Raw genomic sequence first — 178,052 nt, 5'->3', positions numbered from 1 at the left:
GGCTTGTTTTAGGATGTTGACGATTTGGTTGTCGCTAAAGCGTGTCTTTTTCATAGGATTCTCCTGCTGGTGTATTTTAGCAGTTAATCTCTATTTGTAAGTGTTCTTATTTATTGGGGGGATTACCGTCTGTTGGCTCATGGTTCTGATACAACTCCGTTAAAATAAGCGCTGATAGTTTAGTTACTATAAAATTGTATGATTGATAAAGATTATTTCACAACATGAAAAAGCAACGCTATCTTAGCGTTGCTTTTTCTAATGCCTATTACTTACTCAGTATTGAAGACCAACTATGAGGCTTCATTACACTCGAATGTATTCACATTTGACTCATCTGCACCAGCAGTACGCATGACGCCAGTTTTACGAGCTTCATGCCCTACGCGCCACTGTGTGAAGCCTTGACCACCATCAATTGCGGTCGCCACTTCAAACACTTCAGGATTACTACCTTCATTGGTTTGGTTCAACGTTACTGTACCCATATCGGTCGCAACAACAACTTGATTGGCATCTTCTTTATAAGTCGCCTCAACTTTTAGTTCAGGTGTACATAGATACGACATCTGCATCACACCGCTGTTTACTGAAGCGGTGGTATCACCTTCTACTTCGTTAAGTGAAGCGTCTTCGGTATCGACGACGACATCACTAGGTTCAGCAGGCTCCGCTGACATTGGAACGGACTCTTCTGTATTAGCACCCTCTTCCATGCCCGACTCCGGCTCTGACTGTTGCTGACAAGCACTGACCGTCAAGGCGCCAGCCAACAAACTTGTTAAAACTACTGAGCTGCGTACTTTTTTTAAGAATTCTACACTCATGATACTCTCCCAAATAAATATGTTAAACACTATAGCGTGTCCATAAATTCACGCCTATGCTGAATTTGTAAGTAATCAATACAAAGTGTTCGTTGGTCTCAATCTAGCAAGTTTTAAGTTTGCATAAGTTATCTAACAGATATGAAAAAGCCCCTATCTACTTAAGATAAGGGCTTTTTCAGGTAAAGGCTGTCTCTAATAGCAGTTCAATACATAACTATTAACTTGCCATGACGAACGACTAGATTTTACCATGACACTGCTTGTATTTAAGACCTGATCCACAAGGACACGCTGCATTACGACTGATATTCATACCTACATATGGATTTGGTTCGTTAGCATTACTACCGTTACCTGCTATAGCAGCACCAACGCCAGCTGCCGCAGCACTGCTGTTTAGAGTGCGGCTTTGTGGTTGCGGCTGAGCAGCTGAACCACTCGCATTGCTATCCAAGTTATCTACATCGTCATGCTCAAACTGCATTTGCATATGGGCAGCGTTCTCACGTTGCTGAATTTCTAATGCTTCCAGTTCTTCTTTGGTTGGGATGTGAACACGTGACAAGTCTTGTACGGTCTCAGACTTAATTGCACCAAGCATCATCTGGAACAATTCAAACGACTCACGCTTGTATTCCTGCTCAGGGTTTTTCTGTGCATAACCCCGCAGATGAATACCTTTGCGTAGCTGATCCATTTGCGTTAAATGCTCTTTCCAATGCTTATCTAGACTCTGTAGCATGAAATGACGCTCAAGCTGAGCGGCGTCTTTTTCACCCATCTGCTCACGGCGACTGTGATAACGATCTATCGCCGTTTGAACGATTTTCTCACGCAGCCCTTCTTCATCCAGACGGCGATCTTCATCTAACCAATCGTTAATCGGCATCGAGATTTTGAACTCGTCTTCTAACTCGTCTTCTAAGCCGTCAATATTCCACTGGTCATCAATAGAGCCAGGCGGAATAAACTGATTGATCATCGCGTTATATACTTCATGATGCATCACTTCGATGGCTTCTAATAAGTCCATCTCTGCTAATAAATCATCACGCTGACCGTAGATAACTTTACGCTGCTCATTGGCAACATCATCGTATTTCAGTAGGTTTTTACGAGCATCAAAATCGCGACTCTCAACTTTGCCTTGGGCGTTTTCGATCGATTTAGAGACCATTTTATGTTCGATGGCTTCATCTTCTTTGAGACCCATCGCACGCATCATATTGACCACACGATCGCCTGCGAAGATACGCATGAGATCATCTTCAAGCGATAAGAAAAAGCGTGACATACCAGGGTCACCCTGACGACCAGCACGACCACGTAACTGGTTATCAATACGGCGTGACTCATGGCGCTCAGAGCCGATGATATGTAAACCACCAGCTGCTACGACTTGGTCATGTTTGACTTGCCATTGAGATTTTAGACGCTGCATCTCCTCTGGGCTAACCGCATCGATATCTTCGATAAACGACTGCCAGTTACCCCCAAGGATAATATCCGTACCACGGCCTGCCATGTTGGTGGCGATTGTGACTGACTTTGGACTACCTGCCTGTGCGATAATTTCTGCTTCACGCTCATGCTGCTTGGCGTTTAGAACGTTATGCTTAACGCCTTCTTGATCAAGCAAGTAAGACAATTCTTCACTGGCCTCAATCGTCGCTGTACCAACCAGTACTGGCGCGCCTTTGGCTTGAATTTCTTTAATTTCGCGAATGATGCCTTTGTATTTGCCTAACTTGGTTAGGAAAATCTGGTCATCCATATCGATACGAGCAATTGGCTCATGCGTTGGAATCACAATGACATCTAGATCGTAAGTAGATTTGAACTCAGCAGCTTCAGTATCAGCGGTACCCGTCATACCAGATAACTTGTCATATAGACGGAAGTAGTTCTGGAAGGTCGTGGTGGCAAGCGTTTGGTTCTCTGCTTGGATCTCAACGTTTTCTTTCGCTTCTACTGCTTGATGCAAGCCTTCTGACCAGCGACGACCAGGCATGGTACGGCCTGTATTTTCATCAACGATGACCACTTCGCCTTCATCCACGATATAGTGAACGTTTTTGACAAACACATGATGCGCACGAATGGCAGCTTGAACGTGAGCCAAAAGTGGCAAACGACTTGGGCTATATAAGCTTTCGTTTTCACCCAGCTCGCCCACTTCGATTAAGAAGCGCTCGATTTTTTCATAGCCTTTTTCGCTGATCTCAATCTGGCGATTTTTTTCATCAATCCAGAAGTCTTCTTCTTCGTTATTCTTGTTTGCTTCTTCGTCTTTTGAACGAATCAGCACAGGAATAATCGTATTAATCAACGCGTACATGCGTGATGAATCTTCAGCTTGACCCGAGATAATAAGCGGCGTACGAGCTTCATCAATCAAGATTGAGTCAATTTCATCGATAATACAAAAGTTTAACGGGCGCTGTTTTTTCTCAGCAAGACTAAACACCATGTTATCGCGCAGATAATCGAAGCCGTATTCGTTATTGGTACCATAGGTAATGTCAGCTTGATAAGCTTCGATTTTTTCTTGTGGCGGCTGCTGTGAGTAAATCACACCAACAGTCATACCCAAAAACCCAAACAACGGACGGTTTAGCTCAGCATCACGCGCAGCCAAATAATCGTTGACCGTGACCAAATGCACGCCTTTACCACTAATTGCGTTCAGATACATGGCCAAGGTTCCCATTAGGGTTTTACCTTCACCAGTTTTCATCTCAGCGATTTTGCCTTCGTGCAAGGTGATACCACCGATCAGCTGCACGTCATAGTGACGCATGCCGTTGACACGTAATGATGCTTCGCGGCAGACGGCAAATGCCTCTGGCAATAATGCATCTAAGCTTTCGCCTTTTTGATGTCTGGCTTTAAATTCTTCAGTTTTTTGTTGTAGTTGCTCATCAGACAGGGCTTGTATTTCAGCCTCTCGTGCGTTGATCTTGCTGACCACTTTACGCATGCGTTTTAATTCGCGGTCATTTTTGGTGCCAACCACACTGCCTATAATCTTTGATAACATAATTTTTTGACCTATGGAATATTCGATAATTAGTGCGCATTAGCCAAAGCTTAGCTCTCTGCCTTGTCATCACCCGACTAAGTACTACCTAATTTAGTATCGCCCAATTAAGTGTGCCGTCATTATATATGGTTATGACGCTGATGGATACAAGGGCAGCGAGTAGATATTTGCCACAGTAAAAACCTAGTAGGACGTGTTAAAATAGCGAATACCTTCTTAAATTTCTTAGCTTTTTCAGCGACTTTATTTGTTTGTCGCGGTTTGATTTTTGTACGTTTGCTACCACTGCATCTTGGCTCAAAATTTGTCGTGGAGCCATTTATCTATAAGTAACTGGCATATTGATAAAGCCAAAGCTATCTATCAAACTCATATATAAGATAAATAACCCTTTAGTATCTCTATCACAAAATACTCATTACAACCCATTAAAGCACTATAAGAGACTCTGCATGACCGTAAAGCCATCTGGACAAAATCAGTCGTCAAATCCTAATTCATCAGAAAAACCCTTATCAAAACAAGAGACCTCTGACTGCTTAAGTATAGGCAATGCCGTTTATAACCTAGCAGACCATACGCCGATGATGGTGCAATATCTAACCATGAAAGCCAACTATCCACAAGCATTGCTCTTGTACCGGATGGGTGACTTCTATGAGCTGTTCTTTGACGATGCTAAGCGAGCGGCGCAAATATTAGATATCACATTGACGCGCCGTGGTACGGATAAAGCAGGCAACACGATAGCCATGGCGGGCGTACCGTTTCATGCAGCCGATAGCTATATGGCACGCTTGATCGCTGCTGGTCAGACAGTAGTTGTATGCGAACAAATTGACGAATCGACAACTGGTAACGCTGATAATAAGTCCAATGTCCCTGCGATGGGCGACAAGCAAAAGAAAGATAAAAGCAAATCTGCCGCTGGTAGCATCATGCGCCGTGAAGTAGTTAAAACACTTACAGCAGGTACCATTACTGATGACGCGTTGATTGCACCTAATCATACGCCGACTGTGGTCGCCATCGATATTGCGACTGTGAAAACGCAAGACAATAGCCAGACGTTACAAGCAGCCGTTAGCCAGATGGATTTGGCTGCAGGTACATTGACTACCCAGACATTGATAGCAGATAAAAGCGATATAGATGGCTTGCAAACTCAAATGCTTACTGTATTAGTACGTTTTGCGCCCAGTGAATGCATCGTTAGTGAAGCGCTTATTGATGGCGTTGGCGGCAGCATTGGAAGCAATGATACAGAGTGGCTACTGTGGTTACGACAAAATCTGGACTGCCCTATTATAGAAGTTGCTGCCAATGACTTTCATCGTGAGCATGCCAGTGACACGCTTTGTCAGCAGTTCGAAGTCCAGCGTCTTGATGGATTAGGTATTGCTGAGGCTCCACTTACACAAACCAGCTGCGCTGCGCTTATCCACTATGCGCGTCAGACTCAGCAACGCCATGTACCACAAGTGAACCAACTCATTGTCGAGTATAGTGATGACTACCTAATTATCGATGCCAATAGCCAGAAAAATCTCGAGCTATTTACCCCTGTTAGTAGCAATGGCACTTCTTTGATATCTGTGCTGAATCATTGTCAGACCCCGATGGGAAAGCGCCTACTCGTGCAGCAAATGAAGCGTCCACTGCGTCAGCATTCACGTATCAATATGCGTCTAGATGCGATAACTTGTTTGCTAAGCCCAGAGAGTGACTCAATTGAGTCAAACCAGGATTTGAAAGATAGCTCACTGGTTACACGTTTACGAGAAACACTGAATACCATTGGCGATATTGAACGAATCAGCAGTCGAATCGGGCTAATGAGTGCCAAACCTCGTGACTTACGCAAGCTCGCCGATGGTATCGCTAGTGGTGCTCAGCTTACTACTCTATTGACAGCATCGGGTATCAGTCATGAAGACGCTGGCCTATTACCAATGTTGATGCAGCAATTGCCAGATCAACTACCTGCTGTTCAATCCGTCGCTGAATTAATCGAACGCGCTATTGTCATTGAACCGCCTGCGCATATTCGCGATGGAGGAATGCTAGCAGCGGGCTACGATGAAGAGTTTGATCGCCTTACCCATTTGCATGACAATATTCAATCGACGCTAGACGAGATGGTCGAGCGTGCCCGTCAAGACAATCAATTACCGAGTCTAAAAGTTGGCTTTAATAAAGTTAGCGGCTTCTATTTTGAATTGCCCAAAATGCAGGCGAAGAATGCCCCTGCCCACTTTATCCGTCGGCAAACGCTCAAAAGTAGTGAGCGCTTTATCACTGATGAGCTAAAGGAAGTCGAGACAGAATATCTAAGTGCCCAGTCCTTAGCATTGGCTCGTGAAAAGCAGCTGTATCAAGAACTCTTAAATCAACTAAACCAACATTTGGCTGATCTACAACAGCTTAGCGCGGCTATCGCCCAATTAGATGTGTTAAGCAATTGGGCCCAGCTTGCCATGACGTATAACTGGCAGCGCCCAACCATGGGTCTACATACAAAAGACCAAAGCGAATCAGTAACCAAAAGTCAAACCAGCATTGATATTCGTCAAGGTCGTCACGTCGTGGTTGAAGCGGCATTAAATCAAACGAATGCGAATAATAGGAGTAATAATTCATTAAGTACAAACCACTTTGTCGCCAATGATTGCTCATTAGGTAGTGATGAAACCCCTGAAAGACTGCTTCTGATTACTGGCCCTAATATGGGTGGTAAGTCTACCTATATGCGCCAAACAGCGCTGATTGTTTTGCTTGCTCATTGCGGCAGCTTTGTGCCAGCTGAGCATGCGAATATTGGTGATATCGACCGCATTTTTACACGTATCGGATCAGCTGATGACTTGGCTGGTGGCAAATCGACCTTTATGGTAGAGATGATCGAGACGGCCAATATCTTAAATCAAGCAACCAATAAATCACTGGTATTAATGGACGAAGTCGGTCGCGGTACTGCCACCACTGACGGTTTGGCCATCGCCCATGCCTGTGTCAATCGCCTAGTCGAGATTGGCTGCCTGACGTTATTTGCCACTCACTATTTTGAACTGACACAATTAACAAATGATATTGGCAAGCATCATGCTGATATCCGTAATGTCCATGTAGCAGCCAGTGAAGTCGATGGTCAGTTATTGCTATTGCACCAAATTAAGGATGGTGCAGCGAGTTCTAGCTTTGGGCTGCATGTCGCAAAGATGGCTGGTATTCCCACCCAAGTGCTAGAGGATGCTAAGCGCTATCTAGCAGACAACTTACAGTTAGACCATTTAACCGTAGATAAAGTAAAAACTATTGATGATAAAAATGAATTAGCTAAGTCAGTAAAGGATAAACGGCAAGAAAGTTATAATGATGCTACTCTCAATCAAGAAGTAAGTCATACTACTCAAGCGGCAGACACATTGAACAATCCAAAACAAAATCAGCTATTTAGCTTGCAAGATGAGCTGAGCATAATTGACCCTGATAGCTTAACGCCCAAACAAGCGCATGATTTACTTTATCATCTTAAGAAAATCATTAGTCATTAAAGGGAATTGTCAAAGTGTAGTAAAGGCGCTAAAATACGCTTTATTTTCCAACTATTCTATGTAGCCCTTATAGTTGATTTAATTTGAAAGAATTACACTGCAGCTGAGCGCAGAGGTATAAGTAATACTTCAGGCAAGGCTGACACAATAATTCTTTTGAAAGAGATTGACTATATCAGCCAATCCAATAACAGGTAGACCTCACTATGACCTTTGTCGTTACAGATAACTGCATTCTTTGCAAATACACCGACTGTGTAGAAGTCTGTCCTGTGGACTGCTTTTATGAAGGCCCAAACTTCCTAGTCATCGATCCTGATGAGTGCATCGACTGCGCGCTATGCGAGCCTGAATGTCCGGCCAATGCTATCTTCTCAGAAGATGAAGTACCCAAAGACCAAGAAATGTTCACTCAGTTAAATGAAGAGCTGGCGCAAAAATGGCCGAATATCACTGAGATGAAAGGGCAAATGCCAGAAGCTGAAAAGTGGGATGGTGTAGAAGGTAAGATTCAGTATTTAGAAAAGTGATGTCGCTATAAACAAAATCTTTATACATTAGGCCGTAGCTTTTGCTGCGGTCTTTTTTTATGCCGTAAGTCATTTAATTGAGCGGTATCTACATCGCCCGATAATAATACCGATCCAACCTCGGCACATCATCGGTGTGTAGCGCTTGCGAGGGGTTAAAAAACGCTACTTGCGCAAGCTTGACGCTACCTGAACATTGAAAATTGCAAAGCATGATGTTCTGTATCGCTTCGCTATTATTTGGATTCGTTGTCGTCTTAGTGAGGATATAAGCGTCATCACCGAATACCTCATGCCAGTTGTTAAATAGCGTTTGGCTATAGCCATGCTCTGCGTTGGCCTTGCCGATCATATTAGCCATAATATAGCTACTGTTGTCCTGAAACTGGCGTAGTGCTTCAATAGTGTACAAGTTCCCTGCCACATGACGCCCTTGAAAGGCATCAATCAGCATAAAGTCATAGCTGGCGTCACGATGACGGGTTAAATAGCCACGCGCATCATCACCGATGAACTTAATATTGGGCGCGATTGGTGCTTTTAAGAAGTGCGCTTCTACAATGTCGGGTAACCCCTTATCAATGTCGATAACCGTCAGCGCCATATTCGGGTTGTGGTGCGCCACTTCGCTAGGGGTGCCCATCCCTGCCCCGCCAAGGAAGACTAAAGTCTCAGGTTTGATATTATCAATGGTTTCGACAGTGATCTTGCCGTACCAGTGGCAGTTCTTTTTGGCGAGATAGAGCCAGCAGCTACTGGTCGTCTGCCCGGGTTTATCGGTAATAGTCACCGCTAATTGCTTGTCGATGACGGTTTGTTTAATAAACCAAGCGTTTGTCGCAGTCTGATAGCCAGTATCGACTTTATTGACAAAGATAAAGGTCAAAGTCACCACGACTGCCGCCAGCGCAAGGCTATAATTGCTGCGATGGGTCGATAGACTTAGCGGCTCATCACTCTCAACTTGCACTGCTAAGCGCGTACATAAATAAGCGCTAATGGCTAAAGCGGCGATAAATAACGCGAGGCTACTCATTAGGCCAATATAAGGCAATAACAATATCGGCGTCAGCGTCGAGCCAAGCACGCTACCGACAGTAGTAATCGCCACCATCATCCCAGCGTTCTTGCCAGCATCAACGCCGTCATGATTTTCATACTTTAAAGATAAAAACTGGGTAATTAGCGGAATAGCGGTCGAGCCAAACGCTAGCCCTACCCCGAATAATAGCCCAATGCCGATGGCGGCGATAATCGGACTATCAATACTAGCGGTCATGGCGGCAAGCAATGGCAATTGGATAATACAGGCGATAGCATGAGAGATAGCCGATAAGGATAAAACGTGTCCGGCCTTGAGCAGCGCTTGTCTTGGGGTGTGAATATCTTGCGAGAGGCGCCCGCCATACCAGTAACCCACGGCAATGGCGATCAGTACCATCGCGAGGATGACGCCAGTAATCGAGATGGACGCGCCGATATAAGTGGCGGAGATACGAATGGCATAAATCTCAATGCCCAAACCGGCAAAACCCTCTAGCAGCGCAATTACAAGGCAAACGCCTAACACCTTTTTTTGCATAAAATGAGTCATCATTATGTTTTGGATGTGGGGATTTTACACTATTGGGGGATGGGCGTGTTTGGGAAGTGGTTATTTGGTGTGAGCGGTAGGCTTTGTAGGGTGGGTTAGACTTGTCAAATTCTCGTAGAGAATGCAGTCAAGGCGTAACCTGCCGTTGAATATTTGCCTGAACAAAGACGGGGCACGTTGCGCCAACCCACACTATCATCGCTTGCGTGAAATCATCAAAGTACCTACTGACACGCCTGTGGCAAATACGCTTCACTGATATCTGAGCTAGCTCGGCACTGCCACTTGCCGTCGTCCATAAGATCTAAATGTAGCGACTTACCCTTTAGGTACGGTAAGTTTTGAATACTGCACATGATCGCGTTAGGGGTATTTGCGCCTCTAACCGGTGCGGTGCCCCCAAACTGGCAATATTTGCTAGCGCGCGGCATGTTTAATCCACTTGGGCTATAGTCCGTCACTCCTGCGCCCTCACTCATGAGTATCTGATAGGTCATTCGGTAGTGATTGATCTCTTGATAAATGGTCATCACTTGTGTCTGTCTGACCTGCACTTGATAATTGACGGTCGCTATCGCTGCGAGAGTACCAATGATGGCGAGGGCAATCATTAATTCAATAAGTGTATAGCCCGATTGTGTCAGGTGACAATCTACAACAGTATGGTATTGATGTTTCATAGCGTTATTATTAATAATGATGATAACGCTATAGTGCAGGGAGTGTGCCACGTTTCAGATGAAACTAAAAAAGATAATAGCCATATACCCAAAATCGCGGCGGCGTGATCGGCATCTCATCGCTAAAGTTAGACGCTTGTATACTTAAGTATAAAAACCACGCCCCTATTACGGTATATAACGCTAACGACAACACTTGCTGAATACGGCTAGCTTGCATAAATGGCTGATTAAAGTATTTTGCGTGCGCAAATGCAGGGTTTTTTAATAAGAACACGAACAGCCACAGTAGAACCATTTGGGTCACAGGATAGATATGTATGCCTGATAATGACATATCTATCGTCACTGCCAAAAGTGCCGCTATCACAAACGCATTGCGCTTCATATCCCAACTAACGCGCTTTACGATACTGTATATGATAACTAACAAAAACCCAAAACCGATAAGACCCATTTCTGATAATACTTGAATGAATAGGTTGTGAGGGTGCGCAGATAAGTGCGGGTACTTGTCTAGCTCATAAAACCCGCAGCCGATGATCGGATGCTCAACCCAGCAGCTCATAGCATTCTGCCACAAATCAAGCCGACCACTTGAGGATTCACGCGCAATACGCAGCCTGCTGTCTTGACCGATAGTAGCAAGATATGTCACGCCAAGATACGCAACCCAAGAGGCCAAATACACACCGATCAATACCACACGCACGCGCGTATGATACAAAGCTATGATCGCCATAAACGCGCTATAGGCCAACGTTACCGAGCGCCCACCATCAAGCAATACCGCAAAACATCCCAAAAATAAATACAGCAGATAGACCAACTTGTATTTATTTTCTGTTAAGTAAAACCATGTGGCTAAAATAGAAGTGATAAGAAAATAGCTATTATATACTCTAATATTCCATGGCAAGGGATACCACAACGCTCTATAACTACCTGTTTGCAGATAATCAATAAGAGATAGAGGAAAGAGAAAAAATAATAGAAAAGTTGCTAATACGATAATTTTAGTAACTAAATTATTGTAATTTATAGTTTGGAAGGTTTTATAAAGCAAGTAAACTAATAATAACTCAGTAATAACAAATTCAGGCTGTTGCAAAAAAAAGCTACCTACTATAATAAATACTAAAAATAGTAGCTCCAGCTTTGTAATGATAAATTGTTTATACTTTAGGCCATATGTTCCCAAGAATAATAAAACTATAATCTGTAAAAATCTAAACTCATTATAGAAGCTATAACTAAAACCGGTAGTGAAACCTAAAATAAAAAGCAAAAAGTAAAAAGCTACTAATAGCTCTTTACTTTTTAAAGTGCTATATATATTAACTACTAGGTACCAGTGTTACGGAAGTTAGCAGGAACATATTTGGTACATTCTGTTGCTGACGAACCAGCCCATTCTAAATTTTTAGTAGTAGTATTTGGTGTTGGAGTTAAAGTGATTGTTTTGTCATCACATGCATTATTAAGCCCTTTTACAGTAGCGACAATTTTGCCATCTGTGATAGTAATGTCTTTAACATATGTAGATGTGTTATTCGCAGCAGTCTTATCTAAACCAGCTTTTTCATTATCAATGCCAGTTAAATTAGTAGTAGTAGCATATTGCTCAGCTACGCCAGTTTTAGCTGAACTCATGTAAGTAATAACTTCAGTTACTTTAGCGCGATTAGTATAATCCTGATAAGCAGGCAGAGCGATCGCCGCTAGGATACCGATAATAGCGATAACGATCATTAGTTCGATTAAGGTAAAACCTTTTTGAGTAGTAGCGTTCATAGTATGTCCTTTGGAGTAAGTTGATAACAAGTCAGTTGATACGCTATTCAGTATCACTATCTGCTATCTATTATATATATGAGGTTATTAGTATGAGTAGTTACTTAATTTACTCATCTAACCTTCGTATTATTGCTGCAGGTAGCGTGCCAACTTATTATCATTAATCTAATTTAATCATTAATAATATATTTTAACTAAGTCTTACGTTATTGAATAAAATTCAAAGCAACTATTTAATAAATATCTGTATAAATCTTATTACTTACTTACTAAAAAGTGTCAGTTTATGTAACTTGTCATTATTTAATGCAATCTTAGCTGACATTTTTTGTCAGCTATACATAAAGTATGTCACTAACAGCTCATCTCCATTCATCGCCTGTTCCGCATTTTTTGTTCAGATCATCTCCACGACATTTTATGCCTTGGAAATTCAAACTCAATGTACCATCGTTCGCCATTTGACTGGCATTTTTAGGCGTGGCTATGATACTCCAATCCGAAGTGAGCGGATTAGGAGTAAAGCTTATTGTATATAGAGCATCACCTTGCTTAGGATAGTCACCATCTAACCCTGTAACAAGTGCATTACTATAGGCCCCTTGCGCCAACTTACGACTTTGTATTTCAGAGGCAATATTATGCATCTCGCTCATCATATCGGTGCGTTTAGTTTTGATAACATATTGTTGGTAACTTGGATAAGCAATCGCAGCTAGAATTCCAATGATGGCGACGACGATCATTAGTTCGATCAATGTAAAACCAGAATGCTTCTTAAAAACGGTGACTGTCGTGTTCGAATCAATCCACATCACCACTCTCCTTGACCCGTACCACAATCACTATCTCCTATTTTCACTTTATTTTTATTTTGACAGCTTAAACCTGTGCTAGATAGCATAAAATAGCTAGCATATTCTGTAACCCCCGAACCTCTTGGTTCAGCTAGCATCTTCCAGCTTCTACCAGTTGTATTGTCAATACCTGTCGTAGTAGCTGGTACTAATGAGCTAGCAGTATTGACACCATCCACTAATGTGATCTGATAACGATAATTGGTTGAATCACTACCTTGAGGGACATAGATAGTTGTGTTGTTAGCATCATAGGCGTACGTCGCTGTGCTACTACTGCTAACTACTTTTGGTCTAAAACCTTTATAAGTTAACGCTGTTGCTCGCCATCGCTCTAACTGTATCTCTAACTGCAACATTTTAGCTTGTACATCACGTTCAGCATTCATAATCGCATATTGACGATAGCTTGGGATCGCAATAGCAGCTAGTATGGCAACAATAACTACGACAATCATCAACTCTATTAAAGTAAAACCTGATGATTGAAGCTTCGGGTTATTACCGTGGCTCTTAGCTGAAGCATGCACTCTATTGTTCCTCTTCATAAAGCTCATACCATCTTTTCGGTATGAATTTATATTTTTCATACCCAAGATTACTGTCGCTTGTGGCCTTACCGTTTGTAGCGACTACATTATCAGACTTACCACCACTACCAGTTGTACCATCATTCACAATAGTGTTGTTTGTTACTTGCAAGCCAGCCTCATCGGTTTGATTTAATCCCCCTGAACCAACATTATTGTTATTCCGATTAGCAATTTTAACTTGGTCAGCCAGTGACTGTGGACCGATCAGCATTTTGACATTACGCTGGTCTTTACTATAAGCACCTAATGTCAGTTCTTGTATTCCTTTACCAGCCCGAGTATATCCAGCTGTTCCATCAAGCGATTCAGTATCATCGCATACTCCATAAGGCATACAATATACTTGTCGTTCTGAGCCGCCTACTACTCTAGCAGAACAGTTATTTGTCTGATCATAAACCATTTCTGGACTATAGACAGTTGTATATAATCTATTGCCATATGCTAAAGGTTCTCCTACAGACTTTACTCCCTCTACACCGCTATACCCATCAAAATAGGTTAGTGGATAACGCCAGCCTGCATAATCGTAGATATAACGTTTCTCATCATCGTCATAGGCTCCTTTCGCTATCGTCTGTAACAGCGTTTTACGATTAGTTATATCTTTCAAAGCATCATTTTCATTAAATGGTAGGTTAACTAAATCATCAATTGTTTTATCTGTAGTCGTCAAACTATCAGCTGTATAGCTAAAAATACTAGGTTGAGCGATATCATAATCAAAAAGATTAAATAAATAGTTAGGGTTATCAGTATCTCTCAGCATAGAAAGCGGCGTACTGCGATCTCCTGATGCAATGGTTACCGAAGCAAATATTTCTTGATAGGGACTGGTGTAGAAACTGACAATGGGTCTCTCGTAGAACCGATATGGTAGTGTCTGCCCAGAGCTAGCATTGAGCACTCTAACTACTCTTTTTACTAAACTAGCATTCGTCGCACCTGAGTTTAGATCAACGCGGTACACACTCCCACCTAGATCCGCATAATACAGATGATCAACATTGCCGTCATCGTCACGATCTAAGGCAGTAACTCCAGCTACCACACTATGCTTCATACTATCGACTTTAGTGTGGTTCGTACCACTATCGCTACCTGATATAGATGAGATAATGCTGCCATCACTGGCATCTAATATATAAACCACATTACCTTCTGCCTGAGTTTTTTTATCGCAACTTGTGTTGTCACCACTAGATTGTAGTTGGAAGCTTGGGTTTTCATAGCAAGTATCATAACCACCAGCAACGATGATCACATCCTTAGATTCGTATTTTGTTCCGTTTTTCACTCTGATTTTTGCAGCCGTAGGCTCACTCCACACTTGACCTAGACGGGAGAAACCAGTATCAGTCGTATTTTTAGAGAATAAGAAGGTTGGTTTGTCCTTTGTAGTGAGATCTAAGCCGTATATGCCTTTACCACCCATTCTTAGGCCACCATAAGCTTTTACTGACGTCGCTTTTACTTTTTTGGTGGTTCCTGAAAAGTCATACTCTAGCACTGAACTACTCGTCCATGGTGCGTCAACGCCGAATACTGTTCTGCCTACAGAGCCTTCACTGTCGGCTTTCAGCGCTTTTAGTTGCTTCTTGATAATAGTTTTAGGAATAAAAGCAAAAGTTTCCTCGCCTTTTTCTGCTGATACTAAGTGTAATGCACCATCCATGGAACCAAACATAATATAGTCATCACGATCTTTCTCATCGTTAGATATCTCACCATCAGTTGTAAAGTCTGCACCATACGACACTTGTCTTGGCTTTGAATGAACGACTCCTCCTAATACCTTCACCTCTTGAGTTGGTGGATTTTTTACTATGTCATTAAATGCTGTTGTTTGTTCGGCGGCTGTATTTAAAGCAGTAATAGTTGCTGCAGCATCTGTGGACACGCTGTATCCCAAAAAGGATAGTAGATACAACTTTTCTGCTACACCATAATCTGAATCCAATTGATCAAACCCAATCACAGTACCATTTGTCACTTTAATATTTACTAACTTGGCATTACTACCTGTACCACTCTCAACATACACATTACGAGTAGTACTAGCATTAGTTCCGGCAGTCGGCGCCTTTAAACGTGCATAAGCGCCACCTGCATAGATCGAATTATTCGCACTTTCACCTTTATCATTTTTGTAATCTGTGGTACTCCACAGATCTTGAGTACTTGTGCTTAAATCATCTGGAAAATCATCACCATCATCATCTACATATAATCTACTAGACTCACTAAATGGGAAAGTAGATTTACCATATAGCGTACCTTGATAGACATTGTATTTCTTTAAATTTCCAGGCCATACATACTGAGAACCAGCTACTTTTGGCTCGAGCATAGGTAAATAAGCAAATGGCTGCAGATTAGTAGAGCTTAGTGGATCATTGGGAATCGTAATGGTACCTGAAGGCGCTGTCTCGATAATTTGAGTCAGTTTAGCAGTGAAACTAGTAACACTAGCAGCAAGGCTATCTGCATCTGTCGTGTAGTAAAAACCACCGCCGCCATAAGCTTCACTACCTAATCTACATAAATTTTTTGCATGATCAGAGGGTTTAACTGATGAGGTAGGGTCGTCATCACTACAATGATAAACCGTATTGCCAGCACCATCTACCGAAGTCTTAATACCAGCAAACTCTTTACCGAATCCGACAGTGGCGGTTAGTATTGAACGCTTGGCAGGATTGGTAATGTCTCGCAGTTTTTTGGCGTACTCACCCATGCAAGACCAGCCAGTGCCATTGTTGATTTTATCTAGACCACCAGAACAAGTACCATCTAAACTTAATGCACTGCCATTACCTTTAAGGCTTAAGTTCATTAAGCCAGAGGCGATAGAGTTTGAAGAATTGTTTGGCTCACCATCTGTTAAGAAGTAAACGCCATAGCCACTACACTGTGAGTCAGAAACCGGTGCTTTATAAGTGAAATAATCATCTTCCGGATCTTTGGCATCTATAGTTGATGTTGTGTAGCCGCTTTCTTCAGTATCTTTTGCTATACTCACTCTTTGGTTCTTTTTGAGATAGTAACGAACCTCCGACCCTCTTTCTATCCAAAAGTCATCAACTCCTCCAGGGATAATTTCTCTAGCTAAGCCATCATTACCTGTCAAGCTATTGACTATTCTACTGTTTTCGATTGCGGTGTATCTTCCTGGTCTACAATCGATTGCTGATAAACGATCGCTACTTCCTGTGCCAAGAATCGTTGTTATAGTAGACAAATTACTATCACACTTTTCTAATACAAATCTTCCATTAATCTTAGTTGTTCTACCTAAGACTTTAAAAGCTCTTTCATTCCCCTCTTCTTTAGTAACAGTATTGGTACCCATCATATAAGCACCAGCCTCGGCATAAGCGTTCGCCGCTGGTGTACCATTATATGCCGTTAGCGCTTTAACAGCATTTATCAATGCAATACGCTGAGCGTTGTCTAGTTTCCTTGCCGGTACAATAATGCGTCCAGCTTTGGCATCAGCATCTCCATCTCCATCTTTGTCCACTGAGTAATTGCCCAAGCCAATTATATTTTTCTCCGTTAAAATATAATTGCCATTACTGTCCTTTTGTGAAAATAATGTGATTAATGCGTCTTGTAACGTTGTCAGGCGACTATAGTAGTTTGGGCTAGCAGTCTGCTCAATCCAATTTTTACCACTCCAGTAGCCTTTTTTACAACTTTTCAGGCTGTGGTTAATAGTTGTATTACCGATAGTTATGACCTTGCTATCTGCTGTACCATGTACTTTATATGCTTTATCGTCTTCGTAATCCCACTGGCTATTTTTCTTATTAGTATTAGACCAAACACAGCTAAAGCCGTAGTCTTCAACCATACTATCATAGGGGTAGTCTCGTCTGGTGCTAGTACCCATAGAGCCTGAAGTATCGAGCATGAGCGTCAGTACAGCCCCGCCTGATTCTGCTGCTTTATATATTTCCAAATCCCCTAGATCGTTCCTACCAGCGTTGACAGGTAGGGCTACCATAGAGAGAGCAACGGCGCAACTTAAAGGCAGCATTAAAGGCTTAACAGTCTGGCTAAGCTTAGAATATCGTAACTGATTAAGTATGAGCTTTTTTAAAATCATGATGAGTACTCTTATTTAACTACAACTGTTAAAAGGACTAATGGATGCCTTGTTTATCTATCAATTAATTGTTAGCGGCTGTCTTACGGTTACCATTGACATCAATGCCAACCAGTTTCTGACAATCTTCATCTATTTTACCGTCTCCTACACCAAACCCATAACAAACAGTATTGTCTATGACGTTCTTAACATAAGCTTGCTGAACTAGTGTTTTAGTCGCAACTCCCTCGTCTTTCATACATTCATCCAGTGATTCAGTGCTACCATCATTAGGGTCAATAGGTTTTTTAAGACAGTCGTTTATATCTTCTTTACTAGCATTCGATAGACTAGGTAATATAGAAGTAGAACGAATATTAAAGACGGCAGACTCGTTGCTTGGCTCATTAACTTGTATACCAGATCCTTGTGTTACTGATTTAAAGCCCCCTTGTCCTACAACTACACGCGATGGGCGAGTAATATTAATTTGCGTTACTGAGTTACTACGAGCACTAGAGTAGCTTTCCGTCTTTGATATATCACAGTATCCACTACCCGTTGTCATCACCGTACCCCCATTAGGTTTTACGATGCTGGCTTGATTCAATTTAGCAAAGCTATTTAGTCGCGCGTTATAACAAAAGATATATTGATCATCGCGATTTGTACTACCTGCTTGAGAAAGATAATAGCCAAACATTCCCGTCCCTTCTATCACTGCATCTACATAATCTTGATCTGTATCGTTATCAAATATTTTCTCAATACGCTTATTTGCGCTATCTGAAGAGTTTAATAAAAACGTGTCTATTTGATCAGCAGTGGCTACTTTTAAATCTGTTGTACTTCTCTTAACCGCAATAATACCCACTAAAGTAATGAGCATTAAAAACATCAATACTACGATAAGAGTAACGCCTTCCTGTGATTGTCTAGTCATCTCATTTATCCTCTTTCAGTCAGATTATCCGCTTCATCAACTAGATACTGGGTATAGAACTTTCTTTAATGGCTCTTGAGTTTCTCAACATTATATTCGACTCATAAACCCTACGAATAAATGCACTAGAAGTATCTGAAGATAGCTCCTCTTCTTCTCCAAAAACTATGAATTTGGTTGCCCCAGCTTCTCCTGTAAGCGGACGATCAGCTCGCACTAAAACTGAGAGTTTTACAGATATAACGTCTGTCGTGGTTGTCGTAGAAGCGCTGCCTGAAGATTCTGCCTGTTGAACAGTTTTCAAAAAACTCATATATTGTTCAGGAGTAAAATACCTTAAACTAACCGAAGTATTAGTTGGACTGGTAGCGACAACCTCTACTCCTAGCAAGACACCAAAATAATCAACTCTTGGAATAACGACTTCTCCAGCATCCCCAAAATCTCTTATATTCCGAGTAGCCACTAATTTAGTACTGTCCTTACCACTGATTTCTTGTGCTGCAAGTTCTGCTGTACTCAAGTCTTCTTTGATATAACGTCCAGCGTCACAACGTAGCTCATAACTTTTTATATTTGATTCATAATTAGACTTATTACTCTGAGTAACTTCGTTAAGAAAATACCTTTCAATAACAACCTGTCCTGGTATCATAGTCAAACGTCCATCCCGATCTATTTCGACTGGTCCCCGAACTAAGGAGCCTTCACAGTCGTACATATTCTGCGGTGCTTCGTACTGTATAGTGAGTTGGGAGCTTTTTAAGTCTGTAATGTTACTGTTCCCTGCTTTCCAAGCGTTGTTAACGCTACTTGTACTTTGGTTTCCACTTCTGGTTAGATAGCCAGCTGTAATCTCTTCAGCACCAGCGCTCGACTTGGTTCCTCCCATTTTAATACCATTCATATTATTCTTAGATTTGTCTGTCTGGGTAGTACTAACCAAACTACTGTCACTGGTCATAACCAGACCTGCCGTAGGAGTGAAAGGATTGTTAGTATCCGCCATACCTAAATTACTGAGCCTTATACTCTTTTCTATATTTTGAATACCAAAAATACTCGCTTCTAATATATCTGTACCGCCAGCCTGTACGCTACTGGTCTTAACGCTGGTCAAATAAATTTGCATGACCGCTGCTGAGATTAAAAGACCTAAGGTAAGAGAGATCATTAGTTCTATTAAAGAAAAGCCGTCCTGAGTATATTTAATATTCATTAGTAAGACTCCATAATCAAGCAATCAGAGCCTGCATGATATATTCCAAGCTCATCGGCACAAGCCTTACTACTCGCTGAACTGACTCCAAACACTGGCTCTGTTCCGTTCCATGAAGTGATAATACATTGACGTAACTGTTTGTCCGCAGTACCGGGACAAGTAATCATATTGAGTAAAACGCCGTTTTCACATGCTTGTTTCATCGTACTCCAGCTATTATATTTTACTAATTCTTCTGCAGTACATGAATCGCTATCACAGTTCTTCGTCACACTACTAGTTTTATAGTCTGTGACCGCAGCACAATAATCTTTTGTGTCAGAGACATTCCCTAAAACACTCTGTATCTCCTTCTGATAACCTGGTATATTCTTAGGATTTAGTCGCAAGTCTTCAGACAAGCCACGCATTACTGTATTAGCATTTGCTATTAGCACACTATCATCTGTTGCTTTTATAGATACCATATTGAGTGCACTAAATCCCAATACTGCAACTGCTAGTAGTAACAAAGCAACTAACACCTCAACCAAACCCACGCCTTGTTGGTTAATAATTTTAGTCATGGGCACGTTCCTTCGGATCTATTACTAATAACGGCAGTAGTACTGACTAAGATTTTTATAGGACTAGCTGCACTATTACTATCACATATAGTATATGTGGTAGCTTCTGCGACTTTATTTGGTTTAAATTCATTACTGCTACGATCTGACTTAATTGTACTTTTAGCATCATACCTATAACTTTCTACCGTGCTATCTACCTTACCTGACACTATATGCTGAATATTTATTACCTTATTAGTATTATCAAAGCTTATCGTTAGTGGTTGACGACGAATAACACTTTCTACCTTAGCCTCTTTTAGTGCATTAGCAAGCGTCGCAGCTGTTGACTTACTACGTTGATTGGCAAGCTGAGTACTAATATTGGGTGCGGCTATACTTATGATAATAGCTAATACCGCTATGGTTACCATTAGCTCAATCAAGGTAAAACCTGAGCTTACGTTCTTTAGCTTAGGTAGTGGAGTGTTCAAAGATGCATTCACATCGTGTTCCTATTTAAAACTGCAATTATCTGTCTTTTACTTATGGCGTATTACTTATGATTATCTTATATTTTTACCTTACTACCATGGTTTTCTACATATATTTATTTAATTACGTGCAATTTTCATTCCACGATATTTAATGAACATCATCTGAAAGTGCCTACAGATGCTCTCTGAAGTCCTTAACTAATGTATTAATTCGCCAAAATATTGTTTAGATATTTAGCTCAGAACAACAAATTAGTATACATAACTATAATAATATAGCGTTAAGGAAATATATTAGCAATAATTAGATATTACTGACAAAGATATACTGGGTTTAGGGTTTGCTGCCATGGGCTAATACGTAAGCAGAAATTTGATAGCTACTATGGCTGCTATCCGTTGCTGATTTTATTGCAGCAGGTGGAATGAATGCTCGCGCTAATGCTTGTAAGCTTGCACCTGTAGTAGATACGTCATCAAATAGTAGTAAGCGTTTTGTAGGAGGCCTTTCGATTAGCGCAAAAGCGTTATCTAAGTTACTAAGACGTTCGGCACGAGACAGTCCTTGCTGACTAACTGTATCGTCGATACGCTCGATGCCTTGCCATACAGGAATTTGCCAATGTTTAGACAATTGGGCAGATAGAATACTGACAGGATCGAACCCACGTTTGACCAATCGTTGAACTGTCGTTGGCATAGCAACAATCACACTGTTATTGCGATGACAACCGTGTGGACGCGGTAATTGACGTATGGCATGTAATAGTAACGGCAATTTCGTCATATCCTCTTGATGCTTAAATGCTCGGATAGCTTGACGTATCGGATACTCATAGTAGGTGGAGGCTTGGATAGATAGAGATATACTAGGAGCGATATCCACTTCAAAAGGTCTTGGCAACCAAGTAATATCATTGTGACAGTGAGCACAAAGTAAACCACTGCTCAAATAGCTGTTTGCTTGATGAATGATATCAGTAAGAAAAGAGTGTTTCTTTAAGGCCATCCGTGTAGGCGGCGCATTCGTTATATTATCTAGGCTAGATTGTGTTTGATAGCGCAATAGTTGAGATTGTGGTGTACTACGATAAATACGGCATAGTTGGCAGCGCATATCCATATACTCTGCCAACCACAGTCCAGTTTGATAAGGCGCTAAGCGGCGCATAAACTATGATTTGTCATAACTTATCATAAACTTCATCTATGTTAGAGCCTTTTTCAAATTGATACCACTTCCGAATTAAAGCCCTTTCCAATCGTTCAGTACGATACCGAAGCCGATAGAGGTATTTTCATGATTATAATCAATGATCGACTCACCATATCCTTGGAATAGCTGAACCATACCATTAACGTTCTCTGAGATAGGATAGATATAGTCGATTTGCGCAGCACCTTTATTGGTACCTGGATTGTAGCGCAAGGTACCGCTAATGCTCTGATCAGCCGGCAAATCATATAAGAATTTGATATCACCGTAGCCCATGTAGTCTTCGATATCTGGATTATCGTCATCGCTACTACTTTCGTTATTTACTCGAGCCCATAGGCGCGGTATGACTGAGAGTCTGCCCCACTCTGCGCCCGCCATGAGGTAAGCACGATTCCATGAACGTGATAATGGATCATCTTGTCCATTCGAGTGATGGACAGCACCTGCGCCCAACATACGCAGACGTCCACCAAAAGGCAGATCTGCTGTCACAGGTTGGGTTAAGAATATTTCAGGTTGATAATCGGTAGCACGGAATGGACGCGAGTTGTCTTCGTTATAAACTTGCCAATGTGATTCTTGAGTATAGCCAAACCATAGGTCAGCACTGGTATCAAACAAGTCTTCTGCGACTTTTGTTTTTAGGGATAATTGGAATTTTAGCTCAGTTTCGCGTATATCATTAGAATCAAAAGGATCTGTTTCTTGTGATGGTGTGCTTGGATTTAAATTGGGATCGAAAGTATAAAATAATGGCAACAGATATGTCGGTCGATATGGTCTGACCGTCCAAGTACCACGCTCACTATTTTTGTCTAGATCATAAGATAGACTGAGTGGCGAGAATTTTTCGATATCTGTTTGAGTGACACCTACATTTTCTAAAATCTGTGCCTCACTATTCGTTTCAGCATCTACTTCTACGTTACCGTTTGCCTTCAATTTGCTGGCTGCTGTTTGCTGATTGGTCATTAAGATGGTGTCTGCATCTTCAACTGTCGTCCCACTCATCGCCGTTTGAGACTCAGCCAATATCACTTTTGGATTACCTGAGACCGTACTTTGAAAGGTTTTTGCCAAATCAATTGGTTGTTTGGTTGAGGTATAACTTGGTGTCTTACCTTGTTCAGCTACTTTATCAAAACAAGCGAGTCGAGCAGCACTAGACTGGACTTGAGTACATTCAGAAAACAGCTTGGCTTGCTGGGCAATAAATTCTTTGCTAATTATTTTGCCACTTTGTGTACCCACGTCAGAAGATATCGCACTGTTATCGAGACTCTGTGATAGGTCAAGATCCTCATATTCAAACGCAGCTTCAGGTGCTGGCAGTTCGTTATAAGTCTGAGAATCATCAGCAGCTTGTACTTGTATCGCGGTACAACTCAACGCAAGCGCAACTGCAATACGAAGAGGCATATGCACATTCTGGTAAGACGGCTGTTGGTGACGCTGAGTAATGGTATGGGCAAACATAAGTGTCCTTTATCTAACTAGCATTAGCGCCAGCAGAGTATATGAGGTAATTAATATAGCCATTAGCGTTGTCGCTAAAATAGAATTGACTGAGCCTGTCAGCTAATCGCAGATATTAGGAGCGGAAAAAATGACAATTAGCGCCCCTGCTGCATTGTTTCCTTATTGTAATGAAAATATAAGCACGATACTAGCTTTATCGATAGTTAAAATAAGCGTCTACCAATATAATCGCTTATATAACAAATACTTAATAAATATTCTATAGGATGAATTTAATGGCATCAAAAAAGCCAGCATACTTTTCTTAGTATACTGGCCTTCTTAATATTCTTAAGGATTTTCGAAGTATCACACTGGTTTCTTAAGTGTTCATTGTTAAATGTTAGTTGTTCAACGCCGATAATGTCTGTTCAAATTCTGAGCGACCAATCTCACCCACTTGCTGATTTACTAGCTGACCATCAATATAATACAGTAGCGCTGGTGGACCAAAGAGTTGGTAACGAGACAACACGGCTTTTGAGTCTGCCGTCGTTTCAGTAATGTCGAGCTTTACTAATTGCCAATCTTGCATTTGTGCTGGGCGATTATGAAACAGGTTCTTGTCCATAATGCGGCACTCAATACACCACTCTGCTGTCAGATCGACAATGACATTCGGATTGGCTGCGACAATGGCATCTAGCTCTGCAAGCGTCGTGATCGTCTTATCAGTGGTGCTATCACTATTCACTGGTTGACCAGATGTTGACTGTACCATCATCGGTGCTGCACCCAACGACGCTAATGGATGTAAGCTATCATCATTACCCAATGCAGCGCCGACTATTAGGCAAGCGGCCCAAATACCAGCGATAAGGCTCAATGCTTGGGTCAGCATACGACCTTTACCTAGCCAACTCCATGCCCATGTTGCCAAGACCATAAACCATAACGCCCACACCATCAGCATGACTGGCGATATAAAGACGCGCTCAATCAATAACAGTGCCACGGCAAATAGTAGTAAAGCAAAGCCTTGCTTGACCCAATTCATCCACTCGCCAGCCTTTGGCATAATCTTGCCTTGAGTCGCACCGATTAGAATAAGCGGCGCTGATAAACCAAAACCCAGCATGAATAAAGCGGCAAAGCCGAGCAACGGACTACCAATGGTAGAAACCGCTAATAATGCCCCAAATAATGGTGCAGAAACACAAGGTGACACGACTAGCGCTGATAAAAACCCAGCGAGCAAACTGCCGCCTGTACTACCAAGCTTACTGTCACCTGCTTGGCTTAAGCCTTGCATCTTTCGACTGATCGCTTGTGGTAATCGCACACTGAAAAGACCTAACATGTATAGTGCGAGAAGTATAAAAACAATAGCAAAGCTAATGAGAATAATTGGATTCTGCAGCCAACCAATAATACCTAAAGACTCACCGAATACTGCGATAACAGCGCCCAAAATACCATAAGCAGTCGCTACCCCAATCGCGTAACTGGTGGTCAAGATGACACCGCGTTTGACCGTTGGGTTTTGTTCGCGGGCTACAATGTTGGCCACGATAGGTAGCATCGGTAACACACATGGCGTCAAAGCTAAGCCTAAGCCTGCTAAAAATAATAGTACTAATGCCAACCAAGGGTGAGAGGCCAAACCAAAAGGATCGCTATCAACGAAACTGTTGTTTGATGCGTTTTCGCTATTGGCCGTCTCGCCTGTTACGCTGCTATTTGCTGCAGAAATCGTATTCATCGCTGCACTACTATCTAAAGAATCATACTCTACAGCGCTGTCATCAATGAGATCATAGTCAATAGCACCATCGTCTGTCAGTGCTTGCGCCTCATCAGGCAAAGTATTATCAAGAGCTGTTGAGCTTACTTCCTCTGGTGTCGCCGTAGCACTATTCTCTGAGTCGGTCGAGCTCGCAGTACTCTCACTATCTGCTGATACCTGTGTCGATGCGGCTACAATATTGACAGTCGTATTAATCTTTTCAGGTGGATAGCATAGTCCTGCTTTTGCACAGCCCTGCCAGCCGACGACGATAGCGGCACTATCTATATTCTTACCACTATTGTTCGTCAGTGTGGTGGTAGCGACCATATTCGCTTGGTCAAATACCTGTACTTTGCCAAATGTTGGATCATCTATCGAATATGGTGTCTGGCTAAAGGTAAAAGGTGAAGCCGTCACGCCAGCGGGTAGCGTAAGCTTGATTTGCTTTTTATAGACGTAATGTTCAGGAGTGATATCAAAATTAATAGATAACCGCGTACCTGCTTTGACAGGGGTACTATCTGTACTTACCTGAAACGCTTGATCTACTGGCAAGAACTTTGACTTCGATGAGCTTTCACTACTACCAAAAAGGTCGCCTAACCCTGCCGCCTGTACTGTTGATGTCGTTGACAAACCTGTCAGCAATGAGCCACTAGCGATGGCAAGCGCTAAGATATGGGATTTTTTCGAATGGGTAGATACGCTAAATGATGAGGACTTTGGTGATGTCTTGATGGACATGAATGGCTACCTATTATTACCGATATTTTAATCAATCTGCTCGATATTTATCTGCGGGTCGCAGCAATGTCTATCTTGGTTTTGACTTTTACTGGTGGATAGCATAGGCCAGCGGTTGCACACCCTTGCCAACCAATAATAATAGGCGCATTTTTGGCGCCCTTACCATTACTGGTCGTCAGTGTCGTGGTTGCAATGACGCTTCTTTGCGTAAACACAGGAACCTGACCAAAGGTCGGATCATTGATTGATACTGATGATTGATTAAAAGTGAACGGCGTGGCGTTTATTCCTTTAGGGAAGCTCAACGTAAGCTTATCCTTATAAACATAATGCCCTGGCGTAATTTCAAAACTGATCGACAACCGCGTGCCTTTGGAAATCGCTTTGGTATTACTGACCACCTGAAAGGCTTCATCCACTGGTAAGAACTTTGATTTTGCCGAGGAGCTATTTTTAAATAAGTCATTTAACCCTGCTGCTTGTACACTGATCGATGTCATTGACAGAACCGTTACTAATGAAGTGCTTGCAACAGTTAGAACCAACTTATAAAGGTTTTTAGAAAAATATTTATTAGACTGTTGAATCGACATAGATGATTACCTTTAATTGCAGTTTGCGATGACTATTTTGCTGAGCGCCTAGATATATTTATAGCACTGGCTATCAAACTTGTAATGAACAGCAGGCGATTTATCTACTGATAAAAAATATCAACCAATAAGAGAATATTGGTTGATATTTATAAATTGTTGAAAGTGCATGGATGAACGAATGTTTCATTCTACAAAGCTATATCAGTATCAGAATTTGTTCACTATACGTCTGTTACTAAGCTTTATAACTGAGCATAAAGATCCGCATCTTGACCTTCACCACCTTGTTGACCATCAGCACCTAATGAAAATAAATCGTAAGGTCGCCCTTCACTACCTGGTGCAACATACTGCATCTCATTTTCCCAGCCATCGGTCGGATAGCCACCTTTAATATACCCACCTTCAGGATAGTTTTTTGCATCAGCTGGCGGTGTCGTAAGCGCCTCTAACCCTTGAGCGGTCGTCGGATAGCGCGAATTATCAACCTTATACATATCTAACGCATTTGAGACAGTGGCAAGCGCCGTTTCAGTTGTTTTCACACGGGCCTTATCACTTTGACCAACTACTTTTGGTACCACTAATCCAGCAAGAATGGCTAGGATCACAATAACGACCATAATCTCGATAAGAGTGAATCCTGCTTGACCAGACTTTTTTATCGCACTGCGCCGCATAGCTGAAGAAGCGGTCTTATGGTCAGTTACAATATTTGAATGGGATTGCATATTCTGAATAGCACTTTTTGGCGTCATATTTACTTGGAATTTGTCAGTCATAGTCATCGCTTTGGTCATCACAGTTATGTAAATAGTAAAAGTGGCGTTCTATTGTGGCTCTCATCAATGATATATCAATGAGTTCTGAAACTATTGTCACTATAAACCATGGTTTTATTTTTATCCAGCGCTGCGCCTAGTTTGAGTTTGCTATTTCAGCCGAAGCTAAATATTGAATGACACCAACTGTATGACTATTGATTCGTGCTTACTATAGCGCGGCGCTTATGTTTGCCATAGCAAAAATAGCGTTCGTTCAACAATATACAACAGTAAGCAAACCTTAAGAAAGCTAGTCCAAGGCTTAGCAAGCAAGTGAGGTGATATAAATAGAGTAAAAGAGAACTAAATAGAGGTTTTGGAGATTGGCAGCTAGCTATACATAAAGAATGATAAATCATCGGCTAGCGAATTAACTTAGCCTGCTAAATCGTTCATATTAACGATAGGTAGCATAACTGCCATCACAATAATCATGACTACTACGCCCATCAGTACCAGCATTAGAGGTTCAAGTAATGATAATAAGGTGCTGATAAAATTGGTTGCTTCTGCTTCCTGCATATTGGCGGCACGGCTCAGCATATTTTCAAGCTCGCCTGAGTTTTCTCCGCTTTTTATCATCTGTACCATCATCGGTGGAAAGTAAGTAGATTTCTCTAGTTGACTAGATAAGCTAGAGCCTTCTGTGACCCTATCAGCCGCAGTAATAATCGTTTTTTGGATATGTAAATTGGTCGTGACCGCAGCACCGATATGTAATGCCTCAATCAATGGCACTCCTGAGCGTACTAGTATCGCAAGGGTACTAGCAAATCGCGCGGCATTTAATCCTTTCGACAATCTGGCTAGTATCGGCAATCTAAGCGCCACGCTATCAATGGTTAATTTACCTGCTTGCGTTTGGGCAAAACGGTAGAATAAAAATGCGGTACTTGCCAATACCAGTAATATTAACCACCACCACTGAGTAATGATATTCGATAGCGTGAGAACGATTTGAGTAATTAAAGGCAGTGCTTGCTCAGACTGTTCAAAGACTTTGACAATTTTGGGCACGACGAAGCTCATCAGCCCCATAATTACCGCAATTGCCATTACCATCAGGACAATTGGATAGACCATAGCCCCTTGGATTTTCTTTTGGAGGGCAAAACGGTTTTCGGTGTAGTCTGCTAGCTGATTGAGGATAAGGTCAAGATGGCCAGATTTTTCGCCTGCAGCAATCGTAGCGATATATAACGGTGGAAAGCTAGCAGCTTGTTGCAGAGAACGTGCTAAGCTGAGCCCTTCCAAGACATGTGAGCGTACCGCAAGCATTAGGGATTTGATATGAGTCTTTGGAGATTGTTTAGCAACCGCTGCCAAGGTTTCCTCAAGTGGGATACCCGCTGCTAGTAGCACAGATAGCTGACGTGTCAGCAATGCCAGCTCGTATGCAGACGGTTTTTTGTAGCGGTTTTTGCTCTGACTCTGTCTGTCATTGACCGGATTGACTTCAACAGGTGTCCATTGCTTATCACGCAGCTGCTGGCGAATTTGCCGCGCAGAGTCCCCTTCTAGCAAGCCTTTTTGGACAACGCCATGGTCGTCAAGCGCTTTGAAATGATAGGCAGGCATGGCAACAGATATCCTAAGAGGCTTACAGGTAGACAGTTATAATTTATGACTTAATAGAAATTTATTAATTTGACATTCAGCGCTTAGAGCAGTGGCGTTGAGTCATTACTATCAGGCATTAAACCTTGTAATAATAAGACATCCAAATGCTGCTGCTGTAGCTTTTTATCAAAGTCATTGACCTCAGCGATTAGCATTCTTTCAATACGTTTATCACTCGCGAAAACACTCAAGCGCGCACAGATGACAGCCAACTGATAAATGCGTTTTTTGCAATAACCGTCAAGACCTTGTAATAGTCTGACCATATGCGGGGTTTCAAGACTGGCGTAATCATAGTCAGCCACGACTTGCTGGCCAAGGGCTGTGACGCCATAAGTAATCGACAAGTGAGCACAATAATAACAGCTGAATAAATAACCAACCACATGACCAATATAATAGCCTCGATCGTAGGTAAAGCTACTCACACCAAAGTGCCCAAGTACATAACTATTGAGGCTACCTTGGTCGCGAATTGGTTTGCCGTGCTTTAACTTACCGACTGTAGCAAAACACAATGGATTGCGACCATCTTGAGTCGTCAGCTGCCAACCAGCAGGCTGCTGTGCAGGCATATGACGCACGATATCTGCAATAATATCATCGACCACATGCAGCTGCTGCCAGAGTCTTTCGAGCGTATCCGTATCCATCAACCCACGTTTATCAAGCTGCTGCGCAAGTAAGTATTGCTGATATTCTACAAATTGCGGCTTCAGGGTTTGTACTAAATAAGTAGGACGTGTATTGGCAGATGCCATATATAACAGTCGAGTACGCTCATGCTGAGCACGATAAAGCGCAACACGCTGCGTAGCGACATTGGTTTCTTGAGCCACAGGTTTTGCAGCTACAGTAAGACTATCGGATGACTCAGATATTACTGCTTCAGTTGCTACCGCCTCGGCATCTGATAAGGTAAACATCGTCAATAATGCCGCCTTATCAGGTGTCTCTACCGACTCATTTTTCGGCGCATCTTTGCTGACATGCGGGTTCTCTATAGCAGTGTTTTTATCAACATTACTTTCTGTTTTAGCAGTTGCAGCAACCTCTTGTTGGCCATTGCTTCCTGCATTTAGCTTTGCGGTCGGTTCAGTCATAACATACCATCAGCAGAGAAAATAAACATCGTCTTGATCCTTTTATATGCCTATCGTACAAGGACATATAACGCGCTACAACATCAACGCTTTTGTCTCGACGACTCATTAACCCATAGTACCTGAACACAGACTCATTGTCAGCTGCCCTTAACTAAAATAGCCATAGCAAGTTACCAAAGGTATTATAGATATGAGTGACTCAACGTTTATAAAGAATATGTATTCACAAATTAAAAAAAGCGCCAAGGACATATAAATGACCTTGGCGCTTCTTATTGAAATTCTACTTGAATAAACAACAACTAGAACTATGCAAGATTGTTCTGTCGATACTGCTGACGGTATGCTTTTGGCGAGACACCATACACACGTTTAAATGCCTGACTAAAAGTCGAATCTGAGGCGTAGCCCACCATCTCGCTGATACGGCTAATACTATTTTGCTGTAAGCGTAAATAGCGAGCCGCCAATCGTAAGCGGTAATCAATCAGATAAGTCAGTGGCGGCATACCAACAGTGTCTTTAAAACGCTGTGCAAAGCTGGAACGCGACATTCCTGCTACTTCTGCAAGTTGATGAATGGTCCAGCTTTCACTCGGTGCCCCATGCATCGCGGCTAGTGCCTTGGTCAAAAAAGGATCCTTCATGGCTTTGAGCCAGTTTTCTGTGGCTTCAGGCAAGCTTTCAATATAGACGCGCAAACACTCAATCATCATGATGCTTGCCCAATGATTGATTACAGCCGTTTTGCCCATACGCTCACGCTCAGCTTCTAGTGTTAGCAGCTTTATCTCTACATCAATCACTTCAAACCGTCCGTCAGCAGCATCATTGAGCTCTGGCAATATCGGTGGCAGTACTGACAACAGAGGATTAATCATCTCTTTGTCGTATTTGCATTCGATCAGTATCAAAGAAGAATTGGGGTCTCCATCGCCATCGATATCAAGTGTACGCTCAGTGCAATTGCTCAATAGTTCATCAAGCGACTCAGCAACATCGCCATGGTGATTAAGTGCGTAACTCACATGTTTGTGCGCATTCGGAATCATAATCATGTCGCCAGCGCGAGCTTCCCGTAGACCATTACCAACATCGATGCAAAAACCGCCAGACATTACTAAGTAAAATAAAATGGTGTCTTTTCTAGTAATAGAATAAGACCAATTGCCAGTGCCATTTAGACGATAATACTTAGTCTCAAATAAATGCACGTTTTGCAGCAATACACTCAGTGCGTCCATCAATCAATTCCTCAATAATGCAGATTAATAACGATTCATCTTAAAAAAATAATAGTATTATTAATAACAAGTTCTGTCAGTTTCCTCTATGCCAATACTTGCTCCAATAAATAATTTTTATTGAATAGTATGGATGTGATAACACTTAAGCATAATGCATCATTTAAAACGTCATGTCTATTTACTTATTAGAATTACTAAACAATAATAGAGGAGACACAGTCACACTAGGCCTTAAGGAAAACCTACAGGCAATGTTGATAAGAATTTGGGGGATTATCTAGTATTGAAGGTGCTATCAAACTCTATCTGTTTAATCTTAGAAAGACAATGCAGAGATAAAATCGAATAGGCATAAAAAAATCGCCATCAAGGGCGAGTGCTATTACTGATATATTTTTAGATTGAGATATGATTTGTATGTAGATACATACAGAATAAAATATGGGGCGACTGATGGGACTCGAACCCACGACAACCGAGATCACAACCCGGGGCTCTACCAACTGAGCTACAACCGCCATAACTATTGCCAAAGAATAGGCAAGATTTGCAGGCTAAATGGTGCGCCTGGCAGGATTCGAACCTGCGGCCACCTCCTTAGAAGGGAGATGCTCTATCCAGCTGAGCTACAGGCGCTCTTAGAGGACTTTTATATACTAAGCTTACTTTACGATATATTTTACTATATCAGAAACTAAACCGTTATACATAAAAAAAAGCCTGTAAGGCTCTTAAAATAGATGGTCGGAGTGATAGGATTCGAACCTACGACCCTCTGGTCCCAAACCAGATGCGCTACCAAACTGCGCCACACTCCGAAACTCTCTATTATCACGATAGTTTGTTAATCAACTCATTGTTGGCAATGCCGCTAACTTGTTAATGTTCCTCGCTATCGAGGTGCACATATTAAGGGGTAAAGGCGATTGTGTCAACACCTATTTTCGATTAATTTCAAATAATCGCTAATTTTTTTAAAATTACGTCAATTTCACCAAAATAACGGTAGCAAGACCCTTTTCTTATTTACCTATCAATTAGTCAGTCATTCGCGCTGTCATTGATAACGATATTAAGCTTTGTCCAAATGTGGCAGTACTTCACCGTTAAGTGTACCTGTCAAAACATCAAACGGCATTAACCATAAATGGGCATCAGCTGATTCATTGTTTTTAATATCATCGCTACTGCTATCATTACTACGATAATGCGTTTGCTGCTTAAGCACCACTGGCTGTCTATCACTACCTAGCACTGGGTAAACCAACCAGACCTGCCTCGCCAAGTAAGCTTGTGCATAGCTAGTCAATTGATAAGCGTCGCTCGCACTAATTGCAGCGGCATGTGGTAAGTACTTCCACTTAATGTCGATGACATGACTGTAGTGACCTTTGGTTTTGTTTTTGGCTTTAGTTTGATGAGACGCTATATCGTTCTGATTTTGACAATCGTCAGAGACGGTTTTAAATATCAGCAAATCAGGCCGTATAGATAAGCATGCTAGTCCTTCAGCATCGTTTAGCCAGACACTTTGGGTTTGATGAAAGGGACGATAATTGCTACTAAGCTGTTGAAACATCGATGCAATACGCTGACTTGCCCATTGCTCAAAAGCTTGATTCATATCAATCAATAAACACAATCTTAGCTGAGAGCAATTTTGTCTATTTGGATCGATACCGTTACCTGTCGCAGCTATCGTCTGTTTCAATAGCCAGTATGCTAGGTCTACTAACTGCTGCGCGGCATGCAGTTTTTGCTTTTGGAGTGGTTGAACGTCTAACTGACGCTTTGCTTGAGCATATATTAACGCTATCTGCTGAATTTCGTGGTTGTTGAGCGTAGATACCTGCTGCCATGGCTGCAACAGTTTTGAAGAAATAAACTGGGGCAATAAAGGCATCAAGTAAACCAATGCACTCTTAATCAGCCGATTGGCCAACATGTCGTGACTTAATACGCTACTTTCACAGATAAACTTATGCGGTTGCATACTATTATGACGCAGTTGTTCTTTGATGAGCAATCGACCTTGCAGGGATGCCTGATTTTCAATCTGAGCCTGATAATGCTTGGTTGGTTGATAATCCATTAAACGCTGCAAAAACTGCTCAATCAGCCAATCTGATATAGGCAATACTTTTAACGGTAAAGGAGTGGACTGGGAACCAAACTGACCGAAATTTTTCGTATTAGGTAGCTTACGATTGTTATGCACATCAAGATGTATCAAATCCGATAGCATACCTTGTACCCAATGACGAGTCTGGACGATATTGCTAGTCTGATTAGACTGATTGAGCTTTGGCAATATCTCAAGCGTCATGCCACTAGGTAGGAGAATAATCCCAATATAGTGCCCAACCTTAAGCTGCCACTGTCCTTGCTTACGCTTGATAGTAAATGTTGCAAACTCTTGCGCTATTAGCCATTCGAAGTCAGACGCTTGCAAAAAATCATGCACGGTCAGACGTTGATGCTCAAACACGGTGATAACATTCATGGTAGCGACACTACTGTTAGGGATACGAGTCTGACGACTGTTTGCCTTAATAGCGTGCTCTTTGGCGTAATATGGATTATTCGTCATCACTGAACAGTCACCCTGCTAGTACAAACGCTGATAGATAGCAGCATGATTAAACTCACCACCCATAGCAATCAGATCGGCATTAATAGTATAACTATTCACACTCATAGACTGACCAAGAAAAGAACCCTGCCCTGCAAACATTTGGTGTTCAGCGGAAGCATTATTTTGGTTGCCCATTGGATTATACAAGTCGTCATTTATTAATGCTTGACTGTCCTGTACAAACTGCTTACTTGTCGGTTGCTGCTCATCTCTAAAGATATACTGTAGCATCGTAATTTGACCACCAGCTGCTTGAGCCAATTGAGGGATAATTTGTTCAACGAGAGCCGTTTGTAATTGCTCTAACTGAGTGACGGCGAATAAAAACGCATGACCTAACTGTGCTTCTACTCCCAGTGTCTGCACGATACGTCTATTCAAGCCTGTTAGTAATTTACTCAAATCTATCGTACCTGCTTCTAAGTCTTCAGACAGGCTGGTATCAGTGTCATTACTGTCACGAATTGTCGATAGTAAATTAGGCTGCGGCGGACAATCAATAAAGCGAAAACGTCGGCGTAATGCCATATCAAGTGGTGCTAAAGAATGGTCTTGGGTATTCATAGTGGCATAAATATCGACATTGGCAGGAACACTAAAAGCACGCCCAGAATACGCCAAACTCACTGTCATCGCATTCGGCTTGCCCGCTCGTTTATCAGGCTCTATCAAACTGAGAAGCTCGCCAAATACTCGTGACACGTTAGCACGGTTAATCTCATCAATCAGCATTGCATAACGCTGCTGAGGGTCGCGAGCGGCACATTGGCATAGCTTTAAAAACGCTCCATCTTGCACCGCGTAACTCATTTGAGTTTGATTAGAAGGGCTGTTATTTGCTGGAGCGGTGCCACTCATGACAGGCCGTATACCTTCTACAAACTCTTCATAACCGTAGGCTTGATGGAAGCTCACCATACTAAAGCGTTGCTTAGCAATGTTTTGATTTTGATGGGCTTGGTTTTCACGCTGTGCCTGCTGAAACTCTGCTAATTGCTGTGATAAATCTTCTAGTAACACTATACTCTCTGGCAATAAATACCATCCTCCACTATTGTCTTTATCAAAATAAGCTTGGCTAGCACGGTTATCAAAACTGACTGTTTGAGAGTTCGTAGGGCTATGTCTGCGTAACTCTAGCCAAGCTGTACTGTCCAGATTTTTCTCACGTGAGTTCTGAGCAGCTTTGGTCATGAAAAAAGGATGATCAATAATTTCTCGTACCTTTAACAAATCCTGTTGTTCAGCACGTAAATCTAAAAATACCAAACATAATACTTCGCGCCAGCTTAGACCTTGTAGCAGCTGTTCTAATAAATCTTCATTTTCAGTCTTGGGTAGATAGTCGGTGTATTGCTTCGCGATTTGCAGCAATCTATAGGTTTTACCTGTACCAGCAACGCCCGTATAAATAATATTGGTCGGTTCATGAGCAGACATATCAGGCATAACGTTATCCAGCGGCATTAAAAACAGGTTTGAAATAGACATGCTAACATTTTGTCATTATAACGTGGCTGTCTATTGGCATGGTAACTATAGTCAACCCTCTATAAATTAGATACGGTGTCAGTCTCGCTTAGTCTACTATTTGTAGTACTTCCACTCAGCTTCCTTGTATCCAAATTATATTGAACTGACTATACCAATCACTTAATAATATTAATGCCCAAATGATAGTGATATATAAGATAGCTAGGCTACTTTAAGTGGCGATCTAAATTGATGACATAACCTAGCAACATAGCCACGCTACTATAGTTTTGTAAGCGCAGCAGTTCATGCTAATAATAGTAGGAAGGCAATGGTTGATGTACCATAGTATTTGTAGCGACTTTCATTATCTATATTTGTGTTGCTATCATAAAAAGCCATGCTAAGAATGTCATTCAACTCATTTACGTTAAGGAATTTTGTATGTCAGGATTATTAAAAAAACTACCCGCCAAGTTGACCAATAAACTGCCAGCCAAAGTATCTGACAGCACAAAATCTTCAGTTGAGAAACCCAGTAGCACGCTAAAACCAATTAGTAATCAATTTACCAAACTGTTATCCGTCACCAAATATCTGCCTGCTGGAGCACGTTCAAGTATTTTATCTAAAGCCTTTGGCAAGGTCGTCCCATATGTCGGCACGACTGGCATTTATTATGAGACGGTAGAACCAAACCAAGTCGTCGTTAGTTTAAACAACAATAAAGCCGTCCAAAACCATATCGGCTCTATCCATGCAGTCGCCATCACATTACTGGCAGAGACGGCAACTGGGTTTATTTTAGGTTTAAACTTGCCTTCTGATCGTATCCTACTGATTAAATCTTACTCGGTAAATTTCCATCGTCCGATCAAAAAAGGTCAAATTGCTGCTATTGCAAGCTTGTCTGATGAACAGCGTTTGGATATCCTAAACACGCCAAAAGGTGAGATGATTATCCCTTGTGTTATCAAAGATCGTGAGTCTGATAGTGACCGCGATCCAATTGTGGTTGAGATGACGTGGGCATGGATACCAAAAGCGGAACTAGAGGCACGCCGCCAAGGTAAAGCGTCTGAAAAAGCTGCAGAAGATGACACTGAAACCGAGGCACCAATCGAAGAAAATAATGCCTCATCTACTCAAAATAATAGTACTGATAAATAGTTAATAAAAAATTGATAACAAACCCAATGAGGAAACAGTATGTCCAAACTTAGTACTTACCTATCTACGCTAGCGCTAGCCACTATGTGCTCATTGGGTTTTGTTCATAGCGCTAATGCCAACACAACGACGGCTGTCAGCATTGCTAAATCTAGCCCTACTTTCTTGGGCGATGGCGGTACTTATCCTTTTTCAGAGGCTGTACGCGTGGGCAATACATTGTATATGTCGGGACAAATTGGCTTTAAAGAGGGCAAACTGGTCAAAGGCGGTATCAAAGCTGAAACCAAGCAAGTGCTCGATAACATCCATAGCACGCTATTAAAATATGGCTACCGTAAGTCTGATATCGTTAAATGTATGGTCATGCTGACTGATATGGATGACTTTGATGACTTTAACAAAGTCTATAAGGCTGAGATGATAAAGCCTTATCCTGTACGCTCAGCTTTTGGTGTATCAGAACTGGCTGCTGGAGCAAGCGTTGAGATTGAGTGTGTGGCTGCAAAATAATAGCGGCTAAAAACTCTAAAGCTCCAAAATTAGAAAAATATTAAAACAACTGGATATTTACGCCAGTTGTTTTTTTATTTGCTATCCCAATATCGAGTCTGCAAATTTATACCAGTATCGTCTCGTCCGTTAAGGCGCTTTCTTTCGTCACTCGCAGCACTTCCTCCAATGTCGTCCGCCCTTCTATGACTTTACGCAAACCATCTGCACGAATCGATGGGGTTTGCTGGCGCGCGTATTCTTCTAGTTCATATTCAGCCGTATTGCTATGAATCATACGGCGCAATGTATCGTCGATTGGCACGACTTCATAGATAGCAGTACGTCCTTTAAACCCTGACTGATTACATTTATCGCAGCCAACTGGCTTGGGCAAACGAATCGACTCACTTGCTATATCTTCGGCATCACTTTTCAACCCTGACCCAATGCCAATTTCGGTAAATAGTTTGGCTTGCTCAGTATCAGCAGCCTGCCAGCCATGACAATGTGAGCATAAAGTACGCACTAAGCGCTGTGCTACCACGCCGATCAGTGACGACGATAATAAAAATGGCTCAACACCCATATCTTGCAATCGAGTGACTGCGCCAATCGCGGTGTTGGTATGCAGCGTTGATAAGACCAAATGTCCTGTCAAAGACGCCTGTACAGCAATCTCTGCCGTCTCTAAATCGCGAATCTCACCCACCATCACCACATCTGGATCTTGACGCAACATCGCGCGCAGACTTTTGGCAAAGGTCATATCTACCTTATTATTGACCTGTGTCTGTCCGATACCGTCAAGCTGAAACTCAATGGGATCTTCGGCGGTTAAGATATTGCGCGTTTGGTCATTGAGATCTGTCAGTGCCGAATATAGCGTCGTGGTTTTACCCGAGCCAGTCGGCCCTGTCACCAAAATAATACCGTGTGGACGATGGATTAAGCGTTTTAGCTCAGTATAGTCATTATCAGACAGCCCCAAATACGTCATGTTCAAACGACCAGCTTGCTTGTCTAATAGACGCATCACCACACGCTCACCAAAGCTCGATGGTAAGGTCGATACACGCACATCGACCTCTCGCCCTGCCAGTCTTAAACTGATACGACCATCTTGCGGCACTCGCTTTTCGGCGATGTCTAATTTAGCCATTACTTTAATACGCGAAACCAACAATGGAGCCAGTTGGCGTTTTGGTGTGATGATTTCTTTTAGCTCACCATCAACTCGGAAACGAACGACCAAGCGCTTTTCAAAGGTTTCGATATGAATGTCTGAGGCACTTAAACGAATGGCTTCGGACAACAAGGCGTTGATCAAACGAATGATAGGTGCATCGTCTTGTTGATCCATCAAGTCTTCAGTTTCAGGGACGCTATCTGCCAAGCTATCGAGATCAGGATGGTCCTCAAGTCCAGCAGCAATATGCTGCGACTCTCCTGTATTACCAGCATAAGCCGCGTTCATACGTTTTTCAAAATCATCCGTGCTGACACTTTCGTAAGTGGGTACACCGCGAATGCCTTGCTGCTGTAAAAACCGTACCGCTTCGTTGATCGCTGACAACGGAGTCGCTTTGGTGAGTACCAATGTTGGCGGCAATTCAGGGTCTATCGCAAGTATGGCCAAAATCTGATGGCGTTTCGCAAAGCTGTATGGCAACTGCATCATAAAGACGGCCCAATAAGTGAGGAGAGGATAAGAAGTACGCACGCCAAGACATGATGGATGCCTTGTCCTTAACAGTTCGAATCAAAAAAGACTGCCAGTAAGGTTGCATGAGTTTGTTATAATAGCATTTTGTTTTAGACGGGTATTATTTTATGTGACTGGCGCTTTATACCTATCGCCTAGCACATATGATTGCTATCAAAGTTAGCATATCATGCCTTTTTTTGCTGATAGCTTGCCATTGTCTATTACACCTTTTAGATTGCTTAGATTACCCATCATATTTTGTCTGTCCCTTCTCCCGCTCGATATTAGGATTTTCCGTTATGTCAGAGAACGTTAGCACTACTCATCCAACACCACTTTTACAAGATACCTTTACTGTCGGTAGTCGTACCTTTTCTTCGCGTCTGTTAGTCGGTACCGGTAAATATAAAGACATGACAGAGACTGGAGAAGCCATTGCCGCTTCAGCAGCCGAAATCGTGACCGTTGCTATTCGCCGTGTCAATATTGGACAAAACAGTGATGAGCCTAACTTATTAGATGTGATTTCACCTGATAAATATACGATATTACCGAATACTGCTGGCTGCTTTGACGCCGAAACAGCCATTCGCACTTGTAAGCTTGCTCGCGAATTATTGGGTGGGCATAATTTGGTTAAGCTTGAGGTATTGGGTGATGAGAAAACCTTATATCCAAACGTTATGGAAACTTTAAAAGCCGCCAAAGTATTAATCGATGATGGTTTTGAAGTGATGGTTTATACGTCAGATGACCCTATCGTCGCACAAGAATTAGAAAGCATGGGCTGTGTCGCCATTATGCCGCTTGGCAGTTTGATTGGTTCAGGACTTGGTCTACTCAATCGTCATACGCTTAGCTTAATAATCGAAAACGCCAAAGTACCCGTATTGGTTGATGCTGGTGTCGGTACTGCGTCTGATGCTGCACTCGCGATGGAGCTTGGCTGTGATGGTGTACTGATGAACTCAGCCATTGCCAATGCACAAAACCCAGTAATGATGGCACATGCAATGAAACATGCTATGTGGGCAGGTCGCGCTGCGTTTTTGGCAGGTCGTATGCCAATGCGTAAGATGGCTACTGCCAGCTCACCACAGACTGGGTATTTCTTTCAATAAATTGAAGTATAAATGACATATCATAATAGAGCGTGTTGAGTATTTACGTATAGTGCTGTCAGTGCTATGGTTGATTGCTTAACACGCTCTATAAAATAATAAAAAATGTTATTTGATTGAGTATCTACTCATTATAATTTTCACATAACACTTATCGTCATAAAAGGATTTATTATGCGACTTCTCACAGCAGTCGACCAGTTGTTTTTACTTCTTGAGTCGCGTAAACAGCCCATGCACGTTGGTGGCTTATTCTTGTTTGAATTGCCAGATGATGCAGGGAGCGATTTTGTCTATCAACTGGTCAAGCAGATGCAAGACTCTGATGTGCCGCCAAGCTTTCCATTTAACCAAGTGCTTGAACATTTGATGTTTTGGAAAAAAGACAAAAACTTCGATGTCGAACATCATTTCCATCATGTCGCATTGCCAAAACCTGCGCGTGCTCGTGAGCTATTGATGTACGTTTCACGAGAGCATGGACGTCTGTTGGACCGTGCCATGCCGCTGTGGGAGTGTCATGTGGTTGAGGGTATTGAACCCGAAACCGAGGGCAGCCCTGAGCGTTTTGCGTTGTACTTTAAGATTCACCATTCATTGGTAGATGGCATCGCTGCGATGCGTTTGGTACAAAAGTCGCTATCGCAATCAGCGACAGAACCCGTAACCTTGCCAGTGTGGTCGTTGATGGCGCGCCATCGCAACCATGTCAACGCTATCTTGCCAGCTGAAAGATCGGTCAAACGCATCATTAAAGAGCAAATCTCTACCATCAAACCTGTATTCACAGAGCTGCTAGACAACCTTAAAAACTATAGCGATGAAGGCTATGTCGGCACTTTTGATGCACCTATGAGCATTTTGAACAAGCGCATTTCAGCCTCTCGTCGTATAGCAGCACAGTCTTATGACATCAAACGCTTTAATGATATCGCAGAGAGATTGAATATCAGCAAAAATGATGTGGTACTCGCCGTCTGTTCTGGTGCCCTTCGTCGCTATTTAATCTCGATGGACGCCCTGCCGAGCAAACCATTGATTGCCTTTGTGCCGATGTCGCTACGTACAGATAAGAGCGTCTCGGGCAATCAGCTGTCATTTGTATTGGCAAATTTGGGTACCCACTTAGACAATCCTTTACGCAGAATAGAATTGATTCATCGCAGTATGAATAACGGCAAACGTCGCTTTCGCCGCATGAATCAAGCGCAGGTTATCAACTATAGTGTGATTGCCTATGCGTGGGAGGGTATCAATCTAGCGACAGGGTTATTCCCCAAAAAGCAGGCCTTTAACTTAATTATCTCCAACGTTCCTGGCTCTGAAAAGCCACTGTACTGGAACGGCGCGCGCTTGCAATCGCTATACCCTGCTTCTATCGTGTTCAATGGTCAAGCCATGAACATCACCCTAGCCAGTTATTTGGATAAGATTGAGTTTGGTATTACCGCTTGTAGTAAGGCGCTGCCTCGCGTACAAGATATGCTGATGCTGATAGAAGAAGAATTGCAGTTGCTAGAAACTACCAGTAAGGAATTAGCATTCAAAGGTATTACTGTTGAAGATAAAAATGACAATAAGGGTAATAATCAAACAAAAAAGCTGGCTCCATAACGGAACCAGCTTTTTTCATTCATACTCAATCTAGATATTAACTATATCTAGGCGCTAAACGTTAATAGCATTAAGGTTAACGTTTAAATTGCGTCACCCCAGATTGGGACAACTGTTTGCATCAACGGCTTAAGCAATTTCACATTACAAGCGAAGATAGAGCCTGATGTCATAGAGTTGTGCGCGCCAGTATGATCAACCACCACACCGCGTGCTTCAGTTACGATAAGCTCGCCCGCAGCGATGTCCCAAGGCTTGATAGACATCTCAAAATAACCGTCAAAACGACCAGCAGCAACATAGCACAAGTCAAGCGCAGCTGAACCCATACGACGTACCTGACCACCTGCCTCAGATATCTTCTGTAAGCTCTCAAAGTGCTGTTTAGCATAAGAGATAACTTCGCCATTGCGCTTACGCTCAAGCGGATGACCAGTCGTAAAGAAACCGCCATCAATGGTTTTGCGTTCGCTCACTTGCATACGGCGATTGTTCAAGCGCGCGCCTTTACCACGGCTCGCTGAGAACATCTCATCACGTACTGGATCATAGACCACACCATGTTGGGTAACACCTTTATGCTGTACAGCGATAGATACGCAGAACTGCGGTACACCGTGGACAAAGTTCTTAGTGCCGTCTAGTGGATCGATAATCCAGCACCAGTCAGCATCTTCGCCGCGACCTTCTTGCATACCAAACTCTTCACCCAAAAATGAATGATTAGGATAGCTGGCTTTTAGCGTCTCAATCGTGAGCTCTTCGCTAAAGCGATCAATGCGGGTAACCAGACCATCAAGTCCTTTAGACTCGATATCTAACTCGATTTTGTGGCGGTTTTGATGCGCATATAAAATCTCTTTACCAACTTTTTCAGCAGTACGCGCTGCGATGACGACCATGGGTTCCATAAATAACCTATTTGCTTGATGAATGAATATAAAAAATAAGACTAACTCTGTGCCCACAACATGCCAAACAGCCGCCGCATCACACCACATCTATGCGATTAAAAACGTGTCTCTTATAAACGGAAACTTATAAAAGACACCCGCATTATACTAAAATTGTTCGATAAAAACGAAAAAACCGTCACGCTGACCAAGCCAGTACTTTGGCGATCATCTAAACTGCGCAAGTTGTAAAAAAGTTAGCACCTACGGCTAGCAGGCGTTTGCTCTGTTTAAGGAGCTTATATCGGTTTTAATTAACACATTTTTAGTGCATTAATTTTTTAAAATAATATTGTAACGCTAGAAACATTGCTTAAGATAAGAGCGTTTTAAGCTGTTTAATTACGCCTTCGACATCTAAACCACAGTCAGCCAATTGTTCTGCTTGGGAGCCATGAGCAATAAAGCGATCAGGAATACCGATATTAGTAATAGCTGGACGACTTTGCTTAAAGGCTGCCGACTCATTGAGTAAATATTCATTCACTGCACTACCTGCGCCGCCCATAATCATGTGCTCTTCTAGGGTTGCTATATGAGTGACCCCTTGTGCTAACAACGTCTCAAGCATGGCGGTATCTAGCGGTTTTACCCAGCGCATATTGACCACCTGTATCTGGTAATCTAATGCTGCATCGTTATTTATTAGGGTTTCTGCTGCTTGCTGAGCAGTCGCGACCATCGTACCAAAGGCCAATAGTGCCAATTTGTAAGGCGCATCAGTTTTACCTAATACTGACTCGACAACCGCTTCACCAACTTTATAAGTTTGAGCTGGCTGCTCAATATCAGCACCTGTGCCTGTACCACGCGGATAACGTACCGCCGTGCAACCTGAATATTCATAGCAAGTATTGAGCAAGTGGTAGCATTCGTTCTCATCTTTTGGCGCTGCAATCACCATATTAGGCACACAACGCAAGAATCCGAAATCAAACACGCCAGCATGTGTGGCACCATCTTCACCGACTAGGCCCGCTCGATCGATGGCAAACATTACGTCTAAATTCTGCAACGCAACATCATGAATCAGCTGATCATATCCACGCTGCAAGAACGTTGAATAAATCGCGACAATAGGTTTGACGCCTTGAGTTGCCATCCCAGCCGCTAGCGTGACAGCGTGTTGCTCAGCAATGGCCACATCAAAGAAACGCTCTGGAAACTGACAAGCAAAGTCAGTCATCCCTGAGCCTTCTTCCATGGCAGGGGTGACAGCTAGTAGCTTATCGTCTTCAGCCGCTTTATCACATAAGAACTGGCCAAATACTTGTGAATATTTTAACGCTGGCTTTGTACTTGTTTGTTTTTTTAACTGCTCTATAGAGTCAGCTTTAGACTTTTCATGTTCTTTATGATTTTCGACTGGCAATTTACTGATTGCGTGATAGCCCACTGGATCTAATTCTGCTGGTGCAAAGCCTTTACCCTTAGTGGTATAGATATGCACTAGTACTGGGCCTTTTACTTGCTTCGCCAGTGACAATACGCGCAGTAGCTCAGGAATATTATGCCCATCAAACGGACCAAAATAGGTAAAACCAATCGCTTTGAATAAGTTGTCTTCTAGCTGCGGAACATCACGCATCTCTTTGTGACGTTTGCGGCGATCGAACGCTTGCATATCAGGACGGTGGCAGAGTACAGGCTCACCTGACTCAGAGATATCAACTTGATAACCTGATTCCCAAAGCATGGCTAAATGTCGTGAAAATCCACCAATAGAGCAAGATATCGACATATCATTATCGTTTAGAATGACCAGTAAATCAGCATCTTGCTGTACTGCGTCATTCATGGCCTCAAATGCCATACCACCTGTCATCGCACCATCACCAATGATGCAAGCAACCGTTTGCTCGCGGCCCTGATAACGCAGTGCGAGACTCATACCCAGACCAGCTGAAATAGAGGTCGATGAATGCCCAACGCCAAATGTATCGTAGACAGATTCTGCGCGCTCTGGGAATGCCGTCAGCCCATCTTTAGACCGGATAGTGCTCAACTGATCACGGCGTCCTGTCAATACTTTATGGGCATAGGCTTGATGACCCACGTCCCATACGATCTGATCGTTTGGTGTGTCTAATAGATAATGCAGTACTATGGTTAGTTCAACCACACCCAAGTTGGCACCGAAATGCCCACCGCTCTGACCAGCTGAATACAACAAAAAAAGACGCAGCTCATCAGCCAATGTAATCAGCTGATCTTTGCTCAATGTGCTCAGGTTAGAGGGCGTATCGATTGCATCAAGCAATGGCGTATCAGGACGCACACGTGGAATCTCAGTATAGGTCTGCTGTAAGCTCGATAGCTGGGCAGCAGAATCCAGCGCTGATGTAGATAGGAACTGAGACTTTGGAGAATGAGGTGACTGCTGCATAAACTGTACGATACCTACCAATCTGCTGACAAGACGTGTCTTTAAAATATAGCGGTGACTATAATCAAAAGACGTCAATAATACCTACATCATTATTGATGTAATCGACCATATAATTATTCATGCAACTTTCGTATTTGTATAGCTGCGCTACTTACGACAGTACACACGCTAGCACAATAGACTGCGCGTCAATACCAACGTTTTGATATCAAACTATTGATGCTTTCATATTATTGACAACTGAGGGGTGACATTATGCCCTATTATTTTGCATCAATATCAGATGTTAATGACGACATAGTAGTGCAAGGATAAAGACTTGTCACTGTATCCATCAAAATAGTATGGCATAATAGCATCTTTTTTTAATTGTCGCTTTAATCATCGTGCATCGTCTGTGAATTTTGTGTGTTTTTATAATAAATACAATGAGTACGCTGTCTTTATGAACAGGTTATACTGGTATCATCTTAATCTTAGCAGTAAAGTTTAGATGATATGCTCATCTCAACTAATAGTTATTTCGAAAACAGTAGTTATCTCGAACAGTAACCGGCTCTAACAGCGCTCATCTCGAACAGCAGTAACATACTTTTCACCGCCACGACTTTAGGCTTATGTAGGACAGCAATGTCATATCAATTTATCACTAGTGCCAAATTACCCACTCGTCACGGCGAGTTTGATATTCATATCTTTGAAAATAGCGAAGGTCAAGAGCATGTCATGCTGACCGTTGGTCTAACTGTGGTCGAACAACAGACAGATGTTATAGCTAACCAACCTTTAGACAACATGATACTGAACCAAAAGAACGAATCGATAGCGAAGCAAGTGCCGCTCATTCGCATTCATTCTGAATGTCTGACAGGCGACGCGTTTAGCTCACTGAAATGTGACTGCGGTCCGCAGCTCAATACTGCTATGCAAGCCATCCAAGAGTCAGGTTGCGGTGCGATTTTGTATTTGCGTCAAGAGGGCCGCGGTATTGGTTTGACCAATAAGATTCGTGCGTACGCCCTTCAAGATCAAGGGCATGATACGTTGGATGCCAATCTCATGTTAGGCTTGCCTGCTGATGCGCGTATCTATGATATGTGTGGTCCGATGCTGGCCCATGTCGGTGTCGACGCTGTCAGGCTCATCACCAACAATCCAAACAAAGTCGCTTATCTGACTGAGCATGGCATTGATGTTGTCGAACGAGTGCCATTGTTAGTCGGTGTTAATGATATGAATGCGGAATATCTAGCAACCAAACGTGATCGCATGGGCCACTTGTTTGATAAAAATATCAATCTTGATATAGATGCTTCTCTCGATACAGACCTTAATACCGCCATACACCTGAATAAATAGATATCTTATGAGTATTACAACTACAAATAACGAAACAGACTTATCAACGGTAGCATCAGTGACGACGCCAACCAATAACGATATCATGCGAGTGCGTGAGTTTTTGGTTGATTTACAGACACGTATCTGTGAATCACTAGAAGCACAAGAGCGTGACGGCAGCACTAATAACAACGAGTATGCGACCTTTGTACCTGATGACTGGGAACGTACTGAAGGCGGCGGCGGGCGGTCGTGCGTATTGGCAGATGGCGAGGTCATCGAAAAAGCGGGCGTCATGTTTAGCCATATTCATGTACATAACCTCCCCGCCTCTGCTACAGCGCGTCACCCTAATATCGCTGGACGTAAAGCCCAAGCAATGGGCGTGTCACTGGTTGTCCATCCCAAAAATCCAAACGTGCCTACGAGCCATGCCAATGTGCGTTTATTCGTAGCGGAAGCGGAAGGTGAAGCACCTATTTGGTGGTTTGGTGGTGGTTTTGACTTAACGCCATTCTATCCAGTACTCGCTGATTGTGTACACTGGCATCAAGTTTGTCATGACTTGTGTGCGCCTTTTGGGGACAATATTTACGCTGATTTTAAACAGTGGTGTGATGAGTATTTTCATCTGCGCCATCGTGATGAGCAGCGCGGTATTGGTGGTCTGTTTTATGATGACGTCAGTACCGAGAGTCGTGGCTGGGACTTTGAGACTTGCTTTAACTTTATGAAAGCCGTGGGCAACGGTTATCTTGACGGTATCATGCCGATTTTTGAACAACGTAAAAATACGCCTTATACTGAAGCGCAGCGCGAGTTTCAGCTCTATCGCCGTGGTCGCTACGTCGAATACAACCTGGTCTACGATCGTGGCACGCTATTTGGACTACAGAGCAACGGACGTATCGAATCCATCCTAGTCAGTATGCCGCCGCTTGCCAGCTGGCATTATCGTTTTGAGCCTGCTGAAGGAACGCCTGAATTTGAGTTGACCGATTATTATCTAAAACCGCGTGATTGGTTAGCGCTATAGTTTTCGTAAATATCACGTCATTCATATTTTTGGAAAGTATTAAAAAGGTCAGCTACTATTCGCTGGCCTTTTTTATTGTCGGTACCATTCAAACGAGCAACTCTCACGTTATTATTGTAAAAAACATGTCGTGTATTTACCAATACAATCATCGTAACCAACTGTAAGCAGTAACAACCAAGTTGAGGTATGCTTATTTAAAATATTACGAGGATATAACAACTATATAATTCCCAACGCTCAGATAACCGTTACAATAGAAGACGTTCTTTATTAGCAACTGTGCTCAGAAGAATTTTAGGCAGTATTTTATATAACTATATTTTAAGTCAAAGCGAGCGTTTTTAATCGCGCTTACTATTAGCCAAGTTTAAAGGAGTAAGTCATATGGCACAGGTTCATACCAACAAATCTTTCAAATCTCTGTTTAGCGTTACTTTGATGGCGGCTGCACTGGGTCTAACGGCCTGTAGCACTTCAACAGGATCTAACCCTGACGTGCAAGCGCGTCAAGACACCATGAAAAACTGGGGCGACGCAATGGGCGTCATGGGTGATATGGCAAAAGCACCTGATACATTTGATGCCGATGTATTTAAAGAGCAAGCGGCATTCCTAGCAGAAGATGCCGCCAAGCCTTGGGGTCATTTTGAAGACCCAGAAGCGGTAGGTAATGCTACTGAAGCGGTTTGGTCTAATGCTGATGGTTTCAGTGCTGAAGCTGAAAACTTTCAAAAAGTCACTGCTGAGCTAAACGCCGCCGCCCAAAACGCCACTAGCATGGACGATGTTAAGCCTGCGTTTGGACAAGTTGGTGCAAGCTGTAAATCATGCCATACCGACTTTAGAGCAAAAGACGAATAAGCCTTTATATTTATAGCAAGTCGACACGTAAAAAAAACCGCCATATCAATTGATGTGGCGGTTTTTCGATTTTCTAAATATTGTGGAAATTAAAGTTTTAACACTAATTAAATATTTCACCGAGCGCACTACTCGGCCACTGTTTTATTCACGTCCACAACGTCTTGCTGCTCGTTCATTTTATTAACGATTGCACTTACTGAAGGATCACTCAAATCGATTGTACGTATTGGGAATGGAATATTTACGCCCGCTGCATCCAACGAGTTTTTGATACCTACAATTACTTGATGAATCGAGGCAACCTTATTGGCTTGCGTACCATCTTCGATGAACCAGCGTACCATTAGATCAATGGACGAACCGCCGAAACCAGTAGCAATCACGCTTGGTGTTGCTTTCTTCGAGACGCTCTCTATCTTATCTAACGCCTTGATAATCTCAGCTTTGGCAGCTTCAATACCATCTTCATAACCGATACCAACTGCGACTTGCAAACGACGCTGCTTGTAAGCGGTATTGACGGTCAATGCTGAAGTATAAAGATCTGAGTTTGGAATCACCACTTGCCGACCATCATAAGTCTTGATGGTAGTTGCGCGGATTTTAATATCTTCGACCGTTCCTTCATAGTCGCCTGAAACGATTTGATCACCGATACGAAACGGCTCTGAAATCAGCAGTAAGATACCAGAGAGCAAGTTTTGGAAGATATCCTTAAAAGCAAAACCGATAGCAACGGAACCAATACCGAGCGCGCCAATCAACTTAGCAGGAGTGAACCCCGGTACCGCAATAACCATCGCTATCATAAAACCAATAAAGAAAATAAGCGCCCCGCCTACCCGCTGAAACACTTTTACCAAGTTCTGATGCCGACTACGGCTACCTAATAATTTGTGAACGATTTTCTTGAAGACAATCGATAAAAACCAAAAAATTAGGATAACGATAATTGATGCGACAAAATATGGGATGCGCTCAACAAAGCCAACCCATATCTCATTTGCCGAACCAAGAATGCTTTGATAGGTCAACCCATCTGTCGTCGTAGACTGCGCAGCTGTCTCAGCACTCAGTGTCGTGTCTGCCTCAGAGGTAGGCATCTGGGTGATACTCCTTTATTCTATTTATTTCTATTAACGCACTTATCTTAATAGGTGCTGTCGTTATGACTCTTAATAGGTGCTGTCGTTATGACAGTTAGCCCATCAAATCGGCCTGTACGATTTCGATCCAGTAGCCGTCTACATCTTTGATAAAGGCAATGTTTTTCATACTGCCATCTTCTGGACGTTTTTTAAATTCGACGTCGTTTTTATCAAACCAAGCAACCGCTTCATCCAAGCTTGGAACGCTAAAACAAATATGACCAAAACCCTGTGGATCCTGATTGCCGTCATGATAGCTAAAGTCAGCTTTTGTCTCGGTGCCGTAGTTGTGCGTCAACTCTAAAATACCACGTTGACGGAAAGCAAAGATTTCTAAGTCATCGCCAGTTGGCAAGTTTTCGCGCTCGCTTTCGGTCAACTTAGCCAAGAAATATAAATCGAATCCCATGTCAGGGAACTTCTTAACGGCAAGCAAGGTCATACCCAAGACACCAGTATAAAACGCCAATGATTTTGCAGGATCTTTGACGCGGAGCATGGTGTGATTAAACGTAAAACCTGTCGTTTGCGTAGAGATTGACTTGACGCCATCTACACTGATACTGCTCGCAGGCTGTGCGATGGTCGAATTATTATCGTTAGTAGACATAGTTATCCTAAGGTTATTCAAAAAAGAGTGTTATAAATAAGCGAATCACGACTGTCATGATTCACTGCTGTCTCTCATCATAATAAAAATTGGCAAAATAATTGATAGGGTTTTGTAAGGATATGAACAAAATATGTTCATATTTAGATATATTAGCTGTCTAAGAATCGTACCTTTCCGGTCTCTAGATCATATTCAGCGCCGACTACCAATAGCTGACCACTATTGGTTAAGTCCTCTAATGCACGTGAGCCATGCTTTAGCTGACTGACTGACATACGTACGTTAGCGCGGATAGAGCGGTCGACCAGCTCGTCTGCATCGACGTCTTGACCATTGGCAGTTGCCAATTCGTGTAAGTTATAAACGCTTGGGCGAATACGATCAACGATAGATTGCAAGTTAGGTGAATAGTTCTGCTCAGGGTTAATCAACGTCTCAACGCAAGCCGTGACAGCACCGCATTTCGAGTGTCCAAGTACCACCACCAGTTGCGTACCAAAGGCTTCGGCTGCAAACTCGATTGAACCAATCTGCGATGGTGCAACCACATTACCTGCGACTCGTATAACGAACAAATCTCCCAAACCCTGATCAAAGACAATCTCAACGGGTACTCGTGCATCCGAGCAACCCAAAATAATGGCCAATGGATTTTGATCCTTGACCAACTCTGGACGGCGCTGCATATACTCATCGGTACTGGTGAGGCTATCAACGTAGCGTGCATTACCTGCTTTTAAAAGCTCAAGTGCTTCTTGACCTGTGGTTGGACGTATATCGGTAGGCATGAGAGATCCTTTATCATCAATAATATTAGAGTTATAAGCTGTTTTGCATACATGTATTCCAGCACAGACTGACTAATTATCGTCAAACTATCAGGCTAATAATGTTTGTCAGCCATAACGTGATTGTATAGGAATAAAAACCCAAAAACGGTAAAAAAATTTGTCTAAATATCGCTAGGTGAATGTAGTCACATTTAAAAATATAGCTGTATATATCGCTGCTAAGACAGTATTACTCGCGTAACTTATAATGAACTTGCACTGACTTATACCAAGGGTTTGTTATAATACGCAGCATTCAGGCAGCATTCAGACAGTAATCCGAACATGCTTACGCTCATGCCAATCCTTATAATGACAGCCAGCTGCATATAGCTATTGGACGCTCAGGAACAGATATTATGACCGATTTATCTCAAAATACGCATAACACCTCTGCGTCACCTCATGATGATCAGGTGCTGCTGCAACTGACTGGTCTAAAAAAAACCTATGATCAAACCGAAGTCCTAAAAGACATCAACCTTGATATCAAACATGGTGAGTTTTTGACGCTGCTTGGCCCATCAGGCTGTGGTAAGACGACATTACTACGCTTGATTGCAGGCTTTGAGCAGCCTAATGCTGGAGCGATATATTTGGATGGTGTACAGATGGCAGGCTTATCCGCTGATAAACGTCCGGTCAATACCGTATTTCAGCAATATGCATTGTTCCCTCATATGAGCGTCGCCCAAAACGTGGCTTATGGCCTAAAGCTAAAAAAAGTACCAAAAGATGAAATCCAAAGACGTGTTAGCGAGATGCTAGCGATGGTACAGCTAGAGCATTTGGCCAACCGCAAGCCGCAAGATTTGTCTGGTGGTCAGCAGCAGCGAGTTGCCATTGCACGCGCGGTGATTAACCGCCCTAAACTGCTATTGCTTGATGAACCGTTATCCGCACTCGATCATAAACTGCGCCTGCAAATGCAGTCCGAGCTTAAGCGTCTGCAGCGTGAGCTAGGCATCACCTTTGTCTTCGTGACTCATGACCAAGAAGAAGCGCTCTCGATGTCAGACCGTATTGCCGTGATGAAAGACGGCACGTTCCAACAAATCGGTACGCCTATCGAGATTTATGAAACCCCTGCCAACCTATTTACTGCAAAATTTATCGGCGAAACCAATCTGTTCAAAGCTGAGGTCAAAGGTGTCCATCCAGACCAGCCAGATCGCGATGGCAAAGTGACTAACGGACGCATCGAGGTCGAAGTCTGTGAAGCGCAAGCGCAAGAAGGGCCAACCACATTACGCAACTTACGTCGTCCCAATTTTGCCAATGATGTGCAAGTGGGCGATATCGTCAATTTACTACTTCGCCCCGAAGATTTACGAATATACGATCCAAAAGACAATGAGCATAGCGGACTGTTAGGCCGTGTCATTGAGAGTAACTATAAAGGCAGCACTTTAGACTCAATTATCGAACTGGCAAATGGTCATATCATTAAGGCCTCTGAGTTTTTTGATGAGGACGACCCGAGCTTTGATTACAAACTAAATGAAGGCGTCAAAGTCTCATGGGTAGATGGCTGGGAATGGGTCTTGCCAGAAGACTCTGAAACTGTGCCAGACACGACTGTACAAAAGGATGGTAGCTGATGGCGCGCAACCACTTAGGCAGTAAAAGTCCATTTCGTACCGCCACACTTTGGCTAATTTGGGGTTGGCTACTGATATTTGCACTATTACCAAATATCCTAGTCATCGCTGTCAGTTTTTTGACCCGTGATAGCAGTGCGTTTATTAGCTTACCTGTTAGCATCGACAGCTATGTGCGGATGATTGACCCGTTGTATTTTGAGGTATTTGTCCACTCATTATGGATGGCAGGTATCACAACGGTTATCTGTCTGCTGCTTGGCTACCCTTTTGCATGGCTGATCTCCAAAGCAAAAATACGTTGGCAGCCGCTGCTTATGATGTTACTGATACTGCCATTTTGGACCAACTCCTTGGTACGGACATATGCGCTCAAATTACTATTTGCCAATAATGGTTTGATTAACAAATTGCTATTAGCCATCGGTGTAATCGATACGCCAATCGATATTTTATATACCCAAGGTGCGGTGATCGCAGGACTAACTTACTTGTTATTCCCGTTTATGGTACTGCCGCTATATGCAGTATTTACTGACTTACGCAATGACATGCTATTGGCCTCGCAGGATTTGGGTGCAACTAAAACACAGACCTTTTGGCATGTGGTACTGCCATTAACAACACCTGGGATTATTTCTGGTGTACTGCTAGTCCTATTGCCTGCAATGGGCATGTTTTATGTAGCAGATATCTTGGGTGGTTCTCGCAATTTGCTGGTCGGTAATATCATCAAAAACCAATTTTTGGATGCGCGCGACTGGCCCTTTGGTGCGGCAGCTAGCGTTTTGTTAACACTAGCGATGGCGGTATTATTACTTGCCTACCGTGCCAGTAGCCGCCGCATTGGCAAGACTGACTTTAACGAGGTGGCCTAATGTCTTATAGCTCACCGAATAAAAAAATTCGTACGCTCAAGCTTGGCAGTATCGCTGCCAAAGGCTATCTCGGACTGATTTATACCCTGTTGTACCTACCTATTATTGTCTTGGTGGTAATGTCCTTTAATGAGTCGAAAATTGGCTACAACTGGGGCGGCTTTAGCTTAAAGTGGTACGAGTCACTGTTTAACAACCAAGCGATGCTCGATGCATTTTGGCACTCGATTGTATTAGGATTGGTGGCAGCAACTGTCTCAACTTTGATAGGCACACTCACTGCCCTAGCCTTACATCGTTATAACTTTCGCGGTAAAGGTTTACTAAACGGGCTACTGTTTGTACTTATGATGTCGCCTGAGATTGTATTGGCTATCTCATTATTGGCGCTGTTCTTGCTGATTGGTCTACAGCTAGGTTTTGTCTCACTACTATTGGCACACATTACTTTTTGCTTACCGTTTGTCGTCATTACTGTCTTTGCACGCTTAAGCAGCTTGGATGAGCGCTTAATGGAAGCGGCGCGCGACTTGGGCGCCAATGAATCAACCATGGTACGTACGGTACTGATTCCCGTTATTTTGCCAGCAGTAATGGCAGGTTGGTTGCTCGCCTTTACCTTATCGCTAGATGACGTCGTGGTTTCAACCTTTGTCACGGGCCCTAGCTATGAGATATTACCACTACGCATTTACTCGATGGTACGGGTAGGACTCAAGCCAGAAGTTAATGCTATTGGTACACTATTATTAGTCGCTTCTTTAATATTGGTCATTATCTCACAGCTACTGTTACGCAAGCGCTAGCTGTTCATGGCTCATTAATCATTAATCATACGCTATGAATGAAAGTCAGCAACATATGTACTATAATGAATTTTTCTCACCTTAGCGGTTAGGTTATATTATGCTTGAGCTACGTCATCTTAATACATTAACCGCGCTACGGGCGCATGGTTCACTTGCAGCAGCGGCAGATGAGCTACACGTTACTGCCTCGGCTGTTTCGCATCAATTAAAAGAGCTTGAGAACTACTACGACATCAGCTTGGTCAACCGTCGGACGCGCCCGCTTAGTTTTACGCCAGCAGGTAAAGTAGTATTGGCATTGGCAGACAATATCCTACCGCAAGTTACCCGCACTAAATCCAATCTTAAACGCTTAGCGCACGGTCAAGCAGGTAGATTACGCCTAGCATCAGAGTGCCACAGCTGCTTTGATTGGCTCATGCCGATACTGAACCACTATCGCCGTGAATGGTCGGATGTAGAGCTAGACTTTGCCACAGGGTTTGAGCCTGAGCCGCATCATCTACTCATGGAAGGTGATATTGATCTGCTTATTACTACCAGTGATTTACCGCTCGATGGTATCAGCTATCAGCCATTGTTTGAATATGAGAGTCGTTTGGTACTTTCACCAACACATGATTTAGCTACTCAAAAATTTATTGACCCCAATGATTTGATTAACGAGACATTGATTGCCTATCCCGTAGAGGCCAAGCGTCTCGACATCATTGCCAATTTTATGACGCCAGCACAAGTAAGCTTTGAGAGTGTTCGTACGACAGAGCTGACCGCGATGCTAATTCAGTTGGTCGCCAGTGAACGCGGCGTAGCAGCATTGCCTGATTGGGTGGTTGCTGAATACGAGAAAAAAGGCTGGGTCGTATCACGACCACTAGGAGAAGGGGTTCATTGTCAGCTGTACGCAGCGACGCGTACCTCAAGTCGAGATACGGCGTATATGGAGGGATTTGCGAGCTTATTGGAAGGGATAGTGAAGCCGTTATAGTTTCATTACTAATCACTTTTTTATAGTGATGAAATATTATTCACCTTTTCATATCGTAATGAATGTTATGGTAAATAATGGTTCCCTAGTGAGGACTTGAACCTTTGGCTGTGGGCTAATGGTATCGACGTTTTAACTCGCTGAAATAGTCACAGTGTACTTCATGGTGTACTTACCAGACATATTCTATTCGTGATCGGTGCGCTATACAGGCATCGGAATACTAACCTTAGGTATAAATTTATATACCATGAAATTGATAGTATGAGTCGTTACGAACGTTATGTTAAATGGTTTTGACTAAATTATTCTGAGACGAAAATAATATGAAACAAGAAGAAATTAGAGAAAAAATGACCATTCTTATTGATAAGTTATTATCAAATACTTTAAGTGAGCAAGAAGATGACAAAGTTTTGGATGAAATCAGTCGAATTTCTCCATATCGATATTGGAGTGATTTAATTTTCTGGACTAACGACTACGTTGATGAGATTGATGGAAACCTTAAGTTAAAGCACGACGAGTTTTTTGATGAGGTATTTAACGGTTCTAAATTAAATGAAGAACAGAAAAAACAGAAAATCAAAGAACTTTTGGCACATTTAATAACAAATGATTTTTCAGGTTTGCCGATACAGTCTAGCATGGCTGTAAGCGCTGAAATTGATAGACTATCTCCTGATAAGAATTGGTGGGCAATCCTATATTCGAATACAGGCGTTTTGAATCCAGAGTTTATGGATAGAGAAGGTGATTTTAATTATGAACTGTTTGTTGAAAAGCTATTTGATTAGCATGAGTCTATTATTTGAGAGTATAGTTCCCATGTAGGGTGTCGAACCAGCGAAAGCACCTGATTGGTCATCCTAATGTATACCCCAACGGAACCAGCTAATTCACTCTCCAAACGTATTAATAGACTACTTAAAACAGACTGTTAATATGGAACCACTTATAACAGACTCTTAAACGATTAATATCTACCAACGCCTACCAAACTAGCTTAAAGAAATAAAAGCCAAGCGCGGTTGCCAGTAACGTTAGCCCAACATGCAAACCGATGAGCGCTAATCCTGCCAGCAGCCGTCCGTCATGAATAAAGCCAAATACCTCTGCACTAAACGTACTAAAGGTAGTTAACCCGCCCAAAAAGCCAGTAATCACAAAGACACGCACATGATCAGATAAGTTGCTACCCATGCGCTCAAACCATACTAGCGCAAGCCCAATTAATAGTCCGCCAAGGATGTTTGCGCTCAAAGTACCGAGTGGCACCCAACCGTGCAAGGCATTAAAACGCGATAGCCAAGCTCGAAGACAAGCACCAAATGCTGCGCCCAAACCAATAGCAAGCCACTGCATAAACTGTCCTTAATTCATATAGACGTGTTGGACCAAATGCTCATTTACACAGCTGGCAATTCTGTCATCGGCCAACGCGGAATACAGCTAACGGCCAAATCATCAGACTGTCCTGCTTGCAAGCGCTCAAAACCTGCATAAGCAATCATCGCGCCATTGTCCGTGCATAGTGCAGGCGGTGCATAATGAACCGTCGCATTGATCTTAGCCAGTTCCGCTTCTAACGTCTCACGCAGATGAATATTGGCACTGACCCCGCCCGCAATCACTAAGCGGCTCATATCTGCTTGCTTGAGTGCTTTGACACATTTTTTCACTAGCGTATCGACCACTGCATGCTGAAAACTGGCGGCAATATCAGCACGAACCTGTGGATCGCTATCAGCGCCATTACCCGACCCTCCCGAACATGGTGTATCTTTAATCAGATTATGTACGGCCGTTTTCATGCCACTAAACGAAAAGTCTAGACCTCGATGTAGCATTGGTCTTGGTAGTGCATAAGCATCAGGATTACCAGTTTCTGCCAGCTTAGCAATATTAGGACCACCCGGATAAGGCAAACCGAGCATTTTGGCGGCTTTATCAAAGCACTCACCCGCCGCATCATCTATCGACTCACCCAATATCTCATACTGCCCAACACCGTGAGCGGCAATGAGTAACGTATGCCCACCAGATACCAATAGCGAAACAAAAGGAAACGCCGGAGGGTTTGCGCCCATAAGCGGTGCCAAAAGATGCCCCTCCATATGATGAATACCAATCGCAGGGATATCCAAACCATATGCTAAACTACGACCAAACAGTGCGCCCGTCATCAATGCACCAATAAGACCAGGTCCTTTAGTATAGGCAATCGCATCGATGTCGCTTTTTTTCATATCGCATTGCTCTAGCAGCTCATTCAATAACGGCACGATCTTACGAATATGATCGCGGCTAGCAAGCTCAGGCACAACGCCACCATACAGGGCGTGCAGCTCAATCTGAGAATACAGTACTTGCCCGACCAAACCTTGGTTGTCGCTATTTATTTGCTCACTATCAAAAATCGCTAGCCCCGTCTCATCACAAGAGGTCTCTAAGCCCAATACTTTCATACTTTTGCCTTTATACTTTCGTTTTCGTGCTACTTTTGTCGCACTTTTATCTTACATCATTTTGAGAAATTGGATAACGAATACAGCCAGTCACACACTATCTCGAATTCGCTTGATACAGCTGTATATTCTCAGACTGGCATGACAAAAAACGTGCACAAAAAAACCGTCATTGTCAGTCACAATGACGGCCAGTTTAGCAAATTTCAATAGCTGACATACTCTATATATATCGTATCAGCTTACCGACGCTAGCATATAATCAACAGCCGCTTTAACTTGTGCTTCGGTCACACCATTTACTGCTTGCGCTGGCATTTTATTAAAGCCTTTAGCCGAGTGCATGTACAATGTCTCTTTATCTTTGGTCAGACGAGCTGTCCAAGCCGCTGTATCACCATACTTTGGCGCATCGAGCAAACCTGCAGCATGACAAACCTGACAATTTGATTCATACAGTTTAGCACCTGCATCTGCGGCCAACACTTCAGGCTCAGAATCAGTTGCAGGTGTTGCCACTGCCTCATCTACTATGTCGGCAGACTCTATTGCTGTTTTTGACTCTGTTGCTGATTCTGTTCCTGACTCATCCACAGTCTCAAGCGTCGCGCCTTCGGCTACAGCTGTTTCTTCTACAGCGGTAGCAGGCTCATCGGCTGCTGCAGGCTCTTCCGTAGCTGTGTTATCACCGCTACAAGCACTCACAGCAAATACCACACTCATGCTGATTACAGACAATTTCAGCTTGTTCATATACGGTTGTATATCAATCATGGTTTTATCCTTACTTAATCAGTCTGCAATCAATTAGTGATACGTTATATCAGCTTAAAGTACTTACGTATACGACCAACGACTGCTTAATATTCAATTGAGCTAATAGTCCATTGACCACTAAATTACTCAGCAGTGGCTGCAGCTGTATCGTCAGTAGCCGCCATATCAGCGCTGTCAGTAGGAGCAGCGGCTGTATCCGTACTATCGGTAGCTGCGGCTTCTGCAGTATCAGCGTCAGCCGTTCCTGCTTCGGCAGTAGCCGTAGCGTCAGCTTCTGTACCCGCTGCATCAGCTGCTGGCATTGGTGCTGTCTCTGGGAACTCCATTTCTTCAGCTGGTGGCGCATTTTTGATGGCAAGCTCAGCAGCTTCGTCAACGCGATCGATTGCCATTACTTCTTCATGCTCTTCACCGCCACTACAAGCGCTCACGCTCACACCTAAAGCTACGATAAGTGCGGTGCTTAATGCCGTGTTAAATACTGTTTTTTTCATTCCAACATCCTCAATAAAATACACACAAAACGGTTCATAGGCTTACTATAATATGGGAATTATCATAGCATAAACTCCAATCAAACCGTTATAGACGGTAGGGATTTTTTATTGATAAAGCGTTGTATATATGTCGAATTCATAGTTTGAGAGCCAAATTCAAATAGCTATCTAATTGAATACCTTATCGGCAATAAATGCTTAAAATCATTGACTTTGTTGGTATTTTTTATTAAAATACCTGCCCTTACGCTAATGCGTGAGAATTGTCCTAGTTTGAGCTGATGCCTGTAATCTTGAGATATTACGGCTAAATACTAATACACAGCCAAACTAATGCCCTTATATCTCATCCTAATCGAGGAGTCTTCATGCCTGCAGTTAAGGTTAAAGAAAACGAACCAGTTGATATCGCTATTCGTCGTTTCAAACGTGCTTGTGAAAAAGCTGGTGTATTATCAGACGTACGTAAGCGTGAGTTTTATGAAAAACCAACGCAAGTACGTAAGCGTAAAAAAGCTGCTGCCGTAAAGCGTTATAAGAAGAAGTTACAACGCGAAACTATTCGTACCACTCGTATGTACTAATCAGTAATCTGATTAGCTAAGTACAAGCGCTACACTAACGCCACTGTTATCAATCGATATCAGTGGCGTTTTTTATGCTACAATTTTTGTTATTACTGCTGACATAATTTTTTATTAAAACCACTATCAGCAGGTCTTGTTCTAAAATTTAACAAACGACCTCTAACGAATAGCATTTAACAGATCGATAAGGATAATAGCAGTGAGCCAACTTAAACAGACGTTATCAGACAATATCAAAGTTTCAATGAAAGCTCGTGAGCTTGAGCGCGTCAAAGTACTGCGCAATGTACAGTCAGTAGTGAAACAAATCGAGATTGACCGTCAGACAGAGCTTGATGATGCCCAAGTATTAGAAGTCTTGCAAAAACAGCTAAAGCAGCGCCAAGAGTCACTAACTATTTTTACAGAAAATGGCCGTGATGACTTAGCCACCAAAGAGCAGTTTGAGATTGATATTATCAACGAGTTTATGCCGCAGCAAATGAATCAAGACGAGATCATGGCATTGGTAAATGCTGAAATCGCTGAGCAAGGTGCTACGTCTATGCGCGATATGGGCAGCGTCATGGGTGTCTTAAAGAACAAAACAGCTGGCCGTGCTGATCCTGCTTTGATTTCTAAAATGGTCAAAGATGCGCTACAAGGCTAGCACTTGCTATTGATTGGCAGGCTAATCTGTACAAATAACCGCCTAAGGCTTAAAGTCTTTGGCGGTTTTTATTGCTTTGAGTTCTGCATTAATATTGGCCAATAACGGACGCGCACTATTGGCTTGATCCGTGGTTTGCAGGTTTTCCGTCAACTGTTTGGCTTGCGTCAAAGAGGTCAGCGCACTCTCATAGCGTCCATTCCATAGCTGATCATAACTGCGATAGCGCAATGCATTAATCGTCGCGATATTGGCTAACTGTGGTGACGTAGTGGTCTTAGCAAGTTTTTCATTGGCAAGTTGCAAGCTTTGCCATGCATAACGATCGCTTGGCTGCTGTTCTGTTAGTGGCTTCAACAGCGCTTGAGCTTTTATCGGTTGATTGCTATTAGTCAGCGCTTCGGCCAGATAAAGACGTAAGTCTCGGCGCTCAGGATAGAGGCGCTGTTGGCTCTCTAAGACATCTACGGTTTGTTGCCACTTACCTTGTTCACTTAATAACTGACTGTGCGTAATCGACAATAGAGGCTCTAAACTCTGACGCTGTGTGCTTGATAACGCACTTATCTCGGCCAATACCTTGTTGGCATCTGTAAAACGCTGCTGCTCTCCATACCAATGCATTAGCGCAAGTTTGGCTCCAAGACTGTTTTTGGCGGCCGTTGTCAACGTCACTTCGGATGCGTGTTTACCAGTCACTTGCACACGCCAATACAACAAATCAAACAATGCTTGATGGCGCTGCTGCTGGCTCAATGAGAGCGCTGGATACTGCTGAGCGCGACTTTGTGACTCGCTCAACCGCTCATTACTCAGAGGATGTGAGCGTACAAAGCTCGGTAAGAATTGATTCTCAACTTGATTTAACTGACTCTGCTGATTCATCGTGGCAAAGAACCGTGGCATCGCCCGAGGATCATAACCCGCTTGGGTCATAATCTGCATCCCTACTCGGTCAGCCTCACGCTCGTTACTACGGCTAAACGCCATGCTGCTATTCATAGAAGCCGTTTGACTGCCCATCATCACAGCCGCAGCGGCATCACCATCGACAGCTGAAGCAGCAATCGCGGCTAGCATACCGCCTAGCTGCATCAGCAAGGCTTTTTTACGTTCGTCAGCGCCGCTTTCGTAGTGTCGTTGACTGATATGCGCAACTTCATGCGCGACGACGCTCGCCAGCTCATCCATGCTACTAGCTGACAGTATCGTTCCAGTATTGATACCTATTACGCCGCCAGGCGCTGCAAAGGCATTGATACTGGGGTTATCAATGATAACGACGCCAAGTGGTGCTTGCTGACGAGCTTGGGCATTGAGACGCCACGTCATGTCTTTTATCGTTTCTTGTACCCAAGGATCATGTTCCATTCTGACGCGGCCATTGATATTCTGTAATGACCACTCGCCAAGCATTTTATTTTGATATTGCTCAGCAAAGCTTAAGCCTTGTCCGCGCAGGTTTGGTAGATCTAGCGTTTGCGGATCTGTGACTTGCCACGAGCTATCAGCAAATGGCATTGTTTGACTCTCACGACTATGCGCACCACTAGCTGTGGCTAGTAGCATCATTGACAACCCTACCTTGATACTATGTGACAAAGCTACACTCATAAAATGACGTTTACCTTTTTGCTTAGACAATATAAGTGGCAAGCCTGCAAAATTTGTGGCTACTAAAGAGTTATTGCTGTCAGGTCGCTTCGTTCTATTAGCATGGTACAAGTGCATATCCTATAACATAATTGACGACGTCTTTTCGACTATACGAGCTTGTTTATCCAAGGTCAATTCTACAATGCACTTAACTACCAATAACTTAGCCACCCGTCACGATTGCGCAACATGGCTGTGTAATTATTCATTGGGCTATTATTTGTGCAGTAAATCTCAAGCGTATAACTATTAATCGGGCATTTGCTAATCGGGCAACTCTTGGTTATATGATTCTAGTGAACCGAACGCAGCGTTGATTATATTCAACTGCAACTATACATTGTCTATTTGGTATAATAAGCAACAATGATAGTAGGTTTAGATGACTGTGATGACGACCTCATAATTTATGATTGCTGGATTATGTTCGTACTAAATATCAAAGCCTATTACTAATAGAACAAATTAAAATATAGATATCTACAAGGTCTAAGTTATGCCCGCTGCTAGTGAATTAGTCATCGAACGTATGTCGCACTTTATGCAATTATCAGCGAGTTTGACTGATGCACAGCAGAACGATATTGCGAGTTTATTAGAGCTGCTACCGACTGAAAGTCATAATTCAGATGATGTAGCTATAGCGCAATCTGAACTCAATATAAAAGGTTTCGTTGATGGACGCGGTCTTGCATGTCCGATGCCATTGTTAAAAACTAAAGTGGCATTACGTGACGTAACAGTTGGTGAGTCGCTGTACGTGGTTGCAACCGACCCTAACTCACAAGCTGATATCACAGCATTCTGTCGACAAAGCCAGCAATCACAGTCGGCAGATTATTTGGAACTAGTGGTCAATGAAGTTACTGACCACTCGTCAGCTGATGGCACATCATTACAGCGTTTCGCTACAATATATCACTTCATCATTACCAAAACTGATAGCAACTAAGCGCTGCTATCCTTTACAATTAAATCATAAAGATTTTTATCTGACTATTTGCTTAACTATTTAACCAAGGTCAAGAATATGGCTAATACTTCTACTGATGCTGTAAATACAAATAAAAAAGATGGCTCAGCTCCTATAAAAAACGATGCGCGCGATGCTGCACTAAAGGCCGCTGCTCAGCGACCACCTTATGACGCGAGTGCATTGGGCAATACCAGTACGCGTGACTTAGTACCAGCTATGCCAACTCACCTGTCAGCGCCAGGGGTCAACTTGGGTGCATATATCAATACTGTCCATCAAATCCCAATCCTAACGCCGGTACAAGAGCAGGAGCTGGCACACCGCTATTATGATGAAGGTGATGTCGAAGCTGCTCGTCTACTGGTGATGTCGCATCTACGTTTTGTAATTCATATCGCACGTAGCTACTCGGGTTACGGATTGCCGCAAGCAGATTTAATCCAAGAAGGTAACTTAGGATTGATGAAAGCCGTCAAACGTTTTGACCCGAACAAAGGCGTACGTCTAGTATCGTTTGCCGTACATTGGATTAAAGCTGAAATTCATGAGTTTGTGATTCGCAACTGGCGTATTGTGAAAGTTGCGACTACCAAGGCTCATCGTAAACTGTTCTTTAACTTGCGTAGCCTTAAGAAGACCAATAATCAGCTGACACTAGAAGAAGCGGACGCTATTGCTAATGACTTGAATGTTACGCGCAAGCAAGTGTTAGAGATGGAATCACGTCTGACTTCTTATGATGCTTCGTTTGAGGCGCAGTCAAGCGACGATGATGATGGCCGCTATGCCCCTCAGCTATTTTTGGAAGATGGGATTGATCCAGCTGAGCAGTTAGAGGAAGCGGATTGGGAAGAAAACAACTCATCAGCACTCATTGCGGCTATGGGCACTTTAGATGATCGTTCGCGTGATATCGTTGAGCAGCGCTGGTTGTCTGAGCAAAAATCCACCTTGCATGAGTTAGCTGCGGTTTACTCTATCTCAGCTGAGCGAGTCCGTCAGATCGAGAAAAATGCCATGGACAAGATTCGTGATGCGATGACCATTGATAGTGTGATTTTGCCAGATGATATTCAGTAGCCTTAAGATGATACGAGTTGTTCAATGTTAAATTGGATCGGTATTGCAGCAATTAATATGGCTATCGCCGTGGCCTTAGGTGCATTTGGTGCGCATGGTCTAGAAGGCCGCGTCAGCATCCAACAACTTGAATGGTGGCATACGGCAACGCTGTATTTGTTCGTACATACGCTAGGATTATTGCTTGTCGGTCTGCTAATTCGTTTAAAATATATTACTCAGACGACTGCTTGGTTACTACAAATTGGTATTATCATTTTTTCTGGTAGTTTGTATGCCATGACGCTTGGTGCACCGCGTTGGTTCGGTGCGATTACGCCTATTGGCGGCGTTCTTATGATTACAGGTTGGCTATGGTTGGCCGTCTCTGCTTTTCGATTGAAGGACCCAGTTAGCTGAGCTGTTTAATAGAATAGTTATTGTTAGCTCTTTGCATCAGCTGCGACAAACTATCAGTAATAAAGCAAAGGATACGCAGTGAATAGCAGATAAACAGGAATTTTAAAACATTAAGGAGTATTTAATATGAGCACCATTAGTGTCAATGGTAAAAGCTTGCAAACCACTCATCAGACTGTGCAACTGGTTATCAATGAGCTTGGTCTTAGCCAAGGTCGTTACGCTGTAGAAGTAGACGGCGAGTTGATGCCAAAAAGCGAGCTTGCTCAACTGCGTATCGTAGAAGGTATGAATATAGAAGTAGTACAAGCCGTCGGCGGTGGTTAATAATGTTTAGACAGATAAGCTTGAGCTGACAGCTAGTTCATTTTCATTCTAAGTTTACTAATGCTAAAAAAGACCTCAACGTATTACACGTTAGAGGTCTTTTTTTATGTCAATTACAAACTAATGCAGTAGCTACTTATAAATTTTTTATTCTCTTAGTCTACTTTCACTAGCTTGTAACGATAATGTTCAAATTTTTAAACTCGAACTATGCTGCTGGTACTGCTTCTGCAGGGGTTAGATCCTGATAGCGACTATCGCGTCCTGCACCCTGAGTCTTTTTGCGCTCTTGACGGGTTTTGTACTTACGTACTTGTCTATCTAGCTTGTCTGCCATTTCATTAATGGCTTTATACATATCATCTTCATACGCTTGGACAAACATTTCTTGACCCGAGACACGCATAATTGCTTCAGCTTTATGGCTCTTTTTACCGCCGTCACTAGTACCGCTATTGTCTAACGATAAAATCACTTGAATACTTTGTATCTGATCGAAGTGACGCTCTACTTTTTCAAGCTTCTCGCGTACTGCTGTGTCCATAGCTTCTGTAACGCTGATATGATGACCACTGATAGAAACATTCATATTGTTGTCCTTTTATTTGTAACTTACAATCAACAGATGAGGTAGCATTCTTGCTTTTGTCATCCTGCCTTACCAATAACTACTCCAATGCCTCTAGTAATGTGTCGACGTATCCTTTTATCGTCTCCTTTATTAATTGTAAATAAATACTATAAATCGGCACTTGGTTTTCGTTGTTGGTATGACTCTAATTTGTCATGAAAATCGCCCAGTAGCAAGCCATTAAATTGTAATTAAGTGTAACAATACCTATTATTTCTACTTGGTTTCTATATAATCAAAAAATTTTATTTTTTATATCTGTATTACACTATACAGACAGGTAGCCATTAACCTTATAGAAAGATGAGCTTAGATAATTAGTATTTCTGTTTGCGCTGAGTAGACGAGCCAATATTCATTGCTTCACGATATTTGGCGACGGTTCTTCTGGCTATATCGATACCATCTGCTAACAGCTCATCTTTGATACGACTATCTGACAATGGTTTTTTGGGATCTTCGTCAGCGATGAGCTTTTTGATCATGGCACTGATAGCGGTCGATGAGATATCTCCATCAGCACTACTTACGTGAGAGGAGAAGAAGTGTTTCAAAGAAAACAATCCTTGCGGCGTCAAGATGGTTTTACTGGTGGTAAGGCGTGAGACTGTCGACTCATGCAAGTCAACTTCTTCAGCAATTGCCTTTAATATTAGGGGTTGCATGGCGGTTGCACCATGCTGCAGGAACTCTTGTTGATAGCGTACAATGCTAGTCGCTACTTTGAGTAAGTTTTGATTGCGCTCTTCGATACTACGAATAAACAGTCGAGCATCGGTAAGGTTTTCGCGCAGATATTGATTGTCAGGGCTGTCATCGCCGCGCTTGACCAAGTTGGCATATTCTTGGTTTACGCGTAGCTTTGGTAGGGTGTCTGGATTGAGGCGTACATACCAACCATCTTCTTCTGCTTCAGAGTTACTTGTCGCCTTATTGTTTCTAATAGGTGTGACCAACACATCTGGAATATCATAGCTCTCAGGCGGCTGAGCATAGTCAGGCTGGCTAGACTGAAACAGCAGCCCTGGCGAAGCGTTCAAGGTACGTAGTAGTGTAAGTGCAGGTGTGATGTATTCTGGTGCAAGCCCTGTGCGTTCAGTCAGTGCTTTAATATTATTACTGACTAAATGCTCGCTCGCTGATAGCAGCGCTTGGGCTTCTTGTAGGTATTCGGTGCGGGCATCTAGCTTAGATAGCTGAATCGATAAGCACTCGCTTAAATGACGCGCCCCTACGCCAACTGGATCACAGGACTGGATAATACGTAATACCGTCAAGACTTCTTCTTTTTCAACGCGCTCATCCCATTGATAGAAACTTGCCATCGTATCAAAGCTCTGTAGCAGCTCATCTATATCAATTCGAATAAAGCCCATGTCATCCATGGAGTCTATTAAATACTCTGCAATCAGCGTATCGGCCTCTGATAGACGCTTAAAGTTCAGCTGCCAGCGCACATGATCTTGAATGGTGGACGAAGTACCGCCTTGGTAACTATCAAAATCTTCATCACCCCTACTATTGCCAGAGCCCGTGGCGGTGGAGGCATAGTTACCCGTGTCAAAGCTATCGGCATCAGAACTGCTATAGCTATCTACATCTATTGCACTATCATCGATATTAGGCTGTTGTAATTTATCCAAACTATCACTGAAGCTATCGCTACTATCGCCGCTGTACTCTGTACCGCTAGTAGGCACTGAGTCGAATGAGTCACTGCTACTTCGATTCCAGCTATCAAGCGTCAACGGCTCGCTCCACTCCTCTATTTCATCGTCACCACTGTCGTATTCGTCATCGTTTTCGATACGTTCAAGTAATGGATTACTATCTAGTTTTGCCTGAACCTCTTGTGCGAGCTCAAGACTAGAGAGCTGCAGCAATTTTATGGCTTGCTGCATTTGCGGGGTTAGCTTTTGTGAGTTGCTCAGCGTGGTCGCCAATCCGAACGACATACTCATGGGCGGCTTATTGCACTCCGATCTTAGTGATATTGTGTTTATTCTGTCAGTAAAGGTAACGACATAAATCTTATCAGGACATGACGATAGCATTTTTTGCCACAATTTTGCTATGATAATTTATGTTTTGTCCGGATACGTTTGGTTTGCTATCGCTAGTAAACTAACATCTTGGCAAGGATGAGCAACCCATAAATACGAGCAGTCTGCTCATTACCGCGAAAATATTATAATAAATTACGGTGAATGACCAATACAGCTCACACCCAATAGGAATATTGTCATGAATTCAAATAACCATCAACTTAACGTCGCTGCTATTCAAATGAACAGTCAGCAGAATGTTGAGGATAATCTAGCAGATATCAAAGCCGCTATCACAGATGCACAAACTCAAGGGGCTGAGCTTGTTGTATTGCCTGAGAACTGCTGTAGTATGGGACAGCAATCTGCTACTGCCGAGCGTTTTGATGACTTATCAGCGACGATAGCAGACTACGCCCGCACCGCTGGTATCCATGTACTAGCAGGCTCGTTACCCTGCCATTATCGCCCTGATGGCACTATCGTTCCTGATGGTAGATTGCGCCAAGTGAGCCAGCTGTTTGCACCAGATGGTACCCGTGTCGCACGCTACGACAAGATTCATCTGTTTACCGCAACTGTGGCTGATAAGCATGGCAGCTATAACGAAGCGGCGACCTTTGAGCCGGGTACGCAGACCGTAATTGCGCCACTAGCAGTAGGCAATACAATCTACCAACTCGGCATGATGGTATGTTTTGATTTGCGCTTCCCAGCATTGGCGCAGCGCCTGCGACAAGCTGGTGCTGAACTATTGAGTGCACCTTCTGCCTTTACTTACTTGACTGGACAAGCGCACTGGTCGTTGTTGTTACGTGCTCGTGCTCTAGATAGTCAATGTATGGTCATTGGCGCAGCGCAAGGTGGTGATCATCTCTACCAAGATGGTAGTACCCGTCAGACATGGGGGCATGCAGCTATTACAGCGTTTGATAGTACTGTTATCGCAAGCTATGACGATAGCGAACTGGATAAACAATATGCCATCGTCATGGCGCTATTAGACAAGCAAGAGCAAGGCCGCCAAAAACTGCCTATCTTTGATTGCCATCGTTTGGCGTAGATTGTGAAATTCAGTGGATTTCGTGCCTAATTGCTAAGGCAATTCTTCATTTTGAGCATGAGTTGCTCGTGGATGGGCGCGATCATAAACCTGCGTTAATTTTGCAAAATCAACGTGAGTATAAATTTGCGTGGTGCTAATATCACTATGCCCGAGCATCTCTTGTACGGCGCGCAAGTCACCACTGCCTGACAGCATATGTGATGCAAAACAATGCCGCAATAGATGTGGATACATATTCTGTGCGATACCTGCGCGAGTAGCAGCGACTTTTAAGCGCTGCTGCACTGCCCGTGTTGATAGTCTGGTGCCGAGCTTTTCACTGATGAATAATGCGTTATCCATCTGCTCTACCCAAAGGTTACGATGCGGTAGGTAGCGACTAATCGCTTCTGCGGCCTTTATCCCTAATGGTACTAGCCGTGTTTTATTTCCTTTACCTGTGACTCGTACCCGTAAGTCAGACAAATCTACATCTGCCATATCGAGTGCAACCAACTCGCCAACACGCAAGCCACTACTATAGAGCAATTCAAACATAGCCTTGTCACGCAACCATAAGCGCGCTTGCTCTGGTGTATCAGGAATCTCTTGATCGAGTAGCTGAGTCAGTAAATCGACATCAGCGATAGAAGGCAGCGGTCTAGGACTACGCTTCAGCTGATAGCCAGTGGATGGGTTGATACGTGCTAGCTCTTCTTCAATCATCCAACCATAAAAATGTCGAATCGCAGACAACTCTTGCTGGACACTGGCAAGCGCTAACTTGTCTTCATCAAGACGTTGACTAATATGCTGGGCAAGTTGCCGTTTATCACAGCGTGTCCACGTTAGACGCTTACCACGCAAAAACAACGCCAGTTGATTTAAACCAGCGAAATAAGCGGTCAGAGTATGCGGCGAATGGTTGCGCACATACAATGTATTGAGCCAACGATGCACAGGTGCGAGTAACTCTCGCAATGCAGCGTCCGACTCTATAGTGGCGGCCAGCTCAGTAGATAGCCAAGGTGCTGAGCTCGCCGCCTGAGTGTCTTTATTTGTAGACATAACCATATTAGAACCATCCTTGGCATTTATACGATCGGCCTAACAACAGTTATCAGCCTTCAGCATTGAGTTTAAGGCCCGCTTGTGCCATCAGACCATCTGGACTAAATACACCTTCATAGACGAAAGCGGTCGGACCCGTCATCGTAACTGAATAGCCTGGCTGCCACTTGATAATCATACTGCCACCATATAGCTGTGCGCGAATTTCCTCACCCTCATCGAGCCAACCCTCACGTATACCAACGGCTACTGCTGCACACGCGCCTGTACCACAAGCTTGCGTTTCACCCACTCCGCGCTCGTACACACGTAGACGAATATGGCGCTGATTCATCACTTGCATAAAGCCTACATTGACGCGGTCTGGAAAGGCAGGATGCGACTCAATTGCCTTGCCTAGAGTCTCAACCTCGGCATCGAGTACGTCATCGACTTTTATCACAGCATGCGGATTGCCCATATTGGCAACGTACAGCTGCACAGGCGTACCATTTACATCAAGATGATAGGTGTTTTGGATTTTGGTCGTCGCTCTTGGGCTAAATGGAATCTCATCTGGCTCAAATTTAGGCTTGCCCATATCGACATCTACCCAACCGTAGCGATCAGTAGTCAAAGAAATAATACCGCTGGCCGTCTCAACGCGTAGACGCTGCTTAAATGACAGTTTACGTGCTTGTACAAAACGCGCAAAACAACGTGCGCCATTGCCGCACTGTTCGACTTCGGTGCCATCAGTATTAAAGATACGATAACTGAAATCGACATCAGGGCGCATGGGTGGTTCGACCACGAGCAATTGATCAAAACCAATGCCTAGGTGACGATCGCCCAATAACTGCACCAAATCCTTGGTCAAATCTAAGCGCTGGGTCACTAAATCAATGACCATGAAATCATTACCCAACCCATGCATTTTAGTAAACTCTATTAGCATATCTTTGATGTCCTATCCTATTTTTATGTATGCCTTATATTAGCACGCTGTCAGATACAATCATAATTATCACCACTATCAAATACCAAGTTATATATATATCTCACAACTGACCTACTTACTTAGCATTGAGCACAAAAAACCCACTGTTATCGTCACAGTGGGTTCTCTTTAATCAACAAAGCTATGAGCAAAAAGCTATTTAATTAAAGCAGCCATCGATGACCATATCAACATCAATCTACGCTGCTTATAGTACTATTCACCCTGCCACAACGCTTCATCTGCATATAATGCTTCAATCGTTTCGCGCTTGCGGATTAGCTGATGACTATCACCAGACACCATCACTTCGCTAGCACGTGGGCGTGAGTTGTAGTTGCTGCTCATGGTAAAGCCGTAAGCACCTGCACCTGTGATGGCCAGTACATCGCCTGTGACCAATGATAGTAGGCGGTCTTTTGCCAAGAAATCACCTGTCTCACAAATTGCGCCAACGATATCCCACGGCTGCGTACCATCCGTATCGATACCAGCACTAGGCAACACACTTGGAATCACCGCCATCTCAGCTTGATATAAAGCAGGACGAATCAAGTCATTCATCGCGGCATCAACGATCGCAAAGTTCTTATGCTCAGTCGGCTTGAGTACGTCAACTTGAGTCAATAGCACGCCAGCATTGGCAACGATACTACGACCTGGCTCAAAGAACACAGTCAAACCAAGCTCGCTAAGTTTTGGCAATAATGCTTGGGCAAACTCATCGATAGACACAGGCGTCTCATCAATATAGCGCACACCTAAACCACCACCCAAATCAACATGCTGCAACTCAATACCAGCGTCACGCAGGCTATGTATCAGCTCAATAACTTTATCTAACGCTGCAACAAATGGTTCTACCTCAGTCAATTGCGAGCCAATATGACAGTCAATACCAACGATGTCTATATGTGATAAATCGGCCGCTTGCTGATAAACCGCTAGTGCGTCTTCGTGAGTGATACCAAACTTGTTGTCTTTGAGTCCTGTCGAGATATACGGATGGGTTTTGGCATCGACGTTAGGATTAACGCGTAACGAGATTGGCGCAGGCTTGTCAAGTGACTTTGCCACGTCATTGATTAAAGTCAGCTCGCTGATAGACTCAACATTAAAACAGCCGATACCTTGAGTCAGCGCATATTCGATATCACTGTACGTTTTGCCAACGCCTGAGAATACTACACGTGATGCTGCGCCACCTGCCGCTAACACACGCATCAACTCACCGCGAGAGACAATATCAAACCCAGCGCCTGCCTGTGCCAAGACACCAAGCACAGCAAGGTTAGAGTTTGCTTTTACGGCATAGCATACCTGATGATTCAGACTGGCAAAGCTATCAGTATAAGCTTGATAAACGTCCAATATTGCTTGCTTTGAATACACGTAGCATGGTGTGCCATATTGTTTTGCCAACTCATCGATACTGACCTGCTCCATATACAGCGCATCGCCGCGATAGCTTAGCGCTGGCAAGTGAGCACTCAACGCTTTCGGGTCAACATACAACCCTTGCTCAGTTTGGATAGTAACGGATTCGCCAGTAGCAGAATCGGTCAAGTCAGCAGGTAGTTCAGAATGACTCATATAAACATCTCTAATATAATCAGATTATCAAGGGTGAAATTTAAATTTAGGTAGCAAAGCTATTTAGCCATAACAGAATCGATGGTTAGTTAAGCAGTCAATTAAACTGTTAATTAACAAGCACCTAACCACTAACTATTGGCTCAGTTTAACGATTATTAGCCTAGCAGTTATTGGCTTAGCAATTAATAGTCGTTGGGATCAGTACTGGGCTCAGGTAGCACCATTTGCTCTTCTAGGTAGCGGTTTTTTTGATAGTTATCATCGTCGATACCGGCAAAGGCTGCATCTTGTGGATGGCTAGTACTATCCAGTACAGACGCACTGCCCTCTATCGTTTGACTACTAGAGTCTGCCCGATATAGATCGCCTTTTTGCCCGCAGCCTGACAATCCTAGCATAACCACACTGCTAATAAATAAAGTGGCGAGAGCCTGACGACTGGTACGAGCGAATGAGCGAGCATGCTTGGCTGCTAAGGGGCTGTGTATAGTAGACATAGAATAGATAACCTGTGAGCTTACGACGGCATAATGGCGATAGTAAATCGTGATAAATAAAAAACAAATGGACAGCCAAACCGACAGCGAAAGCACTGCCGTTATGACCATTTTCATCATAGCATTATTACATAAAGCTGTACGGATACTGAATATGATTGGTGAATAAATTTGCGTGATGTTGGATATTTTCTAGAACATTAGTCGAATTTTTATAGTAATATCGTCTGCGAGCTTAGATATGAATGTATGACATATGAGTGTCTCGACAATATTTCTTACAATTTCGTGAGCAATAGCACTGTTATGCCGTCCATACAGGTTATCCACTTACAGCTCTATAACTCACTGAATGTAATTGATTTATTTTATATTTAGCTATTTATTAATTACACATTTTAAACCTTGGCCCTGTTGTGGTGTAGAAACAAAGATGTGTTACATTATATTCCCAGTTTGCGGCGGCAATAGGATGCTAGCCTGAGATGCAGACGCATTACCTCATAAGCATGGATGCATAGCACTGTCAGAAACAGTAGCCCAAGTATAAACAAAATCGCCAATATGCTTGCTTGATATGATCAGCATAGATATGGCTGATTTTTATTTACTCGGCGGTTATCAACGTCATCAACTCCATATAATAATGACATCATGTCTCAGTGACCCTTACTACAGCACTTGAGATATCAGCGATGTAGCATTTGATGATAATAAAACAGGACGTGGCAATAGACGTCTTTTTTGTATCGAACGAACGATATAATTGATTTGCCCTTTATAAAAACCAATCTAAGGATAGAGTATGAGCGCCAACCTAAGTACCACTTTTGATGATAAGAACAGCGAAACATCAACCCTAACTAGCCCCACTTTAGTCCTCAACTGCGGTTCGTCTTCTATCAAATACGCGTTGATTAGCGATGACAATTCTACTCGTATCACCGGTCTTGCCGAAAACTTAGGTCTCGATACAGCCCGTATCAAACACACCACGCTAAATGGCGATAAGTTAGAGATTTCTATCCCTGGTGGTAGTCACAAACTTGCCCTGCAAAAAATCCTAGAGCTATTAGAGCAATATCATTTCATCGCAGTCGGGCACCGCGTGGTGCATGGCGGCCGTGAATACTCTCAAGCCGTTCGCGTTGATCAGCATGCGTTAGAGGAAGTGAAACGTCTAAAGATATTGGCTCCACTACATAACCCTGCAAATGCTTTGGGTATTGAAGCGGTTCAAGCTATTTACCCTGACATTCCACAAGTTGTGGTATTTGATACCGCCTTTCACCAAACCATGCCACCCGTTGCCTTTCGCTATGCGTTGCCAAAATATCTATACGAAGAGCACAAAATCCGTCGTTATGGCTTCCATGGTACGTCTCATGCTTATGTCTCAGAACGTGCTAGCAAAATCACTGAAGCGAAAGGTCCTCATGGCTGGATAACCGCGCATCTAGGTAATGGTTGCTCAGCAACCGCCGTATACGATGGCAAGAGTCTCGATACCAGCATGGGTCTGACCCCGCTTGAGGGACTGATGATGGGCACACGTAGCGGCGATGTCGACCCAAGCTTACATATGCATCTGAAACGTCAGCTCGGTATTAGTCTAGAAGAAACGGATAAGATGCTAAATAGTGAAAGCGGTCTGCTTGGTATTTCTGGTCTATCGAATGATTTGCGTACTATTGAGCAAGCTGCGAGCGAAGGCCATAAAGATGCACAGCTCGCTATCGAGATGTTCTGCTACCGTGCTGGTAAATACCTCGCCAGCTTAAGCTGTGCACTGCCTGAGTTTACCGGTATTGTATTCACTGGTGGTATCGGCGAAAACTCTGTCACCACTCGCGCAAGTATTTTAGCCGTCATGCGTCATTTCGGTATCAAGATGGACGCTGAAAAGAACGCTGGATTGTACGGTGGTCAAGAAGGCAGCTTCCAAGCAGAAGGTAGCAGTGTCGAGCTGTGGGTTATACCAACAGATGAAGAATACCGCATCGCTCAAGAGACTCGTCAAGCATTGAACTTAGTATAAGACGATTGAGTATAAAGCCTAGTGCTTATCATTCTAGACGCTTATAAAAAGCTGAGAATAAATAAGATAAAGCGCTTGGTGTTTTTATACTGCATTTCTTATGCTACTCAAAATGACTCGACGTCTAAAATAAAATAAATTGTAGGACACATTATGCAAACCATTTTACTTGTTCCCATTAGTCGCGGTATCGGTGTGACATCAGCCGCACTAGGGCTAATCCGTGCTTTTGATTATAACGGTATCAAAGCGGGCTTTATGAAGCCGTTTTTGCAAGATGATACGCTAGACAAACAGCACAGCTTAGACAGCTCAAGCGCATTGACCATGCACGCATTTGGACTAAATCCGCCTGACTCTATCAGCCGTCAACACGTTGAGCGTATGCTAGGCGATGACAATCTTGATGACTTGATGGAAGAAGTGATTGCCAATTTTCATACGATCGATGATGGTCATGACGTGATTATCTGTGAAGGTCTGGTGCCAACCACTGAGACCTCTTATGCTTCACAAATCAACCGTGCACTTGCCCACGCGCTCGATGCCAAGATTATATTTGTCAGTACTGCTGACATCAGTAAACCTGCCTATTTAGCAGACAAACTGGATGTCCATGCCCGTGAGTTTGGCGGGGTCATCGATTCACGGACGCTCGGTGTGATATTGATGCGGGTACAAGACGTGCCGAACACCTTTGACAATCAACCTGTCGCGCCGGGTGAGGCCGTTGTCAGCTTAGATCCGAACTTCCTACAGGAGGTTCAGCGTCTATCGCCTTCGTTTAATACCGAAGTGTTCCGCCTTATCGGGGTAGTGCCTTTTAGTGATTCCCTATCTGTGCCACGCACGTGGGATATCGCGACGGAGCTTGATGCGACTTGGCTAAATGTTGGCGAAGCAAAGACACGTCGTATCAATCGTATCAGCCTAACCGCTCGTTCAGTGGCGCGCGTCAACGAAGTCTTTAAGCGTGGTACGTTAATGGTCGTGCCTGGCGATCGTGATGACTTACTGTTGGCTGCTGGATTGGCCTGTATCAATGGAATTCCATTGGCAGGTCTGGTGTTGACAGGTGGTATCACTCCAAGCGATACAGTTGCTGAGCTTTGGCAATCAGCGCTCAAAACTGGCATCCCTGTCATGAGTGTCGAAAGCGACAGCTACGAGACAGTACAGAGCCTGATGCATATGAGTTCTGAGATTCCAAGTGATGATACAGAACGTGCTGATGAAGTGGCTCGTTATGTGGCTGCGCATTTGGATCTAAGCTGGATTAAAGAATACTTCAGCCGCAATCATGAACCGCGTCTGTCACCATCAGCATTTCGTCATCAATTGGTCAAAAAATCACAGCACGCTAAGAAACGCATTGTGCTGCCAGAAGGCGCTGAACCACGTACGGTTGAAGCTGCCTGTATCTGTCAGAGTCGCGGTATCGCCAACTGCGTGTTACTTGCTAAACGTAGTGACGTTGAGCAAGTGGCCAAAAATCGTGATCTAACGCTGCCTGAAGGGCTAGAGATCATCGATCCTGACAACCTAGATATGAGCAAATATATCGCCGCTGTCGTAGAACGTCGCAAAGGTAAAACCACTGCGGAAGTCGCTGCTGAATACCTAAAAGACACAGTCTATTTAGGTACTATCATGCTCCAACTAGACGAAGTCGACGGTCTGGTCTCAGGTGCGATTCATACCACTGCCAATACAGTACGACCAGCATTCCAGTTGATTAAGACCGCGCCGCAGTACTCACTCGTGTCGTCAGTATTCTTCATGCTGTTGCCTGAGCAAGTGGTCGTCTATGGTGACTGTGCGATCAACCCAGATCCTAACGCTGAAGAGCTGGCAGAGATTGCCATTCAATCAGCACAGTCTGCTGCTGCCTTTGGTATCGAACCAAAAGTTGCAATGATCAGCTACTCTACTGGCTCATCAGGCGCAGGCGCGGATGTCGAAAAAGTTGCCCGTGCGACCCAAATCGTTCGCGAGCGTGCACCAGACCTCAAAGTCGACGGCCCGCTACAGTATGATGCGGCGTCTGTCATGAGCGTCGGTAAGCAAAAAGCGCCTGACTCACCTGTCGCTGGACAAGCCAACGTCTTTATCTTCCCTGACCTCAACACTGGTAACACCACTTATAAAGCAGTACAGCGTAGCGCCAACGTCGTCAGTGTCGGCCCTATGCTACAGGGTCTGAATAAACCCGTGAATGATTTGTCACGTGGTGCCTTGGTTGATGATATCGTCTATACCATCGCGTTAACTGCCATTCAAGCTTATAGCGATTTGATTTAATCGCTGTAAGGCTCGCTAATTAAAGTCCTATACAAAGCCGACTATCATTATGATGGTCGGTTTTTTATTGGTGCTCTGGTGACAGACAATGGTGACAGATGCTCGTCTGCCCTCTACAATAGCGCTATCATCAAATTATTTAATCTAAAAAGGTCAGCCAGTAAAAGAGCAAGGGGCATCAAGGACCACGTGCGCCTTATCTACTTTTATACATTTATTTATGCCAAATACGAGCAACAGCCCTCAAGAAAAAACACCTGAACCTGCCATTCGTGCCTATCTTGGTGGCTCGTTCGATCCAGTACATAATGGTCATTTAGAAGTAGCGATGTCTGTCTATCAGCACCTACTACCAATTGCAACGCAGCTACAGCGCACGCTGCATGTGTCTTTATTACCCAATGCGCGCTCGCCATTTAAGACGCAAAGTACAGACCCTAGCCATCGCTTAAACATGCTAAAACTAGCGACAGAGAATACGCCGATACAGATAAATGAGCTGGAACTGTGGCAAGCGCCGCCCGTCTATACGATCAACAGCGTACGCACATTGAGACAGCAATACCCTAATGACAGCTTGATATTTATCATGGGTATGGACAGCGCCCATAGTTTGGATAAATGGAAAGATGGCTTGCGTCTCACTGACCATGTCAATCTATGGGTGTTTAATCGTCAGAGCAGTACCGATGTGAGTGATGGTGTTAGCGAAAAATTTTCTGACAGTATTATCTCTTCTAAAAATAATACAGCGACCGTACAAGATATTGCTTTCTTAAAAACGCAATTACCATCGTCATTGCAGCCCCATATAATAGACTCACCTATCGAGCTGCTAACACCAACTATTCAACACTCGACAAATAGCTTAAATTCAAATAACACTGACTTGAAAAACGCCATTCAAGGACGCATTTATATAGATTCGCGACCTATTACTGCGGTATCAAGCACACAAATACGCGAGCAGCTACTGAAACTAGACGATCAAACAAATAAAATGCCAGTCGCTCAACGGCAAATCGCATCTATAGCATCAATAAATGATATCATTAGCAATACTGAATCTAATCCATTAGCTAAATGGCTAAATCCTGCTGTTTATCAATATATTATCGCCCATCAGCTATATTCTGCTGTTCAATTCCGTTAAAATCGCCTTATCTATGTCATTTTGCCTATCCTGTCTCTATGCGTGACTGACGACATATGATCAGTCGGATAAGACAAATTGACGTTTTACCCCTTTATTTTACATATTTACGATTCAAGAGATTAAAATTTATGACCAACACCATGACTGCAGAACGCCTAACAGAATGCTTGACCCTAGTACAAAGCGCTCTAGATGATATGAAAGCAAAGAACATCACTGTAATGAATGTAGAAGAGTTGACTGACGTAACAGAGCGCATCATCATCGCTGATGGTACTTCAAAGCGTCATGTACGTGCGATGGCTGATAGCGTCGGCGCTGAAGCTAAGCAAGCTGGTTTTATGCCACTTGGCCGTGAAGGTGGCATCGACTCTGACTGGACGTTGATTGATTTGGGCGCAGTTGTCGTCCACATGATGACGCCGCAAGCACGTGAGTTTTATGACTTAGAAGGCCTATGGTCATCACCTGAGCAGTTGGCTGAGCTAGTTGCTACCCCTCGCGAAAAGAAAACTGCGGGTCGTCGTAACAAAAACAAATAAGCTTGTCAGTGACGATATTCGTTCAAGATTAAGAAACGCTCCATCAAAAAGACCAGAATACTTATTCTGGTCTTTTTTTATGTAAATTTTATGGTGATGAACCAGTATAATCAGATACATCATTGAGTGCAGATAAGCTCATTTCATATTATTTATTAGCCACTAAAGTTAAACCGCCTTAGCCTATCCATTCTACCTATTAGGAAACCATATGAGCGCAGAATCGAACACGTCATCACCTGAGCAAACCTTAACAAAATCGTCTGAGCAAACCCTAACAGACTTTAACCAAGACTTGCCCCTACATATCGCTACCCTCACTTGTGTCCGCGCTGGCAAGTCTATGCCATTCGCCCGTGAAGAAATGAGCGCCATTGATAAAGCACCTATCAAATCTCCTGTCGCCGTCAATTTTATGGGCTTAACCACTGATGAACAGGCTGACCGTAAGCATCATGGTGGCCCACTCAAAGCCGTGCATCAGCTAGCGCCTGCAACTTATGAGAAAGTCAATGCAGAGTTTGGCCTGAAAGTGCGCGTCGGTACATTGGGTGAAAACCTTACGACTGAAGCCGTCAATGGTTTGCCTGAAATGACCGAATCTATGGTTTGTATTGGCGATGTTTTTCAATACGGTGGGCATTTTGAAAACGGTCAAGACACTAGTAATGATGGTGATAGCATTCAATTACGTATCGTCCAACCACGCCGCCCCTGCTACAAAATTAACGACCAAATTGGCCAATTTACCAAAGTACCTAATATCGCGGCATGGGTCAGCAAGCAAGGTATCTCTGGCTGGTATTTCCAAGTCGTCCGTGATGGCATTATAGAAGCTGATTTACCCGTATATTTGATTGAGCGCCCTTATCCGTTTGCGACGCTTGAAAATTTATGGCAACTGGCCAATTCTAAAGAGAAATACGATGCTGATGTGATTGAGCCATGGCTAGCGATTGAGTGTTTGGAAGAGAGTTGGAAGAAAGTGTTGGCTAAAAAAATCCAACAGGATTGAAAAGGTAACACTCAACAAAAACCTTTAATATGACTTTGCTACTTATAAAAGATAGCCAATACCCTGCGTAATGGCGTCACAAGGTTTTTCATGTTCTATGTCAGCTCCATAACAAACACTCTCCCCTTCTCTTTCTCCATCTTTGATCGTGAAGGAGCACTCCATGAGTGAAAAGACAGAAAGTATCAGCTACTTACAAGCGATAGCAATTAGCGTCGGTGCGATTATCGGCTGGGGTGCGTATGTCATGCCAGGCGATTTGTTTTTGCCACAGTCACAGCTATTAGGCTCTTCTGTTGCTATTATTATCGGTACTTTAGCCATCTATATGGTTGCGCGTGCCTATATTAATTTGCTGACTCAAACGCCAGAAAACGAGTCAGGCGGTATCTATTGGATTGAAAAATACATCAATCGCAAGCATGCCTATATCTATGGTTGGGGCGTCACGATAGGCTATATCTCTATTATCGCGCTCAATATATCAGCCGTCGCTTTGCTACTGCGCTATCTGTTACCTAGCGGCTTACAATTAGGCTATCTGTATACGATTGCTGGTTGGGAAGTCTACGCCAGTGAAGTGTTTCTATGCAGCGCGGCTATTATTTTATTCAGTTATATCAATCTAAAAGGCGTACGAGTCGGCGCAAAAATCCAACTCTATATCGCCCTCTTTATGATTCTATCAGTCACCGCGCTGTTTTTTGCCTCGCTTTGGATGACACCAACGAGCCAAGCATTTTTGCCAACTGACATGTCTAGCAGCTCTATCACCAGTCTGGCATGGTTACCTATCTTAGCCGTTATGCCGTGGGCGTATGTTGGTTTTGAGACCACACCGCAGATTTCGAAGGCGATTAGCGACTCAAAAACCAAGACCAAAAGCATTATCCTAATTTCACTCATCGCTGGTGTGTTGTTTTACTTTTTAATCAACTACTTTACCGCGCTAAACATGAGCTTTGACTATCAAGCGATCAAAGACAGCCACTGGGCGACAGGTGAAGGCATAGACAATCGGATTGGTAGCATCGGTATCTGGCTGTTATCGATCGCTATGATTGGCTCGATAATGAGCGGTATCAACGGCTTTATATTGTCATCGGTTAAGCTCTTAGAATCTATGGGCGACACGTCGTTATTGCCTAGCGTATTTACAGATAAACACAACCAATTTAGTAAGCAAAAGACCGTTATATTAATATGTTTGGTGTGCCTACTCTCTCCTTGGCTGGGTAGAAATTATCTACTCGACATTGTAACAATGGCATCTTTGGGCATAACCGTTGGCTTCGCTTATGTCACGACCGCCAATCTCATCAATGAGCGAAAAAAGAAACAGGCAGGTTTGCTAAATTATCTCTCTGTATTAATCAGTGTGGTCTTTATATCGCTATTGCTACTACCATTTTCACCAGCGGCGCTGTCATTCAATGCTTATGTCTTGCTAGGATTCTTTATTCTGCTCGGGGCAATTGGCTATAAAAAAATCGCAGTCAATCCTAACGTTAATTAACCATAAATAGCATTTGCTAGTTGGGCACAATAAACATCAAACGCAAACGAAGCTATAACCGCAACTCTTCCTATATAGAGCATTTCATGGTAAAAAACATTTTCTTAGCATTTAGCCTAACACTGCCCATGATTGGCTGCGTGACCACGACCTCCCCAGTCGCGACCACCAAGAGCTACATCGTAGATAATAAAACCTATCAAGCCACTGGCAAAAGCGAACGCATTAAAACCATCGTCTTGCACTATACGGTCTCAGATAATGAGCGCTCGATAAAGACATTGACCACGGGCAATGTGAGCGCGCACTATCTAGTATTAGACAACGACGACAATAAAATCTATAACCTAGTACCAGAGAGCGAGCGCGCATGGCATGCAGGTGATGGCGGCTTTGCAGGACGGACGATATTAAATGATACCTCTATCGGCATTGAAATCGTCAACAGCGGCATCAAGCCTGAATATCGAGACGCGCTGAAAAATGGCACGCTTGACTATCATCCTTATGAGCATTATGTGGCATTTAATGAATTGCAGATTAAAAAAGTCGCACAACTGGTGCAGGATATCGCCGCGCGCTATGACATCTCACCAAAGAATATCATCGGTCACTCGGATATGGCACCCTCGCGCAAGATAGACCCTGGTGCCAAATTCCCGTGGGAGCGACTGTATTTCGATTACGGTATCGGCGCTTGGTATGATGAATTTGATAAGCAATTCTTTATGAATCAAGATGGATTTGCGTCGGCCACGATACCTGAGATCAAGCAAGCGTTTCGCAAATATGGCTATCAAATCAACGATACCGATACGTGGGACAAGGCCAGTCGCGATGTCGTCTATGCGTTTCAGCTGCACTTTAGAGCGCAGCAGCCAACGGGTAATATGGATAGTGAGACCTATGCGATATTGCAGGCGCTAAATAAGAAATATGCTGGTCGGGATGATTTTTATTAAAGAATACAGACTATCAGGAAACATAATATATGAATAACTCTCAAAAAGATGAGCAAGACGACCTACAAAAGTATCTAGAAGAAAAAGCCAGACAGGAGCAGAAAAAGAAAGAGGAGCAAGAACCTGAGCCGCTTTCTGCCTATGATGCTTGTGTGCTAAAGGAAAGTGCCAAGATTCACGAGTTGATCGCTGAGGCTCAGAAGCGTCCCAAAGATGAATAACTGGATAGACAGTACTTATCAATACTTACCAATCAAGAATATAAAGATGCGCAAGTTAATGTCTTATGTTTTGAGACATAGCTAAGCCGCTATGAGACCAACACTACAACTAAACAGCACTATATCACTTTATAAAAGAAGGACTATCTACCGACTATTTAGGCTATTTATTGCAATAGGCTAATGATAAAATCACCGCTCACAAGGTTATAGATAGTATCACTGCTCGCACCATCTCGTTGGCTTCCTGCATCTTTGGTTTTATCGTTGATTTTAATGATGGCTAAGATGCTGCACGGCTTTGATAGCTTAGTTCTATTACCAGTCCCAATATCTCTATTATCAAACGAACACCACTATCTAGTTTTTAGAATGCGCCTAGCGCATCAATGACACTAAAATTAAAGTTCAGATTAATTTATCATAAAATGGTTAACCAGAAGCGTATTTTAGTCCTGACTACAGCGGATATACTTGGTTGTTCACTGGGTTGCACAGACTTTGTTAGAGGTGGTCGCTCAAATTCTGGAACGCCTATAGCCTTAGCCACCGTCACAGTGGACGACCAAGATAGTAGCGAAAAGCAGGGTTAGCTCTCACACCTTCAAAAACATTGAGCTCCAAACATAAAAAAGGTGAGCTTTGCGCTCGCCTTTTTATTTTAAAGAACAGCGATATAGAACAGTATTCCAAACTAACTTAGTTAATCATAACGAAGCAATTTGAGACGCTAAAACACCTTATATATTACTCAGCTCTTTTAACGCAGATAGCGCCTGCTCCGCCTTATCATCCGACACAAATACATGGTCATGATAATAGGCAGCGATCACATTGGCACTGATACCCTTTGAGGTCAGCTTGGTTGCTATTGCTGCGGTTAGACCTACCGCTTCTAAACTTGAATGCACCGTCAGAGTGATTTGTCGAAACACGCCCTCATACTGTAAACCTGCCTCATCAGCCTTGTCTTTTGTCAAAACCAGAGTCAGCCCTTCTGTCTCCATAAACGTCGCGATTGGCGCTAGGTTTACGTATTCTGCTAGTTGCCCTTTTACGGTACAAAACACAAATAATTCATCAACCAATGTTGGCTGCATCGAACTCAATAGCTCATTGATATCTGTAATTCCTGACATTTTATTCTTCCTTATTTTGCCTGATTTTGCCTGATTTTAATCTTTGTTCACCACAATTTTAGCATGGGTGTCATTACCTATACTTGTGAAAACACGGTATAAACGCTAACCCTTATCTCCAAACACTCAACTATTAAACACAAAAAAGGTGAGCATTACGCCCACCTTTTTTTATGCTTACAACAATATTCTAAACCAACTTAGCCTATCTAAACCAAGCACGGGCGTTACGGAACATACGCATCCACGCACCGTCTTCGTCCCACTCTTTTGGTTTCCAGCTGTGGTTATAGGCTTTTAGGTTACGCTCAGGATGCGGCATCATGATAGTAACGCGACCATCAGTGCTACACAGACCCGTGACACCGCCGAGCGAACCGTTTGGATTGAGCGGATACGTCTCAGTTGGATGGCCTTGGCTGTCGACATAACGCATCGCAAGCTGACCGTGTTTTGCCATACCGTCGATTTCGTTGTTGTCTAGTGTGGCATAGCCTTCACCATGCGCCACAGCGATTGGCAAGATACTGTCTTGCATGCCTTTGAACAGGATCGACTTGGTACGCTCAACTTTTACGTTGACCGTACGCGCTTCAAAACGAGCTGATTTGTTAGCGATGAAGCGTGGGAAGTTTTCTGCACCTGGGATGAGGTCTTTTAACTGAGCCATCATCTGACAGCCGTTACAGACACCTAGTGAGAAGGTATCAGGACGGGCAAAGAAGCGGACAAACTGCATGCGTAGCTCGTCATGGAACAAGATAGAGTTCGCCCAGCCTGAGCCTGCGCCGAGTACATCACCATAACTAAAGCCACCACAAGCGACCAGACCGTCGAAGTCACGTAGATTAATACGGCCACTGAGTAGATCGCTCATATGTACATCGACTGCTTCAAAACCAGCTTGGGTAAAGCCTGCTGCCATCTCTGTCTGACCATTGACGCCTTGCTCACGCAAGATAGCGACTCTTGGCTTATTCTCGCGGCTTGCCAAGTATGGCTCTTCAACCTTTTGATTCAGATCAAAGTTTGGCGCAGCGATGAGACCTTTATGGCTCGCGTCGCTAATCAAGTCATACTCTTGCTGTACGCACGCTGGATTATCGCGGCGACGCGCGATTTGATAGCTGACCTGCGTCCACGCTTGCTGTAATTCAGTACGGCTAAAGCGTAGAGTGTCATCACCCATTAGTGTTGGCGTTTGGATAAGTAGGCTATCTTCTTCAGAGCTTTGACCAACAAGGCTTAGCATATCGCTCACGTTATGCTGATCTGCTAGCTCCATCAAGGTAGCGACGTTTTCTGGCAATACTTGGATAACTGCACCCAGCTCCTCACTGAACAGCTGACCGAGTAAGTTGTCGTCACTTAATGACAGCTTGATACCCTGACGGCTAGTGAACTGCATCTCTGCGATGGTCGCTAGTAAACCACCATCACCGATATCGTGATAAGCGCTGATAACGCCTTGCTCATTACCTGCTTGGATAAAGTTAAAGAAGTCGATCAAGTCGCTTGGCTGTGCTAGATCTGGGCAGTCGTTGCCTAACTGGCTAAGCGTTTGCGCAAGGATTGAACCACCTAGACGCAATTTACCTTTCGACAAGTCAATACGATAGAACGCGCTGTCGCCATTGATTAGTTCAGGGGTTAGCGTTTTTGCGACATCAACGACAGGGGCAAACGCAGTCACGACCAAACTCATTGGCGACACAACTGATTTGTCTTGGTTTTCACCATTATCATCATCTGTCCAGTTAGCACGCATCGATAGCGAGTCTTTACCGACTGGGATAGCGATACCCAGTGCTGGGCATAGCTCTTCGCCAACGGCATGTACGGCATCGAACAAGGCAGCATCTTCTACGTCATCACCACACGCGGCCATCCAGTTCGCGGACATGGTGATATCAGACAATTGAGCGATACGCGCACCAGCGATGTTAGTAATCGCTTCACCGACTGCTAGACGCGCCGAGGCTTTTGGACTGATAAGCGCAACAGGCGTACGCTCGCCAACACTCATTGCTTCGCCAGTCATTGGCTGACCATCTAATGCCACCAAGCCAGAAGCCGTCACTGCGCAATCTGATACAGGCACTTGATAGCGACCGACATACTGATCACGCACGACCATACCCGTGATAGAACGGTCACCAATGCTAATCAAGAATGATTTGCTCGCCACAGTTGGGTGACGCAATACATCAGTGATTGATTCAGCTAGATTAACTTCGCCAAGCTCTAATGCTGGCAATGTGCTCTCGGTACGCTCAAAGCTGCGTTGCATCTTTGGTGTACCGCCGAGCAGTACTTGCATCGGCATATCGACTGGTTGCTCGTTCAATAACTCATCATCAACGATTAGCTGACGAATATCCGTCGCCTCGCCCAAGATGGCATATGGGCAGCGCTCACGGGCACAGATGGCATCGAACTGATCTTTGCTCTCTGGGCGAATCGCTAGCACATAACGCTCTTGCGCTTCGTTTGACCAGATAGCCATTGGCGACATGCCAGCTTCTAACGATGGAATCTTACGCAAGTTCAGATGCGCGCCCATTTCATGGTCATTAACCAGTTCTGGCATCGCATTAGATAGACCACCTGCCCCTACATCATGTAGTGAGACAATTGGGTTGCCGTCTTTACTGTTATTGCTTACATCGACATCATCGCCCGCTAGTGCCCAACAGCGATCGAGGACTTCTTGGCAACGACGCTCCATCTCAGCGTTATCGCGCTGAACTGAGGCAAAGTCTAAGCCTTCATCAAGGTCACCACTATCGACCGACGATGCGGCACCGCCGCCCAGACCGATTTGCATCGCAGGGCCACCAAGGACGATGAGCAAATCGCCTTTTTTGATTGCATTTTTTTCAATCAGGTTGCGTTTGATATTGCCGTAACCACCTGCCAGCATAATTGGCTTATGATAGCCGCGCATCTCGCTACCGTCTTTTGCGGCAGAGGTATCTAGCTGAAAACTACGGAAGTAACCGCATAGATTTGGACGACCAAACTCGTTTGAGAAATTAGCTGAACCTAGTGGCGCTTCGGTCATGATCTCAAGGCTGGTTGCCATACGATCTGGCGTGCCATAATCCTGCGTGCTCAATTGACCTGACTGCTCCCACTTTTCGCTAAGCTCTGGGATATGCAGATGTGACACGTGGAATCCTGTTAGACCTGCTTTTGGCTTACCGCCGCGACCAGTCGCGCCTTCGTCACGAATCTCACCGCCAGCACCTGTTGCCGCACCAGAATAAGGGGCAATCGCTGTTGGGTGATTGTGCGTCTCAACCTTCATTAAGATATCGATGTGTTCTTGATGAAAGTCGTAAAGGTGGATTGAGTTGGCATCCATCGCGTCGGTTGGAATAGGATAAAAACGCATGCCATCAGACCCTGCCATCACCGCAGCATTGTCTTTATACGCTGACAAGATACCTTGTGGATTCGACTGGTACGTGTTTTTAATCATTTGGAACAATGACTTTGGCGCCACAATGCCATCGACTGTCCACTGGGCATTGAAAATCTTGTGACGGCAATGCTCTGAGTTGGCCTGTGCAAACATCATCAGCTCAACGTCAGTTGGGTTGCGTTTCAATTCATTAACATAGGCATTCATCAGATAGTCGATATCTTCACTTGATAACGCAAAGCCGAACTCGGTATTGGCCGACTCTAGTGCTGACTGACCTTGTCCGATCACATCAACATGGTTCAATGAGGCTGGCGCTTGATCGTCAAATAATTTGCTGACATCGCTCAAGTCATAGACCAAGCTCTGAGTCATACGGTCAAACAATAACTGCTCGGCGTCTACTGGTAGTTTTTCGCCTGCGTCACCGTCTATTTTTTCATCGAGGGTTAACGTATAAACGACGACACGCTCAACACGATTGATCTCGATTTCACAGTTATTAAAAATATCTGTCGCTTTACTTGCCCATGGCGATATCGTACCAAAACGTGGCCCAACGATGACTTGTAGTTGGTTGTCTTGCGGCGCATCTAGCGTTGCTGATTGGTCAACAGCCAGTAAATCTAGCGCTTTTTTATGTTCATCACCAGATAGCTCTCGTGATAGCACATACACTTGCTGTGTACTTATTTGACTGACATTTAGCTCGGTTTTTTGCTGAAACTGACTGATGAGTTGCTGCGTCTGAAAATCGGTAAGAAACGGTTGTCCGGCGATGGTCATCATAAAGGCATAATCCGTAAGATCAAGGCATCTCTGCCATGCTAAGTAAATGGTCTGGGTATTATAACAAGAAGACCTGTAATAAGCAGGTCTAAACCGATATAAATTGCCGATAAGTTGCGTTCTATCACTACTTATCATTTACTAATCGATAATTCAAAAAAGCCGAATCTCCAACCATTTTTGACTAACCTATTGAAAAATAGAACGCTCAAATCTACGCTGTCACAATTTTTACCTAACCTTCATATTCCTTACAAACACTCACATCGCATTACTGGGAACCTATATAAATGTATGGTGACAACTCGGTATTCTAGTCTCAGTTGTTAAGGCGACGATGACGTTTAACTTTTATATATATTTAAGGGTTAAACATATCTAGCCTAAAGAAAAATTACTATAAATAACCAACTGTTCAATTCGGCTAACTAAAACAACGCTATATAAGCTCAATTAAAACACTATAAAAAAGGAAATTTATTATGAGTAGACAAGACCATATCGATAAAGTACAAGCACTGGTAAAAGAAGTGAAATTTGCTATGATGACCACTCGTACTCACGAAGGCCATTTACATGCCTGCCCGATGACCACTAGCGAGACAAGCATTGGCGCAAAAGAAATTTGGTTCATTGGCGATAAGACTACCGAAACCATCAAAGATATCGAAAAAGACCCACAAGTAAACTTGGCCTATGTCAGTCAAGACTCAAAAGATTATGTCTCAATTAACGGTAAAGCAGAATTGGTAGAAGACCAAGAAAAGTTAGATGAACTATGGTCGCCAATTTACAATGCGTTTTATGAGCAAGGTAAAGAAGATCCAAACGTCCAGTTAATCAAAGTCGTCCCACATGGTGCCGAGTACTGGTTAAGCGGTAGCTCAGTAGTCAATATGTTTAAGATGACCACTGCTGCAGTAATGGATGGTAAAAAAGCGACTAACTTGGGTGAAAACAACTCAGTGACACTATAAGCTGCCTGATTTATAATCAGTAAAAACAAAAACGCCAGTGGCTAATGCGACTGGCGTTTTTTATTGTCTAAGTTTTACGCTGATTACTTTTGTCTTATGGAGTTAACCGCTTTGCTTTAAATAAGGCCAAGCAGCTTTTAGATAAATCATCATCGACCATAAGGTAAGTATCACAGCGGCAACCATTAATACATAACCGATGGTTTCAAGCGACTGCCAGTTAAGCAGTAGTACGGTAATCGCTACCATCTGAAACGTGGTTTTTAGTTTGCCAACATAAGATACGGCGACGCTAGTGCTCTTACCTAGCTCTGCCATCCATTCGCGTAATGCAGATACAGCGATTTCACGCGAGATAATGACGATAGCCGCTATCGCCATAATGATATTGGGATGCCACTGTACCAGAACGATGAGCGCTACAGCTACCATTAACTTATCAGCAACAGGGTCTAAAAATCGACCAAAGGCTGACATGACATTAAGTTTACGAGCAAAATAGCCATCAAGCCAATCGGTAATTGCGGCAATAATAAAGACGCCGGTCAATAATAAATGGCGCAATAAGCTATCACTAAACTCGCTCATCCCAACGCGTGCAATGACATTGTCTGAAATCGCAGGCATACCAATACCCATGGCTGGCGGCCAATAGGCAATCGCGACAAATAGCGGAATCATCAAGATACGCGCAATCGTAAGGTTGTTAGGCAAGTTAAAAATACTCTTGGTATTTTGCGAACTTGGCGGTTCTTCCTGCGTATGCAAATGCGTGCTGTCAGTCATGGCAAACCCAGTTTAATATGAACATAATAATGGCAGATAGCTTAGCATTTTTCGGACAAGGCGTCATGCCATCTCTGCAGCGATTGAGTTATCAAATATATCAAGAAAGGTATCAAGATCGACTAGATGACCTCCTATCGACATAACGTATTGAAATTATTGGAAGCCTTTATGAATGATTTCATCATAGAGCTGCGCTACTTACTCTAAATATCAGTGCTTCATACCAGTCTTTGCGTCTTTTGGATTTTTACAACGTAATATACTGTAACCAAAACCGCCAGACAGCACTCAATTGCGCTATCATAGCGACTGTACCAGAACACTTGTACACTTAAATCAGTAAATATTAATAGCTAAGTAAATATCTCCACCTATTGTATTGATAATTATTACCCTTATAAATAACAGTAGAGAGCACCAATAATTACAACAACTCTTGACCACGGCCTGTGTAGCTAATACATGACCCGTTTTCCTCAGCCCACAGTACCTCCTCTGTGGGCCTTTTTTTGCTTAAGTTTTGTTAAACCCAAATATCGTTAAACGATGCAAAATAATGAGCATGGATATTACGCTTACTGCGTTTGCATGATTGCCTTAATGGTTTGCTGCGCCATTCGATAGCAGCTTTCTATATTACCTTTCGCACACCAGTCACCACTGACGATCCATTGTTTGGTTGCATCGATTAAAATGCCCAACTCTTCAGTATCCTTATTTACGATAGTAGCTGCATAGCGCCAACGATGGCAGTCTGTTTGGCTAGGTGCGCTGTCTTCATTCCAGTTTAATGCTTGTTTTGCCGCTTGTAATAATTGTTCTTTTACCAACTCAATATCATCATCGACGTGGGCTTCTGACCAGTCATTACGTGCATGAATGGTGACACTTGGTAGTAGTTCACCATGAGTAGGTTTTTGATGCTCAATAAATATCCTATCAAGAATAACGCTATTTAAATAAGCAACATCCCATTGCGGTGCTAGCTGACCCTTTAATGTTTCAGGTAGTTTTTGCACATCATCCCAACCAAGCATTAGCGTATAGCAGGCTTGCATTTGCGGTTTAGTAATTTTGTCTTGTTGACTAAAGCCGCTATCTGCCATCAGCTCTACCGCCTGACCATTTGGCGCTGTGCAGATCACCCAATCAAACCAACCAAGACTGGCTCCAGTTTCGTCAAATAGCTCAGTTTGCTTGCTGTTTTGATTATGAGCTTGGGTCTGGTTCTGAGACCGCTGCTGATTTTGAGACTGCAAATACTGAGTAAGCGGTGCGACACGCGTCTTAAATACTATGGTCGTATGCTTGAGCGCGGCGGCCAATTCACGGCCCCAACTGGTCATTTTTGGTAGGCTGATATAGCGTGCATGCACCGCGTCCCATTTCTCTTTGCTTTGGATATTAGGTGACTGACCATTTTCATCTACTGGCGTTAATTCAACCACTTCGGCACACCACGGTTGTAGCAACTCTGTATCTAACCAAGGCGCGATAAATTGTTGAAAGTCAACAGTTTTCGCAGTAAAAAACTGCGCACCGAAAGACCATTGCCAGTTTTTACCAGTCTCACTATCGCTGCGATAGCGGGTCGCTAAACGGCCTACACTACGTGATTTTTCAAAGATAGTGATTTGAGATGACGAGCTTGATTGGTTTGACGCACGCTCTAATAGTGTTGCTGTGAGCAATCCCGTTAGGCCACCACCGATGATGGCGATTTTTGGGGCAGATAGAACAGTTGAGCACGAAGCATGATCAGTCATGATAACAGTAGACCTTATAAAGTATTTATGAGTCGCTACTATATTAATTATCTAGCCTAGTAAGTACCGAGTGGCTCGTCAATTAATCCTCAATTAAAATGGTAGCGATGTTGTCTTGTTAGCATTATTGAACCTTCAAAATGCGCCAATATCAATATCGTCTACGTAAAAAAGCCATGCTATTCTTGATAACATGGCTTTTATTTAACTTTGATATGCAAATATTGATGGCTAGTATTGAGTCACTATCCTTAATACTACAGGTTCGTTATCAGGCTAACCTACTCTCCACGGCCTGCTTTGACTTCTTCGACCAATTCATTAATTACCGAGCTATCGGCAAGCGTAGACAGGTCGCCCAGTCCCACATATTGCCCTGCTGCAAGGTTACGCAAGATACGGCGCATGATTTTTCCTGAGCGCGTTTTTGGTAGTGCATCAACCATATAGATGGCATCTAACGTCGCAATTGGTCCAATCTCGGCACGCACATGACGTTTTAGTTCTGCTTTTAGATCGTCAGTTTTTTCTTCACCTGACTTTAGAATGATAAATGCGCAGATACCTGTACCGCGTATCTCATGCGGCATACCGACAATCGCAGCTTCAGCAGTTGCAGGGTGCGCAACCACGGCGCTCTCGATCTCTGCTGTGCCCAAGCGATGCCCTGCCACGTTGAGTACATCGTCGACACGACCAGTAATCCAGTAATGCCCATCTTCATCACGTTGAGCGCCATCACCCGTGAAATAATGACCCGGATAATCGCTAAAGTAGGTCTTTAAGAAACGTGGATGGTCATTGTAGATAGTACGCATCTGCCCTGGCCAGCCGCTACTGATCACCAAATTGCCTTCTGCAGGGCCTTCTAAAATCGCACCATCACTATCGACGACTTCTGGTTTGACGCCATATAGTGGTGTCATTGCCGCGCCCGGTTTGAGATCGACCGTGCCTGGTATTGGTGCCATTAAGATGCCACCAGTCTCGGTCTGCCACCATGTATCGACGATAGGACATTTACCATCACCGACGACATTGTAGTACCAGTCCCACGCTTCTGGGTTGATCGGCTCACCGACCGAACCTAGCAGACGCAAACTAGAACGGTCCGACTCTCGAACAAAAGCATCGCCCTCTTTCATCATCGCGCGAATAGCTGTCGGTGCAGTGTATAGGATGGTCACGTCATGCTTATCAATGATATGACCGATACGTGCCCATGTTGGATGCTCTGGTACACCTTCAAACATTACCGTTGTCGTGCCATTGGCCAATGGTGCATAGGTTGAGTACGTGTGGCCAGTAATCCAGCCTACATCTGCCGTACACCAGTAGACGTCATCTTCTTTGATATCAAAAACATCACGGAACGTTGAGATAGCATAGGTGATATAGCCGCCTGTAGTATGCACTACACCTTTTGGCTTACCAGTCGAGCCAGAAGTGTATAATAAGAACAGCGGGTCTTCGGCGTTCATGACTTCAGGCTCGCAGATCTCTGATTGACCATCGACCAAGTTGTGATACCACACATCACGGCGGCCACTCATCGGTATAGAGTTACCCGTACGATGAACGACGATGACTTTTTCGACACTCTCAGTGCCATCCATGTCGAGTGCGTGATCGACATTGGCTTTAAGCGGTGTGTGCTTGCCGCCGCGTAAACCTTCATCAGCGGTAATAACAACTTTTGAGCGGCTATCTATCAAGCGATTGCCCAAACTCTCGGCAGAAAAACCACCAAATACCACTGAATGCACCGCACCGATACGCGCACATGCCAGCATCGCTACCATGGCTTCCGGTATCATCGGCATATACAAGGTGACGCGATCGCCTTTTACAACGCCAAGCTTGCGCAATGAATTACCCAAACGGCAGACAGCTTCATGCAATTCTTTAAAAGAGATGATTTTGTGCAACGAAGGGTGATCGCCTTCCCAGATGATAGCAGGCTTGTATGGGTTTTCTTCGAGGTGGCGGTCGAGACAGTTGACTGAAATATTCAGCTCACCATCCTCAAACCATTTAATGCTAAAATCGTCTAAGTCATAATTGACATTACTGACTTTGGTTGGTTTCTTTATCCAATCGATTAGCTCAGCGCGCTTCGCCCAAAAAGCATCACTTGCTTCGGCTGACTCGATAGATTGCTGGTAGTCTGTAAGGTACTTATCAGGTGTGGTATTGGCAGCAGCCATAAACTCGGCTGAGATAGGAAATGATTTCTGAGTCATAGTATTTGGTCCCTTTTAATTATTATGACCTACATGGGTCTTCGTCTATGACGCGCCCCATGTAAGCAATAAGAGTCATCTTCCATAATGTGTGACACTCATCGTTAGTTTGACAAATAAGCGTGACCGTTGCAAGACATCAAAAGCCAAACATAACAATTTCACTGTACATCTGTATGTTTAGATAATTATATTAGTACTTATACTGGTACGTATGGTGCTATTTATAGGGGCAGCTACCATAAAGATAGTACTAAAATGACAGCTGGTTGTGATCACACGGTAACAGCGTATGGCTTAGGGCATTTAATCCTTGTAACCTTTAGTGAAATATGGACAATAGCTACCCTAAACATACTGCTTCATTTAACAAAATGTCAGCCGCGTTTTTAATAAAAAACAATGCTTGGCCTGGTTATACTTTTTTCACCCCATCGTTTTACGAGACCGCAATGACTAATCAACGCAATGCACAAAACCATACTCACTATGATGTCGTTATTATTGGTGCTGGCGCTTCAGGGTTGTACTGTGCACTGACTGCCGGACGGCGCGGTCGCCGCGTATTGGTGTTGGATCATGCCAATAAAGCTGGCAAAAAGATTTTGATGTCAGGTGGTGGTCGCTGCAACTTCACCAATTACTTTGTAGAGCCTGAGCACTTTATTGGTGCCAATCCCCACTTCTGCAAATCAGCACTGAGTCGTTACCCAAGTTGGGAGTTTATCGGCATGGTAGAGTCGCATAAGATTGCCTACCATGAACGCGAACACGGTCAGCTGTTCTGTGATGACTCGGCACAAGATATCTTGTCTATGCTCCTAGATGAATGCACGGCTGTAGGCGTACAAGTAAAGCTTAATGCTCAGATTGATCACGTTAAAACTGCTGCTCATGATAACGGTGAGCGCTTTTATCTAACGACGAGCAAAAAGCTTGGTAAAAAAGACATTGCGAGCGGCACTCAGTCCGCGCAAACACGCTATAGCTGTGAGTCTTTAGTCATCGCTACTGGTGGGCTATCTATCCCGACCATGGGAGCAAGTGGTATCGGCTATGAGTTGGCGCAGCAGTTTGGGCATATGCTCGTACCTACTAATGCCAGTCTTGTGCCGTTTACCTTCACTGATAAAACAGGCGAGCTTATCCGTGCCTTGGCTGGTATCAGTCTGCCAGTTATTGCCAGTAACGAGCGTATTTCTTTTAAATTACCCGTGCTATTTACCCATCGTGGCCTCTCTGGCCCTGCCATGCTACAGCTCTCCAACTATTGGCAGACTGGCGAAACCATCAGTATCAATCTGTTGCCTGAAATAGACGTCACTGAGCTTTTACTTGGTCGCAAAAAGTCACATCCACGCCAGCTTATTCGTACCGTATTGGCAGAAAACACAGATAATGCATTACCCAAGAAGCTATTAGCAGCACTACAGACGCATCTGTGGGAAGACATCAAAGATACGGAGCTTGCTAATATTAAAGACGAACGTCTCACAGAGCTTGGTATTACCCTTAATGGCTGGAAGCTCAAACCCTCGGGTACAGAAGGTTACCGAACCGCTGAGGTCACACGCGGCGGCGTCAAAACTGATGAGGTTTCTTCAAAAACGATGCAAAGCAATTTACAAGACGGATTATACTTTATCGGTGAAGTGCTTGATGTGACCGGCTGGCTTGGTGGTTATAATTTTCAGTGGGCATGGGCAAGTGGTTTTGTGAGTGGTGAGACCGTCTAATCATGGACACTTATAAGTGTTTAACATTTGCTTAATCGCTGCTGACAGCACTAGGAATGAAATAGTAATAAAAACTCATACAATCCACTCTTATATTCATAGTAGTATTACTTAATAATAGCTTTTCTATTGATAGTAATTCTAATTAGACTAATGAGGTGACCCATGCGTTCAATTAAACACATTCATGGTGAAAAAGAGTCGCACTGGGTAGGTGACGGGTTTTTTGTAAAAACCCTAATCAATCATCTCGATAATAATCCTGATTTTAACTATAGCCATACTGATCCTTTCTTATTATTAGACTATGCCAAGCCAACAACGTTTTCACCCAATCCCGCTTATAAAATGCAGCCACATGGCGTTGGTCAACACCCACATAAAGGTTTTGAAACTGTCACCATTGCTTATGCAGGTGAGATTAGTCATGTAGATTCGACAGGTGGGCGCGGTGATATTTTAGAAGGTGATGTACAGTGGATGACTGCTGGTCGCGGTATTCTGCACGAAGAGTTCCACTCTGAAGCCTTTGGGCAACGTGGTGGTATATTTAGTATGGTGCAGTTATGGGTCAACTTGCCAAGCGCCCATAAACTGACCGACCCAAAATACCAATCTATCAAACGTGCTGATATGCCTATCGTTGATCTGATAGACAATAGCGACGAGCAAACTGTCATTGGCCAAGCTGCCATTATTGCCGGTGACTGGCATGGGATAGCGGGAGCAGCAACGACCTTTACGCCAGTCAATATGTGGGATATTGAGCTACATACAGCAGGTACAACCACGCTACAAGTACCGAAAACGCACAATACCCTACTCCTGGTACAAGAAGGTCAAATATTGGTCAACGGTACAGCCGTCAGCGCAGGCAGCCTAATTGAATTTTCAGCGCCTATTCGAAATCATGTAGGCACTCAATCTGAACATTCATCATTACCTGCTACTGATACTATCGAATTGACCTACCCTGCAACTACCGATGAAGACACACCTATCAAACTGCTACTGCTAAGCGGCGAGCCAATCGGTGAACCTATCGCAGGTCACGGCCCCTTTGTGATGAATACCCAAGATGAGCTACGACAAACGTTCCGTGATTATCAAACAGGCAACTTCGGCAAATAATCAAAATCTCTGCGTAAAAAAAAGCCCTCTAACTATCGATAGTCAAAGGGCTTTTTTATAACGCGTTTGTCTGCCTATTCAGTGATACTGACGGATGGATAATTGCTTACACTTCATTCATAAACGGATAATCAGTGTAGCCAACCGTGCTGCCACCATAGAAGCTCTCTGGATGCTGCTCGTTGAGCGGTGCGCCCTCTTGAATACGTTCAGCGAGATCAGGGTTGGCAATATAATCACGACCGAATGCTACCGCATCGATATAGCCTGCTTTGATGTTCTTCTCAGCTTTGTCCGCATCATAGCCACCCGCCGCGATGATGGTCTGATCGAACGCATCACGGACACGCTGACGGAACTCATCGCTATACGGCGTACCACCTGCCCAATCTGGCTCTGACAGATGCAAATACATTAGACCACGCTTATTGATTTGTTCAATCAGCCAAATGTTATCGTCTTCTTCGTAGCCTCCCTCAACATTGTTGAATGTGCCCAGTGGCGAGATACGAATACCAATATGATCTGCATCCCAAGCATCCACACATGCATCGATAACATCTAAGGTCAGACGCGCGCGGTTTTCGCGGCTGCCACCGTACTCATCATCACGCTGATTGGTATGCTCGGCCCAAAACTGATGCAGCAAATAACCATGCGCGCCATGAATCTCAATACCATCAAACCCCGCTTCCTGCGCGCACTTGGTTGCATGCGCAAAGTCAGTAACCACTTGCTGAATCTCATCAAGACTGGCTGGGCGCGGCGGCGTGGCATCCGCGCGAATGGCTTGGTTGTCACTATCACGCAATGAGGTACGGATACCTACATCGACATCTGAGGCTGAAATTGGCGCACGGCGTTCAGGTTGTACGCTTTCATGTGAGACAAGTCCTGTGTGCCATAGCTGGACGACGATCTTGCCACCTTTAGCGTGGACATTGTCAACGATGGCTTTCCATGCAGTGACTTGATCTTGAGTATGTAGCCCTGGTGCGCCTGCATAGCCTTTTGCTTGAAACGATACTTGCGTCGCTTCAGTGATGACAAGGCCCGCCCCTGCACGCTGCGAGTAGTACTCTGCTGCCCATGTGATAGGGACATCGCCTGGCTCAACGGCACGCAGACGTGTCAGTGGGGCCATCATAATGCGATTTTTTAGCGTTTGTTTGCCCATTTTTACAGGCTCAAATAAAATATCGTGTGCCATAATCTGTCCTATTGGTTATTGCTGCTATCTATGATCTTTAGTTATAGCAACCATCAATCATACTAATTATTATCGAATTCTGTTTAGAAAAACTTATAATATCATTAGTAAATCTACGTTTAGCGCCTACCTTTATAGGGAACAGATTTCATTATTCCAAGCAATATTTACAAACAGATACAACAATATTCACCTATACAAATCTTCGTACTCGTTTACTACGAAGACTGTTTACTAAGCCTTAAATACTGTTCATCTGAGTCTTGTCTTTTGGCTTTAGCATTTTCTTAATTGACAGCTCTAATGACAAATACGTGCCGATCAATATCACAATCGAACCAATGATGGCTTGTATATTTAGCGCCTCGCCAAGCAATAGATAGCCCAAAATAATCGCAAAAATTGGAATGACTAAAGTAATACTAGTGGCGCGCGTCGGGCCAATATTTTTAATCAGCTGGTTCATAAAAATAAGGGCAATGGCGGTCGAAAATACCCCGATACAGATCACTGATACCCACGCCTTTATGCTGATATCTTTGCCATAAGGGAACTCATTAAAAGCCACAGGCAGCATAATGATACTACCGATAATGAGCGAGCCTGCAGTGATAGCGACTGGCGATACTTCGTACAGATAGTTTTTGGTGATATTGGCCCCAAGCGCATAACCTACACAAGCTAATAGCGCGTAACCCATCGGTAATAGACCTTCGACCAATCCTTTGCCTGGCTCACCGCCACCAAATAAGCTTTCGCTCATCAGTATGATTACCCCTATCACCCCAATCACCAAACCGAGTGCTTGTTTTTTTGATAATCTATCTTTGAAGAAGACTCTAGCGATAAAACCACTCATCATCGGTACAGAAGCATTTAGTACGGCTAGCACACCTGCGTTCACTGACTGCGCGGAAAACGAGAATAACACAAAAGGTAGCGCTGCTGAAAACAAGCCAACGAGCGCTAGCATTTTCCAATGCTCCTTGATGCCTACTCTGTTTTTCTTATTGAGCAAGACAAACACCAACATGACCAATCCAGCGAATATCACACGCAAACTGGCGAATGCCAATGAGCCAAACTCAGGTACGCCGATACGATAAAAGACGAAAGAGAGTGACCACATAAAAGAGAGCGTCACAAAGATGATGAGGTCACGGTTGGTCATTGGGTAATCCTATTAAGCGCTTAGACTGCGTTTACCAACTCGTGTCGGTCATAAGCGTCTGATGCGTTGTAAAAATTATCATGTGATTAAAAACTCATGATGATAACTTTTTAATTGTTTGATGGGTAATTTTTTATAAAATTTATAGTGAGTTTTTATCCACTTATTAATTTTTTAGTACAGTTTTAATGTTTTCACCCTTTTGATAATTTATAAATCTGGACAAATCCTTTTTATTAAGCAGCATATAGCAAGCAGCGCTGATCCTATATTTCTTATACTTTAGCCTATTCCAACGCCTTTCTATTCACATACTAAAGAACTCCAAAGTCATCCTTAAGTAAGTCATAAGTTCAACACCTATAAAAACAGATTCACGGTCATAGTAAATCCTGCTTATAGCACTACTCTATAACAGCTACTCTTAATAATACTGTTGTTAAAAGTAGCTCTGGTAAATCAATTCAAGATTTTCTTAAAATATATTAGTTGATATTTGTTCACTAATTTTCTACTATCTAAAAGGTATTGGTTAGTATTTGGCAATACAAAAAATAGATGGCAAACATCATTAGTAGGATTTATAAATTATTGAGGAATAATTATGAAAAGGATAGCGTTATTTATCGGTATGATGTCAGTTGCAACGGCAGGTTTTTGCGGGGTTGGTCAGTTCTCAGATGAGACCACTTGCTATGTTTATAAGCAAGATAAACTGCAAAAAAAGCTAAACTGTCAGTATGAGGGCGCTGAGGGTGCAGCGATGAGTTATAGTTTTAGACAGGTCTCCTATAACCTGCCAGGGTTTGGCAAAATGGCAACCTCTACCAGCGCAAACTATAATGACCGTAATGAAGTGACTGGATGGACGACCACCGTCAATGACGAGCCCGCGATCATCAGATATCGTCTGCCAACCAATCAGCGTATCGTCAGTGATGCCTATGCGCAATCTGGTAAAGCAGTTATGCAATGTTATCTTAGTACAAAATCGCAGTGGGAGATTTGTGCTAAATAGAACAAAGTACTCTGGCAATTTATAGTGTAATAAAGCTGAGCGTTTTGCTTGGCTTTTATTGCCGCCCGCTAAAAACTGAAGCATCAACCTTAGCACCCTCTTCTATGAAATTTTTTCACCGTTGTTTCTATATGCTCAACGTCTTCACCACTGACAAAATCACTGTCAAAACCACTGTCAAAACCACTGTCAAAACCACCCTCCCTATCAGACGGCCATTGAATTACAACCCTGCATCGGTAAGAATGATGCTACCTATTTATAAAACCTACTCACCAACCCAGTTTATTAAAGAGTCAAATACATGAAACTGCGCATCCTAAAGTCTGCTGTGACCAATCCTTGGTTTAATCTTGCCACCGAGGATTGGATATTTAATACGCTCAATCCCGACTCTCATACCCTATTTTTATGGCGTAACTCTGAGACCGTAGTTATTGGACGCTCACAAAATCCATGGGTCGAGTGCGAGACCGATAAAATGGCGGCAGACGATGTGTTTTTGGCGCGGCGTCAGAGTGGTGGCGGCGCGGTATTTCATGATTTGGGCAATACCAATTTTACTTTTTTATCCCCCAAGCATGCGTATGACCAAACGGCTAACTTTACCATCATCATCAATGCGCTGAAAAAACTGGGCATAGACGCCACCTTATCTGGTCGTAATGACATGCAAGTGGGCGATAGAAAAATATCAGGCAGCGCTTTCAAACACGCCGCCGATCGCAGTTTTCATCACGGAACATTACTGGTCAATGCCAACATGCAAAAGCTTGGCGACTATCTGAATCCACACCCATTAAAACTTAAAGCAAAGGGCATCAAATCTGTACGCGCACGCGTAGCAAACTTGGTCGAGTTCAATGATGCCATCAATCATGAGACGTTGTCTGAGGCGATTATCGAGGCGTTTTGTGAATACTATGGAGAGACTGCGCCAGTTGAGCAGTTGGATGAAGCCAGCCTTGCCAAGCAGCCAACGCTAAACGCTTACTATCAGCAGATGGCTGACTGGGATTGGCGCTTTGGCAAGACGCCTGAGTTTACCCACCATATTGAGACGCGCTTTGATTGGGGCATGATAGATGTGCATATGGATGTGAAGCAAGCCATGGTTGCAGAGGTTGTTATTTTCTCTGACGCGCTAAATGTTGAGCTGATTGATTTGCTCAAAGAGACATTGACTGGTGTGAAATATAACAAAAGCGAGATTAGAGATGCACTCGCTGAACTAGCAAAAGCACAACCTGAACTAGCGGCGCAGGTGAATGATTTTGAGCAGTGGTTAGTTAGTGAGATGGAGGGTTAGATTTTGCGATGTCAGATTTAATCTAGCAAGTATTGCAGGGTATGTCGCTTGCACTGCTTGATAAAAAGTTACTGACACAAATGCGCTTTATGTAATTAACGGTATTGATATCATACATACGCCATCTGAGATTTTGTATATTAATGATGCATAACAAGCGCCCTGCCATTACTCGATTTTTTATGAATAATCAATATTAAGGTATTTTTATGAAGTACTTACATGCAATGATTAGAACCAATAAACTAGAAGAAACATTATCTTTCTACTGTGACCTTATGGGCTTACAACTGCTAAGAAAGAGAGACTCTGAATCAGGCAGATTCAGCTTATATTTTTTAGCAACGCATGAGGGTGCGCCGGAGATTGAGGTGACGCACAACTGGGATGAAAGAGAATATACCAATGGCGATAATTTTGGGCACTTTGCCTTTAGAGTCGACAACATATACGCGCAGTGCGACACCTTTATACAGGCAGGGATCGAGATATTAAGACCACCTAGAGATGGCCATATGGCTTTTGTTAAAGACCCTAATAATATCTCAATTGAGCTGCTACAAAATGGTGAAGACTTAGAACCTATTGAGCCTTGGATTTCGATGGAAAATATTGGCAGTTGGTAGGTGAGTGAGGCTGGTTAGTTGGGCTAGGATGGGTGGACTGATTCGTTTTTTGCGGAAAGTGATGATGACACGTATATCACAATTTAGCTTTCTTAAAATACAATCAAGCTCTAAAAAATAAGGGTAATATGAAAAAGTTATGCATCACCACAATCGGTATTTTAGGCACCTGCCTACTTTCCACTTATGCAAATTCAGCAAGTTTTGATTGCAACAAAGCTGCTAGCTGGGTAGAAAAAACCGTCTGTGACAGTCCTGAGCTTTCTAAGCTTGATGACACAATGGCAAAAAAATATAAAAGCAATCTTGACGCTGCTCCTGACTATGAAGACAGCAAAGCTTTTAAAGATAGGTTCATTGCTAATCAACGCACATGGCTGAATTTTCAGCGTAATACCTGTAAAAGTGAAGAGTGTCTGATACGTGAGTATAAAGAGTATATCGAAGAGCAAACCAATTACGGTGTGGCTTGGAATTTTTCAGATGAGTTAAGTCCTTCTGATTTACCGAGTAAAAGTGCCTTTGGTAAGTTTTCTCAAACCTCTCAAATCTCAATATATAATTCAGGTACTCAGCGCTGGGAAGATACAGGAGAGGCAAAAAATACGGTATCGATTCATAGTGTCGCTAATAAACCTTATCTTTCTATCATCGAGGGCGTTTTAATTTTTACCAATGCTCATACTTGTGATTTAGAAGAGAGTAAAGCCATATGGTCAGAAAATCATTGGGTCATCAATGATGATCAGCCAAATAAAACTGTTGAGCTGCGTTTATACCCAGCAACTTATAAAGGCCAGACTCAGTTACTATTAAGAGATATGGATGATCAATATAGAAGACTGCTTTGTGGTATGCGAGGATATTTTGACGGTATAGTATTAGAGCGTGAGTAAGTGAACAAAATCTCTCGATTCTCTCAGAACAAACATAAGCTGAACTGAATATCCAATTTAATAAGTCAAATTTTCATTCCAAATAAAAAAGAACGGCAAGAGATATCCCCTCGCCGTCCATTATTTAACATTCATGCTAAAGAGTTTAGATCTGAGCGGCGACTTCAGCACCATCACGAATTGCGCGTTTAGCATCTAGTTCAGCTGCTAGCTTAGCACCGCCAATTAAGTGATATTGCGCGTCTGGCGCATCGCCAACATTTGGCATCAGCTCAACGACTGACTCTTGACCGGCACAGACAACAACGCTATCGACACGTAATAACTGGCTTTGACCCTGTGGGTTAATTACCCAGATACCTTCGTTGGTGATTTTTTCATATTGCACACCAGCGACTTGGATGACACCATGCGATTTGATATGTGCACGATGTACCCAGCCTGAAGTTTTGTTCAGACCACTACCCAGACGGCCTTTACTACGCTGCATGAGATAAACTTGGCGAATTGGTTTAATCACTGCTGGTCTGACCAGACCACCATCACTTTGATAGTCGGTATCGTTGGTCACGCCCCACTCTTCGCGCCACTCATTGATTGACTGTGGTTCAGGACGATAGCTTGGATCTTTTAGTCCCTCAGGGCCGATTTCATCCAGCGACTTACCATGATTGGCTGTCAGATATTCACTGACATCAAAGCCGATACCACCAGCACCGATGACCGCGACTGTGTTACCCACTGCTTTTTCGCCAGACAGTAGCTCAGCATAGCTCATTACTTGTGGCAGCTCAGCCCCTTCGAGCTTACCTTCTAGACTTCTAGGTACGACACCTGTTGCCACGATGACATGATGGAACTTAGCTTTTTCAAGCATGTCCTTATCGACTTTGGTATTCAGTTTAATCTCAACACCCAGATGCTCAAGCTCATTGATGTAGTAGCGAATAGTTTCAAAGAACTCTTCTTTACCAGGGATGACTTTAGCGTAGTTAAACTGTCCGCCAAGCACGTCTTTAGCTTCAAACAGAGTCACGTCATGACCACGTAAGGCCGCCACATGAGCCGCTGACATACCAGCAACACCGCCGCCGATGACGGCGACTTTTTTCGGTTTTTTGGTTTTCTTATAGACCAATTCAGTCTCATAACAGGCTTGGGGATTGACCAAACAAGTCGAGCGTTTGTTTTCAAACGTATGGTCGAGGCAGGCTTGGTTACAAGCGATACAGGTGTTAATACGATCTGTCTGTCCGTTTTTGGCTTTATTAACCCAGTGCGCATCAGCCAAGAATGGACGCGCCATCTGAATCATGTCTGCTTGACCAGTCGCAACGATGTCTTCTGCTGTTTCTGGCATGTTGATACGGTTGGCTGCCATCATCGGGATACTAATATGCTTTTTGATTTCAGCGGTGAAATCAACAAAAGCGGCACGTGGTACGCTAGTCACGATAGTCGGGACACGCGCTTCATGCCAGCCGATACCAGTGTTCATGATAGTCACACCCGCTTCTTCTAGCGCTTTAGCCACGGTGATGACTTCATCCATGACGTTACCGTCTTTGACCAAATCAATCACTGATAAGCGGAATAAAATAATAAAATCTTCGCCAGTCGCTTCACGTACCGCTTTGACCACGTCGACAGCGAACTTCATACGTCCATGAATATCACCACCATAAATGTCTTTACGCTTATTCACATGGCTTGATAAAAACTGGTTGAGCAAATAACCTTCAGAGCCCATGATTTCGATACCATCATAGCCTGCTTGCTTGGCAAGTTTGGCTGAGCGAGCATAGTCTTTTACCGTCTGCTCGATGTTTTTGATACTCATCTTACGCGGTTTAAACGGTGAGATTGGTGACTTGATTGGGCTAGATGATACGGCAAAAGGATGATAGCCATAGCGACCACTGTGCAATATCTGCATGATGATTTTGCTGTCATGCTTATGCACAGCACGAGTAACGCGCTGGTGGTTGATAACGTCAGCTTTGGTATTCATCGTTCCGCCAGCAGGCAACAACCAACCTTCGCGGTTAGGCGAGATACCGCCAGTAATCATCATTGCCACGCCGCCCTTTGCACGTTCTGCAAAATACGCCGCCAACTTGCCATAATTATAAAAACGGTCTTCAAGCCCAGTATGCATTGAGCCCATAACCAGACGGTTTTTTAGCGTAGTAAAGCCCAAATCTAGCGGCTCAAATAGATGCGGATAGTGTTCATTGGTGCTAGCGGTTTGGATCGTGTTGGCACTATGGCTGGCAGACATATCATTTTCCTTATGAATAGTTTATGAGGCTACTTTTTAAAAACGGCTTTTTAGAATTAGTGGGCCTAAGGGGTTTAGCATCATCGATATCGTAACACACCGCGATTATTGTCAGCTATGCAGACAAGCGACTGATGAGTGAGCACTATATTAATTGCTATAACGAGCAGGACTGTGTATCAGGCGGTACTGTGGTATATGGTTAAGCAAACACCACAAAACCTAGCCAACTTTTGAGGTAGATTATATACCGTTAGCTTAATGTCACCTAAAAATTAGACTAAGATATAAATCGATAAATATCGACTTATACCTATAATTTCTATGCTAGATTACTGTACTAAACAATATCCTGACGTTAATGTACTGACGCATTATAGAAATACGATAAAGGACTATCATCATGACAGATTTCCATACAGGTCTCGGTAAAAATGCCGCCAACCATCAACCACTTACCCCTATTGACTTCATCATTCGCAGCGCTCAAGTTTATCCCAATAAGACTGCCATCATTTATGACGACCTAGAACAAAACGGCCTCACTCAGACATGGCAACAGACCTATACCCGCTGTCGCCAACTGGCTGATGGTCTGCGCAAATTGGGCATCGATAAAAACGACACCGTAGCCGTGATGCTGCCGAACACGCCAGCCATGGTCGAATGCGCCTTTGGTGTACCTATGTCAGGTGGCGTACTCTGCACCTTAAACACCCGCCTTGATATTAATGCACTTACCTTTTGTTTGCAGCATTCCGAAGCCAAGGTTTTAATTTTAGATAGCGAATTTGCTGAGCACGCTGAAATCATCGATGAGACTTTTCCAGACTTAATCGTCATTCACTCAACGGACAAGGCTGTCGATGTCGAGCGCTTTGGGCATATGAGTTATGAAGCATTGGTAGCCAGTTCAGACAGTTTGGATAATTGGGAGATGCCGAAAGATGAATGGGATGCCATTGCGCTAAATTATACCTCTGGGACGACAGGCAAGCCCAAAGGCGTGGTCTATCACCATCGCGGCGCAACTCTCAATGCTATCTCTAATATTTTAGATTGGGACATGCCCAAACACCCGATGTATCTATGGACGCTGCCACTGTTTCACTGCAACGGTTGGTGCTTTCCGTGGACCATCGCCGAGCGTGCTGGGGTCAATGTATGCTTGCGAAAAATTGATGCTGATTTGATATTGCAGCTGATTGCCAAGCATCAAGTTAGCCATTATTGCTCTGCGCCAGTCGTGCACAATATGATTGCTGGCGGCAAACCAGAGTATAAAGAAGCTATCACCCATACGGTCAAAGGTTGGGTCGCGGGTGCACCGCCGTCTGAAACCATGCTGGCTGCAATGGAAGCAATGGGCTTTCATATCTCGCATGTCTACGGTCTCACTGAAGTATATGGGCCAGTGACGGTCTGCGCTGAGCAGGAAGAATGGAATGAGCTTGATGTAGCTACCCGTGCCCAAAAGAAATCACGTCAAGGCGTAACGTCACACTTGATGGCAGGGTTTGAAGTATTTAAGCAAGGTACGACTGAACCAGTCGCCGCTGACGGGGAAGAGATGGGCGAGCTGGCGCTACGTGGCAATATGGTGATGAAAGGCTATCTAAAAAGCCGCAAGGCTACCGAAGAGGCATTCGCTGATGGCTGGTTCCGCACGGGTGATCTGGGTGTTAAATACCCTGATGGCTATATCAAAATCATGGACAGACTGAAAGATATCATCATCTCAGGCGGTGAGAATATCTCTAGTATCGAGGTAGAAAACGTCTTGTATAAACTACCTGCTATTGAAAGCTGTGCCGTCGTCGCCGCACCACATGATAAATGGGGCGAAGTGCCCGTCGCCTTTATCGAAATTCACGCTGGTAGCACGCTGCAACGTGATACGGTGATGGAGCATTGTAGTCAGCACCTAGCAGGTTTTAAAGTGCCAAAATATATTGTCTTTGCAGAAATACCCAAGACCAGTACCGGTAAAGTGCAAAAATTTGAGCTACGCCAAGCAGCAAAATCATTGGCACACGAAACGCCAAAAGTAACTGCCAGTGCTAAATGATCTGACAATATATTAAATCCTGTCACAAATTAATATTCATAAAAAAGGTCAACTACATATATATAGCTGACCTTTTTTTGAGCGCTCGTCTATTTATAGAGAACTAACTATATCAGCCAAGCTTAGGCTCAAGCCATTGATAAACCAGCATTCCTATAATCATGGCAGGAATAAAGACATAGGCTTGCCACTGCCCCGTACCGAGCAAGACGATTCCTGGCCCTGGGCAAATACCGACCAACCCCCAACCGATACCGAACAACATCGCACCGATGAGCAATTTTTTATTAATGACAGTTTTGCTTGGCATATCAATCGGTGTACCAATCCAGCTGCTTTGTTGACGCTTTGCTAATCGTACACCGAAGAAAGCGACAATCAGACCACCGCCCATCACAAGAGCAAGGGAGATATCCCATGCACCAAATACGTCCAAAAACCCTTGTACCTTTATAGGATCAGTCATACCTGACACCAGTAGTCCCAGTCCAAACAGCAGTCCTGCTAGCAATCCGATTATATTTTTTAGCATCGTCGTATCTCGCTATTATTATCTTTTATTAACCATCATATGTCGTTCGCGTATGAGTCCGACCATCAGTCTTCATCTGGCAATCTGCCATGAGTTCGCTATAGTAGGCCTAGTACGTGACGACCGATATAAACGGTCACAATCCCAAACAGCATAAAGGTGACAGTCGCTGCCAATGACCGTGGAGACAGCCGTGCGTTACCACAGATACCATGCCCACTCGTGCATCCTGAACCTAAACGCGTGCCGAAGCCGACCAATAACCCTGCACCAATCAATAATGGCACGGAAGTACTGATAGCTACCTCAGGTAGCGGTCTTGCCAACTGATATAGCAGTGGTGAGATGACCAGACCCAGTATAAACAGCACCTGCCACATCTCTACACGCTTGGGCTTTAGTAGGCTTGAAAAAATACCACTGATACCTGCTATACGGCCAATACCCAGCAGTAAGATAACCGTCGCTACGCCTAGCATCAGACCCCCAACTAAGGAGATCGGCGTAAATGCTTGCCAGTCTATTTGTATGCTCATAACGGACTACCTAATTAAGTTTATTAAATACGTACTTGAGTATTAATTTATAAAAATACATTATATTATAAAATATAATAAAAAGGTAAAAAAATACTGAACCTAGCATAATGCTAATAGTTCAGTATTTTTTATAACTGTAAAGACTGTACCGCAAAGGCTTTAAAAAGGGCAGTGAAAAAGACTTAATAAACTATCCTATTAATATTTTTTATTAGCCATCTTACTTGGTATCTTTACTGACTCAACACTTTATCAAGTGCCGTTTCAAAACGCGCTACTGTGCCATCGATATCAGTTAATTTGTCCAAGCCAAATAGACCCAAACGGAAAGTTTTGAAGTTATCGGGCTCGCCCACTTTTAATGGTACGCCAGCAGCGATTTGCACTCCGATTTCAGCAAACGCGCTACCTTTATGCATGTCATCACGATCGGTATAAGAGACGACCACACCAGGTGCTTTAAAACCTTCGGCAGCGACGCTCTCAACGCCCTTGGCTTCTAATACTTCACGGATACGTTTGCCAAGTGCCCACTGCGCGTCACACAATTTATCAAAACCGATTGCTTTGGCTTCATTCACGGCATCACGGAACTGACGTAAGCTGTCTGTCGGCATAGTCGCATGGTACGCATGACCGCCATTTTCGTAAGCACGCATGATATTCAACCATTGCTTTAGGTCGATACTAAAGCTATCAGATTCAGTGCTGTCTACTTTTTTGACAGCAGCATCGCTTAGCATGACCAAACCAGCGCCCGGTGTACTGCTCCAACCTTTTTGCGGTGCGCTAATCAGCACATCGATACCCAATGCTTTCATATCTAGCCATACGCAGCCTGAGGCGATGCAATCAATGACTAACAGTCCGCCAACGCTATGCACAGCCTCACTCAACGCTTTGATATAGTCATCTGATAAGATGATGCCCGATGAGGTTTCAACATGCGGGGCAAATACCACTGCTGGTTTTTCTTCTTTGATTTTGGCTACGGCAACGTCGATATCAACTGGAGCAAACGGCTTTGGCGACTCACTATCATCGGCACGATTGGCCGTAAGGACTATAGATGATTTAGCGATTTTGCCTTTTTCTAAAATTTGCGTCCAACGATAGCTGAACCAACCATTACGAATGATTAGGCAGTCTTCATCATTTGCCAACTGGCGAGCGACGGCTTCCATACCATAAGTACCAGAACCAGGAACGATCACCACTGCGTCCGCGTTATACACAGATTTTAGGTCACTAGATAGGTCGTTCATCACTTGCTGAAAGTCTTTTGACATATGGTTCAGCGCACGATCGGTGTAAACCACTGAATACTCTAATAAGCCGTTTGGATCGATATCTTGACGTAATGCAGGCATTGAACACTCCTAGTGTATGGTTAGATAATATGCGACATGGATCAGATAGCACTATAATCAAGTGCTATTATTCGATGGTGAGGTCTTGCGCTGTCTAGAGATGCATTGTCTTTAAACGAACAAAAAACAACGGACACTGATGAGGTCTACTAACATTAAGTTAATATATTTGTAGTCATATTACGAGCAAACACCAGCACATATCTTGACCTAAGCCATCCATGAGAGCTTGATATTAGCACTGATACTGAAGGTTGACAACGATACGCTCAGGCAACGATATGACTTGCGCTATCGAGCATTTATTGGTAGGTATTGGTTGATAAGTTTTGACTTATACAGCCACGATGAAAGCATCAATGCCCTCGATGAGCATCTTGTAGTCCTGACACCACGAAGTCTAGCAACTCACTATCGCCTTCGCGTGCGGCTTTGCGCATCAGTTTCGATGGTGCATGGGTCAGTGTTTGAGTCAAACGTCGCGATAGCTCAGTGATGATATCTTCTGGACTGACATCGTCCTGTTGCAGCTTAGCAATAGATTCATGCAGCAGCTTATCCACCTGACCTTGAGTACACGCGCGGTATTGCTGAATATCTTTACCAACTTGGCGAACCTGAAAGCGGCGATCTATCTCAACCACCAATTGACTGACTAGCAGCTCAGCATCCACTGCGGCTTGGCGACGCTGTTCGATATTACCTGCGATGACATGCTGCAAATCATCGACAGAGTACAGATAAACGTCATCAATACGGCTAATGGTAGAATCAATATCGCGCGGTACGGCCAGATCTATCATAAGCATTGGCTGATAACGGCGACGCTTTAGCGCTTGTATGGTCATTGTCTTATCAATCAACAAATCCATACTGCCACTACAACTGCTAACGATATCGGCTTCTGCCAATACTTGCGGCAACTCCTGTAAAGGTCTAACGTCTACGCGGCGATTAGGGCCACGTAGTTCAGCCGCTAACGCTTCGGCACGTTCGGGATTACGGTTACAGATAATGACGCGCCCGACCCCTAACCCTGCGATATGGGTAGCAACCAAGCGATTCATCTCACCTGCTGCAACGACCAGTAGAGTACGACTAGGTAAATCATCAAATATCTGTGTGACCAATTTGGCGGCAGCAAAGCTAAGCGATACAGCCTGTGCGCCAACCTGCGTCTCATTACGCACTCGTTTGGCAGCAGCGAATACTTGATCGATGATCCAGCCGAGCTGATTGCTGAGTACTTTTTGGTCTTGAGCCAGATGCACAGAGTTTTTGATTTGCCCGAGAATCTGCGGCTCGCCCAGTATCATAGAATCGAGACCAGCCGCTACTCTTAACCAATGAGTCAATGCATGGGTATCACGATGTACATAGAGATAAGGATCAATATCAACGAGTGGCAATTGCTTGAAGTCAGCCAGCCACGTTTTGATTTTGGTAATATGCGCACTAATCGCAGCAGACGAGATATTCATGCTACTACTAAAAGCATTATTAGATGATGAATGGCCAGCAGCTTTGACATCCTGTATATCGGATGATTGTGAGTCAGACAATTGGCTATTAGCATGATGCGACGTTGAAGTGTGCGGCACTAGCGCATAGATTTCGGTGCGGTTACAAGTAGAGACGATCACGCTACCATCAGTAAAGGCTTCTATTTGTTTGAGTGCGACATTTACATCGTCACCCACAAGCGCCAAGCGCTCTCGCAGAGCGACTGGTGCAGTTTTGTGATTGACCCCAATGACCACTAATCTCATTATCGATAGACCATAAACATGACGCTCAGTTGCCCCTTACGCTATCTTATTATTTTTAAAAGACAGTTTTTGACGACAGCGCTAAAAAGGAAGACCCTAAAAACCGCCTATTATATCATTATTGCGGGCTTTAATTAACACTCACCCATCTATGATAACCATATCTCTGTATCTGGTCGCAAATGTAACAAATCAACTACTCATACGATTTATAAAATCAATAGCTGGGTTTTGACTTATGGTCAATAATATAACGTTAAATCATTCGCTTACTCTATCTTAACTTGTTATATTTCTATAATGTTCAGTTCGACAGACATATCTACATTTAATCATCTGCAGTATCGTTCTTTGGCGACGTACTCGCTACTAGTAGCACATTCATACAGTCAGACATGCCACTATCTGAGTAACACGGATGCTATTGTTTATCTCATCGGTCTACTCTTATAATGTTTGTCATGGGTACATATTGCCAATATTTAACTTAAAATGATTAAAACAAACTTGCCTTATCTGTGTAGGTAAACCATGGGCGAATACGGCTATCTATGATTTTTTTTGGGTCATTACTTCGGTCACCACATTCCTATAGCGAATACTCTAGCTTCCGTGCTTTATTGCGTGTCGCTATTGAGCGCCTGTGTCAACGATATAAGTTAGCGTTGTCTCTAGCTGTGTGCCTGTGTTTGGCAGCCCCTGTTCATGCCAGCCATCCCGATGTATTGCTAGAAGCAAAAATTCCTAAGGTATCCGTTGCTACCGATAATAAAGCAGCTAACAATAAGGTAACTGGCAATAAGCTAAATGATGATAGTGCTGCGATTGATACACCTTATAATGAAGATACGCTCACCATAGAAAACGTAAAAAACATTAACGGCCTAGCGCCAGCCAGCCTATGGCAGCCTGAGCTTAGTGAACCAAGCTTGTACGCTCTACTGGATGCCGAGTTTGCTGCTGATCGCGATGACAAACGACGCGCGGTCTCTATTTATAAGCAACAGTCTTTTAAAGAAGATGCGACAGCCGTGTTTGAGAGAGCGCTTAGCTTGTCTTTGCGTAATGAAAAGGTTGAAGATTCATTACAGTTTGCCAAGACATGGCAGGACCAAAACCCTGACCACGTACCTGCTTGGTTTTATGTCGCGCATTTGGCCTTACGTGCCCACGACTACATATTAGCGGGTGAAACTTTAAACCGCATCTTGCGCTATGATCCACGCGCAGACTTAAGCGAAATCCTCATAGGTATTTACCCAAATAATGATGAAGACAAACGTGAACTTCTTGCTGCGTTGCAGCCGCTAGATAGCGAGCAAAATGCCTCATTGTCAGTGTTAAAAGCAGGTTTACTCTATCAGTTTAACGAACCTGAAGTGGCTATTGTTCATATCAATCGAGCGCTAGAGCGTCAGCCAGACTATGTGCCCTTTATTACCTTAAAAGCCGATATATTGCGTAAAATCGTGACCGCAGAAACCGTCATCAATTATGTCAGTCAAGCTCGTCTACGCAACCCTGATAGCAAAAGCTTATATCTATATGAGATTCGCTATCTATTAGATTTAAAGCAAAGCGAACAAGCGTGGAAGTTACTGCTTGAGGCGCATAGCCGCTTCAGTGATGATTCTGAGATTACTCTGCTCGCAGCCTTAGTGAGCTTGGATATTGAAGAGTACGCTAGTGCTGATGAGCTACTCAATATGCTTGCTAAGAGTCCAGCTTATCTTGATCAAGCCTATTATTATCTGGGTATCAGTGCTGAGCGTCAGCAGTTGTTCGATCAAGCTAAATACTACCTCAATGGCGTCATGCAAGAGGACTTGGTGTTAGAAGCGCGTAGAAAAGTAGTGGCGTTTGAATTACTCGATAACGACGTCGATGGGGCAATCGCGACTTTAGAGAAGCTGCGCAAAGACTTCACGGTATTCGCGCCTGACACTTTTGTCATGCAGGCCGATATCTTGTGGCAACAAAACGAGTCGGATGAAGCACTGCGCTTACTGACCCGTGCCGCTCGTAAATATCCTGATAATGAAATGCTACTCTTTGCACGGGCTCAGCTGTTAGATGATAAAGAAGACTATGTCGTTAAGCGCACCCTGCTCAACCATTTGCAGGCATTAGATCCTAGCAACTTGTCCTATCAGTTGAGCTATGCACAGTTACTACTGGCAAATGAGCGCAGCTCAGAGCAAGGTCTGGCACTAGCTACCGCGATTATCCAGATTCGCTATGATGACCCACGTTATGATAACGACCTACATCTGCAAGCCCTAAATGTCTTGGCGGGCAATGCATTGGCCAAAGAGGACTATCAGCAGGTCATCGACTATCTACAGACACCTTATGATGTGCTGCCAACTCTGCGCTCAGGCACCCTGCTATTGCGCGCCTATCAAGGCTTAGGTAACAATGACAAAGTTGAAGCATTACTCGCAGATTTGCAGCAGCGCTTCTCATTTGGACAGCATAATATCAATGACCGCATACAGCTGTATTAATAGCGCTGATTTTGGATATGTTATTCGAGCTTTGTAGTCACAGAGATATGATAGTTGATAAGGTTTTTATAAATAACGAAGCATTTATAAATTACAAGGTCGTTATAAGAAGCTAACAGCCGTGCATAACCGAGCAACAAATAACGCTTAAGCTAATATCTTTGTTCATTTTTCCATTTTGAGAAACTATTATGTCAGCATCAATCACTTCTTATAAACCAAATAAATTGGCTCTGTTTACTGCTATGACTGCAGCAATGGTCATTACCTCTGGTTGTCAGTCATTAAAAACGGCTAACGCGACTAACCAGCCAACGACCCCTGTACAAGGTCAAAACGCTGAGCAACCTAAAAAGCTAGAGAGCTTCAATATCACCGGTAAAATTGGGGTAACGACGCCTGCGAATGATTCGACCGGTACTCAAGGTGGTAGTGCGTTCTATGCATGGGGTCAGCAAAATGACCGATTTGCCATTGAGCTGATTGGCGCACTTGGTATCGGCAAAACCAACATTGAATACAATGGTCAGACCGCTACTCTAGTTAGCGAAAAGACAGGTACATTGACCGCTGACGATCCTGAAACCTTGCTAAAGAAAGCCACTGGTTGGCAAGCACCAATTTCACAAATGCCTTACTGGATTTCTGGTCGCCCGGCACCTTCAGATAGTGCACCACAACTGGATGATCAGAACCGTTTAGTTAGCTCAGTCAATGGTGAGTGGACAGCCAGCTTTACTTATAAAGGTACGGATAAGTTACCTAGTAAAATTAGTGCTGTACAGCCACAAGGTAACAAAGTTGTAATGACGATTAACCATTAATCCATCTTTTATTAACAACAGAAAGCCTGCTAAAAACCATCATTGCTAATTAAGATAGCTGTTTATAACTGCACCTTATGATAAAAAAATATGACTGAAAATATAGCCGCATCATTTGCTTCTACGATTACCCGTTTATCACCCGCAAAACTCAATCTATTTTTGCATATTACTGGTAAACGTACCGACGGCTATCATAATTTGCAAACGGTATTTCGCCTGCTCGACTGGGGCGATTATTTGCATTTTTCGGTTAGCAACAATGTCGTAATTTCTACTATAGCTCGTGAATTAAGCGCTAATCAACTCTGTCACCAGCTACTAGTATTAGATGGTGCAGAGGCTATCACTATTAATATAGAAGATAATTTAATTTTCAAATCAGCGCGCGCACTGCTAGCATCTGCCATACAGTCAAACACTTTACCTGAGCAGTTGGCAAAAGTGCATATCACTTTAGATAAGCACTTGCCAATGGGCGCGGGTCTAGGCGGTGGCTCATCTAATGCAGCAACGGCTATACTAGTGCTCAATGAGATTTGGCAGCTTAATTTTACCTGTGATGAGCTTATAAAGATTGGCGCGACTGTAGGTGCGGATGTACCTATATTTATCTTTGGTCAAGACGCTATTGCCATGGGTATTGGTGAAGAACTGACTACGATTGAGTTGCCTGACCAGCAATATTTAGTACTGACGCCTAACGCTCATGTAAATACTGCTAAACTATTCGCCCATCCCAAGCTACAGCGAGATGTCGCGCCCCTATCGGTTGCAACCATCAAAAACCAATACACTGACTATGTACAAACGCTCACTCCGCCTTATCATAATGTCTTTACTCCAGTGGTGACGAACCTTGCTCCTGCTGTTGCAGATGCCTTAAGTTATCTACAGGGGTTAGAAGCGCAAACACTCGGCACAGCACGAATGACTGGCTCTGGTAGTGCCGTGTTTTTGCCGTTGGATGCGAGTGTGGCTACTAATGAAAAGCTTGTGGCGAAGTGGATTGCAGATGCGCCTTGTACGGCATATATCGTTGGAAACTTAAAATAGCACATATAACCTTTAGATTTCTTATCATCTAAATAATGACAGTGGTAGGATTGCCGATTTTAATTTGCTAAAATAGCGCCAGCAGTAACCTATGATGAATAAATACCAGAAAAAGCAGCAAATGACTTGCAAAATCTGAAAATTTACTTATAATAGGTCGCCACAATAGGGGTATAGCCAAGTTGGTAAGGCATCAGGTTTTGATCCTGACATCCGTTGGTTCGAGTCCAGCTACCCCTGCCATTTTTTAGTACGAAGCGTTAGAGATACATCGAGTATAAGCGGTTTATAGACAGCCACTTATCTTATTGTCATTGACAACGTTATCCCAGTTTCGGTATAGTTCGCAATGGACACCGCTAGGGAAAAGTTATGTTTTAAACGGTTTATCCGTTTTTTAGATAACTGACAGGTCATGACACTATATTAAGAACGACTACTTAGTCGCTATTAAATATCGGTTGTTCATAGCCTAGACATTACAGGGGTATAGCCAAGTTGGTAAGGCATCAGGTTTTGATCCTGACATCCGTTGGTTCGAGTCCAGCTACCCCTGCCATTTTTTACTGTAATAGTATACTTCAACACCTTCACCACTCTTTTCTTAATTTGAGCAGTTTGACACTGCTTAGCGGTCGCTGCTTGAGTCAATCAATAGGACTTCTGTCATGCCTTATTTGGCGATTTTTACGGGTAATGCCCACCCAGAATTAGCAAAAACCGTAGCCGATCATCTTCACATACCTCTTGGTAAAGCTGACATCACGCGTTTTTCTGATGGCGAAATTGCCGTGGAAATCAAAGAACACGTACGTGGTAAAGATGTGTTTATCATGCAGCCTACTTGTGCACCGACCAACGACAACTTGATGGAAATCATGATGATGGCTGACGCCTTGCGTCGCTCTAGTGCTGGCCGTATCACAGCTGTTATGCCGTACTTTGGTTATGCTCGTCAGGATCGTCGTCCACGCTCAGCTCGTGTACCTATCTCGGCTAAAGTGGTCGCTGACATGCTAAACATCGTTAGTATCGATCGCGTCATGACTGTTGATTTGCACTCAGATCAGATTCAGGGTTTCTTTGATATTCCTGTAGACAATATCTACGGCACACCTGTATTGCTAAACGACCTACAAAAGCAAGACTATGACAATATCATGGTTGTTTCACCTGACGTAGGCGGCGTGGTTCGTGCACGTGCGATGGCAAAGCAGTTAGGCGATACCGACATGGCAATTATTGATAAGCGCCGTGCTCGTGCCAATGAGTCACAAGTAATGCATATCATTGGTGATGTTCGTGACCGTGATTGCGTTATCGTTGATGATATGGTCGATACTGCAGGTACATTGTGTAAAGCAGCTGAAGCATTGAAAGAAAATGGTGCCCGTCGCGTCTTGGCTTACATCACGCACCCTGTCCTATCAGGTAACGCACTGAAAAACATCAGCGAATCTGCATTAGATGAAGTGGTTGTGACCGATACAATTCCACTATCTGCTGAAGCCAAAGCCTGTAGCAAAATCCGTCAGGTAAGTATTGCACCGATGCTGGCTGAAAGCTTACGCCGTATCAATAACGAAGAATCTATTAGCGCGATGTTTGATGCCTAAGTTGATACAACTGCCTTTTCAACAGCTATTGCAGTAATTTCGAATAGCAATGACTGTAGTAAGACATCTTGAATAGTTAAAAAATAGAGCGTCAAGTATCCTTACTTGGCGCTTTGTTTTGTGTAGGCGTTTTGCGTAGGTCTTTATTATTGCTACAGAATCACGTATAATGCGCGCCTGTGCTGACCTTTTCGTTGTTTTTATTAGGCTAGCACTATCAAAAGTGCTGATCATGCTTAACAGCAACTACCGTTATGGTAATTATCGTAGCGAGCGCTGCTATAAGCAAATGGCTAAGCTTAGACATTGCGAGTTTTCTTCGTAACGATAATATTAGCTATCATCACGTATTAGTGGATTGGTCGCAAATCCACTTTTTTATGACCAGACACTTCATCATTTTTTTTATAGGATTATATCCATGAGCATTAATCATTTTGAACTAAACGCCGTTGATCGTGCTGCTGAACTACAAGGTAAAGGTGCGAGCCGCCGCCTACGTAAGCAGAACCTAGTTCCTGCTATCATCTATGGTGGTAACGAAGAGCCAACAGCTATCTCTATCAAGCTTAACGAACTAGTAAAATCACTAGAATTCGAAGCGTTTTTCTCACACATCTTGACTATCAACGTTGACGGTGAAGAGCATCAAGCTGTTATCAAAGACTTGCAGCGCCATCCAGCTAAAGGCTTCCCAATGCATGCTGATTTCCAGCGCATTGTAAAAGGTCAGAAAATCCACATGAACGTTCCTGTTCATTTCACTGGTCGTGAAGATGCGCCTGGTACTGCTGCTGCTGGTGTACTATCTACTCTAGTATCTGATATCGAAGTTATCTGCTTACCATCACAACTTCCTGAATACCTAGAAGTAGATGTATCAGGCATGGAAATCGGTGATTTGTTCCGTCTATCAGACATCAAACTTCCTGAAGGCGTTGTTATTCATGAGCTTGAGCTAGAAGACGGCCATGACCGTACTATCGTTAACATGCAGCCACCAACAGTAGAAGAAGTTGATGCTGACGTTGATGCTGATGAAGTACCAGCAACTGAGCAAAACGACGGTACTGAAGAAAACAAAGACAGCGAGTAATAACTGTTTCTAACTAGTGCATTATTTTGTGCTGGTTAGTGATACATTCGTTTAGTCAATAAGACAGCAGGTGATTAAAATCTCCTGCTGTTTTTGTAAGTAAGGTTTGAAAATAAACTGTCTATCAGTACCTCAAACCTTACCCCTATTTATCAAATTCAAGCAGGGTGTTTTTATGGCCATAAAGCTTATTGTCGGTCTTGGTAATCCTGGTCAGCAGTATATGTTTACGCGTCATAATGCAGGATTTTGGTTTGTCCATCATTTGGCTCAGCAGTTTAATATCACGCTCTCCCCTGATAAGAAATTTCATGGAGTGACAGGGCGTGGGCAGATTCATGGGTCGGATGTGCGTTTACTTATGCCGCTGACGTTTATGAATAAATCTGGTCAGTCAGTGGTGCCTATGGTAAATTTCTATGGCATCAAAAATGATGAATTGTTGATTGCTCATGATGAGCTCGATATTCCAGCTGGTAGTATCAAACTCAAAACAGACGGTGGACATGGTGGTCACAACGGCCTACGCGATATCACGCCGCATATTGGCAATGATTTTCATCGCCTGCGTGTGGGTATCGGCCATCCTGGTCACAAGTCTAAAGTTAGTGGACACGTTCTCTCTAAAGCATCTCCTGATGAGCAGATTGCGATTGATAGCGCGCTGACAGCTGCTTTTGAAGCACTCCCATTATTGTTAGATGGTGATGTCGAAAAAGCACGTTCACAAATTAATGGCTTTAAATTACCAGAATAATATAGTCGTTCAATGATAATGACCTTTTATTTTGGCAGTTTTATCCCCATTAACCTTTTGATTTAGTTAATTAATATCAGTTACGCCAAGGAACCAACCTATGCTACTTAATATGCTTAAATGCAAATTACACCGTGCCCGTGTTACCCACGCTGAACTTCACTATGAAGGCTCTTGCGGTATCGACGGCGATCTATTAGATCTTGCTGGTCTACGCGAAAATGAATCTATTGATATCTATAACGTGACCAACGGTAAGCGCTTTCGCACCTATGCTATCCGTGCTGAGGCGGGCTCTGGTATTATCTCATTAAATGGTGCTGCGGCTCATATGGCAGATTTGGGCGATATCGTTATCATTTGTGCTTACGCGCATTTTGATGAAGTTGAAGCGTCAACGTATCAGCCAAAACTTGTCTATTGCAACGAAGACAACACTGTAAAAGACACTGCAAACATTATTCCTGTACAAGTTGCTTAATATGACAGGATGGTAAGGTTTTGGTAAATTTAAGATAAACACAAAGTTACATCTTTGAATTAGCTGCTATTATTACTAAAAATCTCGATGCTAAAGGGAAAGCTGAATCTAAATCAAGATTCGGCTTTTTTTATGCAATTTTTCTCTATTAAACTCATATTTTTCATCATATATAAGGAAACATACCGATGTGGTTGGCAGCGCTTGCAATACTGATTGGGTTAGCAATTTTAGTTTGGAGTGCCGATGTCTTCATTGATGGGGCGACAGCACTAGCAAAGAAATTTAGTGTGCCTAGCTTCTTAATTGGTGTCTTAATATTGGGTATAGGTACGTCAGCGCCTGAGATGGTGGTATCAGTACTAGCAGCGATAGAAGGCAGCCCTGAGCTGGCTCTAGGTAACGCTTATGGCTCAAATATCATCAACATCGCATTGGTACTCGGTGCAACCGTATTGATTAGCCCTATTATCATCCGTAGAGGCATCGTAAAGCGCGACTTGCCCTTGCTGCTACTGATTACTGTCATCGCCGCTTGGCAGCTACGTGATGGGACATTAAGCCAAGTTGATGGTATCGTACTATTAATACTATTGGTCGCCGTCTTAGGACTACAGATCATAATGAGTATACGCGAAGGATATCATGAGCACGAAGACGATGTAGTCGTGGCTAATGCTGACTCAGAGCACTCAAATAACTTAGAGCACTCAAATAACTTAGAGCACTCAAATAACTCAGAGAGCTTAGAAAAGCTAGAACCAAGCGTAACACGTGGTATTGTCAGTTTAATTATCGGTATGCTGATGCTCGTAGCTAGCTCACGCGCTATCGTTTGGGGTGCTGTCGAGTTAGCAACGCTATGGGGGCTTAGTGAGCTTATCATTGGTCTAACGATTGTCGCCGTTGGGACCTCATTGCCTGAACTGGTATCGAGCCTGTCAGCTGCCCGTAAAGGCGAGCATGATATGGCGCTCGGCAATATCATTGGCTCTAATATCTTCAATACGTTGGCAGTTGTCGGCTTGGCAACCGTTATTGCCCCTATCGCCGCCGACCCAGTGATTCTGTCACGTGATGTGATGGCGATGGGAGTCTTGACGATATTGCTAGTGACACTATGCGTGTTTGCCTTTAAAACAAAACGCCAATTCGGTCGTACGTCAGGTGCCACGCTGATACTGTTCTTTATGGGCTACACCGCATGGCTGATTCAAAGCGTTAGTATGTAACTGTTTAGGCTAAAGCAACTGAGCAATGATAAGACTAAATTCTACGTCAATAAAAGTTATTACGTTAATCAAATCAGACTACGATTTTTTCTTACGATTTTTAAAACCGCGCCATAGCCCTTCATGTGCCACTTTCGGCATTTTTAGGGTGATGGTGTTGGACAACATATCTTGTACTGCCAGACCGCGAGGGTTGAACAGACAGAACACATAGTTGAATACTAAACCAAGAAACGCGCTGGCCAATAAGGCGGCGCGTGACCCATCAATAAGACTGCCAATAATGCCAAAAATCAGCGGCATCAAACAAGCGGCCAAAATACGCTTAAACGACTGTCCCCACGTTAGCCATTGGCCTGCATCATTAATCGTTTTTAACCGCCACGTCTGCATACCCAATGTCTGACCACCACGGCGCCAAAATATCCCATAGAACGCCACGAGCGTCAGTACAAATGATGGCGTCATAATGGCGTTCTGATACCAAAGCGGTAGCGACTGAGCCTGTGAGGATTCAGTACCCGTTTCCATAGTCAACAGCGTACCGACGACGGTTAGTATCGTCCCTACCAAAAACAATAACGCTAAAATCAGCATACCATCATAGAGAATCGCCACGACACGAATCATGGGCTTAGCGATGGTTGGCTCTTCGTTAGGATCTTGCTGTACAGGCGCACTCGATTGAGGCTTTGATTTACGAGTCGTTTTTGACGGACGTTTAGATGGACTTTTTGACATGGTACAAGCTCATAGCAAGCAGTGAATAGTAACGCTATTGTACCGTAAATGGTGGGGCTATCGTACATTATCCTAGATGACTGTCCAATATCATAGATGGCTCTTTAATATTATTAGTTGGCTATCCAATCATGCTACATATAAGAGATGGTCGTAGAATAAATAAGTAGAAGGGTAAAAGTTACAGACATAAAAAAACCGCCAATTGTCATAAGACAGGCGATTATTTTAATAACTTTTAGCTTAAATTAAGCTATTATGCAAATGGTGCGCCTGGAGAGATTCGAACTCCCGACCCCTTAGTTCGTAGCCAAGTGCTCTATCCAACTGAGCTACAGGCGCGTATTTTGCACTTTATCCACTGCGAAGATAATATCTTTTGCAGTAAATTAGGTTGGTCATTATATAGATAATATCGCTTGTGTCAACATCTTTTTTAATTAAAACAAATTATTTTTTGAATTAATTATTAAAATGTTTAACGCAGTATATTGCGTTATTACTCTAATAACAACTGAATAAATGGCGGTGAAGGAGGGATTCGAACCCTCGATACGCTTACACGTATGGTTCCTTAGCAGGGAACTGGTTTCAGCCACTCACCCACTTCACCTAACGATTCAAGACATTTATAAAAAATCTATAAACATAGTATTGATGCTAACAATACGTCTCATGTCGTGGGCGAGTATTATAACAAAGCCAAAACGAATTGCAAGCGTTGTCTACAGATTTAATGCGGCTTTTATCAAAATTATAGATATAAGTACTTATATTGCATTTTTATACGGAAAATTGCGACATATCATCGCTAAATATAACAACCAAACTGCTTATTAATATTAGGTCTACTCACTCTACCGTCTTGCACCTCATCCACAAGCATAAGACTATGATAGATTTTTTAGTAGTAGGTGGCTATAGTGTTTGTCACTTACTTTAAAATCTCTTAAAAGGAGCTGTTATGCGACCTGTCGTACTGTGTTTTTCAGGATTAGATCCTTCAGGCGGTGCTGGATTACAAGCGGATATCGAGGCCATTGGACAGTCAGGGGCACATGCAGCCATCGCGTGTACGGCGGTCACTATCCAAAGCTCGCAGCAGGTATTTGGCTTTGAGGCTTGTGCGGCATCATTGGTAAAAGCTCAAGCTACTGCGGTGCTTGATGACTTACCTGTTAGTGCTATCAAGTCAGGTATGCTCGGCACCACTGATAACATCGCAATGTTGACTGAACTATTTGCTGATCAAGTTATCGATGATGATACGCCATTTGTTTTAGACCCTGTACTGGTCGCGAATAGCGGTGGTAGCTTAGGCGATGAAAAAACTCTGGTTAGCGCCTTTAGACAATTGCTGCCCTACGCCACTTTAATCACTCCAAACACTCATGAACTACGAGCGCTTAGCGGTGAGCAAGACTTGCATGTCGGGGCAAAGAAGCTATGTACTCAAGGTACTCATGCGGTACTGGTAAAAACCTCACATGATTTTGATAGCGGTGATATCGAGCAGTACTTATATATACAGGGCGAAATGGTGCATAAGAGCACCTTGCCGCGCTTAGATGGTGAGTTCCATGGCTCAGGATGTTCACTCGCCAGCTTTATCGCTGGACGCTTGGCAATAGGCGATGCTCTCATTGATGCAGTACAAGCGGCAGATAGTTGGATTACCCAGACATTGCGGGTAGCTGATGCACCGCATCCTGATGATACTCAAGCTCAGCTCATACCAAATCGCTTTGTTCGTTTTTAGCATACCTACAAGGCTATAGATTTCCCAAGTAGCAGACGCAAAAAAGGCGCTCTATAAAAATATAGAGCGCCTTTTTTATGACAGTTTTTAAATGTAATTCTATTAGGTTTAACCCAAGGTTGGCAACACACTCGCGGCCAAACCACCGATGAATATCTCCAGCAAATAGAATGCTAAGAAAGCAACCATTGGCGATAAATCGAGCATACCTAAATTCGGCGTGATACGACGAAACGGGGCCAAAATAGGCTCAGCCAAATTAATGATAATGCCAATAATCGGATGCTCAGATCTGGTAAACACCACAATCCAGCTAACGATGATAGAACCAATCACCAGATAGCGACACATGCGTAAAAAGTCTAATAATAAGCTAGTCGTACCCGTAAAGAATAGCGGTACAGGGGCAATACCTTTATGCGTTAATGCGGCCTTTCCAGAGATATCGATTAGACGAATCAAAAACATCAACACGATAGCGGCAATGCTAATACGACCCTGTGCGACAGTCGGGAAAATGCGCCCAAATACATCGACGATATGCGTTGCTTTATAAGCAGGTGCAATCATCGGATTGCTCGCATCCATTCCTGCAAACTGCAACATAAAACGAATAAACACCAGCATCATAGCGAATGTGGTGACCAAATCAAAAATTTGAAATAACATGTTGTTCATGAAGTGCTACTCAATGTGACATTATTAACAGATTCTAGGATGACAAATGTCATTATCAGATGCTGATGATTACATAAGGTGTGTCGTCAGTGGTGACTCACAACACACCTTGTCAGTGTTTACTTGCTCATTTCTTCACTTAACGCTTGGCTACGATCATAGCAAGCTTGCATGGCCTCGCCGATTTGACGACCAATCTCATTGGCTTGCATTGACTCAACCGCTGCTTGAGTAGTACCGTTCGGTGAAGTGACTTTACGGCGTAACTCAGCTGGTGCATCATCACTATTCATCGCCATTTTTGCAGCACCTAACATGGTCTGCATAGCAAGCGCTGAGGCTTGTTCTTTATCTAGTCCTAATGCAACTGCCCCATCGACCATCGATTCAATGAAGTAAAACATATACGCTGGCGCTGAACCTGATACGGCTGTAACGGCATGCATATGCTCTTCGTCATCGACCCACATGACCAAACCTGATGCTTCCATAACGGCTGTTGCTAGCTGCTTCTGTTCCGCTGAGATATTGTCTTTACCGTAGAGGCCAGTCGCGCCCATCTGAATCATAGAAGGCGTGTTTGGCATTGCACGGACGATATTGCTATAGCCGCCCAACATGTTTGATAAAAGATCAGTCGACAAACCTGCTGCTACTGAAATGACTAACTGAGTGTCTAGTACATCAGCAAAAGCACTTACCACCACCTTCATCATTTGTGGCTTTACTGCGAGTACCACAATATCCGCACCGATCACAGCAGACTTTGGATCAGCCATTGGATCAACAGTATTTAGACCTTTGGCAGCTAATTGCTCACGTGCATCGCTGCTAGGATCGGCGACCGTGATGAGATTTGGTTTGATGCCGCAACCCACAAGCCCGCTAATGAGCGCTTGTGCCATGTTTCCGCCACCAATAAAACTGATTTTTTTATTATCTAATACCGACATACTTGTCTCCTAGTCACAAAATTCAAAGGTATTCAACTTAACATACTGATATGTAAAACGACACTCAGTTTATCATACTGCCACTACCACCGTTTGATAAATTCAAAATGTCACACTTGACATCAACCTGATAAAAATCAATGAGTCAGCCAACGGATATTAAAATTTTGACGCTTTCTATTCTAGTCTAAGCTCACTTTTGATGTGCTCGACTAATTGATTGCTTTTAGCATCGCTATCCGTCTGCTCAGAACTCAAAAGCCAACTCTCAAATGGCGATGCTAGTAATAGAGGAATATCAGTTTGTATATTACTTCCATCTTCAGATTTTTTTGTAAGGATAATGCTGACTACCATTAAGCTGTCTCGTAGCCATAATGGAACCCCAAGCGTCTGATACAGTTTTTTGCCTGCTTGTGGGCGCGCAGCCATCACGGTTTTTAACCGTTGCTTACGGTTTAATGGCACTATTTTTAACGTTACCTGCTGTGCTATACCGCCCGCACTATTTTCTAGTAATCGTAACAGCACATCTATCTTCACTTGTAACTGCCAAATATAACGATCACTGCTACGTACGATTAGTGATGTTAGATTATCAGCTGAATGACTAGATAAAGTCAGTTTAGATAATGGTAACACCTGCTCGGTCAACGGTACGTTTAGCCAAGACAGCCACTCGCTGCTCATACGATAGAGCTGATGACGATAGCGGCGAATGGTATAAGATGCCTTACGACCTTGCCAAAACAGTTCTGTCTGGTGGTCTTGGTCATCACGTTGGCTGAGAGTTAGCACATCATCGACGAGTTGCTTAGCAGGTGGTAACGGCTCATCTTGACCCAACCAATAGTGCAATAATTGCCGCTGACGATACATGGGTAGCTTTTGCAACGCATTGATATTTAGCGAGCGCTGTGCAGGTAAAAGTTGCAGGTCTGTATTTTCTGTTTGCTGCATATCCTGCATAGCTTGAGCATTGATTGTATCCTGTGCATCACTTAACAGCTGCGCGCTGCGAGCAATATTATCAATAACATTAGGATTGTATGTAGCCAGTATTGGCATAATGTCGCGTCGTAGCCCACTACGCACATTGTCACCGCTGTCATTCGTAGGATCATCTATATAAGGCAGTTGTAGACGCTGAGCATAAGCACTAATACGGGCACGCTGGATAGTTAGCCAAGGCCGCCATAGTATATTGTGCTGCCCACCTTGTCTTTGTACGCGCCACGGCTGCATGCTCGATAGACCATTCACGCCAGCGCCTTGAATCAATCGCATCAATACGGTTTCAGCTTGGTCATCAGCATGATGCGCTAATAGCAATACATCGTCTTGGTTGATATGAGCACGCATGATGTTATAGCGTGCTTGCCGCGCGGCCTGCTCATCATGTCCGTTCACTTGTGCCTGTAAAATGCAACAAGGTATCTGCTGCGCGTGCGCCCAGTTGGCAACATGCTTGGCCCAGTACTGACTATCCGACTGTAAGCCATGATCGACATGTAACAGCTGCGGCAGACATGGCAGTTTACCTTGTCGGTAGAGCTGCACACACAGTGCCGCAAGTGCCAATGAATCACGCCCACCACTACATGCTAGCCAAAGACGACGACCATGCAACTGATCACTATACACAGACATACTGCTCAAGAAAGCTGTCGCCAGTGTCTCATCAACTGGCAAATCGGCAATTGATTGAATAGGATGTGAGATGATTGCGCTGCTGGTCATATTCAGCCTTATTTTTAGTTACGTTATATGCTTCATGTAGTAACAGCCATAAAAAAACGCGCCATTAAATGACACGTTTTTATTTTAGCATTAAGACTTAGACTCTAATATGAAAAGACTATCATTAATAATAGCGACTTAACAATAAAGGTGCCATAACAACCAATTAAGCAGGCAACATCACTTCTGAATTGAAAGACTTTAGCTTTTCATAACGTAGCTCACAACGCTCTTGAGGATCTAAATCTTTAATCTCATCAAGCTGTTCAGTAATCAATGCTTTTAGCGCATTCATTACCGGCTGCGGCTGAATATGTGCGCCTTCACCTTCTTCGATGACTGCATCAATCAGACCCATCTGGTATAGATTGATAGCATTCAGCTTAAGTGCTTCACTAGCGTCTTGTGCTTTTTCAGCCGTTTTCCATAGGATAGAAGCACAGCCTTCAGGAGAGATGACCGAATAGATGCTGTTTTGTAGCATATTTACTTTATCACCAACACCAATCGCCAATGCGCCACCTGAGCCGCCTTCACCAATGATAGTCACAATCACAGGCACTTTAAGGCTAGAAAATACAGCGATGCTCTCTGCAATCGCTTGCGCCTGTCCGCGCTCTTCTGCACCAATACCAGGGTAAGCACCTTGGGTATCCACAAAGGTCATCACAGGAATATTAAAGCGCTCAGCCATTTTCACCAAACGAATCACTTTGCGATAGCCTTCAGGATTGGCCATACCAAAGTTATGAGCAATACGCTCACGGGTACTGCGGCCACGATGCTGACCAATTACCATCACAGGCTGGCCATCAAAACGAGCTAAGCCACCCAAAATGGCTTTGTCATCGGCAAAAGCACGGTCGCCATGCAATTCGTCAAATTCGGTAAAAAGCTGATTAACATAGTCCATAAATAATGGACGCTTGGCATGTCGTGCAAGCTGCACACTATCCCAGACAGTGCTCATAGACGCTTCCCTTTAATAATTATACTTAATGTATTTATGTTTAAGAATAATATCGTTATCCGTGTTCAGATAATGAAAGTACAGTTGTAAACTCAATAGGAGCTATAGTAGCACATCTTAAATAGCATGACATTATCGACAACACCGCTTTTGTTACGTTAATCTTTAACTCAATACTTACAATGGTAACTGCTCAATCTCTTGAGTCTCAGCCTCTGGAGCTTCAATCACACTAAGCTGTACGCCCCACTTAGCAAACTGGTCAATCTCCGTACGCAAATCTGCCAGCAAGAACGCGTAATGCTCACTGCTATCCGCCAAGGTAATTTGCCAGCTGTTTTCAGCGACTACCTTTAGTTCTAACTCTGGTAGCGCATAGTCACTGCGGCTATGATGCGCCAATACAGCGAGGCGCAACAGTAAGCAGAGATAAACCAGCTGGTCACCACCAATCTGACAAGTCTGCTCTAGCATATCGGCTTTAAGCTTGCGGCGATGATTAAGCATCAGCTGCGCCATGCGTTTTTGATCGACTTGCGAAAACCCTGGAATATCAGAGTATTCAAGCAAATATGCGCTATGCTTGTGATAGCTACTATGACTGATTGCCAGCCCTATCTCATGCAAGAATGCAGCACGTCTGAGCAAGTCGCAATCATCATTGGACAGCGCAAGCTTGTCTTTTACTTGTTCAAATAAATGACGGCTGGTTTTTACCACTTGCTTGGCTTGCTTTTTGTCCCCTGAATAACGCTTGATTAACGCCAATACACTGCGGTCACGCACATCTTCACTAGCAAAACGGCCGAGCATATCGTACATAACGCCTTCGCGTAACGCACCGTCTGAGTAGGTAATGGTCTCAACGCCCAGCACTTTCATCACCGCGCGCAATACTGCCACGCCAGCAGGAAATACAGCTTTACGATGTTCTTTGACGCCTTCTAACTCGATATCATCAATATTGCCAATTTTGATCAGCAATTTCTCTAATTTTTTGACACCTTTGTAAGTAATGCGTTCTTGCTCATCGGCCCAACCTTTTGACACTAAAACATTGCGCACCGCTTTGATGGTGCCACTTGAGCCAACCACGCTACTCCAGCCTGTCTTTTGATAGCGACCATTAATGGCTAAGACTTCTTTGCGCGCACCTGAAATCGCATTATTGAAGGCTTCTTTGGTAATCAGACCATCAGCGAAGAATTTTTGGGTAAAAGAAACACAGCCCATTTGTAAACTTTCAGTCAATAATGGATCGAAATTTTGACCAATAATGAACTCTGTCGAACCGCCGCCAATATCCATAACCAAGCGTTTGTCACTACTCTCGTTGGTATGCGAGACGCCCAAATAAATCAATCGCGCCTCTTCGCGGCCCGCGATAATCTCAATAGGTTTTGGCAGGATTTTATTGGCACGGGAAATAAAGTCGTTGGCGTTTTTGGCTTGACGCAACGCATTGGTCGCCACCACACGTATACGCTCTGGCGGTACTGAATCCAAGCGCGCCACAAAGCGGCTTAAACAATCAAGACCACGCTGTTCAGCAGCTGCGCTTAGAATATTATTTTCGTCCAGACCGGCGGCGAGCTGTACCTTTTCAGACATCGAGACTACTTTTCGCACTTCCCCATGGTCAAGACGAGCAATAGCTAAATGGAAACTGTTGGAGCCAATATCGATGGCTGCCATCATTTCATCATCGCCAATTGGCGGATTCGTAAGGTAGTCAATAGGCATAGGACAAGTCGTCACCGTGTTAGAGAGAGTGGATAGTTTGCCAAAATCACGTGCTATATAGTTATAAAATCACATGTATAGAAAAAAGTAGTAACCACAAAAATCAGGGCAATTTTATCATTAAAGCATTTATGCCAAACACTCGCAAGCGATGCAAAACTGTAGCGGGGACATCGAAGACCACCCTATCAGCTGACAGGTATCGGCTCAGCATCTAGCGCTTGTGTTACACATATCGGTTTGCTACATTGAAAGCTATCAATATCATGATAAAAAACCGTTATTTACAGCTCTTTTAGCCGTACAACTTACTTCAAAAGTCACCAGTTAATCGGTTAAAAACCATCTGCAATTAATAGTTATCAACCTCACCAGCAAGGAAGCTAGTCACATGAATCAGACCACTACAAAAGACGCTACCCAAACTACTGAAACCCCTATCAGTAGCGCTAAAAAAGACATGGTAAAAACTGAAAACTCGCCCAAACAGGCATTTTATGATTTTTACTTAGATGAGCATCAAAACATGGCCTGTCGCCGTCTACATTTCGCAGGCAGTAGCTTTGGCTTATTAGGACTCGCAAAGTCTGTCAAAACTGGCTCAGCCAAACCTTTGGTAAAGGGCATTACTGCTGGATATGCCTGTGCATGGGTTGGACACTTTTTCTTTGAAAAGAACAAACCTGCTTCTTTTAAGTTTCCATTGAAAAGCTTTGTCAGCGATTTTCGTATGTATAGCGATGTGCTACGAGGCAATCTGAGCTTGAGAGATCGTAAGTTTGATAAAGCACGATAACGTTTAGTCGTCATATAGGTTAAATAAACAAAAACAGGGCTGCTAAAAATAGCAGCCCTGTTTTTGTTTATTTTAAGAATTATCTCGATGTCACTCTTATAAGTGAAATACACTGCTCACTTATCGCAGTTCTTTACGCAAAATTTTGCCAACAGCAGTCTTAGGTAGCTCATCGATAAACTCATAGGACTGTGGGCGCTTATAACCAGTTAAACGCTTGCTCGCAAAGTCTTGTAGCTCCTCTACGGTGAGATTCGCGTCTTTTTTGACCACAAACGCTTTTGGCACTTCCCCGCTATGGTCATCTGCCACCCCGACTACAGCGACTTCGAGCACTTTGGGATGTTCAGTCAGCGCAGCCTCTACTTCATTGGGATATACGTTAAATCCTGATACCAGTATCATGTCCTTTTTACGGTCGACGAGTGTCAAAAACCCCTCATCATTCATAACGCCGATATCACCTGATCTAAAGTAGCCATTTGGGGTAAAAGTATCTGCATTGTCTCGCTGCCAATAACCGCGCATGACCTGAGGCCCTTTGATACAGACCTCACCCCTTGTACCTGTTGGGCACGTATTCCCATTCTCATCAATGATATGGATATCTGTCAAAGCCAATGGCAGTCCAACGCTGCCATTGAACTCTGTAATGCCAGACGGATTGAAAGAAATAACAGGCGCCGTCTCAGACATTCCATAGCCTTCGCTAATAATCATACCTGTCACTTGCTGCCATTGATCAGAGACCGCTTTAATAATCGCTGTGCCGCCACCGATAGATAAGGCTAAACGACTAAAATCTAGACTAGCGAATTTTGGATGATGCAGCATGCCAATGAATAATGTATTCACTGAAGGTATAACGTGAGGTCGGTGCTGTTCAATGGTATTCACTAGACCATCGATATCACGTGGATTGGTGACCAATATATCTTCCCAGCCGCCATAAAGACCTAGCAAGCCGCAGACCGTAAACGAAAAAATATGATAAAGCGGTAAGGGATTAAGTATTTTAATCTGCTCGCTACGATTGGCTTCAATCGTTTTACCAAACATCGCGTAGCACTGGCAGACATTGGCCATGACATTATAATGAGTGAGCATGGCGCCTTTTGGCTTGCCAGTCGTACCACCTGTATATTGCAGTAGGGCCAAATCTTCACGTACAATCGTAACGGCTTTAAACGCTTTTGCATCATAGGCCTGCATAATATGTGCAAACATTATGTTGTGCTGTGATGACTCATTTGATGACTCGGTCGAGGCATGTGTTTGCTCATCTGTGTTCGCAGATTGTGCTGTGCCAATTTGACTGAGCAAGGCAATGTCATTATCAGCAATGCTAGGATCTATGGAACATCTGACCACCCATTTTAACTGCGCTTTGACTGTGTCATCTAATTGCTCATAAGCAGTGCTCATACCATCTAACACAATTAGACCACAAGCTTGAGCGTCAGTAAGCTGATGTGCCAATTCATATTGGGTATACATGGGATTGACATTGACCAATACCACACCTGCACGTAGGCAACCCAACAGTACCACGGCATACTGCAGGATATTTGGCAGTTGTACCGCTATGCGATCGCCCTTCTCAACACCTTGCGCTTGTAAAAAAGTAGCAAAACGTCGACTGGCAATATCTAGCTGCCTAAAAGTGAGCGACGCCGCACCCATACTAAAAGCTGGAAATTCACTATGCTGTTCAATCTTTGGTTGCAGTAAGTCAATCAGATTTTGCTTACCTTCCAATACATTCAAATGATTGTCTAGGCCGTATTGGTCGTAAGTGGCTTGCCATAGTGGCGCGGTATTGCTAGAAGTACTGATACTCATTCTTTTGCATCCTTGCTTAATTGTCTGGGTTTACCTCAGAATATCATAACTTATTGTCTGTTTTTCGGATGCGCAGGCAAGAACTGTATAAGCATCAGTCACGTTAACGGCTATACAAACAATCTTCAAAAATACTTTATATTATTTCCAATATGATTATAAATAAGATATCGATAAACAAAAAAAACCAGCAAAGATCACGGGATGACCTTGCTAGTTTTTTAAGCTTTAACTTTTTAGTTAGCTAATAACTTACATGGCTAAACTATGCTTTTGCCATTTCTGCAAATATCTCATCGGCTGCTTTGATTGACGCATCAATATCTTCATCGCTATGTTTGATAGACATAAAGCCTGCTTCATAAGCTGACGGTGCCAAATAAATACCGCGATCTAGCATACCGTGGAAGAAAGTATTAAATACGTCCATATCGCACTCTGTCACATCATCGAAATTCTTTGGTGTTTCAGTTGTGCTGTCTTTGACAAAGAACATGCCAAACATGCCGCCAAGCTTATTGGTACGTAAATGAATACCATGTTTGTCAGCTGCTGCTTGGAAACCGTCTACTAGGCGATCAACTTTCGCTGCTAACTCGTCATAGAAATCCTCTGCGGTTAAGTCCTCAAACATAGCGATACCAGCGCGCATCGCTAGTGGATTGCCTGATAACGTGCCAGCTTGATAGACACCGCCAAGTGGCGCGATGCAAGACATGACTTCTTTTTTACCGCCGAAAGCGCCAACAGGTAGACCTGCACCGATGATTTTGCCAAAGCAGGTTAAATCAGGATCGATGCCGAAGTGTGCCTGTGCACCACCAAGGCCAACGCGAAAGCCCGTCATGACTTCGTCAAAGATTAATACTGCGCCATTGGCAGTACACTCGGCACGCAACGTATCATGGAACTCTTGTGTTGGAATAACCATGTTCATGTTGCCAGCGATTGGCTCCAAGATAACGCAAGCAACTTCTTTGCCCCATTTCTCAAAACAATCTTTAATCGCTTGCGGATCATTATAAGGAATCGTAATCGTATGCTTAGCAAAATCTGCAGGCACACCTTTTGACGTTGGCTCACCAATATCAAGCATGCCAGAGCCAGCTTTTACTAGCAGGCTGTCTGAATGCCCATGGTAGCAGCCTTCAAACTTAACGATTTTGTCACGCTGGGTATAACCACGCGCCAAGCGAATCGCACTCATGGTCGCTTCTGTACCAGAGCTGGTCATACGAATCATTTCGACGCTAGGCACGATGTCACAAATCTTGTCAGCAACGGTGGTTTCAAACGGCGTTGGTGTACCAAAGCTCAAACCGTCATCGGCGGCTTTTTTCACCGCATCGATGACTTTTGGGTGCGCATGACCCAAAATCATTGGGCCCCAAGAGCCAACATAATCGATATAGGCGTTGTCTTCGGTGTCATAAATTTTGCTGCCATTGGCACGGTGCATAAAGATTGGCGTACCACCGACCCCTGCAAAGGCGCGAACTGGTGAGTTAACACCACCTGGGATATGTTTACGTGCTTGTGCAAAGAGCTGTTCGTTTTTAATACTCATAATTTTCTCTACTTATAGCGACATTTATAACGACAATGTTTTGTGATTAAACGTCTATTTTATATTTGTTTATTATTGAATCTTTCAAGAAGTTTTTACAATTTAAGCTTTTTTGACCACAGAAGATTTAAGCTTCATTGGTCCGTAGCCATCAAGTTTACAGTCGATATCATGACCGTCAGTAGCATCTGGCAACAGGCGAATGCTTTTTGCTTTTGTCCCTACTTTAATCACAATTGAAGAGCCTTTGACTTTTAGGTCTTTAATAACCGTCACCGCATCGCCGTCCTGTAGCTCATTGCCAACAGCATCACGTATAACCGCGTCTTGGTCTTCAGCTTGCGCTGCATCAGTCTCAGTCGCCGTCCATTCATGAGCACACATAGGACATACCAGTAACGCACCATCTTCGTACGTATATTCAGCATCACATTTAGGGCAATTTGGTAAGCTCATTATTTCCTCGGCAGCCATCGTACATTAGGTTAATTATAGAGCTGATATTGTACCGTAACTCACCATCTTTAACCAATTTGTACGCTTGAAAATCAAACGCTATGCCCAATTTAACACTTAACTCATCGCTTATTGATGACGTTTTTTATGACAGGGTTTTTTGTGGTACTCTTCTTAGCCACATTTAGATTTATGTGTACAAATACTGTCAATGATAAAAGCGCCCATATAATTTTTATCACTTCGATTTACCCTCTATATTAGGGCGTGTCCCTATTTTAAAAATGGCGATAAAAATGAGATAAATCGCAGGTAAACAAGGAAAATAGCGCGGGTAATATCGAGCTATTGGCCAGCTATTTGACGCCGTTTGCTAAAGATATATCCATTTTTAGCCCATTTAGTCATAAACATTTGAATTAGGGATATGCCCTAATAAGTAAGCTCTCACCAGAAGGATAATAACAATGACTCAATCTTCAAATTTATCAGCCGTACCGCAGTTTTCGCAATTAACTATCCAAGGCGAAGATGCCGAAAAATTCTTGCAAGGGCAATTAACTTGTGACGTTACCAAACTCGGGCTTAGCTATCAGGCAGCCGCTATCGGTAACCTAAAAGGTCGTATTGAGTTCGGTATCTGGATCAAAAAACAAGCAGAGAAACATTATGATGTGGTCATAAGTAGCGATTGTGCTGAGTCTTTTCAGGCACACCTTAATAAGTACGGGGCATTTTCTAAATTTAAAACCATTGCACCAGCAGCGATTTATCCTTGCGTGCTAGCAGATGAGCCAACTTTTAGCCATAAAGACGACCATAATACTGCTGAGGATACTCAGGCTTGGATGGCATGCAGCCTAGCTACTGGTAATTATTGGATTGTGGCCGCAACTCAGGGTGAGTTTCAACCGCAAGAACTGCGTTTACATCAGCGCGGCGGCATGGACTATGATAAGGGCTGCTACTTAGGTCAAGAAGTCATCGCTCGCATCTACTTTAAATCTGCACCCAAAGCATTTTTGCACTATGTACAAGGCACCGGTGCAGCACCAAGCGCAGGCGACAAGCTCGATAAAATCCAAGTAGTCAATGCGATGAAAAATGATGATGGCTTTACCGCTTTGGTCGTGGCACGCCCTGAACAATTGGCAGAGAGTGATTTGAGCATATTGGACTTGCCAGCTGCACTACAAGTAGATGTTGCGCGTCCGAAATAAAAGCACATCGAATCAGGCAAGCGACGCAGCAAAGGTGACGGTAGTTCAATAAAGAGTTACCGTCATGACTAACATGAGCATAGAGAATCCTATGACACATATTGCGGTACTCGGAGCAGGCGTGGTGGGCGTGACCACCGCATGGTATCTACGTCAGGCAGGCTATGATGTGACCGTGATTGAACGCGAGTCAGCGGCAGGTATGCAAACATCATTTGCCAACGGCGGTCAAATATCTGTCTCACATGCCACGCCTTGGGCCAACCCTGCGACCCCGATGAAAGCGCTCAAGTGGTTGTTTAAAGAAGATGCTCCGCTACTGTATCGTTTGCGCGCTGATAAAGCTCAGCTCAAATGGGCCATGCAGTTTCTGCAAGAGTGCCGCGCCGATAGAGCCGATGCCAATCTGGTGCAAATGGTGCGCCTAGGTCTATATTCAAGAGATACCTTACAACAGCTGCGCGCGGATATTGGCATCAACTACGAACAGCAAACCCGCGGTATCATGCATTTTTATACCAATCAGGCAGAGTTTGATGCGGCTATCGAACCAACTGAACGCATGCAGGCGCTTGGTTGTGAGCGCCACGTGATTGATATCAATAATGCTGTCAACTTAGAACCAGCGCTCTACCCAATTGCACATAAGCTCACTGGGGCAACCTATACCAGCCGTGATGAGTCTGGCAATGCCCATCTGTTTACCCAGCGCTTGGCGCAGCGTTGTATCGATGCTGGTGTACAGTTTTTATATGATACCGAGATTTTAGCACTCAATATTGATACCGACTCTGCCCGTCCGCATGTGCACAGTATTACCATCCGTCCAAAAAACGAAAACGCGCAGACCTTTACGGCTGATAGTTATGTGGTCGCACTTGGCAGCTATAGCGTACCTCTACTAAAACCATTGGGCATCCATGTACCTATTTTCCCTGCGAAGGGATATTCGGCTACCTATACGGTGAATCCACGCGCGCCGCACTTAGCGCCTTTTGTCAGTCTGATTGATGATGAGTTTAAGCTAGTCACCTCACGACTGGGTGATAAATTGCGAGTCGCTGGTACAGCAGAATTCAATGGCTATAACCTAGATTTAAATGCTACGCGCTGTGAAGCCATCACTCGCCGTGTACAGCAATTATTCCCGAAAGGCATTATCGCAAACTCGGTGCAATATTGGACAGGACTGCGCCCGATGACCCCATCGAACGTACCTTTGATTGGTCGCGCACACTGTGGTCAAGTCAAACATGGTAGTCATAACGCTTCGGCAACTTTTGACAATTTATGGCTGAACACTGGACATGGTACATTAGGGTGGACACACTCTTGTGGCTCTGCAAAGGCCCTTAGTTTGTTAATCCAAGGCGAAACCCCTAACGTCGATTTTGATTTTATCGGTATGAGCGTTTAATCGGATCAGCGATGTATTCAGATTGCAAACAGAAAAAGGCGCTCATTTTACGTGAACGCCTTTTTTGTATGTCTATGAACTTGCGATTAACTTTATGCTAGTGCACCTTCTGCTACAGTCTCTGTAGCAGTAGATAAACCATCTACACCCATATCCAATGCTTCTAATTGTACAGGCACACCGTTGACTGCGGCATTACCACTCAACTGATCAATTAAGGTTTCATCAGTCAAATCATTAACGCTGACACCTGCATGCGCTTGCGCAATCTTTTGCTTAACGCCTTTGCGTCCGTGACCAAAGCCGTGCGGAATACTGACCACTCCTGGCATCAGCTCATCCGTCACTTCTGCTGCAATGACCACGCTACTCACTCTAGAAGTTACTCTGACATCTTGACCGTCTGCAATGCCATGTTGCGCTGCCGTTTGCGGATGCAACATCAATGTACAGCGAGATTTACCTTTTACCAATCGATGGCTATTGTGCAACCATGAATTGTTACTACGTACATGACGACGACCGATTAGCACAATCTCATTACTGTTGTACTGTTGCACCATCTCTTTAACACGGGCTAAATCTGACTGATAAAAATCGACATGAAGATGAATTTGTTTATCAGCGTGTTTAATAGCCTCTGGCAACATCCGATGCAACGGACCCAAATCAATACCATGTGGGTTTTCGACCAGTGCTTCAAATGTCACGTCTTTATGAGGTCCATACTTTAGACCTTGCTCTAACAAGAACTTAGGACCAAAGGCTTTAGTCGCGGCACGTTCTTTTTGCGTTGCTTCTGGCGCATCTTTGTCTAAGCGCTCTGCCAATCCTAAATAAATCTCCCAGTCATGCTTGGTATCGTCGGTTTTATCAAACAAGGCAGGCGAGTATTTGGCGACATTGTGCACGGCAAAACCATTAAAAGTAATGTCATAGTGGTCGCGCTCTAATGGCGATACAGGCGGCAGAATAATATTGGCATGGCGACTGGTCTCAGTCACAAAATAATCAAGCGAAACCATAAACTCTAACTGAGATAGTGCTTCATCTAACTTTTCGCCATTTGGCGTACTCAGAACCGGATTACCAGCGACCGTAACAAATCCCTTTAACTGGCCTTCCCCTTCTACCAACATCTCATCTGCCATCGCAACCACTGGATACTCACCATTAAAATCTGGCAAGTTGCTGACACGGCTATGACGTTTACCCAGATAGCCTGGGCCTGAGCTGTTCACAACATCGACGGCAGGATTTGGGAACATGAGTCCACCCACCTCATCTAAACGACCTGTGACGATATTAATGACCATAGATAAATATTGGCTGAGCAAACCAAACTCTTGCACCGAGATGCCCATGCGACCATAACAAACTGAGCTTTCTGCTTCACAAAACTCTTTAACGATACGTTTGATTTCAGCTGCGGTAATACCCGTGATGTCTGCAACTGACTCAGGCGTGTATTGTTCAGCAAACAAAGCAAGTCGATCGATCTCTGGTGCCAAAGCTGCCACTCTAGTATCGAGCTTGGCATAGCCTTGCGTGTAGATTTCATTGAGCATAGCTAATAACAGCAGTACGTCCGTCGCTGGACGAATAAAGTGGTGTTCGCTAGCGATGTCGGCGGTTTCGGTACGTCTTGGATCAACTACTACTACCTTACCATCGCGCGCTTTGATATCTTTTAGCTTTTGGCGCATGTTGGGCGCAGTCATGATACTGCCGTTAGAAGCCAACGGATTGCCACCGATGATCAGCATATATTGTGTGTTATTGACGTCAGGAACTGGAATACGCAGCATGTGACCAAACAGATGCATGCTAATAATATGATGTGGCAGTTGGTCAATAGAGGTGGCAGAAAAACGACTGCGCGTCTTTAAGCTGGTCAGCAGTTGTTTGATGGTCAACATACCACCCATGTTATGTACGTTAGGATTACCTAGATAAACACCCAACGCATTTTGACCATACTTTTGCTGTATGGATTGAATACCTGCGGCGACTTTATCCAACGCTTCTGGCCAACTAATAGATTTCCAACCGTCTGCCGTTCTCTCTACAGGCTGACGCAAACGGTCAGGATCTTCATGCAAATCTTGCAAAGCGGTGGCTTTCGGACAAATATAGCCTTGCGAAAAGGGATCGTTTTTATCCCCTTTAATCGACAAGACTTTTTCGCCATCGTGCTTTATTTCGACGCCGCACATTGCCTCGCACAATGTACAAGTTCTAAAATGCGTTTGCGCTTCGCCTAAAGTTGGTGCAGCCGTGGTTGTGGCCATAGTCACTCTCCCTGTTGTGTTTTTTGTTCTAGATTTCATGACAATAATTTTTGCTTATTATCACTACTGACTAGTATTGCTTCCGTGCAAAAAATTGGCGAACAGTGCATCAAAGCTGATACTCAAGGTGGCAATCGCTTGTTGTCTTGAGTAACGCTGCTGATGACAGCCCAATATCAACTCATGTACTTGTGCCGCCGCCATATCGACGCATAGATTAACAGCACTGCGCTCGCAAGAACGATTGGATAACTGCAATCCTTGAATAAATATCTCTGTCCATTCTTCTTGTATTTCGGTAATCAGATTGCCCAGTCCATTATTTAATGAAGACTGGTTTTCTATATTGTCACTAAACCGTGGGCGATCCTCTAACAAATGCTGAAACAGCGCGACATTCTCAAACGCAGAATCAAAGATCATAATCAGACATTGTCGACATTGCTGATTAAACTGATCTTTACTCAACACATCATAATCTTTGAGCATATTGACCCATGCCAGTCGCATCGGTGATAGATAATTGTCTTTTAGTTGGGCACTCAGTACGTTTTGTAGCGCCTCTAGACTCTCAAAATGATTGTAAAAACTGGGCTGGGCAATACCTGCACCTTTGGCAACTTTATTCATGCTCATGCCCTGAGCACCTTCCGAACTGTACAACCGCAAAGCACTTTTTAATAACGCACGCCGAGTCTTGGCTTTCGCCAGCTCACGTTTAGATTCTACTGGGACTGTCAAATCTTGCGTTAGTACGTTCAATGCAGAGGTATTCCTATTCAATAGATAATTATATCGACACACCAGTAATTTACCTTAGGTGCTATTGTGCCAAAAAAATGTGATGATAATGGTCAACTGCCGACAGCGAATATCTTAGCTATAAGGTTATAGTCATTTAGACCATATGTCTATAGCCAAACCCATAGTAGAACTCATGCTTCACAAAATAACCATTTCTAGGCCACTATCATGACATCACCTGTATTCACCCCTTTAGTTCTGCCTTGTGGCGCTACGTTACCCAACCGCTTAGCGAAAGCTGCCATGGAAGAGAACATGGCTGATGTCGGTCAAGTCCCTGGCCCTACTCTGCTCCGTCTATACAAGAACTGGGCTGAAGGCGGGACAGGTCTGTTAATCACGGGAAACGTGATGGTTGATGGCCGCGCTATGACAGGACCTGGCGGTGTCGTATTAGACAAACACAGTAAGATAGCGCCTTTTAGAGCGTGGGCAAATGCTGCCAAGTACAACAATACACAGGTTTGGATGCAGCTCAATCATCCTGGCCGTCAAGTATATGCTGCTATGGGTGGCGATGTGCTATCACCTTCTGACGTGGCGATCGATCTAGGCAAGCACTCCCATCTATTTAGCAAACCGCGTGCGATGACGCAGCAAGATATCGAGCAACTGATACAGCGGTTCGCCGATAGTGCACTAAAAGCAGAACAAGCTGGCTTCGATGGTGTGCAAATTCATGCCGCCCACGGCTATCTAATTTCTCAATTTTTATCACCGCTTACCAATAAACGTAAAGATAAATACGGCGGTTCGATTAAGAATCGTATGCGACTATTGATCGAAGTAATCAAAGCCGTTCGTGCTCAAGTTGCGCCTACCTTTGCAGTCGCTGTGAAGATAAACTCAGCCGATTTCCAGCGCGGAGGATTTGATGCAGATGATGCCAAAGTGGTTATTTCAGCGATGAATGAATTGGCCGTAGATTTGGTTGAACTATCAGGTGGCAGCTACGAAAGCCCAGCCATGCAAGGCAGCACAGCAGATGGTCGCACGTTGCAACGAGAAGCTTACTTTTTAGATTTCGCAAAAGAGATTGCTCAAGTTGCTACCATGCCTATCATGACGACAGGTGGCGTTAGGCGATTGGCTGTCGCAGAAGATGTACTGGCGCAAGGGATTGACGTGGTTGGTATGGGAACCGCATTGGCCATGAACCCTGCTCTACCGAATGACTGGAAAAGTGATAGTACGCTTAGTGCTCACAATCCTGTGGTACGCTGGAAAGATAAAACCTTAAGTGCGGTTGCTACAATGGCCGTCATCAAGCGACAATTACAACGCATGGGACAAGGGAAATCGCCCAAACCAACTGCCTCGCCAGTTTTCTCATTGATTGCTGATCGTATACGAATAAAAAAACTCACCAAACGCTATCATCAGTATTTGAATAAATATTCGACGAAATAACTTTCAATCAATTTCAAAGACAATAAAAAAGCAGCTACTCTATTTTTGAGTAGCTGCTTTTTTATTTGCATAAGTATTTTTGAATAAATAATATATTTTTTTAATATTCATATAAAAAAACAAGTTCATAGAATAAATTATTCTCACGCATAGTAGACGCAATTTACATGGTACTACTACAGCGACCCTATAGATAACACTTAGTAAACGCTCACTATAGTTAGGTAACACTATAAACATAGCATATACAGACAGCTGAATTGAAAAGTCCTATATTTAATCTCACAAGATATTTGTAACCAATCATTTATCCTTGTGCAATACAATTAGAATAAAAATTAAATAGCAGTATCAGTAATCGATATCGTGAAATAAGAACCAAAATAGTTACTAAAAAATAAATCAAACACAATAAGTTCAATAAAAGGAAGAATACAATGAACGAACATACTCTAAAAGGCGAATGGAACCAAATGAAAGGTTCAGTTAAACAAAAATGGGCTGAACTAACAGACGACGATCTTACCCATATCGAAGGTAGCCGTGACAAGCTAGTAGGCCGTGTACAAGAGCGCTATGGTCATGCCAAAGAAGACGCAGAGCGTGAAGTAGATGATTGGCGTGTAGAAAACAAGTATTAATATATTCGTTGCACAATTAATGTACCGAACAAACATAAAAACCGCATAGAAATATATGCGGTTTTTTTTATGGCAGATTTATACTGTACAGATAAGCTGTTGGAGAAATAAATTACCATCCTCCAGACACGATAAAACCGCATAGCAATCAATTGTTATGCGGTTTTATTGTTAACTATCCATGTTACCTATCACGACTGCTTTTCATGCATCCTTGCACAAATATTCAGTATATTGTGATACTGGGCATCCTGCCCTTTTTACTACACTACAGCTTCAGTATTACTTGCTGCTATCAGCAAAGGGTATGTGTCCTTACTTCAATCGCTATTGTCATCCTGACGCTAGTTATCGAATCATTATCCTTAATGCGGTCAACTCAATCCTTGAGTCACATTCCCTAATGCCGTGTGACTATAATGCCTAACTCTCACTCGTATGTTAAGTCGCGTAAACGTCATTACGTGTAAGCATATGCTTACAACAATATATTTTACTTGCCCCAATTATTACAACTTATTAACGCAAATGACACCTAGCGCAAAGTTTTGTGCTCTATTATAGATAATGTAAGGAAATATTTCGAAAAATAAACTACCAGAGACACTTGTTAGCTGATAGCTAACTTGACGAACCAAAATACTTTTAAAATCTTGTAGTTATAGCAGATATTTCTAATCTACACTGCCTACTTAATACCATCATAGGATATTGCCTCATGAAAACAATAAAACCTTTCTCTATTAAGGCCACTGTATCTACTGGTCTTGTCGTTGCATTATTGGGTACGACAGTGGGTTGTGCGGTTGTAGGTTCAGGATATGACAATCAGCCCGTATATCGTGGTGATAATAATAGCCAAAGTAATAACTTTAATCGCGTAAGTCAGCAGCTTCGACAAGACTTGCGCCGTAAAGGCTATCAAGTTATAGACATCAGAGCTGATAGTTACCGTGGTGATCGAGCTCTTACTGCTTATGCTAAAAAGAACAACCAAGCCTACGAGCTAAAATATACTTACCCTACCCTAAGACTCATCAGCTCAAGCAAAAGAGCATGGCCAAATAACGGGGATAATAATAAGTCACAAAAAAATAATGGCCGCTATAAAGAAAACAAGCATAAAGATAATTATCAGAATGGTCAGCGCTCTAAAAAAGGCGATGTCGAAGACACTATTAAAAGAGAATCACGTTACCCAGCTATCAAACGCCGTGCTATCAACAAAGTAAGAGCGATGGGTTATCGTGTCGAAGATATCGAGCTTGAAGAAAAAAATAAGCGCGGCGTCTTCGAGATTGAGGCTAAACGCGGTTCACAGAAGTACGAGATACTATTAAGTTATCCAAATTTAGATGTTATCAAAGTCAGAAAAGATTGATCACTTTCAGCACTTTAGCTAACTACCTCGGTACGTTTAACTCTTACCCATATTGAGCAACGATATATTATTAGGAAATCATTATGAAAAATTTATCATTTTCAACATTCAAAACTGTGGCATCTGTTGGTATGGTCGCAGCCTTACTAGCGGCAACCACTGGCTGTGTCACTACGCCTGGTGGCTACAATATATATGACGATATTTACGAAGATGTTTATAAAGACAGTCACGAGCATAAAAAGCACAAAGGCAAGCACAAAAAAAACGATAAACACGATAAACACAATTACGATTCTGCTGTCGAGCAGCGAGCCACCAATAAAGTCCGCAGCATGGGATACCATGTCAAAGATGTCAAATATAAGAAAGGCGATCGTAAAATTAAGGTAAAAGCCGAACGTGGTCGCGACGATTATAAAATCGAGCTGGGCTATCCAAGCTACAACGTGATTAAGCTCAAAAAACACTGATTACTTTTGAGGCGTTCACACCCTTTTTCTATAGGCAATTAAAGCCTTTTAACCTTTGGAACCCAATAAGTCATTAAGTGGCTTATTGGGTTTTTTTATAAGAAATCTTATACTTTATAAGCTGAGATTCTTGCTTTATAAAACTAGAAATCCAAAACTTTTATCACATCATAAGCTGGCGTTTCATAGGGGTGCGCTTCTTTTAACGCGGCAATGGTAGCATCGATAAAAGCTTCATCTACCACTATTTCCACTCGCCACTCATCGACCATTTCTAAACTATCCTGTGTGCCAATGTGCGGCGTACTACCTGATAATGGCATAAACTGACCGCTTCCTTGTACCTGCCAACAGCATTGCTCATAGTTTCCAATCTTCCCAGCGCCAGCAGCAAACAAAGCAGACTTTACTTGGTCTAACGCTGCATCAGGAATAAAAACAGTCAACTTGTACATAGGCTTACCTCATAGAATAGTTTTGAATCTCAATCTGCTAGTTCTTAGATAAGGAAGGATGCTCGGTCCATATATAACGTAGCAGCCAGTCTTTGGCATCACCGGCATAATCAATACCAATACGTGGGCGTAGTGATACAGGTGGCTGGCAATTATCATCTTCTATCCAAACGTCTGATGTCGGCGAAACAGGTTTGCCATATAAATCGCGATCAATTTGCAAGCGTTTGGTCAATTTGCCAGGGCCTGCAAACTGCTTAGGGTGAGTAAACTGCTTATCTGAACTGAGTTGTTGCTCTTCAATCAGACGATCACTATCATCAGTCAAAAACCCAGCGCGGATCAATACCGATTCAGGCGACTCTACAGAGCCGCTAATCAAATTTAGCATATGATGCACGCCATAGGTCAAATAGACATAGAACACACCGCCTTGCTCATACATAATCTCTGTGCGTGCCGTTCGAGTGCCTGCATGTGAGTGGCAAGCGGGATCATCTTGACCAATATAGGCCTCAGTCTCAGAGATACGCATACGTAGCGTTTTTTGCTGTCCATCACTATCGGTTAGCTGTCGACATAAGACTTTACCAATCAGGTCAGCAGCGACCACACAGGTCGGACGAGTGAACCAGTCAGGCTCCAAAACGGTTGATGAGGCAGTAGACATTAGCGAAACCTTTTCTTATTTCTATGGTCTAATTGATATGAGTAAGTACTAACAAATTAGCATAAAAGTAAGATAAGGTATCGAGGACAATGTTGGCGCTATGTTTGATTTTTTATACGAGCTAAACTATAAGTCTGTGCCTAAAGAGTGATACTGGTTGATAAATAGATAGGAATTGCAGTCTGTTATAAGTGGTTCCATTATGGTGGTCTATTTTAAGTGGTCTGTTAATAGGTTTGAAGGGTGAATTAGCTGGTTCCTTTGAAGTATGCTTATGGCGAACTAATTAGGTGCTTTCACTGATTCGCTTCCCTAGTCAGAACATAAACCTTCGACTCCGCGCTGGTTCTTATCAGTAGCTTGAGTTATTTAGATAGTCACTCACTTAGTCAGTGGGTTTAACTATCGCACATTTAAAGATTCTACTTCTTTATAAATATCCATATGCTTAGATAGAAAAACAGCATATAAACTAAATCCCTTGTTAGCATCAGCAGATCTATAATAACTGTTACAAGCATCAATAATAGCTTGAAGATAAGTGATCATTGATTCGTCATGTACATCTAAATACGAACTATGAATTATAGTTAAACTTTTAAATCTTTTATCGAGTTCGTAATCCAAAGAGCATAAGTTATCATAAAAAGAATCCCAGTTTTCAACCTCTAGATCATTGTTACTAGGTAGCTGACTTTCAATATCCCTAGCAACATCTTTGCCAGAAGAGTATTTTTTATTTAAAGTTATAACTATGCTATCTTCATGGATACTAACTATATCTAGACAATCTTTAATTTTAATATTGTTCATTATTGACCGCTACCTTCACAAATCATAATTGTAATAATTTTATTGTTACTTACTCTAAACTTATTTATAGATGCTTACGATACAATATCTATTAGTGTATAGCGCATTGATCACAGATAGAGTATGTATGCTAAGTACACCGTCATTATCTTAATAATTTAATCTATTGGCATATATAGCTCACAGCCCAAGTTTCGAGTCCTCACTAGGGTACCATCATAAATATAATGCCATAAAAAAACTGAGCACATGGCTCAGTTTTTTATTTTATGCTAAGTATCAGATACTTATTTTAATGGTACACCAATACGGTCAGCGACTTCTTCATAAGCTTCGATCACATCACCTAATGACTGACGGAAACGGTCTTTATCAAGTTTCTTCTTAGTGTTCTTATCCCAGATACGGCAGCCATCTGGTGAGAACTCGTCACCTAACACGATACGGTCATGGAATACGCCAAACTCTAGTTTAAAATCAACTAGAATCAAATCACCCGCATCAAACAATGCCTTTAGTACATCGTTGACTTGATAGGTTAGCTCTTCCATCTTAGCCAATTGCTCTTTGGTCGCCCAACCAAGAGATACAGAAAGTGATTCGTTAACCATCGGATCACCTAGCGCATCATCTTTATAAAACAGCTCATAAGTTGGCGGCGTCAATGCCTGACCTTCTTCTAAGCCTAAACGACGCACCAAACTACCAGCTGCAAAGTTACGAACCACGCACTCTACAGGAATCATGTCCAAGCGTTTAACTAATACTTCGTCATCAGACAATTGCTTCTCGAAATGTGTTTCGATACCAGCATCAGACAATTTTTGCATGATAAAAGCATTAAAGCGGTTATTAACCACACCTTTACGTGCTAATTGTTCGATACGCTTACCATCAAGCGCTGAGGTATCATCACGGAAGTGCAAAATCAGAAGATCATTGTCTTCTGTTTCATAGACAGATTTGGCTTTACCTTTATACAGCAGTTGTTGCTTTTGCATTATGGGGGTTCCTGTTCGTTCAAGCTTATGTGGTAAAAACGCGCAGCTACCGCTGACTGATGTAAGATACATGGCTTGCGGCTATGATAAAAAACGCAACAGTCAGCGATATAGATAAGGGAATAAGTTTAGTTCGAAGTGCTGCTAACAGCACGCTGAGGTTTTGGCAGCTGATACTGATTGCCTGACTCATTTTGTAGTTGGAGCGTGTTTGCCCCAGCATTAGGTGTTGAATACAAAGGCACAAAAGGTGCCGTTTCTTGGGCAGCAGGTAGCTCTATCGGTGCAAGCTTTTTGCTTTGTTGATAATCTAAGCTGCCGTTATCACGTTTACCAAGCAGGTTTTTGGTCGCTTGACAGCCGCTTAATACCAAAGTGCTACCCAAAACCAAGGTCAGCATTGCTGGAAATAATTTTGTCGTTGATGATGCTGTCTTTGATGTTACTGTCATCATGTTGTCTCTCTGAGTTAGCAGTTATTGCTCATGTAGGCGATGGACTTATCATGATAAGTTGACTTGCTGCTAGCTCGAATGGCACTCATCTAATGTGCAGCAAGTCTTAAATCGCCGAATATCAATTTATAGTATGTTTGCTCGAACCAATGCTTCGTCGATAGTTGCATGATGCTGCTCTGCGAGCCAAACCAATGGCAGACGGATCCCTTTATCGATAATGCCCATTTTATGCAAGGCGTACTTAGCTGGGATAGGGCTTGATTCGATGAATAGGTCACGGTGCAGATGCTTGACCACGTCATGGATTTTACCAGCCGCTTCAAAATCACCACTTAAACCCGCAGAAAAAGTCTCGCTCATGGCTTTTGGCGCCACGTTAGCAGTGACTGAGATATTGCCTTTGCCGCCTACTTTCATTAGATCAAGCGCAGTACCGTCATCACCAGATAGTACAACCATTCTGTCACCAACGGCTTTTATCAATTGCTCACCGCGACCGACAGATCCTGTCGCATCCTTGATAGCAACGATATTATCGATATCACACAAACGCTCTACCGTTTCTTGAGCGATATCAACCACTGTACGTCCAGGCACGTTATACAGCATTTGCGGTATATTTACGGCTTTAGCAATGGCTTGATAATGCTGAAATAAGCCTTCTTGTGGCGGCTTATTGTAGTAAGGAGCAACGAGCAACGCACAGTCTGCGCCTGCATCGGCAGCATCCTGAGTCAACTTGATGGCTTCCATCGTGTTGTTGGCACCAGTACCCGCGATGACCGGTACACGACCTTTGACATGCTGGACAAAATAGCGAATGACATCGCTATGCTCTTGCATAGATAGGGTCGCTGATTCGCCAGTAGTACCAACAGCCACAAGACAATGTGTGCCCTGCTCAATCTGCCAATCTATGAGATCTGCGAGACGTTTATAATCGACCTTACCGTCAGGGTGCATGGGCGTTACCAAGGCTACCATTGAGCCTTGTAGTCGGGTTTTGATCTCGTCGTATGCTGTGCTCATAACCGTGCCTTACTGTATTATCCTAGCTTTTATTAAAGCTGTCACATGATAGGTCGTTTGCAAGTGGCCATTGCTTTGTGTGCGTTGATAAACGCTGATGGCGTAACTTGCTTGATGTTAATGCTGCGTCTCTACTTACTATAATAGCGTTTGTACCATAGATGATTATATCTACGATATCAGTATCGTGATGGCAAACTACCAAGAGTAAAGGCCTGCTTACTAACCGACAGAAATATAATAATAAGAGTGCTCGTTAGTGTAGCATATTTTGATTTGACCGCTATCAATCAATTGGCAGTCAGCCCATAAATTTAGTGCCAAAAAACGTATATGATTTTTTGCTTGAAATTATAAAGCTTGGCCTAAAACCTTGTAGATAAATAGTTACATCATTAAAGGAGCATTTTAGCTCAATCAACGTACGCTGATAAGTCTCTTATGTAATATTAACGAATCGTCAACACATCGATAGTAGGTCGATAGAATCGAAAAGGCAACCCTCTCGTACCGATGCTCATAAATATACAATATTCTATTAATAAGCTAAATAGAAAGCACAATTATTGACGTGCGCGCTGCCTTTATACCCTGAACCATAATCTAAATTACATTATTAGTGACGTTAACAGTCACGCTTTAATCATGACACCTACTCAATACGCAGACCAATAATAGCAGGAATGCCTTGGCGTATAACTTCTATAGTGACCACGCCTTTTTTAGGAAGAGATGAGATAGCACCTGAAAAATCTGCCACTGTTTCGATCGGCTTTTGATGAAAGTTAGTGATGACATCACCTGCCAGAATACCTGAGCGCGCGGCCAATCCAGTAGGATCCACTGTGGTAACCAATATGCCCGTTTTATTATCGACTGCGATTTCTGCTTGTTCATCTGCCGTCAAATCGCGTAAACGCAAGCCCAACTGTACATCATCATTTTGCTCATTACCGCTCTGTGCTCTTACATCATTGGGCGCATAAGCGAGCTTGCCGTTAATTACCATCTGCTTACCGTTGCGCTGAATCCGTGCACGGAAGGAGTCGCTTGGACGCGCTCGGTTGAGCAAGTTCAGCAAGTCTGATGCCTCCATGATTTGTACGTCATTGTATTGCAAAATGATGTCACCAGGTTTTAGGCCTGATTTTTGTGCTGGTGAATCTGGTGATACACGAGTCAGTAAGGCACCTTGAGGGCGCTCTAAATTATAAGCCTCGGCCAGATTGCGATCGATATCTTGTGGATAGATTCCTAGATATGCACGCGCCACTTCACCGTCATTTTTTAGCTGCTCATAAATGTCCATAGCAGCGTCAATAGGGATAGAGAATGACAGTCCCATATAACCGCCAGTACCACTAAAAATGCGCGAATTGATTCCAATCACTTCGCCGCGCTGGTTAAATAGTGGCCCGCCAGAGTTACCAGGGTTTAGCGCTACATCCGTTTGGATAAATGGCACGCTCGTCTCACGCGAAAAACTACGCGACTTGGCACTGACAATACCAGCAGAGGCTGAATAGTCAAAACCAAATGGCGAACCAATTGCTAATACTGGCTCCCCTACTTTTAGACCGCTGGAGTCGCCAATAGGCAGGGCTGGAAATTGGTTGCCCTCAACTTTTAGCACGGCCACATCTGAGCGCTCGTCACTACCGACCAAGGTTGCATCAAGCTCGGTTCTATCATTGAGCGTCACAGTGATTTTGTCCGCACCTGCGATGACATGATGGTTGGTCAGCATATATCCATTAGAGGTAATAAAAAAGGCCGTACCATAAGCATGTTCAATCGCTGGCGTCGCGACTCGATCAGGAATACGTAGACGATCACCAAAGAACTGACGCAATACTTCAGCAGTCTGAGCCTTAGCGAGCTCGGCTTCACTAATCGTTTTGGTGACATTGACGCGTGCCACTGCTGGCGTGACTTGTTGCACCAAACCAGAGAAATCAGCCGTAGTGACTGCAGCCTGAGCACCGTTTATCGTCGTGACATTAATACTAGCAAACATCGCGGTACTAACAGCAAGTGCCAGCGCACTACGTTTTAACCAGCGCTGCATATTAGCAGTGGTCTGTCCTTTGAACATATTGATAGGCATTTTGTGTCCTCCATATGAGTAATCGCTGTTATTAACAGCCACGTTATGATTGTCAGCGATAGCGACTACACCAAGCGGCATGCCCCTATTCGTTACTATTTGGTGAAACTATATTCTTTTATCTATTTATCTTGTCTATTTATGCGGCACAGCACTTTTATTCGAACTTATGGTCATAGCTATTTAGCCGTTACTTTACGCTTATTTTTATCACTACTCACTACTTGAATACTTATAGAGCGCTTGTCTTTAGAAGATGGTTAATAGTGTAGAACATGATTAATAGCGTCTTATAAAAATAAATACTTTCAACGTTCAGTATATGACATTTCATAGCGCCAACACTATTATCCTATGCGCGCGACGTGCATGCCCCACGCAGCTACTGTATGATAAATAAAAACTTGAAGTATTTTGCTGAAGCCTTTTGCATAGTGCAGGATAACCCAAGGCAGCGTTATTTCATACGGGCTTCGTATACTTTTATGGCCGTGAGATAGCTTTTTAGCAGGTACGGCTTACATCAGCTTGAAATAAAATCATGGTATGATGTCAAACCAAATATTTTACTAAACAAACAAAAGTTAGCTTATATATAAGACTGTTTATTACGACCTTATTAAACTGGCTGTCATCACTCTTGTTTTCCATCTTTTGCATTTCTAGCGTATTGTGATTTATCTAGAAGCGCTTTTGTCTTTGCTACTTTATAGTAGTTATATCATATCTAGCTTATGTTGTGATTCATGATGGCTATCAGTGCGATGGCCTAGCTACAACAAAAACGGATAACAACTTATTGTTAAATAAACGGTAGCGACTATCTTATAACAGCTATCGATAGATATAAAATATGACAAGATTATAAAAGGATTAATTTATGGATACCGCCCTTTTGCTATCCGGCGTGGTTGGGATTGGCATTGCCGCCCAATGGTTGGCTTGGTATTTAAAGCAACCATCCATTTTATTTTTATTACTGATTGGTATTATCGTCGGCCCAGTGCTGGGTGTATTTGACCCAGATTTGGTATTAGGCGAGCTGATGTTTCCTTTCATCTCTTTGGGCGTGGCAATTATCCTATTTGAAGGATCGCTAACGCTAGAGTTCGATGAAATTAAGCAACATGGTACCGTGGTACAGATGCTGGTATCAGTCGGTGTGCTGATTACCATTGCGATCGTGGCCCTATCGACTTATTTACTATTCGATGTCGATCCATTGATTGCTCTACTCTTCGGTGCGTTAGTCTGTGTGACGGGTCCGACAGTCATTATGCCGCTGCTGCGTAGTGTACGCCCCAACAAAACCATTTCCAACATCCTAAAGTGGGAAGGTATTATCATTGACCCAATCGGCGCTATCGCTGTGGTATTGGTCTATGAGTACATTATCTCAGGCGGCGAAGCCAGTAGTATTCTACTGTTTGCTAAAATTGTCGTATTGGCAACTGCAATGGGTATGGCGGGCGCTTGGCTACTTGCATTCCTTATGCGCCGTCATATGATTCCTGAATTCTTACGTAATGTCTTTACCTTAGCATTTGTACTGGTGTTATTTTCGATATCGAATCATCTAGAGCATGAATCTGGTCTATTGACCGTCACAGTACTGGGCGTGGCATTGGCGAACTGGCCAAAATTCCCACGCGAGACGATTTTAGAGTTTAATGAGTCGTTGACCATTTTGCTGATTTCAGTGCTGTTCATTATTCTGGCGGCGCGTGTAGAGTTGGCAAGCTTGCTTAGTGTTGGTTTTGCAGGGCTAGTGCTCCTCGCGATTGTAATGTTTGTCGCACGTCCACTATCGGTCTGGGCATCGGCTATCGGCTCGAACCTTAAGACCAATGAAAAGCTGATGATTAGCTGGATTGGGCCACGTGGTATCGTCGCTGCTGCTATCTCATCCCTGTTTGCGATTCGTTTGCAAGAGTATGATATTCAAGGCGTAGAGCTACTTGTACCTCTGGTATTTATGGTCATTATCGGTACGGTCATGATTCAGGGCCTGGGTGCAAAGGTCGTCGGTAATCTACTAGGCGTACGTGAGCCTGAGACCAACGGTATCCTTATCGTTGGCTCAAACCCAATTACGCTATTGATTGCTACCTCTCTCAAAGATCAAGGCTTTGACGTCATCGTTGCGCACAATAACTACACTAATATTGCACGCGCACGCATGAGCGGTCTGCGTACTTACTTTGGTAATCCCATCTCTGATCACGCAGATCATCATCTGGATCTGATCGGTATTGGTCGCTTGTTTGCGATGAGTATGGACAAAGAAATGAATACATTGTCTGAGATTCATTATCGTCATGAATTTGGTGAGCGTAAGCTATACCGTCTTAAATTCAGTGATGAAAAAGTCAAAAGCGAGCGTGATGACAAGCAATCGAACTTCCACTCACAGTGGTTGTTTGGCAAAGATGTGACCTATACCAAGCTTGCCAGTATGCTGTCCAAAAAAGCTCGAATTAAGATTACTAACATCACGGATAGCTATAGCTTTGAGCAGTATAAAGCGGATAATAAGCAATTTGTACCGCTATATACGGTAGATAAAGAAGGCAAACTGCACGTCATCACCGATAAGTTTGACGGTACTGTCCCTCGTGACCGTAAGCTCATATCGCTAGTGGTAGACGATGAAGTACAGCCGAAGCCAGTCGATGTAACGCCTAAGCAAGAGCAGGCTCGTATGGCAGCTGATGCTAACTTTGAATCTAACTCAAAAGCCCCTGAAAAGCGTAAAGAGCAGGAACCTAACCCTGACGATAGCCAGACAGCAGCGCCAGAGTCTTCGGTAGATAGTGACAAAAATGATGAGCAAAACACTGCTAATCAGTCATCAGCCACCCAAAGCAGTAACACCGAGACTAAGTCACCTTCTAGCACTACTGTAGAGAAAAGTGAGCCAGTAGAAGAGCCAAAAACGTCTGCTACTAATGTGGATAATAAAGGCGTCATGTCTGCAAATTCGACAGCGACTTCGAAGGCCAAAACCTCTACGAATAGTAATGGCAATGGTAGTGCCCCTAAAAACAAAAAAGGCGCGCTTGACCCAAACCGTCTACCTGACTCTGCTCAAGATAACGACGCCTCTATCGCTACTACTGAGGGTATAAAAGTAGATAAAATAGATGACAAATAACGTGCATAGTTATCTGCTTTATTGATTTAAAGATAAAATATTTACCTTAATAAAAAGCCCCAGCAATATGCTGGGGCTTTTTATTGGTGCTAACTGACTGTCTAACTAACTATCGATACATCTAACTGCCCTATAAATCTACTTGGCAAAATTTAATTACTTGATATCGAATCTGTCCATAACTGTCTGCCATATACGCGCACTTACATCATCCGTACTGCCCGATGCATCAATACGCTGTATACGCTCAGGATACTCGCTCGCAAGCTGGCTAAAACCAGTATGCACCCAAGTAAAAAACTCGGTAGCCTGCTGCTCAAAACGATCTGCCGCACTGCGCTTATTGGCACGCTTCATGCCCTCTGCTACTGGCAAATCCAACCACAATGTTAGCTCAGGAAGCTGCGTCACAAATTGTTTGATAAGCATATCGATTTTGCCGCGTACCAACTCGTCGCCATACGCACGTCCAAAACCCTGATACGCGATAGTAGAGTCGGTAAACCTGTCACATATCACCCAAGTACCATTTTGAAGCGCTGGTAAGATGACCTGCTGCATGTGATCACAGCGCGCCGCAAACAATAGTAGCAACTCGGTATCGTCTTCGATATCAGTCGCTGGGTCCAATAGTATGTCACGCAATTGCTCGGCAAATGGGCTGCCACCCGGCTCACGAGTACGTAGATATGGAATTCCATTAGCTTCTAAGCGCAAGCATAACTGTTCAATCGCGGTGGTTTTGCCCACGCCTTCGGTCCCTTCAAAACTAATAAAGCGGCCTAACGTCGGTGCCGTCTCCGTATTTGAAGCACTTGATTCAGGTAGATTCGATGATGGTATGCTGCTATGTGAAGGTGTTGCGCTGGTGTGCATAGATACTGACATGATATGACCTTATGTCATTGATGAGCGCTACCTCTACTTTGTAGCACTCAATAAACGATAAGTTTTTTAAGAAGATTAAGAAGGAGTATTACTGCGGCGGTGTTTGAGATTTTTTCTCACGCATGACACTGAGATAGTCTTTTACCGCTTGATTATGCTCAGCCAAGCTATTGGTAAATTTGTGCCCGCCATTGCCCGTTGCCACAAAATACAACGCTTCACTATCAGCAGGATGTAAGGTCGCTTCGATAGAGGCCGCTGATGGTAGCGCAATTGGCGTTGGCGGCAAACCATCAATTTGATAGGTGTTATAAGATGTTTTTTCATTGATGTCTTTGCGGCGGATATTGCCATCATAACGACTGCCCATACCATAGATAATGGTCGGGTCCGTCTGCATACGCATGTTTTTATTCAAGCGATTTCTAAATACGGCAGAAACTAAAGGACGTTCATCAGCAACACTGGTCTCTTTTTCGATAATAGACGCCATGACTAGCGCTTCATATGGACTCTTATAAGGCAGATTCGGCGCACGATTTTCCCACGCATCAGTCAGTACCTGCTGCTGACGCTTATACAAGTCAGTCAGTACTTTTTTATCGCTGGTTCCTTCACCATAATAATAAGTGTCAGGCGCGAACCAACCTTCAAGATTATAGTTAACAATCGGGTCACTGCTATTAGCCACACTATCTGGTAATACACCCGTCAAATCCAATGCTTGTGCAATACTCGCATTGTCACTATCTGCAGTCAGTACTTCTTTTTCGATTTTGTCATTATCACGCAGTGCTTGGTAAAGGTCTTTAGATGTCTTGCCTTCGATGATTTGCACCTTGACCATAGCCGCTTTTGCGCCTTGACCTAGTATTTGTAACGCCTCAGCGATAGTCGGGTTTTCGGGTAATTGATACGTACCAGCATGCAACGGTGCATTGACTTGCGATTTGATATATAGCTTGGCCACACCTGCCGAAAACAGCGGAATCTGCTGCTGCCACTGCGGTAGTAGACCATAATAGGTCTGACCTGGCTCAATCGTGACCATTTGCTGCGGCTGCTCGATACGACCAAACAACGTCTGATAAACCATGACCAAGAAAAATGCAGCAATAAGCCCCAACACTAGCAGCACTTGATAGCCGCGTTGCATAAAAAAAGATGGGTTATTGACTTTATATTGGCGCGGTTTACTGTTGCCGCTGATGAGCGAGACGTTGGTTGCTGGCGTTGCTGATGTGTCTTCCACCTCATCTACCACTGGTTGCGCGTCCGGCAGCGTGGTATCGACACGCTCCTCGACTGTGCCATCTTGCTTGTTTGACGGCGACTCATTGGGACGTTCAGGTGGTATATTGGGTGTAGGCTTGCTCATGGCAACTCGCGAGGCAGATGTTTGCTAGAATTTAGCATTGAACCGTGCGATTTTCAATGGTATTTGCTTAGCTTATGAATTATCTTGCTCTTGATGGTAGTTTATATGGCTTAATACTTAGGTGTTTTTCAGTATTCTCAGCTTATCTATTAATCGTGAAAATATCTTATGAACCTACATTTCAACCAAAGTCTTGCCAAAAACTATCACTCTGAATCTCAAAAAGTTCGTGTACTCAGTGAAGCATGGGTAAAAGAGAATAGTTATTGCACCAATTGTAGCGCCCAGTCGCTAGCTGAGTTTGCTAATAACAAACCTGTTGCTGATTTTTATTGCGAAAATTGTAATGAGCAATATGAGCTAAAAAGTAAAAAAGCCAAGTTAAGCAATGTTGTCAATGATGGCGCTTATAAGACGATGATTGAGCGTATCAATAGTAAGGACAATCCCAGTTTCTTCTTTTTAACCTACTCAAAAGAGTACACCGTCAATAATTTTCTGATTATTCCCAAGCATTTCTTTACACCCGATATTATTGTTAAGCGTAAACCCTTATCAGTGACGGCAAAACGAGCAGGTTGGGTTGGTTGCAATATTGACTTACGCCAAGTACCCGAATCTGGCAAAGTATTTTTGGTCAAAGACCAACAAGTTATACCGCGTGAAAATGTTACTCAACAGTTCCAAAAGACTTTATTTTTACGCAAGCAATCTATGGCTTCACGCGGTTGGACACTCGATGTCTGGCAATGTATCGACCGTCTCGATGTCAGTTTTTCTCTCAATCAAGTTTATGCTTTTGCTGACGAGTTGCAGCTCAAACATCCTGAAAACAACCACGTAAAAGATAAAATTCGCCAACAGTTACAAGTATTACGAGATAAAGGCATCATTGAATTTGTGAGCCGTGGTCATTATCGAAAGTTATACTAAGAACACTTATCATCCCATAATGGTAAACCTTTGGCAGCAACCAAACGACCGTAAAATTTATGAGGAGGGTAATCTAGCTCGAGCTCATCATTTATCTTGAAAAAGTGTTTCACATTGCCATCGAGACAGGTATAAGCTCGATTTTTTACCTGTTTATTCCAGCTCATTAACAGCCCTAACGGAGTGCGAGAAGCTTTAGTAAAGGCTTGTCTTTCGGTTGTGATTGCACACATCACAGTATCTTCATGAAACTGCTTATCTAAACCTTGTTCAATGACTTCTTGACGGGTATGCGCATACTTAAACACACTCCCAAATGCTGTGTATTTTTTATCTTTCTTAGAATAAACAATACTAAATGCTATCTGTGAATAACAAGGTAAGTGAATTATTTCATCAGGGTCTCTTTTCGCTGCACAGCAAACTTTATTAAATATCATCAATCTACGAACTTGTAGTGGAATTCGTTGATCTTCATAGGTAGTACGCATTTATTATCCCCTGTTAGATAGTATTGGATAGAATGCAATCATTGATCGATTAACATCAGTACGCAATACTCATTAACAAAAGACGATCAATTATGAAGAACGTTATTGGAGATATGCATCACTCAATAGACTTCTTGCGAAAATACCAGTGCATTAACTTCGATTGTCGGAGCCTCAAAGGCGAGTGGTGATTTATGTAAGAAGGCTGATACATCATATAAACACAGTATCAAGATCATAATATACAGCCGCTAAAATTTATTAGCAGCTATAACTATAAGTAGTAACTTAATTATGAGTTTCGTATAACATGGTAATTATTTCGAATTATAACAGACGCCTTTCATTATAACGTTCAGGTCTAGGTTCGCCTTGATTGTCACGGTATACGTCTGCAATTAACTCATCTCTATCATCCCATAGTGGCAGACGAGCTGTCGCAACTAGACGGTCATGAAACTTATGCGGTGGGTAATCCGAATCAATTTCATCATTTATCCGAAAAAAAACTTCTTCACGATAGTCAACATAAGCATGCATTCTATTCTTTACATATTTATTCCAATACCACACTAATTGTATAGGTGTACTAGCTGGGCGAGTAAACTGCTTTAGATTAACAGTCAGCGCACACTTTACTGGCTCGTCGTTAGGAAAAATGCGAATACGTTGCTCAATAACTTCTTCGGGTGTTTGTGCATACTCAAACACACCACCAAAGGCTATAAATTTCTTGAAATCCTTTAGATACATAACTCCGAGTGATAACTGAGTAAATTTTGATAAATGAATAATTTCATCAGGTTCTTTCTTCGCTAATTTACAGATTTCATCAAACACCATCAAACGACGGATTTGTAGTGGGATACTTTCATCTTCATAAACTTCGTACATTGGCTTATCTCCTTATTAGATAAGCAGCATTGATCGATTTGCTTTATGACACAAGTCTGCGTAACAAAAGACGATCACTTCTTTTGATGGCTTTTGCTAATCTACTTGGTATTGATGACTGAAGTGATATATGAGAATCGAGTGTGAGTATAATAAGAAAAGATAAAAAAGCAGCACAAACCTTTCAAGTTGAAATTGTCGAAACATTAAGCACTATCGTGGATGTTGTCGCTGAAGATGAGCAAAGTACCCTTTTAAAAGCGCAAGAAATGTATAGAAATGAGCAAGTGGTTTTATATCCAGATGATTTTATTGATACCCAATTCAATATCTTTCAATAACAACTAGGCAGATTCAAAATCCACAACATCACCTGACAACAACGTCAGACTGCTCATTGGCATGATACCGCGCAGTGCATTGCAAAAGAAAAGCTGCGTTAATTTAGGCAAATCTTCATCTCGTAGCGACCTGATTATGACTGGATACTGTGTTGTGGATAGTGCATCTATAATTACCTGACGCATGACGCCAGTAACGCCTGATTGAGCCATAGAAGGCGTGTACCATTGGCCAGTGGTTAGGTAATCTTCATCATCTTTATGAATACTAGAGCTAGTTTTGGATTCTGATAGTGGTGCTTCTGCCAATTGATAGAATACATTACTCATCGTGCCCTCGACCCACTGCCCGCTCATATCGCGTAGTAGTCCTTCACTAAGTGTTGAAGCAAGCTTTGATGCCAATGGCTCAGCTTTTATACGTTGTAGCTCACCACTAGCGAGGACATTGTCTAAACGATTAAGGCTTTTGAGACCTGCCAGCGGTGGCGGTAAGCAAGCAATCTGAGAGGACAAGCATATTGCCGAAGCATTAGGTTGGATAGGTACCAATTTTACATCAGGCAAAGACAGTTGCAGCGCAGTAGAAACTCTCATTGCAGTAGCCTTTAGCCATATCTCACAGTTGCTACCATTTGTATTAGGTGTATAACCATAACCGCGTACATTCTGCGCAGCACGAGTGACTACTAGCTTTAGCATGCCCTGCTCTAACTGCTGGGCATACAGCTGCAGTACTGCTAATAGCTCTTCGCTATTTATATTGAGCTGCAAGGCTTCAGCATGAGAGACAAGCCGCCGATAATGATAATCTGACCATAGTATTAACCCATCAATGACACCCATGGTGGTAAAGAAGCCATCAGCATATGCCAGTCCGCGATTATCTAGAGACATGGTTACCGTTTGGCTGGTCGACCTATCCTCTTCGGTCACACTGCTGTCTTTGGTCAAACTACTATCATCGGTCATACTGCTGACTTGTGGGTACAGACACACCCAACCGTTTGGCACTGACGTCGTATCGGTCATGATTTAGCTATTTTCTGTTTGAGCAGCGGCTTTATTTATAACTAGCATGCAACTGTAGAACTCACATTTTGCTAGCTCTATCTTTTGTCCACCGACGATTCTGTTTTTGATGATTTGACTATTGAGCATATCAGCAACCATTTTTCCGCCATCATCACCCATCAATTGACGTGATAGCTGATAGGCTTTTTTGGCGTGGTTTTGGCTCAGCTCTTTTTCTTTGTCTGTGTCAGTAGGATTGGCATAGTACCAGCCAAGCTCTAGATATTTTTCAGAGTCGATGATATCTAGATAAGGCGCGTCCGTTTTCATAAAGCGATATTTTGCCGCTGGATTACTGGCATAGTCTAGGCTGTTTTCGTCCGTGCTCATCACTTCGCCAAACACCGATTTTATACTATCTAACTCATCTACAGCGAGCGACTCTACCTTATCCGTACCCCATGCTGCGACATCGTATCTCACTGGCGTGCCTTGCTGAGCAGTGGCACCATCTAGGTCAGGATTGTTTGCGCTGTCCTGTACTGGCTCATTCGTTGTTGCCTGCTCACTGGCCTCAGCATCTGGGTTTGGAGCATCTTCTTTGGTGCTGTCACAGCCACTGAGCGCCACACCAACTGCCATTATCGTACCGACTAGAAGGGATTGTAGGTTAGGATTCCACATGGATAATTTACTCACACTTTTAGATTAATCTCGAAATAGTATTAACGAGCTGGCAGGAACGCCGCTGATAACGAATAACTTTCAATATAGAGCATATTTCATAGTTTACCCAACTGCTCAGCACTTGACTACCTTTTACGTTACGCGGAGTACTCCCCAAGAGTACAGATTTGTTAAATATATAACGTATCAAAACTGTCTGCTCTTTAGTAGAAGATAGAAAGCTGCTTGCACGTGTTTAACGTATGTCTGCCTCAATGTCAGAATTTATTTTCAAAAGCGATAAGGCAGCCTCTGACTAACGCTGTCACTTTCTAATCATTGATTGGTGATGGCCTCTTGGTTTGTCAATCATAGCGTTATCCCTTATGATGATTGAGCGCCACTTATTGCTTCTTCGATAGTATTTTTATTTTCTAGCCAGCGGACTATTTATGACCCAACATTTTATCGTTATTGGCAATCCAATCGCCCATAGTAAATCTCCTGAGATTCATGAGCAGTTTGCTGTACAAGCAGGGATTGATATTAGCTATCAGCGTCAATACTGCCCTGATGATGCCGCCAGTTTTACGGCTGTCGTTGAGGCGTTTTTTTGCGGTGGCGGTGCGGGCGCTAACGTGACGGTTCCTTTTAAACAAGTTGCTTATGACTGCTGCGCGGCGCGTGGTGGTTTATCAGAACATGCCAAGACGGCAGGCGCGGTCAATACGTTACTGTTGAACAAAGCACTATTAGAAAGCGGCGCACCAATCACAGAGGCACTCTACGGTGATAATACGGATGGGCAAGGACTTATCAATCACATTATGAGTATGGACTGGCCGCTGACCGATGCTCGTGTGGCGCTAATAGGTGCAGGCGGTGCAGCGCGTGGCGTAATATTGCCATTATTTGAAGCCGGTATTAACTCTCTCACGATTGCCAATCGCACCGTGTCTAAGGCAGCTGATTTGGTAAATGAGCTCAGTGCGGCCAGCTCAGTGATTGATGACCAAAATATCGAGGTTTGTGCGACCAATGAACTCAGTGGCGCTTTTGACATTATCATTAATGCCACTTCTATTGGCTTGTCAGGTGATACGTTGCCGTTGGATGATGCTCTAAACTGTCAATACGCTTATGACATGATGTATGGTCGTCCGCTGCCATTCTTGCAGCATTTTGCCGCCCGTGGCGCACAGACCTCTGAAGGCTACGGTATGCTTATCGGTCAGGCTGCTTTAAGTTTTGAGCGTTGGACTGGGCATACTATCGATGTCGCACAAGCAACAACAGCGTTAAATAAAAACAGTTAATCAAAGAGTAATCTTTGCAAAGCTATACGCTATTAACTAAAACGCAGTAATAGCCAATTTTCAAAACGGCGCAGCGGTACACGCAATCGCGTAGAGTGTATCGCTAGACCACCGCTCAATCCAATCACGCAGCCGAGCGCCGTATCAATCATACGCGCTTGGATAACGTCCCCAGCGACGGGAGGCACTGACATCGTACTACCATACTCGGCGATAAATATCGTCAGCGGCGTGATAAATATCACCGCCAGTCCATAATGCCGATCGACAAACGATTCAATCAAAAACATCATACATAGTATTGCTATAGCGATGTCCCATCCTGATAGTCCCCAAGACAGCATCCAGCCCGCCACGCCCATGCCGGCCAACGTACCCAATAAACGGTGTAACTGTTTGATCCACATGGTTCGTAGCTGCATACCTTGGATGATAATAAAGCAGCTCATCGCTGCCCAGTAGGGATAAGGCAGCTCTAACAGAACAGCAACGACCAACGCCAAACTAACGAAACTTACCACGATCAGACTATCGCTAATCATATCAGGCTGATAGTCATAAACAGGTACAGAAGCAACAGGACGGGCCGCCAATAAGAACAAACTATAGAGTAGCGCTAGCAACATCGAGGAGCCACTACCCAATATCACAAGCCCTATCGCTGAGAGCACTTGATCAATCGGCACGGGGATAAATAGCGCAATCGCACCCGCCATCAATACAAACAATCCCGCTGGTGGTGGTTGCCGATAATAACGACCTAACATCACCACGCTAATCCCAATCAGCATAAACACAGGCAGCCGCAACACTGGCATCAGCTGCGCGATCAGCCCCAGTGCAAAGCTGAGTATCATCGCAAACCCCCAAGCCATGACCGTCACTAGCCGATGTGGTAGCCCGCCTGTAAATGGTAGGTTTAGAATAATCATCGAGCCTAGCGATGCTTTGATACCTGAAGACAAGTCACCAAAATAAGCCCCTACAAACACCGGAAAGCTAATCGCAATCGCCGCGATGATTGGCATATGCCATGGTCGGTGACTACGATTGACTGTGAGTAAGTGATTCAGCTCACCATCGATTAACCCCTTAATACGAGTTAATAGTGCGCTCAACCAAGAGGCTCGCTGTTGCTTTTTTGAGGTGCTCATAAATGGCTTTCCTATTTGATAAGTCCATTTGTCTCTGAATTTAGATGAGTCTACATAGCCCTTTATAGAATAATTTCAAGCGAAGATACAATTTACCTATACAAACTAAAATGAATTAATAACATAATTAATCATGAATAATAGTTATTAGTTGTATATTTGTCGCTGTTTAAGATTTATAATCATATCAACGCTATAACAGCTGTCCGTCGCTAAAGACGTTCTAATAACTAATACACTGGAAAGCTGTCCACTAATAATTCACTTGATGACTAATATAACGTCTAGCTCATCTAACATAAGTAAATATCGCTTACATAAGTTGTGACTCAAATATTGCGCCATAAGTCTATGATAGCGAACTAACCAAAGAGAGCGATTATGTTAACTTACAAAGCCCCCTTACGTGATATCAAATTTTTGATTAATGATGTATTTGACTATCAGACGCATTATAAAAGCTTAGACAACGGCGAAAACGCTGATCCTGAAACTGTAGACATGATTCTACAAGGTATGGCTGATTTTGCTGAAAACGTCATTGCCCCGCTCTATCAATCAGGTGGTGAAGAAGGCTGTCATTTTGAAGATGGCGTCGTGACCACGCCAAAAGGCTTCAAAGAGGCTTATGACCAGTTTGTAGAAGGCGGCTGGCAAGGTATCTCATATCCTGAAGAATTCGGTGGCATGAATCTGCCAACGTCAATCAACCTTATTAAATCTGAGATGATCGGTACTGCTAACTGGTCATGGTCGATGTATCCTGGTCTATCAACAGGTTGTATCAACACGCTGCTTCAGTACGGTACTGACGAGCAAAAAGCACTGTATTTACCTAAACTGATCGAAGGCTCATGGGCAGGTACCATGTGTCTGACTGAGCCACAGTGTGGTACGGATTTGGGTCAAGTTAAATCAAAAGCCATTCCACAAGATGACGGTACCTACAAAATCAGCGGTACCAAAATCTTTATCTCAAGCGGTGAGCATGACTTAACAGACAACATCGTCCATATCGTCCTAGCACGCCTACCAAATGCACCAGAAGGCACGCGCGGTATTTCACTATTTATCGTACCAAAATTCACCCCGAATGCTGAAGGTGAAGCTGGCGAGCGCAATGCCGTAGTTTGTGGTTCAATTGAGCACAAAATGGGCATCAGCGCATCTTCGACATGTGTATTGAACTTTGATGGCGCAGTCGGCTATCTAATCGGCGAACCGCATAAAGGCCTAAAAGCCATGTTCACATTCATGAACACGGCTCGTATCGGTACTGGTATCCAAGGTCTGGCGCATACTGAATTGTCTTTCCAAAACGCCTTGCCATATGCTAAAGAACGCCGTTCTATGCGTACACTATCTGGTACTAAAGATCCTGAAAAAGTAGCTGATGCTATTATCCATCATGCCGACGTACGCCGTATGCTACTGACGCAAAAAGCCTTTGCTGAAGGTGGTCGCTCAATGATTTATCATTCGGCACGCTACGCTGATAAAATGGCACAGGGTATCGTCAATGGCGATGATGAAGAATTCGAAAAATGGGATGATAAATTAGGCTTCTACACGCCAATCCTAAAAGGCTTTTTGACTGAGCTAGGTATCGAAGCTGCTAAACATGGTCAGCAAGTATATGGCGGTCACGGTTACATCAAAGAATGGGGTATGGAACAAATTGCTCGTGATGCCCGTATCGCAACGATGTACGAAGGAACCACTGGCGTACAGGCACTTGATCTACTAGGCCGTAAGGTTATCTTGCAGTCTAAAGGTAAGATTATCCGTGACTACACGTCAAGTATCATGAAATGGTGTGGCGAGTACGCACTCGATAAAGAAATGCGTAAATTCGTTTGGGCACTGACCAAGCTATGTGCTGAGTGGAATACCTTGACGGTACGCTTAATGCTGATGGCACGTAAAGATCGTGAAATCATCTCAGCAGCGTCAGATGACTTCCTAATGTACTCAGGCTACGTGATGATGGGTTATCATTGGGCGCGTATGGCAGCAGTAGCTTACGAAAAGCTAGAAAATGGCGGTACAGAAGCACCAGAGTTCTACAAAGCAAAAATTCAGACTGCTGAATTCTACTTTGATAAGTTGTTACCACGCACGTCTGGTCACGCAGAAGCGATGGTTGCACCAAGCGAAAGCATGACAGCAATGGACATCGATCACTTTGCATTCTTAGACTAAAATTAACTAATACAGCATCGATAACCAATAAAAAAGCGCCTATCATTTAGGCGCTTTTTTATGCTTAACTAAAAAACATACTTATACATAATAAAAAGCAACGAGCTATTTAAGGCGAGTACTGTTAGTCACCAAGCATTTTTTTATGATAGACCGCACTTATCTCTTCAACTTCTACACATATCTGCAATGCCGCACGTCCTGACTGCTCTGCGCCTATTTTTTCCTCGATAGTAGCAACCAACATCTCAGCCAACTGGTCACGAGTGGCCATATCACGTCCGCTCATCAGCTTTAGGTGGACGTAAATAAATCCATTGGCCTGTTCATCATCTTCAACACCTACTAGAAATGAGTTAATAGGTACAATACGGGCTTTGATATCAGTAGGCAGCTTAAACTGACCACTATCCCACAATGCTTTGTTTAACGATTTGAGCAGTGATTCTTCGTGAGCGATACTGACGTTGGGTGTTACTTGAATGGTTAAATGTGGCATGAGCATGTCCTTAAATGTAGATAAAAATAATAGATAAGCTGGCGTATAAGTCTACGCCTTATCGCTATGGTCAATCTACAACAATCTTGCGCCAAAATATCTTCAATACAAGCAAAACCAGTATAGATTACTCATAAATATGCTTAGCGAAATTGTCGGTATGGCGAATTTATAATAGGCAGATGATAGCCACCGTATAACATTTTACTTATCAGTAATATCACTAAAGCAAGCATCAAGCGTTGCAGCCAACTGTGCAGGCGGCAATTCAATCTCTAGACCGCGGCGACCACCACTCACATAGATAGTGGCATGATCTTGAGCTGTACTATCTATCACGGTTTTTAGTCGCTTCTTTTGACCCAGTGGACTGACACCACCCAACACATAGCCTGTGCTACGCTCTACTTGTTTGGGGTCAGCCATCTGTACTTTTTTGCAAGATAGCAATTTGTTAGAAGATAGCGCCTTAGCCATTTTTTTAAAATTAAGTGTTTTATCGACTGGCAATATCGCCACAGCGAGTACACCAGTATCGGTGGTCACTACTAAAGTTTTGAATACCTGTGTCACCGCTACACCGAGTTTTTCTGCGGCTTCTAAACCAAACGAAGCAGCATTGCTGTCGTGAGTATATTCGTGTAATTGGTAATCAAGGTTACGTTTTTTGGCAAGATTGATAGCTGGAGTCATAAGTTTTAGGCTTAGTAAAATGAAATAGAGAAGTAGACGCTATATTTATGAGTCATCGGTGATAAAAATATATTATTACCCTAAACATGTTAACTTTCAAATGTTTGAGTATTTTGTATAATGCGTCACTCACTACAGCGTAACCAAACCGTATTAATATTGGTAGTATATACAGACACTATATATCGCTTTGGTGGCTTTTATGGCATCATAAGCGCAACATATTTGATTATTTTTGATACTGATTATGATACCGAAGTTCTTAAAAAAACGGATTTTTAAAGCGCCAGTCGCGACTGATGGCACTGCTAAAACTGATGGCAATGCAATCGCTACTAAGCCTTATTCTAATGCACCGATCAATCAGCTGTATCGTAAGCTGTCAGGTCAGATGCTCGATATCGCCGTAAAGCCTAAGTTATTAGGCGAGCTACCTGAGTTCGACAATGATGATCAGACGCTAAGATTTTATGTATTACAGGACTATTCTCGTTCCAACAGTATTCTGATCGACTTGCAGACGCAAGAGCACAATCTACCGCCAGCACTGGTTGGAGTAAATGATGCCGCCCATAATATTAAAGAAAATGCGGCCATCATATTTTTGAATCACCCAAGTGCTAAAGACAGCCAGCTGTCTCCTCGCCTTTCCCGCTTGGTATCTGCTGTGTTGCAATATCCGGAGTTAAAGGTACGTCTAGTGCCCGTATCGATTCTGTGGGGACGCGCACCTGAAAAAGAAGATTCGCTATTTAAGCTACTAACTGCCGACAACTGGCAAGACCCTAGCATTACCAAGCAACTATTTAATATCGGGGTGATGGGCCGCGACACTTTTGTACAGTTTCACCCACCGCAAGACTTACGTACTATTATCAATGATAATCTCAAAGGCGACGTGGAAGGACCTGCTACCTTTGACTCAGTCGCTACAGATGCTCTTAAAGCAGATTTAACCGCGACGGATTCAGTCGATACAGATTCAACTGCCGCTACTACTACTGATGCCGCAGCTGACGCTGAGCAAACACCAAGCTATGCGCTAGTCGCATCAGCCGATAGTAATCGTGAACTGGTTCGTATGTTGCAGCAGCAACTGTCAATTTATTTAGATAAGCAGCGCGCCAGTATGCTCGGCCCAGATCTATCAGATAGACGTAACTTGGTAGACAAACTGGTGTACTCGCCAGCGATCAAACATGCAATCGAGATGGAAGCGGCAGAAAAAGGGACCAGCGTTCGAGAAGCTCGTAGTCAGGCTAGAGGCTATGCTAATGAGATGGTCAATGACTACTCTCATTCTATCATCCGTGGTTTTTATAAATTTCTGACATGGTTATGGACGCAGTTATATGACGGCGTAGAAGTTCATCATTTCGAGCGAGTACGTGACCTTGCGACCGATTATGAGCTGATTTATGTGCCTTGTCATCGCAGTCATGTCGACTATCTATTACTGTCTTATGTCATCTACAAACGCGGCCTGAGTATCCCTTATGTCGCAGCAGGTGACAACTTAGATGTGCCTGTATTAGGCCCACTATTACGCGGTGCCGTTGCTTTTTATATTCGTCGTAGCTTCCGTGGTAACGCGCTATATACTGCAGTACTGCGCGAATATATGCATACCCTGATCACACGCAACACCCCGATTGAATACTTTATCGAAGGTGGTCGCTCACGTTCAGGTCGCTTGCTACCGCCAAAAATGGGTATGCTAGCGATGACCGTCCATAGTCAGCTACGCCAAACCAATAAGCCTGTAGTATTTATTCCAACTTATATTGGTTACGAGCGCATTATGGAAGGCGGCACGTATGTCGGCGAGCTAAAAGGTAAGCCGAAAGAGTCAGAGTCTTTAATCGGGCTGCTTAAAGTTGGCCGTAAAATTGAACGTATCTTCGGTAATGTGCATTTGAGCTTCGGTACACCGTTGCACCTTAGTGACTTTATGACAAAATTTGATGTGCCAGCCAATAGCTTGCCACCCGATCGTACTGACTCACCGCTTGATGAAAAGACCAGCGCTATGGTTGATAACATCGGCGTAAAAGTCATGCAGCATATCAATAAAGCTGCGGTCGTAACCCCTGTCTCGCTATTGTCATTAGTTTTACTATCGGCACCGAAGGCGGCATTGGATGAAAACATTTGCCGTGAGCAAATCGCACTGTACCAAGGTCTGGCTCAGCAGCTGGTCTACTCGGATGATACAGTTATCACTGATATGACGCCGCAGCAAATCATTGATTATGGTATTAAGCTAAAACTTATTGAGCGTACGCCGCATATCTTGGGCGATATCATTCAGGTCGCAGGCAAGCAAGCAGCATTACTCAGTTATTTCCGTAATAACATCTTACATGTCTTTATTTTGCTGTCGTTCCTGTCTGCACTAGTCGCACGCAACGGACGTATCAAACGCAGCCGTCTTGATAGCATCGCTGAGCAGCTATATCCGTTCTTACAAAGTGAGCTATTCTTATATTATCCAGCACATGGCTTGGCTGATACGCTTAATAAGAAAGTTGACAACCTGCTGTCTCATGGACTCATCGTTGACTTGGGTGATGATACGCTCAGCGTTCCTGAATCTAATAGCAAGCACTATCAGCAGCTGCAAGTACTGGCAACTCCAGTTGGTCAAAGTCTTGAGCGTTACTTTATGACGCTTGCCCTACTTGCTCAGCAAGGCTCCGGTAATTTGACTGAAAATGAAGTTGTTGATTTATGTCACCTGCTTGGGCAGCGTTTGTCTGTGCTTTATGCAGATGATATTCCTGACTTCTTTGATCGCGCCCTGTTTACCAGTTTCATTAGTGCGTTGACTCGTCTTGACTATCTACAAAAAGACGATGAAACAGGCATACTGACTTTCGATCATCGTATTAATGATATCGCTCATCATGCTAAGTACGTACTAACGCCTGATATGATGCAAATCTTGCAGCAAGTCGCTAGTTTGGACGAAGAAGAAATCACTCACGCCATTACTGAGATTAGTAATAAAAAACAGCGTAAGTTTGGGCGTAAGCGTTAATTTTAACAACTACCCACACCCTTTGAAATTTTACGCTAAACAAAAAAAGACCGCTAACGATTAGCGGTCTTTTTTTAGGATTCGACTATATTAAACAGTCGTATTAGTTCGTAATTTTCTTATACTTAGCACGTTTAGGACTGGCATCATCACCCATTGTCTTTTTACGATACGCTTCAAACTCAGTATAGTTACCGTCGAACCAAACCGGGCCTTCTTCTTCGAATGCCAAGATATGAGTCGCGATACGATCAAGGAACCAGCGATCATGCGATACGACCATTACTGTACCTGGGAATACTTGAATCGCATCCTCTAGTGCACGTAAGGTCTCTATATCCAAATCGTTTGATGGTTCATCGAGGAGCAATACGTTTGCGCCTTGCTTTAGCGTTTTCGCTAACTGCAGACGGTTACGCTCACCACCTGATAATTGACCGACGTGCTTTTGCTGATCTGAGCCTTTGAAGTTAAAACGTCCGATATAGGCACGGCTTGGCGTGGTGTAGTCGCCAACAGTAATGATATCAAGGCCATCAGAGACTTCTTCCCACACGGTTTTGTTGTCATCTAGATGATCACGTACCTGACCGACATAGGCAACTTTAACACTTTCACCCAAATCGACTGAACCAGTATCTGGCGTATCGCGCTCAGTAATCATGTTAAACAGAGTGGTTTTACCCGCACCATTTGGACCGATAATACCAACGATACCACCAGCTGGTACGTTAAAGCTTAGGTTTTCATATAGCAGACGATCGCCGAATGATTTAGAGATGTCATTAATCTCAATAACCTTGTTACCCAAACGTGGACCAGGTGGAATATAAATCTCAGAAGTCTCATTACGTTTCTGGAACTCAGTTGAGTTCAACTCCTCAAAACGCTGTACACGAGATTTAGACTTGGCCTGTTGGCCTTTTTGGTTTTTGCGAATCCACTCAAGCTCTTTTTTCAGCGCTTTAGCAAATGATTCTTCTTGCTTATTTTGCTGCTCTAGACGCGTGTTCTTTTGCTCTAGCCACTCAGTATAGTTGCCTTCATACGGATAGCCATGGCCACGGTCAAGCTCCAAGATCCACTGAGCAACATTATCCAAGAAATAGCGATCATGGGTAATGGCAACGATCGTACCGCTGTAGTTCTGCAAGAACTGCTCTAGCCATGCAACAGACTCGGCGTCCAAATGGTTGGTCGGTTCGTCAAGCAATAGCATGTCAGGGCGAGACAATAGTAGACGACATAGTGCCACACGGCGTTTTTCACCACCTGATAGTTTGCTAACGTCCGCATCCCATGGTGGCAGACGTAGCGCATCGGCTGCTTTTTCTAGCTGGTTATTTAAGTTGTGCGCATCCCAAGACTGGATGATGTCTTCCATCTTGCCTTGCTCTTCAGCAAGCTTATCAAAATCAGCATCAGGCTCAGCGTATTCAGCATAGATCGCATCTAGACGTGCTAGCGCATCTAATGCTTCGCGCATACCGTCTTCGACATTACCACGAACGTCTTTGCTGTCATCTAGCTGTGGTTCCTGTGGCAGATAGCCAACTTTGGTACCTGCTTGCGCGCGTGCTTCACCACTAAACTCAGTATCGACACCTGCCATGATACGGAGCAAGGTTGATTTACCTGAACCGTTGATACCCAAGACACCAATTTTGGCACCAGGGAAAAACGATAGGTTGATATTTTTTAGGATTTCACGCTTAGGGGGAACAAGTTTTGACACGTTGTTCATCGTGTAAATATATTGAGCCATTAACACTCCGATAGACTGCATAGAAGAGAACAGCAAATGCAACTCAGCGATGATGCCAAGCGTGCCGTACCTCAAAATCAGGGTTACAAATTATAGGTCATTATCGCATTGTGGCGCATACCCTGCAAGCTGACAGGTTGTTTTACCAGTTGTTTTGATAAGGTTTTGACAGCAGGCTATGCCTTTTGGCTATAAAACTCGCTTTAAAAAATAACTCAAGGAGTCTTATCTTAATGAACTAACTTAACATTTTGATTCATTAGCGTTTTATAAAGACCACAAAAAATAGCATCAAAACTTTCGCAAATTTAATCAATAGCCGTTAGCATATTAGTGTGGCTTAACAAGGTCTATCGGCTCGATTTCATTTTCGATTATTAGAATGAATTATGAACTGACTTTGTATGCGTTACATCATTCACTTTCATAGCCATCATACAGGTACTGATAATATGGCCAACGGCTATCGCCCTGAAATTATTCAACGTGCGTTTGTCGATTTTATCGGATCGCGCTTACATCCGTTTTGGTCATTGACGACTCCTAAGTTACGCCTGATCGCACGCTATACATTAAGTGATAATTTGATAGCACTTCGTTTTGAGACCAATAGAGCCTTTAAACAGCAGACTTCTGAGATGATGGGTGGTTGGCAAGGCGGCCAATATCTCGATTTGCGCGTTTGTATCGATGGAGTTTATCACCAGCGTAGCTACTCGATAGTAGGTTTGGCGCATCAACCCCTCTGGTGGCTCGACGATAATACCGAGAGCCATAAGGCAGACCAACGCCATACGGTAACTATCGCGATTAAACCGCAAGGATTGGTATCTGACTATTTAACCAAGCAAATGCCACTGGCTAGCGTCGTTGATACAAGCTTGCCACTGGGTCATTTTACTTTAGAACAGACCTCGATACTAAGGCAGGAAACATCAGAGAATGACAAACCTATTCCTTTACTATTCATCGCTGGTGGTAGCGGTATCACACCTATGCTCGGACTTATCACTCAAGCCCTGAATAATGGGCACCATGTGACGCTATTGCATTACAGTCGAACTATTTCATCCAAGCTACAACATCAATGGCAACAGCTGAGCGATATATACCCAGACTTTATTTATCATCTAATCCATACTGAAGAGCCGACTACCTATTTGGCTGGCGTACGATACTTAAGTGTAGAGAGTCTGCTGTCGCTAAACTTACCTCTAGCAGATACGCAGATATTTGCTTACGGTTCACCAGCGTTATTAGCTGGCTTATATAAAACCGCCGCAGAGATAACTTTCTCTACAGACAAACAGCTGCGCGATAACATCATAGTAGAGAACTTTGGTAATGCCCTAGCGGATGTTGATAATGGCAGCAATCAAACATTTGATAGAACAGTACCTGTAGAAGAACACACTGTCTATTTGCGGTCACGGCAACGACAGTTTAGCAGTGACACGACCATACTGACTGCTGCTGAGAATGCAGATGTACGGCTAGCACATGGTTGTCGGCAAGGCATTTGCCACTTGTGCCGCTGTAATAAAGTCAGTGGCGTGGTCAAAAACGTCCAGACAGGGAAAGTGAGCGGTGATGGTTACGAGTCTATTCAGACTTGCATTAGTATTGCCATGACTGATGTGGTTCTCGATGTTTAATGACTGGCTCAATAGAACGACCGGCTCAATAGAAAGCATATGCCAAACAACCTATGAGAAATGAAAGACAAACGTTACTTTATAGGCTAAAACTCAGATGACTTATCAAACCGGATGCAGTGCTGTTTATTCATGCCGTTTCGGTTAAGGACTTATTTATGCGCTTACTACCACCCGTTACTACGCCACAATCTGCTGTGCCTATCTTGACGCCCCTATCCGATGCAAAGCTAGCAAAAAACGCGCCTTTGCCTTTGACGCCGCTAACGCCTTATACGCAGCTTAATGATGAAGCAATCAATAATAGCGGTCAGCCAGACACATCAACACGGACGCGCTACCCAACAGTAACTGACGCCCCTTTATCAAAGCCTCAAAGTGATGCCTTGGCAGTAGAATTAAATGCGCTATATAAAGGTGTAATGGACTCGCTAGGCAGTAAGGATGCACGCTACATACAGCGGATATATGCCACCGTGGTATATAGTGAAATTATCGCCCGTGGTTTACTCGCAGCGGCTGGGCGTATGCCATCGAAACGCAGTCTAGTCGCTACTTGGCTACTAGGTACGTCTTTACTTAGCTTTAGCAAAATATTGAACAACATGGAGCTGGGTCATAACGTCATGCATGGTCAATATGACTGGATGCAACACCCGCACCTTAATAGTCAAAAGTTTGACTGGGATATTGTCTGCCCTGCTCCATTATGGCAACACTCTCATAATTATCTACATCATACTTTTACCAATATTGTTGGCCGTGATCATGACGTAGGCTATCACTTGATTCGAGTGACTGATGAGCAGCCTTGGACGCCAGAAGATCGCTACAATATGTTTAGTACCGCGGTGCTGGCATTTGGCTTTGAATGGGCGGTAGCCTTTCATGACATCCAAATCAGTGCAGATGAATACGCTGACTCCCCTGATCTGCACAAAATCATGCAGCAAAAGTCTCGCGCGTTATTTGCCAAAATTGGACGACAAATAGGCAAAGACTATATCGCACTGCCGTCTGTGGTAGCGATGGCGCTAGGTCGTCGTAGCGCCTTTAGTACGCTGAGCGGCAACATGACTGCCAACACTGTCCGAAATCTATGGACGTGGGCAGTCATTTTTTGCGGGCATTTCACTGAGCAAGCGCATATCTATATCCATCTCGATGCCAATGAAAGTAAAGGCGACTGGTATGTACGCCAAATCCTTGGCTCTAGCAATATCAAAGGCAGCAAATGGTTCCATCTTTTGACAGGTAACTTGTCTCATCAAATTGAGCATCATATATTTCCTGATATGCCAGCTGGACACTATGCAAAGATTGCACCGCAGGTACAAGCCATATCCCGTAAGTATGGTTTAAGCTATAACACTGGTCGCTTTGGCACACAACTCAAGCAAGTATTGGGACGTATTTATCACTTTAGCAAACCTAGTGAAAAAGAATGGCAAGCCTATATGCAGTCAACGAAAAATGCAGATAGTACTACTCATAAAGATGATAGGTCAGCGGCCAATTTAGAAGACAAATTAGCGATAGAGAATACTGGCGGTCTCGCTCGTTTTTTACCTCCAGTCGTTCGTAAAGCCATATCCTATGCATGGTGACATATTCAGATTTGCAACTAGATACGGCCATGATAAGGTAGGACGGAAGATATAGATGACGTTAACAGTCGTCCTATCAACCATTACGGTAAGAGTCTAGATAATTGAGCGTCAAAACTACATACTAAACTGGCACTATTAAATGAATAAATATTTAGTTCATAATAAAAATTTGATAATAAGAAATGGAGTATATTAATGAGTAACCAAAACTCTAAACCAAATCTAGACATTGTTCATAATCAAGCAGCAAAACGTTTTGAGACCTCTATCGATGGTCAGACAGGTTATATTAGCTATCAGGAAAGTGCTGACAAGTTGGTCTACGATCATACTATCGTACCGCAGCAGTTGGGTGGACGCGGTGTTGGTTCAGCACTCGTTAAGCACGCATTGAATTATGCGCGTGAGCAAGACAAGAAAGTGATACCACAATGCTCATTTGTCGCGTCATACATTAGCAAACATCCTGAGTATCAAGATTTAATTTAATTGGCTAAGTAACTAGATTCAATTAATTTATTAACTAGACTTAATTAAGTGATATCGGGTGAAGCAGAAAAATATGTAGATATTTATTTCGCATAGGAGACATACCCCAGCACCACTTTTAATAAACCAATTCGACATAACAATAAAGGTTATTAATATGAGTAGTTTATCTGACAAACAAATCAATCTACAGCTAGAAGAGCTTGCTGGTTGGCAGCGTGACGGCAATAGCATCGTCAAGACATATCATTTCAGCGATTTTATCGAGGCTATGAGCTTTATGAATCAAGCGGCATTTCATGCTGAAGCGCTTGAGCACCATCCAGAATGGCGTAATACCTACAATATCGTGGAGGTTCGTTTAACCAACCACGATACAGGCGGTATATCTAGTCTGGATATTCGTTTAGCCAAGCGCATGGAGCATATTATTCAGCCCAAACGGTTATAGTAGCAAGTTTACAATGTATGCCTTGATGCCGATTATCCGAGTTCTCTATTGATTGCCCTAGTTAAAGCAGACAAAAAAAGACCCTCAATTGAGGGTCTTTTTTATAGTAGGTATTTCTAACGATAAGCCTTGTCTACATCTTACGACTGACAAAAGCAACGATAAACAAAATCACAGCGACTGCTAAGAAAATGTATGCCAAATTAGCAGACAGTCCTGCGACACCGCCAAAACCTAGGAAACTCGCTAGTAATGCGATTACTGCAAAAATAATAGCCCAACGAAACATAATCTTCTCCTCAAATAATGGTAAAAAACAGATATTAGAATTTATATAGCATCTATTTAACTTGTTTTTATCTAATGCTAAGTATTACTGTTTACGCTTATAGACTAGCAATGTTCGTCTCTAGAAAACGTTCATTTTAGTAATAATATCGGTAGGTTATGTAAAGTTTGTAGTAACTGTTAATGTCTCATACCTCTTTTTCTTTAATAGATGATATTTTCAAAATAGAATTATATTTCTGAATGCAGCGTTATTTAACTGACAGTTCTTAAACTAAGCAGTTTTTAATTGAATGTGCTTTTATTAGATGCTCTTTTACTGAACTCTATTCCTCTAACTGCAGGCAGAACTATTTTAAATTTCTCACGTTATATGTGATGTTGTATGGAAGGTTGGCTGCAAACTATAAACTGTAGCGACCTCACAAACCCCTAACCTAATCAAACGACTTGGTTTATAGTTTACTATCCACCTATTCTCAAATCTATTAAGGACAATACATATGGATACCAATACGGATACTGAAAACCCTACACAAAAAACCAGCGGCGACATACGCCCTTATGCAGTTGTTCTATACGGTGCGACAAGCTTCGTCGGTCAGATCACTGCCCACTATTTAACCAATTTTTTATCAAATAATAAGAACGAAGATGGCTCAAACGTATCATGGGCAATCGCAGGTCGCGATGAAAACAAGCTCAATAAGTTGCAGGCAAAACTTGAGAGTAAGGTAGACATTATTATTGCTAACAGTAACGATGCTGCTAGCCTTGATAAGATGACCAAACAGACTCAAGTCATCATCTCTACTGTAGGCCCATATCTGAAATATGGTGAGCCACTGATTAAATCTTGTGCTGAAAACGGTACAGATTATGTCGATCTTACTGGTGAGGCCATTTTTATCAAAGATATGATGGACAAGTACCAAGACACTGCCAAGCAAAGTGGTGCCCGTATTGTTAACTCTTGTGGTTTTGACTCTATCCCGTCAGATTTGGGTGCGTACTTTACCCAAGCTAAAGCAGAAGAGAAGTTCGGCGAGACCTGTAATGTCATCCATATGCGTGTCAAAGCAGCGAAAGGTGGTATCTCAGGCGGTACTATCGCATCGATGGCATCAATATTTGAAGAAGCTGGTGAGGACAAAGCACGTCGCAAACAAGTAGCCAATCCATACCTGTTAAACGATGATAGTGATGCACCAAACGTACGTCAGGATAATGTTAGCAAACCAGTATATGACAGTAATCATAAGCGCTGGTTAGCACCTTTCGTCATGGCCACCATCAATACGCGTATCGTCCATCGTACTAACCAATTACTCAGCTATGAGTACGGTCGCAATTTCAAATATGACGAAGCAATGTGGATGAAAGATGGCGTCAAAGGAAAACTGTCTAGCTATGCCATGAGCGCAGGTTTATTGGGCTTTGCCACTGCGATGATGATTAAACCAAGTCGCGAGTTACTATCCAAGCACGTCTTACCAAAAGCTGGCTCAGGCCCTTCTAAAGACGAGCAAGAGAACGGCTACTTTGATATTCGTCATTTTGGACAAACGGCCAAAAATGACACTATTACCGTTAAAGTAACAGGTGATCGAGATCCTGGTTACGGCAGTACTTCTCGCATGATTTCGCAGGCGGCATTATGTCTGGCACAAGATATCAGCAAAGAGGACGTTGGCGGTGGGTTCTGGACACCAGCATCTGCGATGGGAGATAAGCTAATAACTCGCTTAGAAGCGCATTCTGGTCTTAGCTTTGAAGTGATTGATAGTTAATCTATTGAATGATAACAAAGGCTCAATGTTTTTATGACCGTATCTTGGTTTCGAGATACGGTTTTTTATTACCTACTTTAAAATTTCAGCTAGGATTAAATTGAGAACAACGTATTTTTTTGGTGAACAATGTTTCTGTTTCCCAATTATTTAATACTTTATGATACTATAGTTAAGTCTTTATAAAATCGATACAGCCCATATCATGAAACAGTTTAGGTAGATTATTCTCCATCCATCCTTGGCGTAGAAACTTAGCCTGTGCCCATTTTTTCTCGATAGGGTTCAGATCAGGGCTGTACGGCGGCAGCCATAAAATACGATGGCCATGCCTGTTGAGTAGTTTTTGAATGCGTCTACTTTTATGAAACCGAGCGTTATCCATGACAATCACGCATTTAGTTTTAAGACTTGGGATTAGCGTGTATTTGCACCAGTGGTAGAATATGCTGCTGTTAATATTGTGTTCAAAGTAATCAAGCGCAAATAGCATTTTTTCATAGAGAGCACCGATGACATTGGTACGTTTTTTAGCTTACCAATTGTAGCTATCAATACAAGGTTTACCTATCGGTGCATAGCCATAAGGACGAATAGTTTCAGCCTCAAAGCCACTCTCATCCATATAGACAACGGGATAGCCTTGCTGCTTAAAATGATCAAGCTTATTCTTATATACCGCTCTTTTTATTGGACACGCTTTTGGATGTTCCAAGGTCTTTTTGACTGATACCAAGACGCTTTAAAGCATTAAAGATGCCCGTTTTACTACAGTTCAAGCGACGAGCTCTTTCATAGTTATAATCATCTGGGTATCTTTTTACGTCTTCAATCAATGCGTCATCAGGTATTTTAGTCGGTGCTTTATTTCTGGTTGTTTTAGGCGCTAATTTCTTCTGCCAGCTGTGAATGGTGCTGGTGCTAAGTCCATAAAATAGCGCAGCTTCTCGTATGGTCATACCATCAGTGATGCTAGAAAGTACCTGTTTGCGATAGTCTATTGAATAAGTCATCGTTTATCTCATTAAATGCAATTGTTAATAGGGTTGTATCGGTTTTATTTGGATTAGACTATAACTACTAATCTAATATAGTCAATCCAGAATAAAATTGGTACAACCCATATCATGAAACAGCTTAGGTAAATTATTCTCCATCCACCCTTGTCGTAGAAACTTAGCCTGTGCCCATTTTTTTTCAATAGGGTTTAAATCAGGGCTGTAAGGCGGTAGAAATAACAAGCGATGACCATGCCTGTTGAGTAATCTCTGAACGCGTTTATGAAAGCTGGCGTTATCCATGACGATTACGCATTTTATTTTAAGACTTGGTATTAGCGTGTTTTTGCACCAGTTGTAGAATATGTCGCCATTGATATTCTTTTCGAAGTAATCAAGTGCAAATAACGCTTTTTCATATAAGGCACCAATAACATTGGTGCGTTTTTTACCTTGCCAGTTATAGCTATCGATGCAAGGGGTACCAAT

Annotated in this window: 149 protein-coding genes and 7 tRNA genes; 67 read left to right on the top strand and 89 right to left on the bottom strand. The window is 43.3% G+C overall.

Going from position 1 to position 178,052, the window contains the following annotated elements; all coding sequences use genetic code 11:
• Positions 1-293: 293 nt before the first annotated feature.
• A complete protein-coding gene (locus JMX07_RS06900) occupies positions 294-827 on the bottom strand; it encodes a hypothetical protein (protein ID WP_201607024.1) in 534 nt (177 codons plus the stop codon).
• 241 nt (positions 828-1,068) lie between these two features.
• Positions 1,069-3,870, bottom strand: coding sequence for a preprotein translocase subunit SecA (gene secA, locus JMX07_RS06895; protein WP_201607022.1), 2,802 nt, complete (start codon positions 3,868-3,870; stop codon positions 1,069-1,071).
• 455 nt (positions 3,871-4,325) lie between these two features.
• Between secA and mutS the strand changes: the two genes are divergently transcribed.
• Together mutS and fdxA are read left to right on the top strand one after the other, a co-directional pair.
• Positions 4,326-7,427, top strand: a complete 3,102-nt coding sequence (gene mutS, locus JMX07_RS06890) for a DNA mismatch repair protein MutS (protein ID WP_201607020.1) — start codon at positions 4,326-4,328, stop codon at positions 7,425-7,427.
• Between the two features lie 206 nt (positions 7,428-7,633).
• Positions 7,634-7,957, top strand: a complete 324-nt coding sequence (fdxA, locus tag JMX07_RS06885) for a ferredoxin FdxA (RefSeq protein ID WP_010195798.1) — start codon at positions 7,634-7,636, stop codon at positions 7,955-7,957.
• Between the two features lie 88 nt (positions 7,958-8,045).
• Here fdxA and JMX07_RS06880 read toward each other — a convergent pair whose 3' ends face one another.
• The 24 genes from JMX07_RS06880 to JMX07_RS06765 all read right to left on the bottom strand — a co-directional run bounded on the left by JMX07_RS06880 (position 8,046) and on the right by JMX07_RS06765 (position 35,513).
• Complete coding sequence (locus JMX07_RS06880; protein WP_201607019.1) at positions 8,046-9,539, bottom strand: fused MFS/spermidine synthase; 1,494 nt, start codon at positions 9,537-9,539, stop codon at positions 8,046-8,048.
• Between the two features lie 236 nt (positions 9,540-9,775).
• Entirely contained in the window at positions 9,776-10,231 is a 456-nt protein-coding gene (locus JMX07_RS06875; protein ID WP_201607018.1) for a pilin, read from the bottom strand.
• A gap of 64 nt (positions 10,232-10,295) precedes the next feature.
• Positions 10,296-11,036, bottom strand: a complete 741-nt coding sequence (locus JMX07_RS13590) for an O-antigen ligase family protein (RefSeq protein ID WP_227684682.1) — start codon at positions 11,034-11,036, stop codon at positions 10,296-10,298.
• Positions 11,037-11,575: 539 nt separating this feature from the next.
• A complete protein-coding gene (locus JMX07_RS06865; protein WP_201607017.1) occupies positions 11,576-12,025 on the bottom strand; it encodes a pilin in 450 nt (149 codons plus the stop codon).
• 365 nt (positions 12,026-12,390) lie between these two features.
• Positions 12,391-12,843, bottom strand: coding sequence for a type IV pilin protein (locus JMX07_RS06860; RefSeq protein WP_201607016.1), 453 nt, complete (start codon positions 12,841-12,843; stop codon positions 12,391-12,393).
• A complete protein-coding gene (locus tag JMX07_RS06855; RefSeq protein WP_413786663.1) occupies positions 12,843-13,343 on the bottom strand; it encodes a pilus assembly protein PilE in 501 nt (166 codons plus the stop codon). Before JMX07_RS06855 ends, JMX07_RS06860 begins: the two co-directional genes overlap by 1 nt.
• A 73-nt stretch (positions 13,344-13,416) precedes the next feature.
• The gene (locus tag JMX07_RS06850) at positions 13,417-17,442 is read right to left on the bottom strand and encodes a PilC/PilY family type IV pilus protein (protein ID WP_201607013.1); all 4,026 of its coding nucleotides are present in this window, start codon (positions 17,440-17,442) and stop codon (positions 13,417-13,419) included.
• Between the two features lie 211 nt (positions 17,443-17,653).
• Positions 17,654-18,514: a PilX N-terminal domain-containing pilus assembly protein gene (locus JMX07_RS06845; RefSeq protein WP_201607011.1), complete on the bottom strand. Its 861-nt coding sequence runs from the start codon at positions 18,512-18,514 to the stop codon at positions 17,654-17,656.
• A 40-nt stretch (positions 18,515-18,554) separates the two neighbouring features.
• Positions 18,555-19,733 carry a PilW family protein gene (locus JMX07_RS06840; RefSeq protein ID WP_201607009.1) on the bottom strand — a complete coding sequence of 393 codons (1,179 nt, stop codon included), beginning with the start codon at positions 19,731-19,733 and terminating at the stop codon, positions 18,555-18,557.
• Complete coding sequence (locus tag JMX07_RS06835) at positions 19,733-20,302, bottom strand: prepilin-type N-terminal cleavage/methylation domain-containing protein (protein ID WP_201607007.1); 570 nt, start codon at positions 20,300-20,302, stop codon at positions 19,733-19,735. Before JMX07_RS06835 ends, JMX07_RS06840 begins: the two co-directional genes overlap by 1 nt.
• Positions 20,299-20,790, bottom strand: a complete 492-nt coding sequence (locus tag JMX07_RS06830) for a Tfp pilus assembly protein FimT/FimU (protein ID WP_227684673.1) — start codon at positions 20,788-20,790, stop codon at positions 20,299-20,301. The genes JMX07_RS06835 and JMX07_RS06830 overlap by 4 nt, the downstream gene beginning before the upstream one ends.
• 325 nt (positions 20,791-21,115) lie before the next feature.
• Positions 21,116-21,952, bottom strand: coding sequence for a ComF family protein (locus JMX07_RS06825; protein ID WP_227684672.1), 837 nt, complete (start codon positions 21,950-21,952; stop codon positions 21,116-21,118).
• 75 nt (positions 21,953-22,027) lie between these two features.
• A complete protein-coding gene (locus JMX07_RS06820; protein ID WP_201607005.1) occupies positions 22,028-23,476 on the bottom strand; it encodes a phospholipase A in 1,449 nt (482 codons plus the stop codon).
• Between the two features lie 385 nt (positions 23,477-23,861).
• Entirely contained in the window at positions 23,862-25,991 is a 2,130-nt protein-coding gene (gene dsbD, locus JMX07_RS06815; RefSeq protein WP_201607003.1) for a protein-disulfide reductase DsbD, read from the bottom strand.
• Between the two features lie 47 nt (positions 25,992-26,038).
• Positions 26,039-26,494 carry a protein-disulfide reductase DsbD domain-containing protein gene (locus JMX07_RS06810; protein ID WP_227684671.1) on the bottom strand — a complete coding sequence of 152 codons (456 nt, stop codon included), beginning with the start codon at positions 26,492-26,494 and terminating at the stop codon, positions 26,039-26,041.
• Between the two features lie 338 nt (positions 26,495-26,832).
• Positions 26,833-27,270 (bottom strand): type II secretion system major pseudopilin GspG, encoded by a 438-nt coding sequence (gene gspG, locus JMX07_RS06805; RefSeq protein ID WP_102078113.1) that lies wholly within the window; start codon positions 27,268-27,270, stop codon positions 26,833-26,835.
• Positions 27,271-27,789: 519 nt separating this feature from the next.
• Positions 27,790-28,992 (bottom strand): type II secretion system inner membrane protein GspF, encoded by a 1,203-nt coding sequence (gene gspF, locus JMX07_RS06800; protein WP_201607000.1) that lies wholly within the window; start codon positions 28,990-28,992, stop codon positions 27,790-27,792.
• 83 nt (positions 28,993-29,075) lie between these two features.
• A complete protein-coding gene (locus JMX07_RS06795) occupies positions 29,076-30,137 on the bottom strand; it encodes a hypothetical protein (protein ID WP_201606999.1) in 1,062 nt (353 codons plus the stop codon).
• A 311-nt stretch (positions 30,138-30,448) separates the two neighbouring features.
• Positions 30,449-31,384, bottom strand: coding sequence for an AraC family transcriptional regulator (locus JMX07_RS06790; RefSeq protein ID WP_102094695.1), 936 nt, complete (start codon positions 31,382-31,384; stop codon positions 30,449-30,451).
• A gap of 445 nt (positions 31,385-31,829) precedes the next feature.
• Positions 31,830-31,905: transfer RNA gene (locus JMX07_RS06785), tRNA-His, on the bottom strand.
• A gap of 41 nt (positions 31,906-31,946) precedes the next feature.
• Positions 31,947-32,023 (bottom strand) — tRNA-Arg (locus JMX07_RS06780).
• 105 nt (positions 32,024-32,128) lie between these two features.
• A tRNA-Pro gene (locus tag JMX07_RS06775) sits at positions 32,129-32,205 on the bottom strand.
• Positions 32,206-32,459: 254 nt separating this feature from the next.
• Entirely contained in the window at positions 32,460-33,977 is a 1,518-nt protein-coding gene (locus JMX07_RS06770; protein WP_201606998.1) for an McrC family protein, read from the bottom strand.
• Between the two features lie 18 nt (positions 33,978-33,995).
• Positions 33,996-35,513: an McrB family protein gene (locus JMX07_RS06765; RefSeq protein ID WP_227684670.1), complete on the bottom strand. Its 1,518-nt coding sequence runs from the start codon at positions 35,511-35,513 to the stop codon at positions 33,996-33,998.
• 426 nt (positions 35,514-35,939) lie between these two features.
• Between JMX07_RS06765 and JMX07_RS06760 the strand changes: the two genes are divergently transcribed.
• Positions 35,940-36,665 carry a DUF4442 domain-containing protein gene (locus tag JMX07_RS06760; RefSeq protein ID WP_201606997.1) on the top strand — a complete coding sequence of 242 codons (726 nt, stop codon included), beginning with the start codon at positions 35,940-35,942 and terminating at the stop codon, positions 36,663-36,665.
• 39 nt (positions 36,666-36,704) lie between these two features.
• Positions 36,705-37,178, top strand: coding sequence for a RidA family protein (locus JMX07_RS06755; protein ID WP_201606996.1), 474 nt, complete (start codon positions 36,705-36,707; stop codon positions 37,176-37,178).
• A 106-nt stretch (positions 37,179-37,284) separates the two neighbouring features.
• Here the strand turns inward: JMX07_RS06755 and gspE are convergent, their stop codons facing one another.
• A complete protein-coding gene (gene gspE, locus JMX07_RS06750) occupies positions 37,285-38,838 on the bottom strand; it encodes a type II secretion system ATPase GspE (RefSeq protein ID WP_201606995.1) in 1,554 nt (517 codons plus the stop codon).
• 326 nt (positions 38,839-39,164) lie between these two features.
• On the opposite strand from gspE, the gene JMX07_RS06745 reads away from it, so the two are divergent.
• Positions 39,165-39,986, top strand: coding sequence for a thiazole synthase (locus JMX07_RS06745; RefSeq protein ID WP_101205496.1), 822 nt, complete (start codon positions 39,165-39,167; stop codon positions 39,984-39,986).
• 174 nt (positions 39,987-40,160) lie between these two features.
• Entirely contained in the window at positions 40,161-41,600 is a 1,440-nt protein-coding gene (locus JMX07_RS06740; RefSeq protein WP_201578852.1) for a WS/DGAT/MGAT family O-acyltransferase, read from the top strand.
• Between the two features lie 83 nt (positions 41,601-41,683).
• On the opposite strand, the gene JMX07_RS06735 is transcribed toward JMX07_RS06740, so the two are convergent.
• Positions 41,684-42,511 (bottom strand): inositol monophosphatase family protein, encoded by an 828-nt coding sequence (locus JMX07_RS06735; protein ID WP_057758174.1) that lies wholly within the window; start codon positions 42,509-42,511, stop codon positions 41,684-41,686.
• Positions 42,512-42,866: 355 nt separating this feature from the next.
• Positions 42,867-44,939: a 1-deoxy-D-xylulose-5-phosphate synthase gene (dxs, locus tag JMX07_RS06730; RefSeq protein ID WP_201606993.1), complete on the bottom strand. Its 2,073-nt coding sequence runs from the start codon at positions 44,937-44,939 to the stop codon at positions 42,867-42,869.
• Between the two features lie 633 nt (positions 44,940-45,572).
• Here dxs and ribA point away from each other — a divergent pair.
• The 3 genes from ribA (at position 45,573) to JMX07_RS06715 (ending at position 48,183) form a co-directional block, all read left to right on the top strand.
• A complete protein-coding gene (gene ribA, locus JMX07_RS06725) occupies positions 45,573-46,301 on the top strand; it encodes a GTP cyclohydrolase II (RefSeq protein WP_102078052.1) in 729 nt (242 codons plus the stop codon).
• 7 nt (positions 46,302-46,308) lie between these two features.
• Entirely contained in the window at positions 46,309-47,319 is a 1,011-nt protein-coding gene (hemF, locus tag JMX07_RS06720) for an oxygen-dependent coproporphyrinogen oxidase (RefSeq protein WP_413786661.1), read from the top strand.
• Between the two features lie 387 nt (positions 47,320-47,706).
• Positions 47,707-48,183 carry a c-type cytochrome gene (locus JMX07_RS06715; protein ID WP_102078050.1) on the top strand — a complete coding sequence of 159 codons (477 nt, stop codon included), beginning with the start codon at positions 47,707-47,709 and terminating at the stop codon, positions 48,181-48,183.
• 128 nt (positions 48,184-48,311) lie between these two features.
• Here the strand turns inward: JMX07_RS06715 and JMX07_RS06710 are convergent, their stop codons facing one another.
• The 3 genes from JMX07_RS06710 to JMX07_RS06700 form a co-directional block, all read right to left on the bottom strand.
• Positions 48,312-49,289, bottom strand: coding sequence for a mechanosensitive ion channel family protein (locus JMX07_RS06710; RefSeq protein WP_201606992.1), 978 nt, complete (start codon positions 49,287-49,289; stop codon positions 48,312-48,314).
• A 97-nt stretch (positions 49,290-49,386) separates the two neighbouring features.
• Positions 49,387-49,944 (bottom strand): lactoylglutathione lyase, encoded by a 558-nt coding sequence (gloA, locus tag JMX07_RS06705; RefSeq protein ID WP_201606991.1) that lies wholly within the window; start codon positions 49,942-49,944, stop codon positions 49,387-49,389.
• Positions 49,945-50,096: 152 nt separating this feature from the next.
• The gene (locus JMX07_RS06700; protein WP_057758161.1) at positions 50,097-50,735 is read right to left on the bottom strand and encodes a carbonic anhydrase; all 639 of its coding nucleotides are present in this window, start codon (positions 50,733-50,735) and stop codon (positions 50,097-50,099) included.
• A 401-nt stretch (positions 50,736-51,136) separates the two neighbouring features.
• On the opposite strand from JMX07_RS06700, the gene potA reads away from it, so the two are divergent.
• The 5 genes from potA (at position 51,137) to JMX07_RS06675 (ending at position 55,850) form a co-directional block, all read left to right on the top strand.
• Positions 51,137-52,378 (top strand): spermidine/putrescine ABC transporter ATP-binding protein PotA, encoded by a 1,242-nt coding sequence (potA, locus tag JMX07_RS06695; protein ID WP_201606990.1) that lies wholly within the window; start codon positions 51,137-51,139, stop codon positions 52,376-52,378.
• Positions 52,378-53,256 (top strand): spermidine/putrescine ABC transporter permease PotB, encoded by an 879-nt coding sequence (potB, locus tag JMX07_RS06690; protein WP_201606987.1) that lies wholly within the window; start codon positions 52,378-52,380, stop codon positions 53,254-53,256. The genes potA and potB overlap by 1 nt, the downstream gene beginning before the upstream one ends.
• Positions 53,256-54,062, top strand: coding sequence for a spermidine/putrescine ABC transporter permease PotC (gene potC / locus JMX07_RS06685; protein WP_201606980.1), 807 nt, complete (start codon positions 53,256-53,258; stop codon positions 54,060-54,062). The genes potB and potC overlap by 1 nt, the downstream gene beginning before the upstream one ends.
• A gap of 100 nt (positions 54,063-54,162) precedes the next feature.
• The gene (locus JMX07_RS06680; RefSeq protein ID WP_201606979.1) at positions 54,163-55,053 is read left to right on the top strand and encodes a LysR family transcriptional regulator; all 891 of its coding nucleotides are present in this window, start codon (positions 54,163-54,165) and stop codon (positions 55,051-55,053) included.
• 326 nt (positions 55,054-55,379) lie between these two features.
• On the top strand, positions 55,380-55,850 hold the full coding sequence (locus JMX07_RS06675; RefSeq protein WP_102090825.1) for a hypothetical protein: 471 nt from the start codon (positions 55,380-55,382) through the stop codon (positions 55,848-55,850).
• 196 nt (positions 55,851-56,046) lie between these two features.
• Here the strand turns inward: JMX07_RS06675 and crcB are convergent, their stop codons facing one another.
• From crcB to JMX07_RS06655, 4 genes are all read right to left on the bottom strand, one after another.
• Positions 56,047-56,418: a fluoride efflux transporter CrcB gene (gene crcB / locus JMX07_RS06670; protein WP_102090826.1), complete on the bottom strand. Its 372-nt coding sequence runs from the start codon at positions 56,416-56,418 to the stop codon at positions 56,047-56,049.
• A gap of 44 nt (positions 56,419-56,462) precedes the next feature.
• Positions 56,463-57,521, bottom strand: coding sequence for a tRNA (adenosine(37)-N6)-threonylcarbamoyltransferase complex transferase subunit TsaD (gene tsaD / locus JMX07_RS06665; protein ID WP_201606978.1), 1,059 nt, complete (start codon positions 57,519-57,521; stop codon positions 56,463-56,465).
• Positions 57,522-57,758: 237 nt separating this feature from the next.
• Entirely contained in the window at positions 57,759-58,295 is a 537-nt protein-coding gene (locus JMX07_RS06660; protein ID WP_201606977.1) for a c-type cytochrome, read from the bottom strand.
• A 125-nt stretch (positions 58,296-58,420) separates the two neighbouring features.
• The gene (locus JMX07_RS06655) at positions 58,421-58,792 is read right to left on the bottom strand and encodes a hypothetical protein (protein WP_160021059.1); all 372 of its coding nucleotides are present in this window, start codon (positions 58,790-58,792) and stop codon (positions 58,421-58,423) included.
• Between the two features lie 371 nt (positions 58,793-59,163).
• Here JMX07_RS06655 and rpsU point away from each other — a divergent pair, with 371 nt between their 5' ends.
• Entirely contained in the window at positions 59,164-59,379 is a 216-nt protein-coding gene (gene rpsU, locus JMX07_RS06650) for a 30S ribosomal protein S21 (RefSeq protein WP_010195908.1), read from the top strand.
• A 202-nt stretch (positions 59,380-59,581) separates the two neighbouring features.
• Positions 59,582-60,031, top strand: coding sequence for a GatB/YqeY domain-containing protein (locus JMX07_RS06645; protein WP_057758141.1), 450 nt, complete (start codon positions 59,582-59,584; stop codon positions 60,029-60,031).
• Between the two features lie 42 nt (positions 60,032-60,073).
• Here JMX07_RS06645 and JMX07_RS06640 read toward each other — a convergent pair whose 3' ends face one another.
• A complete protein-coding gene (locus JMX07_RS06640; protein ID WP_227684669.1) occupies positions 60,074-61,645 on the bottom strand; it encodes a M48 family metalloprotease in 1,572 nt (523 codons plus the stop codon).
• A gap of 538 nt (positions 61,646-62,183) precedes the next feature.
• Here JMX07_RS06640 and JMX07_RS06635 point away from each other — a divergent pair.
• The 4 genes from JMX07_RS06635 to thiS all read left to right on the top strand — a co-directional run bounded on the left by JMX07_RS06635 (position 62,184) and on the right by thiS (position 64,469).
• Positions 62,184-62,639: a sulfurtransferase TusA family protein gene (locus JMX07_RS06635; RefSeq protein ID WP_201606975.1), complete on the top strand. Its 456-nt coding sequence runs from the start codon at positions 62,184-62,186 to the stop codon at positions 62,637-62,639.
• 240 nt (positions 62,640-62,879) lie between these two features.
• Complete coding sequence (rpoH, locus tag JMX07_RS06630) at positions 62,880-63,743, top strand: RNA polymerase sigma factor RpoH (RefSeq protein WP_197099889.1); 864 nt, start codon at positions 62,880-62,882, stop codon at positions 63,741-63,743.
• A 24-nt stretch (positions 63,744-63,767) separates the two neighbouring features.
• Positions 63,768-64,142: a DUF423 domain-containing protein gene (locus tag JMX07_RS06625; RefSeq protein WP_201606974.1), complete on the top strand. Its 375-nt coding sequence runs from the start codon at positions 63,768-63,770 to the stop codon at positions 64,140-64,142.
• Positions 64,143-64,268: 126 nt separating this feature from the next.
• Positions 64,269-64,469: a sulfur carrier protein ThiS gene (thiS, locus tag JMX07_RS06620; protein WP_057758131.1), complete on the top strand. Its 201-nt coding sequence runs from the start codon at positions 64,269-64,271 to the stop codon at positions 64,467-64,469.
• A gap of 208 nt (positions 64,470-64,677) precedes the next feature.
• Here the strand turns inward: thiS and hpf are convergent, their stop codons facing one another.
• Both hpf and rpoN read right to left on the bottom strand, forming a co-directional pair.
• Positions 64,678-65,058 carry a ribosome hibernation-promoting factor, HPF/YfiA family gene (hpf, locus tag JMX07_RS06615; RefSeq protein ID WP_102090835.1) on the bottom strand — a complete coding sequence of 127 codons (381 nt, stop codon included), beginning with the start codon at positions 65,056-65,058 and terminating at the stop codon, positions 64,678-64,680.
• 359 nt (positions 65,059-65,417) lie between these two features.
• A complete protein-coding gene (gene rpoN, locus JMX07_RS06610) occupies positions 65,418-67,061 on the bottom strand; it encodes an RNA polymerase factor sigma-54 (protein ID WP_201606972.1) in 1,644 nt (547 codons plus the stop codon).
• Between the two features lie 283 nt (positions 67,062-67,344).
• Between rpoN and JMX07_RS06605 the strand changes: the two genes are divergently transcribed.
• Complete coding sequence (locus JMX07_RS06605; RefSeq protein WP_201606970.1) at positions 67,345-68,208, top strand: nitrilase-related carbon-nitrogen hydrolase; 864 nt, start codon at positions 67,345-67,347, stop codon at positions 68,206-68,208.
• A gap of 33 nt (positions 68,209-68,241) precedes the next feature.
• Here the strand turns inward: JMX07_RS06605 and JMX07_RS06600 are convergent, their stop codons facing one another.
• The 4 genes from JMX07_RS06600 to lptM all read right to left on the bottom strand — a co-directional run bounded on the left by JMX07_RS06600 (position 68,242) and on the right by lptM (position 72,333).
• Positions 68,242-69,264: a tyrosine recombinase XerC gene (locus JMX07_RS06600; RefSeq protein WP_201606968.1), complete on the bottom strand. Its 1,023-nt coding sequence runs from the start codon at positions 69,262-69,264 to the stop codon at positions 68,242-68,244.
• A gap of 46 nt (positions 69,265-69,310) precedes the next feature.
• Positions 69,311-70,198 carry a diaminopimelate epimerase gene (dapF, locus tag JMX07_RS06595; RefSeq protein ID WP_102090839.1) on the bottom strand — a complete coding sequence of 296 codons (888 nt, stop codon included), beginning with the start codon at positions 70,196-70,198 and terminating at the stop codon, positions 69,311-69,313.
• A 258-nt stretch (positions 70,199-70,456) separates the two neighbouring features.
• Positions 70,457-71,686, bottom strand: a complete 1,230-nt coding sequence (gene lysA / locus JMX07_RS06590) for a diaminopimelate decarboxylase (protein ID WP_201607037.1) — start codon at positions 71,684-71,686, stop codon at positions 70,457-70,459.
• A 332-nt stretch (positions 71,687-72,018) separates the two neighbouring features.
• On the bottom strand, positions 72,019-72,333 hold the full coding sequence (gene lptM / locus JMX07_RS06585) for an LPS translocon maturation chaperone LptM (protein ID WP_201606966.1): 315 nt from the start codon (positions 72,331-72,333) through the stop codon (positions 72,019-72,021).
• Positions 72,334-73,138: 805 nt separating this feature from the next.
• Here lptM and JMX07_RS06580 point away from each other — a divergent pair.
• From JMX07_RS06580 to JMX07_RS06545, 8 genes are all read left to right on the top strand, one after another.
• Positions 73,139-74,371, top strand: a complete 1,233-nt coding sequence (locus JMX07_RS06580; RefSeq protein ID WP_201606964.1) for an acetate/propionate family kinase — start codon at positions 73,139-73,141, stop codon at positions 74,369-74,371.
• Positions 74,372-74,524: 153 nt separating this feature from the next.
• A complete protein-coding gene (gene pta, locus JMX07_RS06575) occupies positions 74,525-76,672 on the top strand; it encodes a phosphate acetyltransferase (protein ID WP_201606962.1) in 2,148 nt (715 codons plus the stop codon).
• A gap of 220 nt (positions 76,673-76,892) precedes the next feature.
• On the top strand, positions 76,893-77,825 hold the full coding sequence (locus JMX07_RS06570; protein WP_201606960.1) for a nicotinate-nicotinamide nucleotide adenylyltransferase: 933 nt from the start codon (positions 76,893-76,895) through the stop codon (positions 77,823-77,825).
• 131 nt (positions 77,826-77,956) lie between these two features.
• On the top strand, positions 77,957-78,370 hold the full coding sequence (gene rsfS / locus JMX07_RS06565; protein ID WP_057758112.1) for a ribosome silencing factor: 414 nt from the start codon (positions 77,957-77,959) through the stop codon (positions 78,368-78,370).
• Positions 78,371-78,713: 343 nt separating this feature from the next.
• Positions 78,714-79,385, top strand: coding sequence for an MOSC domain-containing protein (locus tag JMX07_RS06560; RefSeq protein WP_227684678.1), 672 nt, complete (start codon positions 78,714-78,716; stop codon positions 79,383-79,385).
• A 163-nt stretch (positions 79,386-79,548) separates the two neighbouring features.
• Positions 79,549-80,901, top strand: coding sequence for an APC family permease (locus JMX07_RS06555; RefSeq protein ID WP_201606958.1), 1,353 nt, complete (start codon positions 79,549-79,551; stop codon positions 80,899-80,901).
• Positions 80,902-80,987: 86 nt separating this feature from the next.
• A complete protein-coding gene (locus JMX07_RS06550) occupies positions 80,988-81,863 on the top strand; it encodes an N-acetylmuramoyl-L-alanine amidase (RefSeq protein ID WP_201606957.1) in 876 nt (291 codons plus the stop codon).
• A gap of 29 nt (positions 81,864-81,892) precedes the next feature.
• The gene (locus JMX07_RS06545; RefSeq protein ID WP_201606956.1) at positions 81,893-82,084 is read left to right on the top strand and encodes a hypothetical protein; all 192 of its coding nucleotides are present in this window, start codon (positions 81,893-81,895) and stop codon (positions 82,082-82,084) included.
• Positions 82,085-82,824: 740 nt separating this feature from the next.
• Here JMX07_RS06545 and JMX07_RS06540 read toward each other — a convergent pair.
• Together JMX07_RS06540 and purL are read right to left on the bottom strand one after the other, a co-directional pair.
• On the bottom strand, positions 82,825-83,223 hold the full coding sequence (locus JMX07_RS06540) for an ACT domain-containing protein (protein ID WP_201606955.1): 399 nt from the start codon (positions 83,221-83,223) through the stop codon (positions 82,825-82,827).
• Positions 83,224-83,428: 205 nt separating this feature from the next.
• The gene (gene purL / locus JMX07_RS06535) at positions 83,429-87,439 is read right to left on the bottom strand and encodes a phosphoribosylformylglycinamidine synthase (RefSeq protein WP_201606954.1); all 4,011 of its coding nucleotides are present in this window, start codon (positions 87,437-87,439) and stop codon (positions 83,429-83,431) included.
• 482 nt (positions 87,440-87,921) lie between these two features.
• Here purL and JMX07_RS06530 point away from each other — a divergent pair, with 482 nt between their 5' ends.
• A complete protein-coding gene (locus tag JMX07_RS06530; protein ID WP_201606952.1) occupies positions 87,922-88,416 on the top strand; it encodes a pyridoxamine 5'-phosphate oxidase family protein in 495 nt (164 codons plus the stop codon).
• A gap of 102 nt (positions 88,417-88,518) precedes the next feature.
• Here the strand turns inward: JMX07_RS06530 and pgsA are convergent, their stop codons facing one another.
• From pgsA to acs, 3 genes are all read right to left on the bottom strand, one after another.
• Complete coding sequence (gene pgsA / locus JMX07_RS06525) at positions 88,519-89,202, bottom strand: CDP-diacylglycerol--glycerol-3-phosphate 3-phosphatidyltransferase (RefSeq protein WP_057758088.1); 684 nt, start codon at positions 89,200-89,202, stop codon at positions 88,519-88,521.
• A 578-nt stretch (positions 89,203-89,780) separates the two neighbouring features.
• On the bottom strand, positions 89,781-90,971 hold the full coding sequence (locus JMX07_RS06520; RefSeq protein WP_201606949.1) for an NAD(P)/FAD-dependent oxidoreductase: 1,191 nt from the start codon (positions 90,969-90,971) through the stop codon (positions 89,781-89,783).
• A 281-nt stretch (positions 90,972-91,252) separates the two neighbouring features.
• Complete coding sequence (gene acs / locus JMX07_RS06515; protein WP_201606946.1) at positions 91,253-93,214, bottom strand: acetate--CoA ligase; 1,962 nt, start codon at positions 93,212-93,214, stop codon at positions 91,253-91,255.
• Positions 93,215-93,666: 452 nt separating this feature from the next.
• Between acs and JMX07_RS06510 the strand changes: the two genes are divergently transcribed.
• The gene (locus JMX07_RS06510) at positions 93,667-94,950 is read left to right on the top strand and encodes an NAD(P)/FAD-dependent oxidoreductase (protein ID WP_201606944.1); all 1,284 of its coding nucleotides are present in this window, start codon (positions 93,667-93,669) and stop codon (positions 94,948-94,950) included.
• Between the two features lie 165 nt (positions 94,951-95,115).
• Positions 95,116-96,081 carry a pirin family protein gene (locus JMX07_RS06505; protein ID WP_201606942.1) on the top strand — a complete coding sequence of 322 codons (966 nt, stop codon included), beginning with the start codon at positions 95,116-95,118 and terminating at the stop codon, positions 96,079-96,081.
• A gap of 106 nt (positions 96,082-96,187) precedes the next feature.
• Here JMX07_RS06505 and JMX07_RS06500 read toward each other — a convergent pair whose 3' ends face one another.
• Both JMX07_RS06500 and JMX07_RS06495 read right to left on the bottom strand, forming a co-directional pair.
• The gene (locus JMX07_RS06500) at positions 96,188-97,291 is read right to left on the bottom strand and encodes an alkene reductase (RefSeq protein WP_201606940.1); all 1,104 of its coding nucleotides are present in this window, start codon (positions 97,289-97,291) and stop codon (positions 96,188-96,190) included.
• Positions 97,292-97,532: 241 nt separating this feature from the next.
• Positions 97,533-98,462, bottom strand: a complete 930-nt coding sequence (locus JMX07_RS06495; protein WP_201606938.1) for a DMT family transporter — start codon at positions 98,460-98,462, stop codon at positions 97,533-97,535.
• A gap of 604 nt (positions 98,463-99,066) precedes the next feature.
• Between JMX07_RS06495 and JMX07_RS06490 the strand changes: the two genes are divergently transcribed.
• The 5 genes from JMX07_RS06490 to JMX07_RS06470 all read left to right on the top strand — a co-directional run bounded on the left by JMX07_RS06490 (position 99,067) and on the right by JMX07_RS06470 (position 102,311).
• Positions 99,067-99,480 carry a hypothetical protein gene (locus tag JMX07_RS06490; protein ID WP_101205128.1) on the top strand — a complete coding sequence of 138 codons (414 nt, stop codon included), beginning with the start codon at positions 99,067-99,069 and terminating at the stop codon, positions 99,478-99,480.
• Positions 99,481-99,584: 104 nt separating this feature from the next.
• Entirely contained in the window at positions 99,585-99,788 is a 204-nt protein-coding gene (locus JMX07_RS06485) for a hypothetical protein (RefSeq protein WP_201606937.1), read from the top strand.
• Entirely contained in the window at positions 99,785-100,789 is a 1,005-nt protein-coding gene (locus tag JMX07_RS06480) for a lipoate--protein ligase (RefSeq protein ID WP_201606936.1), read from the top strand. Before JMX07_RS06485 ends, JMX07_RS06480 begins: the two co-directional genes overlap by 4 nt.
• A 209-nt stretch (positions 100,790-100,998) precedes the next feature.
• Positions 100,999-101,415: a VOC family protein gene (locus tag JMX07_RS06475; protein WP_201606935.1), complete on the top strand. Its 417-nt coding sequence runs from the start codon at positions 100,999-101,001 to the stop codon at positions 101,413-101,415.
• A 128-nt stretch (positions 101,416-101,543) separates the two neighbouring features.
• The gene (locus tag JMX07_RS06470) at positions 101,544-102,311 is read left to right on the top strand and encodes a lysozyme inhibitor LprI family protein (protein WP_201606934.1); all 768 of its coding nucleotides are present in this window, start codon (positions 101,544-101,546) and stop codon (positions 102,309-102,311) included.
• Positions 102,312-102,456: 145 nt separating this feature from the next.
• On the opposite strand, the gene JMX07_RS06465 is transcribed toward JMX07_RS06470, so the two are convergent.
• Complete coding sequence (locus JMX07_RS06465; protein ID WP_201606933.1) at positions 102,457-104,592, bottom strand: NADPH-dependent 2,4-dienoyl-CoA reductase; 2,136 nt, start codon at positions 104,590-104,592, stop codon at positions 102,457-102,459.
• Positions 104,593-104,995: 403 nt separating this feature from the next.
• On the opposite strand from JMX07_RS06465, the gene JMX07_RS06460 reads away from it, so the two are divergent.
• Positions 104,996-106,660 (top strand): AMP-binding protein, encoded by a 1,665-nt coding sequence (locus JMX07_RS06460; RefSeq protein ID WP_201606931.1) that lies wholly within the window; start codon positions 104,996-104,998, stop codon positions 106,658-106,660.
• A gap of 112 nt (positions 106,661-106,772) precedes the next feature.
• On the opposite strand, the gene JMX07_RS06455 is transcribed toward JMX07_RS06460, so the two are convergent.
• The 4 genes from JMX07_RS06455 to hemA all read right to left on the bottom strand — a co-directional run bounded on the left by JMX07_RS06455 (position 106,773) and on the right by hemA (position 110,870).
• Positions 106,773-107,192, bottom strand: a complete 420-nt coding sequence (locus JMX07_RS06455) for a DUF6691 family protein (RefSeq protein WP_102078611.1) — start codon at positions 107,190-107,192, stop codon at positions 106,773-106,775.
• 98 nt (positions 107,193-107,290) lie between these two features.
• The gene (locus tag JMX07_RS06450; RefSeq protein ID WP_165597767.1) at positions 107,291-107,728 is read right to left on the bottom strand and encodes a YeeE/YedE family protein; all 438 of its coding nucleotides are present in this window, start codon (positions 107,726-107,728) and stop codon (positions 107,291-107,293) included.
• A gap of 236 nt (positions 107,729-107,964) precedes the next feature.
• Positions 107,965-109,101 (bottom strand): aminotransferase class V-fold PLP-dependent enzyme, encoded by a 1,137-nt coding sequence (locus JMX07_RS06445; protein ID WP_201606929.1) that lies wholly within the window; start codon positions 109,099-109,101, stop codon positions 107,965-107,967.
• 356 nt (positions 109,102-109,457) lie between these two features.
• Positions 109,458-110,870 (bottom strand): glutamyl-tRNA reductase, encoded by a 1,413-nt coding sequence (hemA, locus tag JMX07_RS06440; RefSeq protein ID WP_201606927.1) that lies wholly within the window; start codon positions 110,868-110,870, stop codon positions 109,458-109,460.
• 689 nt (positions 110,871-111,559) lie between these two features.
• On the opposite strand from hemA, the gene JMX07_RS06435 reads away from it, so the two are divergent.
• The 10 genes from JMX07_RS06435 to JMX07_RS06390 all read left to right on the top strand — a co-directional run bounded on the left by JMX07_RS06435 (position 111,560) and on the right by JMX07_RS06390 (position 120,439).
• Positions 111,560-113,377, top strand: coding sequence for a tetratricopeptide repeat protein (locus JMX07_RS06435; protein WP_227684667.1), 1,818 nt, complete (start codon positions 111,560-111,562; stop codon positions 113,375-113,377).
• A 191-nt stretch (positions 113,378-113,568) separates the two neighbouring features.
• Positions 113,569-114,201: a lipoprotein insertase outer membrane protein LolB gene (gene lolB / locus JMX07_RS06430; protein WP_201606923.1), complete on the top strand. Its 633-nt coding sequence runs from the start codon at positions 113,569-113,571 to the stop codon at positions 114,199-114,201.
• A 90-nt stretch (positions 114,202-114,291) separates the two neighbouring features.
• Positions 114,292-115,257 carry a 4-(cytidine 5'-diphospho)-2-C-methyl-D-erythritol kinase gene (gene ispE / locus JMX07_RS06425; protein WP_201606921.1) on the top strand — a complete coding sequence of 322 codons (966 nt, stop codon included), beginning with the start codon at positions 114,292-114,294 and terminating at the stop codon, positions 115,255-115,257.
• A gap of 167 nt (positions 115,258-115,424) precedes the next feature.
• Positions 115,425-115,500: transfer RNA gene (locus JMX07_RS06420), tRNA-Gln, on the top strand.
• 240 nt (positions 115,501-115,740) lie between these two features.
• Positions 115,741-115,816: transfer RNA gene (locus tag JMX07_RS06415), tRNA-Gln, on the top strand.
• 109 nt (positions 115,817-115,925) lie between these two features.
• Complete coding sequence (locus tag JMX07_RS06410; protein WP_057758042.1) at positions 115,926-116,873, top strand: ribose-phosphate pyrophosphokinase; 948 nt, start codon at positions 115,926-115,928, stop codon at positions 116,871-116,873.
• 421 nt (positions 116,874-117,294) lie between these two features.
• The gene (locus JMX07_RS06405; RefSeq protein ID WP_201606920.1) at positions 117,295-117,969 is read left to right on the top strand and encodes a 50S ribosomal protein L25/general stress protein Ctc; all 675 of its coding nucleotides are present in this window, start codon (positions 117,295-117,297) and stop codon (positions 117,967-117,969) included.
• A gap of 175 nt (positions 117,970-118,144) precedes the next feature.
• Positions 118,145-118,726: an aminoacyl-tRNA hydrolase gene (gene pth / locus JMX07_RS06400; protein ID WP_101205142.1), complete on the top strand. Its 582-nt coding sequence runs from the start codon at positions 118,145-118,147 to the stop codon at positions 118,724-118,726.
• Between the two features lie 100 nt (positions 118,727-118,826).
• Positions 118,827-119,207 carry an aspartate 1-decarboxylase gene (gene panD, locus JMX07_RS06395; protein ID WP_010196068.1) on the top strand — a complete coding sequence of 127 codons (381 nt, stop codon included), beginning with the start codon at positions 118,827-118,829 and terminating at the stop codon, positions 119,205-119,207.
• Positions 119,208-119,395: 188 nt separating this feature from the next.
• Complete coding sequence (locus JMX07_RS06390) at positions 119,396-120,439, top strand: calcium/sodium antiporter (protein ID WP_201606919.1); 1,044 nt, start codon at positions 119,396-119,398, stop codon at positions 120,437-120,439.
• Between the two features lie 78 nt (positions 120,440-120,517).
• Here the strand turns inward: JMX07_RS06390 and JMX07_RS06385 are convergent, their stop codons facing one another.
• The 3 genes from JMX07_RS06385 to JMX07_RS06375 form a co-directional block, all read right to left on the bottom strand.
• Entirely contained in the window at positions 120,518-121,180 is a 663-nt protein-coding gene (locus JMX07_RS06385; protein ID WP_165597760.1) for an RDD family protein, read from the bottom strand.
• 265 nt (positions 121,181-121,445) lie between these two features.
• Positions 121,446-121,522: transfer RNA gene (locus JMX07_RS06380), tRNA-Arg, on the bottom strand.
• 181 nt (positions 121,523-121,703) lie between these two features.
• Positions 121,704-121,793, bottom strand: a tRNA-Ser gene (locus tag JMX07_RS06375).
• Between the two features lie 351 nt (positions 121,794-122,144).
• Between JMX07_RS06375 and JMX07_RS06370 the strand changes: the two genes are divergently transcribed.
• Positions 122,145-122,939, top strand: coding sequence for a hydroxymethylpyrimidine/phosphomethylpyrimidine kinase (locus JMX07_RS06370; RefSeq protein WP_201606918.1), 795 nt, complete (start codon positions 122,145-122,147; stop codon positions 122,937-122,939).
• A 108-nt stretch (positions 122,940-123,047) separates the two neighbouring features.
• Here JMX07_RS06370 and JMX07_RS06365 read toward each other — a convergent pair whose 3' ends face one another.
• The 5 genes from JMX07_RS06365 to ppx all read right to left on the bottom strand — a co-directional run bounded on the left by JMX07_RS06365 (position 123,048) and on the right by ppx (position 129,023).
• Positions 123,048-123,617: a YggT family protein gene (locus JMX07_RS06365; protein ID WP_101205146.1), complete on the bottom strand. Its 570-nt coding sequence runs from the start codon at positions 123,615-123,617 to the stop codon at positions 123,048-123,050.
• Positions 123,618-123,736: 119 nt separating this feature from the next.
• On the bottom strand, positions 123,737-124,570 hold the full coding sequence (gene proC / locus JMX07_RS06360; protein ID WP_201606917.1) for a pyrroline-5-carboxylate reductase: 834 nt from the start codon (positions 124,568-124,570) through the stop codon (positions 123,737-123,739).
• A 177-nt stretch (positions 124,571-124,747) separates the two neighbouring features.
• On the bottom strand, positions 124,748-126,310 hold the full coding sequence (tilS, locus tag JMX07_RS06355; protein ID WP_201606916.1) for a tRNA lysidine(34) synthetase TilS: 1,563 nt from the start codon (positions 126,308-126,310) through the stop codon (positions 124,748-124,750).
• 166 nt (positions 126,311-126,476) lie between these two features.
• Positions 126,477-127,280 (bottom strand): acetyl-CoA carboxylase carboxyltransferase subunit alpha, encoded by an 804-nt coding sequence (locus tag JMX07_RS06350; RefSeq protein ID WP_057758024.1) that lies wholly within the window; start codon positions 127,278-127,280, stop codon positions 126,477-126,479.
• A 177-nt stretch (positions 127,281-127,457) separates the two neighbouring features.
• The gene (gene ppx / locus JMX07_RS06345) at positions 127,458-129,023 is read right to left on the bottom strand and encodes an exopolyphosphatase (protein WP_201606915.1); all 1,566 of its coding nucleotides are present in this window, start codon (positions 129,021-129,023) and stop codon (positions 127,458-127,460) included.
• A 460-nt stretch (positions 129,024-129,483) separates the two neighbouring features.
• On the opposite strand from ppx, the gene JMX07_RS06340 reads away from it, so the two are divergent.
• Positions 129,484-129,819, top strand: a complete 336-nt coding sequence (locus JMX07_RS06340) for a DUF962 domain-containing protein (protein ID WP_227684676.1) — start codon at positions 129,484-129,486, stop codon at positions 129,817-129,819.
• A 120-nt stretch (positions 129,820-129,939) separates the two neighbouring features.
• Here the strand turns inward: JMX07_RS06340 and JMX07_RS06335 are convergent, their stop codons facing one another.
• The 3 genes from JMX07_RS06335 to JMX07_RS06325 form a co-directional block, all read right to left on the bottom strand.
• Positions 129,940-131,661, bottom strand: a complete 1,722-nt coding sequence (locus tag JMX07_RS06335; RefSeq protein ID WP_201606911.1) for an AMP-binding protein — start codon at positions 131,659-131,661, stop codon at positions 129,940-129,942.
• 265 nt (positions 131,662-131,926) lie between these two features.
• Positions 131,927-133,228, bottom strand: a complete 1,302-nt coding sequence (gene hemL, locus JMX07_RS06330; RefSeq protein WP_201606909.1) for a glutamate-1-semialdehyde 2,1-aminomutase — start codon at positions 133,226-133,228, stop codon at positions 131,927-131,929.
• Positions 133,229-133,330: 102 nt separating this feature from the next.
• Positions 133,331-133,684, bottom strand: coding sequence for a zinc ribbon domain-containing protein YjdM (locus tag JMX07_RS06325; protein ID WP_320158003.1), 354 nt, complete (start codon positions 133,682-133,684; stop codon positions 133,331-133,333).
• Between the two features lie 467 nt (positions 133,685-134,151).
• On the opposite strand from JMX07_RS06325, the gene JMX07_RS06320 reads away from it, so the two are divergent.
• Entirely contained in the window at positions 134,152-134,904 is a 753-nt protein-coding gene (locus JMX07_RS06320; RefSeq protein WP_201606908.1) for a YgfZ/GcvT domain-containing protein, read from the top strand.
• A gap of 64 nt (positions 134,905-134,968) precedes the next feature.
• Positions 134,969-136,321: a D-amino acid dehydrogenase gene (locus JMX07_RS06315; RefSeq protein WP_265088354.1), complete on the top strand. Its 1,353-nt coding sequence runs from the start codon at positions 134,969-134,971 to the stop codon at positions 136,319-136,321.
• A 92-nt stretch (positions 136,322-136,413) separates the two neighbouring features.
• Here the strand turns inward: JMX07_RS06315 and JMX07_RS06310 are convergent, their stop codons facing one another.
• Both JMX07_RS06310 and JMX07_RS06305 read right to left on the bottom strand, forming a co-directional pair.
• Positions 136,414-138,612 (bottom strand): molybdopterin oxidoreductase family protein, encoded by a 2,199-nt coding sequence (locus JMX07_RS06310; RefSeq protein WP_201606907.1) that lies wholly within the window; start codon positions 138,610-138,612, stop codon positions 136,414-136,416.
• A gap of 63 nt (positions 138,613-138,675) precedes the next feature.
• The gene (locus tag JMX07_RS06305; protein ID WP_201606906.1) at positions 138,676-139,374 is read right to left on the bottom strand and encodes a TetR/AcrR family transcriptional regulator; all 699 of its coding nucleotides are present in this window, start codon (positions 139,372-139,374) and stop codon (positions 138,676-138,678) included.
• A gap of 210 nt (positions 139,375-139,584) precedes the next feature.
• Between JMX07_RS06305 and JMX07_RS06300 the strand changes: the two genes are divergently transcribed.
• The 4 genes from JMX07_RS06300 (at position 139,585) to JMX07_RS06285 (ending at position 143,321) form a co-directional block, all read left to right on the top strand.
• Complete coding sequence (locus tag JMX07_RS06300; RefSeq protein WP_201606905.1) at positions 139,585-140,826, top strand: NADH:flavin oxidoreductase/NADH oxidase family protein; 1,242 nt, start codon at positions 139,585-139,587, stop codon at positions 140,824-140,826.
• Positions 140,827-141,263: 437 nt separating this feature from the next.
• Positions 141,264-141,467, top strand: coding sequence for a CsbD family protein (locus tag JMX07_RS06295; RefSeq protein WP_057758006.1), 204 nt, complete (start codon positions 141,264-141,266; stop codon positions 141,465-141,467).
• Between the two features lie 718 nt (positions 141,468-142,185).
• Positions 142,186-142,848 (top strand): hypothetical protein, encoded by a 663-nt coding sequence (locus JMX07_RS06290; RefSeq protein ID WP_201606904.1) that lies wholly within the window; start codon positions 142,186-142,188, stop codon positions 142,846-142,848.
• Between the two features lie 83 nt (positions 142,849-142,931).
• Complete coding sequence (locus JMX07_RS06285) at positions 142,932-143,321, top strand: hypothetical protein (RefSeq protein ID WP_201606903.1); 390 nt, start codon at positions 142,932-142,934, stop codon at positions 143,319-143,321.
• 143 nt (positions 143,322-143,464) lie between these two features.
• Here the strand turns inward: JMX07_RS06285 and JMX07_RS06280 are convergent, their stop codons facing one another.
• The 7 genes from JMX07_RS06280 to JMX07_RS06250 form a co-directional block, all read right to left on the bottom strand.
• Positions 143,465-143,776: an NGG1p interacting factor NIF3 gene (locus JMX07_RS06280; RefSeq protein WP_201606902.1), complete on the bottom strand. Its 312-nt coding sequence runs from the start codon at positions 143,774-143,776 to the stop codon at positions 143,465-143,467.
• Between the two features lie 37 nt (positions 143,777-143,813).
• Positions 143,814-144,446, bottom strand: coding sequence for a DNA-3-methyladenine glycosylase (locus JMX07_RS06275; RefSeq protein WP_201606901.1), 633 nt, complete (start codon positions 144,444-144,446; stop codon positions 143,814-143,816).
• 402 nt (positions 144,447-144,848) lie between these two features.
• Entirely contained in the window at positions 144,849-145,259 is a 411-nt protein-coding gene (locus JMX07_RS06270) for a hypothetical protein (RefSeq protein WP_201606900.1), read from the bottom strand.
• Between the two features lie 287 nt (positions 145,260-145,546).
• On the bottom strand, positions 145,547-146,260 hold the full coding sequence (gene purC / locus JMX07_RS06265) for a phosphoribosylaminoimidazolesuccinocarboxamide synthase (protein ID WP_057757995.1): 714 nt from the start codon (positions 146,258-146,260) through the stop codon (positions 145,547-145,549).
• Between the two features lie 128 nt (positions 146,261-146,388).
• Entirely contained in the window at positions 146,389-146,715 is a 327-nt protein-coding gene (locus JMX07_RS06260) for a hypothetical protein (RefSeq protein WP_413786660.1), read from the bottom strand.
• A 126-nt stretch (positions 146,716-146,841) separates the two neighbouring features.
• Positions 146,842-147,747 carry a 4-hydroxy-tetrahydrodipicolinate synthase gene (gene dapA / locus JMX07_RS06255; RefSeq protein ID WP_201606899.1) on the bottom strand — a complete coding sequence of 302 codons (906 nt, stop codon included), beginning with the start codon at positions 147,745-147,747 and terminating at the stop codon, positions 146,842-146,844.
• A 652-nt stretch (positions 147,748-148,399) separates the two neighbouring features.
• Positions 148,400-149,764 (bottom strand): Do family serine endopeptidase, encoded by a 1,365-nt coding sequence (locus JMX07_RS06250; RefSeq protein WP_413786662.1) that lies wholly within the window; start codon positions 149,762-149,764, stop codon positions 148,400-148,402.
• Between the two features lie 970 nt (positions 149,765-150,734).
• Here JMX07_RS06250 and JMX07_RS06245 point away from each other — a divergent pair.
• Positions 150,735-153,008: a cation:proton antiporter gene (locus tag JMX07_RS06245; RefSeq protein ID WP_201606898.1), complete on the top strand. Its 2,274-nt coding sequence runs from the start codon at positions 150,735-150,737 to the stop codon at positions 153,006-153,008.
• A 156-nt stretch (positions 153,009-153,164) separates the two neighbouring features.
• Here JMX07_RS06245 and tmk read toward each other — a convergent pair whose 3' ends face one another.
• Together tmk and mltG are read right to left on the bottom strand one after the other, a co-directional pair.
• Positions 153,165-153,884, bottom strand: coding sequence for a dTMP kinase (tmk, locus tag JMX07_RS06240; RefSeq protein ID WP_201607031.1), 720 nt, complete (start codon positions 153,882-153,884; stop codon positions 153,165-153,167).
• Between the two features lie 100 nt (positions 153,885-153,984).
• Positions 153,985-155,274 carry an endolytic transglycosylase MltG gene (gene mltG, locus JMX07_RS06235; RefSeq protein WP_201606897.1) on the bottom strand — a complete coding sequence of 430 codons (1,290 nt, stop codon included), beginning with the start codon at positions 155,272-155,274 and terminating at the stop codon, positions 153,985-153,987.
• A gap of 168 nt (positions 155,275-155,442) precedes the next feature.
• On the opposite strand from mltG, the gene JMX07_RS06230 reads away from it, so the two are divergent.
• Positions 155,443-156,207: a DpnI domain-containing protein gene (locus JMX07_RS06230; RefSeq protein ID WP_201606896.1), complete on the top strand. Its 765-nt coding sequence runs from the start codon at positions 155,443-155,445 to the stop codon at positions 156,205-156,207.
• Here the strand turns inward: JMX07_RS06230 and JMX07_RS06225 are convergent.
• Positions 156,204-156,698, bottom strand: a complete 495-nt coding sequence (locus tag JMX07_RS06225; RefSeq protein ID WP_201606894.1) for a hypothetical protein — start codon at positions 156,696-156,698, stop codon at positions 156,204-156,206. The genes JMX07_RS06230 and JMX07_RS06225 overlap by 4 nt on opposite strands.
• Positions 156,699-157,025: 327 nt before the next feature.
• The gene (locus JMX07_RS06220; RefSeq protein WP_201606892.1) at positions 157,026-157,592 is read right to left on the bottom strand and encodes a hypothetical protein; all 567 of its coding nucleotides are present in this window, start codon (positions 157,590-157,592) and stop codon (positions 157,026-157,028) included.
• 143 nt (positions 157,593-157,735) lie between these two features.
• On the opposite strand from JMX07_RS06220, the gene JMX07_RS06215 reads away from it, so the two are divergent.
• Positions 157,736-157,933, top strand: coding sequence for a DpnD/PcfM family protein (locus JMX07_RS06215; protein WP_227684665.1), 198 nt, complete (start codon positions 157,736-157,738; stop codon positions 157,931-157,933).
• Between the two features lie 3 nt (positions 157,934-157,936).
• Here JMX07_RS06215 and JMX07_RS06210 read toward each other — a convergent pair whose 3' ends face one another.
• Both JMX07_RS06210 and JMX07_RS06205 read right to left on the bottom strand, forming a co-directional pair.
• Positions 157,937-158,965, bottom strand: a complete 1,029-nt coding sequence (locus JMX07_RS06210; RefSeq protein WP_227684664.1) for an aminotransferase class IV — start codon at positions 158,963-158,965, stop codon at positions 157,937-157,939.
• A gap of 3 nt (positions 158,966-158,968) precedes the next feature.
• Positions 158,969-159,631, bottom strand: a complete 663-nt coding sequence (locus tag JMX07_RS06205) for a hypothetical protein (protein ID WP_201606890.1) — start codon at positions 159,629-159,631, stop codon at positions 158,969-158,971.
• A 434-nt stretch (positions 159,632-160,065) separates the two neighbouring features.
• Between JMX07_RS06205 and aroE the strand changes: the two genes are divergently transcribed.
• Positions 160,066-160,929 carry a shikimate dehydrogenase gene (gene aroE / locus JMX07_RS06200; protein ID WP_201606888.1) on the top strand — a complete coding sequence of 288 codons (864 nt, stop codon included), beginning with the start codon at positions 160,066-160,068 and terminating at the stop codon, positions 160,927-160,929.
• A gap of 32 nt (positions 160,930-160,961) precedes the next feature.
• On the opposite strand, the gene JMX07_RS06195 is transcribed toward aroE, so the two are convergent.
• Positions 160,962-162,083: an FUSC family protein gene (locus JMX07_RS06195; RefSeq protein ID WP_201606887.1), complete on the bottom strand. Its 1,122-nt coding sequence runs from the start codon at positions 162,081-162,083 to the stop codon at positions 160,962-160,964.
• A 381-nt stretch (positions 162,084-162,464) separates the two neighbouring features.
• Between JMX07_RS06195 and JMX07_RS06190 the strand changes: the two genes are divergently transcribed.
• Positions 162,465-164,285, top strand: a complete 1,821-nt coding sequence (locus JMX07_RS06190; RefSeq protein ID WP_201606886.1) for an acyl-CoA dehydrogenase C-terminal domain-containing protein — start codon at positions 162,465-162,467, stop codon at positions 164,283-164,285.
• Between the two features lie 124 nt (positions 164,286-164,409).
• On the opposite strand, the gene JMX07_RS06185 is transcribed toward JMX07_RS06190, so the two are convergent.
• Positions 164,410-164,784 (bottom strand): 5-carboxymethyl-2-hydroxymuconate Delta-isomerase, encoded by a 375-nt coding sequence (locus JMX07_RS06185; RefSeq protein ID WP_102092545.1) that lies wholly within the window; start codon positions 164,782-164,784, stop codon positions 164,410-164,412.
• A gap of 204 nt (positions 164,785-164,988) precedes the next feature.
• Entirely contained in the window at positions 164,989-165,477 is a 489-nt protein-coding gene (gene ybaK / locus JMX07_RS06180; protein ID WP_201606885.1) for a Cys-tRNA(Pro) deacylase, read from the bottom strand.
• Between the two features lie 247 nt (positions 165,478-165,724).
• On the opposite strand from ybaK, the gene plsB reads away from it, so the two are divergent.
• A complete protein-coding gene (gene plsB / locus JMX07_RS06175) occupies positions 165,725-168,517 on the top strand; it encodes a glycerol-3-phosphate 1-O-acyltransferase PlsB (protein WP_201606884.1) in 2,793 nt (930 codons plus the stop codon).
• 103 nt (positions 168,518-168,620) lie between these two features.
• On the opposite strand, the gene ettA is transcribed toward plsB, so the two are convergent.
• On the bottom strand, positions 168,621-170,282 hold the full coding sequence (gene ettA, locus JMX07_RS06170) for an energy-dependent translational throttle protein EttA (protein ID WP_057757965.1): 1,662 nt from the start codon (positions 170,280-170,282) through the stop codon (positions 168,621-168,623).
• Between the two features lie 404 nt (positions 170,283-170,686).
• Here ettA and JMX07_RS06165 point away from each other — a divergent pair, with 404 nt between their 5' ends.
• From JMX07_RS06165 to JMX07_RS06150, 4 genes are all read left to right on the top strand, one after another.
• Entirely contained in the window at positions 170,687-171,937 is a 1,251-nt protein-coding gene (locus JMX07_RS06165) for a flavin reductase family protein (RefSeq protein WP_227684663.1), read from the top strand.
• Between the two features lie 158 nt (positions 171,938-172,095).
• Positions 172,096-173,544: a fatty acid desaturase family protein gene (locus tag JMX07_RS06160; RefSeq protein WP_201606883.1), complete on the top strand. Its 1,449-nt coding sequence runs from the start codon at positions 172,096-172,098 to the stop codon at positions 173,542-173,544.
• Positions 173,545-173,742: 198 nt separating this feature from the next.
• Positions 173,743-174,036 (top strand): GNAT family N-acetyltransferase, encoded by a 294-nt coding sequence (locus JMX07_RS06155; RefSeq protein WP_201572839.1) that lies wholly within the window; start codon positions 173,743-173,745, stop codon positions 174,034-174,036.
• 157 nt (positions 174,037-174,193) lie between these two features.
• Complete coding sequence (locus JMX07_RS06150) at positions 174,194-174,487, top strand: 4a-hydroxytetrahydrobiopterin dehydratase (protein ID WP_057757953.1); 294 nt, start codon at positions 174,194-174,196, stop codon at positions 174,485-174,487.
• A 133-nt stretch (positions 174,488-174,620) separates the two neighbouring features.
• Here JMX07_RS06150 and JMX07_RS06145 read toward each other — a convergent pair whose 3' ends face one another.
• Positions 174,621-174,776, bottom strand: a complete 156-nt coding sequence (locus tag JMX07_RS06145) for a DUF1328 domain-containing protein (RefSeq protein WP_082624527.1) — start codon at positions 174,774-174,776, stop codon at positions 174,621-174,623.
• A gap of 502 nt (positions 174,777-175,278) precedes the next feature.
• Here JMX07_RS06145 and JMX07_RS06140 point away from each other — a divergent pair.
• Positions 175,279-176,565 (top strand): saccharopine dehydrogenase family protein, encoded by a 1,287-nt coding sequence (locus JMX07_RS06140; protein WP_201606882.1) that lies wholly within the window; start codon positions 175,279-175,281, stop codon positions 176,563-176,565.
• 172 nt (positions 176,566-176,737) lie between these two features.
• On the opposite strand, the gene JMX07_RS06135 is transcribed toward JMX07_RS06140, so the two are convergent.
• From JMX07_RS06135 to JMX07_RS06125, 3 genes are all read right to left on the bottom strand, one after another.
• Complete coding sequence (locus JMX07_RS06135) at positions 176,738-177,058, bottom strand: transposase (RefSeq protein ID WP_201606881.1); 321 nt, start codon at positions 177,056-177,058, stop codon at positions 176,738-176,740.
• Between the two features lie 178 nt (positions 177,059-177,236).
• Positions 177,237-177,578 (bottom strand): IS630 transposase-related protein, encoded by a 342-nt coding sequence (locus tag JMX07_RS06130; protein WP_201606879.1) that lies wholly within the window; start codon positions 177,576-177,578, stop codon positions 177,237-177,239.
• 81 nt (positions 177,579-177,659) lie between these two features.
• On the bottom strand, positions 177,660-178,052 hold a 393-nt coding region (locus tag JMX07_RS06125), incomplete at its 5' end, for a transposase (RefSeq protein WP_201606878.1).

It is taken from the genome of Psychrobacter immobilis, from assembly GCF_904846235.1.
In the GTDB taxonomy this organism is placed as follows: domain Bacteria; phylum Pseudomonadota; class Gammaproteobacteria; order Pseudomonadales; family Moraxellaceae; genus Psychrobacter; species Psychrobacter immobilis_C.
Note: the sequence above shows the minus strand (reverse complement) of the source record. Positions and strands in the feature narration are given on the sequence as shown.

What these genes read in the sequence shown, in the direction of transcription:
- JMX07_RS06320 (WP_201606908.1), top strand. Translation starts at nt 134,152, where the DNA reads ATGACTCAATCTTCAAATTTATCAGCCGTACCGCAGTTTTCGCAATTA.
- ispE (WP_201606921.1), top strand. Translation starts at nt 114,292, where the DNA reads ATGACTGAAAATATAGCCGCATCATTTGCTTCTACGATTACCCGTTTA.
- crcB (WP_102090826.1), bottom strand. Translation starts at nt 56,418, where the DNA reads ATGCAGTGGCTTGCTATTGGTTTGGGCGCAGCATTTGGTGCTTGTCTT.
- JMX07_RS06560 (WP_227684678.1), top strand. Translation starts at nt 78,714, where the DNA reads ATGCCATTCGCCCGTGAAGAAATGAGCGCCATTGATAAAGCACCTATC.
- JMX07_RS06475 (WP_201606935.1), top strand. Translation starts at nt 100,999, where the DNA reads ATGAAGTACTTACATGCAATGATTAGAACCAATAAACTAGAAGAAACA.
- JMX07_RS06580 (WP_201606964.1), top strand. Translation starts at nt 73,139, where the DNA reads ATGAGCGCCAACCTAAGTACCACTTTTGATGATAAGAACAGCGAAACA.
- JMX07_RS06760 (WP_201606997.1), top strand. Translation starts at nt 35,940, where the DNA reads ATGTCAGGATTATTAAAAAAACTACCCGCCAAGTTGACCAATAAACTG.
- fdxA (WP_010195798.1), top strand. Translation starts at nt 7,634, where the DNA reads ATGACCTTTGTCGTTACAGATAACTGCATTCTTTGCAAATACACCGAC.
- JMX07_RS06460 (WP_201606931.1), top strand. Translation starts at nt 104,996, where the DNA reads ATGACAGATTTCCATACAGGTCTCGGTAAAAATGCCGCCAACCATCAA.
- JMX07_RS06640 (WP_227684669.1), bottom strand. Translation starts at nt 61,645, where the DNA reads ATGAGTGTAGCTTTGTCACATAGTATCAAGGTAGGGTTGTCAATGATG.
- JMX07_RS06165 (WP_227684663.1), top strand. Translation starts at nt 170,687, where the DNA reads ATGCGTTACATCATTCACTTTCATAGCCATCATACAGGTACTGATAAT.
- JMX07_RS06635 (WP_201606975.1), top strand. Translation starts at nt 62,184, where the DNA reads ATGCCCGCTGCTAGTGAATTAGTCATCGAACGTATGTCGCACTTTATG.
- JMX07_RS06465 (WP_201606933.1), bottom strand. Translation starts at nt 104,592, where the DNA reads ATGTCTGCCAGCCATAGTGCCAACACGATCCAAACCGCTAGCACCAAT.
- JMX07_RS06335 (WP_201606911.1), bottom strand. Translation starts at nt 131,661, where the DNA reads ATGAGTATCAGTACTTCTAGCAATACCGCGCCACTATGGCAAGCCACT.
- JMX07_RS06130 (WP_201606879.1), bottom strand. Translation starts at nt 177,578, where the DNA reads ATGACTTATTCAATAGACTATCGCAAACAGGTACTTTCTAGCATCACT.
- JMX07_RS06655 (WP_160021059.1), bottom strand. Translation starts at nt 58,792, where the DNA reads ATGAAAAAAACAGTATTTAACACGGCATTAAGCACCGCACTTATCGTA.
- JMX07_RS06325 (WP_320158003.1), bottom strand. Translation starts at nt 133,684, where the DNA reads ATGAGCTTACCAAATTGCCCTAAATGTGATGCTGAATATACGTACGAA.
- rpoN (WP_201606972.1), bottom strand. Translation starts at nt 67,061, where the DNA reads ATGAGTATGTCGTTCGGATTGGCGACCACGCTGAGCAACTCACAAAAG.
- gspE (WP_201606995.1), bottom strand. Translation starts at nt 38,838, where the DNA reads ATGATGCAGTTGCCATACAGCTTTGCGAAACGCCATCAGATTTTGGCC.
- JMX07_RS06385 (WP_165597760.1), bottom strand. Translation starts at nt 121,180, where the DNA reads ATGTCAAAAAGTCCATCTAAACGTCCGTCAAAAACGACTCGTAAATCA.
- JMX07_RS06145 (WP_082624527.1), bottom strand. Translation starts at nt 174,776, where the DNA reads ATGTTTCGTTGGGCTATTATTTTTGCAGTAATCGCATTACTAGCGAGT.
- JMX07_RS06570 (WP_201606960.1), top strand. Translation starts at nt 76,893, where the DNA reads ATGCCAAATACGAGCAACAGCCCTCAAGAAAAAACACCTGAACCTGCC.
- JMX07_RS06810 (WP_227684671.1), bottom strand. Translation starts at nt 26,494, where the DNA reads ATGACATCGATCAGTGTACAAGCAGCAGGGTTAAATGACTTATTTAAA.
- JMX07_RS06300 (WP_201606905.1), top strand. Translation starts at nt 139,585, where the DNA reads ATGACATCACCTGTATTCACCCCTTTAGTTCTGCCTTGTGGCGCTACG.
- JMX07_RS06310 (WP_201606907.1), bottom strand. Translation starts at nt 138,612, where the DNA reads ATGGCCACAACCACGGCTGCACCAACTTTAGGCGAAGCGCAAACGCAT.
- JMX07_RS06270 (WP_201606900.1), bottom strand. Translation starts at nt 145,259, where the DNA reads ATGAACAATATTAAAATTAAAGATTGTCTAGATATAGTTAGTATCCAT.
- JMX07_RS06700 (WP_057758161.1), bottom strand. Translation starts at nt 50,735, where the DNA reads ATGCCTACCGATATACGTCCAACCACAGGTCAAGAAGCACTTGAGCTT.
- JMX07_RS06220 (WP_201606892.1), bottom strand. Translation starts at nt 157,592, where the DNA reads ATGTACGAAGTTTATGAAGATGAAAGTATCCCACTACAAATCCGTCGT.
- JMX07_RS06160 (WP_201606883.1), top strand. Translation starts at nt 172,096, where the DNA reads ATGCGCTTACTACCACCCGTTACTACGCCACAATCTGCTGTGCCTATC.
- JMX07_RS06855 (WP_413786663.1), bottom strand. Translation starts at nt 13,343, where the DNA reads ATGATTGTCGTAGTTATTGTTGCCATACTAGCTGCTATTGCGATCCCA.
- JMX07_RS06860 (WP_201607016.1), bottom strand. Translation starts at nt 12,843, where the DNA reads ATGTGGATTGATTCGAACACGACAGTCACCGTTTTTAAGAAGCATTCT.
- JMX07_RS06845 (WP_201607011.1), bottom strand. Translation starts at nt 18,514, where the DNA reads ATGACTAGACAATCACAGGAAGGCGTTACTCTTATCGTAGTATTGATG.
- ppx (WP_201606915.1), bottom strand. Translation starts at nt 129,023, where the DNA reads ATGCCTATTGACTACCTTACGAATCCGCCAATTGGCGATGATGAAATG.
- JMX07_RS06205 (WP_201606890.1), bottom strand. Translation starts at nt 159,631, where the DNA reads ATGTGGAATCCTAACCTACAATCCCTTCTAGTCGGTACGATAATGGCA.
- JMX07_RS06190 (WP_201606886.1), top strand. Translation starts at nt 162,465, where the DNA reads ATGTTAACTTACAAAGCCCCCTTACGTGATATCAAATTTTTGATTAAT.
- JMX07_RS06340 (WP_227684676.1), top strand. Translation starts at nt 129,484, where the DNA reads ATGGTAAAAACTGAAAACTCGCCCAAACAGGCATTTTATGATTTTTAC.
- JMX07_RS06510 (WP_201606944.1), top strand. Translation starts at nt 93,667, where the DNA reads ATGACTAATCAACGCAATGCACAAAACCATACTCACTATGATGTCGTT.
- JMX07_RS06445 (WP_201606929.1), bottom strand. Translation starts at nt 109,101, where the DNA reads ATGCCTGCATTACGTCAAGATATCGATCCAAACGGCTTATTAGAGTAT.
- JMX07_RS06350 (WP_057758024.1), bottom strand. Translation starts at nt 127,280, where the DNA reads ATGAGCACTGTCTGGGATAGTGTGCAGCTTGCACGACATGCCAAGCGT.
- JMX07_RS06370 (WP_201606918.1), top strand. Translation starts at nt 122,145, where the DNA reads ATGCGACCTGTCGTACTGTGTTTTTCAGGATTAGATCCTTCAGGCGGT.
- JMX07_RS06290 (WP_201606904.1), top strand. Translation starts at nt 142,186, where the DNA reads ATGAAAACAATAAAACCTTTCTCTATTAAGGCCACTGTATCTACTGGT.
- JMX07_RS06820 (WP_201607005.1), bottom strand. Translation starts at nt 23,476, where the DNA reads ATGTTTGCCCATACCATTACTCAGCGTCACCAACAGCCGTCTTACCAG.
- JMX07_RS06260 (WP_413786660.1), bottom strand. Translation starts at nt 146,715, where the DNA reads ATGATGACAGTAACATCAAAGACAGCATCATCAACGACAAAATTATTT.
- JMX07_RS06495 (WP_201606938.1), bottom strand. Translation starts at nt 98,462, where the DNA reads ATGACCAACCGTGACCTCATCATCTTTGTGACGCTCTCTTTTATGTGG.
- JMX07_RS06520 (WP_201606949.1), bottom strand. Translation starts at nt 90,971, where the DNA reads ATGACTGATCATGCTTCGTGCTCAACTGTTCTATCTGCCCCAAAAATC.
- rpoH (WP_197099889.1), top strand. Translation starts at nt 62,880, where the DNA reads ATGCCAACTCACCTGTCAGCGCCAGGGGTCAACTTGGGTGCATATATC.
- JMX07_RS06765 (WP_227684670.1), bottom strand. Translation starts at nt 35,513, where the DNA reads ATGTCTATTTCAAACCTGTTTTTAATGCCGCTGGATAACGTTATGCCT.
- JMX07_RS06405 (WP_201606920.1), top strand. Translation starts at nt 117,295, where the DNA reads ATGAGCATTAATCATTTTGAACTAAACGCCGTTGATCGTGCTGCTGAA.
- JMX07_RS06155 (WP_201572839.1), top strand. Translation starts at nt 173,743, where the DNA reads ATGAGTAACCAAAACTCTAAACCAAATCTAGACATTGTTCATAATCAA.
- JMX07_RS06880 (WP_201607019.1), bottom strand. Translation starts at nt 9,539, where the DNA reads ATGCAAAAAAAGGTGTTAGGCGTTTGCCTTGTAATTGCGCTGCTAGAG.
- JMX07_RS06150 (WP_057757953.1), top strand. Translation starts at nt 174,194, where the DNA reads ATGAGTAGTTTATCTGACAAACAAATCAATCTACAGCTAGAAGAGCTT.
- JMX07_RS06740 (WP_201578852.1), top strand. Translation starts at nt 40,161, where the DNA reads ATGCGACTTCTCACAGCAGTCGACCAGTTGTTTTTACTTCTTGAGTCG.
- potA (WP_201606990.1), top strand. Translation starts at nt 51,137, where the DNA reads ATGACCGATTTATCTCAAAATACGCATAACACCTCTGCGTCACCTCAT.
- JMX07_RS06195 (WP_201606887.1), bottom strand. Translation starts at nt 162,083, where the DNA reads ATGAGCACCTCAAAAAAGCAACAGCGAGCCTCTTGGTTGAGCGCACTA.
- purL (WP_201606954.1), bottom strand. Translation starts at nt 87,439, where the DNA reads ATGATGACCATCGCCGGACAACCGTTTCTTACCGATTTTCAGACGCAG.
- JMX07_RS06365 (WP_101205146.1), bottom strand. Translation starts at nt 123,617, where the DNA reads ATGAACAACATGTTATTTCAAATTTTTGATTTGGTCACCACATTCGCT.
- hemF (WP_413786661.1), top strand. Translation starts at nt 46,309, where the DNA reads ATGAGTATTACAACTACAAATAACGAAACAGACTTATCAACGGTAGCA.
- potB (WP_201606987.1), top strand. Translation starts at nt 52,378, where the DNA reads ATGGCGCGCAACCACTTAGGCAGTAAAAGTCCATTTCGTACCGCCACA.
- lysA (WP_201607037.1), bottom strand. Translation starts at nt 71,686, where the DNA reads ATGGAGCAGGTCAGTATCGATGAGTTGGCAAAACAATATGGCACACCA.
- gspF (WP_201607000.1), bottom strand. Translation starts at nt 28,992, where the DNA reads ATGCCTGCCTATCATTTCAAAGCGCTTGACGACCATGGCGTTGTCCAA.
- rsfS (WP_057758112.1), top strand. Translation starts at nt 77,957, where the DNA reads ATGACCAACACCATGACTGCAGAACGCCTAACAGAATGCTTGACCCTA.
- hpf (WP_102090835.1), bottom strand. Translation starts at nt 65,058, where the DNA reads ATGAATGTTTCTATCAGTGGTCATCATATCAGCGTTACAGAAGCTATG.
- JMX07_RS06550 (WP_201606957.1), top strand. Translation starts at nt 80,988, where the DNA reads ATGGTAAAAAACATTTTCTTAGCATTTAGCCTAACACTGCCCATGATT.
- ybaK (WP_201606885.1), bottom strand. Translation starts at nt 165,477, where the DNA reads ATGACTCCAGCTATCAATCTTGCCAAAAAACGTAACCTTGATTACCAA.
- JMX07_RS06140 (WP_201606882.1), top strand. Translation starts at nt 175,279, where the DNA reads ATGGATACCAATACGGATACTGAAAACCCTACACAAAAAACCAGCGGC.
- JMX07_RS06505 (WP_201606942.1), top strand. Translation starts at nt 95,116, where the DNA reads ATGCGTTCAATTAAACACATTCATGGTGAAAAAGAGTCGCACTGGGTA.
- rpsU (WP_010195908.1), top strand. Translation starts at nt 59,164, where the DNA reads ATGCCTGCAGTTAAGGTTAAAGAAAACGAACCAGTTGATATCGCTATT.
- JMX07_RS06540 (WP_201606955.1), bottom strand. Translation starts at nt 83,223, where the DNA reads ATGTCAGGAATTACAGATATCAATGAGCTATTGAGTTCGATGCAGCCA.
- secA (WP_201607022.1), bottom strand. Translation starts at nt 3,870, where the DNA reads ATGTTATCAAAGATTATAGGCAGTGTGGTTGGCACCAAAAATGACCGC.
- aroE (WP_201606888.1), top strand. Translation starts at nt 160,066, where the DNA reads ATGACCCAACATTTTATCGTTATTGGCAATCCAATCGCCCATAGTAAA.
- tsaD (WP_201606978.1), bottom strand. Translation starts at nt 57,521, where the DNA reads ATGAAAGTATTGGGCTTAGAGACCTCTTGTGATGAGACGGGGCTAGCG.
- JMX07_RS06605 (WP_201606970.1), top strand. Translation starts at nt 67,345, where the DNA reads ATGAATTCAAATAACCATCAACTTAACGTCGCTGCTATTCAAATGAAC.
- gspG (WP_102078113.1), bottom strand. Translation starts at nt 27,270, where the DNA reads ATGCGGCGCAGTGCGATAAAAAAGTCTGGTCAAGCAGGATTCACTCTT.
- panD (WP_010196068.1), top strand. Translation starts at nt 118,827, where the DNA reads ATGCTACTTAATATGCTTAAATGCAAATTACACCGTGCCCGTGTTACC.
- JMX07_RS06530 (WP_201606952.1), top strand. Translation starts at nt 87,922, where the DNA reads ATGAGTAGACAAGACCATATCGATAAAGTACAAGCACTGGTAAAAGAA.
- JMX07_RS06245 (WP_201606898.1), top strand. Translation starts at nt 150,735, where the DNA reads ATGGATACCGCCCTTTTGCTATCCGGCGTGGTTGGGATTGGCATTGCC.
- JMX07_RS06135 (WP_201606881.1), bottom strand. Translation starts at nt 177,058, where the DNA reads ATGCTATTTGCGCTTGATTACTTTGAACACAATATTAACAGCAGCATA.
- JMX07_RS06710 (WP_201606992.1), bottom strand. Translation starts at nt 49,289, where the DNA reads ATGCCTACCTCTGAGGCAGACACGACACTGAGTGCTGAGACAGCTGCG.
- JMX07_RS06555 (WP_201606958.1), top strand. Translation starts at nt 79,549, where the DNA reads ATGAGTGAAAAGACAGAAAGTATCAGCTACTTACAAGCGATAGCAATT.
- ribA (WP_102078052.1), top strand. Translation starts at nt 45,573, where the DNA reads ATGTCATATCAATTTATCACTAGTGCCAAATTACCCACTCGTCACGGC.
- tmk (WP_201607031.1), bottom strand. Translation starts at nt 153,884, where the DNA reads ATGCACACCAGCGCAACACCTTCACATAGCAGCATACCATCATCGAAT.
- purC (WP_057757995.1), bottom strand. Translation starts at nt 146,260, where the DNA reads ATGCAAAAGCAACAACTGCTGTATAAAGGTAAAGCCAAATCTGTCTAT.
- pgsA (WP_057758088.1), bottom strand. Translation starts at nt 89,202, where the DNA reads ATGACTGACAGCACGCATTTGCATACGCAGGAAGAACCGCCAAGTTCG.
- JMX07_RS06185 (WP_102092545.1), bottom strand. Translation starts at nt 164,784, where the DNA reads ATGCCACATTTAACCATTCAAGTAACACCCAACGTCAGTATCGCTCAC.
- plsB (WP_201606884.1), top strand. Translation starts at nt 165,725, where the DNA reads ATGATACCGAAGTTCTTAAAAAAACGGATTTTTAAAGCGCCAGTCGCG.
- JMX07_RS06825 (WP_227684672.1), bottom strand. Translation starts at nt 21,952, where the DNA reads ATGCGCCGCTTAGCGCCTTATCAAACTGGACTGTGGTTGGCAGAGTAT.
- JMX07_RS06545 (WP_201606956.1), top strand. Translation starts at nt 81,893, where the DNA reads ATGAATAACTCTCAAAAAGATGAGCAAGACGACCTACAAAAGTATCTA.
- gloA (WP_201606991.1), bottom strand. Translation starts at nt 49,944, where the DNA reads ATGTCTACTAACGATAATAATTCGACCATCGCACAGCCTGCGAGCAGT.
- JMX07_RS06745 (WP_101205496.1), top strand. Translation starts at nt 39,165, where the DNA reads ATGTCAGAGAACGTTAGCACTACTCATCCAACACCACTTTTACAAGAT.
- JMX07_RS06450 (WP_165597767.1), bottom strand. Translation starts at nt 107,728, where the DNA reads ATGAGCATACAAATAGACTGGCAAGCATTTACGCCGATCTCCTTAGTT.
- mutS (WP_201607020.1), top strand. Translation starts at nt 4,326, where the DNA reads ATGACCGTAAAGCCATCTGGACAAAATCAGTCGTCAAATCCTAATTCA.
- dxs (WP_201606993.1), bottom strand. Translation starts at nt 44,939, where the DNA reads ATGCAGCAGTCACCTCATTCTCCAAAGTCTCAGTTCCTATCTACATCA.
- JMX07_RS06455 (WP_102078611.1), bottom strand. Translation starts at nt 107,192, where the DNA reads ATGCTAAAAAATATAATCGGATTGCTAGCAGGACTGCTGTTTGGACTG.
- acs (WP_201606946.1), bottom strand. Translation starts at nt 93,214, where the DNA reads ATGACTCAGAAATCATTTCCTATCTCAGCCGAGTTTATGGCTGCTGCC.
- JMX07_RS06210 (WP_227684664.1), bottom strand. Translation starts at nt 158,965, where the DNA reads ATGACCGATACGACGTCAGTGCCAAACGGTTGGGTGTGTCTGTACCCA.
- JMX07_RS06660 (WP_201606977.1), bottom strand. Translation starts at nt 58,295, where the DNA reads ATGATTGATATACAACCGTATATGAACAAGCTGAAATTGTCTGTAATC.
- JMX07_RS06280 (WP_201606902.1), bottom strand. Translation starts at nt 143,776, where the DNA reads ATGTACAAGTTGACTGTTTTTATTCCTGATGCAGCGTTAGACCAAGTA.
- JMX07_RS06480 (WP_201606936.1), top strand. Translation starts at nt 99,785, where the DNA reads ATGAAACTGCGCATCCTAAAGTCTGCTGTGACCAATCCTTGGTTTAAT.
- JMX07_RS06625 (WP_201606974.1), top strand. Translation starts at nt 63,768, where the DNA reads ATGTTAAATTGGATCGGTATTGCAGCAATTAATATGGCTATCGCCGTG.
- JMX07_RS06490 (WP_101205128.1), top strand. Translation starts at nt 99,067, where the DNA reads ATGAAAAGGATAGCGTTATTTATCGGTATGATGTCAGTTGCAACGGCA.
- JMX07_RS06390 (WP_201606919.1), top strand. Translation starts at nt 119,396, where the DNA reads ATGTGGTTGGCAGCGCTTGCAATACTGATTGGGTTAGCAATTTTAGTT.
- pta (WP_201606962.1), top strand. Translation starts at nt 74,525, where the DNA reads ATGCAAACCATTTTACTTGTTCCCATTAGTCGCGGTATCGGTGTGACA.
- dapA (WP_201606899.1), bottom strand. Translation starts at nt 147,747, where the DNA reads ATGAGCACAGCATACGACGAGATCAAAACCCGACTACAAGGCTCAATG.
- JMX07_RS06285 (WP_201606903.1), top strand. Translation starts at nt 142,932, where the DNA reads ATGAAAAATTTATCATTTTCAACATTCAAAACTGTGGCATCTGTTGGT.
- JMX07_RS06755 (WP_201606996.1), top strand. Translation starts at nt 36,705, where the DNA reads ATGTCCAAACTTAGTACTTACCTATCTACGCTAGCGCTAGCCACTATG.
- mltG (WP_201606897.1), bottom strand. Translation starts at nt 155,274, where the DNA reads ATGAGCAAGCCTACACCCAATATACCACCTGAACGTCCCAATGAGTCG.
- JMX07_RS06225 (WP_201606894.1), bottom strand. Translation starts at nt 156,698, where the DNA reads ATGCGTACTACCTATGAAGATCAACGAATTCCACTACAAGTTCGTAGA.
- pth (WP_101205142.1), top strand. Translation starts at nt 118,145, where the DNA reads ATGGCCATAAAGCTTATTGTCGGTCTTGGTAATCCTGGTCAGCAGTAT.
- JMX07_RS06470 (WP_201606934.1), top strand. Translation starts at nt 101,544, where the DNA reads ATGAAAAAGTTATGCATCACCACAATCGGTATTTTAGGCACCTGCCTA.
- dapF (WP_102090839.1), bottom strand. Translation starts at nt 70,198, where the DNA reads ATGCTAATAGAGTTTACTAAAATGCATGGGTTGGGTAATGATTTCATG.
- JMX07_RS06795 (WP_201606999.1), bottom strand. Translation starts at nt 30,137, where the DNA reads ATGACTGAACCGACCGCAAAGCTAAATGCAGGAAGCAATGGCCAACAA.
- JMX07_RS06250 (WP_413786662.1), bottom strand. Translation starts at nt 149,764, where the DNA reads ATGTTTGCTAGTATTAATGTCACGACGATAAACGGTGCTCAGGCTGCA.
- JMX07_RS06790 (WP_102094695.1), bottom strand. Translation starts at nt 31,384, where the DNA reads ATGGACGCACTGAGTGTATTGCTGCAAAACGTGCATTTATTTGAGACT.
- JMX07_RS06230 (WP_201606896.1), top strand. Translation starts at nt 155,443, where the DNA reads ATGAACCTACATTTCAACCAAAGTCTTGCCAAAAACTATCACTCTGAA.
- hemL (WP_201606909.1), bottom strand. Translation starts at nt 133,228, where the DNA reads ATGAGTATTAAAAACGAACAGCTCTTTGCACAAGCACGTAAACATATC.
- JMX07_RS06600 (WP_201606968.1), bottom strand. Translation starts at nt 69,264, where the DNA reads ATGGTTATGTCTACAAATAAAGACACTCAGGCGGCGAGCTCAGCACCT.
- potC (WP_201606980.1), top strand. Translation starts at nt 53,256, where the DNA reads ATGTCTTATAGCTCACCGAATAAAAAAATTCGTACGCTCAAGCTTGGC.
- lptM (WP_201606966.1), bottom strand. Translation starts at nt 72,333, where the DNA reads ATGTCTACTATACACAGCCCCTTAGCAGCCAAGCATGCTCGCTCATTC.
- JMX07_RS06295 (WP_057758006.1), top strand. Translation starts at nt 141,264, where the DNA reads ATGAACGAACATACTCTAAAAGGCGAATGGAACCAAATGAAAGGTTCA.
- JMX07_RS06835 (WP_201607007.1), bottom strand. Translation starts at nt 20,302, where the DNA reads ATGACTAAAATTATTAACCAACAAGGCGTGGGTTTGGTTGAGGTGTTA.
- JMX07_RS06500 (WP_201606940.1), bottom strand. Translation starts at nt 97,291, where the DNA reads ATGGCACACGATATTTTATTTGAGCCTGTAAAAATGGGCAAACAAACG.
- JMX07_RS06770 (WP_201606998.1), bottom strand. Translation starts at nt 33,977, where the DNA reads ATGACGAATAATCCATATTACGCCAAAGAGCACGCTATTAAGGCAAAC.
- tilS (WP_201606916.1), bottom strand. Translation starts at nt 126,310, where the DNA reads ATGACCAGCAGCGCAATCATCTCACATCCTATTCAATCAATTGCCGAT.
- JMX07_RS06735 (WP_057758174.1), bottom strand. Translation starts at nt 42,511, where the DNA reads ATGGAACCCATGGTCGTCATCGCAGCGCGTACTGCTGAAAAAGTTGGT.
- JMX07_RS06675 (WP_102090825.1), top strand. Translation starts at nt 55,380, where the DNA reads ATGAAACAAGAAGAAATTAGAGAAAAAATGACCATTCTTATTGATAAG.
- JMX07_RS06900 (WP_201607024.1), bottom strand. Translation starts at nt 827, where the DNA reads ATGAGTGTAGAATTCTTAAAAAAAGTACGCAGCTCAGTAGTTTTAACA.
- proC (WP_201606917.1), bottom strand. Translation starts at nt 124,570, where the DNA reads ATGTCGGTATTAGATAATAAAAAAATCAGTTTTATTGGTGGCGGAAAC.
- JMX07_RS06410 (WP_057758042.1), top strand. Translation starts at nt 115,926, where the DNA reads ATGCCTTATTTGGCGATTTTTACGGGTAATGCCCACCCAGAATTAGCA.
- JMX07_RS06865 (WP_201607017.1), bottom strand. Translation starts at nt 12,025, where the DNA reads ATGAACGCTACTACTCAAAAAGGTTTTACCTTAATCGAACTAATGATC.
- JMX07_RS06275 (WP_201606901.1), bottom strand. Translation starts at nt 144,446, where the DNA reads ATGTCTACTGCCTCATCAACCGTTTTGGAGCCTGACTGGTTCACTCGT.
- hemA (WP_201606927.1), bottom strand. Translation starts at nt 110,870, where the DNA reads ATGAGATTAGTGGTCATTGGGGTCAATCACAAAACTGCACCAGTCGCT.
- thiS (WP_057758131.1), top strand. Translation starts at nt 64,269, where the DNA reads ATGAGCACCATTAGTGTCAATGGTAAAAGCTTGCAAACCACTCATCAG.
- JMX07_RS06485 (WP_201606937.1), top strand. Translation starts at nt 99,585, where the DNA reads ATGAAATTTTTTCACCGTTGTTTCTATATGCTCAACGTCTTCACCACT.
- JMX07_RS06840 (WP_201607009.1), bottom strand. Translation starts at nt 19,733, where the DNA reads ATGAATATTAAATATACTCAGGACGGCTTTTCTTTAATAGAACTAATG.
- dsbD (WP_201607003.1), bottom strand. Translation starts at nt 25,991, where the DNA reads ATGTCCATCAAGACATCACCAAAGTCCTCATCATTTAGCGTATCTACC.
- lolB (WP_201606923.1), top strand. Translation starts at nt 113,569, where the DNA reads ATGTCAGCATCAATCACTTCTTATAAACCAAATAAATTGGCTCTGTTT.
- JMX07_RS06680 (WP_201606979.1), top strand. Translation starts at nt 54,163, where the DNA reads ATGCTTGAGCTACGTCATCTTAATACATTAACCGCGCTACGGGCGCAT.
- JMX07_RS06875 (WP_201607018.1), bottom strand. Translation starts at nt 10,231, where the DNA reads ATGAAACATCAATACCATACTGTTGTAGATTGTCACCTGACACAATCG.
- JMX07_RS06715 (WP_102078050.1), top strand. Translation starts at nt 47,707, where the DNA reads ATGGCACAGGTTCATACCAACAAATCTTTCAAATCTCTGTTTAGCGTT.
- JMX07_RS06315 (WP_265088354.1), top strand. Translation starts at nt 134,969, where the DNA reads ATGACTAACATGAGCATAGAGAATCCTATGACACATATTGCGGTACTC.
- ettA (WP_057757965.1), bottom strand. Translation starts at nt 170,282, where the DNA reads ATGGCTCAATATATTTACACGATGAACAACGTGTCAAAACTTGTTCCC.